The 225,754-nt window shown below is 60.4% G+C and carries 218 protein-coding genes, 2 tRNA genes, 11 pseudogenes and 1 riboswitch (2 of these 232 running past the window's edge); of the genes and pseudogenes, 75 read left to right on the top strand and 156 right to left on the bottom strand.

What is annotated here, in order from left to right:
- Together GQ39_RS01880 and GQ39_RS01875 are read left to right on the top strand one after the other, a co-directional pair.
- Positions 1-148 carry the 3' end of a DMT family transporter gene (locus tag GQ39_RS01880; protein ID WP_047526809.1) on the top strand. Its footprint begins 770 nt before the window's first position, so only the last 148 of its 918 coding nucleotides appear in the window; its start codon lies beyond the left edge, outside the window; its stop codon occupies positions 146-148.
- A 97-nt stretch (positions 149-245) separates the two neighbouring features.
- Complete coding sequence (locus GQ39_RS01875; RefSeq protein ID WP_047526807.1) at positions 246-1,181, top strand: LysR family transcriptional regulator; 936 nt, start codon at positions 246-248, stop codon at positions 1,179-1,181.
- A 3-nt stretch (positions 1,182-1,184) separates the two neighbouring features.
- Here GQ39_RS01875 and GQ39_RS01870 read toward each other — a convergent pair whose 3' ends face one another.
- The 17 genes and pseudogenes from GQ39_RS01870 to dapA all read right to left on the bottom strand — a co-directional run bounded on the left by GQ39_RS01870 (position 1,185) and on the right by dapA (position 19,384).
- Positions 1,185-1,550 carry a 5-carboxymethyl-2-hydroxymuconate Delta-isomerase gene (locus GQ39_RS01870; RefSeq protein ID WP_047526804.1) on the bottom strand — a complete coding sequence of 122 codons (366 nt, stop codon included), beginning with the start codon at positions 1,548-1,550 and terminating at the stop codon, positions 1,185-1,187.
- 57 nt (positions 1,551-1,607) lie between these two features.
- Positions 1,608-2,534: a LysR substrate-binding domain-containing protein gene (locus GQ39_RS01865; RefSeq protein ID WP_047526803.1), complete on the bottom strand. Its 927-nt coding sequence runs from the start codon at positions 2,532-2,534 to the stop codon at positions 1,608-1,610.
- Positions 2,535-2,723: 189 nt separating this feature from the next.
- Positions 2,724-2,915 (bottom strand): YegP family protein, encoded by a 192-nt coding sequence (locus tag GQ39_RS01860; RefSeq protein WP_047526802.1) that lies wholly within the window; start codon positions 2,913-2,915, stop codon positions 2,724-2,726.
- A gap of 244 nt (positions 2,916-3,159) precedes the next feature.
- Positions 3,160-4,884 carry a diguanylate cyclase domain-containing protein gene (locus GQ39_RS01855; RefSeq protein WP_047526800.1) on the bottom strand — a complete coding sequence of 575 codons (1,725 nt, stop codon included), beginning with the start codon at positions 4,882-4,884 and terminating at the stop codon, positions 3,160-3,162.
- Positions 4,881-5,918: an extracellular solute-binding protein gene (locus GQ39_RS01850; RefSeq protein WP_047526799.1), complete on the bottom strand. Its 1,038-nt coding sequence runs from the start codon at positions 5,916-5,918 to the stop codon at positions 4,881-4,883. The genes GQ39_RS01855 and GQ39_RS01850 overlap by 4 nt, the downstream gene beginning before the upstream one ends.
- A gap of 337 nt (positions 5,919-6,255) precedes the next feature.
- Entirely contained in the window at positions 6,256-9,435 is a 3,180-nt protein-coding gene (locus GQ39_RS01845; protein WP_236693073.1) for a beta strand repeat-containing protein, read from the bottom strand.
- Positions 9,436-10,104: 669 nt separating this feature from the next.
- Positions 10,105-10,410: pseudogene (locus tag GQ39_RS33660) on the bottom strand (DUF4214 domain-containing protein); the annotation flags it as partial.
- A gap of 346 nt (positions 10,411-10,756) precedes the next feature.
- Positions 10,757-11,026 carry a hypothetical protein gene (locus tag GQ39_RS01840; RefSeq protein ID WP_047526797.1) on the bottom strand — a complete coding sequence of 90 codons (270 nt, stop codon included), beginning with the start codon at positions 11,024-11,026 and terminating at the stop codon, positions 10,757-10,759.
- A 4-nt stretch (positions 11,027-11,030) separates the two neighbouring features.
- Entirely contained in the window at positions 11,031-12,158 is a 1,128-nt protein-coding gene (locus GQ39_RS01835) for a methyl-accepting chemotaxis protein (RefSeq protein WP_425272126.1), read from the bottom strand.
- A gap of 120 nt (positions 12,159-12,278) precedes the next feature.
- Positions 12,279-12,608: pseudogene (locus tag GQ39_RS33655) on the bottom strand (PAS domain-containing protein); the annotation flags it as partial.
- 45 nt (positions 12,609-12,653) lie between these two features.
- A complete protein-coding gene (locus tag GQ39_RS01830; RefSeq protein ID WP_047526794.1) occupies positions 12,654-14,873 on the bottom strand; it encodes an EAL domain-containing protein in 2,220 nt (739 codons plus the stop codon).
- A 169-nt stretch (positions 14,874-15,042) separates the two neighbouring features.
- Positions 15,043-15,354 carry a hypothetical protein gene (locus GQ39_RS01825; RefSeq protein ID WP_047538372.1) on the bottom strand — a complete coding sequence of 104 codons (312 nt, stop codon included), beginning with the start codon at positions 15,352-15,354 and terminating at the stop codon, positions 15,043-15,045.
- Between the two features lie 340 nt (positions 15,355-15,694).
- Positions 15,695-15,784 (bottom strand) — tRNA-Ser (locus GQ39_RS01820).
- Between the two features lie 83 nt (positions 15,785-15,867).
- The gene (gene purC / locus GQ39_RS01815; protein ID WP_047526793.1) at positions 15,868-16,581 is read right to left on the bottom strand and encodes a phosphoribosylaminoimidazolesuccinocarboxamide synthase; all 714 of its coding nucleotides are present in this window, start codon (positions 16,579-16,581) and stop codon (positions 15,868-15,870) included.
- 28 nt (positions 16,582-16,609) lie between these two features.
- Complete coding sequence (locus GQ39_RS01810; RefSeq protein WP_047526792.1) at positions 16,610-17,368, bottom strand: MBL fold metallo-hydrolase; 759 nt, start codon at positions 17,366-17,368, stop codon at positions 16,610-16,612.
- 4 nt (positions 17,369-17,372) lie between these two features.
- Positions 17,373-18,488 carry an outer membrane protein assembly factor BamC gene (gene bamC / locus GQ39_RS01805; RefSeq protein WP_047526791.1) on the bottom strand — a complete coding sequence of 372 codons (1,116 nt, stop codon included), beginning with the start codon at positions 18,486-18,488 and terminating at the stop codon, positions 17,373-17,375.
- A 17-nt stretch (positions 18,489-18,505) separates the two neighbouring features.
- Entirely contained in the window at positions 18,506-19,384 is an 879-nt protein-coding gene (gene dapA / locus GQ39_RS01800; RefSeq protein ID WP_047526790.1) for a 4-hydroxy-tetrahydrodipicolinate synthase, read from the bottom strand.
- 327 nt (positions 19,385-19,711) lie between these two features.
- Between dapA and GQ39_RS01795 the strand changes: the two genes are divergently transcribed.
- Complete coding sequence (locus tag GQ39_RS01795) at positions 19,712-20,272, top strand: glycine cleavage system protein R (RefSeq protein ID WP_047526789.1); 561 nt, start codon at positions 19,712-19,714, stop codon at positions 20,270-20,272.
- Positions 20,273-20,282: 10 nt separating this feature from the next.
- A complete protein-coding gene (locus tag GQ39_RS01790; RefSeq protein ID WP_047526788.1) occupies positions 20,283-20,756 on the top strand; it encodes a peroxiredoxin in 474 nt (157 codons plus the stop codon).
- A gap of 75 nt (positions 20,757-20,831) precedes the next feature.
- On the opposite strand, the gene GQ39_RS01785 is transcribed toward GQ39_RS01790, so the two are convergent.
- Together GQ39_RS01785 and GQ39_RS01780 are read right to left on the bottom strand one after the other, a co-directional pair.
- Positions 20,832-21,902: an AI-2E family transporter gene (locus tag GQ39_RS01785; protein WP_047526786.1), complete on the bottom strand. Its 1,071-nt coding sequence runs from the start codon at positions 21,900-21,902 to the stop codon at positions 20,832-20,834.
- A gap of 31 nt (positions 21,903-21,933) precedes the next feature.
- Positions 21,934-22,173 (bottom strand): sulfurtransferase TusA family protein, encoded by a 240-nt coding sequence (locus GQ39_RS01780; RefSeq protein ID WP_047526784.1) that lies wholly within the window; start codon positions 22,171-22,173, stop codon positions 21,934-21,936.
- A 98-nt stretch (positions 22,174-22,271) separates the two neighbouring features.
- On the opposite strand from GQ39_RS01780, the gene GQ39_RS01775 reads away from it, so the two are divergent.
- Complete coding sequence (locus tag GQ39_RS01775) at positions 22,272-23,705, top strand: M48 family metalloprotease (RefSeq protein WP_047526783.1); 1,434 nt, start codon at positions 22,272-22,274, stop codon at positions 23,703-23,705.
- A 71-nt stretch (positions 23,706-23,776) separates the two neighbouring features.
- On the opposite strand, the gene GQ39_RS01770 is transcribed toward GQ39_RS01775, so the two are convergent.
- The 4 genes from GQ39_RS01770 to rpoE all read right to left on the bottom strand — a co-directional run bounded on the left by GQ39_RS01770 (position 23,777) and on the right by rpoE (position 27,553).
- Entirely contained in the window at positions 23,777-25,207 is a 1,431-nt protein-coding gene (locus tag GQ39_RS01770; RefSeq protein WP_047526781.1) for a DegQ family serine endoprotease, read from the bottom strand.
- Positions 25,208-25,384: 177 nt separating this feature from the next.
- Positions 25,385-26,344 (bottom strand): MucB/RseB C-terminal domain-containing protein, encoded by a 960-nt coding sequence (locus GQ39_RS01765; protein ID WP_047526780.1) that lies wholly within the window; start codon positions 26,342-26,344, stop codon positions 25,385-25,387.
- 8 nt (positions 26,345-26,352) lie between these two features.
- Positions 26,353-26,940 (bottom strand): sigma-E factor negative regulatory protein, encoded by a 588-nt coding sequence (locus tag GQ39_RS01760; protein WP_047526779.1) that lies wholly within the window; start codon positions 26,938-26,940, stop codon positions 26,353-26,355.
- Between the two features lie 31 nt (positions 26,941-26,971).
- Positions 26,972-27,553 (bottom strand): RNA polymerase sigma factor RpoE, encoded by a 582-nt coding sequence (rpoE, locus tag GQ39_RS01755; RefSeq protein WP_003172477.1) that lies wholly within the window; start codon positions 27,551-27,553, stop codon positions 26,972-26,974.
- 558 nt (positions 27,554-28,111) lie between these two features.
- On the opposite strand from rpoE, the gene nadB reads away from it, so the two are divergent.
- A complete protein-coding gene (gene nadB / locus GQ39_RS01750; RefSeq protein WP_047526765.1) occupies positions 28,112-29,728 on the top strand; it encodes an L-aspartate oxidase in 1,617 nt (538 codons plus the stop codon).
- On the opposite strand, the gene GQ39_RS01745 is transcribed toward nadB, so the two are convergent.
- Both GQ39_RS01745 and GQ39_RS01740 read right to left on the bottom strand, forming a co-directional pair.
- Positions 29,697-30,149 (bottom strand): protein YgfX, encoded by a 453-nt coding sequence (locus tag GQ39_RS01745; protein ID WP_047526762.1) that lies wholly within the window; start codon positions 30,147-30,149, stop codon positions 29,697-29,699. The two genes, nadB and GQ39_RS01745, sit on opposite strands and share 32 nt — an antisense overlap.
- Positions 30,133-30,387: an FAD assembly factor SdhE gene (locus tag GQ39_RS01740; protein ID WP_047526760.1), complete on the bottom strand. Its 255-nt coding sequence runs from the start codon at positions 30,385-30,387 to the stop codon at positions 30,133-30,135. Before GQ39_RS01740 ends, GQ39_RS01745 begins: the two co-directional genes overlap by 17 nt.
- Before the next feature lie 149 nt (positions 30,388-30,536).
- On the opposite strand from GQ39_RS01740, the gene ygfZ reads away from it, so the two are divergent.
- Both ygfZ and GQ39_RS01730 read left to right on the top strand, forming a co-directional pair.
- Positions 30,537-31,478, top strand: coding sequence for a CAF17-like 4Fe-4S cluster assembly/insertion protein YgfZ (gene ygfZ / locus GQ39_RS01735; RefSeq protein WP_047526758.1), 942 nt, complete (start codon positions 30,537-30,539; stop codon positions 31,476-31,478).
- A 35-nt stretch (positions 31,479-31,513) separates the two neighbouring features.
- Positions 31,514-32,335 carry an HDOD domain-containing protein gene (locus GQ39_RS01730; RefSeq protein WP_047526756.1) on the top strand — a complete coding sequence of 274 codons (822 nt, stop codon included), beginning with the start codon at positions 31,514-31,516 and terminating at the stop codon, positions 32,333-32,335.
- Between the two features lie 56 nt (positions 32,336-32,391).
- On the opposite strand, the gene GQ39_RS01725 is transcribed toward GQ39_RS01730, so the two are convergent.
- Both GQ39_RS01725 and GQ39_RS01720 read right to left on the bottom strand, forming a co-directional pair.
- Positions 32,392-33,780: a sensor histidine kinase gene (locus GQ39_RS01725; RefSeq protein WP_047526754.1), complete on the bottom strand. Its 1,389-nt coding sequence runs from the start codon at positions 33,778-33,780 to the stop codon at positions 32,392-32,394.
- Positions 33,773-34,444: a response regulator gene (locus GQ39_RS01720; RefSeq protein ID WP_047526753.1), complete on the bottom strand. Its 672-nt coding sequence runs from the start codon at positions 34,442-34,444 to the stop codon at positions 33,773-33,775. Before GQ39_RS01720 ends, GQ39_RS01725 begins: the two co-directional genes overlap by 8 nt.
- A gap of 238 nt (positions 34,445-34,682) precedes the next feature.
- Between GQ39_RS01720 and GQ39_RS01715 the strand changes: the two genes are divergently transcribed.
- From GQ39_RS01715 to GQ39_RS01695, 5 genes are all read left to right on the top strand, one after another.
- Positions 34,683-35,972 (top strand): OprD family porin, encoded by a 1,290-nt coding sequence (locus tag GQ39_RS01715; protein WP_047526752.1) that lies wholly within the window; start codon positions 34,683-34,685, stop codon positions 35,970-35,972.
- A 39-nt stretch (positions 35,973-36,011) separates the two neighbouring features.
- Positions 36,012-36,989, top strand: a complete 978-nt coding sequence (locus tag GQ39_RS01710) for a Bug family tripartite tricarboxylate transporter substrate binding protein (protein ID WP_047526751.1) — start codon at positions 36,012-36,014, stop codon at positions 36,987-36,989.
- Positions 36,990-37,051: 62 nt separating this feature from the next.
- Positions 37,052-37,510: a tripartite tricarboxylate transporter TctB family protein gene (locus GQ39_RS01705; protein ID WP_047526749.1), complete on the top strand. Its 459-nt coding sequence runs from the start codon at positions 37,052-37,054 to the stop codon at positions 37,508-37,510.
- Between the two features lies 1 nt (position 37,511).
- Positions 37,512-39,026, top strand: a complete 1,515-nt coding sequence (locus tag GQ39_RS01700; RefSeq protein WP_047526747.1) for a tripartite tricarboxylate transporter permease — start codon at positions 37,512-37,514, stop codon at positions 39,024-39,026.
- Entirely contained in the window at positions 39,019-40,053 is a 1,035-nt protein-coding gene (locus tag GQ39_RS01695) for an AbrB family transcriptional regulator (protein ID WP_047526746.1), read from the top strand. The genes GQ39_RS01700 and GQ39_RS01695 overlap by 8 nt, the downstream gene beginning before the upstream one ends.
- A 48-nt stretch (positions 40,054-40,101) precedes the next feature.
- On the opposite strand, the gene ung is transcribed toward GQ39_RS01695, so the two are convergent.
- Positions 40,102-40,803 carry a uracil-DNA glycosylase gene (gene ung, locus GQ39_RS01690; RefSeq protein WP_047526744.1) on the bottom strand — a complete coding sequence of 234 codons (702 nt, stop codon included), beginning with the start codon at positions 40,801-40,803 and terminating at the stop codon, positions 40,102-40,104.
- Positions 40,804-40,935: 132 nt separating this feature from the next.
- Between ung and GQ39_RS01685 the strand changes: the two genes are divergently transcribed.
- The gene (locus GQ39_RS01685; protein ID WP_047526743.1) at positions 40,936-42,048 is read left to right on the top strand and encodes an enoyl-CoA hydratase/isomerase family protein; all 1,113 of its coding nucleotides are present in this window, start codon (positions 40,936-40,938) and stop codon (positions 42,046-42,048) included.
- A 115-nt stretch (positions 42,049-42,163) separates the two neighbouring features.
- Here GQ39_RS01685 and GQ39_RS01680 read toward each other — a convergent pair whose 3' ends face one another.
- A complete protein-coding gene (locus GQ39_RS01680) occupies positions 42,164-42,616 on the bottom strand; it encodes a hypothetical protein (protein ID WP_047526742.1) in 453 nt (150 codons plus the stop codon).
- A 167-nt stretch (positions 42,617-42,783) separates the two neighbouring features.
- Complete coding sequence (locus GQ39_RS01675) at positions 42,784-43,029, bottom strand: hypothetical protein (RefSeq protein WP_047526741.1); 246 nt, start codon at positions 43,027-43,029, stop codon at positions 42,784-42,786.
- 277 nt (positions 43,030-43,306) lie between these two features.
- Positions 43,307-43,407: riboswitch (guanidine-I (ykkC/yxkD leader) on the top strand.
- 60 nt (positions 43,408-43,467) lie between these two features.
- Here GQ39_RS01675 and GQ39_RS01670 point away from each other — a divergent pair.
- The 7 genes and pseudogenes from GQ39_RS01670 (at position 43,468) to atzF (ending at position 53,285) form a co-directional block, all read left to right on the top strand.
- A complete protein-coding gene (locus GQ39_RS01670) occupies positions 43,468-44,535 on the top strand; it encodes a putative urea ABC transporter substrate-binding protein (RefSeq protein WP_047526740.1) in 1,068 nt (355 codons plus the stop codon).
- A gap of 15 nt (positions 44,536-44,550) precedes the next feature.
- Positions 44,551-45,366, top strand: a pseudogene (locus GQ39_RS01665) (ABC transporter permease).
- Positions 45,363-46,151 carry an ABC transporter ATP-binding protein gene (locus tag GQ39_RS01660; protein ID WP_047526739.1) on the top strand — a complete coding sequence of 263 codons (789 nt, stop codon included), beginning with the start codon at positions 45,363-45,365 and terminating at the stop codon, positions 46,149-46,151. Before GQ39_RS01665 ends, GQ39_RS01660 begins: the two are co-directional and overlap by 4 nt.
- A 13-nt stretch (positions 46,152-46,164) precedes the next feature.
- Positions 46,165-46,890, top strand: a complete 726-nt coding sequence (locus GQ39_RS01655) for an urea amidolyase associated protein UAAP1 (RefSeq protein WP_047526737.1) — start codon at positions 46,165-46,167, stop codon at positions 46,888-46,890.
- Positions 46,891-46,901: 11 nt separating this feature from the next.
- Complete coding sequence (locus GQ39_RS01650) at positions 46,902-47,552, top strand: urea amidolyase associated protein UAAP2 (RefSeq protein ID WP_047526735.1); 651 nt, start codon at positions 46,902-46,904, stop codon at positions 47,550-47,552.
- Positions 47,553-47,837: 285 nt separating this feature from the next.
- Positions 47,838-51,482, top strand: a complete 3,645-nt coding sequence (gene uca / locus GQ39_RS01645; RefSeq protein WP_047526733.1) for an urea carboxylase — start codon at positions 47,838-47,840, stop codon at positions 51,480-51,482.
- Between the two features lie 24 nt (positions 51,483-51,506).
- Positions 51,507-53,285 carry an allophanate hydrolase gene (gene atzF, locus GQ39_RS01640; protein WP_047526732.1) on the top strand — a complete coding sequence of 593 codons (1,779 nt, stop codon included), beginning with the start codon at positions 51,507-51,509 and terminating at the stop codon, positions 53,283-53,285.
- Positions 53,286-53,305: 20 nt separating this feature from the next.
- Here atzF and GQ39_RS01635 read toward each other — a convergent pair whose 3' ends face one another.
- On the bottom strand, positions 53,306-54,268 hold the full coding sequence (locus GQ39_RS01635; protein WP_047526731.1) for an IS110 family transposase: 963 nt from the start codon (positions 54,266-54,268) through the stop codon (positions 53,306-53,308).
- Between the two features lie 388 nt (positions 54,269-54,656).
- On the opposite strand from GQ39_RS01635, the gene GQ39_RS01630 reads away from it, so the two are divergent.
- The 6 genes from GQ39_RS01630 (at position 54,657) to GQ39_RS01605 (ending at position 60,720) form a co-directional block, all read left to right on the top strand.
- Positions 54,657-56,144 (top strand): sensor domain-containing diguanylate cyclase, encoded by a 1,488-nt coding sequence (locus GQ39_RS01630; protein WP_047526729.1) that lies wholly within the window; start codon positions 54,657-54,659, stop codon positions 56,142-56,144.
- Between the two features lie 6 nt (positions 56,145-56,150).
- Positions 56,151-56,369, top strand: coding sequence for a cysteine-rich CWC family protein (locus tag GQ39_RS01625; protein ID WP_047526728.1), 219 nt, complete (start codon positions 56,151-56,153; stop codon positions 56,367-56,369).
- Positions 56,370-56,402: 33 nt separating this feature from the next.
- Positions 56,403-57,095 carry a pseudouridine synthase gene (locus tag GQ39_RS01620; RefSeq protein ID WP_047526726.1) on the top strand — a complete coding sequence of 231 codons (693 nt, stop codon included), beginning with the start codon at positions 56,403-56,405 and terminating at the stop codon, positions 57,093-57,095.
- 311 nt (positions 57,096-57,406) lie between these two features.
- Entirely contained in the window at positions 57,407-58,291 is an 885-nt protein-coding gene (locus tag GQ39_RS01615) for an alpha/beta fold hydrolase (RefSeq protein WP_047526724.1), read from the top strand.
- Between the two features lie 264 nt (positions 58,292-58,555).
- A tRNA-Gly gene (locus tag GQ39_RS01610) sits at positions 58,556-58,629 on the top strand.
- A gap of 222 nt (positions 58,630-58,851) precedes the next feature.
- Positions 58,852-60,720: a tyrosine-type recombinase/integrase gene (locus tag GQ39_RS01605; protein ID WP_047526722.1), complete on the top strand. Its 1,869-nt coding sequence runs from the start codon at positions 58,852-58,854 to the stop codon at positions 60,718-60,720.
- Here the strand turns inward: GQ39_RS01605 and GQ39_RS33560 are convergent.
- Positions 60,695-61,327, bottom strand: a pseudogene (locus GQ39_RS33560) (LysR family transcriptional regulator substrate-binding protein). The gene GQ39_RS01605 and the pseudogene GQ39_RS33560 sit on opposite strands and share 26 nt — an antisense overlap.
- A 102-nt stretch (positions 61,328-61,429) precedes the next feature.
- On the opposite strand from GQ39_RS33560, the gene GQ39_RS31150 reads away from it, so the two are divergent.
- Positions 61,430-61,723, top strand: coding sequence for a helix-turn-helix domain-containing protein (locus GQ39_RS31150; RefSeq protein WP_047526720.1), 294 nt, complete (start codon positions 61,430-61,432; stop codon positions 61,721-61,723).
- A 26-nt stretch (positions 61,724-61,749) separates the two neighbouring features.
- Here GQ39_RS31150 and GQ39_RS01590 read toward each other — a convergent pair whose 3' ends face one another.
- The 16 genes and pseudogenes from GQ39_RS01590 to GQ39_RS01525 form a co-directional block, all read right to left on the bottom strand.
- Positions 61,750-62,649 carry a LysR family transcriptional regulator gene (locus GQ39_RS01590; protein ID WP_047526719.1) on the bottom strand — a complete coding sequence of 300 codons (900 nt, stop codon included), beginning with the start codon at positions 62,647-62,649 and terminating at the stop codon, positions 61,750-61,752.
- Positions 62,650-62,773: 124 nt separating this feature from the next.
- Complete coding sequence (locus tag GQ39_RS33145) at positions 62,774-63,226, bottom strand: transposase (protein WP_081997829.1); 453 nt, start codon at positions 63,224-63,226, stop codon at positions 62,774-62,776.
- A 425-nt stretch (positions 63,227-63,651) separates the two neighbouring features.
- A complete protein-coding gene (locus tag GQ39_RS01575; protein ID WP_047526717.1) occupies positions 63,652-64,074 on the bottom strand; it encodes a hypothetical protein in 423 nt (140 codons plus the stop codon).
- 536 nt (positions 64,075-64,610) lie between these two features.
- Positions 64,611-64,794 (bottom strand): annotated as a pseudogene (locus tag GQ39_RS01570) (2-hydroxymuconate tautomerase family protein).
- Between the two features lie 50 nt (positions 64,795-64,844).
- Positions 64,845-65,637 (bottom strand): annotated as a pseudogene (gene dmpH, locus GQ39_RS01565) (2-oxo-3-hexenedioate decarboxylase).
- Complete coding sequence (gene dmpG, locus GQ39_RS01560) at positions 65,634-66,671, bottom strand: 4-hydroxy-2-oxovalerate aldolase (RefSeq protein WP_047526715.1); 1,038 nt, start codon at positions 66,669-66,671, stop codon at positions 65,634-65,636. The pseudogene dmpH and the gene dmpG overlap by 4 nt, the downstream one beginning before the upstream one ends.
- An 11-nt stretch (positions 66,672-66,682) precedes the next feature.
- Positions 66,683-67,621, bottom strand: a complete 939-nt coding sequence (locus tag GQ39_RS01555; RefSeq protein WP_047526714.1) for an acetaldehyde dehydrogenase (acetylating) — start codon at positions 67,619-67,621, stop codon at positions 66,683-66,685.
- 10 nt (positions 67,622-67,631) lie between these two features.
- Positions 67,632-68,414 carry a 2-oxopent-4-enoate hydratase gene (gene dmpE, locus GQ39_RS01550; RefSeq protein WP_047526713.1) on the bottom strand — a complete coding sequence of 261 codons (783 nt, stop codon included), beginning with the start codon at positions 68,412-68,414 and terminating at the stop codon, positions 67,632-67,634.
- 78 nt (positions 68,415-68,492) lie between these two features.
- Positions 68,493-68,847: pseudogene (locus tag GQ39_RS31140) on the bottom strand (aldehyde dehydrogenase family protein); the annotation flags it as partial.
- 397 nt (positions 68,848-69,244) lie between these two features.
- Positions 69,245-69,580, bottom strand: coding sequence for a hypothetical protein (locus tag GQ39_RS31135; RefSeq protein ID WP_161793918.1), 336 nt, complete (start codon positions 69,578-69,580; stop codon positions 69,245-69,247).
- Between the two features lie 194 nt (positions 69,581-69,774).
- Entirely contained in the window at positions 69,775-71,058 is a 1,284-nt protein-coding gene (locus GQ39_RS01545) for a DUF1302 family protein (RefSeq protein ID WP_081997827.1), read from the bottom strand.
- A 95-nt stretch (positions 71,059-71,153) separates the two neighbouring features.
- Positions 71,154-72,011: a 2-hydroxy-6-oxo-6-phenylhexa-2,4-dienoate hydrolase gene (gene bphD / locus GQ39_RS01540; protein ID WP_047526712.1), complete on the bottom strand. Its 858-nt coding sequence runs from the start codon at positions 72,009-72,011 to the stop codon at positions 71,154-71,156.
- Positions 72,012-72,612: 601 nt separating this feature from the next.
- Positions 72,613-73,065, bottom strand: a complete 453-nt coding sequence (locus GQ39_RS01535) for a hypothetical protein (protein WP_152613954.1) — start codon at positions 73,063-73,065, stop codon at positions 72,613-72,615.
- A 21-nt stretch (positions 73,066-73,086) separates the two neighbouring features.
- On the bottom strand, positions 73,087-73,212 hold the full coding sequence (gene tnpB / locus GQ39_RS31130; protein WP_236693072.1) for an IS66 family insertion sequence element accessory protein TnpB: 126 nt from the start codon (positions 73,210-73,212) through the stop codon (positions 73,087-73,089).
- A gap of 256 nt (positions 73,213-73,468) precedes the next feature.
- The gene (locus tag GQ39_RS01530) at positions 73,469-75,229 is read right to left on the bottom strand and encodes an FAD-dependent oxidoreductase (RefSeq protein ID WP_047526709.1); all 1,761 of its coding nucleotides are present in this window, start codon (positions 75,227-75,229) and stop codon (positions 73,469-73,471) included.
- Between the two features lie 314 nt (positions 75,230-75,543).
- Positions 75,544-76,437, bottom strand: a complete 894-nt coding sequence (locus GQ39_RS01525; protein ID WP_201774169.1) for a VOC family protein — start codon at positions 76,435-76,437, stop codon at positions 75,544-75,546.
- Positions 76,438-77,086: 649 nt separating this feature from the next.
- On the opposite strand from GQ39_RS01525, the gene GQ39_RS01520 reads away from it, so the two are divergent.
- Complete coding sequence (locus GQ39_RS01520) at positions 77,087-78,802, top strand: sigma-54-dependent Fis family transcriptional regulator (protein WP_052193459.1); 1,716 nt, start codon at positions 77,087-77,089, stop codon at positions 78,800-78,802.
- Between the two features lie 144 nt (positions 78,803-78,946).
- On the opposite strand, the gene GQ39_RS32920 is transcribed toward GQ39_RS01520, so the two are convergent.
- The 6 genes and pseudogenes from GQ39_RS32920 to GQ39_RS01490 form a co-directional block, all read right to left on the bottom strand.
- On the bottom strand, positions 78,947-79,168 hold the full coding sequence (locus GQ39_RS32920) for a methyl-accepting chemotaxis protein (protein WP_047526707.1): 222 nt from the start codon (positions 79,166-79,168) through the stop codon (positions 78,947-78,949).
- A 29-nt stretch (positions 79,169-79,197) separates the two neighbouring features.
- A pseudogene (locus GQ39_RS01510) lies at positions 79,198-79,762 on the bottom strand (IS66 family transposase); the annotation flags it as partial.
- A gap of 298 nt (positions 79,763-80,060) precedes the next feature.
- The gene (locus tag GQ39_RS30910; protein ID WP_052193457.1) at positions 80,061-80,681 is read right to left on the bottom strand and encodes a TetR family transcriptional regulator; all 621 of its coding nucleotides are present in this window, start codon (positions 80,679-80,681) and stop codon (positions 80,061-80,063) included.
- 22 nt (positions 80,682-80,703) lie between these two features.
- Positions 80,704-82,092: an efflux transporter outer membrane subunit gene (locus tag GQ39_RS01500; protein ID WP_047526705.1), complete on the bottom strand. Its 1,389-nt coding sequence runs from the start codon at positions 82,090-82,092 to the stop codon at positions 80,704-80,706.
- On the bottom strand, positions 82,089-85,229 hold the full coding sequence (locus GQ39_RS01495; RefSeq protein WP_047526703.1) for an efflux RND transporter permease subunit: 3,141 nt from the start codon (positions 85,227-85,229) through the stop codon (positions 82,089-82,091). Before GQ39_RS01495 ends, GQ39_RS01500 begins: the two co-directional genes overlap by 4 nt.
- Positions 85,230-85,271: 42 nt before the next feature.
- The gene (locus GQ39_RS01490) at positions 85,272-86,396 is read right to left on the bottom strand and encodes an efflux RND transporter periplasmic adaptor subunit (RefSeq protein WP_047526701.1); all 1,125 of its coding nucleotides are present in this window, start codon (positions 86,394-86,396) and stop codon (positions 85,272-85,274) included.
- Between the two features lie 225 nt (positions 86,397-86,621).
- On the opposite strand from GQ39_RS01490, the gene GQ39_RS01485 reads away from it, so the two are divergent.
- Positions 86,622-87,386, top strand: a complete 765-nt coding sequence (locus tag GQ39_RS01485; RefSeq protein ID WP_047526699.1) for an IclR family transcriptional regulator — start codon at positions 86,622-86,624, stop codon at positions 87,384-87,386.
- A gap of 145 nt (positions 87,387-87,531) precedes the next feature.
- On the opposite strand, the gene mobH is transcribed toward GQ39_RS01485, so the two are convergent.
- The 3 genes from mobH to GQ39_RS01470 form a co-directional block, all read right to left on the bottom strand.
- Positions 87,532-89,340 carry a MobH family relaxase gene (gene mobH, locus GQ39_RS01480; RefSeq protein WP_047526698.1) on the bottom strand — a complete coding sequence of 603 codons (1,809 nt, stop codon included), beginning with the start codon at positions 89,338-89,340 and terminating at the stop codon, positions 87,532-87,534.
- Between the two features lie 202 nt (positions 89,341-89,542).
- Positions 89,543-90,463, bottom strand: coding sequence for a nucleotidyl transferase AbiEii/AbiGii toxin family protein (locus tag GQ39_RS01475; protein WP_047526697.1), 921 nt, complete (start codon positions 90,461-90,463; stop codon positions 89,543-89,545).
- The gene (locus GQ39_RS01470; protein ID WP_047526696.1) at positions 90,456-91,214 is read right to left on the bottom strand and encodes a type IV toxin-antitoxin system AbiEi family antitoxin domain-containing protein; all 759 of its coding nucleotides are present in this window, start codon (positions 91,212-91,214) and stop codon (positions 90,456-90,458) included. Before GQ39_RS01470 ends, GQ39_RS01475 begins: the two co-directional genes overlap by 8 nt.
- A 223-nt stretch (positions 91,215-91,437) precedes the next feature.
- Between GQ39_RS01470 and GQ39_RS01465 the strand changes: the two genes are divergently transcribed.
- Positions 91,438-91,809 (top strand): DUF3742 family protein, encoded by a 372-nt coding sequence (locus GQ39_RS01465; RefSeq protein WP_047526695.1) that lies wholly within the window; start codon positions 91,438-91,440, stop codon positions 91,807-91,809.
- Positions 91,810-91,816: 7 nt separating this feature from the next.
- On the opposite strand, the gene GQ39_RS01460 is transcribed toward GQ39_RS01465, so the two are convergent.
- From GQ39_RS01460 to GQ39_RS01385, 16 genes are all read right to left on the bottom strand, one after another.
- On the bottom strand, positions 91,817-93,340 hold the full coding sequence (locus GQ39_RS01460) for a conjugal transfer protein TraG N-terminal domain-containing protein (protein ID WP_047526693.1): 1,524 nt from the start codon (positions 93,338-93,340) through the stop codon (positions 91,817-91,819).
- Positions 93,341-93,355: 15 nt separating this feature from the next.
- Positions 93,356-93,694, bottom strand: coding sequence for a hypothetical protein (locus GQ39_RS01455; protein WP_047526692.1), 339 nt, complete (start codon positions 93,692-93,694; stop codon positions 93,356-93,358).
- Entirely contained in the window at positions 93,691-95,097 is a 1,407-nt protein-coding gene (locus GQ39_RS01450) for an integrating conjugative element protein (protein ID WP_047526690.1), read from the bottom strand. Before GQ39_RS01450 ends, GQ39_RS01455 begins: the two co-directional genes overlap by 4 nt.
- 10 nt (positions 95,098-95,107) lie before the next feature.
- Positions 95,108-96,052 (bottom strand): TIGR03756 family integrating conjugative element protein, encoded by a 945-nt coding sequence (locus GQ39_RS01445; protein WP_047526688.1) that lies wholly within the window; start codon positions 96,050-96,052, stop codon positions 95,108-95,110.
- Positions 96,049-96,498: a TIGR03757 family integrating conjugative element protein gene (locus tag GQ39_RS01440; RefSeq protein ID WP_047526686.1), complete on the bottom strand. Its 450-nt coding sequence runs from the start codon at positions 96,496-96,498 to the stop codon at positions 96,049-96,051. The genes GQ39_RS01445 and GQ39_RS01440 overlap by 4 nt, the downstream gene beginning before the upstream one ends.
- A gap of 164 nt (positions 96,499-96,662) precedes the next feature.
- Positions 96,663-97,157 (bottom strand): RadC family protein, encoded by a 495-nt coding sequence (gene radC, locus GQ39_RS01435; RefSeq protein ID WP_011829985.1) that lies wholly within the window; start codon positions 97,155-97,157, stop codon positions 96,663-96,665.
- A gap of 195 nt (positions 97,158-97,352) precedes the next feature.
- Positions 97,353-98,096 (bottom strand): DsbA family protein, encoded by a 744-nt coding sequence (locus GQ39_RS01430; protein WP_047526685.1) that lies wholly within the window; start codon positions 98,094-98,096, stop codon positions 97,353-97,355.
- Positions 98,097-98,109: 13 nt separating this feature from the next.
- Positions 98,110-100,998, bottom strand: coding sequence for a conjugative transfer ATPase (locus GQ39_RS01425; protein ID WP_047526684.1), 2,889 nt, complete (start codon positions 100,996-100,998; stop codon positions 98,110-98,112).
- Positions 100,998-101,432 carry a TIGR03751 family conjugal transfer lipoprotein gene (locus GQ39_RS01420; RefSeq protein ID WP_047526682.1) on the bottom strand — a complete coding sequence of 145 codons (435 nt, stop codon included), beginning with the start codon at positions 101,430-101,432 and terminating at the stop codon, positions 100,998-101,000. The genes GQ39_RS01425 and GQ39_RS01420 overlap by 1 nt, the downstream gene beginning before the upstream one ends.
- Positions 101,413-102,846, bottom strand: a complete 1,434-nt coding sequence (locus GQ39_RS01415) for a TIGR03752 family integrating conjugative element protein (protein ID WP_047526680.1) — start codon at positions 102,844-102,846, stop codon at positions 101,413-101,415. Before GQ39_RS01415 ends, GQ39_RS01420 begins: the two co-directional genes overlap by 20 nt.
- On the bottom strand, positions 102,836-103,750 hold the full coding sequence (locus GQ39_RS01410; RefSeq protein WP_047526678.1) for a TIGR03749 family integrating conjugative element protein: 915 nt from the start codon (positions 103,748-103,750) through the stop codon (positions 102,836-102,838). Before GQ39_RS01410 ends, GQ39_RS01415 begins: the two co-directional genes overlap by 11 nt.
- Positions 103,747-104,445 carry a PFL_4703 family integrating conjugative element protein gene (locus tag GQ39_RS01405; RefSeq protein ID WP_047526676.1) on the bottom strand — a complete coding sequence of 233 codons (699 nt, stop codon included), beginning with the start codon at positions 104,443-104,445 and terminating at the stop codon, positions 103,747-103,749. Before GQ39_RS01405 ends, GQ39_RS01410 begins: the two co-directional genes overlap by 4 nt.
- Complete coding sequence (locus tag GQ39_RS01400) at positions 104,442-104,852, bottom strand: TIGR03750 family conjugal transfer protein (protein WP_047526675.1); 411 nt, start codon at positions 104,850-104,852, stop codon at positions 104,442-104,444. Before GQ39_RS01400 ends, GQ39_RS01405 begins: the two co-directional genes overlap by 4 nt.
- A 12-nt stretch (positions 104,853-104,864) precedes the next feature.
- Positions 104,865-105,233, bottom strand: coding sequence for a TIGR03745 family integrating conjugative element membrane protein (locus GQ39_RS01395; protein ID WP_047526673.1), 369 nt, complete (start codon positions 105,231-105,233; stop codon positions 104,865-104,867).
- 22 nt (positions 105,234-105,255) lie between these two features.
- Positions 105,256-105,495, bottom strand: coding sequence for a TIGR03758 family integrating conjugative element protein (locus GQ39_RS01390; RefSeq protein ID WP_031754987.1), 240 nt, complete (start codon positions 105,493-105,495; stop codon positions 105,256-105,258).
- Positions 105,492-105,857: an integrative conjugative element protein, RAQPRD family gene (locus GQ39_RS01385; protein WP_047526671.1), complete on the bottom strand. Its 366-nt coding sequence runs from the start codon at positions 105,855-105,857 to the stop codon at positions 105,492-105,494. The genes GQ39_RS01390 and GQ39_RS01385 overlap by 4 nt, the downstream gene beginning before the upstream one ends.
- A gap of 31 nt (positions 105,858-105,888) precedes the next feature.
- Here GQ39_RS01385 and GQ39_RS33650 point away from each other — a divergent pair, with 31 nt between their 5' ends.
- The 3 genes from GQ39_RS33650 (at position 105,889) to GQ39_RS01370 (ending at position 109,972) form a co-directional block, all read left to right on the top strand.
- Complete coding sequence (locus tag GQ39_RS33650) at positions 105,889-106,281, top strand: helix-turn-helix domain-containing protein (protein ID WP_442961623.1); 393 nt, start codon at positions 105,889-105,891, stop codon at positions 106,279-106,281.
- A 139-nt stretch (positions 106,282-106,420) separates the two neighbouring features.
- Entirely contained in the window at positions 106,421-107,230 is an 810-nt protein-coding gene (locus GQ39_RS01375; RefSeq protein WP_047526669.1) for a DEAD/DEAH box helicase, read from the top strand.
- 114 nt (positions 107,231-107,344) lie between these two features.
- Entirely contained in the window at positions 107,345-109,972 is a 2,628-nt protein-coding gene (locus tag GQ39_RS01370; RefSeq protein ID WP_047526668.1) for an AAA family ATPase, read from the top strand.
- Between the two features lie 91 nt (positions 109,973-110,063).
- On the opposite strand, the gene GQ39_RS01365 is transcribed toward GQ39_RS01370, so the two are convergent.
- The 33 genes from GQ39_RS01365 to GQ39_RS30905 all read right to left on the bottom strand — a co-directional run bounded on the left by GQ39_RS01365 (position 110,064) and on the right by GQ39_RS30905 (position 140,283).
- Positions 110,064-110,813: a TIGR03747 family integrating conjugative element membrane protein gene (locus tag GQ39_RS01365; protein ID WP_047526667.1), complete on the bottom strand. Its 750-nt coding sequence runs from the start codon at positions 110,811-110,813 to the stop codon at positions 110,064-110,066.
- Positions 110,810-112,966: a type IV conjugative transfer system coupling protein TraD gene (traD, locus tag GQ39_RS01360; protein WP_047526665.1), complete on the bottom strand. Its 2,157-nt coding sequence runs from the start codon at positions 112,964-112,966 to the stop codon at positions 110,810-110,812. The genes GQ39_RS01365 and traD overlap by 4 nt, the downstream gene beginning before the upstream one ends.
- Before the next feature lie 8 nt (positions 112,967-112,974).
- Complete coding sequence (locus tag GQ39_RS01355; protein ID WP_047526664.1) at positions 112,975-113,508, bottom strand: integrating conjugative element protein; 534 nt, start codon at positions 113,506-113,508, stop codon at positions 112,975-112,977.
- On the bottom strand, positions 113,505-114,125 hold the full coding sequence (locus tag GQ39_RS01350; protein ID WP_047526662.1) for a lytic transglycosylase: 621 nt from the start codon (positions 114,123-114,125) through the stop codon (positions 113,505-113,507). Before GQ39_RS01350 ends, GQ39_RS01355 begins: the two co-directional genes overlap by 4 nt.
- Positions 114,110-114,829, bottom strand: coding sequence for a TIGR03759 family integrating conjugative element protein (locus GQ39_RS01345; RefSeq protein ID WP_047526661.1), 720 nt, complete (start codon positions 114,827-114,829; stop codon positions 114,110-114,112). The genes GQ39_RS01350 and GQ39_RS01345 overlap by 16 nt, the downstream gene beginning before the upstream one ends.
- Before the next feature lie 9 nt (positions 114,830-114,838).
- Complete coding sequence (locus GQ39_RS01340; RefSeq protein WP_047526658.1) at positions 114,839-115,486, bottom strand: hypothetical protein; 648 nt, start codon at positions 115,484-115,486, stop codon at positions 114,839-114,841.
- Positions 115,483-116,052 (bottom strand): PFGI-1 class ICE element type IV pilus protein PilL2, encoded by a 570-nt coding sequence (pilL2, locus tag GQ39_RS01335; protein WP_047526657.1) that lies wholly within the window; start codon positions 116,050-116,052, stop codon positions 115,483-115,485. The genes GQ39_RS01340 and pilL2 overlap by 4 nt, the downstream gene beginning before the upstream one ends.
- A 197-nt stretch (positions 116,053-116,249) precedes the next feature.
- Complete coding sequence (locus tag GQ39_RS01330; protein WP_047526656.1) at positions 116,250-118,523, bottom strand: helicase-related protein; 2,274 nt, start codon at positions 118,521-118,523, stop codon at positions 116,250-116,252.
- 100 nt (positions 118,524-118,623) lie between these two features.
- Positions 118,624-118,929 carry a hypothetical protein gene (locus GQ39_RS01325; RefSeq protein WP_024537150.1) on the bottom strand — a complete coding sequence of 102 codons (306 nt, stop codon included), beginning with the start codon at positions 118,927-118,929 and terminating at the stop codon, positions 118,624-118,626.
- Positions 118,930-119,030: 101 nt separating this feature from the next.
- Entirely contained in the window at positions 119,031-120,140 is a 1,110-nt protein-coding gene (locus GQ39_RS01320) for a DUF6094 domain-containing protein (RefSeq protein WP_047526653.1), read from the bottom strand.
- 64 nt (positions 120,141-120,204) lie between these two features.
- A complete protein-coding gene (locus GQ39_RS01315; protein WP_047526651.1) occupies positions 120,205-120,855 on the bottom strand; it encodes a hypothetical protein in 651 nt (216 codons plus the stop codon).
- Between the two features lie 84 nt (positions 120,856-120,939).
- On the bottom strand, positions 120,940-121,305 hold the full coding sequence (locus GQ39_RS01310; RefSeq protein ID WP_023093149.1) for a hypothetical protein: 366 nt from the start codon (positions 121,303-121,305) through the stop codon (positions 120,940-120,942).
- An 89-nt stretch (positions 121,306-121,394) separates the two neighbouring features.
- Positions 121,395-122,006, bottom strand: coding sequence for a DUF3275 family protein (locus GQ39_RS01305; RefSeq protein ID WP_047526645.1), 612 nt, complete (start codon positions 122,004-122,006; stop codon positions 121,395-121,397).
- A gap of 56 nt (positions 122,007-122,062) precedes the next feature.
- On the bottom strand, positions 122,063-122,614 hold the full coding sequence (locus tag GQ39_RS01300; RefSeq protein ID WP_047526643.1) for an STY4534 family ICE replication protein: 552 nt from the start codon (positions 122,612-122,614) through the stop codon (positions 122,063-122,065).
- Between the two features lie 346 nt (positions 122,615-122,960).
- Positions 122,961-123,326 carry a DUF3085 domain-containing protein gene (locus tag GQ39_RS01295; protein WP_047526641.1) on the bottom strand — a complete coding sequence of 122 codons (366 nt, stop codon included), beginning with the start codon at positions 123,324-123,326 and terminating at the stop codon, positions 122,961-122,963.
- Between the two features lie 64 nt (positions 123,327-123,390).
- A complete protein-coding gene (locus GQ39_RS01290; protein ID WP_047526640.1) occupies positions 123,391-124,188 on the bottom strand; it encodes a hypothetical protein in 798 nt (265 codons plus the stop codon).
- Positions 124,189-124,479: 291 nt separating this feature from the next.
- Positions 124,480-125,196 carry a DUF5983 family protein gene (locus GQ39_RS01285; RefSeq protein WP_047526638.1) on the bottom strand — a complete coding sequence of 239 codons (717 nt, stop codon included), beginning with the start codon at positions 125,194-125,196 and terminating at the stop codon, positions 124,480-124,482.
- Positions 125,197-125,446: 250 nt separating this feature from the next.
- Positions 125,447-125,839 (bottom strand): hypothetical protein, encoded by a 393-nt coding sequence (locus GQ39_RS01280; RefSeq protein ID WP_047526637.1) that lies wholly within the window; start codon positions 125,837-125,839, stop codon positions 125,447-125,449.
- Positions 125,840-125,864: 25 nt separating this feature from the next.
- Positions 125,865-126,101, bottom strand: coding sequence for a hypothetical protein (locus GQ39_RS01275; protein WP_047526636.1), 237 nt, complete (start codon positions 126,099-126,101; stop codon positions 125,865-125,867).
- Between the two features lie 778 nt (positions 126,102-126,879).
- Positions 126,880-128,895: a DNA topoisomerase III gene (locus GQ39_RS01270; protein ID WP_047526635.1), complete on the bottom strand. Its 2,016-nt coding sequence runs from the start codon at positions 128,893-128,895 to the stop codon at positions 126,880-126,882.
- A gap of 292 nt (positions 128,896-129,187) precedes the next feature.
- Complete coding sequence (locus tag GQ39_RS01265) at positions 129,188-129,571, bottom strand: single-stranded DNA-binding protein (protein WP_047526634.1); 384 nt, start codon at positions 129,569-129,571, stop codon at positions 129,188-129,190.
- Positions 129,568-130,116: a DUF3158 family protein gene (locus GQ39_RS01260; RefSeq protein ID WP_047526632.1), complete on the bottom strand. Its 549-nt coding sequence runs from the start codon at positions 130,114-130,116 to the stop codon at positions 129,568-129,570. Before GQ39_RS01260 ends, GQ39_RS01265 begins: the two co-directional genes overlap by 4 nt.
- The gene (locus tag GQ39_RS01255; protein WP_047526630.1) at positions 130,113-130,901 is read right to left on the bottom strand and encodes a PFL_4669 family integrating conjugative element protein; all 789 of its coding nucleotides are present in this window, start codon (positions 130,899-130,901) and stop codon (positions 130,113-130,115) included. The genes GQ39_RS01260 and GQ39_RS01255 overlap by 4 nt, the downstream gene beginning before the upstream one ends.
- Before the next feature lie 188 nt (positions 130,902-131,089).
- Positions 131,090-131,554 carry an OST-HTH/LOTUS domain-containing protein gene (locus GQ39_RS33135; protein ID WP_236693071.1) on the bottom strand — a complete coding sequence of 155 codons (465 nt, stop codon included), beginning with the start codon at positions 131,552-131,554 and terminating at the stop codon, positions 131,090-131,092.
- The gene (locus GQ39_RS33130; protein ID WP_236693070.1) at positions 131,524-131,841 is read right to left on the bottom strand and encodes a hypothetical protein; all 318 of its coding nucleotides are present in this window, start codon (positions 131,839-131,841) and stop codon (positions 131,524-131,526) included. Before GQ39_RS33130 ends, GQ39_RS33135 begins: the two co-directional genes overlap by 31 nt.
- A gap of 237 nt (positions 131,842-132,078) precedes the next feature.
- Positions 132,079-133,263, bottom strand: a complete 1,185-nt coding sequence (locus GQ39_RS01245; protein ID WP_047526628.1) for an STY4528 family pathogenicity island replication protein — start codon at positions 133,261-133,263, stop codon at positions 132,079-132,081.
- Between the two features lie 3 nt (positions 133,264-133,266).
- Positions 133,267-133,827, bottom strand: a complete 561-nt coding sequence (locus tag GQ39_RS01240; protein ID WP_047526627.1) for a DUF2857 domain-containing protein — start codon at positions 133,825-133,827, stop codon at positions 133,267-133,269.
- Positions 133,828-133,844: 17 nt separating this feature from the next.
- Complete coding sequence (locus GQ39_RS01235; RefSeq protein WP_047526625.1) at positions 133,845-135,485, bottom strand: ParB family protein; 1,641 nt, start codon at positions 135,483-135,485, stop codon at positions 133,845-133,847.
- Positions 135,478-135,714 (bottom strand): hypothetical protein, encoded by a 237-nt coding sequence (locus tag GQ39_RS01230; RefSeq protein ID WP_047526623.1) that lies wholly within the window; start codon positions 135,712-135,714, stop codon positions 135,478-135,480. The genes GQ39_RS01235 and GQ39_RS01230 overlap by 8 nt, the downstream gene beginning before the upstream one ends.
- Entirely contained in the window at positions 135,698-136,564 is an 867-nt protein-coding gene (locus GQ39_RS01225) for a ParA family protein (protein WP_047538350.1), read from the bottom strand. Before GQ39_RS01225 ends, GQ39_RS01230 begins: the two co-directional genes overlap by 17 nt.
- Before the next feature lie 40 nt (positions 136,565-136,604).
- Positions 136,605-136,823 (bottom strand): AlpA family transcriptional regulator, encoded by a 219-nt coding sequence (locus tag GQ39_RS01220; protein ID WP_016446183.1) that lies wholly within the window; start codon positions 136,821-136,823, stop codon positions 136,605-136,607.
- 118 nt (positions 136,824-136,941) lie between these two features.
- On the bottom strand, positions 136,942-137,676 hold the full coding sequence (locus GQ39_RS01215) for a hypothetical protein (RefSeq protein WP_047526619.1): 735 nt from the start codon (positions 137,674-137,676) through the stop codon (positions 136,942-136,944).
- A gap of 990 nt (positions 137,677-138,666) precedes the next feature.
- Positions 138,667-140,283 (bottom strand): GGDEF domain-containing protein, encoded by a 1,617-nt coding sequence (locus tag GQ39_RS30905; protein WP_052193455.1) that lies wholly within the window; start codon positions 140,281-140,283, stop codon positions 138,667-138,669.
- A gap of 144 nt (positions 140,284-140,427) precedes the next feature.
- Between GQ39_RS30905 and tnpB (GQ39_RS31125) the strand changes: the two genes are divergently transcribed.
- A complete protein-coding gene (gene tnpB, locus GQ39_RS31125; protein ID WP_081997826.1) occupies positions 140,428-140,580 on the top strand; it encodes an IS66 family insertion sequence element accessory protein TnpB in 153 nt (50 codons plus the stop codon).
- 124 nt (positions 140,581-140,704) lie between these two features.
- On the opposite strand, the gene GQ39_RS01200 is transcribed toward tnpB (GQ39_RS31125), so the two are convergent.
- The gene (locus tag GQ39_RS01200; RefSeq protein WP_047538345.1) at positions 140,705-141,331 is read right to left on the bottom strand and encodes a LysE family translocator; all 627 of its coding nucleotides are present in this window, start codon (positions 141,329-141,331) and stop codon (positions 140,705-140,707) included.
- Positions 141,332-141,654: 323 nt separating this feature from the next.
- Here GQ39_RS01200 and GQ39_RS01195 point away from each other — a divergent pair, with 323 nt between their 5' ends.
- The 3 genes from GQ39_RS01195 to GQ39_RS01185 are packed head-to-tail and all read left to right on the top strand — an operon-like array spanning position 141,655 to position 144,055.
- Entirely contained in the window at positions 141,655-142,734 is a 1,080-nt protein-coding gene (locus tag GQ39_RS01195; RefSeq protein WP_047526617.1) for an ArsO family NAD(P)H-dependent flavin-containing monooxygenase, read from the top strand.
- Between the two features lie 27 nt (positions 142,735-142,761).
- Positions 142,762-143,799 (top strand): permease, encoded by a 1,038-nt coding sequence (locus GQ39_RS01190; protein ID WP_047526615.1) that lies wholly within the window; start codon positions 142,762-142,764, stop codon positions 143,797-143,799.
- 19 nt (positions 143,800-143,818) lie between these two features.
- Complete coding sequence (locus tag GQ39_RS01185; protein ID WP_047526614.1) at positions 143,819-144,055, top strand: thioredoxin family protein; 237 nt, start codon at positions 143,819-143,821, stop codon at positions 144,053-144,055.
- Positions 144,056-144,266: 211 nt separating this feature from the next.
- Here the strand turns inward: GQ39_RS01185 and GQ39_RS01180 are convergent, their stop codons facing one another.
- The 4 genes from GQ39_RS01180 to GQ39_RS01165 form a co-directional block, all read right to left on the bottom strand.
- Positions 144,267-145,046 carry an SDR family NAD(P)-dependent oxidoreductase gene (locus GQ39_RS01180; RefSeq protein WP_047526613.1) on the bottom strand — a complete coding sequence of 260 codons (780 nt, stop codon included), beginning with the start codon at positions 145,044-145,046 and terminating at the stop codon, positions 144,267-144,269.
- Positions 145,047-145,254: 208 nt separating this feature from the next.
- Entirely contained in the window at positions 145,255-146,637 is a 1,383-nt protein-coding gene (locus GQ39_RS01175) for an aspartate aminotransferase family protein (RefSeq protein ID WP_047526611.1), read from the bottom strand.
- Positions 146,638-146,850: 213 nt separating this feature from the next.
- Complete coding sequence (locus GQ39_RS01170; RefSeq protein ID WP_047526610.1) at positions 146,851-148,344, bottom strand: aldehyde dehydrogenase; 1,494 nt, start codon at positions 148,342-148,344, stop codon at positions 146,851-146,853.
- Positions 148,345-148,424: 80 nt separating this feature from the next.
- Positions 148,425-149,105 carry a type 1 glutamine amidotransferase gene (locus GQ39_RS01165; protein WP_047526609.1) on the bottom strand — a complete coding sequence of 227 codons (681 nt, stop codon included), beginning with the start codon at positions 149,103-149,105 and terminating at the stop codon, positions 148,425-148,427.
- 345 nt (positions 149,106-149,450) lie between these two features.
- Here GQ39_RS01165 and GQ39_RS01160 point away from each other — a divergent pair, with 345 nt between their 5' ends.
- From GQ39_RS01160 to GQ39_RS01125, 8 genes are all read left to right on the top strand, one after another.
- The gene (locus tag GQ39_RS01160) at positions 149,451-150,665 is read left to right on the top strand and encodes a cytochrome P450 (protein ID WP_047526607.1); all 1,215 of its coding nucleotides are present in this window, start codon (positions 149,451-149,453) and stop codon (positions 150,663-150,665) included.
- 2 nt (positions 150,666-150,667) lie between these two features.
- Positions 150,668-151,999 carry an FAD-dependent oxidoreductase gene (locus GQ39_RS01155; RefSeq protein WP_047526605.1) on the top strand — a complete coding sequence of 444 codons (1,332 nt, stop codon included), beginning with the start codon at positions 150,668-150,670 and terminating at the stop codon, positions 151,997-151,999.
- Positions 151,996-152,436 carry a flavodoxin domain-containing protein gene (locus tag GQ39_RS01150; protein WP_047526603.1) on the top strand — a complete coding sequence of 147 codons (441 nt, stop codon included), beginning with the start codon at positions 151,996-151,998 and terminating at the stop codon, positions 152,434-152,436. Before GQ39_RS01155 ends, GQ39_RS01150 begins: the two co-directional genes overlap by 4 nt.
- Before the next feature lie 101 nt (positions 152,437-152,537).
- Positions 152,538-153,257, top strand: a complete 720-nt coding sequence (locus tag GQ39_RS01145) for a type 1 glutamine amidotransferase (RefSeq protein WP_047526601.1) — start codon at positions 152,538-152,540, stop codon at positions 153,255-153,257.
- A gap of 309 nt (positions 153,258-153,566) precedes the next feature.
- The gene (locus GQ39_RS01140) at positions 153,567-154,940 is read left to right on the top strand and encodes a glutamine synthetase family protein (RefSeq protein WP_047526599.1); all 1,374 of its coding nucleotides are present in this window, start codon (positions 153,567-153,569) and stop codon (positions 154,938-154,940) included.
- Positions 154,937-155,656, top strand: coding sequence for a substrate-binding periplasmic protein (locus GQ39_RS01135; RefSeq protein WP_047526598.1), 720 nt, complete (start codon positions 154,937-154,939; stop codon positions 155,654-155,656). The genes GQ39_RS01140 and GQ39_RS01135 overlap by 4 nt, the downstream gene beginning before the upstream one ends.
- 224 nt (positions 155,657-155,880) lie before the next feature.
- Positions 155,881-156,627 carry a FadR/GntR family transcriptional regulator gene (locus GQ39_RS01130; RefSeq protein ID WP_047538342.1) on the top strand — a complete coding sequence of 249 codons (747 nt, stop codon included), beginning with the start codon at positions 155,881-155,883 and terminating at the stop codon, positions 156,625-156,627.
- Between the two features lie 119 nt (positions 156,628-156,746).
- Positions 156,747-157,505 (top strand): cache domain-containing protein, encoded by a 759-nt coding sequence (locus GQ39_RS01125; protein ID WP_047538339.1) that lies wholly within the window; start codon positions 156,747-156,749, stop codon positions 157,503-157,505.
- Between the two features lie 87 nt (positions 157,506-157,592).
- Here the strand turns inward: GQ39_RS01125 and GQ39_RS31120 are convergent, their stop codons facing one another.
- From GQ39_RS31120 to GQ39_RS01115, 3 genes are all read right to left on the bottom strand, one after another.
- Entirely contained in the window at positions 157,593-157,997 is a 405-nt protein-coding gene (locus GQ39_RS31120) for a GFA family protein (RefSeq protein WP_081997824.1), read from the bottom strand.
- 37 nt (positions 157,998-158,034) lie between these two features.
- Positions 158,035-159,033, bottom strand: coding sequence for a methyl-accepting chemotaxis protein (locus GQ39_RS01120; protein ID WP_047526596.1), 999 nt, complete (start codon positions 159,031-159,033; stop codon positions 158,035-158,037).
- A gap of 153 nt (positions 159,034-159,186) precedes the next feature.
- Positions 159,187-160,701 (bottom strand): APC family permease, encoded by a 1,515-nt coding sequence (locus tag GQ39_RS01115; RefSeq protein WP_047538336.1) that lies wholly within the window; start codon positions 160,699-160,701, stop codon positions 159,187-159,189.
- A gap of 343 nt (positions 160,702-161,044) precedes the next feature.
- Here GQ39_RS01115 and GQ39_RS32825 point away from each other — a divergent pair, with 343 nt between their 5' ends.
- Positions 161,045-161,200, top strand: coding sequence for a hypothetical protein (locus GQ39_RS32825; RefSeq protein WP_161793917.1), 156 nt, complete (start codon positions 161,045-161,047; stop codon positions 161,198-161,200).
- Between the two features lie 66 nt (positions 161,201-161,266).
- Here the strand turns inward: GQ39_RS32825 and lhgO are convergent, their stop codons facing one another.
- Complete coding sequence (gene lhgO, locus GQ39_RS01110) at positions 161,267-162,517, bottom strand: L-2-hydroxyglutarate oxidase (RefSeq protein WP_047526595.1); 1,251 nt, start codon at positions 162,515-162,517, stop codon at positions 161,267-161,269.
- 65 nt (positions 162,518-162,582) lie between these two features.
- A complete protein-coding gene (glaH, locus tag GQ39_RS01105) occupies positions 162,583-163,569 on the bottom strand; it encodes a glutarate dioxygenase GlaH (RefSeq protein WP_047526594.1) in 987 nt (328 codons plus the stop codon).
- A 190-nt stretch (positions 163,570-163,759) separates the two neighbouring features.
- On the opposite strand from glaH, the gene csiR reads away from it, so the two are divergent.
- Both csiR and GQ39_RS01095 read left to right on the top strand, forming a co-directional pair.
- The gene (csiR, locus tag GQ39_RS01100) at positions 163,760-164,458 is read left to right on the top strand and encodes a DNA-binding transcriptional regulator CsiR (RefSeq protein WP_047526592.1); all 699 of its coding nucleotides are present in this window, start codon (positions 163,760-163,762) and stop codon (positions 164,456-164,458) included.
- Between the two features lie 82 nt (positions 164,459-164,540).
- Positions 164,541-165,032: a GNAT family N-acetyltransferase gene (locus GQ39_RS01095; protein WP_047526591.1), complete on the top strand. Its 492-nt coding sequence runs from the start codon at positions 164,541-164,543 to the stop codon at positions 165,030-165,032.
- A 439-nt stretch (positions 165,033-165,471) separates the two neighbouring features.
- Here GQ39_RS01095 and tam read toward each other — a convergent pair whose 3' ends face one another.
- A complete protein-coding gene (gene tam / locus GQ39_RS01090) occupies positions 165,472-166,242 on the bottom strand; it encodes a trans-aconitate 2-methyltransferase (RefSeq protein WP_047526589.1) in 771 nt (256 codons plus the stop codon).
- 181 nt (positions 166,243-166,423) lie between these two features.
- Between tam and GQ39_RS33120 the strand changes: the two are divergent.
- Positions 166,424-166,510 (top strand): annotated as a pseudogene (locus tag GQ39_RS33120) (low affinity iron permease family protein); the annotation flags it as partial.
- A 31-nt stretch (positions 166,511-166,541) separates the two neighbouring features.
- On the opposite strand, the gene GQ39_RS01085 reads toward GQ39_RS33120, so the two are convergent.
- The 5 genes from GQ39_RS01085 to GQ39_RS01070 form a co-directional block, all read right to left on the bottom strand.
- Positions 166,542-167,045 (bottom strand): DUF4142 domain-containing protein, encoded by a 504-nt coding sequence (locus GQ39_RS01085; RefSeq protein WP_047526587.1) that lies wholly within the window; start codon positions 167,043-167,045, stop codon positions 166,542-166,544.
- A gap of 74 nt (positions 167,046-167,119) precedes the next feature.
- Positions 167,120-167,278: a KGG domain-containing protein gene (locus GQ39_RS31115; protein ID WP_081997823.1), complete on the bottom strand. Its 159-nt coding sequence runs from the start codon at positions 167,276-167,278 to the stop codon at positions 167,120-167,122.
- Positions 167,279-167,395: 117 nt separating this feature from the next.
- Positions 167,396-168,736: a sensor domain-containing protein gene (locus GQ39_RS01080; RefSeq protein WP_047526586.1), complete on the bottom strand. Its 1,341-nt coding sequence runs from the start codon at positions 168,734-168,736 to the stop codon at positions 167,396-167,398.
- A gap of 90 nt (positions 168,737-168,826) precedes the next feature.
- Positions 168,827-169,465, bottom strand: coding sequence for a LysE family translocator (locus GQ39_RS01075; protein WP_047526584.1), 639 nt, complete (start codon positions 169,463-169,465; stop codon positions 168,827-168,829).
- An 87-nt stretch (positions 169,466-169,552) separates the two neighbouring features.
- Positions 169,553-170,461 (bottom strand): LysR family transcriptional regulator, encoded by a 909-nt coding sequence (locus GQ39_RS01070; RefSeq protein ID WP_047526582.1) that lies wholly within the window; start codon positions 170,459-170,461, stop codon positions 169,553-169,555.
- A gap of 77 nt (positions 170,462-170,538) precedes the next feature.
- On the opposite strand from GQ39_RS01070, the gene GQ39_RS01065 reads away from it, so the two are divergent.
- The gene (locus GQ39_RS01065) at positions 170,539-171,027 is read left to right on the top strand and encodes a DMT family transporter (RefSeq protein ID WP_047526580.1); all 489 of its coding nucleotides are present in this window, start codon (positions 170,539-170,541) and stop codon (positions 171,025-171,027) included.
- A 174-nt stretch (positions 171,028-171,201) separates the two neighbouring features.
- Positions 171,202-172,368 carry a multidrug effflux MFS transporter gene (locus GQ39_RS01060; RefSeq protein ID WP_047526579.1) on the top strand — a complete coding sequence of 389 codons (1,167 nt, stop codon included), beginning with the start codon at positions 171,202-171,204 and terminating at the stop codon, positions 172,366-172,368.
- Here GQ39_RS01060 and yiaY read toward each other — a convergent pair.
- A complete protein-coding gene (gene yiaY / locus GQ39_RS01055) occupies positions 172,365-173,513 on the bottom strand; it encodes an L-threonine dehydrogenase (protein WP_047526577.1) in 1,149 nt (382 codons plus the stop codon). The genes GQ39_RS01060 and yiaY overlap by 4 nt on opposite strands.
- A 156-nt stretch (positions 173,514-173,669) precedes the next feature.
- On the opposite strand from yiaY, the gene GQ39_RS01050 reads away from it, so the two are divergent.
- Positions 173,670-174,689 carry a DUF4917 family protein gene (locus GQ39_RS01050; protein ID WP_047526575.1) on the top strand — a complete coding sequence of 340 codons (1,020 nt, stop codon included), beginning with the start codon at positions 173,670-173,672 and terminating at the stop codon, positions 174,687-174,689.
- Between the two features lie 61 nt (positions 174,690-174,750).
- Here GQ39_RS01050 and GQ39_RS01045 read toward each other — a convergent pair whose 3' ends face one another.
- Positions 174,751-175,293, bottom strand: a complete 543-nt coding sequence (locus tag GQ39_RS01045; RefSeq protein WP_047526573.1) for a helix-turn-helix domain-containing protein — start codon at positions 175,291-175,293, stop codon at positions 174,751-174,753.
- Between the two features lie 110 nt (positions 175,294-175,403).
- Here GQ39_RS01045 and GQ39_RS01040 point away from each other — a divergent pair, with 110 nt between their 5' ends.
- Both GQ39_RS01040 and GQ39_RS01035 read left to right on the top strand, forming a co-directional pair.
- Complete coding sequence (locus GQ39_RS01040; protein WP_047526572.1) at positions 175,404-176,186, top strand: aldolase; 783 nt, start codon at positions 175,404-175,406, stop codon at positions 176,184-176,186.
- A 29-nt stretch (positions 176,187-176,215) separates the two neighbouring features.
- Entirely contained in the window at positions 176,216-177,103 is an 888-nt protein-coding gene (locus tag GQ39_RS01035) for a dihydrodipicolinate synthase family protein (protein WP_047526571.1), read from the top strand.
- A gap of 55 nt (positions 177,104-177,158) precedes the next feature.
- On the opposite strand, the gene GQ39_RS01030 is transcribed toward GQ39_RS01035, so the two are convergent.
- The 3 genes from GQ39_RS01030 to GQ39_RS01020 form a co-directional block, all read right to left on the bottom strand.
- Entirely contained in the window at positions 177,159-177,503 is a 345-nt protein-coding gene (locus tag GQ39_RS01030; protein ID WP_047526570.1) for a YegP family protein, read from the bottom strand.
- A 160-nt stretch (positions 177,504-177,663) separates the two neighbouring features.
- On the bottom strand, positions 177,664-177,969 hold the full coding sequence (locus GQ39_RS01025; protein WP_047526568.1) for a ribbon-helix-helix domain-containing protein: 306 nt from the start codon (positions 177,967-177,969) through the stop codon (positions 177,664-177,666).
- A 14-nt stretch (positions 177,970-177,983) separates the two neighbouring features.
- Positions 177,984-178,565 (bottom strand): DJ-1/PfpI family protein, encoded by a 582-nt coding sequence (locus GQ39_RS01020; RefSeq protein ID WP_047526566.1) that lies wholly within the window; start codon positions 178,563-178,565, stop codon positions 177,984-177,986.
- A 237-nt stretch (positions 178,566-178,802) separates the two neighbouring features.
- On the opposite strand from GQ39_RS01020, the gene GQ39_RS01015 reads away from it, so the two are divergent.
- The gene (locus GQ39_RS01015; RefSeq protein ID WP_047538333.1) at positions 178,803-179,693 is read left to right on the top strand and encodes a DMT family transporter; all 891 of its coding nucleotides are present in this window, start codon (positions 178,803-178,805) and stop codon (positions 179,691-179,693) included.
- A 75-nt stretch (positions 179,694-179,768) separates the two neighbouring features.
- Here GQ39_RS01015 and GQ39_RS01010 read toward each other — a convergent pair whose 3' ends face one another.
- From GQ39_RS01010 to GQ39_RS31110, 3 genes are all read right to left on the bottom strand, one after another.
- Positions 179,769-180,983, bottom strand: a complete 1,215-nt coding sequence (locus tag GQ39_RS01010) for a class I SAM-dependent methyltransferase (protein ID WP_047526563.1) — start codon at positions 180,981-180,983, stop codon at positions 179,769-179,771.
- Between the two features lie 135 nt (positions 180,984-181,118).
- On the bottom strand, positions 181,119-181,481 hold the full coding sequence (locus tag GQ39_RS01005) for a hypothetical protein (RefSeq protein WP_047526560.1): 363 nt from the start codon (positions 181,479-181,481) through the stop codon (positions 181,119-181,121).
- 2 nt (positions 181,482-181,483) lie between these two features.
- A complete protein-coding gene (locus tag GQ39_RS31110; RefSeq protein WP_081997822.1) occupies positions 181,484-181,762 on the bottom strand; it encodes an ogr/Delta-like zinc finger family protein in 279 nt (92 codons plus the stop codon).
- Between the two features lie 300 nt (positions 181,763-182,062).
- On the opposite strand from GQ39_RS31110, the gene GQ39_RS31100 reads away from it, so the two are divergent.
- A complete protein-coding gene (locus tag GQ39_RS31100; protein WP_081997820.1) occupies positions 182,063-182,488 on the top strand; it encodes a helix-turn-helix domain-containing protein in 426 nt (141 codons plus the stop codon).
- A gap of 24 nt (positions 182,489-182,512) precedes the next feature.
- Here GQ39_RS31100 and GQ39_RS01000 read toward each other — a convergent pair whose 3' ends face one another.
- From GQ39_RS01000 to GQ39_RS00975, 6 genes are all read right to left on the bottom strand, one after another.
- Positions 182,513-182,791, bottom strand: a complete 279-nt coding sequence (locus tag GQ39_RS01000) for a phage holin family protein (RefSeq protein ID WP_047538330.1) — start codon at positions 182,789-182,791, stop codon at positions 182,513-182,515.
- Positions 182,791-183,147: a putative holin gene (locus tag GQ39_RS00995; protein WP_047526558.1), complete on the bottom strand. Its 357-nt coding sequence runs from the start codon at positions 183,145-183,147 to the stop codon at positions 182,791-182,793. The genes GQ39_RS01000 and GQ39_RS00995 overlap by 1 nt, the downstream gene beginning before the upstream one ends.
- A complete protein-coding gene (locus tag GQ39_RS00990; protein ID WP_047526556.1) occupies positions 183,134-183,430 on the bottom strand; it encodes a helix-turn-helix domain-containing protein in 297 nt (98 codons plus the stop codon). Before GQ39_RS00990 ends, GQ39_RS00995 begins: the two co-directional genes overlap by 14 nt.
- 132 nt (positions 183,431-183,562) lie before the next feature.
- Positions 183,563-184,180, bottom strand: a complete 618-nt coding sequence (locus tag GQ39_RS00985) for a TPM domain-containing protein (RefSeq protein ID WP_047526554.1) — start codon at positions 184,178-184,180, stop codon at positions 183,563-183,565.
- Positions 184,181-184,212: 32 nt separating this feature from the next.
- Positions 184,213-184,965 carry a TPM domain-containing protein gene (locus tag GQ39_RS00980; RefSeq protein WP_047526552.1) on the bottom strand — a complete coding sequence of 251 codons (753 nt, stop codon included), beginning with the start codon at positions 184,963-184,965 and terminating at the stop codon, positions 184,213-184,215.
- A 28-nt stretch (positions 184,966-184,993) separates the two neighbouring features.
- Complete coding sequence (locus GQ39_RS00975) at positions 184,994-185,599, bottom strand: LemA family protein (RefSeq protein ID WP_047526550.1); 606 nt, start codon at positions 185,597-185,599, stop codon at positions 184,994-184,996.
- Between the two features lie 262 nt (positions 185,600-185,861).
- Between GQ39_RS00975 and bglX the strand changes: the two genes are divergently transcribed.
- The gene (gene bglX / locus GQ39_RS00970) at positions 185,862-188,153 is read left to right on the top strand and encodes a beta-glucosidase BglX (RefSeq protein WP_047526548.1); all 2,292 of its coding nucleotides are present in this window, start codon (positions 185,862-185,864) and stop codon (positions 188,151-188,153) included.
- 66 nt (positions 188,154-188,219) lie between these two features.
- On the opposite strand, the gene GQ39_RS00965 is transcribed toward bglX, so the two are convergent.
- The 5 genes from GQ39_RS00965 to GQ39_RS00945 form a co-directional block, all read right to left on the bottom strand.
- The gene (locus GQ39_RS00965) at positions 188,220-189,377 is read right to left on the bottom strand and encodes a phospholipase D-like domain-containing protein (RefSeq protein ID WP_047526545.1); all 1,158 of its coding nucleotides are present in this window, start codon (positions 189,375-189,377) and stop codon (positions 188,220-188,222) included.
- A gap of 1 nt (position 189,378) precedes the next feature.
- Entirely contained in the window at positions 189,379-189,969 is a 591-nt protein-coding gene (locus tag GQ39_RS00960) for a YceI family protein (RefSeq protein WP_047526541.1), read from the bottom strand.
- A 133-nt stretch (positions 189,970-190,102) separates the two neighbouring features.
- Entirely contained in the window at positions 190,103-190,429 is a 327-nt protein-coding gene (locus tag GQ39_RS00955) for a hypothetical protein (RefSeq protein WP_047526539.1), read from the bottom strand.
- The gene (locus tag GQ39_RS00950; protein ID WP_047526537.1) at positions 190,426-191,520 is read right to left on the bottom strand and encodes a serine hydrolase domain-containing protein; all 1,095 of its coding nucleotides are present in this window, start codon (positions 191,518-191,520) and stop codon (positions 190,426-190,428) included. Before GQ39_RS00950 ends, GQ39_RS00955 begins: the two co-directional genes overlap by 4 nt.
- A gap of 180 nt (positions 191,521-191,700) precedes the next feature.
- A complete protein-coding gene (locus GQ39_RS00945) occupies positions 191,701-192,579 on the bottom strand; it encodes an acyl-CoA dehydrogenase (protein WP_047526535.1) in 879 nt (292 codons plus the stop codon).
- A gap of 154 nt (positions 192,580-192,733) precedes the next feature.
- On the opposite strand from GQ39_RS00945, the gene olsB reads away from it, so the two are divergent.
- Both olsB and GQ39_RS00935 read left to right on the top strand, forming a co-directional pair.
- A complete protein-coding gene (gene olsB / locus GQ39_RS00940; RefSeq protein WP_047526532.1) occupies positions 192,734-193,489 on the top strand; it encodes an L-ornithine N(alpha)-acyltransferase in 756 nt (251 codons plus the stop codon).
- A complete protein-coding gene (locus tag GQ39_RS00935) occupies positions 193,489-194,280 on the top strand; it encodes a lysophospholipid acyltransferase family protein (protein ID WP_047526530.1) in 792 nt (263 codons plus the stop codon). Before olsB ends, GQ39_RS00935 begins: the two co-directional genes overlap by 1 nt.
- A gap of 46 nt (positions 194,281-194,326) precedes the next feature.
- On the opposite strand, the gene GQ39_RS00930 is transcribed toward GQ39_RS00935, so the two are convergent.
- Positions 194,327-194,905: an acyl carrier protein phosphodiesterase gene (locus GQ39_RS00930; protein WP_047526529.1), complete on the bottom strand. Its 579-nt coding sequence runs from the start codon at positions 194,903-194,905 to the stop codon at positions 194,327-194,329.
- Between the two features lie 169 nt (positions 194,906-195,074).
- Between GQ39_RS00930 and GQ39_RS00925 the strand changes: the two genes are divergently transcribed.
- The 8 genes and pseudogenes from GQ39_RS00925 to GQ39_RS00890 all read left to right on the top strand — a co-directional run bounded on the left by GQ39_RS00925 (position 195,075) and on the right by GQ39_RS00890 (position 201,585).
- Positions 195,075-195,377 carry an ArsR/SmtB family transcription factor gene (locus tag GQ39_RS00925; RefSeq protein WP_047526527.1) on the top strand — a complete coding sequence of 101 codons (303 nt, stop codon included), beginning with the start codon at positions 195,075-195,077 and terminating at the stop codon, positions 195,375-195,377.
- Positions 195,378-195,408: 31 nt separating this feature from the next.
- On the top strand, positions 195,409-196,575 hold the full coding sequence (locus GQ39_RS00920; protein ID WP_047526525.1) for an MFS transporter: 1,167 nt from the start codon (positions 195,409-195,411) through the stop codon (positions 196,573-196,575).
- Between the two features lie 30 nt (positions 196,576-196,605).
- The gene (locus GQ39_RS00915; RefSeq protein WP_047526522.1) at positions 196,606-197,655 is read left to right on the top strand and encodes an alkene reductase; all 1,050 of its coding nucleotides are present in this window, start codon (positions 196,606-196,608) and stop codon (positions 197,653-197,655) included.
- Between the two features lie 492 nt (positions 197,656-198,147).
- On the top strand, positions 198,148-198,456 hold the full coding sequence (locus tag GQ39_RS00910) for a DUF3077 domain-containing protein (RefSeq protein ID WP_047526520.1): 309 nt from the start codon (positions 198,148-198,150) through the stop codon (positions 198,454-198,456).
- 504 nt (positions 198,457-198,960) lie between these two features.
- A pseudogene (locus tag GQ39_RS33115) lies at positions 198,961-199,186 on the top strand (TolC family protein); the annotation flags it as partial.
- A 106-nt stretch (positions 199,187-199,292) separates the two neighbouring features.
- A complete protein-coding gene (locus GQ39_RS00900) occupies positions 199,293-199,829 on the top strand; it encodes a redoxin domain-containing protein (RefSeq protein WP_052193451.1) in 537 nt (178 codons plus the stop codon).
- Positions 199,830-199,846: 17 nt separating this feature from the next.
- Entirely contained in the window at positions 199,847-200,377 is a 531-nt protein-coding gene (locus GQ39_RS00895; RefSeq protein WP_047526518.1) for a DsbA family protein, read from the top strand.
- A 158-nt stretch (positions 200,378-200,535) separates the two neighbouring features.
- Positions 200,536-201,585: a low temperature requirement protein A gene (locus GQ39_RS00890; protein WP_236693069.1), complete on the top strand. Its 1,050-nt coding sequence runs from the start codon at positions 200,536-200,538 to the stop codon at positions 201,583-201,585.
- A 490-nt stretch (positions 201,586-202,075) separates the two neighbouring features.
- Here the strand turns inward: GQ39_RS00890 and emhR are convergent, their stop codons facing one another.
- Positions 202,076-202,708, bottom strand: a complete 633-nt coding sequence (gene emhR, locus GQ39_RS00885) for an efflux system transcriptional repressor EmhR (protein ID WP_047526517.1) — start codon at positions 202,706-202,708, stop codon at positions 202,076-202,078.
- 266 nt (positions 202,709-202,974) lie between these two features.
- Between emhR and emhA the strand changes: the two genes are divergently transcribed.
- The 4 genes from emhA (at position 202,975) to GQ39_RS00865 (ending at position 210,471) form a co-directional block, all read left to right on the top strand.
- Entirely contained in the window at positions 202,975-204,132 is a 1,158-nt protein-coding gene (gene emhA / locus GQ39_RS00880; protein WP_047526515.1) for an efflux RND transporter periplasmic adaptor subunit EmhA, read from the top strand.
- A 3-nt stretch (positions 204,133-204,135) separates the two neighbouring features.
- Positions 204,136-207,297 (top strand): efflux RND transporter permease subunit EmhB, encoded by a 3,162-nt coding sequence (emhB, locus tag GQ39_RS00875; RefSeq protein ID WP_047526514.1) that lies wholly within the window; start codon positions 204,136-204,138, stop codon positions 207,295-207,297.
- Positions 207,297-208,757 carry an efflux RND transporter outer membrane subunit EmhC gene (emhC, locus tag GQ39_RS00870; RefSeq protein WP_047526512.1) on the top strand — a complete coding sequence of 487 codons (1,461 nt, stop codon included), beginning with the start codon at positions 207,297-207,299 and terminating at the stop codon, positions 208,755-208,757. Before emhB ends, emhC begins: the two co-directional genes overlap by 1 nt.
- Before the next feature lie 454 nt (positions 208,758-209,211).
- Positions 209,212-210,471, top strand: coding sequence for an OprD family porin (locus GQ39_RS00865; protein ID WP_047526510.1), 1,260 nt, complete (start codon positions 209,212-209,214; stop codon positions 210,469-210,471).
- A 161-nt stretch (positions 210,472-210,632) separates the two neighbouring features.
- On the opposite strand, the gene pcaC is transcribed toward GQ39_RS00865, so the two are convergent.
- The 10 genes and pseudogenes from pcaC to pcaR form a co-directional block, all read right to left on the bottom strand.
- A complete protein-coding gene (gene pcaC / locus GQ39_RS00860; RefSeq protein WP_047526509.1) occupies positions 210,633-211,025 on the bottom strand; it encodes a 4-carboxymuconolactone decarboxylase in 393 nt (130 codons plus the stop codon).
- A gap of 10 nt (positions 211,026-211,035) precedes the next feature.
- Positions 211,036-211,827, bottom strand: a complete 792-nt coding sequence (gene pcaD / locus GQ39_RS00855) for a 3-oxoadipate enol-lactonase (protein WP_047526507.1) — start codon at positions 211,825-211,827, stop codon at positions 211,036-211,038.
- 11 nt (positions 211,828-211,838) lie between these two features.
- Positions 211,839-213,203, bottom strand: a complete 1,365-nt coding sequence (locus GQ39_RS00850) for a 3-carboxy-cis,cis-muconate cycloisomerase (RefSeq protein ID WP_047526506.1) — start codon at positions 213,201-213,203, stop codon at positions 211,839-211,841.
- A gap of 45 nt (positions 213,204-213,248) precedes the next feature.
- Positions 213,249-214,553, bottom strand: coding sequence for an MFS family transporter (locus GQ39_RS00845; RefSeq protein ID WP_047526504.1), 1,305 nt, complete (start codon positions 214,551-214,553; stop codon positions 213,249-213,251).
- Positions 214,554-214,655: 102 nt separating this feature from the next.
- Positions 214,656-215,222: a protocatechuate 3,4-dioxygenase subunit alpha gene (pcaG, locus tag GQ39_RS00840; RefSeq protein ID WP_047526502.1), complete on the bottom strand. Its 567-nt coding sequence runs from the start codon at positions 215,220-215,222 to the stop codon at positions 214,656-214,658.
- A gap of 1 nt (position 215,223) precedes the next feature.
- The gene (gene pcaH, locus GQ39_RS00835; RefSeq protein ID WP_047526500.1) at positions 215,224-215,928 is read right to left on the bottom strand and encodes a protocatechuate 3,4-dioxygenase subunit beta; all 705 of its coding nucleotides are present in this window, start codon (positions 215,926-215,928) and stop codon (positions 215,224-215,226) included.
- 36 nt (positions 215,929-215,964) lie between these two features.
- Positions 215,965-217,170: a 3-oxoadipyl-CoA thiolase gene (pcaF, locus tag GQ39_RS00830; protein WP_177329345.1), complete on the bottom strand. Its 1,206-nt coding sequence runs from the start codon at positions 217,168-217,170 to the stop codon at positions 215,965-215,967.
- Positions 217,167-217,259: pseudogene (locus tag GQ39_RS32090) on the bottom strand (CoA-transferase subunit beta); the annotation flags it as partial. The gene pcaF and the pseudogene GQ39_RS32090, both read right to left, overlap by 4 nt.
- 189 nt (positions 217,260-217,448) lie before the next feature.
- The gene (locus tag GQ39_RS00825; protein ID WP_047526498.1) at positions 217,449-218,795 is read right to left on the bottom strand and encodes an MFS transporter; all 1,347 of its coding nucleotides are present in this window, start codon (positions 218,793-218,795) and stop codon (positions 217,449-217,451) included.
- 290 nt (positions 218,796-219,085) lie between these two features.
- On the bottom strand, positions 219,086-219,928 hold the full coding sequence (gene pcaR / locus GQ39_RS00820) for a pca regulon transcriptional regulator PcaR (protein ID WP_047526497.1): 843 nt from the start codon (positions 219,926-219,928) through the stop codon (positions 219,086-219,088).
- Positions 219,929-220,610: 682 nt separating this feature from the next.
- On the opposite strand from pcaR, the gene GQ39_RS00815 reads away from it, so the two are divergent.
- A complete protein-coding gene (locus tag GQ39_RS00815) occupies positions 220,611-220,811 on the top strand; it encodes a hypothetical protein (RefSeq protein ID WP_007935837.1) in 201 nt (66 codons plus the stop codon).
- Positions 220,812-221,188: 377 nt separating this feature from the next.
- Complete coding sequence (locus GQ39_RS00810; RefSeq protein ID WP_047526489.1) at positions 221,189-222,664, top strand: inorganic phosphate transporter; 1,476 nt, start codon at positions 221,189-221,191, stop codon at positions 222,662-222,664.
- Positions 222,665-222,851: 187 nt separating this feature from the next.
- Here the strand turns inward: GQ39_RS00810 and ccoM are convergent, their stop codons facing one another.
- From ccoM to GQ39_RS00800, 3 genes are all read right to left on the bottom strand, one after another.
- Positions 222,852-222,968, bottom strand: a complete 117-nt coding sequence (ccoM, locus tag GQ39_RS33545; protein WP_008056860.1) for a cytochrome c oxidase subunit CcoM — start codon at positions 222,966-222,968, stop codon at positions 222,852-222,854.
- A gap of 153 nt (positions 222,969-223,121) precedes the next feature.
- Complete coding sequence (locus GQ39_RS32910) at positions 223,122-223,283, bottom strand: hypothetical protein (RefSeq protein WP_007998358.1); 162 nt, start codon at positions 223,281-223,283, stop codon at positions 223,122-223,124.
- A gap of 100 nt (positions 223,284-223,383) precedes the next feature.
- Positions 223,384-223,725 carry a hypothetical protein gene (locus GQ39_RS00800; protein ID WP_047526487.1) on the bottom strand — a complete coding sequence of 114 codons (342 nt, stop codon included), beginning with the start codon at positions 223,723-223,725 and terminating at the stop codon, positions 223,384-223,386.
- A gap of 230 nt (positions 223,726-223,955) precedes the next feature.
- On the opposite strand from GQ39_RS00800, the gene rapA reads away from it, so the two are divergent.
- On the top strand, positions 223,956-225,754 hold the 5' portion of the coding sequence (rapA, locus tag GQ39_RS00795) for an RNA polymerase-associated protein RapA (protein ID WP_047526485.1). It continues 1,048 nt past the right edge of the window; 1,799 of the gene's 2,847 nt are visible here — the first part of the coding sequence; it begins with the start codon at positions 223,956-223,958; the stop codon falls past the right edge of the window.

Genomic DNA, 225,754 nt, shown 5'->3' with positions numbered 1-225,754 from the left:
CACACTGTTCATTACCCTGTTTCACTGGCTCTGGGGGCGTCAGTCACCGTTGCCCCTGGAAACACTGGGCGCAGTGATGGTCGGGGCAGGCATGCTTGCCTTATTAAGGTCCAGCCGACGCACGACACCTGTAAGCGCTGGCCGTTGAATACTTGCCGGACGTTCTCCTTGCTCTTTCGTTGCGCTAGGATCGCTCGCACAGGTTTGCGCACCCGCAGCGCCCGACGAGCCGCGAGAGACAAGGAATGCTCAACAGTAACGTGCTAAGAAAGCTCGACATGCAGGACCTCATGGTGTTCGTCGCCGTATACGAGCAAAACAGCGTCACCGGGGTTTCCGAGGCCTTGTGTGTCAGCCAGTCCACTGTCAGCTATTGCCTGAAAAAACTGCGCGCCGGGTTCGCCGACGAGCTGTTCATCAATACCCGTAGCGGCATGCGCCCCACATTCAAGGCCAGCCACATGTACCCTCATGTGCTGAAGATCCTCGAAAGCATCAATCTGTGTCACGCCGGGGCACCCGCGTTCAATCCAGCCTTGCAACCGGCGACCTTCAACATTTGCGCACCGGAGTATTTCGAGCAGTTGATCCTGCCGCGCCTGTTGAAGAACTTCGCTTTCGCCGACCTTCCGGTGATGATCAACATGCACAAGTTCGAAACCGATATCCCGGCCGAGGCACTGCGCGATGGCAGCCTTGATCTGGTGATTGGTTTCGGCCCGAACTTTCATCGCAGCCACGGCGACTTGAATGCGCGCACGCTGCTGAAAGATGATCTGGTCTGCGTCTTCGACGCCTGCGCCACACCAGTGGAACCGCGCTTGAGCCTGCAAGCGTTCGTCCAGCGTCGCCATGTGTTCCCGACACCATGGACGTCCACCACCAATATGGTCGATGGCTGGCTGGCACAGCAGGCGCGGAAACGACACATTGTGGCGCGGGCCAATAGCTACAGCGCGGCACTGAAAATGATCACAGGCACTGACCTCATCCTGACTTTGCCCCGGCGCATCCAGCGACTGCTGGCCGATGAAGCAGCCTTCAATCACCGTGAAGCGCCGGAGGGTCTACCGGGCTTCACGCTCGACATGCAGTGGAGTCAAAGGGTCGATCAGGACAGAGCCAACGCCTGGTTGCGCGAACAAGTGATCAGGGCCTGCACCGATCCGCAAGGGGCCTGAAACTCAGACGCCAATGGCGGTCTTCGCGTAGGACTCGCGGTCGATGTCGAGGATTTCCACACATAACTGGACTTCAACGCCCGCCGGCCATTCGCACAGATCTTTCACGACGGTGAGCAGGCTTTCGGACAGTTGCTGCTTGATCTGCGGCGAGCGCCCGCTCAGCAGTGCCAGCTTCACATGCACGAACGCCCGCTCGGCCATGGCAGTACCGACCTTGAATGTCTCGACCTTCACCGCGCGACTCTTGATGTCGAACTCGGCCCCGAACTGACCGGACGCCACCAGCGCATTGTTAAGCCGAATCAATGCCACATCGGCGTTCAGCTCGGGCAGGTTGGCGGTGTATTCCAGGTGCAGATGAGGCATGACGTTACTCCTGTAGGTCGGCGCAAAGGACTTAGATATAACACAGAGCTGCCTTGCTCACTGCGGTAGCGACAACAAATTGCGTTCGCCCATGAACGACTCCAGGCGCGAGCGCAACCAGCGTTCGGCGGGGTCGGTGTCGGCATGACTGAGCCAAACCATGGACAGCTCCAGGGTCGGCGTGTTGAACGGAAAGGGTTCCTTGAACAACTGCCCGGTCGCTGCCATGGCCTGCGCTGCGTAATCGGGCAGGCTGGTAATCAGATCGGTCCCGGCGAGCAATGCAGGCAAGGAGCTGTACTGCGGCACCGAAAGCACCACTTGGCGCGTGCGACCGATTTGCGCCAGCCACTCATCGGCGAAGCCACTGACGTTGGCGACGGGGGACACCAGCACATGGGGACGCGAGCAGTATTCATCGAGGGTCAGAGGCGTATCGGAGGCATCGGCACGCAACACGCAGGGTTGAATGTGCCGCAGCAACTTGCGTTTGGCATTGGCCGGCAGGCCACGCGTCTGAGTGATACCGACCGTGACATCGCCGGACGCCAGCAAATCGGGAATTCGCCAGGAATCGACATTCTGCACCACGAACACCACTTTCGGCGCTTCCTGGCGCAAGGCGCGCAGAAGCGACGGCAGCAGACCGAACTCGACATCGTCCGACATGCCGATCCGAAAGGTCATGGTGCTGCTACCGGGGTCAAAATCGTGGGTCAGACTCAACGCCACCGACAACGAATCCAGCGCTGGCGACAGGTATCGAAAGATCTCTTCAGCCCGCGCGGTCGGTTCCATGCGATGACCGACACGGATGAACAACGGATCGTTGAACATCGCACGCAAGCGGTTGAGCGCCGAACTGATGGTTGGCTGGCCGAGAAACAGCTTCTTCGCCACCTTGGTGACGTTGCGTTCGATCATCAGCGTTTCAAACACCACCATCAGATTGATGTCGGCCTTGCGTAGTTCGTTGCGATTCATCCATTGCCCCTGCGCCCATACACTGTCGACAGTTTAGGGAGATGTCACAATCGGCGTCTATGCGACTAGAGAGAATCACCTGACTACTTGCGTTAAATGTAAAGGCCTTCACGGTTTTGTCTTACAGTCCGGGTTAAATCGCCCGGCTGAAACGAAGCTGCCCTGCATGGGCAGCTTCATATTTGACGCCTAGATCTCCTTGACCGGCGTCTGTTCGCATGTGCCTTTGATCAAACCGATGGCATGCAGACAATCCGACTTGTTGATGTAAGCCTCCCCGCTGGCAATCGTTTCATGATTACCCGCCTTCAAACGCCAGCGCCATTGGCCTTTGCCAGTCAGAACGGTGCCACGGGTTTGCCTGTAAATCTCAAAATACATACTCGCTCCTTGCGGTTATTAATGACGACAGGAAACTGACCTGCGCCGACAGAGTAGAGGAGCGATCCGGGATATAAAGGCAAACAAAAGCCAGTAAATATTGCGAAGAAACGTGTGACCTTCTATCGGTAAAAATCACACGGATACGGGGAATAACAACGACCAGGCTCGGTAAACTTTCAGACGTCTAAATGGCTTATTCATACAGAAAAACAGCGACCCTGCCCAGGCACCCACTTCTCTGTCAGTTTTCAACCATCACTTCGAAGGAGTACCTGTTTTTGCCCGCACTCTTTGCTTTATACATTGCATGATCGGCATGCTGGATCAGAGTCCCAATGTCGTTGCCGTCGCGTGGAAACATGCTCACGCCCATGCTGGCATGGACGTTCACCCCTTTTCCATCGATCAAAAGCGGCAGCTGAAAGCAGACATGCAGCTTTTCCAGTAACGCGACTATTTTCCGAGGATCCTGGACATCCTCAAAGAACATCACGAATTCGTCCCCTCCCAAGCGTGCGACGTTGTCGCGGGCCTCACTGACTGAACCGAGCAGCTTGGCCACCGCCTGCAGGACCTGATCGCCAAAGCGGTGACCCCACTGATCATTCACCTCCTTGAAATGATCCAGATCGACAAACAGCAAAGCCATTTTCTGACCGCTCTGTCGCGCACTGATCAAGGCCTGTTCCAGACGTTCGAAGCACATCCGCCGATTGGGCAGCCCCGTCAGCGAATCATGGCGGGCCAGGTGTTCGAACGCGGCGCGGCTGTGGGTGAGGTCTTCGAGCTGGGTGAGAATTTCCTGTTTCATCGCACGGAAACTGCGCGCCAATACACCCAACTCGTCTTGGCGAGGCGGCAGCTCACTGATCTTCCGTTCCCGGGAAAACAACTCGACCGCTTCGGTCATGTTGCGCAGCGGACGAATCAGCGCCCGGGACACAATGAACGCTACCAGCAGTGCCAGCAGACTGAAAAACACGGCAATTTGAGCGATATAGCCACCGGCACGCGAGGCTTGCGCCAGCACATGACTCTGCAGTTGCCCCAGGCCTAGAATAATAAAAGGCTCAGATGTTTTGCTGTTGTTGGCAAGCCGCACAAAAGCCGCAACCAAACCATCTTGTTGATTTTGTTCGACGCTACGACTGATCAAGCTATTGGGGCCGCTCGTATCGAGAAGCCGGGACACTTCAGAAAACTCATCTTGCAGAAACAGCCGGCGGCCCTGGTCGAAACCGAACGTCCGCCGATGATCGGGATGAATCAATAAATCGCCCCAACGATTACTGAGATAGACCTGATATTCATCCGGCAAATCGCTTTGCAGTTGGCTGAACAACTGGTCGAGATCGACATTGATGACCAGCAGGGCGAACACTTTCCCGTCGGCGTCCGCCACAGGCGTCGAAACGTGCAACGTCGGTTTGCCCAACCCGGAATGCGCGCCTTGCTCGCGATTGATGACAATAGGCGAAATGCGTACATCGCCCGGAGCCAACTTCAACGCCTCGAACACATAGGCAAAATGCCCCTTCTCTTGCAGATCGGCACCGCTGACCCTGACGATATGATTGCCGTCCCGATCCTGGCGAACCCATTCCAGTCCATGGTCGGAGGCGCTGATCAAACGAATCTGCATGTAGTCAGGATGCGCCAGCAACATCGCGCGGAACAAGGCGGCCAGATCATCCTGCACGTGACTACGTTGCGCGGGGTCGTTGATACTCGCCAACTGGCGAACCTGCGGACCATGAGTCAACACAGCGGCATCCAGAGAGATATTGTGCAAACTGCTCTGAAGATTACGCCCGAGCACTTGAACCGCGGTTTGCAAATCGCGCTCGGCTGCCTGAAGCAGTAACTCGCGACTGCTGTTATAGATGTAGTACCCCGCGAGAGCCGTGGGCAACATGCCAAAAACAGCCATCAAGCAGCCAAGTTTAAAGGCGATGCCGAACCTCATCGCAGCTCCAACGGCGGACGTTCGCCCGACACGATACGTTGCCAAAGCTCGGCGCGGCGTTTGTCGTCCTCAACGGGACGCAGCCAGATCAAGGTGTGTGTGGAACCGCCCTCGTTCGGCTCCTGCAGTGTATTTGGGAGCCCCTGACGTTCAGTGAGGAGGATGCTGACCTCAGGTTCGAGCATGTAATTGATCCAGACGCTGGCCAGTACCGGATCGCGCGCACCACGACTGATTGCCCAGCAGTCGAGCCAGGCCAGCGCACCTTCACGCGGGATCGCATAACCCACATCGATCCCCGCGTCTCGTAGCTGCTTGAGTTGCTGACGCCCGTAGTTGGCAAACAAAAGTGCCACGTTATGCGAACGAAAAAGCTCGGCAGCCTCCTCCGGTAGCGAATAGAACGTCAGGACATTGCGGCGCAGAGCAACCAACTGCTCGGACACACGGGCAAAATCGGCAACCTTTATCCGAAACGGATCGCCGCCCAAAGACAGGCTGGCCAGGGAAAAATTATGGTTGCTTGTATTGAATGCCAGCACACTGCCCTGAAACTTCGGGTCCCACATGCTGGTGATCGAGTCGGGTGGCTGACTGAACTGCTTTCGATCATAGATCAGTCCCATGTCTGACCAGACATAGGGAATGGCGTAGATGCGACCGTCGACCACTACATCGGGGATTCTTGAATAATCGCGAAACCGCGGGAGCTGACGAGAAGTATTGGCAATCCGCTCCGGGCGAAGCGGTTGAAGTAAGCCTTGGTCGGCGTAGTAGTGGACCTCCGCCGTATTGGCAGCAATCACATCGAAATCACCGCCCCGGTTTTCCATCATCTTGCTTCGAAGCACTTCATCGCTACCCACCATGGTGACTTCGACTTTAACGCCATGGCGTTTTTCGAAGGCAGCAACGATGTCACCGTCGGCATACCCAGGCCAGGCAAGCACACGCAATGTTGGCGTATCAGCCTTGACCTGCAGTGATAGCAAAAAGATGAAAGGTATTACCCACAATGGGCACCGGTAACTCATGAAGACTGCCCAGAAGATGCAATATGGCCACTATACATAGGGCAATGTGCCGATGCTTGGCAACCTATTCGAACAGGCCGCGCCTTCGGTCGGAAACGCCGGGCTGATCACGACTGCCTATTGAGCTTGAAACCGGATCGCAACCTGTAAGCGCCCCTCAGGAACGCTCCTGCCCAGTTGCGCCTCAGATGCTGAACAATGACCCGCTTACGGCGGATTCACCCACACATTGCGCTCATGCCGGGCACACAGCAAAAAAAAACCGCCTCCTTGTGAGAGGCGGGATTTCTTGGCTTTCACCTACATCCCTCACCGAGTCGTGATGGAGTTGGAATGGTTAAGCCAAACCGGTGATACCCAGACTATGGATATCGGTGACTCCTGCGACACCTACCAGACCGGTGAGTTTAATCACTGTGTCGTTAGGGTCATACATGCCGGCATATTCGTGTGCATTGACGTAGATGTAGGTATTGCCGTCGTACTGAAACACGTACGTGGCGTTGTGGTTTCCGCCAAAACTAGCAATGAGATCAAGAGCCATATTAACCCCGTTTAAGCCCTGGCCAGTCGGAACACCAAGGGTATCCGCATCCATAACGTCAGATGATCCAAATGTACCGGCAAATGTTGTATCACCCGCGAAAATAGGAACGCCGGTCCAACTGATCGTGTCACTGCCTGATGCACGGTAGTCGGTGATGGTGTCCATTGAATACAGGGTTGAGTCACTGGGAGCGAATACAAACGTATCATTACCACCACCGCCAGTCAGAGTGTCGGCACCAGCACCACCAGCGATGGTGTCGGCGTAAGCCGAACCGGTCACCGTCTGGTTACCATTACTCCCTGTCAGTGTCACACCGGTGTTGCCGGTGAAGCCCGTTGTGAAGTTCTGGCCATTTGCAGCCAGAATGGTGTCGCTGATGCTGTAAGTGTGCCCATTGGGATTAAAGCCATTCAATGCAATCAAGCCCTGCGCATCGCCGACGCCAAGACCAATTGCATCCGCAGACAGCTTGTTGGCCACCTCGCCGCTGAAGGTGCTGTTCAGCAGGTTGGTCGCAGTGTCGACCAGGGTGACGCTTTTACCGTTGAGGTTAAAACCGGTCAACGCCGCCAAGTGGCTCGCGGTAAGGGCGTCGACTTCAGCATCGGCCGACAACTTATTGGCCACTTCACCGCTGAAGGTGCTGTTCAGCAGGTTGGTCGCGGTGTCGGCCAGGGTGATGGTCTTGCCATTGGCGTTGTAACCGGTCAGGCCGACCAAGGCCATGGCGTTCAGATTGGACAGTTCGGCATTGGCCGACAGCTTGTTGGCCACTTCGCCGCTGAAGGTGCTGTTCAACAGGTTGGTCGCGGTGTCGACCAGGGTGATGCTCTTGCCATTGGCGTTGTAACCGGTCAGGCCGACCAAGGCCATGGCATTCAGATTGGACAGCTCGGCATCGGCCGACAACTTGTTGGCCACTTCGCCGCTGAAGGTGCTGTTCAACAGGTTGGTCGCGGTGTCGACCAGGGTGATGCTCTTGCCATTGGCGTTGTAACCGGTCAGGCCGACCAAGGCCATGGCATTCAGATCGGACAGCTCGGCATCGGCCGACAGCTTGTTGGCCACTTCGCCGCTGAAGGTGCTGTTCAGCAGGTTGGTCGCGGTGTCGACCAGGGTGATGCTTTTACCGTTCAGGTCAAAACCGGTCAACGCCGCCAATTGGCTCGCGGTAACGGTGTCGACTTCAGCATCGGCCGACAACTTATTGGCCGCTTCACCGCTAAAGGTACTGTTCAGCAGGTTGGTCGCGGTGTCGACCAGGGTGATGCTCTTGCCATTGGCGTTGTAACCGGTCAGGCCGGCCAATGCCATGGCATTCAGATTGGACAGCTCGGCATCGGCCGACAGCTTGTTGGCCACTTCGCCGCTGAAGGTGCTGCTCAACAGGTTGGTCGCGGTGTCGACCAGGGTGATGCTCTTGCCATTGGCGTTGTAACCGGTCAGGCCGACCAAGGCCATGGCATTCAGATTGGACAGCTCGGCATCGGCCGACAGCTTGTTGGCCACTTCGCCGCTGAAGGTGCTGTTCAACAGGTTGGTCGCGGTGTCGACCAGGGTGATGCTCTTGCCATTGGCGTTGTAACCGGTCAGGCCGACCAAGGCCATGGCATTCAGATTGGACAGCTCGGCATCGGCCGACAGTTTGTTGGCCACTTCGCCGCTGAAGGTGCTGTTCAGCAGGTTGGTCGCGGTGTCGACCAAGGTGATGCTTTTACCGTTGAGGTCAAAACCGGTCAACGCCGCCAATTGGCTCGCGGTAACGGTGTCGACTTCAGCATCGGCCGACAACTTATTGGCCACTTCGCCGCTGAAGGTGCTGTTCAACAGGTTGGTCGCGGTGTCGACCAGGGTGATGCTCTTGCCATTGGCGTTGTAACCGGTCAGGCCGATCAATGCCATGGCATTCAGATTGGACAGTTCGGCATCGGCCGACAGCTTGTTGGCCACTTCGCCGCTGAAGGTGCTGTTCAACAGGTTGGTCGCGGTGTCGACCAGGGTGATGCTCTTGCCATTGGCGTTGTAACCGGTCAGGCCGACCAAGGCCATGGCATTCAGATTGGACAGCTCGGCATCGGCCGACAGTTTATTGGCCACTTCGCCGCTGAAGGTGCTGTTCAACAGGTTGGTCGCGGTGTCGACCAGGGTGACGCTTTTGCCGTTGAGGCCAAACCCGGTCAACGCTGCCAATTGGCTCGCGGTAACGGCGTCGACTTCAGCATCGGCCGACAACTTATTGGCCACCTCACCGCTAAAGGTACTGTTCAGCAGGTTGGTCGCGGTGTCGACCAGGGTGATGCTTTTACCGTTCTGGTCAAAACCGGTCAACGCCGCCAATTGGCTCGCGGTAAGGGCGTCGACTTCAGCATCGGCCGACAACTTATTGGCCACTTCACCGCTGAAGGTGCTGTTCAGCAGGTTGGTCGAGGTGTCGACCAGGGTGATGCTCTTGCCATTGGCGTTGTAACCGGTCAGGCCGACCAAGGCCATGGCATTCAGATTGGACAGCTCGGCATCGGCCGACAGCTTGTTGGCCACTTCGCCGCTGAAGGTGCTGTTCAACAGGTTGGTCGCGGTGTCGACCAGGGTGATGCTCTTGCCATTGGCGTTGTAACCGGTCAGGCCGACCAAGGCCATGGCATTCAGATTGGACAGCTCGGCATCGGCGGACAGTTTATTGGCCACTTCGCCGCTGAAGGTGCTGTTCAACAGGTTGGTCGCGGTGTCGACCAGGGTGACGCTTTTACCGTTGAGGCCAAACCCGGTCAACGCCGCCAATTGGCTCGCGGTAACGGCGTCGATTTCGGCATCGGCCGACAACTTATTGGCCACTTCACCGCTAAAGGTACTGTTCAGCAGGTTGGTCGCGGTGTCGACCAGGGTGATGCTCTTGCCATTGGCGCTGTAACCCGCCAGGGCCGTCAGCTTCATGGCATTGGCATTGCTCAGTTCGGCATTAGCGGACAACTTGATAGTTGCCGCTCCCGCGATGCTATCGATTGTTGCAATTGAGACTTTTGTCGCTGCTGTAACACCACCACGAACGAATGTTGCTTCACCATTCGCCGAGACTGAAAAAGTGATATCGCCAGTTGCCGTACCTGCAAATGTAACAACCCCGTCAACGTCACTAACAGTAAAGGTCGCACCACCCGTACTGCCACCTGGAGTGGCAGTCGTCACATCATCAATTGCCTGGGTAACCGGGTTGTCCAATGCGGTCGGGTTAGTCTGGGCCGCCATAACCTTGGTATTGATGCTAGTGAACAATGTTGTCAGGTTAGTTGCAGCGCTGACTTTGCCAGCAACGGCGGTCAGGTAGGTCGCCAGGTCACCCATTTCGCCCGGAGCATTTGCACTCAGATTGATAATGCTATCGAAAGCCTTCGACAGCAGATTAATCAAAGCAGGGGACAAGTCAGCAGCGGTGGCCGGGACCAATTGGATGACAGCTTTAGCAGCCGTCAGGGAGTCAGGAGTGTTATTGACAGAGGCGACGACTTGGCCAGCCAATGTGAGATCATTAAGACCTTTGTCCGCAAACGCTAAGCCTGCTGTAGCCTTATTGCTCAAAGTAGCTGCGTCGAGCACGCCTTGGGTCGAAGAGTTCTCCTTGGCGCCATTGATCACGGCGGCCAGGAACACATCGCGACCTACGCTGTTGTTGGTTAATTGACTCTGCCAATAAGCAAGACCTTCGGCATCAGGTGCTCGACCCAACGTCGCTTGATAAATTTTGCTGATGAAATCGGCATTAGTCAGTGTCGACGGGTATTTGGCGAGACCTTCAGGCTGCTCCGACATCCAGTTTCTGGAGATATCTTCCAGGCTCAGGCTGCCCTTATCAAGTTGATCAACCCAATAAGCCAAGCCAGCGGAATCAGGCGCACGATTGAAGAAAGAAACGTACAACTCTGCCAATTTAGTCTGAGTAATGGTCATGCTTATCCCTATGATGTTCGCCATCGAACGATGGAACTCCGTAATCCATTGACCAGCCCGAAAGGTTCGCGCGGCCGCTCAACACCCTGGTCAAAAAAAGCCACAAACTCCAAACATTTCATGGCCTTATCTACACAAATAACGACAGCTACTCGAAGAGAGTCTCTTCTTAACTTCGATTATTTGACCTATTCAAAATGAAAAACAATCGATAACACGGGTTTACGTCGCTAACTGCGTACTTTTTTATAATGAACAATAGCAAAAAGCCACTGATTTTTTTAAACACGAAAAACTCCCAATCTCGTGTAAGAAAACACCACGGTGACGCCTCTCAGGGTCAGCCTTAGATATAAACGACATCTTCGCTCGGTATCCACTGGAGGATGCAGGCAAGATCACGCCACGGGAAGTGCTGGGGATCGGCACGAAGACAGCTGTCCTTATGGAGGAACGGCAAGTTGGCATCACTGGCTTTTTGTCCGTTGCCACAAGTCGTACAGCACAGATAGACACCACTTAGATGCCATTGACGGAAAAACTCCAACACCTGGTTATCCAGCCCTAGCTGTCGTTGCGGTGGCTGCTTATCAGCCAACTCGAAACCGTCATTCATTACGTTAACGCCCCCAGAATTGCGCCGCCAGCAGTTGAAGGCGCTCGGCCAGTTGGGCGACATGGGCAGCAGTCGTGCGACTCTGGTTACCGGCAAGCACATTGCTCTGAGTGGCTTGACTGATACCTGTCAGGTTGCACTGGATACTGTCACCCACCGAGCTCTGCTCTTCCACGGCGGCGGCTATTTGCACACTCATGTCGCTGATTTCACCGACTCGCTGGGTGATTCCATCCAGCGCCCGGGCGGCAAACTGTGCCTGTTCAACACTGGTTTCGGCCTTGCTGTGGCTACGTTGCATCGCGACCACGGCGTCACCCGTGGAGCGCCGCAAGGTATCAATGGTTCCCTGGATTTCCGCGGTGGATTGCTGGGTGCGCGAAGCCAGCCCGCGCACTTCGTCGGCGACCACGGCGAAACCGCGCCCGGCCTCGCCGGCGCGAGCGGCCTCGATAGCGGCGTTGAGGGCGAGCAGGTTTGTTTGTTCGGCGATGCTTTGGATGACCTCGAGGACGCGGTTGATTTCCTGGCTATGTTGTTCCAATTGGTAAACCACCGCGCTGGTCTGCTGCACCTCGCTGGCGAGGCTATCGATGTGTTGGCAGGTTTGCTCGACCAGTTCTCGACCTCGGTCGGTTTCTTGATTGGCCAGGCTCGCTGCGTTGGCGGTGAGCTGAGCGTTGCGCGCCACTTCCTGCACACTGCTAGCCATCTGGGTTATGGCGCTGGCCACCTGGGCAGTTTCCCCTTGCTGCAGTAAGGTCACGCTGTTGTTATTGTCCACTGCGGCGACGAGTTCTTCGGCTTCTTTGTTCAACTGATGGGCCGAATCGGCAATGCGCCCAACGACTGCCCGCGTCTCGGCTTCGAGCATTTGCAAGGTGAAATCGATCTGTCCAAATTGGTCGCGACGGCCGGTGTACAGCATCTGGCTTAGTGGATTATTGGCGATATTTGTGGCTTTTCGGGCAAGGACGTCGAGGGGACGCAGGCTATAGCGCAGCATGCCGCCGATCAGCAAGCTCAATAGCGGCGCTGCGATAGCTGCATGGTTCCAGGATAGGGCGCCCACCCAGCCTAAAACGATAAAACCGAGCAGATTCAGCGCAGTGCCAGCAAGTGCCAAGCGCATGCCAACGGACAGTCGCGACGGAGACAGGCAGTGTGTTTTTTTACCGCTGCGCAACTGCGCATAGAGATGTTCGGCGGCGTCTACCAGTGCTTTCGGTGGGCACGTACGAACCGATTGGTATTCCACTGTTTCACCATTGCGCTGCATCGGCGTGGCGTAGGCGCTGACCCAGTAGTGATCACCATTCTTACAGCGATTTTTTACAAGGCCCATCCACGAGCGTCCGGCCTTGAGGGTTTGCCAAAGATGTTCAAAAGCTTCTGGCGGCATATCCGGGTGACGCACGATGTTGTGATTGACGCCGAGCAACTCGGCCTCACTGAAACCGCTGATATTGATGAAATCCGGATTGACGTATGTGATGGCGCCCTTCGGGTTGGTTGTTGAAAGAATGTTCGCATTGACGCTGAACTCGACAGCACGACCACTGACCGGAAGATTGATTTTCATTATTTGCCTCCTTAGCTGATGGATAACGCTGGGTGCCTGCCGTGCTTACAGCAATGGACATCCGAGCCCCTCGAAACAGTCTTCTCCGCTGAACAACCGTTGCATCTGCGCAGCAGGTCGTGGTCGGCTAAACCAGTAGCCTTGGGCGTAGTGGCAGCCTTCACCGACCACAAAGTCGAGTTGTGCCGGGCTCTCGATGCCCTCGGCCACGACTTCCAGGCCAAGACTACGGCCGAGGCCGATGATCGCCTGGCTGATCGAGCTCTGTTTGTTGTCGTACGGGATGCCGCCGATGAAACTTTTATCCAGCTTGAGGATGTGCAGTGGAAAGCGTGTGAGATAACCGAGCGAGGAGTAACCGGTGCCAAAATCGTCCAGCGCCAACAAGACGCCCAGGCTGGCCAATTCGTTCAGACAGGCCAATGTGTCCAGATCGTCATGCATCAGTTGGCTTTCAGTAATCTCCAGGATCAGGCTGGCAGGTGGCAGGCCGCTTTCACGCAGGATGTCGATCACTCGGAGGATGAAGTCGGCCTGTTGCAACTGGAGGCTGGAAATGTTCACCGAACAGCGCAGATGGCCATGTCCGGCCAGTTGCCACAGGCGGGTCTGTTGGCAGGCCTGGCGCAATACCCATTCGCCGACGCGGATGATTTCCCCCGACTCTTCCAGCGCCGGGATGAACTCCAGTGGCGAGATCAAGCGTTCGCCATGGCGCCACCGTACCAGCGCTTCGACCCCGGACATGAGGGGCGTCCCCTGCTCAAGACGATAGATCGGTTGGTAATGCAGTTCGAATTCATTGTGTTGCAGCGCCTGGCCCAGAGCGGACTCCAGTTCCAGATGGTGCTGTGCGGTGTCTTGCAACGCTTCGCTGTAATGGGCGAACCGTGCCTTGCCGGCAGACTTGGCTCTGTAGAGGGCAAGGTCGGCGGCCTGCAAGACATCCAGCGCTTTGCCGTGATCGTGCAATGGGGCGATGCCAATACTGGCGCTGACCACCAGGACACGACCGTCCAGGTGCAGGGGTTGATGCAGGTTGTCGAGAATGCGTTGGGATATTTGCTCGGCGTCGCGTTCGCAGGAGAGTTCATGAAGCAATACGATGAACTCATCTCCGCCGAAGCGGAACAGCTGATCGCTGGGGCGCAGAGCGTCTCTCAAGCGCTGTGCCACTTCTACCAGCACGCGATCACCGACGTTGTGACCGAGGCTATCGTTGATCAACTTGAAGCGGTCGAGGTCGATGAACAGCAGCGCCTCGTGAGCCCCTCCCTTGCGCCGCTTCATGAAGGTTTTCTGCATTTGCTCGTCAAGGCGCATACGGTTGGCAAGGCCGGTCAGCGGATCATGGTGGGCGGCGTGATTGAGCCGCTGCTCAGCGTCCTTGCGTGCACTGATATCCGACTGTGAGCCAGCCATGCGTAGCTGGCCTGTTGTCGTGACTTCGGCGACCCCTCGAACCAGTACCCAAATATAGCCACCGTTTTTTTGACGGATGCGGTACTCGTGATGGACAGAAGATGTCTGCCCTTTTATATGGGCATCGATGGCTTGGCGAAAATCCGGCAGGTCGTCCGGATGCACGCGACCGAACCAACTGGCACTGCTCTCGCCGATGCTATCGCGGTTGAGGTCGAGCATGCTGGCCCAGCGCTCTGAAACGTACAGGCGATCCTGATCGACATGCCAATCCCAGATTCCATCGTTGGCACCGCGTAGCGCACGTGCAAAGCGAGCCTCACTATCCTCCAGAGCCTTGTGCTGAGCCGCGCTGTAGGTGTCGATGGCCAAGGTCATGTCGAAGAACACCGCCTTCAACAGACTCGAATAGAGCGTGGCGTTTTGGCTGTCGCCGAATACGCTTTTAAGCATGTCATCCAAGTAAAGACGGTAGCTACCGAGGTACCACTTCAACTCCAGGCCGACTTGTTGGTGAATCACTCCGATGCGCAGACGACCGTTGACGTAGGTGTCATCGAAGGGCCCGCCCCACAAACACTGGTAATACTCGACCTGGCTGTGCTTCAAACGTGCGGTGACCTCCGGCGCACGAAGTAACGCGGACGGCGTGGAGAAGTTCGTCAGGTGACGGTACAAATGATCGACGAAAGCCTGTTGAGCCGGGGCCATGTGCTGAGCTGCTGCACCGAGTCGCTCGGCATCTTCGGCACTCCAGTCGAGAAAGCGAAAGCGTTCGACAATTTCCTCGTGATCGAGACGAATACGCCTGAGCAACTCCTCCAGATCTTTTGTCACCTTCATTCGCAGACCCCTGTGTTGTAGAGATTCCTTTCTGTTAACAAAAAAAAACGCCGCGACAACGAGTTCTGGTCAAGAACTGGTGTCACGGCGCTTCGTCTTTCAGGCCCATTGTCCTGCTCGGCAAAGCCGGTTCCCGCATTGGGCGGAACCTACTAATGGCATATTTACATCATTCTGGATTGTCTGACAGTTTATCCAGCAATGCAACCAAGCGCCGCCGTAGCAGCCCCAGCTCGCGAGATTTGAAGGCGTGTCGAGTCTGCTCCAAAACCTCGGTAGCATCCAACAAAGCAGCCTGCACCAGGCCAGCCGAGGTCAATTGCGCCTCACCGAGCCAGCGGCAAAACGGCACGGCACTGCAATCACCCGGAGCGCTCAGCACCTCGCAATCTGGTGCTATATGAACCAGCAATTGGCGCAATTGATCGGCTAGTTCAAGGTCGTTGCAGATAATTCGGTTTGTCTGGCTGGAATCGTTCATCAACTGCATCCCCAAAAGGTTGATGCGCTGTTTACAACACAGTCCTTGGCGTTTTATTGATTCAAATCAATGGCGAAACCGATCCCATGGATTTTCCACCTGCCATGAAACTCATCGCTATTACTTCCGGTCTCGGATGCCTGGAGGGAAGCCCGCAGAATTCGTAAAAATAGGATAGGGTCAGTGGCATCTCGGTGACTGGATCAACTCGGCGTAGGCGGCAACAAGACATCAGCCTTTGATCGAAAAACACTGGGCCATCCAGGGTAATGGGCCGAGTTTTTTTCAGAACCACAGAAACGAAAAAGCCCTGAATAATCAGGGCTTTTTCGTAAAGGTATGGCGGAGAGATAGGGATTCGAACCCTAGGTACCGGTGAAGGTACAACGGATTTCGAATCCGTCCCATTCGGCCACTCTGGCATCTCTCCAACGGCGCGCATCATAACAACACTTTCGCCGGAAGCGAACCCCCTAAGCGAAATTTTTCCGTGCTATCAGATGCTTGCGTCGATTAAAGCGGTACACCCAGACGATTGGCGACTTCTTCGTAGGCTTCGATGACGTCACCGAGGCCCTGACGGAAGCGGTCCTTGTCCATTTTCTTGCCGGTCGCCTTGTCCCACAGACGGCAGCCGTCCGGGCTGAATTCGTCGCCCAGGACGATGGTGCCGTCGTGGAACACGCCGAATTCGAGTTTGAAGTCGACCAGCAGCAGGCCTGCGTCGTCGAACAACTTGCTCAGCACTTCGTTGACCTTGAGCGACAGTTCTTTCATCCGAACCAGTTGCTCAGCCGTCCCCCAACCGAACGCCACGACGTGGGATTCGTTGATGAACGGGTCGCCCTTGGCGTCGTCCTTCAGGAACAGTTCGAAGGTGTAAGGGTTGAGCTTCATGCCCTCTTCCACGCCCAGACGCTTGACCAGGCTGCCAGCGGCGTAGTTACGCACGACGCACTCGACCGGGATCATGTCCAGCTTCTTGACCAGGCACTCGTTGTCGCCCAGCAGTTTGTCGAACTGGGTCGGCACGCCGGCTGCTTCGAGTTTCTGCATGATGAAGGCGTTGAACTTGTTGTTCACCATGCCTTTGCGATCGAGCTGTTCGATGCGCTTGCCGTCGAACGCCGAAGTGTCGTTGCGAAACAGCAGGATCAAACGGTTAGCGTCGTCGGTCTTGTAAACCGACTTGGCTTTGCCGCGGTAGAGTTCTTCACGTTTTTCCATGATGGGCTCCGCTTGGTAAGTAGATGGGCTAGGCGATGTGTCGCCAGTCGAGCCCTGAATCTTGATCGGCCAGTTGCAGCCAGTCCGGGTCGCACCCAAGGGTGTCGACAAAACATTGCCGGGCCAGCTGCGGCAAGTTGTTCTTGCTGCTCAGGTGGGCCAGGACCAGGTGTTGCAGGTCTTTCCAGCCCAACTCGGCCACCAGAAATGCCGCCTGATGGTTGTTCAAATGTCCCAGTTCGCCGCCAACCCGCTGCTTAAGAAAGTACGGATAGTGACCGCGAGCCAGCATGTCACGGCAGTGGTTGGCCTCGATCATCAATGCATCGAGATCCCGATAGCCATCCAGCACCTTGTTGCAGTACGAGCCCAGGTCGGTCAACAGGCCAAAGCGTCGCTGACCGTCGCTGAACACGTATTGCGTCGGTTCCTGCGCATCATGGGCCACGGCAATGACACCGATGCTCAAGTCGCCGACTTGCAGTTGTTCTCCATCCGCCAGGAAACCCGCGGGTTCAATCGGCTTGCGCATCCCGCGCAAGGTCCCGCGACTGAGGTAGACAGGCAGATTGTAGCGCCGAGACAGCAAACCCACGCCATGCACGTGGTCGGCATGTTCGTGGGTCACGAGTATCGCGCTCAGTTGCGCAGGGTTCACACCCAGGCGCAGCAGGCGTTTTTCGGTTTCCCGCAGGGAGAAACCACAATCCACCAGCACGTACGTGTCAGCACTGGCTATCAGCGTGCCGTTCCCCTGGCTACCGCTGCCGAGAACGGCAAAACGCATGTGATCAGCCCAGGTTGTCCTGAATCACGCTCAACACTTTGCGCGCTACATCAGCAGGCGCCACAGTATTGATGTTTTTCTCGACGGTGACCTGAACACTGTCGCCCACCTTGCTCAGGCGAACCTGATAACGCTCGGCACGGGCTTCAAGCTGTTCCTTGTCTGGCTTGCTGCCGAACAGACCACTGAAGAAACCTGGCTTGTCATCCTTCTTCTCGGCTTTTTCCGCCAGGTTGATGTAGTACAGGCCCAGGCTGCGGTTAATGTCTTCAACGCGCCATTCGCCCTGTTCCAATGCACGACCGACACTCGCCCAGGCACGATCCAGGTCCGAACCGACGTTCAGGACAGGGTTGCCGCTGCCATCAACGCTCAGGCTGACACGGCTTGGCGTTTCGAAGTCACGGGAGGCCAGCATGGAGACCGAACCGCCCTTCTCCGAGATGCGGCTCATGCTCGCGAGCATGTCGTCGACCAGTGCCGCGTCCAGGCCAGTATTGACCGAACGGTTGGTGAAGGCGACATCGGCGGTGCTGCCGGCAGGACGCTCGGCAGTGACCACGTAGACTTCACTGGTGTTACGTTGCACGCCCGGTTCGATACGCACACGGGCACGGATTTCGCTGTCAGTGCCGACACCGGCTGCGCTCAGGCGCTTGGCCATGGCGGCGGACAGTTCGTCAGCGTGTTGCCAGGTCGTGGTGAACTCGCCGGTCTGCGGGCGCTGCTCGTCCAGACGGAAACCGTTGTCCTGGAAGAACTGTACGGCCACTGGCCAGGCTTCGGCCGGCGGATTTTGTGCCAGGATCCAGTGCGAGTCACCGCTCTTCTGCAGGGAGTAGGCGCTGGCATCGGCAATGGCCGACAACGGTTGCGGCCGAGGCACGATGTATTCGCCCTTGACGGTGTCGTCCGCTACGTTACGCGGGATCGGCAACAGCGGATCCAGACGCTTGGCGGTGCTGACATCCGGCGGCAGTTGCATCGGTGCAGTCTGTTGCGCTTGCAGGTAATCGCTACCACGGTCACGGAAATAACCTTCCGGGCCCCAGACCCATCCACAGCCACTGGTGCTGGAGATGATCAAGGCAAGTGCGGAAAGTCCGGCCAATCGCTTCATGCGTAATGCTTCCTCAATTAAACCAGAACGCCGGACTGGCGCATGGCCTGCCGCAGCGGTTCGTGACATTCGGCGCTGAGCCAGGTGAGCGGCAGACGGATGCCTTCCGGCATCAGGCCCATCTCATGCAGCGCCCATTTCACAGGGATAGGGTTGGATTCGATAAACAGGGTTTTATTGAGCGGCATCAGCTTTTCATGGATGGCGCGCGCCTTGTCGGCCTCGCCATTCAGCGCGGCGATGCACAGGTCGGCCATTTCGCGCGGTGCAACGTTGGCAGTGACCGAAATATTGCCCTTGCCGCCCAGCAGGATCAGCTCGACTGCGGTGGCATCGTCACCGGAGAGCACCAGGAAATCGCTGCTGACACCGTCGATGATGGCTTTGGCACGCTTGAGGTCGCCGGTGGCTTCCTTGATACCGATGATGTTCTTGACGGTCGACAGACGGATCACGGTTTCAGCCTGCATGTCGCAAGCGGTACGTCCGGGCACGTTATAGAGGATCTGCGGGATATCGACGGCTTCGGCGATCGCCTTGAAGTGCTGGTACAAGCCTTCCTGGGTCGGCTTGTTGTAGTAGGGAGTGACCAGCAGGCAGGCATCGGCGCCGGCGGTCTTCGCGTTGGTGGTCAGCTCGATGGCTTCACGGGTCGAGTTGGCGCCGGTACCGGCGATCACCGGAATGCGGCCATTGACCTGCTTCACTACGCGACTGATGACTTCGATGTGTTCGCTCACATCAAGAGTGGCCGACTCACCTGTCGTGCCGACCGCCACGATGGCGTGGGTGCCGTTTTGCAGGTGAAAGTCCACCAGTTTGCTCAGACTGTCCCAGTCGAGACGACCCTGTGCATCCATGGGTGTGACCAGTGCCACCATACTGCCCGCAATCATGCAACCGCTCCTGCCGGAAAAAGAGAGCGGTAATGGTACTGGCGCCAAGATGCTTGTACAAGCGAAGTACTGCGCTGCCGCCATTCCCCTGAGCGTCGCTTTTCGCTACCCTTCAGACTTTGATCGATACTGACAAGCTCATACGTCGGGTTTAAGCCTCCATTTTCGGCATCACAAGCCCCCATCCAGCGTTGCGGCCCCTCGCTCTTGCCATTGTGGAGCACGTTGCAACCTGTGCCTCGGGCTTTCTGAATTCGCATCCGCTGGCTCGCCCTGCTAAAACAAGCCGACAGAAGTATTGACCGCTCATCGCTTTAGGAATGCTGCATGTCCACCCCCACAGTTCGCGAACAATTCCTTGTCATCAGTGCCCTTGGCGCCAACCCCATGGAGCTGACTAACGTCCTGTGCCGCGCCAGCCATGAAAATCGCTGCGCCGTGGTTACCTCACGCCTGACACGCCACGGCGAGTGCAGTGCGCTTATCCTCGAAGTCTCCGGCAGCTGGGACGCCCTGGCACGCCTGGAAGGCAGCCTGCCCGTGCTGGCGAAACGGCACGCGTTCACCGTCAATGTAGTGCGCAGCGCAGCCCTGGAGAATCGTCCACAGGCTCTGCCTTACGTTGCATACGTCAGCTCGGCCTACCGATCGGACATCGTCAACGAGTTGTGCCAGTTCTTCATGGACCACAACGTCGAGCTGGAAAACCTGACTTGCGACACCTATCAGGCTCCGCAGACCGGCGGCACCATGCTCAACGCCACGTTTACCGTGACCTTGCCGGCCGGTGTGCAGATCAGTTGGTTGCGCGATCAATTCCTCGACTTCGCCGACGCGCTGAACCTGGATGCCCTGATTGAACCGTGGCGCCCACAAAACCCAATGTAAGGAAGCTTTCATGGCCGTTGCTATCGACCAACCGGTTGCCGATTTCGAAGCACCCGCCACCAGCGGGCAGACCGTCAGCCTCGCGGCCCTCAAAGGCAAGCAGGTGGTGATCTACTTCTATCCGAAGGACAGCACACCAGGCTGCACCACTCAGGGCCAGGGCTTTCGCGATCAGCTCGAAGCCTTCAAAGCCGCCAACACCGAGGTGTTCGGCGTGTCGCGCGACAGCCTGAAATCCCACGAAAACTTCAAGGCCAAGCAAGCATTCACCTTCGAGCTGATCAGCGACAAGGAAGAAGCGCTTTGCCAGCAGTTCGACGTGATCAAGCTGAAAAAGCTCTACGGCAAGGAATACATGGGCGTGGATCGCAGCACGTTCCTGATCGACAAGGCCGGCGTGCTGCGTCAGGAATGGCGTGGCGTGAAGGTGCCGGGGCATGTTGATGCGGTTTTAGCCGCTGCCCAGGCGCTGAACAAGGCTTGATTGTTTGACGCCTGCGCCGGCGCTCTCACTGGTCAGCCAGCGAAAGCGCCTTGGCGCCAACAGACAATTCGGTCATTAAAGCAGAGGCGCCACCACAGGCTCCTTGCGCGGCCAGGCATCCAGCACAGCCTTGAACAGGGTCGCCAGGGGAATCGCAAAGAACACCCCCCAGAAGCCCCACAGGCCACCAAACAACAGCACCGCGCAAATAATCGCCACCGGGTGCAGGTTGACCGCCTCCGAAAACAACAAAGGCACCAGCACGTTTCCGTCCAGGACCTGGATGATGCCGTAGACCGCCATCAAATAGATGAACTGATCGCTCCAGCCCCACTGGAACAGCGCAATCAGCAGCACCGGCACAGTGACCACCACGGCCCCGACATAGGGCACCACCACCGAGATGCCCACCAGCAGCGCCAGCAACGCCGCGTAGTTGAGCCCCAGCACGACGAAACCGATGTAGGTCGCGCCACCGCAGATGAAGATTTCGATGACCTTGCCGCGAATGTAGTTGGCGATTTGCCGGTTCATCTCATGGGCGACACGGGTGATCAACGCGCGCTCACGAGGCAAGTAACCGCGCACCCACAAACCAATCATCTCCCGGTCCTTGAGAAAGAAAAACACCAGAATCGGCACCAACACCAGATAGATCATGATATTGACCAGCAGCGGCAGGCTCGACAGCGAGAACGTCAGCGCCCACTGGCCGAACTTGCCGATCTCGCCCCGCGCCACTTCAATCGCCTGCAGCACCTGTTCGTCAGATACCAGATGCGGATAGCGTTCCGGTAGCAGCAACAACAGTGACTGCCACTTGGCGAGCATTCCCGGCAACTCGTTGAACAGCGTGATCAACTGATGCCAGAGCAACGGCACCACGACCACGATGAACACCAGCAGCACTCCCATGAACAACGCAAAGACCAACCCCACCGCAACCCCACCAGGTATACGAAGGCGTTCGAGGGTCACCACCAGGCCCTGCATCAAGTAGGCCAGCACCATCCCGGCCAGCACTGGCGCAAGCATGCCGCCCAGCGTGAGCACGGCGGTGAACGCCAGGAACAACAGGACGGCCAGAACCACGGCTTCTTCGTCGGAGAAGTAGCGCTGAATCCAGTCGCGTAACACCTTGAACATTAGAAATCCTTAAGAACAAACACAGCAGGTTTCAGGCTTTTTTCAACCAGTATCGGTAAACGCCCGCTTCATCCTCTTCGCGAAGCAACGTATGACCGGCCAATCGGACAAAGGTGCGGAAGTCGCGCTGTGAACCCGCATCAGTGGCAATCACCTTGAGCACTGCGCCACTGGCCATCCGGTTGAGTTCCATCTTGGCTTTGAGCAACGGCAATGGGCAATTCAAGCCACTGGCGTCCAGTTCAACGTCATGGGCTACAGCGTCGGTCATTGCATCACTCCTGGTCAGGTGGTTGAGCTGCCTAGAATATCTGGTCGCGGCGCTGGTGTCCGGCTACAGTAAGGTCTTTGTCGACTAAGGCTTTGTGCATGACTTTTTTGCGCCCTACCCTGCTGACGCTTGCTTGCCTGCTTGCCTCGCCAGGCTTCGCCGACGACCTGCCGTCACTCGGCGACGCCAGCTCTGCCATTGTCTCGCCGCAGCAGGAATACCAGTTGGGCCGTGCATGGCTGGCACTGTTGCGCAGCCAGGTGTCGCAGCTCAACGACCCGCAGCTCAAGGACTATGTGGAATCCAGCGTTTACCGACTGGTCGAGACCAGCCAGGTCAATGACCGGCGCCTGGAGTTCATCCTGATCAACAGTCCCCAGCTCAACGCCTTCGCCGCCCCGGGCGGGATTGTCGGGGTGAACGGCGGCCTGTTCCTCAACGCCCAGACCGAAGGTGAATACGCCTCGGTACTGGCTCACGAATTGGCTCACTTGTCACAACGTCACTTTGCCCGTGGCGTCGAAGCCCAGCAGCGCATGCAAGTCCCCATGATGGCCGCCCTGCTGGCGGGTATCGTGATTGCTGCGGCCGGTGCCGGCGACGCCGGTATCGCGGCCATTGCGGGTACGCAGGCGGCAGCGATTCAGGAACAGCGCCGGTTTTCGCGCCAGAACGAGCAGGAAGCCGACCGTATCGGCATCCTCAATCTGGAAAAAGCCGGCTACGACCCGCGCTCGATGCCGACCATGTTCGAGCGTTTGGGGCGTCAGTACCGTTATGACGCCAAGCCACCGGAATTCCTGCTGACTCACCCGGTCACCGAATCACGGATCGCCGACACCCGCAACCGCGCCGAACAAGCGCCAAAGGGTGGTATCGAAGACAGCCTTCGCTATCAACTGATTCGCGCACGGGTCCAGTTGTTCTATGAAGAAACCCCGGGCTTGGGTGCCAAGCGTTTCCGCGCCGAGCTGGATGAAAATCCAAAAAGCGATGTCGCTCGCTACGGCTTGGCCATCGCCCAGATCAAGGGCGGCCAATTGAACGAAGCACGGGAAAATCTCAAGCCACTGCTGGCCAAGTCGCCGAACGAGCTCATCTATAACCTCGCTCAGGTCGATCTGGACATCACCAACAACCGCCTGCCGGACGCTCAATCCCGAGTTGACCGCATGCTGACGCAGTACCCAGGCAATTACCCGCTGAATCAGGTGCGCGTCGACCTGTTGCTGAAACAGAACCGTGCCGCCGATGCCGAAAAGGCACTCGAAGGCCTGCTCAAGTCGCGGCCGGATGATCCGGACGTGTGGTATCAGGTTGCCGAGACGCGCGGTCTGTCAGGCAACATCATCGGTCTGCATCAGGCACGTGCCGAGTATTTCGCGCTTGTAGGCGACTATAAACAGGCCATCCAGCAACTGGATTTTGCCAAGCGCAAGGCTGGCAGCAACTTCCCGCTGTCGTCACGCATCGATGCGCGCCAGCGTGAGCTGATGGAGCAAGAACGCATGATCAAGGACATGATGGGCTGAGTGCCCGAAAAATTTCAGGCACAAAAAAACCGCCTCTTTCGAGGCGGTTTTTCATTCAGCTTACAACCGGATTATTCAGCCAGTTTGAAGGTGATGAAGCTGGCGCGACCTTGACGCAGAACCCGCATCGACACCGAACGGTTCTTCGGCAACGACTTGGCGATCTCCGTGAATTGCTTGGTCGATTCGATGGCCTGATTGTTCAGGTGAGTAATGACGTCTCCTGGCTGCAAGCCAATCATCGAAGCAGGACCATCCTGGACTTCCTTGATCACCACGCCGCCTTTGAGGTCGAAGGTTTTTTTCTGCTCATCCGTCAGCTCAACCACGGAAACACCCAGGCGATTACTGCTGCGCTCGATGCTGGATTTAGGCAGGCTGTCCAGCTCTTTGCCTTCCTCAGGAATGGCACCGACAGTCAGCTCGACGTTCTGGCGCTTACCGTCGCGAATCACCTCCAGCTTAGCCTTGGAGCCAGCTTTCAATGCGCCCACAAGGTGCGGCAGATCGGCAGACATGACGATCGGTTGACCGTTCATGCTCAGGATAACGTCACCGACTTGCAGACCACCCTTGGCAGCGGGGCCGTCGTCCTGGATCTGAGCAACCAGCGCACCGGCCGGTTTTTCCAGACCGAACGACTCGGCCAGATCCTTGTTCACTTCCTGAATCACGACACCCAACCAGCCGCGGCTCACTTTGCCGCCGCTTTTCAGCTGATTGGAAACGTCCATGGCCACATCGATAGGGATTGCGAACGAAACGCCCATGAAGCCGCCGGAACGGGTATAGATCTGCGAGTTGATCCCGACCACTTCACCGTTGAGGTTGAACAGCGGACCACCGGAGTTGCCCGGATTGATCGGCACGTCGGTCTGGATGAACGGCACGTAGTTTTCGTTTGGCAGGCTACGACCGACGGCGCTGACGATACCTTGGGTCACGGTATGGTCAAAGCCGAATGGCGAACCGATTGCCACGACCCACTGGCCAGCCTTCAAATCCTGGGATTTGCCCAGTTTCAAGACCGGCAGATCCTTGCCTTCGATTTTCAGCAGCGCCACGTCGGAACGCGGGTCGGTGCCGACCAGTTTGGCTTTCATTTCGCTGCGGTCGGACAGACGCACGAGAATTTCGTCGGCATCGGCGATCACATGATTGTTGGTGAGGATGTAGCCATCAGGTGAAATGATGAAACCCGAACCCAGGGATTGGGCTTCACGCTGACGATCGCCACGCGGTGAACGAGGCTGCTGCGGCATGCCCCGCTCGAAGAACTCGCGTAGCGCCGGCGGCAAGCCTTCCAGGTCAGGCATATCCTGGATCGACACTTTGCGGTCCGGCAGTTTTTGCGTGGTACTGATGTTGACCACCGCAGGCGATGCCTGTTCGACCAGCTGCGTGAAATCAGGCAATTCGACCGCTTGAGCAGCGACCGCCTGACCGAGCACCAGCACGGTGGCAAAAATGGAGAGGTAAGACTTCAAGCGTGGTATCGACATACGGCTCCCGTTACGACGAGCATGGTTAAGCGATATGGATCAAGGAACACCGAGAAAGATACGCCGGTATTTTTGTTCCGGGAACAACAAACAAGGCCAGAGCCGAGGGGTTCTGACTTAAAAAAAATTCACTGGATTTTGCAAATTGAAATGTTCACGAAACATTTCGATCTCGGCTCACTGCTTGGTTGCGGCGGCGTCACTGCGCATGGAAAGCGCAATCCGCTCAGCAGTGCCGACCGGAATTTCGCCGACTACCGTGACCATCATTCCGCCTTGCGGGGTGGTCAGGCTTCGGGAAACGGCAACGGTGGGTCCCAACTGCGTGCGGGTGTCAGTCACTGTCGCGCCGTTCAACGGCTCCAGGAACACCGAAAAACGCGCCAGACCATCGTCATACATCAAGCTGTTGACCTGGGTTTTGGTTTCCTGATCCTTGCGGGCCGAGCTGCTGACCAACTCGAAACCGGGAGGCAACCAGTCCGAATGCCAAGTTTGCGCCGCCTTCACAGAGGAAGCCTTGTCACTCTCGAGATTGACCGCCTTGCAATCTGCGCCTGGCTGCAACTCGGCGTCAGAAGGGACATCGACGGTATCCAGTTGCGTAAACTGGAATCGCTCAAGCAAGTGTCCTTTGTCATTCAGTAGCAATGACTTGAGAGGAAGGCCGGTTTCTTTATCCAGATGCAGTTCAAAACCATAGCGGTGTTGATCGCGTGGCGTCAGTGAAACGATCACCGCCGGTCGACCGGCCACGCGCGACTTGCCGATGACAGCAAGGTCATACCAATTCTTGAGCTTTTGAGGATCGAGGGCTCGAGCGGGAGAATTCGGGGAATCCCCAAGCCCGGCTATCAGGATGCCGCTGACGCATTGAGTATGCCCGTCAATGCGGACAACTTCCTGCGCGGAGCCATCCTGCTGGAGCAGGCGTTCATGGACCTTGCCCTCCTGGACGCGGTGCCAGATCTTATGGGTAGAAAAACTACCGTTACGCTCGTAGACAAAAGTACCCTGAAAGCTGTGCTGCTGCTCGGCCTGACCAAGACGGGTCAACCAGTCCTGAGCTTCATCGGCATGGGCTGGAACAATGAACCAGCCACTAAGCAGAAGCGTAAGTAGAGGTATGGCGCGCATGATCCTCCTTAACGGTTTTCCAGGCTTGCTGCACGAGCGTAAGGCAGAGCGCTCTCGGTACCTTTCATTGCAGCCTGTTGAGCATGTTGGCGCAAGTAGCCCGGCAGACGCTGATCGTGCCAGCCTGGTTGACCTTGCAATACGCCATTGGCCATGGGACCAGTAGCTTCCGAACTCTCATTGTAGCCTGCCAAAACGGCTGGGCCTTTAACTTGAGGAGCAATCAGGTTCTGTTGACTGGATTGCTGAGCCAGTTCGACGCCAGCGATCTCGTCCTGGTTGTACAGACGAACACCGGCCAGTACGGCAAGGGTTACCGAAGCCGCTACAGCCAGACGACCCAGGCTGCGCCATGGTCCGCGGGAGGCTTTAGCCGGCACGGCTTCATCAGCCAGAGCAGCAGATACGGCCGCAGCAATATCCAGGCGTGGAAGCAGCAGATCCTTGTGCATCACTGCCCGAGCGATTTGATAACGAGCCCAAGTATCACGGGTTTCAACATCGTCAAAGGCATTCAGTACCCGACGCAATTCCAACTCGTCCGCTTCGTTATCCATCACTGCGGACAGCGATTCCTGCAGGGCTTCACGACTCATGGCGTTCCTCTCTTGGCTGTCGCCGCTGTCTTCAGTTTTCCTGCAACAACGGCTGCAGGGCTTTATCGATGGCCTCCCGAGCGCGGAAAATCCGGGAGCGCACGGTACCGACCGGGCATTGCATGACGCTAGCAATGTCCTCGTAACTCAGACCATCGAATTCACGTAAAGTTAAAGCCGTACGCAAATCTTCTGGCAGTTGCTGAATGGTTCGATGGACGGTGCCTTCGATCTCATCCCGCAGCAAAGCTCGTTCTGGCGACTCGAGATCCTTGAGGCCATGATCGCCATCGTAGAACTCTGCGTCCTCGGAACTGACATCGCTATCCGGCGGCCGACGGCCGCGTGAAACCAGATAGTTTTTCGCCGTGTTAATGGCGATGCGGTAAAGCCACGTGTAAAACGCGCTGTCCCCGCGAAAATTTCCAAGTGCACGGTACGCCTTGATAAAGGCTTCCTGTGCCACATCCTGGGCTTCATGGGTGTCGTGCACAAAACGCACGATCAACCCGAGAATTTTGTGCTGGTATTTCAGCACTAGCAGATCGAAAGCACGCTTGTCGCCACGCTGAACGCGCTCGACCAGTTGCTGATCCTCTTCCTGGGTTAGCATGAACACTCCTCGATAAGCTCGAAGGAGGCTTGCATAACTAAACGACCGGACTTGCAAACATAGACTCGGGCTTTTCGCAAAAGTTCTCCCCCTCCAGGCAAGTTTCCTGCGGGCTCTCATTCGGCACGCACGAAAAGCGCAGCGCGAGATGGCCCGGCTGCGCAAATAATCTTGTCATCGGATTCGCTGGCAAGGACCCAACCGCGGTTCCTGCGCTGAAGCCGACACTGTCCCTTGAATCGGGCAACCGTCTATTGATCTTGGGCCTTTGGCAAAAGTTCCAAATATTTATAGCCGTGCCGAACCGACATTGTGCGACTGTGAATAGAAAAAGACTGTTAAATCCGCGATACAGTTCACTTGTCGCCGAATCGACGAAAAAAACATCCGACGAAGCGTCAGGTCTTTTCTGTCACGGTAGTTTCACAATGCCATATAGGCTCGGGTATTGTGCCGCTCCCCCTCTCTATATACTAGTGGGCTGCGCGGCTGCCTGACTCGCCTGTCCAGATGTCTGGCGCCTACCCCGACCCGGGTCGCTTTGAGCGGAATCCTGAAATGAGCCAACAGTTTCAACACGATGTTCTGGTAATTGGCAGCGGCGCTGCCGGCTTGAGCCTTGCGCTGACCTTGCCCGGTCATTTGCGCATCGCCGTACTGAGCAAAGGCGACCTCGCCAATGGTTCGACCTTCTGGGCGCAAGGCGGTGTTGCCGCGGTCCTCGACGACACCGACACCGTCGAGTCCCACGTCGATGACACCCTTAATGCTGGCGGTGGCCTGTGCCATGAGGACGCCGTGCGCTTTACCGTCGAACACAGTAAAGAAGCGATTCAATGGCTGATCGATCAGGGCGTGCCATTTACCCGCGATGAACAGTCAGGCACTGAAGATGGCGGATTCGAGTTTCACCTGACTCGCGAAGGCGGTCACAGCCACCGGCGCATCATCCATGCGGCCGATGCCACGGGCGCTGCGATTTTCAGGACGCTGCTCGCCCAGGCCAAGCAACGGCCGAACATCGAGTTGCTCGAGCAACGGGTAGCCGTCGATCTGATCACCGAAAAACGCCTGGGCCTCGAAGGCGATCGCTGCCTGGGTGCCTACGTGCTCAATCGCGGTACCGGCGAAGTCGACACCTACGGCGCACGCTTCGTGATTCTTGCCTCCGGCGGCGCGGCCAAAGTCTACCTCTATACCAGCAACCCTGACGGCGCCTGCGGTGACGGCATCGCCATGGCCTGGCGTTCCGGCTGCCGGGTGGCGAACCTGGAGTTCAACCAGTTCCACCCCACGTGCCTATATCACCCGCAAGCCAAGAGTTTCCTGATCACCGAAGCCCTGCGCGGCGAAGGTGCACACCTGAAACTGCCCAATGGCGAGCGTTTCATGCAGCGCTTCGATCCACGGGCCGAACTGGCACCACGGGACATCGTCGCCCGGGCCATCGACCATGAAATGAAAAGGCTTGGTATCGATTGTGTCTATCTGGACATCAGCCACAAGTCCGAAGATTTCATCAAGACGCACTTCCCCACCGTGTACGAGCGCTGCCTCGAGTTTTCCATCGATATCACCAAACAGCCCATTCCGGTAGTTCCCGCGGCGCACTACACCTGTGGCGGCGTGATGGTCGACCAGCAAGGTCGCACCGACGTGCCAGGGCTGTATGCGATTGGCGAAACCAGCTTTACCGGCCTGCATGGCGCCAACCGCATGGCCAGTAACTCGCTGCTGGAGTGCTTTGTGTATGCGCGCTCAGCGGCGGCGGACATCCTGGAACAATTGCCGAACGTTTCGGCCCCCGCCGCCCTGCCGGTCTGGGACGCGAGCCAGGTGACCGACTCCGATGAGGACGTGATCATTGCGCACAACTGGGATGAACTGCGGCGATTCATGTGGGATTACGTGGGTATCGTGCGCACCAACAAGCGCCTGCAACGGGCCCAGCACCGGGTGCGTCTGCTGCTGGATGAAATCGACGAGTTCTACAGCAACTACAAGGTCAGCCGGGACTTGATCGAGTTGCGCAACCTGGCCCAGGTGGCCGAGTTGATGATTCGCTCAGCCATGGAACGCAAGGAAAGTCGTGGCCTGCACTACACGCTGGACTATCCGAAGATGCTGCCGGTCGCGCTGGACACTATTCTGGTGCCGTCCACCTACGCCGGCTGAACTTGAGTCGAACCCGCAGGCGTCGGTGCAGATCCGCCGCCTGCGAATCCCGGGGCACGCAAACAGACCGGATGCGCCGCTCGCCCCGCAGACGAACCCGCAGCAGCACCACTAATGGCAGCGCGATACTGTCCGGACGAAGCTGCACCGCTTGCCATCCCGCCGCCCGGCTCCACAACTGCCAGCCATCGGCATCGCGACGCAAGCCGCGAAAGGCCTGCGCGTGGGTCAGCAGAATCTGGCGTGGCAATGCCCAAAAGGCGTGCAGCAGGCAGCAAAAGGCGCCGAGCAGACTGGCCCAAAGCGGAATAGCGAGAAAATAAAGCGAACCCAGCGCGAACAGCTGGGCCAACAGATACGCCGCCAGCAACTGCCGTGAGGCATGCCAGCGGCATTCGAAACCGTTACTTGGGCTGAACACGGTCCAGAATCATGCGGACCATGCGTTGAAGCTCCGGGTCTTCCGATTCGGCGCGCTCCATGAACCAGCCGAACATGTCCTGATCTTCGCATTCGAGCAACCTGACGTAGCAGTCGCGATCAACCTCGTTGAGGTGCGGATAAACCTCTCTTACAAACGGCACCAGCAACACGTCAAGCTCAAGCATGCCGCGGCGGCTGTGCCAGTAGAGGCGATTCAGTTCAACATCTTCGACCATGGAGCGCTCCTCAAATAGGCCGCAAGTATACAGCCCAACGCCCCGTAGAACAGTCGGCTTTGGTCGGGCACCGACGAACCTTTGTGAACTACCCATTTCAACAGCGCCCCCTTATCATGTCCGCCAGATTCTTTACCCTGCGATGACCCATGGCCGATTCTGCTTTTTTCTGCACGCTGTCTCATGAAGGTGTTCTGGCGGTCCGCGGCGCGGATGCCGGCAAGTTCCTGCAAGGTCAATTGACCTGCAACCTCAATTACCTGAGCGATACCCAGGCCAGCCTCGGCGCGCGTTGCACGCAGAAGGGCCGGATGCAGTCGAGTTTCCGCATTCTGCTCGAAGGTGACGGCGTGCTCATGGCCATGGCCAGCGAATTGCTGGAACCGCAACTGGCCGACCTGAAAAAGTACGCCGTGTTTTCCAAGTCCAAACTGACCGACGAAAGCGCTGCCTGGGTCCGCTTCGGCATCGATCATGGCGATGCCGCGCTCGGCAGCCTCGGCCTTGAACTGCCAGCGGAAACCGACCGGGTGGTGCGCAGTGACGGGCTGATCGCCATTCGTGTTTCACCCGATCGCGCCGAACTCTGGGTCAGCGCCGATCAAGCCGAGGCCATCAAGGGCAAGCTGTCCGCCCTGCTTGCCGAAGGCGACCTGAATCAATGGCTGCTGGGCCAGATCCGCGCAGGGATCGGCCAGGTGATGCCGGGCACCCGCGAGCTGTTCATCCCGCAGATGCTCAACCTGCAGGCTGTCGGAGGCGTGAGCTTCAAGAAAGGTTGCTACACCGGCCAGGAAATCGTCGCGCGGATGCAGTACCTGGGCAAACTCAAGCGCCGCCTGTATCGCCTGCAACTGGACGCCAGCGAACGGCCTGAACCTGGCACCCAGCTGTTTTCTCCGAGCCATGGCAGTTCAATCGGCGAAGTGGTACTGGCCGCCCATGGCGAACAACAGATCGAACTGCTGGCGGTGCTGCAAGCCGAAGCAGCGGAGGCCGGCGACCTTCACGTCGGCGCGGTCGACGGCCCTGCCTTGCACTTGCTCGATCTGCCTTATCAACTGGACCGCGACCGCGAAATCCAGCGTTAACCGCAGTACTTTTTTGCAACACCAAGAGAACAGAAATGAGTGAGTTGGCGGAAAAGGTCCAAAGGGATTTGGTTGAGGCCATCGATAACGATGACCTGGTTCTGCCAACACTTCCGGAAGTGGCACTGCAGATTCGCAAGGCGGCAGAGGACCCTGAAGTCAGTATCAGCGCCCTGAGCAAAGTCATTGGCCGCGATACGGCGCTGTCGGCGCGCCTGATCAAAGTGGTCAATAGCCCGCTGCTGCGCGCGACCCAGGAAGTTACCGAGTTGCACACGGCCGTCACTCGCCTGGGGATCAACTACAGCAGTAACCTGGCCATCGGCCTGGTCATGGAGCAGATCTTCCATGCCCGCTCCGAGGTGGTGGAACAGAAAATGCGCGAAGTCTGGCGCAAGAGCCTAGAAATCGCCGGTGTCAGCTATGCGTTGTGTCGCCACTGCACCCAGCTCAAGCCCGATCAGGCAGCCCTTGGCGGGCTGGTGCATCAAATCGGCGTCCTGCCAATCCTGACTTACGCCGAAGATCACTATGATCTGTTGTCCGACCCGATCAGCCTCAACCATGTGATCGACCATATCCATCCGCTGCTCGGCGACAAATTGCTCAGGGTCTGGGAGTTTCCGGACATGTTGGTGCAGGTGCCGAGGCTCTACCTGAACTTCAAGCGACGGTCTGATCAGATCGATTATGTTGATCTGGTGCAGGTGGCCAGCCTGTACTGCTGCAAAGACACCGACCACCCGTTTGCCTGCATCGACCCCTTCAGCGTGCCAGCCTTCAACAAGCTTGGGATCGATTACGACAACAAGACCCTGTGCGCCGATCTGGAAGAATCACGCTCGATGTTTTATTAAGCATCAATGCAATTCCTGTGGCGAGGGAGCTAGCTTCCTCGCCACACATGCTTGACTCACTCCCCGGCAATAAAACTCACCCGCACTTTCAACCCCGCGTGCTCACCATCATGCAGGCTGATCTGCGCCAGGTGCGCGCGGCAGATCTCGCCGACAATCGCCAGGCCCAACCCGGACCCGGCCACTTGCTGGTTACGTCGGTAAAAACGTTCGAACACGCGATCACGCTCATCGAGCGGAATGCCCGGCCCATCGTCCTCAACCTCCAGCACCGCCGGGGCCGAGACTCGCAAAATCACGTTGCCGCCCGGTGGCGTATGGGCCAGCGCGTTATCCACCAGGTTGCTCAACAGTTCGTTGAGCAAGGTCGGCTCACCCCGCATCCACACCGGTTCGTCCGCTTCCAGCGCCAGCGCCACGCCGCGCTTGTGGGCCAGTGGCGCCATGGCCATACCCAGGTCACGCGCCAGTTGACTGAGATCGAGCAGCTGCGCGCCGCCCTCGGCAATCGCCCGGGCGCCATTTTCGACCCTCGCCAGGGAGAGCAATTGATTGGCCAGATGGGTCAAGCGATCGGTGCCCTGGGCGGCGGTTTCCAGCGTACTGCGCCAGGTTTGCGGTTCGCTTGAACGCAGGCCCAGTTCGAGCCGCGCCTTGAGCGCCGCCAAGGGGGTACGCAGTTCGTGGGCGGCATCGGCGATGAATTGCGCCTGACGCTCGAACTGCCCGCGCAGGCGTTCGGTAAAGTGATTGAGCGCACGCACCAGCGGCCACAACTCATGCTGCACTTCCACCAATGGCAATGGCCGCAAGTCATCCGGCTGGCGTTCTTCCACCGCCGAGCGCAAGCGCTCCAGCGGGCGTAGCGCGGCACTGACCGCAAACCACACCACCATCAGCGCACCAATGGCCAGCATGCCAAGACGCAGCAACGTGTCGGTCGCCAGGCTGCGGGCCATGCTGACGCGCGCCTCGTCGGTTTCCGCCACGCGAATTTCCGCCATGCCATTCATGTTCGGTTCGCTGACCGGTTTGAGCAGACTCACCACGCGTACGTTCTGCCCTCGATAAGTCGCATTGTAGAAACGCGCCAACGCCGGATAGTCATCGGTGCGCGGTGTCCCCGGTGGAGGTGGCGGAAGGTTTTCGTAACCGGAAATCAGCTTCTGATTGATATCGTTGACCAGGTAAAAAATCCGCCCGGCACTGTCGTAAGCGAACGTGTCGAGCGCCACGTAAGGCACATCGGCGCTCAGCGTGCCGTCGCGCTGGGTCACGCCCGCCGCGATGGTCCGGGCCGAAGCGAGCAATGTCCGGTCATAAGCGGTGTCGGCCGCTTCGCGACCATTCCAGTAGGCACTCAAACCACTGGCCAGCATCAACACCACCAACAACAGCGCCAGGTTCCACAGCAACCGCCAGCGCAGGCTGCTGGGCTTATGCATCGCGACTTTCCAGCAAATAACCGAGGCCACGGAAGGTCACGATGGCAACCGGCTGACCGTCGAGCTTCTTGCGCAAGCGATGTACGTAGATTTCGATGGCGTCGGGGCTGGCTTCCTCGTCGAGGCCAAATACCTGGGAGGCCAATTGCTCCTTGCTCATCACCCGGCCGGGACGGGCGATCAAGGCTTCGAGCACCGCTTGTTCACGGGAGGTCAGGGTCAGCAGATCTTCGCCAAGGGTGAAACGGCGCGTGTCCAGGTCATAGGCCAGCACGCCGCAACGTTGCAGGCGCTCGCCACCGAGCACGCTACGCCGCAGCAGTGCCTTGACCCGGGCTTCGAGCTCGGTGAGTTCGAAAGGTTTGGCCAGGTAGTCGTCGGCCCCCAGATTCAGCCCATGGACCCGATCCTTGACGTCGCTGCGCGCGGTCAACATCAACACCGGCAGGTTCTTGCCCCGCCCGCGCAAACGCGCCAACACCTCGAAACCATCCATGCGCGGCAAGCCGACATCGAGGATCGCCATGGCGTATTCCTCGCTGCCCAGCGCCAGGTCGGCGGCCACGCCGTCGTGCAGCACATCCACGGTCAACCCGGTGCTCTTGAGCGCCTGGGCGACACTTTCGGCGAGCTGCAGATGGTCTTCGACGAGCAGGACACGCATGGATCTTTACCTCATTCAGGGATGGTCGACGCCATTCTTTGGCGCGGAGTTTACAGCGGCGTCCGCCACTGTGAAGCCTGAAAAACCGTGAAAGTCAGCTGAAAGGTTAACGAAAGGTTAGCCCGTTACAGTCCAGCCACGGACAGTTTCGACTGCCGTCGCTGCTGCCACACAGCGATACGAAAAACGCCTCGAAGCGTTTTCGACAAATAAAAACAATAAACGGAGTCATTCATCCATGCAGTCCTTGCAGACCCAGGCTATCGCGCCTGCCCGCCTCTCCCGTTTCAGCCACACTGCGCTTGCCAGCGCTGCCGCCCTGGCCGGTTTTTCACCGTTGAGCCAGGCCGCCTTCATCGAAGACAGCTCGGCCACTTTCGAAACCCGCAACATGTACTTCAACCGCGACTTTCGCGACGGTACCAGCGCCCAACAATCCAAGCGTGACGAGTGGGCCCAGGGTTTCATGCTCAATCTGAAATCCGGTTACACCGACGGCACCGTGGGGTTCGGTGTCGACGCACTGGGCATGATGGGGGTCAAGCTCGACTCAAGCCCGGACCGTACGGGGACCGGCCTGTTGCCGACCGACGATGGGCGCGCCGTCAACGAATACTCCAAGCTCGGCCTGACCGGAAAAATGAAGATCTCCGCCAGCGAGCTGAAAGTCGGCACCTTGATTCCGGAACTGCCCATCCTCAAGCCCAACGACGGGCGCATCCTGCCGCAGACCTTCGAGGGCGGCATGCTGACCTCCAGGGAAATCAAGAACCTGACCTTCACCGGCGGGCGCCTGGACAAGGCCAAGGATCGCGACAGCACCGACTTCGAGGACATTGCCCTCAACAACAAGAACAGCCGCTTCGCCGGCACGGTGGCCGGCAAACACTTCGATTTTGGCGGCGTGGACTACAAGTTCACCGACAAGATCACCGGCAGCTACCACTTCGCCCAACTCGATGACGTCTACAACCAGCACTTTCTCGGGCTGGTCGCTTCCAAGCCGTTCGGCCCCGGCACCTTTGCCAGCGACCTGCGGTTTGCCATCAGTGGCGACCAGGGCCAGGCCCGTGGCGGCAAGATCGACAACAAGTCCCTCAACGGACTGGTGAGTTACGCCTTGAGCGGGCACAAGTTCAGCGCCGGCTACCAGCACATGTCCGGCGACAGCGCGTTCCCCTATGTGGATGGCAGCGACCCGTACCTGGTCAACTTCGTGCAGATCAACGACTTTGCCGGCGCCGAAGAACGCTCCTGGCAGGCGCGTTATGACTTTGACTTTGTCACCCTCGGCATCCCTGGCCTCAGCTTCATGAGCCGTTACGTGAGCGGTGACAACATCAAGCTCAAGAACGGTGACGAAGGCAAGGAATGGGAACGCAACAGCGAGATTAAATATGTTGTACAAAGCGGCGCACTCAAGGATGTCGCCGTCCGCCTGCGCAATGCCACCTACCGTTCCAACTACTCCGCTCGCGATGCCGATGAAGTGCGTCTGCTGGTGAGCTATAGCGTTGCCCTTTGGTAATTCAGTAAGTCCATAACAACAACTCCCAAGGAGACTTGAATGAACCTGTCAATGCGTAAAATCGCCCTCGCCGCCAGCGTCCTGCTGTTCACCGGCCAGGCGCTCGCCGAGCCCAAACGCCCCGAATGCATCGCCCCGGCCTCGCCAGGGGGTGGTTTCGACCTGACCTGCAAACTGGCGCAAAGCGCGCTGGTCAACGAAAAATTGCTGACCAAACCGATGCGCGTGACCTACATGCCCGGCGGCGTCGGCGCGGTGGCGTACAACGCGGTCGTCGCCCAGCGTCCGGCCGATGCCGGCACCCTGGTGGCCTGGTCCAGCGGTTCGCTGTTGAACCTGGCGCAAGGCAAGTTCGGGCGTTTCGATGAAACCAACGTGCGCTGGCTCGCCGCCGTGGGTACCAGCTATGGCGCCATCGCGGTGAAAAGCGATTCGCCCTACAAGACCCTGGACGATCTGGTGCAGGCGTTGAAGAAAGATCCGAGCAAAGTCGTGATCGGTTCCGGCGGCACCGTTGGCAGCCAGGACTGGATGCAGACCGCACTGATCGCAAAGGCCGCCGGCATCAATCCGCGTGACCTGCGTTACGTCGCCCTCGAAGGAGGCGGTGAAATCGCGACCGCCCTGCTCGGCGGCCACATCCAGGTCGGCAGCACCGACATTTCCGACTCCATGCCGCACATCCAGAGCGGCGATATGCGCTTGCTGGCGGTGTTCGCCGACAAGCGTCTCGACGAGCCGGAAATGAAAGACATCCCGACCGCCAGGGAACAAGGCTACGACATCGTCTGGCCGGTGGTTCGCGGTTTCTACCTCGGGCCGAAAGTCAGCGATGAAGATTACGCCTGGTGGAAAGCGGCCTTTGACAAGCTGCTGGCGTCCGAAGAGTTCGCCAAGTTGCGCGATCAACGTGAACTGTTCCCGTTCGCCATGACCGGCCCCGAGCTCGACACCTACGTGAAGAAACAGGTGGCGGACTACAAGGTGCTGGCCAAAGAGTTCGGCCTGATTCAGTGATCGTCTCTGTCTAGCTAGCGGCTGCGGCTCCGGTTTGCGGGGCCGCGGCACAGGAGTTCCCCATGCTCTTACAACGCATTTTTGCATCGGTGCTGTTGCTGGCCTGTGTTGGCTTGGCGCTGATGGCCTGGCCGTATCAAGCGGCTTTTTCCTACGAACCGGTGGGTCCTCGGGCCTTTCCACTGCTGATGCTTGGCCTGATGAGTGCGGCGCTGCTGTACATGGTTTTTCGCCCGGCACCGATCAAGCACAGCGCTGACGAGCCGCCACTGGACCGCGCGACCCTGAACAAAATCGGCCTCTGCGTGGTGCTGTTACTGGTCTTCGCCGGCACCTTCGAACCCCTCGGTTTCATCGTCGCCAGCATCCTCACCGGCGTGCCGATGGCGCGCCTGTATGGCGGCCGCTGGCTGCCCAGTGTCGTGATCATCAGCCTGATGGCCGTCGGCCTCTACCTGCTGTTCGACAAGTTGATGGACGTGCCGCTGCCCCTTGGCGTGCTCGACGTTCTGGAGAACTGATATGGATACTCTTGGCTATTTGGGTCAGGGTTTCGGCGTGGCGCTGAGCCCGTACAACCTGGTGACCGCCCTCTGCGGCACCCTGATCGGCACGGTCGTGGGCCTGTTGCCGGGTCTGGGGCCGATCAACGGCGTGGCGCTGCTGATCCCGATCGCATTCGCCCTCGGCCTGCCACCGGAGTCGGCACTGATCTTGTTGGCGGCGGTGTACCTGGGCTGCGAATACGGCGGCCGGATCAGCTCGATCCTGCTGAACATCCCTGGCGAAGCCTCCACCGTGATGACCACCCTCGACGGCTATCCGATGGCCCGCAAAGGCCTGGCCGGTGTGGCCTTGTCGCTCTCGGCGTGGAGCTCGTTCATCGGTGCCTTCATCGCCACCTGCGGCATGGTGCTGTTCGCCCCGCTGCTGGCGAAATGGGCGATTGCCTTCGGACCGGCGGAATATTTCGTACTGATGGTGTTCGCGATTGTCTGTCTCGGCGGCATGGCCGGTGATCGTCCGCTCAAGACCTTCATCGCGGCGCTGATCGGCCTGTTCCTGTCGACCGTCGGCATCGACGCCAATAGCGGCGTGTACCGTTTCACCGGCGATAACATCCACCTGACCGACGGCATTCAATTCGTGGTGCTGGTGCTGGGCCTGTTCTCCATCAGCGAAATCCTCCTGCTGCTGGAAAAGACCCATCACGGTCAGGAAGCGGTGAAAGCCACCGGACGGATGATGTTCAACTTCAAGGAAGCGGCATCGGTGTTCGTGGTGAACATTCGTTGCGGCGTACTCGGCTTCATCATGGGCGTGTTGCCAGGTGCCGGTGCGACCCTGGCCAGTGCCGTGGCCTACATGACCGAGAAACGCATCGCGGGCGCCAAGGGTACGTTCGGCCAAGGCGATATGCGCGGCCTGGCCGCACCGGAAACCGCCATTGGCGGCGCAGCCTGTGGCGCACTGGTGCCGATGTTGACCCTCGGTGTGCCCGGCTCGGGCACCACGGCGGTGATGATCGGCGCACTCTCGCTGTACAACATCACGCCGGGGCCGCTGTTGTTCCAACAGCAACCCGACATCGTCTGGGGCCTGATTGCCTCGTTGTTCATCGCCAACGTCATGCTGGTCATCCTCAACATCCCGATGATCCGCATTTTCACGCGCATCCTCGCCGTGCCGAACTGGGCACTGGTACCGGTGATCGCCATCATTACCGGGATCGGCGTCTACGCGGTGCACGCGACCACGTTCGACCTGTTCCTGATGATCGGCATCGGCATCTTCGGCTACATCCTGCGCAAACTGGATTTCCCGTTGTCGCCCCTGCTCCTGGGCTTCATCCTCGGCGGCTTGATGGAGCAGAACCTGCGTCGTGCCCTGTCGATTTCCAACGGAGCGCTGGAAATCCTCTGGTCGAGCCCAATCACTTTCGGTTGCTGGGTCCTGACGGCGATCATGCTGTTGATGCCGATCATCCGTATCTGGCGTAAACGTTCGGCCGCGCAACGCGCCATCGCCGATGTCTGATCGGTTGCCCCTCAAAAACGGGTGGGGTACACCGCTGGTCGGCCTGCTGGGCGGTTACCTCGCCAGCCAGGTCGGCTGGCCGCTGCCATGGATGGTCGGCTCGTTGCTGGCGATCATCCTGGTGCGCTGCCTGACCTCCTGGCAATTGGCGGAAATCCCTGGCGGCCGCAAGTGCGGCCAGTGGATCGTCGGTATCGGCATCGGCCTGCACTTCACCCCGGTGGTGATGGAGCAGGTGCTCAGTCATTTCGGGCTGATCTTCTTTGGCGCATTGGTCACCAGCCTGTCCGCGGTGGTCGGGGTCTGGTTGATGCGGCGCACCGGTGAAGATCGAGCCACCGCATTCTTCTCCAGCATGCCCGGTGGCTCCGGGGAGATGGTCAACCTCGGCGCACGCAATGGCGCGGTACTCAGCCGCGTTGCCGCCGGACAAAGCCTGCGGGTACTGGTCGTCGTGCTTTGTGTACCGGCGGCGTTCAAGTATTTGTTGGGCGACGGCGCACCGGTCTCCCAAGCCACCGCCGTGGACTGGCGCTGGCTGGCCTTGCTGTTCCCGGCAGGCGCGTTGGCGGCGTGGCTCTGGGAACGCCTGCGTCAACCCAACCCTTGGCTGTTCGGCCCGTTATTGGTGAGCGCGGCAGTGAGCATTGGTTGGGATTTGCACATCGGCCTGCCCCAGGGTGGCAGTCAGATCGGTCAGTGGCTGATCGGCAGCGGCCTGGGTTGTCACTTCAATCGGGAGTTTTTCCGACGCGCGCCATCGTTCATGGGCCGCACCCTGATCGGCACGGTGCTGACCATGCTGATCGCCACGGCGGCGGCATTGGGCTTGAGTGCGCTGACCCGTCTGGATCTGCGTTCACTGACCCTGGGCATGATGCCTGGCGGAATTGCCGAGATGAGCCTGACGGCGGAAACCCTGCAACTGTCGGTGCCACTGGTGACGGCGATGCAGGTGATGCGGCTGTTGTTTGTGCTGTTTCTGGCGGAGCCGTTGTTCCAGTATTGGAACCGCAAGCCCGAGTGATACCGAGTCACTGTGGCGAGGAAGCTTGCTCCCTCGCCCAAAATGCCCTCAGCCTTCCTGAACCGGCGGCAGACGCCACTCGATCGGCGTCTCGCCGTTCTGTTCCAGGAACTTGTTGGTCCGACTGAAGTGCCCGCACCCGAGGAAGCCACGATAAGCCGACAACGGTGACGGGTGTACCGACGTCAGGACCAAATGCTTGGTCGCATCGATCAGCTTCTGCTTGCTCTGGGCATGGGCGCCCCACAGCATGAACACCAGATGCGGCTGCTGCTGGCTGACGACTTCAATGATCCGGTCGGTAAAAAACTGCCAGCCCTTGTCCTTGTGCGCATTGGCATTGGCGCGCTCGACCGTCATGGTGGTGTTGAGCATCAACACGCCCTGATCGGCCCAGCTCTGCAGATAGCCGTGGTTGGGGATGTCGATGTTCAGGTCACGCTTCAACTCTTTATAGATGTTCACCAGCGATGGCGGCGCCGGGACACCCGGTTGCACCGAAAAGCACAAACCGTGCGCCTGGCCCGGACCGTGGTAGGGGTCCTGGCCGAGGATGACGACCTTGACCTTGTCCAACGGCGTCGAGTTGAGCGCGTTGAAAATCATCGGGCCCGGTGGATAGATTTCCTTGCCGGCCGCCCGCTCCTCTTGCAGGAATTTTCGCAACTCCGCCATGTAGGGCTGGTCGAACTCAGCACGCAGCGCCTCCTTCCAGCTCGGTTCGAGTTTGATACGGTCGTCAGCAGTCATGGTCATATCCGGTAAAAACAATGGGGCGAACCCTAAGAAGGCCCACCACGCTTGTCAATTGATCTGACGCAGATCCGGCACTTTCCCACACAACGATCATACTTAACCCTCAAATTCCCGATCGAGGTCACGATGAATCTGCACTTCGAAGAACTCACCGGCACCGACGGCGCGCGCATCGGTATCGCCAGCCTGGATGCCGAAAAGTCGCTGAACGCCCTGTCCTTGCCGATGATCAAGGCCTTGCGCGTTCAACTGGACGCCTGGGCCAACGAGCCGCAAATCGTCTGCGTATTGTTGCGCGGTAACGGCGCCAAGGCTTTTTGCGCCGGCGGCGAAGTGCGCAGCCTGGTCGAAGCCTGTCGCGCCCATCCCGGCGAAGTGCCACCCCTGGCCGCGCAGTTCTTTGCCGCGGAGTATCGCCTGGACTTCAGCCTGCACACCTACCCCAAACCCTTGATCTGCTGGGGCCATGGCTATGTGCTTGGCGGCGGCATGGGCCTGCTGCAAGGGGCGAGCATTCGCATTGTCACGCCAAGCAGTCGCCTGGCGATGCCGGAGATCAGTATTGGCCTGTACCCGGATGTCGGAGCCAGTTGGTTCCTGTCACGCCTGCCCGGCAAGCTCGGCTTGTTCCTTGGCCTGACCGGCGCCCACATGAACGCGCGTGATGCGATCGATCTGGACCTGGCCGACCGTTTCCTGCTCGATGAACAGCAAGAGGCACTGATCGAAGGCTTGTTGCAATTGAACTGGCAGGAACAGACGCCGAGGCAGCTCAACAGCCTGCTCAAGGCCTTGCAGCAGCAAGCCGTTGCGAAGATGCCCGAAGCCCAATGGTTGCCGCGGCGCCAGCGTATCGATGAGCTGTTGGATGTTAGTGATGTGGGGTGCGCCTGGAAGGCCATCAGCACGCTGCGCGATCACTCGGATCTGCTGCTCAGCCGCGCGGCGCGGACCCTGAGCGAAGGTTCGCCGCTGACTGCGCACCTGGTATGGGAACAAATCATCCGTGCGCGGCATATGTCACTGGCTCAAGTCTTCCAGATGGAATACACCCTGAGCCTCAATTGCTGTCGGCATCCGGAATTCAGCGAAGGCGTGCGTGCACGGTTGATCGACAAGGATCAAAAGCCTCACTGGCACTGGCCCGATATCAACAACGTACCGAAGGCCGTGGTGGAGGCGCATTTCCACAAGGTTTGGGAGGGTCGCCATCCGTTGGCGGATTTGTCGGAGTATTAAACAAAACTGTGGGGGGCGAGCTTGCTCGCGATGGTGGGTCTGTCACCGCGGTGGCGACTGATCCTCCATCGCGAGCAGGCTCGCTCCTACAGGGAATTTCGTTTAAGCCGCCGGATTAACGGTGGTCACCCCGGCCGTCGTGATTGCCCCGACCGTTATGGTCGCCTCGGTCGTCGTGATTGTGGTTGCGGCCGCCACCACGGTGATCATTGTCCCAATTGCCGCGGTTACGGCCGTCCCAGCCGCGATTCTGATACGCCCGGTAGTCGGCCCGCGACGGCTGGTAGTACCGCGGAGCCGGTTGATAGATCCGCGGTTGCGAGTAATAGCGCGGGGTTGGCTGGTAGTACCGCGCAGGCGGGGCGTAATACCGTGCCGGTGGCGAATAGTAACCACCGCCATTGGAATAATAGGAACTGCCGCCGGCGTAATAGGTCGGTGCTGGCGAGCTATAGACCTCGGAACTGTAGTAACCGGCTCCTCCATCGGGATAAGCCACGCATCCACCCACGGACAATCCCAACACTGCAATCAGTAGAATTCGGCGCAGCTTTTTTTGATAGAGCATGGCGGCCTCCTGGACCGCGGGTGAGCCACACCAGCGACGCTGGCAGGCGACAGTCGATGATTCGGTGACTGTCGAAACATCTGACATCAAATTCCGGATCTGGTGCGATCTAGTAACAACTTGAAACATCTCGCCGGTGAAAGGTTTTTCATCTATTCAGCCGCTGATTAATGGTGACCTGCGTGGTATCCGCCGCGGTAATAACGCGCCCCATGCCCGCCCCAATAGTAATAGCGATAGCCACCATAGAAACGTGGGCCTGCGTAGTAGTAACCGGGGCCGTAATAGTAGGAATAAGGCGCGTAGCCAGGATAGTAATAAGGCGCGGGATACACCTCGTAGGGGCCGGCGTAGTAATAACAGCCGCAAAGCCCCAGACCGAGCACAACGACCAGCAACACACGACGAAACATGGCGGCCTCCTGAAAGACCCGCCGTCGGGACAAACCGACTGACACCTGTTTTGACTCGCAATCCGCGTCCGAGTGCAGTGCCCTGCCGGCCTTCGGATCAGTGGCCGGCACGTCCCATTGCGGTGCGCGCACGCACCATCACAAGGCAGCCCTTCCCACTGCCGGCCCACGCACCTCACGCCTGAGCCCCATTCCAGAGCGCTTCAAGCGACTTGGCACGGCTCTCGCTTTAACAACAGCGTGCAGGAGTCACTACAGGTTCGCGGCACCACAATTTGCAATGGCTGACTAGGGTTCCGGCTCGCAATCGCGAGTGACTGGTCCGAGAGTTGGCGACCTCCAGTTGAGGTTACACGGCGGGACAAAAGCCCGGGAGACAAGCCACCGTTCGCGGTGCCGCTGCCTTCCTGTCCGTCCTTGACCAACTGGAGAACCACCATGTCCCAGCTTCGTTTACCCGCCTTGCTCGCCGCCGCCTTCGCCGCCCTCGTGAGCCTCTCTTCCCAAGCTGCGCAGAAAGACCACTTCAGCGTCTGCTGGACCATCTATGCCGGCTGGATGCCCTGGGAATACGCCGGCAGCCAAGGCATCGTCGACAAATGGGCGAAGAAGTACGGCATCAAGATCGATGTGGTGCAGCTCAATGACTATGTCGAATCGATCAACCAATACACCGCCGGCCAGTTCGACGGTTGCACCATGACCAACATGGATGCGCTGACCATTCCCGCCGCCGGTGGCGTCGACAGCACCGCGCTGATCGTCAGCGACTTCTCCAACGGCAATGACGGCATCGTGCTCAAGGGCGAAGGCAAGAAAGTCGCCGACCTCAAGGGCATGGACGTCAACCTCGTCGAACTGTCGGTGTCCCATTACCTGCTGGCCCGTGCCCTGGATTCGGTGGACCTCACCGAGAAAGATCTGAAAGTGGTCAACACCTCTGACGCCGATATCTCGGCGGCCTTCAACACCGATCAGGTCAATGCCGTGACCACCTGGAACCCGATGCTCTCGGACATCAAGGCCAAGCCTGCGGTGACCGAAGTGTTCAACTCCAGCCAGATCCCCGGCGAAATCATGGACATGATGGTGGTCAACTCCCAGACCCTCAAAGACAACCCGGCCCTGGGCAAAGCCCTGACCGGCGCCTGGTTCGAAGTCGTCGAACTGATGAACGCGAAAAACGCCGCGAGCAAAAGCGCGCTGGAACACATGGCCAAAGCCTCGGGCACTGACCTGGCCGGTTTCCAGGCTCAGCTGGACACCACCAAGTTGTTCGCCACGCCTCAAGAAGCCCTGGCGTTCAGCACCAGCAAGCAATTGCCGGAAACCATGCGCAGGGTCGCCGAGTTCTCCTTCCAGCACGGCTTGCTGGGTGAAGGCGCCAAGGACACCAGCGCGGTCGGCATGGCCTTCGCCAACGGCGTGACCAGCGGCGACAAGGGCAACCTCAAGCTGCGCTTCGATCCGAGCTACGTGCAGATGGCCGCCGACGCCAAGCTGTAAGAAGAGGACTTGGCCATGCGCCTGATCAATCGCCACCCGGATCGCCCGAGTCGCCTGTTGTTGGTGATCCTGCCGTTCGCCCTGGTGCTGTTCGCCTATTTCATGGGCTCGGCCGAGCGGCTGACGGACAACCCCAACGACAAGTAGCTGCCCAGCGCCGTGCAGATGACCGATGCGGTCAAACGCCTGGCCTTCGTCGCCGACAGCCGCACCGGTGAATACGTACTGTGGCAGGACACCGCCTCCAGCCTGCGCCGCCTGGCCATCGGCCTGGGCATCAGCGCGCTGGCCGGGCTGTGCCTGGGCATGGCCGCTGGCACCCTGCCGTTGTTCGGCGCGCCGCTGTCGCCATTGCTGACGGTGCTGTCGATGGTGCCGCCGCTGGCGATCCTGCCGATCCTGTTCATCGTCTTCGGCCTGGGGGAATTGTCGAAGGTGATGCTGATCGTGATCGGCATCACCCCTGCCCTGGCCCGAGACCTGGAGCAGCGCGCCCGGGACATTCCCGTGGAGTTGCTGATCAAGGCCCAGACCCTCGGCGCCTCGACCTGGACCCTGATGCTGCGAGTGGTGCTACCGCAGTTGCTGCCGCGCCTGTTGATCTCGCTGCGGCTGATGCTCGGTTCGGCGTGGCTGTTCCTGATTGCCGCCGAAGCCATCGCCTCCACCGACGGCCTCGGTTACCGGATCTTCCTGGTGCGCCGCTACCTGGCCATGGATGTGATTCTGCCCTACGTGGTGTGGATCACCCTGCTCGCCTGGCTGATGGATTGGGCGCTCAAATACCTGACCCGTCGCGCGTTTCCCTGGTACGAGGGGGCTGCCAAATGAGCTTCATCACAGTGAAAAACGTCTGGCAGCAATACGCCGACCAGGTGGTGCTCGAAGGCCTGAACCTGAACATCAATGAGGGTGAGTTCTGCACCCTGGTCGGCGCGTCCGGTTGCGGCAAGTCGACCTTCCTGCGCCTGTTGCTGGGTCAGGAACGCGCCAGTCGCGGCGAGATCCTGCTCGACGGCCAGCCCCTGGCCGGTGAACCGGACGCCAGCCGTGGCGTGGTGTTTCAGCGCTATTCGGTGTTCCCGCACCTGAGCGTACTGGACAACGTCGCCCTCGGCCTCGAACTGCCGCGCTCGCCGCTGTTTGGGCGTTTGTTCGGCAGCGCCAAAAAAGAGGCCCGTGAACAGGCTTCGGTGCTGCTGCACAAAGTCGGCCTCGGGCACTCGCTGGACAAGTACCCGGCGCAGCTTTCCGGTGGCATGCAGCAACGCTTGGCCATCGCTCAGGCGTTGGTCATGAAGCCGCGTGTGTTGCTGCTCGATGAGCCCTTCGGCGCCCTCGATCCGGGCATCCGCAAAGACATGCACGCCTTGTTGCTGGAGCTGTGGCGCGAGACCCGACTGACGGTGTTCATGGTCACCCATGACCTGTCCGAAGGCTTCAGCCTCGGCACGCGCCTGCTGGTGTTCGACAAGGTCCGCGTCGACCCGCACGCCCCCGGCGCCTATGGCGCGCGCATCACCTACGACATCCCTTTGAACAGCGACCGCCGCGCCCAACGTGCCGCCGTCGACGCCCTGCCGATGCCACTGGCAGGCACGCTTCGTATCGCTTAGAGGAAATCTGAAAATGACTGATTCGACTCAACTGTTCCCGCCCTTCGCCGAAGAAATGCTCCCCGGCGGCGGCCATCGTTCCTTCGTCTTGAAGCGCGGCCAACTGCTGCGCCTGACCGACCTGCGCGGCGGCGCCAACGTCAGCCTGACACTGCTCAACGCCAATGAAAAAACCGAACGCCTGAACTTGCCCGACAGCCTCAAATGCCAGCACACCGCCAAGCTCACCACCGGCCATTGCCTGTACTCGGACATGGGCCGCGTATTGGCCGCCATCACCGCCGACACCTGCGGCTGGAGCGACAGCCTCGGCGGCGTACTGTGCGCTGAAGAAGTCGCGCAAAAATATGGCGCCGGCCGCTATCAGGAACTGCGCAACGGCTTCTTCCGCAACGGCACCGACAACCTGCTGGTGGAACTGGGCAAGTGGGGGCTGGGCCTGTCGGACTTGCTGATGACCCTCAATCTGTTCAGCCGGGTGAACGTCGACGATGCCGGGCGTTTCCACTTCGTCGAAGGCCATTCGAAGGCCGGCGATTACATCGAGCTGTACGCGCCGATGGACACCCTGGTGGTGCTCACCGCCCTGCAACACCCGATGGACCCGTCGCCGGACTATGCACCCAAACCGCTGAAACTCAGCTGGATGAACGCCGACGCCAGCGTCGCCGAACACTGCCGCACCTCGCGCCCGGAAAACGAGCGCGGCTTCATCAACACTGACCGTCTGTTCGCCTGAGGATCGCTGCCATGTCACTCGCTATCGCCACCGCCGCTACCACCAACCGGCAGCCAGAAACTGCGATCTACCGCGCCACCATCCCCGCCGGCGAACCCTGGCTGATGGAGGTCAAGGCTGGACAGACCCTGCGCATCCTTGACCTGGAAGGCAACCAGGCCGTCGACACCCTGTTCTACAGCGTCGCCAACCCGAAAGAACGCTACGACGTGCAACGCACCTTGCGTCGGCAGAACAGCGTCTACCTGAGCACCGGCAGCGTGCTGTATTCCAACCTCGGCAAGCCGATGCTGACCCTCGTCGCCGACACCTGCGGCCGTCACGACACCCTCGGCGGCGCCTGCGCCCAAGAGAGCAACACCGTGCGTTACGCCCTGGAAAAGCGCTACATGCACAGCTGCCGCGACAACTACCTGCGCGCCTGCGTGCACGACGGGCGCCTGGGCAAGGGCGACATCGGGCCGAACATCAACTTCTTCATGAACGTGCCGGTCACCGCTGACGGCGGCCTGACCTTCGAGGACGGGATTTCCGCGCCCGGCAAATACGTCGACCTGCGCGCCGAGATGGACGTGATCGTGCTGATCTCCAACTGCCCGCAACTGAACAACCCGTGCAACGCCTACAACCCGACGCCTGCGGAGCTACTGGTATGGAACTGAAACTCAACCGTTTGCGCCGCTGGTTGTTTGCCCTGTCCCAGGCCCGTTCGGGGCAGTGCACCAAACCTAAAGAACACCACCAGCCACTGTAGGAGCGAGCCTGCTCGCGAAAAACCAGAGGCCACCGCTGGGCATCTGGTGCTACGCGTCATCGTTCACGTCCATCGCGAGCAGGCTCGCTCCTACAGGGGTCAGCGTTGAAGAAAAAAGATTTTTCCGTCGGGGACGACCCCGGCGCTTATCGAAAACTGCGGGACGGCCCGCATCCCCTTCAGGGGTTATGCCATGTTCGAAAAAGTCCTGATTGCCAACCGTGGCGCCATTGCCTGCCGCATCCTGCGTACCTTGCGCGACCTGCAAGTCCAGGGCGTTGCCGTTTACTCCGAAGCCGATGCCGCCAGCCTGCACATCCTGCACGCCGATGAAGCCCACAGCCTCGGTGAAGGCGCGGCCTCCGGCACTTATCTGGCGGTCGACAAAATCCTCGCCATCGCCAAGGTCACTGGCGCCACGGCGATTCATCCCGGCTACGGATTTCTGTCGGAAAACGCCGCGTTCGCCGAAGCCTGCGAAAGCGCCGGCATTGCGTTTATCGGCCCGACGCCAGAGCAGCTGCGCGTGTTTGGCCTCAAACACACCGCCCGCGCCCTGGCCAAACAACACGGTGTGCCGATGCTCGAAGGCACCGAGTTGCTAGACAGCCTCGACGCGGCCCTGATCGCTGGCGAGCAGGTCGGCTACCCGGTCATGCTCAAAAGCACCGCCGGCGGTGGCGGCATCGGCATGCGCGTGTGCCGCAGCGCGGCCGAGTTGAGCGAATCCTTCGAGGCCGTGAAGCGCCTTGGCCAAAACAACTTCAGCGATGCTGGCGTGTTCATCGAGAAGTACATTCAGCGCGCCCGGCACCTGGAAGTGCAGGTGTTCGGCGATGGCCGTGGCGAGGTGATTGCCCTCGGTGTGCGCGATTGCTCGGTGCAACGGCGCAACCAGAAAGTCCTCGAAGAAACCCCGGCGCCGAACCTGCCCGAAGGCATGGCCGATGAGCTCTGCGCAGCGGCGATCAAACTGGCCAAAGCGGTGAATTACCGCAGTGCCGGCACCGTCGAGTTTGTGTTCGACAGCGATGCCCAGCGCTTCTATTTCCTGGAAGTGAACACCCGCCTGCAGGTGGAGCACGGTGTTACCGAACAGGTGTGGGGTGTGGATCTGGTGCGCTGGATGGTGCAACTGGCGGCCGGTGATTTGCCGCCACTGCACGCCTTGCGTCAGGGATTAAGGCCGGTAGGTCATGCGATTCAGGCGCGCTTGTATGCGGAAGATCCGGGCCGGGATTTTCAACCCAGTCCTGGCTTGCTGACGGCTGTGAATTTTCCCGCCGCCAACGGCATCCAACTGCGCATCGACACCTGGGTCGAGGCCGGTTGCGAGATCCCGCCGTACTTCGACCCGATGATCGCCAAGGTCATCAGCTGGGCACCGACACGCGAACAGGCCCGCGCCGATCTGCATCAGGCCTTGGGCGACAGCCTGCTCTACGGCGTGGAGACCAACCGCGATTACCTGCGGCAGATTCTGCTCGATGCGCCCTTCGCCAGCGGCCAGCCATGGACCCGCTGCCTGGAAGGCCTGGTGTATCAGGCCAACACCTTCGAAGTGCTGAGCGCCGGTACCCAGACCAGCGTTCAGGACTATCCGGGGCGCCTCGGCTATTGGGCAGTCGGCGTACCGCCGTCGGGGCCGATGGACAGTCGCGCGCTGCGCCTGGGCAACCGTCTGCTCGGTAACGATGAGGGTGCGGCAGCCCTGGAAATCACCATGAGCGGGCCATTGTTGCGCTTCAATTGCGACGCGGTGGTGGCAGTGACCGGGGCAGTGATTCCCCTGACGCTGAACGGTGAATCGGTGCCAATGAATACGGCGCTCCTGGTTCCGGCCGGCGCGGCCTTGAGTCTCGGCACCATGGCCGGGGCCGGCGCGCGCAGCTACCTGTGCCTGCGTGGTGGCCTGCAAGTACCGGATTATCTGGGCAGCAAAAGCACCTTCACCCTCGGCCAGTTCGGCGGCCATGGCGGTCGCGCCTTGCGGGCGGGTGATGTGTTGCATGTACCGGCGTTGAATGACCGCCGCGTCGGTGCGCAACTGCCTGAAACTCAAATCAGCGAGCTGCCTGCCGTGCGGCAGATCCGGGTGATCTACGGTCCCCATGGTGCCCCGGAATACTTCACCGAAAACTACATCGGCACCTTCTTCGCGACGCAGTGGGAAGTGCATTTCAACTCAAGCCGAACCGGCGTGCGACTGATCGGGCCGAAGCCCGAATGGGTGCGTGCCGACGGCGGTGAAGCCGGCCTGCATCCCTCCAACATCCATGACAATCCGTATGCCATCGGCGCCGTGGATTTCACCGGCGACATGCCGGTGATCCTCGGTCCGGACGGCCCGAGCCTGGGCGGGTTTGTCTGCCCGGTGACGGTGATCGAGGCGGATCTGTGGCAGTTGGGGCAGCTCAAGGCCGGGGACAAGGTGCAGTTTGTGCCGGTCGATATCAAAACTGCCCGCCACCTCGTGTTGAAATGGGATCAATGTGGGAGCGAGCTTGCCAGCGAAAGCGGTGTATCAGATACATCAATGTTGCCTGACAGGGCCCCATCGCTGGCAAGCCAGCTCCCACAGGGGGTTGTGTCGCCTGTGGTTTTGGACATTGGGCAGGACGATACGCAGTTGGTGGCGCGCCTGTCCGGTGATACTCACCTGCTGCTGGAAATCGGTGCGCCGGAACTGGACCTGGTCCTGCGTTTCCGCGCCCACGCCCTGATGCAGGCACTGGAAAGCAAACGCCTGCACGGCGTGATCGACCTGACACCGGGCATCCGCTCGCTGCAAGTGCACTACCAGCCCGAACAACTGCCGCTGGCCGATCTGCTCGGTATCGTCGCCGGCGAATGGGACGCCGTGTGCGCGGCCAAAGACTTGCAAGTGCCGTCGCGCATCGTCCATCTGCCACTGTCCTGGGACGACCCGGCGTGCCAGTTGGCGATCGAGAAATACATGACCACCGTGCGCAAGGACGCGCCCTGGTGCCCGAGCAATCTGGAGTTCATCCGGCGCATCAACGACCTGCCGAACCTCGATGAAGTGCAGCGCACGGTGTTCGATGCCAGCTATCTGGTGATGGGCCTGGGCGATGTGTACCTCGGTGCACCGGTCGCCACCCCGCTCGATCCGCGCCATCGCCTGGTGACCACCAAGTACAACCCGGCCCGTACCTGGACCGCCGAGAACTCGGTGGGCATCGGTGGCGCCTACATGTGCGTGTACGGCATGGAAGGCCCCGGCGGATATCAGTTCGTCGGGCGCACGCTGCAGATGTGGAATCGCTACCGCGAAGTCGCCGCGTTCGACGGCAAACCGTGGCTGCTGCGGTTCTTCGACCAGATCCGTTTCTACCCGGTGAGTGCCGATGAACTGCTGCGCATCCGTCGGGATTTTCCCCTCGGGCGTTTCGACCTGAACATCGAACACAGTCAGTTGAACCTTGCCGACTACCAGGCGTTTCTGGCCCGGGAAGCCGAAACCATCGCGGCGTTTCGCAGCCAACAACAGGGCGCTTTCAATGCCGAGCGCGAACGCTGGATCGCCAGCGGCCAGGCGCATTTCGACAGCGAAGAGCTGGTCGCGCAAACCACCGAAGACGCACCGCTGGCCAGCGGTCAGCAGAGCGTCGACAGCCACATCGCCGGCAACCTCTGGCAGGTCCAGGTGGACACCGGCACGCGGGTCGAGGCCGGTGATGTGCTGGTGATTCTGGAGTCGATGAAGATGGAAATCCCGCTGCTCGCGCCGATGGCCGGCGTGGTGCGGGAGATTCGCGTGCAGCCGGGTTCGGCGGTGCGTGCCGGACAACGCGTCGTGGTGCTGGAACTCGACTGAACCCATTTGAAAAGGACCAACGTCATGAACATCGATCTGCAACTCGACGCCCTGCGCAACGCTTACCGCGACGGCAGCACCACGCCCCGGCAACTGCTGCTGAGCCTGCGAGACAAAGCCGCAGCGCTGAACCCGGACTATCACCTGTTCATCCACTTGCTAAGTGTGGAAGAACTGGAACCCTACCTCGCCGCCCTCGACGGTCGCGACATCGACAGCCTGCCGCTGTACGGCGTGCCGTTCGCGATCAAGGACAACATCGATCTGGCGGGCATTGCGACCACGGCGGCCTGCCCGGCTTTCGCTTATGTGCCGCAGCGCTCGGCGACCATCGTCGAGCAACTGCTGGCGCTGGGCGCGGTGCCACTGGGCAAGACCAACCTTGACCAGTTCGCCACCGGCCTCAATGGCAGTCGTTCGCCTTACGGCGCATGCCCGAACAGCGTGTTGCCGGAGTATCCGGCGGGTGGCTCCAGTGCCGGATCGTCGCTGGCCGTGGCGCTCGGTGTGGCGAGCTTTGCCTTGGGCACCGACACGGCGGGATCGGGGCGCGTGCCGGCGGCACTGAACAATCTGGTGGGGCTCAAAGCGACCAAGGGGCTGATCTCTACCGCTGGCGTGGTGCCCGCCTGCCGCACCCTCGATTGCGTGACCACTTTTACCGCCACCGCACGGGAAGCCAGCCAACTGCTGGCGCTCACTGCGCATCTCGACCCACGGGACGAGTACAGCCGCAGTAACCCGTTGTGGAATGATGGCTCGGCCTTCGGGACGCTGCGTCCATTGCGTTTCGGTGTGCCACGATCCCAGGACCTGGAGTTTTTCGGCTGTACGCAAGGGCCGCAGTTGTTCGCCGAGGCCATCGAGCAACTCGAGGCCCTGGGCGGTGAAGCCGTGGAGCTCGATCTGTCGCCCTTTCTCGAAGCCGCGCGTCTGCTTTACGAAGGCCCGTGGGTGGCCGAGCGCTACAGCGTGGCCGGCGAACTGATGGAGCAGAATCCCGAGGCCGTGCTGCCGGTGATCCGCGCCGTTCTGGCCAAGGCTCCAGCGGTCAGCGGGGTGCAAACCTTCCGCGCCCAGTATCGGCTGCAAGCGTTGAAGGCCCTGTGCGACAAGGCATTGGAAGGTCTTGATTGCGTGCTCACACCGACCATCGGCCGCCCCGTCACGCGGGCGGAGCTTGAAGCCGAACCGGTGCTGCGCAACTCGGAACTCGGTTACTACACCAACTTCATGAACCTGCTCGATTACGCCGCCGTCGCCGTGCCCAGCGGTTTCATGAGCAATGGCCTGCCGTGGGGCGTGACGCTGTTCGGGCGGGCGTTCACCGACCAGTACCTGTTGAGCGTGGCGGCTGGCCTGCAGCGCCAGCAAGGTTCAACCGACCCGGCACCGACGACAGCGGCCCGGAACGACCGCGCGCGGCTGGTGGTCTGCGGGGCGCACCTTGATGGCCTGGCACTGAACTGGCAATTGAAGCGTCGTGGGGCCCGGCGGGTCGAAACCACCCAGAGTTCGCCTGATTATCAACTGTATGCATTGGCCGGCGGCCCGCCGTTTCGTCCAGGCATGGTTCGGGTGAACGAGGGCGGCGTGGCGATTGCCGTAGAAGTGTGGGAATTGCCGAGCAGTGAATTGGGCTCGTTCCTGACCGCCATTCCGGCGCCGCTGGGCCTGGGCAAAGTACAACTGGCGGATGGTCGCTGGGAGAGCGGATTTATCTGCGAGGCCTATGGGTTGGAGGGTGCGGTGGACATCAGCCATTTCGGCGGGTGGCGGGCCTATCTGAAAAGCCTCTTCTGACAGTGATCCTGTGGGAGATTCTATGTTTGGGGGGAACCCCCAAACATAGAGTTTGGTTGGTACTCACTTTGGTTTTTCATCAAGGCAAACACCACTCTGGCCAGTTTGCGAGCCAGAATCACCAAGGCCTGGGTACCTTTGAGGCCTCGGTCCAGGTAACGCTGATAGAACGGTCTCCAGGTTGGCGAGCGGCTGGCTGCCATTGCGCTGTTGTGAAATAAGCGCCGGAACTCCGAATCGCCCCGTTTGGACAAGTAGCGTTTCTGATCTTTCTTGCCTGATTGTCTCACTCGCGGATCCATTCCCAGGAAGGCGATGAAGCCATCGCTGTCGGAAAACTCTCCGCGCATGAAAGCTGTTACCGCCGCTGTGGCCGTCAGGACGCCTATGCCTTCAACGGCTTGGCAGCGTTTTACCTGAGCGTCCATACCCGCTTCGCTAACGATGTTCTTCAGCGCCTTCTGAATGCCTTTTTCAATCTGCTCTACACAGCGCAGGTATTCACCCAGCGCCTCTTCGAGCAAGGGTTCGTCCCTCCAGCTTTGCTTGATTGCCACCCGATGTCGAACAAGCTCAGCCCGGCGTCGCAGCAAGCTTTTGAGCTGCGTGTAAGCCTTGGGAGGCGGACTCCAGACCCTGAGCTTGTCGGACTCCTTGCCCAAATAACGCGCCAGCAAGACCGCGTCCAGAGCATCTGTTTTTGCCCGGACACCTATCCCATCGCGGTATTTATTAAGGCGGCTGCCATCAATGACGTAAACGTCATGACCCAGTTCATGAGCGATTTCCGCCGTGTCGAGGTGGTAGGTGTTGGTCGCTTCAAGCGCCAGTGCACAGTTGTCTGGCAATAACTTAAGCCACTTTTTCAGTGCTGATCGTTCATTGGCGACGATCAAAGTGCTCTCTTCGTCGCACCGATAGACAACGATCTCATCCTTCGCCACATCCACACCAACGACCACCTGCGAATCAAGGATTGTCATGGCCCACCCTCCGAGCTAGGGTTTAGAAACTTGTCGGGGTTCACCGTTGCGCTGGCTTGTCGCTATCGTCGGTCCGAGCCGATGCATTCCTTATCGGCGCATTAGGTGAAGGGGTGGGACGATGTCTCCCACGGTCTGTACTGGCTAGAGTCAGATGACGAGCTTTAGTCCCACCCACCCCTTCAAGTCTAAACATACAAGCGAGCTTGCTCGCGATGGCGTCAGCACACCCTTCACCGGTGTCGACTGATACGGCGCTATCGCGAGCAAGCTCGCTCCCACGAGGTTCGGGCAAGATTTACGACCATTCGTGGCACACATGGAGCAGTTATTTCCCGGCAGTGCCATTAGAATGCCTGCCATCGGATTACCGCCAACGGAATGTGTCATGCCGCTTCGCTCGCCGCTGTATTCTCAACGCTCGTTGATTCTCACGCTGATTGCGTTGCTGGGCGCCGGCTTCCTGGCCACTTCGTTTCTCAGTTACCACGCTTCGCGAACGTCAATCCGCGACAGCATCGTCAACACTGAATTGCCACTGACTTCGGACACGGTCTACTCGGAAATCCAGAAAGACCTGGTCCGACCGATCCTGATTTCCTCGATGATGTCCCGCGACACCTTCATGCGCGACTGGGTGGTCAACGGCGAACGCGACCCCACGCCGATGACCCGCTACCTCAACGAGGTCATGACCCATTACGGCGCCTACACGGCGTTTTTCATCTCCGACGCCAGCCTGACCTACTACCACGCCAAGGGCGTACTGAAACAGGTCAAGGTGACCGAGCCCCGCGATGCCTGGTACTTTCGTGTGCGCGACATGAAGGATCCCTACGAGATCAACGTCGATCCCGACCTGGCCAACAAAGACAACCTGACCGTCTTCATCAACTACAAGGTCTACGACTACAACAACCGGTTCATCGGCGCGGCCGGTGTCGGCCTGACCGTCGATGCGGTGATCAAGCTGATCGACAAGTACCAGCAGCACTACCAGCGCAGCGTGTATTTCGTCGACACCTTCGGACGCGTGGTGCTGACCGGTGCAGAGGGTGGCCCACAAGGCGCCCGGGTCGGACAATCGCTGAGTGAAATAGACAGCATGAAGAACCTGGTCAGCCAGTTGCCCAAGCCCCACAGCGGCAGCTACGAGTACTCCGGCGCGGGCCAGGGGCATTTTCTCAATGTGCGGTTCATCCCGGAGCTGAACTGGTATTTGTTCGTCGACAAACTCGAAGACGGCGACCTCGGTGACATCCGTCGCTCGCTCTACCTCAACCTGCTGATCTGCCTGATCGTCACGCTGATCGTGCTCGCACTGCTCAACCGGGCACTCAAACGCTATCAGGACAAGATCCAGGCCCAGGCCACCCTCGACAGCCTGACCGAATTGCCCAACCGTCGCGGCTTCGACCTGCTGGCCGCACAAGCGATGCAGGAAGCCCAGCGCGAACCCAAACCGCTGACCGCGTTGCTGCTGGACCTGGACCACTTCAAGGTGTTGAACGACACCTACGGCCACCTGGCCGGTGACCAGGTGCTGATCGGCTTCGCACGGGACCTGGAGAGCTGCCTGCGCCAATCCGACATCGTCTGCCGCTGGGGCGGCGAAGAGTTTATCGTGCTGCTCAAGGACACCGACGGTGAGTCCGGTCTGATGATCGCCGAGAAAATCCGCCAGCATGTGGCACACCAGCGCTACGCCTACAACGGCAGTAGCCTGCATGTGACGGTCAGCATCGGCCTGACCACCCTGCGGGTCGACGACACCTTGCACACCCTGCTGTCGCGGGCCGATCATGCGATGTATCGGGCCAAACAATCCGGCCGCAACCGTACGTGCGTGGAAATGCCTCAATCCGTCTATGCCTAACGACTCATGAATCAACCAGACCTCTGCCCGGCCTGTGGTGCGCCCAATGACTGCACCCTGGCCGATCCGCGAACCGCTGACCGGGCGTGCTGGTGCTATGGCGTCAGCATCGACCCGGCGATACTCCAGGCATTGCCGCTCGAGCTGCGCAACGCGTCCTGCCTGTGCCCGCGCTGCGCCGCAGTCGAGGCGCAGTTGCAAGCGGCGCCCCGGCCAATCGAGTAAGATGCGCGGCCCCTTTTTCGCCGATCCTTAGCCATGCGCGTCGACCGCTTCCTCAGCAATCTGCCTTGCTTCAACCGTCAGCAGGTGCGCCTGTTACTGGTGGAAAAACGCGTGAGGATTGACGGAAAAATCACCCGCGACCCCCACGCCGAAGTCCGTGAATTCAGCCGCGTCGAGGTCGACGACCAAGTGCTGCAGGCCGGTAAACCGGTCCGCCACTTCATGCTGCACAAGCCCGCCGGTTGCGTCAGCGCCACCCGTGACCCGCAGCACCCGACCGTGCTCGACCTGATCCATGAGCCGGACAAGGATGACCTGCACATCGCCGGTCGACTGGATTTCAACACCACCGGCCTGATGCTGATCACCAACGACGGCAGTTGGTCGCGGCGCCTGACCCAACCGCAGACCAAACTGCCAAAGGTCTATTACGTCGAAACCGAACAGACCATCGGCCCCGAATACGCGCTCAAATTCAGCGAAGGCCTGTACTTCGCCTTCGAAGACCTCACCACCCAACCGGCCGGGCTGGAGCTGCTGGGGCCGAAGTCCGCGCGCCTGAGCATCGTCGAGGGACGCTATCACCAGGTGAAGCGTATGTTCGGACACTTCGACAACAAAGTGCTGCGCCTGCATCGCGAACGCATGGGGCCTCTGGTGCTCGATGAGGCGCTGAAACCGGGTGAATACCGCCCGCTGAGCGTTGATGAGATCGAAATGATCTAAGCCGCCTACCGCTGAGCAGAAGTTGTCGAACAATTTGCCAAAGGCACTTGCGCGATCGCTTCTCCCCTGCTTGAATCAGGTCGTCAGCCGAAATGTGACTGACGAGTCACAACGTACTTCTAAGAAACTTTTTGCCGGTAGAGAACCTTCAGGTTCCGCTTCCCCCGGCAAACTGCCCGCCAATAATAATACCCGTCGACCTGCCGTACCGGATCGACATGGGCCTCTCAAATTCCAGGCGTATGCCTACCTGTCACAAAGCTCGTGCAATCTCTTTTGCGCGCATACCCGCTTGCCAGGAGTCTTATGACATGAGGCCAGAAATCGCTGTGCTGGATATACAGGGTCAGTATCGGGTTTACACGGAGTTCTATCGCGCAGACGCCGCAGAGAAGACCATTATTCTGGTCAACGGCTCGATGGCCACGACTGCGTCGTTTGCACAAACCGTGAAAAACCTCCACCCGCAGTTCAATGTGGTCTGCTACGACCAGCCCTACGCGGGCAAGTCAAAAGCCCACAACCTGCATGAGAAATTGCTGACCAAGGAAGTCGAAGGGCAGATCCTCCTGGAGCTGATCGACCACTTCGCCGCCGAGCACGTGCTGTCGTTTTCCTGGGGTGGCGCCGCGACACTGGTCGCACTCGCCCACCAGCCACGACGCATCGAAAAAGCCGTGATCAGCTCGTTCTCGCCGGAGATCAACGCGCACATGCTCGACTACCTCGAGCGCGGTGTGGACTATCTCGGCAGCCGCGATGGCGACCGGGTCGGCAACCTGGTGAACAGCACCATCGGCAAACATTTGCCGACGCTGTTCAAGCGCTTCAACTACCGGCACGTCAGCAGCCTGGCCGATCATGAATACGGGCAGATGCATTTCCACATCAGCGACCTGCTGCACAGCGATCGCCAGTGCTTCTTCAAGGCCGCGCAGCAAATCAACGTGCCGGTGCTGTTCATGAACGGCGAATGGGACGAATACACCGCCGCCGAAGGCGCCCGGTTGTTCGCCGACCATGTGCAGCAGGCCACCTTCACGACGCTTGAAGCCACCGGCCACTTTCTCGACATGGAACACAAAGCCGCCTGCCGGGACAGCCGCAACGCACTGCTTGGGTTCCTGAAACCGGCACAGCACGAAAGCCGACCGCGTTACCACTACGTCCAGGACCACCATGCATTGGCAATCTGAAACAGAGTCATCGCGAGCAAGTTTCGCCCCGCAGCGTTAAACGCATTCCTGCACGTGCGAGGCTTGCCCGCGATAGACCGCCATGCGCTTCAACTGCGTTAAACCCGCCCCACGTAAAGAAAAACTTCAAATCCCCAGCTGTATCTGGTACAAAGTCACCGCTCTGAGCGGGTGTCGCATAATGGCATTACTCCAGCTTAACAAGCTGATAACGAGGGTTCTTATTGGACACCCCCGCTTTGGTGCACCGAGTAAGCGCGTAATGCGGGTATAGTTTAGTGGCAAAACGAAAGCTTCCCAAGCTTTAGTTGAGGGTTCGATTCCCTCTACCCGCTCCACTTTAGCTTCCATGGAAATCCACCGAGTTCCATAAGCTGCTGTCAGCAAAGGATTTTTTGCCCGACAGCGATCCAATGAGATCCACCCAAATCCACCCGCTGCTGGACCGAATTAGTCCATCCAGTAGTCCATCAAAGCGGTCGGGTTCGAGTCCGGATTGTTGCTGGGGCCGAGCGGGCCATGGAATGAGCATCTGACTCCTGACGTGTTCAGGAGCAGACATGGCACTCACTGACATGGTCGTCCGGCAGGCCAAGGCCACCGGCAAGGACTACACCCTCCCTGACTTCGACGGTCTGTCGTTGGCCGTCTCAGAATGCGGCACCAAGACCTGGCACTTCCGCTACACCTGGCTGGGCAAGCAGAAGCGGATGTCGCTCGGGATCTATCCGGAGATCAGCCTGCGCGAGGCCCGCGAGCTTCGCGACCAGGCTCGCTCGCTGGTGGCCAAGGGCGTCAATCCGCAACGGCAGCGTGCGAAGGACCGGCGACTGGCCGTTCAAGCAGAGCAGAACACCTTCGAGGCGGTGTACGAGAAGTGGCTCGCATTCCGTGCGCAGGGTCGTCTCAAGAAGGGACGCCAGACCACGCTCTCGATGATTCCGCGCATCTTCGAGAAGGACATCCTGCCGAGCCTGCGCAAGCGGTCGATCTACGACGTCACCCGCACCGATCTGCTTGAGGTCGTCGGTCGCATCGAGAAGCGCGGAGCGCCGTCCGTCGCCGAGAAGGTGCGTACCTGGTTCAACCAGCTCTTCCGGTACGCCCTGGTGATCGTTCCGGGGTTGGAACAGAACCCGGCTTCCGACCTGGATGTGGTCGCCATGCCGCAGCCTCCTGTGCGCCACAACCCCTTCCTGCGTATGCCCGAGTTGCCCGAGCTCCTTCGGGTTCTGCGCAAGTACCCCGGGCGGTTGCAGACACAACTCGGCCTGCGGATGTTGCTGCTGACAGGCGTGCGTACCGGAGAGCTGCGTCTGGCGACGCCGGACCAATTTCGCCTCGATGAGGGTCTCTGGGTCATCCCGCCGGACGTGGTGAAGCAGTTGGAACTGAAGATGCAGAAGGATAACATCCGGTCGGAGGACATCCCGCCGTACATCGTGCCGCTGTCCGTACAGGCGGTCGAGATCGTCCGACACATGCTCGATCGGTTCAAGCCGGCGCAGAAGTACTTGTTCCCAGGAGCCAAGAGTCTGAAGCAGCGCATCAGCGAGAACACGCTCAATGCGGCGTTGAAGCGTCTGGGGTACGAAGGACGGCTGACCGGGCACGGCATCCGAGCCACCCTTTCGACGGCTCTCCACGAACTGGGCTATCCCGAGAAGTGGGTCGATGCGCAGCTCTCCCACGTCGACCCGAACCAGGTCCGGGCGACCTACAACCACGCCAAGTACGTGGAGCAGCGTCGGCGCATGATGCAGGACTGGGCCGATCGGCTGGATCTGTTCGAGCTTGGGCAGGTCGAAGCGGCCAGCACCCTCCTGACCATCCAACTGGAAGGCTTTCCCGTGGTCGCCGGTGAGCAGGATGGACAGCCCTCGCCGACGGTGAAGGCGGCGCCCACACTCGTGGTGTCCCAGCCCCAGGGCGCGATGACGCTGACGACGGTGCCGACGCAGCGCCTGTCCGCGGTACGAGCGCCCAGGCCTCAGGAGCCGGCCATCTCGAACGTCCAGCGCGAGCGCATGATCCTGCTGGACATCCTGGAGGCTCCGCACAATCTGTCCGTCGCCGATTATGCCAAGCTGGCCGGCAAGTCGCGTCGCTGGATCACCTACGAGATCACGGCCGGCAACCTGCTGTCGATCAGCCTGGGCAACCGAGGGCAACGGGTGCCGGACTGGCAACTCGACCCTCTCAAGCGCCGGCTGGTCCGGGCCATCCTCAAGCAGACGCCCCGCGGCGTGGATTCGTGGCGCATCTATCACGCCTTGACGCGACCGCATGACGTGTTTGGAGGGTTGTCTTCGATCGAGGCCTTGACGCCGGATAACCTCGACGTTGCTGTGCTCGCGGTACACGACGCGATGAACGAGGCGGAGGACCTTTACGGCGTGGCGACTACACGACTGCCCGAGCTCGTCTAGCGAAACGCGAGATGGCAGGGGCTGCGCGGCTGGCGGAGGTAGGCCTGAGCAAACTCGTCCCGATCCAGTACGCCCCCTCCGCCAGGGGGCGCATCACGATGCCCCAGTCACGAGCCTGAAGGATGCGAGTGCGGGAGGCAATCCCTACGCCGTAGCCGGCCGCCACCAGCAAGGCCATCAGCTCGAAGGAACCCGACGTGCACGACACGCGGGTCTGGTCCCCTGCGAGCAGCGCCTCGATCTGTTGGCTGAGTGCCTCACAGACACGCGGATACGACTAGATCATGGGATAGCGCAACAGTTCCGTCAAAGAGACCGCGGCATGCGCCAGCAAAGGCGACCGTCGAGGTACGGCCGCGGCCAGTTCATCCCGCCAAAGCAGCTGGCTGTCCAGGGTAAGCGAAGTCGGGCCGGATATTGCGATACCAAGATCGTAATGGCCGTCCTCCAATCCCTGGATGAGGTCTTCCTGCCGGACCTCCGTCGCCAGGATGGGGGGCTCAGGCTCTTCCGCACGCTGTAACGCGAGCAGAGTCGCCAGTTGTGGCGACAGTACTCCCTCCGAGACCGCGAGCCTGAGTGTCGAAGGTTGGCTGGAGACGCCCATGAATGCCCTCTCAAGAGTTCGGGGCTAAAAAACGAACTTCCATCATACCAAGGGTTAAATTTAACGTGGTTTAAATCACGGTGACACTCGACGCTTCTGCCGATGCAGAAGCGTACAGTTCAACGAGGCCGTCCCGCCGGCTCGACCACCTACGAAGCCGCGCCCCCGTTAGCTTTTGGCCTGGGGATCCGCGCTGCGCGGACAGAACTCGGAATAGCTCAAGAAGAGCTGGCGTCCTTGGCAGGAATTGAACGATCGCACATGGGCAAGATCGAGCGTGGGGAGCATATGCCCACGTTGGCGCTAATCCTCAGAATTGCTGCTGCTCTGAACAGTAGTGCCGCTGATCTAATGGCAGCGACAGAGAAGAACCTACGATCGAGACCAAATACGTAGCAGGTGTAGGCGTCGGGCTTCGCCCGTCATTCGTCCATCTGGGCATGTAGACGCGCAATGAAACGGTCCAGGGGCGGGGTTGGAGAGGTATCAGTACAGCCACTTGGTCGTAGAAGGTACGTGGTGTGAATGACGTTCGGAGCCTTGAGGGGACGAGTCACGATGTCAGATCGATTGCAAACTCCGATTCGCGCCGCGTTCGCGAACCCAACTCCATAACCTGCTGCGACCAGCGTCAGCATCATGTCCATCGAAGCAACATACTCGACGATGCCCGGTTTGCTTGTCGCAGTGTGCAGCAATCGGTTCAACTCGCCATTGCACTGTCCGAAAAGACGCGGATCCGCCATTACCAATGGATAGCGTAGCAGAGCCTCCAGAGGGATCTGCGGGTGAACGAGCAACGGATGTCGTGTCGATACGGCCACAACCAGTGAGTCGATCCAGATCGGTTCCGCTTCAACGCCATCCCCTACATCGGCGGTGCATGCAAACCCCACATTGAACGCGCCCGAGCGCAGCCCGTGCAACTGCTCGACCAGCGGAGCCTCGGTCAAACGTATCTCTATTTTCGGATCTTCTTCGCGACAGCGTGCGAGAAAGGTGGTCAAGCGCGGATCAATGCAGCCGCACGGGACAGCTATACGAAAAACGCCCAGATAGCCAGAAGAAACCGCCCTCGCGTTTTCACGGGCCACGTCCAGGCTCGAGAACAGTCGAGTCACATCCTGGAGAAACACTGTCCCTGCCTGGGTCAGGCGTGTCCCGCGTCGGTCGCGATCGAACAACAGAACACCCATTTCGTTTTCGAGTTCCTTGATGATGCGCGACAGTGGGGATTGCTCGATATGCAGCCTTTCAGCGGCCCGCGTAAAGTGCAACTCCTCTGCCAGGACCACGAAGCAGCGAAGGTGACGCAATTCCATGGCTTGTCCTCCCTCAGAACTGAGGCGGAGCCGCTTCGCCTCACGTGGACTGGTTCAAGCAGGTACGGCTAAAGGCTCCCTTGTAGGGGGTTGGGAGCAATGGAACAGAAAGTGCACTTAAGCCCTACCATCGCCGCTCCGTACCTTCTTCCCGGGCATCCGCCTCGATAAAACAGTTGCGCATGTCGGCTTCCTGGCTGATTTCGGTCAGCAGGTCATGTCCGGTCTCGTCCAGCTCGTCGTCGCTCCGATACGGGATGGTCAGCTCGTAGTGGCCAGCCTCCAGCCGCTTCACGCAGTAGGGCTCCAGGCAATAGCGCTCGATGTTCTCCGTTGCCCACTTTCGGCCGCGCACGAACTTGCTGTTATTCACCACTGCCAGGCGCAGCGTGACGGTGGTCACCCGCTCGACGGCGGACAGCTCTGCCGGCGATGACGACAAGGCGGTGAGCTGCTGATCGCGTGACCGGGCGCACTTCTGATATGCGCCGATCTTGACGCCCCGGTGCCGTAGGTAGCTGTACAGCGTGCTCTTGGAGATATGCAGCTCGAGCCGCTCAAACGCAGGCTGGTTCAATCAGTGTTGAAGCAGCTACCTCAGGGCATCGACGCCTGGGACATCTACCATGCCCTCTTGCGCTCCTACGACGCCCTGGGAGCACACACAGTCATTGAGGCAGTGTCCCCGACGCACCTGCACCTGGCTGCACGGCTGGTTGCCGCGCAGTGCATGGAGACAAGCGATCCTATAGTGCCTTTCGAATTTCCGGGGCGATTCAACCATCGCTGAGCCGCTTAGTGTTGGCTGATTACTACCGTCCTCGTAAGTTCGTCAAGATCGATAATCGCCCGACTCACATAGAACTCAGCACCACTTTTGGCGTGTAACTTTCCGAGTTGCAACTGGCTGCGTACGAAATTGAAGTTTCCGCGGATCTTGTCAAGAGTAGCGCGGTGCTCAGCCAGCATGTACAGCAGTTGGTCGAAGCGCGCCTCAATGTTCTAATCAAGCATATGCATCTGTTCGGGCGACATCAGAAACTGTTCCTTGTCCACCATCGGATAATGGCGTAACTGATAGTCGAACAGGAGTCTGGCCAAAGCACGGCTCTGACCAGTGAGCAACGCAACAAATGAATCGGGCTGCAAACCTTGCTGCTCGCGGAGGTAGGCTAAATCAGCAGCCTGCTGCAGGTCTCGGACGTGAACCAGGAGTTGCCGCACCAGGTCTGGGTAGTTCTTTTTCTGCTCAGGCGGCATGCCATTGAGCTGATTGAACACTTGCTGCACGCCCTGGAAGGGTTTCGCCAATTCGGCGGGTTCACCAAGCAGTGAGATACCAGTCTGCATCGTCCACAGGTAGTTGGATAACGAGTTAAGCAGACGCGGGTCCGGTGCTCGATCCTGCGGGTTGAAATAGAGCATGACGCTTGCCAAGAAAAGCTGTCCATTGCTATTAAGCCCGCTCAACTACAAGGCAGCGTGCTCATCAGCCCGCACCGGTGAGATCAACAGAAACAGCTCGCAGAGCAGTAATCTTGCTCGCATAGCCTCTTACCTTTTTACTTTATTGTTATTTCCGGGCACTTCCGATTGCTGATTGAAAGATCTTACACAATTTCAGATCAGCCATGCCCCATTCACTTTACGATACTGGCCATGGCTGCTACATCGAACAGCTTCAGTTTCGCAGAGCAGGGGGGGGGGAAGCATATGGACATGTAAACCTCTTCCTAAACGCTATTAACACTTGCCAGCACGCTCATAATGATCTTGCAGCGGCGCTAACAACTCTTCACTTAACTTGCGGCTAGCCTCAGTCGCCCTGTCAGGAAAATCCGGAACAGTGGGGGAGGAGGCGAATAGTGGAAACCCGCTATGCGACTCATCCTTTGTCAATCTCCTAGTTTCAGGCATTAACCTCGTCGGTGGCCCTCCCACTATGAGTGGCATCGCTACGTCTAGCGTCGCACCTTGCTCGCCGGTTCACCACCAATGCCGAAGCGGTTCTTTGGCATTTCGGTGATGATCACCCGCACCCGCTCGATGGGTGTGTCCAGCGAGCGTGACATTGCCTCGCTGACTTCGCGGATCCCTTCTGCTCGCGCGGAGACCTGCGAGGTTATACAACTGGGCAATGGGCATGGCCTCATTCCTTACAGTCAGCGGCCGACCATAGGCCGGCCGCACAGGTTTTAGATGAAGCGCGCGGTAACCGAGCCAAGCCCCTGATAACGCACGCTGATATTGTCTCCCGGTGCCACTGCCACTGCCGCAGTGATGCCGCCGGTCATGATGAACGTACCCGCCGGTATGTACTCACCACGCTCGGCCAGCAGGTTGGCCAGTATCGCCACGCTGGACAACGGATGGCCGAGCACAGCGGCACCGGCACCGACTTCCACCACCTCGCCGTTCTTCTCCATCACCACACCAAGGGTGCGCAGATCGACCTCTTCAAGACAGGCCATCCGGCCTCCGGCAATAAAGCGGGTCGACGAAGCGTTATCGGCCACCACGCTGGTCAGGTCGAACTTGAAGTTCTCGTAGCGCGAGTCGAGCACTTCCACCGTTGGGATCACGTAGTCGATCGCCGCAATCACGTCATTGATATGGCAACCAGGGCTGCTACGGTGCTTTGGTGACCACGGATATCTCCGCCTCAATCTTCGGGTGGATCAGCTTCGAGCAGTCCACCACGCCACCGTCCGGCATGCTGAAGTAATCGGCAAGAAAACCGTATATCGGCGTTTCCACACCCATCTGCGCCATCTTCGCCCAGGAGGTCAGGTCCATCATCAGGCCGACGATCTTGTTGCCGCGGGCCTCCTTACGCCGGCGGATATCCCACTGCACGTCGTAGGCGTCGGCGAAGGTCAGCTCCGGATAGTCGTTGGTCACCTTGGGAATGTCGTGGACCTCAAGCTCGGCCTTCTCGATGTGCTCGACCAGGGCCAGTACCTCTTGGCGGCTCAGGGTACGGTTCATGCCCGTGTCCCCTTTCCGGCGGCCAGCAGGTCCAGGGCGACATCGACGATCATGTCCTCCTGGCCACCAACCATACGGCGCTTGCCCAGTTCGACCAGGATGTCTACAGCCTTCAGGCCGTACTTAGCCGCCGCTACTTCCGAGTGGAGCAGGAAGCTGGAGTAGACCCCGGCATACCCAAGGGCTAGGGTTTCGCGATCCACACGCACCGGGCGATCCTGCAATGGCCGGACGATGTCGTCGGCGGCGTCCATCAGGGTATACAGATCGGTGCCGTGCTCCCAACCCAGGCGCTCGGCAGCGGCGATAAAGACTTCGAGAGGGGCATTACCGGCACCGGCACCCATTCCGGCCAGGCTGGCGTCGATGCGATCACAGCCCTCCTCCACCGCGACGATGGAGTTGGCTACGCCGAGAGACAGATTATGGTGGGCGTGCATGCCGGTCTGGGTTTCCGGCTGGAGTACGTCCTTGAGTGCACGGAAGCGATCACGAATATCCTGCATGCTCATGGCACCGCCGGAGTCGACCACGTACAGGCAGATGGCACCGTAGCTTTCCATCAGCTTGGCTTGCTCGGCCAGGCCTTTGGGCGTTTGCATGTGGCTCATCATCAGGAAGCCGACGGTATCCATGCCAAGCTTGCGGGCGTGCTCGATATGCTGGCGAGACACGTCCGCCTCGGTGCAGTGAGTCGCCACCCGCACGATACGCGCGCCCGCCTGGTAGGCGTTGTCCAGGTCATGGGTGCTGCCAATACCGGGCAGCAGCAGGGTGGCGATTTGGGCATGGCTGATCACTTCGGCTACCGCCTCGATCCACTCCAGGTCGGTGTGGGCACCAAAGCCGTAGTTGAAGCTGGAGCCCTGCAGGCCGTCGCCGTGAGCCACTTCGATGGAGTCCACCTTGGCCGCGTCGAGTGCGCGGGCTATGTCCTGCACGTTCTTAATCGAGTACTGGTGGCGGATGGCGTGGCTACCGTCGCGCAGGGTCACGTCGGAGATGTAGAGTTTCTTGCCGGGATTGAAGGCCATGGCGGTGCTCCTTAGGCACTGAGCAGCGACTGGGCCATACGCTCGGCGGTGGCCAGCGCAGCGGAAGTCATGATGTCGAGGTTACCGGCGTAGGCCGGCAGGTAGTGGCCGGCACCTTCAATTTCGAGGAACACCGTGGTCTTCAGCCCGGAGAGGTTGCCCAGGCCGGGAATGTTCAGCGGTGCCGATTCGGGGATCACATCGAACTGCACCTGCTGCTTGAGACGGTAGCCCGGTACATAGGCCTGCACCGCATGCACCATCTCCTCCACCGAGGCGGCCACCTTATCCTGGTCGGCGAGGTCGGACAGCACGTAGACGGTGTCGCGCATGATCAGCGGCGGCTCGGCCGGGTTCATAATGATGATCGCCTTGCCCTTGCGCGCACCGCCGATCACTTCGATGGCCTTGGAAGTGGTCTCGGTGAACTCGTCGATGTTGGCGCGGGTGCCGGGACCGGCGGACTTGCTGCTGATCGAGGCGACGATCTCGGCGTAATGCACCTTGGCTACGCGGGAGACGGCGGCGACCATGGGAATGGTCGCCTGGCCGCCGCAGGTAACCATGTTGACGTTGGTCTCGTGCAGATTGGCTTCGAGGTTGACCACCGGCACACAGTAGGGGCCAATGGCCGCCGGGGTCAGGTCGATGATGCGCAGGTCAGGCTCGAGGCCACGCAGGAACACGTCGTTCTTGATGTGAGCCGAGGCGCTGGTGGCATCGAAGACGAAGTCGATATCCTGGAACACCGGCAAACGGGTCAGACCCTCAACGCCTTCATGGGTGGTGGCCACGCCCATGCGCGCTGCGCGGGCCAGGCCGTCCGAGTTGGGGTCGATACCGACCATGGCACCCATTTCCAGATGATTGCCATTGCGCAGGATCTTGATCATCAGGTCGGTGCCGATGTTGCCGGAACCGATGATGGCGACTTTGAGTTTCTTGCTCATGGAAAAATCCTCAGACAAAGCGCACGGAAGCGCTGCCGATGCCGCCGATATCGACGCGCATCACATCGCCGGACTTGACCGGCTCCAATGGCACCAGAGATCCGGAGAGGATCACTTCACCGGCTTTCAGGGGAATACCGAAACGGCCCAGGGTGTTGGCCAGCCAGGCCACGCAATTGACCGGCGAGCCCAGCGCCGCCGCACCGGCACCGGTGCTGATGACATGGCCGTTCTTCTCCACCACCATGCCGCAGGTGACCAGATCGACCTGGCGTGGCGAGACCGCCCGGTCGCCAAGAACGAACAGACCGCAGGAAGCGTTATCCGCCACGGTGTCCTCGATCTTAATTTTCCAGTCGCGGATGCGCGAATCGACGATCTCGAAACAGGGCATCACACACTCGGTGGCGGCCAGCACGTCGGCGTTGGTCACCCCAGGGCCCATCAGGTCTTTCTTGAGGATAAAGGCGATCTCGCCCTCGGCCTTGGGCTGCATCAGCAGCTTGCTGATTGGCATGGCTTCGCCGCTGTAGAACACCATGGCATCGGTCAGGTAACCGAAGTCCGGCTGGTGTACGTTAAGCATGTTCTGCACCGCCTTGCTGGTCACACCAATCTTCTTGCCGATGATCTTCTCGCCAGCGGCCAGGCGGTGTTCGAGCATGCGCAGGGAAATCTGGTAGGCATCCTCGATAGACAAATCATGGCGGCTGGTCAGCGGTGCCACGGCCTCGCGGTTGAGCATGGCCTGGTACAGTTCGTCGCCGAGCTGCTGAATCAATTCTTGGTTCATGTGTGCTGTTCCTGTTGGGTGGACGCGATGATTTCGCGACCGATTTCCGGGCTGTTCCGGGGGGTGTTCATGAGCACCTCACAACTTCACGCAGATGTTTTTCACTTCGGTGTAGAACTCCAGCGAATCCACCCCGCCTTCACGGTCGATGCCCGACTGCTTGCTACCGCCAAAAGCGGTACGCAGGTCGCGCAGGAACCAGCTGTTGACCCAGACGACACCAGCCTCGACCTGCCCGGCGACGCAGCGCGCGCGAGCTGTTGTCGGTTCAGATAGCAGACGCCAGACCGTAGGGCAGGCTGTTGGCCAACTCGATCGTTTCTTCCTCGGTATCGAACGGGCGGATGTGGCAACACGGACCGAAAATCTCCTCGGTGACCAACGCCGAATCGTCCGCCAAGTCAGTCCAGATGGTCGGTTGCACCCACGCCCCACAACCGCTGCTATCGAACCGTCGTTCTCCGTTTCAGATTTGGCGGTGGCTACACATTCAAAAAGCCTTACATATACGCTACGCAAAAAGCCAATATCGTGCCAAGTGGCTAGCCCCTCCCGCAGGGAAACATAAGCCAATGTTCTATAAGACCTTTTACTCAGAATTACACGCAAATGAATAAAGGAGCGCTCTTCAGTGCTCGCTATAAGGCGTTAAAGCAGGTGAGAAATGGGGGGTGAAATTCATAATTTTATGAAACCCAGATCAGTGGCTCTACTCCAGCCTCATCAAATTCTGAAGCTGATATATGCTGCTATCGACCGAAGTCTTGTAAGGGCAAGTGTCCTCCGGCAAAACTAGGGAGCCTCCCAGGCTTGTCTGGCAAGGAGGATATTCAGTTGTTCGAGCAGATTGTCGGCAGCTCGCACTGGATTGCGATGACGTTGCGCAGCCATTGAGTAGCTGGATCACGATGAAGTCGAGCGTGCCAAAACAGATCGATAGAAAGTCTTGGTAGCGGCACCGGGTGTTCCGAGTAACCTAAAGCAAGAGGAAAGAGATTAGGCTGGATCAGGACCTCGGGTACCGTGGCGATCAGATCGGAGCTTTTCAATAGGTATTCCAAGCTAGCGTACTGTGGAATACGCAGCTTAGCTTTTCTTTTTATCCCCTGCTTCTCAATGATTTCATCGACCTTGGAGTACTCCGCTCCGGCAGTCGTGACACTCAAAAAACGAAGACAGCCAAAACGATGAATACTAGAGCATTACACGCCGAGTTGACGCGACTGATACGGAATAAACTCTAAGGAGACACGTCCAAGATGGTCTTCCAATTACTATGATGGCCGATGCTGCCAAGAGGAACTCGCAGCATCGGCCATGCCTCAATCAGACAAGTGATTGTTTGGAACCTACTTTTACCTTAACTAGCCGGACTCAATTTAGAGCTCTTCTTTACCAACGCAGTTGCCGGCAACAGAAACCTCGCAAGAGCGGGCAAGAGAATCAACGCGCCAACCATATTCACCACGAACATGAATGCGAGCAGTATTCCCATATCGGCCTGGAACTTGATCGGCGAAAAGCCCCAAGTAGCGACTGCCAAGCCCAGAGTAACACCAGTGAGCACAACCACTTTTCCGGTGAATAGCAGTGCATGATAGTAAGCCTCCGACAGGCTCATGCCCTGCCTCAGACGAGCCATCGTCACTGTTAGCACGTACAGGGCATAGTCGATGCCAATGCCAACTCCAAGCGCAATTACTGGCAGCGTGGCGACCTTGACACCAATACCGAGCGCCACCATCAGTGCTTCACAAAGCATCGAAGTCAACAGTAGGGGCAAGATCGCACAGACGACGGCACGCCAAGATCCAAAGGTCACAAAAGCGAGCCCTACAACGGCAGCATAAACGAGCAACAACATTCGCCCATTGGCTTGTCGGACCACAATATTAGTGGCTGCCTCGATGCCCGAGTTTCCTGCCGCCTGGATGAACTTAACTGTTTCCGTATCGTTACGGAGCGCAAAATCCTCTATTTTTGCGACTACCCGTTGCAAGGTCTCGGCTTTGTGATCCTCGAGATAGATATAGACCGAAAGCATATCGCACGCTTGACTATACAGTTCACGCGGCGTACGCATTAAAACGGCGTTGATCATCCCTTGGGAACGCGGAACATCAAACCAGGCGAAACTTCCCTCGTTCATCCCGACAGTTGCACGGCGCGAAAATGCAGCAAGTGAGTTGGTGGCGGACACACCCTGCAACTGCTGCAATTCCCACTCCAGCACATCCACCTTCTGCAAAGTGGAGTATGCCGAATACCAGCCAGCACCCGATACACGAAAACCGACATCCTCATAGGCAACGTCCAACTCGGAAAGAATATCAAATCGATTATTGATCAGTCCTTTCTTGATCCCAAGATCACCGAAGTCCGTTCCAGGCTGAGCGCCACGCTGATTAGCGATTTTTGGATCTGCATCCCTTATCCGCCAGGCCGCCGTATATTTAATGGTGTTGTCCCAGCGAATCCTAAAGTCGCCATCGTTTTCCACTTCAAATGCGTGGGCGGTGCCAAATGGAATGGCAGCGCCAATTATAAGAGTGGCGATTGCGGCGGAGAGCCCCTCGATTTTTAGCGATGCTGCGCAAGGCCACTGACGGCATGCGTGACTGGCCTGATAATTGCCATTAGACATATATATCTCTTTTATTCTATTTATGAGATGTGGAGCGTGAAGCACAAGAAAATCCCCGACCCACAGCCGGGGCTTTCATCCTCTATGTGACAGATTCAGTTACGAAAGAAATCAATCACCAGCCGATTAAAGGCATCGGCATGTTCCCATTGAGCCCAATGACCACAACGTGAAAACACATGCAACTGTGCATCAGGCATGAAGTTGATAAGTTTCAGACCATTGTCCAGTGGTACAAAACGATCGTCCCGCCCCCATGTGACCAAAGTTTTATTGGGGATCTTGTGCACCTGATCGACTACATCCCATGCAGTTACCGGAGTCATCTTAGAACTCGCAACAAAATTCTTAAGATGTTCAGGACGAGAACGTATGTTATTCCAGCGATCTTGCCGCAACTCCTCCGTAATAGCAGAGGGGTCGAATACGAATACATTCAACATCTCAGCAAAGTTGGCCGGCGTTGGATCACTGTATAGTCGAAACATATGCCTGAGGCCTTCCTGAGGATTCGGCTGAAGCAGGCTCTTACCCATCCCGGCAGGCCCCATCAGAACCAACCGATCAAGTCGGTCCGGGAATTCGAGCGCAAAATTCAGTGCCGTAGCTCCACCCATGGAATTACCCACTAAGTGAGCTTTCTCGATGGACAAGCCATCCATGAGCCCCTTGACCGCACGAGCATTCAACAAGCCCCGCTGAGTATCGGTAACGACTTCGTCCGTTTTATTGAAGCCGGGACAATCAAGCAAGATCACTCGAAAACCAGCATCAGCCAGAGGCTCGATATTCTTGTAGTAATTGCTCCATCCGCTCGCACCAGGGCCACCACCATGCAGCATGATCACGGCTTCGCCTTGCCCGGCCTCGTTGTAATGAAGACGAAAATTACTCAGCCCTGGTTCGTCAATGACTAGGTAGTTGCTAGTTCCAGCTTCAGTGTATTTTGGCATAGGTCCATCCATTCAATGAGCCTGCCGGCCCTAAATTTAACTGCCCCTCATATATCGAGGGTATTTAGTTTCCGCTCCTACGTGGGGAGCGGTAATTAGCATCCGTTGCAGCACCATGCACACAGGCCAATAAAGATAAGCGAGCAAATATTTTCACCTACTGAGGAGCCAAACCTTTAGAACTATGCGGCCTAAAGGTCAGAGATCCGTTTCACTCAGAGCAGCAACCCGCTATCGAAAAACCTTACAGATGCGCGACGTACAAGCATCAATGCCAATATCGCGCCAAGTAATCAGGATCACGCCCAAGCATAAACATAAGCTATTGTTTTATATTGCTTTTTTAAAAAAAAAGAGAAAAGAGGTAAGAGCGAGCGCTCCCAGGAGCTTGAGATCAGGTGCTAACGTAGACAAGGAATGCAGCAATATTCATAATTTTATGAAACCAAGATCAGTGCCATTGATTCCATATCATCTAATTCTGAAGCCAGGCCTACATGTCATCCACTGCAGCGCCTCAAGAGCGACCAACTGAGGTACCACCTTCAGAGCACTCACCCCGGCTGTGCTGATGCGGCCAAAGGCCTCACGGCACAAGCGCCTAGACAAACTGTCTGGAGGCGCGACTGACAATGCATAGACCACCTATCCGGCATACCAAGAAGCCATCGAAGGCTTTGAGCAACACACCATCAAGACGGTACGACGGGTTTATGGAGCGCTTTCGGATCAACAGCGCATTTTGTTCGCGCAGGTGCTCGATCTGCCCGTCCTTGGCGGTTATTTCCTTGTCCTTCGAAGACATCTGCTCATGCAGCGACAGCAGAAGCTGCTTCAGCAAAATAGGGTTGTCTGGAAAGGTTTCGGGCACGGAAATCATGCCGTGGATTATTCCGGCCCAGGTCACGAAACGCGGCGTCAAAACCTGGTGGGCGGTTGCGCCAGAGGTCATCCATCCAGCAGCTAGTTCAGTTTCTGAACCGTTAGTACGATGGACTTCCTCTTGATCGTCTGGTGATGTTTTGAACCGCTCATCAAGGCGCTTGAGCCACAAACAGAAGCCGTCGCGCTCCCACTACAAAAGTTTCACCCGGTTACGTGACTTGTTGAGACAGACGAACAGTACCGGGTCGAACACAGCTACTTTGATGTCCAGCTCGACCAGGGCGACCAGGCCGTCGATGGATTTCCGAAAATCCACCGGCTTTTGGGGTAGAGGTAGACTTTTTCGACTTTTGCGTCGGGGCGCATCATAACGGCTGGCTCCAGAAAGAAATTGGTGCACAGCATTGGCTGGCCTGGGGATTATTTGTAGATGAGGTTTAGGAGCGCTTACGTACGGCGGATGTCCCCCTGCCTCCAGATTTTTCAGTATCCAAATGACAAACGCCCCAAACTAAGTCGGGGCGTTTGTTGTTTGCTTTACCGGGATTCAATAGAGGGGTTCACACAACCGATTATGCCCGCCCAAGGATGTTCCTCATCGCCACGATCAGCTGCTCAAGACTTTTCTGAGATGCGTCTTTCGCTCGAAACGCGATAAACATGTCCGGCCGTACGAGCAATGCGCCACTTTCGTCTATCTCGGATATATTGGCGTACTCACCATAGGTATCCACGAACGCCTGGCCCGGGCCGATTACGCATACCTTTAGATCAATCCCAAGAGACTGCGAAACCCGTTCGGCCTCGTGCTTCCAGGCAATTCCGGAAAGCCCTGTCAACAGGGTGAAGCGGCCTTTCCCACACAAGTCCAGGGTAGAGATCCGCCGCTGATTCTCGGTAAGCCAAACATGCGGTAAATGCGCACCAGGGCGTGTACTCGACTGATAGAAAAACTCTTTATCACGAACAAACCCCGGATCAGGCGTGCCGTCGGGGAACACCGCGCGGGAAACATAGCGTTGATTCAGCTCGACACCGTGCCCGCCGCCAAGCCCGATGATGGTCGCATCCATGGCCTTACGAAGTGCAGCGCGCCGCTTCGCCCCCTCCTCACTTGCATCCTTGAGACGCACCAGAGCTTCCGCCATTTCCGCCTCTGTCGGAACCGGTGGAAGACAGAGCGCCTCGAAAACAGGAGGAAATTTGGAAAGACTCTTATAGGCTCGCTCGACGATCTGTTTCGCCACGGGCGACCGTTCCGCGTCGTAAGAGTCCAACAATGTCGGCGCAGCCTTGCCTTTGAGCACCAGAGCAATCTTCCAGGATAGATTGTAAGCATCCTGGACGGACGTATTGAGCCCAAGCCCCCCCATCGGCGTATGACGATGAACGGCATCGCCCATGCAGAAGACTCGCCCGGCGGTGTTGCGCACGGCATATTGCTGATTGATCGTCCAGGTTGAAATAGGGCCAACCTCAACCGGAATTTCATCCGTACCGATTATCTCATGGATAATTTTTTTGGCTTCTTCCTTGGTGATCTCGGGCGTGCCTTTTGACTTTTCATACCCCCAAACACACATCCACTTATTCCAGGGCCGAATCATTCGCAGTGCTGCGACGCCGACACCATTGATCCCGCTGCCAGCGCGGAACATCCAGTACATGTCGCCTTTACGATGTTCACACAGCGATGATAAATCAGCGCTGAACTCAATGTTTATCGACCCGGAATCACCGATGCCCATCTGCCCTTCAAACGGCAAACCGGCGTTTTGCGCAACTAACGAGCGAGCCCCATCCGCACCAATGATATATTTCGCACGCACCTCATACTCGACGCCACTTACGTGATCAAACAGTCGCGCGGTTACACCGTCTTGGTCTTCAAAATGACCCAGGTATTCCGTCAGGAAGCGGACGTCCGCACCGCGCAGAGCAGCCTCACTTACCAACAGCGGCTCAAAATACAACTGCGGCAAATCACAGTATCTTGTTGGGCTGGCCAGTTCGTGCTCTGCGTGCGCCTGAGGATGAGATGCCCACGCTGGAATTCGTCCAAACTCCTCGCCTGCTAAACTGGCGGCATAAACATGCTCACCCATATATTCCTTTGGCACCGAAAGCGACTTCGCCGACTCTTCCAAGCCAAGATCACGCAGAATTTCCATCGTGCGCTGGTTAGTAATGTGCGACCTAGGACCTGGTGAAGTGGAGCGCCGTCTATTAATCATCAGACTGCGGACACCCAGACCCGCCAACAGAGCAGCCGACATAGCACCGGCCGGACCAGCACCCACGATAAGAACATCAGTTTCCGCAGAATTCGACATAACGATTTTCCTGTTGTTTTTATTTAATTTTGACAATCACAAGTTGCAAAAATAATTAAAGCACCGACGTTAACCCGCTTAAGGAGATTGGGCCGACATGCAAATAATCAACTTTTACTTATGACCACGAATCAATATTCAGACCGAACCAGACTCAAGCCTGCGAGTTATCCACAAACAACTCATACCTTTCGCAGAAAACCTAGATCAGCCAACAAACTGCAGTTAAGCGATTTCTAGACTGAATGAAAGAACATACGTGTCAGAATGAGGCCCGTTGGCAGCACGCGCTGTTCGTCCAGTTGGATTTCTCACTAGCCCCGGGGGGGATGCCTATGTCCCCAATCGCTTAACTGGCTATAACGCCTGACCTCCCAGGTGGCATCATCAATAACCAACCCGCCGAAGCCAAACTCCAGGAGGAAGCCAGAAGGTGTTTTTGCGTAAAACGAGAACATTCCATCATTGGGATGATGGCCAAACTCCATTTCAATTGGAACTCCCGCTGCGACACAACGATCATAGGCAAGCCCGACATCATTCATGTTGGCAAACTCAACCATGATGTGATGGATGATCTTGGAAACAGGGAACGGAACTTCTGCCGTTGCAACCGAATGATGGCGTCCCGTGGCAGAATGGAAGAACTTCACCTCCATTTCTTTGCCAAGCACCACTTCACCACTGATGTAGTCACTGAGTTTTACCCCAAGGATGCACTCGTAAAAATCAGTGGTGGCCCCACCGGACTTATCCACCGCGACAAAGTGACCAACGCCCAGCCGTCCCGTCACAAAAGGCCCGCACAAGACCTTCGAGCGAAATACATCCGACAGCGCTGCGCGCCGGGCACCAAAATAAAACTCATGGAACATGCCATTATCATCACTGCACGAGAATACGCATTCGACCCTGCGCACACTTGCCAACTCGGCCGAGGCGTCACGCACTTCTACACCGTGCTCTCGTAAACCTGCAACATAACCCAACAGGGCCTCTTCCGTGTCGAACTCCCAGCCAGCGGCGATCATGTCATCGGCATTATTCGACTGCAGCAGAATACGCTGTTCAAAGCTATCCATTCGCAGGCCAAGACTGACACCCGCTTCACGAGCGCCAACCTGCAGACCAACAACATCTACAGCGAACCGCTCCCACGCATCGAGATCACTCACCCCTAAAACGATATATCCGAGATTTGAAATCATTGTTATCACATCTCCGCTCTCATATAGCTTTAATAGGCAGCAATGTCGAAGAAACCTCACACCTGCCTTGCAGGGCTCTTAGCCAATACCGTGCCAAGTTGACTAAGCGGCCTCTCACAGGGAAAGACAACATACTGTTTTATAAGGATTTTCATTCTAAAAAGCGCCCGAAAGCCTAGTTCCGGACGGCAGTACCCTCCCTCGGAGGCCGCCAGGAGGTGCCGAAATGCACTTGCCAGGGAGGGCAAGCTTCACCATATTATGAAGCCCCATCGCAACTATTTAATAAATTTATTAAATATACGAGAGCCCTATCTATTCCTACCTAACCTGAGCTATCACCATGAAATCTAAAATAAAATTCGTGAAGACCGCACCATCATTACCGACTGTCGCTCCCTGAAATCCATCTTTTGGGTCCAGCTTCACCCCTTCCCCCTGCGAAGGAGGCATCTGGCTAGGCGACAGCCGATCCATGCACCCAGCAAGCAGTGAGACTGAAGGGCATATGGGCTCGTCAGCAGATGCCAGAATGCACCTACTCAGGCGGGCAGGATTCACCATATTCTGAACCCCATCAGCACAAATTAATAAAATTATTAAAACCTACGAGAACCTTATCCATTCCTACCTGACCTGAGCCATCACCATGAAATCTAATAAAAATAGTAACAGTGAAGACCGCTCCATCGTTGCCGACCTTGCACTTCCCGAAGTACATGCTTTAGTTTCCAAACTGCACTTTTCTCCCAACGAAGGGCGTATCTGGCTGGACGAAAGCCGATGCGTGCTCCTACAAATGGAAACACTGAAAGACATATACAAGGACTTACAGGCCTATTCTGGCCCAGACTACACGCGGGAATTTCTGACTCGTATCGGATTCACCACCGGTCAACGCGATGCAGAAATGATTGTAAAAAAGGAAGGTTTATCCTCTATTGAAAAGCAGATTTACGCAGGTGGTGTCTTGCACGCTTTGCAAGGATTTGTAACATCGATGCAAATTGGATCGTCGGCACTAAATGCGTTCGATATGAAGAACACGGACTATCGTGCAGAAGCCTACTGGCAGAACTCCATCGAAGCTGAAATTCATTTAGCTATGAACGGTGTCAGCTCAAATGCGGTGTGTTGGTTTTCCGTTGCGTATTGTTCAGGGTATCTAAGCACATGCGCTGGAAAACCTATCGTCGTGGAAGAGCTCGAATGCCAAGCGATGGGACACCCTCATTGCCGCATCCAAGCGAAGCCCGCCGAAATTTGGGCACCCAATCAGTCGGAGCAATCTCAGATCGCCACGCACCCTATTCCCGATGATGATCAGGGAGGCGAGCTCGTCATTGGTTCATCGGCAGTGTTCAAGGTGCTCCGTCATAAAACAGCTTGTGTGGCGGAGACCGATGCGACAGTTCTTTTACTTGGAGAAAGCGGGAGCGGCAAGAGTCTTATTGCCCGTGAGATCCACCGTTTGAGCAGCCGCGCTGGCCAGGCCTTCGTTGAAGTGAACTGTGCCGCTATACCAGATCAATTAATCGAGTCGGAGCTGTTTGGCGTCGAGCGCGGAGCCTTTACAGGTGCTACCACTACGCGAGAGGGACGTTTCGAGGCAGCTCATCAAGGGACTCTCTTCCTTGACGAAATTGCCACTCTAAGCATGACCGCTCAAAGTAAACTTCTCCGTGTACTTCAGAATGGTGAACTAGAACGTCTCGGCAGCAATCGGACAATCCACACCAGTGTCCGACTGATTGCCGCAACGAATGTTGATCTGAGAGAAGCCGTCCAAGATGGCCACTTTCGACAGGATCTTTACTATCGACTGAACGTCTTTCCCATCCAAATTCCCCCTCTGCGGGAACGCCGCGATGACATTCAACTCATTACCAGAGCACTCATTTCCCGATTTTCTAAGCGCCACGCACGTAAGTTAAAAGGCATATCATATGCCGCCATGCAGGTACTTATTCACCATGACTGGCCGGGCAACATTCGAGAGCTGGAGAATGTGATCGAGAGAGCCATAATCATGGCTCAAGACGTCGACTTTTTGGACACTCACCATTTAACGACGATTGAAGGCACCCTCACCACACAAGACTTCCTAAGCCTCAACCAGAAAGGTGATCTAACCTTGAGTAGTGAGCTGATGCGGAACGCGGCTGAGAATGCTAACCCTAAAGCTCTCTCATTAGATGAAATTGCCGAGCAGATGGTACATCAAGGGCCTGTTAACTTGGACCAAGTGCAAGACGCCATCACCCGAGCAGCCGTCAAGCATAGCGGTGGCAATATTTCCCGGGCGGCTGCCCTTCTTGGGATAACTCGAGCTCGACTTGATTACCGCGTCAAAAAGGTCACATAGCTATTCATACGAGTCAGAGTTGAGGACGGTACGAAACAAATCAAGCATTCGTAACCGTCCTGCTCAATGCCTTACTTGGCACCCATTTGTTCGACCGCAAAAAACGTTTACTGCGCCAAGTGACGCTTTACGTCCCTGCCCCTCTCACGTGCGAAAGTGCCCTACCGCGTCGTTGAGATGCTCGCCGACCTCCTGTAGCTCTTGACTGGCGTGCTGCAGCTCAGCAAGGGCGCGTGCGCCATCCTCAACTACGTCGCGCACCCGCTCCATACTCCGACCAACTTGCTCGGCCACGGCGCTCTGCTGTTCGGCGGCAGTGGCGATCTGCTGGTTCATCGCCTCAATGCTGGAAACTAAGCTCTCCATCAACCCTCCCTCTGGAGGGGTTTTGCGTTTTACAGTGGCGTCGTTGGCTGGCAGTTCCACGGCAGCAGCGCCTCGTAGTCCTCAACGCTGTTGGCCAGCTGCAGGCGCTCGACGACATAGCGCAGCCAGGCGTAGGGCAACTGGCCATTGGTCTTGGGGGGGGGCGACCAGGCTGTAGAGCTGGGCGCTAGCAGTCGCTCCTTTCGGCGTGTCGCTGAACAGCCAGTTCTTACGACCGGTAACAAAGGGCCCGGATGGGCCGCTCGGCTGCATTGTTATCGATCGGCAGATGGCCGGCCTCGATGTAGCGTTCAAGTCCGCTCCAGTTGCTCGCAAGGTAGTTCACTGCTTTGCCCAGGGCTTTCTGCGCCGTAACCTGCGGCTGGGTTTTCTTCAGCTAGGTCTTGAGCTGATCGAGGAGCGGTGGGCTGTGCTGCTGGCGGCCCCGGTAGCGCTGTTCATCGCTGACATCCTTGAGTTCGCGCTCGACGCCGTAGAGCTTGTTGATCATCATCCCCAACGCGATATCAGCACGCCCGGTTTGCCCTTGAGTTGCACCTTTTGCGTTTCGACGAACTTGCGCCGCGCATGCGCCTTATGCGGAGTACTGGATAAGTCTCATTATTCAGAGAGTGGTTTTGGCCGGTTCTGAAGGGCCACCGTACCTGTCTGCGGCTTATCCGCCTCGTTCTCGACCCGGTGGTCGAGTGGGCGAACTCCACATAATCTCGATTGACGGCTCAGGAGTGGCCGGCTTGTCGGAGAGCGGCAGTGCAACTGCCATTGCGAACCCAGGAGCGGGCTTGTCGGAACGCCTCACCGCCCGAATGACGAACGAAGCCCGTGCCAGGCAGCACGCAGGCAGCATCACCGGCAAGCGCGCTACCGCGGATCATCGATCCGAGTGTCGTTCCGCGACGGCCGGCATGAGCAACCTCAGGACGAACCGCTCCACCTCCTGCCCGACCAGCCCATGCTCCCCAGGCCGCCCCAGCATAAGGGCCTCGCTGAGGGCGCCGAAGATGAACGTGCCCACCGCCCTGCCCTGCACGCCGCTGTCACCGCGGCCTGCGGACTGCTCGACGACCATGGATACATGCCGACCGATACGCTGCTGCATGCCTTGCAGGCGCAGCAGCACCCGCTCGCTCACGCCGCGCAGCTCGCGCGCCTGCAGCAGGATTAACGCGCTCCTGCGCAGGCGCGGCTCGAACAGGGTGCGCTGGACGCCCTGCCCGAGCGCGCCGGCCATCTCCGCGATGCTCGGCAGGCGCTCCACCTCGGTCTTGTCGACCGGGAGCACGTCCCAGGGAAACCAGGCGCGGTCGACGACGGCCTCCAGCAGTTCGGACTTGCCCTTGAAGTGCCAGTAGATCGAGCCCCGGCTGAGGCCGGCGGCGTCGGCGATCGCCTCTAATTTCGCGGCGGCGAAGCCCTGATCGCTGAACACGCACTCGGCGGCATCCAGCAGGCGTTGCCGTGTCCGCTCCATCTGGATCTTGGTCCGTCTCATCGCAAGGCACTCCGTGGCGGCATCATTCGCTTCCCCCCCCAAGGGCCTTGTACAGCGCGATCAGGTTTTGGCTGCGCGCCAGGCGCGTGTCGACCAGTTCCTGCTGCGAGGCGTACAGGTTGCGCTGGGCGTCCAGGCTGTTCAGGTAGGTGTCCACGCCGGTCTCGTAGCGTAGCCGGGCCAGGTCGTGGCTACGGGCATTGGCCTTGACCAGCAGTTCCTGGGCGGTGACCTGGCTGTCCAGCTTGCCGCGCGCGACCAGGCCGTCAGCCACTTCGCGGAATGCCTGCTGGATGGCCTTCTGGTAATTGGCCACCTCGATCAAGGTCTGCACCTTGGCCACGTCGAGGTTGGCCTGGTTGCGCCCCCAGTTGAAGATCGGCACGTTGATCGAGGGCACGAAGCTCCAGGCGCCCTGCCCACCGGCGAACAGGTCGCCCAGCTGTCCGCTGGCCGAACCGGCCGAGGCGGTCATGCTGATGTTCGGGAAGAACGCCGCCCGGGCGGCGCCGACGTTGGCGTTGGCGGCCTTGAGCGCATGCTCGGCGGCGAGGATGTCCGGACGCCGGGTCAGCACCTGAGACGGCAGGCCGGCCGGCAGCGCGGTGTCGAGCTCCGGCGTGTCCGAAGCTGCCAGGGCCAGCTGCACGGGCGCCAGCGGCTTGCCCACCAGCAACACCAGTGCGTTGCGGTCCTGCTCCACCAGGCGGTGGTAGCGGGCTTGGCTGGCCTGGGCCGAACGTACGGTGCTCTCCGCCTGGCTCAGGTCCAGTTCGGTCGCCACGTCCTCCTGGTAGCTGCTGCGGATGGTCAGGTAGCTCTGGTGTTGGCTTTCAAGGGTCTGGTCGCTCAATGCCAGCGACTGCAGGTCCGCCTGCAACTGGTAGTAGGCGTTGGCGACTTCGGCTACCAGGGCGATCTGCGCACTGCGCTGCGCCTCGACGGTCTGCAGGTAGGCCTCTAGCGCCTGCTCGTTCAGGCTGCGCACGCGACCGAAGAAATCCACCTCGTACGAGGCGAAACCGACACCGGCATCATACCGGTGACTGGTCTGCGTGCGACCGTCAAGGGACAGGTCCGCCGGCGTGCGCTGGTGGGTGCCGGACAAATTGGCGTCGATCGACGGCAGCAGGTCGGCACGCCGAATGCGGTACTGCGCCTGCGCCTTCTCGATGTTGAGCAGCGACACCCGTAGGTCGCGGTTATTGGCCAGCGCCTCGCCGATCAGCCCCTTGAGCTGGTCGTCCTTGAAGAAGCTCATCCAGGGCAGCACCGCCTGCGCGTCGGCGGGAGCGCCGCTCCAGCTGTCGGCCACCGGCGCCGGCGGGCGCTGGTAGTCCGGAATCAACGAGCAGCCACCCAGCAGCCCGACGGCCAGGGCCAGGGCGGTTTTCAGTTTGCCGTGGTTCATGCTTGCTCTCCTTGGGCCTGACCATCGGCTTGGCGCGCTTTGCGGATGAACAGGTTGGTGATCACCACGAAGAACAACGGCACGAAGAACACCGCCAGGAAGGTCGCGGTCAGCATGCCGCCCACCACGCCGGTGCCGATGGAATGCTGGCTACCCGAGCCCGGGCCAGTGGAGATCGCCAGGGGCAGTACACCAAGCACGAAGGCCAGGGAGGTCATGATGATCGGGCGCAGACGCTGACGCGCCGCTTCCGCCGCTGCCTGCAGCAGGGGCATGCCTTGCTCGTGCAACGCCTTGGCGAACTCGACGATCAGGATGGCGTTCTTCGCCGACAAGCCAACGGTGGTCAAAAGGCCAACCTGGAAGAACACGTCGTTGGCCAGGCCCCGGCCCAAGGTCGCCAGCACCGCGCCGATAACGCCCAGCGGCACGACCATGATCACCGCCAACGGTACCGACCAGCTCTCATAGAGGGCTGCCAGGCACAGGAACACAATCAGTACCGACACCGCGTACAGGGCCGGCGCCTGGGAGCCGGACAGGCGTTCCTCGTAAGACATGCCGGTGTACTGCAGGCCAATTCCCTCGGGCAGTTTGGCGACGATTCGCGCCACTGCCTGCATGGCGTCACCTGAGCTGTAGCCTGGCGCGGGCTCGCCCTGGATCTGCACTGCGGAGACGCCGTTGAAACGCTCGAGCTTCGGCGAGCCGTAGGTCCAGTAGCCGTTGGCGAAGGATGAGAACTTGACCATCTCCCCCTCGGCGTTGCGCACATACCACTTATCGAAATCTTCCGGCGCGATGCGCGAGCTGATTTCACCCTGCACGTAGACCTTCTTCACCCTGCCCCGATCGACGAAGTCGTTGACGTAGGCCGAGCCCCAGGCCGTGCTCATGGTGTTGTTGATATCGGCGATGCTCACCTGCAGTGCGCGGGCTTTTTCCTTGTCGATAACGATTTGATACTGCGGCTCGTCGCTCAAGCCGTTAGGACGCACATTGGTCAGCACAGGATCTGCGGCTGCCATCTGCAGGAACTGGTTGCGTGCCTCGATCAGCTTCTCGTGCCCCAGGCCCGCTCGGTCTTGCAGGTAGAAGTCGAAGCCCATTGCATTCCCCATTTCCAAGATCGCCGGCGGCACGATGGCGATGACGGTACCATCCTTGATCTGTGCGCCACGTGCTTGCAGGCGCTGGGCCAAAGCGAATATCTCGGTGCCGCGCGGGTCGCTACGCTCTTCCCAGCGCTTGAGATTGACGAACAGCATCCCCGAGCTCTGGCCACGGCCGGCGAAGTTAAAGCCATTCACGGTGTAGGCGCTGTCGACCACCCCATGCTCGTCCTCGAGCAGGTAGTCGCGGATCTCATTGAGTACCACCTGAGTGCGCTCGGCACTGGTGTTGGTGGGCATCTGGACCTGGACGAACAGGGTGCCCTGGTCCTCCGGTGGCAGGAACGAGGTCGGGATCTTCGGGAACAGCCAGCACAGGGCGACCACAATCAACCCGTAGATGGCCAAGAACAGCGCCTTGCGCTTGGCAATGCCGAGCACCCCGACCTTGTAGCGGTCCGCGTTGCGGTCGAAGGTACGGTTGAACCAGCCAAAGAAGCCTTTCTTCTTGTGGTGGTCGTGCCCGATCGGCTTGAGCAGGGTCGCGCACAGCGCCGGGGTGAAGATCATTGCGACCAGCACCGACAGCGCCATCGCCGAGACGATGGTGATGGAGAACTGTCGGTATATGATGCCGGTCGCGCCGCCGAAGAAGGCCATCGGCACGAACACCGCCGAGAGCACCATGGCGATGCCCACCAGCGCACCTTGGATCTGGCCCATGGACTTGCGCGTGGCTTCGCGGGGGGACAGTTTGTCCTCGACCATCACCCGCTCGACGTTTTCCACCACGACGATGGCATCGTCCACCAGCAGGCCGATCGCCAGGACCATGCCGAACATGGTCAGGATGTTGATGGTGAAGCCGAACGCCGCCAGTACACCGAAGGTGCCCAGAAGTACCACCGGCACAGCCAGGGTCGGGATCAGGGTGGCGCGCAGGTTCTGCATGAACAGGTACATCACCAGGAACACCAGGACGATGCCTTCGAACAGCGTCTTGACCACTTCGTGGATCGAGGCGCCCACCGCCGGCGAGGTGTCGTACGGGTAGGCGACCTTGACCCCCGGTGGCAGGAACGGCTTGAGCTCGTCCACGGTGTCGCGCACCCGCTGCACGGTGTCGAGCAGGTTGGCGCCGGTGGCCAGGCGCAGGGCGATGGCCGCGGCGGGCTTGCCGTTGTGGGTGCCGCTGATGGAGAAGTCCTCGGCGCCCAGGCCGACGGTGGCGACATCCTTAAGGCGAACCTGGGAACCGTCCGGGTTGACTTTGAGCAGGATCTCGAGGAATTCGTCGGCTGTCTTCATCCGCGACATGCCCAGCACGGTGGCGTTGAGCTGCACGTCCTGGTGCGTCGGCAGGCCGCCTAGCGAGCCGGACGAAACCTGGACGTTCTCCGACCTGACCGCGTCGATCACGTCCTGGGGTGTCAGCTGGTAGCCGAGCAGTTTCTGCGGATCGGTCCAGATGCGCATGGCGTATTGCGCCCCCAGCATCTGGTAGTCGCCCACGCCCTTGACCCGGGTGATCGGATCCTTGAGGTTGGAGACGATGTAGTTGCCGAGATCGAAGTTGTCCATCTTGCCGTCTTCGGAGTACAGGCCGACCACCAGCATGAAGTTAATCTGGTACTTGGCCACGCGCAGGCCCTGACGCTGCACCTCCTCGGGCAGCAGCGGGGTCGCCAGCTGCAGCTTGTTCTGCACTTGCACCTGGGCGATGTCCGGGTCGGTGCCCTGGTCGAAGGTGACGATGATGCTCATGCTGCCATCGCTGTTGCTTTCAGCGGAGATGTAGCGCAGCCCGTCGAGGTTGTTCAGTTGCTGCTCGATCACCTGCACCACGGTGTCCTGGACGGTCTGCGCCGAGGCACCGGGGTAGACCACGGTGATGCTCACTGCGGGGGCGGCAATGTTGGGGTACTGGTTGACCGGGAGCTTCAGGATGCTGAAGACGCCGGCCAGCATGATCACGATGGCGATCACCCAGGCAAAGATGGGCCTGTTAATGAAAAACGATGACATGGGGATTTACCGAGTAGTGGGGGCGATGCCGGGGCTGCGCTATTACTGGGAACTGACGATGGACTGCACGGGGGCGACGTTGCCGGCGGCCACGGGCTTGACGACGATCCCGGGGCGCACGCTCTGCACGCCTTCGGTGACGACCCGCTCGCCGGCCCTCAGGCCCGACTCGACCAGCCATTGGTTGCCCACGGTGCGGGTGGCCTTGATATGGCGCAGCTCGATCTTGTCGCCCTCGCCCACCACCCAGCTGGTCGCCTCGCCCTTGGGGTCGCGGGTCACGCCCTGCTGCGGCACCAGGACCGCCTGCTGGCGCACGCCTTCGGCCAGCGTGCCGTGGACGAACATACCCGGCATCAGCAGGCCGTCGGGGTTGGGGAACTGTGCCCGCAGGGTCACCGCGCCGGTACCCGGGTCGACGGTCACCTCGGAGAATTTCAGGGTGCCCGGCTGTGCATAGGGCGTGCCGTCTTCCAGGGTCAGGTCGACCTTGACCTGGTCGGGGCCGACCGTGGCCAGGTGCCCGGCATTCAGCTCGCGGCGCAACCGCAGCACCTCGGTGGAGGCCTGGGTGACATCCACGTAGATCGGGTCGAGCTGGTTGATCGAGGCCAGTTCCAGGCTCTGCTGGGCGCTGACCAGGGCGCCCTCGGTGACATTCGAACGGCTGATGCGCCCGTCGATCGGTGCCAGCACGCGGGTGTACTCCAGATTGATGCGCGCCGTCTTCAGTTCGGCCTCGGCCTGCTTCCAGCTGGCCTGGGCATCGTCGAACTGCTGGCGGCTGATGGCCTTGGTGTCCAGCAGGCGCTGGTAGCGCTGGGCCAGGTTGCGCGCGGTGTCGCGGCCGGCCTCGGCCTTGTCGACCGCCGCCTGGTAGAGCGCCGGCTCGATCTGGTAGAGCTGCTGCCCCTTGCGCACCACGGTGCCTTCGGTGAACAGGCGCTTCTGGATGATCCCGCTGACCTGAGGACGCACCTCGGCCACGCGGTAGGCCGTGGTACGGCCCGGCAGGTCGCTGGTCAGCAGTACGTCCCGGGCCTTGAGCTCGACCACGCCCACTTCAGGTGGCGCGGCCGCCACGGTCTGTTCAGTCTTTTCGCACGCCGACAGCAGAAGCATTGCCGACAACAAGGCGCCGAAGCTCTGCATGGTTATGATTTTCATCTTCTCTCCCCCTGGACACGGCGCCAGACAACTGCTTGCGGCGGTGTGTGACTACCCCTGACAGCCCTCTGGCGAATCGACATGTACCGCAATGCGGTTAATAGAACCACAATATGATACATTTGTGATTACAAAAAATAAACAGCCTCTGCCCAGCCAGCGACGAACCTGTACACTCCGCTGTCAGCCCAAAGGCCCGCGGCACGGCCGTTTCCGAGGAATGTGATGAGTGTTGATAAAGACAACCTGATGGAAGAGCCACGCAGTGGCGGGATCCAGGTCATTGCGCGGGCCAGCGCGGTCATGCGCAGCCTGGCGGTGCAGCCCCAGGGCCTGAGCCTGGCCGCCATCGCCCAGGCCGTGGGGCTGCCGCGCTCGACCGTGCAGCGCATCATCGGCGCGCTGGAAACAGAGGACCTGGTCGAGGCCCTGCCGGGCAGCGGCTATCGCCTGGGGCCGGGCCTGCACCAGCTGATCCACCAGGCCCACGGCGACATCATCTCCTTCGTACGCGACTCGCTGGAGCAGCTAGGCGAATCGTTGGGCGAAACCGTGGCGCTGTCGTGCATCCGCGGGCAGCAGAGCAACGTCATCATTCGTGCGATCAGCGAGCATGAACTGCGGGTGGTGATTCCCCTGGGCCGCTCACTGCCCATGCACGCCACTTCGGACGGCAAGGTGCTGCTGTCCACCCTCAGTGACGAGGAAATCGGCCGCTGGATCGCCGCGGACCCTGAGAAACTCACCGGCAGGACCCTGGACCTGCCGGGGTTGCTCGCGCAGATGCCAGGCATCCGCCGCGACGGCATCGCGGTGGATGTCGAGGAGCACGCCCCGGGAGTGAGCGCGATCAGCGCTCTGCTGCCGACCTTCATGGGGCCCCATGCGGTGACGGTAGTGGCGCCGACGGCGCGGTTCGAGGCCCGGCAGGCGGAGTTTCGCCAGGCGCTGGAGACATTCAGGGAAGACTTCAAGCGGGCTCGGGGATGAGCTAACCCGCTCTACATGGAACAAGACATGACTTGACCTCGTTTGCGGGCACTAGAGTGTCCTCCTGCTTAGAGGAGTAGTGCCCAGGAAATCTGAGCCGATCAGATGCTCGGTCCTCGCTGTTTCATGACGTCCCACGAAGAGGTCATTGCGTCGAACCGGATGATGACAGCGACAGGTAAGGGTTGTTCGGCGGCGTGTCGTTGAACAGGGTCCGCGGGTCTTGAAGCAGGTAGCCGTGAAGTCTCCGCGACTTCCTTGGCCCGGTCACTTCGCACGTCCAGATGTTCAGACCACTGACCTGCTTGCGATGCAGTTGCAGCTTCTCGAACCGTTTCTGCACCCACTGCCAATCGGCCAACTGGTCTTGCCTGGCCAGGGAAGCAGTCTTGGGATGTTCCTGGGCGTAGCGCTGGAACACACCGGGACTGACCAGGTAGGCCGTATCGGCGACCGTATGCACCAGTGCCTTGGCGTCATTGATGATGAGCTTGCGCGCCTCGATGCGCCGGCGCAGCCAGACGATGAAGTGCTCGCCTGATGGGGGTTCCTCCGGGCCTGGAGTAGTAAGTCCCGGCACCATCGAGCCGGATAGCGCAACCGGCTCGGAGGGGCCTTCCGGAGCCGGAGGGGGCGATTCGGTGGCAGATGAGGGGATGGCCGGTGTCCTGTCGGACGTGCCGAGCAGATCCAGGAGTGCGTCGATGCCATCGTCGGCTGGTGACGCCATTTGGGGCGGAGACTCCGGTGAAGAGGGTTCGGCCGGCGGCAGGGACACAGGCGCGGCGGAAGCATCTCCCTCTTCCTGGATGACCGTTACCGTGCCGGCGAACGGTGCGGGCCGCTCGCCTCCCTCCCAGATCAATGCAGGCGCAAGGCGCAACAGGGTGAAGCCGTGCGACCAGCCGGTCTCGCTGGCGATGGTCGCGCGCCAGATCGCTTTGCCGTCGGGCGTGGGTTGCAACATGCAGTGGTCCTGCAGCACGTTGAAGACGGCGGTGTTGTTGGCGGGGACGCCGTCGATACCCTGGGACAGCAGGTGCGCACGCAACTTGTCCGAAACGGTCTTGCTCACCAGCCACAACGCGTCCTGGGTGAGCCAGCCGTCCGAGGCCTGGGGCTGATTGAGCTTCAGCTCTTCCTTCAGCAGGTAGCGCAAGCCTTCGAGCAGCTTGCGTTGTAGCGCATGCTTCGGCGCGACCATCGCCTTGACCGGGTCGCCGCCCAGGGCCTGGGCGACCGAGGCACGGTCGGCCTGGATGACCAGTTCGCCGAGCACGCCGGCATGCTCGTACTGCCCGGCCAGCACGAAAAGCAACGCCGACCACAGCAGCGGGTAGCCGCTGAGCCAGTCGAGAATCTCACGGTCGAGCAGGCGGGCGTAGAGCAGTCCGGCGGCGGCGCTGTGCAGGCGGTACTCGCGGTCCGGGCGATAGCGGAAGCGGTAGCGCTGCTGCAAAGGACCGTGCCAAGGGTGCCAGATGCTGCCATCCGCCAGTTCGACGTGCAGGTCGACCGTGATCTTGCCGATGTCGTGCAGGAGCGCGGCGTAGGCCGTGGCGGCGGTCCAGGCTTCGGATTGCGCGGCCTGGTCTTCAGGCGTGGTGCCGCTGGGGAGCAGGTAGGACTGCCTCAGCTTGAGCGCGTAGGCGACGATCTCCAGGCCGTGGTCCAGCATGCCGCCCGGATAAGCGTGGTGGTGGTTCTCGGAGGCCGGGAACTGCTGGGCCAGCTCGGCGTAGCGCTCCAGTGGGGCGAGGTAGAGCGTGGCGAACTGCCGGCGCGAGAGCGATGTGCGCTGCCAGATGTGTTCCAGCAGTTTCTGCCGGCGCGGCGTGGCCAGCAGCGATGCGGCCGACTCCGGCCGCATCGACCCTTTCGGAGTTTCGATGGCGGAGGTGGGCGGTGTGCCGGCGATGGGTAGTACCCGTTTGCGCTGGAACAGCGAGAGCATGGTGAACCCCGGATGACGGGCTGCTCGGGGCGCCTTTTGGCCTTTTCAGGATAGGGCCTTTCCCCTTGGCGCCCTTCCTTTGCCCCTTCCCAGCCCTTTGGCCTTTGTCGGAAGCCTTTGGGTATAGGGCCGCTGCTTCGCGGGTGCCACGATGAATGCGGCATGGGGCAATCCCGGCAAGTGGGTCGCTGCGGGACGTTCGTCAGCTCTGACCCAAGCCGGTGTCGAGGGCGGCGGATTGCGCGGCGAAGTCGTCGGGACGGCGCTTGCGGAAGGTTTCGAGATTGGCGAGCTTCCAGCGCAGGGCCGGCAGTTGAGCGGCGTGTGGGCATTGCACCAGCGACCAGTCCGGCTCTGCGCGCGCCAGCCCGCTCAGAAACTGCTTGTGCGCCGCGCTCAGTCGCTGTGGCAGCTCGCGCCGTAGCCTGGCGCGAGCGTCGAGCAGTGTCTCCAGGGAGCAGTCCACTTCGGTCATGCCGACAAAGGCCCGCTCGTACTCACCGGCGATGTCCTTGTCGTTGCCGAACAGCACTTCGTGGGGCGGCCGGTTGTGGCCCGCCAGATAGATCACGAAGCACTCGACCATGCCGTCGCTGATGTCCCCCGATTCGTAGAGCTGCCACACGTCGAACAGGTCGCGGGGGTGCTGCCGATCCAGCGCGGCCACCAGCTTGCTGGCGTACAGCTCGTCCGGTGCCAGAACCGGCAGCTCGAACTCGACGCCGAACAGATCGCTGGTCTTGGCGCTCAGCGGCCGCCGCTCGACGGGCAGCACGCTGCCGCGGAACACGACGTTGACCTCAATCTTCACCTGGCTGGCGTCGTTCTCGACGATCAGCTTGGTGTCTCCCAGGTCCTTGGCGCGAACCAGGCGTGTCTGCACGCCCAGTGGTGCAACGCGCGCGGCGATGGCGGCCAGCTCCTGGTTGATGGCTTGCAGCGCTTTGTCGCGCGGCGTCTGCCACGGGAGGTACACCACGTCGATGTCCACCGACAGGCGCGGCATGTCCCGCACGAAGAGGTTGATGGCCGTGCCGCCCTTCATGGCGAAGATGTCGTTGGCGAACACGTCGGGCGCGACGGCCAGCAGCAGGCGAACGGTGTCCGCGTAGGTCTTATCCATGAGGTCTCAGGCTCAGCAAAGTGCCGTCATCGAGCCGGCTCATCCAGCGCGTGTTGCTGCCGGTGCGAACCGGGTACTGCTCCAGCAGGGCATCGACATCCACGATGCTGGTCTCGCGCGCCCAGGTGAGGAACAGGCGCACGGCCTTCACGCTGGCGCAGCAGGACAGCAGTTGCCCGAGCACGTCCTTGCGGGGGGAACGCAGTCCATCGAAGAGGTTGCGGGCCTCTTCGAGGCTCTGCTTGACGCCGGCTTCGTACAGCAGCTCCAGAACGGCACGCTCGGGGGCTGCCACCCGCAGATCCTCGGGCAGGCCAGGCGGCGTGGCCAGGGTCTTGCTGGCCAGCGCCGTGTCCGGCCAGTCGAACAGGCGGGCGTGGACATAGCGAGCCGGAAAGCGCGAAGTGAACCAGGCCGGCAACGCGAAGCGACCGTCGCCCCACAGCACCAGCGCCTCCCGGCTGCCCAGGTTGTGCCGCACACCCTGCAGGGCCAGGGCGCTCTTGCCGCCGACGTGCAGGCCGGGCACGCGCTGTTGCAGGAACTTCAGCGCACCGTAGACCCCGAACTCATCTTTCGGGAAGGCATAGACGCCATGGGCCAGGCGCACGAGCCACCCACCGTCGGCATAGTGAGCGGCGAGCTGGGGCGACACCCCGAACTGGCTCAGGGTGGCAAGGTCGAACGGCGCCCCACGGGGGAGTCCCGCCTGCAGTCGCTTGATTACCTGGTGCCGAGAATTTCCATCCATATTATAAAAATAACACAGAATCCAATCAACGCCTAGAGTCATTGCAAGAACGCGCATGGAAAGTAGCATAAGGCTTGATTTATCGTGCAGAATCTAATCGACCTACGACCCGAGCCAACCCGGCTCTGCCGGCCGCAACCCGCCCTCCTGATCGCGGTCTATGCTGGAGGGCAGGTCACGACCGGCCGCTCCGCGAGGTGAGGCACCACTGAAGCCGAGGCATATGAGCATGACCACCAACACGCACAACGGGCGCTGGAGCCACCGGCTGGGCCGGGGGGCTGGCCGTGCCTGGCGTGGATACCTGCGCCGCGAGCAGCGTGTCGCCGGCTGGCTGGTGACGCGCGGGGTGACCGCGGGCGCGGCGACGGCGGTGCTCTGGATCGTCAAGCTCGCCGTGCTCGGTGCGCTGCTCTACTCCGCGCTCTGGCTGGCCCTGCTGCTTGCCTTTGCGGTGACTGCTGCATGGCTCGTGCAGCACGACGACCCTGATCAAGAGGAACCGCAACCCGAGTGGAGGGAAGGCCCCAACGGCTTCGGGCTTTATGACAAGAGCGACTGGCGCATCGACCCGCATGTGACCGACGACGACTGAACGGCGGTCACTTCTTCGATACGGCGCTCATTGCCATACCAGCGCCACGCCCCCCAGCGCCCTTGGCGTCCGAGGTGGCGGTGGACAACCCCTGCACGATATTTCCCGTGCGAACGCCTGCCCAAGCCAATGCCATGACCCAAAACGTCGGCAGCACGATGAACATCATCGCCATGACGAAGTTAAGGAGCATGTCGCCAAAGGCGTTGTTCAAACCGATCAACGGATCGAAGTTCGTGTGCGGCCTGTCCGCGCCAAACCCCCAGCCGTAGAGCGCGTCCAGAATCGTGCTGTCGATCCAGCGCGCGAGCTGGAACCAGAAGTCCACGAAGAACAGCGCGAACTGGACGCAGCTCACCGTCATCACCGTCTTCAGGTCGTAGGTTCCGATCAGCAGCACTAGCGGGATGCAGATGACGAGCGCCATCTTGAGCATCGTCAGCACCATCGGCAGCGCCTGGCGCACCACGTCCATCGCCGGAAAGAAGCCCAGCGAGCCGACGGTCAGCCCCAGGTCGCTCGCGCCGCGCGTGACGATGTTCGGTAGCGTCTTGTCGATCTGGCCGCCGTAGTCGGTGTAGACGGCGCCCTGGTTCATCTTCTGCTGCCGCGGTGAGACGACGGCGCGGATCACCGAGTCATTGGCCTCGCTCTGCGACAGGAAGCCCACCCAGCGCCCGATGCGGGTCAGCAGGTCCGGGTCGACCTGTGCCAGCAGCCGGCTGCGCAGTCCCTGGCCGCCATCGGCCCACCACTGTCGGCAGGACGGATAGCCGCCGCCGCTGTCCACCTGTGCCAGCCCTGCATCGCGGGTCGCGTCGTAGGGCCAGGCCGTGCGTGGGGTCTTGGAGCGATAGGTGTCATAGAAGCCGGGCGTGTCGAGGAAGTAACTCGACCCGATCCAGGTCACGTCGTTCATCTGCTCGTCGGAGAGCGTCGGTCGGTTCATGAACAGCTTGGCGCGCGATGGCCCGTAGCAGTCGTGCGTGAAATCGGCGACCTCCTGTGCCAGCACCGAATCGTCGATGCGCGTGGCATCCACATCCATGCGAATCTGACGCAGGTCCGTGCCGCAGGGAATCGCCGCCACCGCGGCGCCGGTGACCGCCTTCGAGATGGCGTGCATGAAGAACCACCACACCGGCACCAGCGCGCTCTGGTTGTCGAGCGTGGTGTAGACGTTGGCCCAGCCCGTGTCGTTGGGCAGCGGGACGCTGACCTGACATTGCGCGGAGTGCGTGGTGTCGAACTTGATCGTGGCGAGATCCACCGGGATGAACGGGATGCCGGCGAACATGATGACCACGATCGCTACCCACACCCGGTTCTCGATGCGCATCGACGACAGCACGCCCTTGTTGCCCTCGTCCGCACCTTCGCTGCGGGCCTTGAGCCATTCCTGGATCACGATGGCCACGAACGGCAGCGCGAACACGCCGCTGGCCACGAGGATGCTCCAGATGCCGTTGTTGACCACCCAAGCCACCAGGGTCAGGTAATACTCCAGGTAGTCCGTCGTGTAGAGCGTCATGCCTGCCTCCCGGTCTCAGCCGTCCCGCAACAGTTGGCTGGCTTCCAGCGCGACCACGGCGATCACGGCCGCGGTCTCCGTGCGCAGCAAGCGCTGATGCGTCTCGCGGGACGGCTCCCGCCGCAGCAGGCGCCGGCGCATCCACCACCAGCCATAGGCCGTCGCTCCGTAGAGGCACAGCCGCCACACGAAGAAGTGGCCGGCGTGCGCTTGCAGCCAGTGCTGCCAGCCGTCGACGTCGCCGACCACGTGGATGCCGGCGATGTTCACCGCCACCGCGGCGGCCACCACCAGCAAGGTCCACAGCAGTGCCACGCCGACGCGGCGGTTGAACAGCCAGGTCAGCCGGCTCATGGCGTACCGCTCCGCGGCTTCTGGACTTCCCGCAGCCGGTCGCGCGTGGTGTCGCCCTCGAAGATGCCGCGCGAGCCAGCGGCGCGGGTGCTGTGGCGCTGGACGATCGCCATCGCCGAGTTGCCGGCCAGCGTGCGCCGCAGCTCAAGCTCAGTCTTGAGGTTGTTGATCTCCTGCTCCAGCGCGCTGTTCTCCTGGTCGACCGCCTGCACGGCCAGTTCGTTGGCGGCGACGTTCGGCTCCTTCTTGCCGGTCAGCAACGTGCGTTGCAGCAGCAAGGCCTTCTCCAGCACGCTGGACAGCGCCGCCTCCGACGCCAGGCGCTTGCCCATTACGTCCTGGTCGGGTTCATCACGCAGGGCCTCGATCACGCCGCGGGTGATCGGCAGCGAGCTGCTGCCGGCCGCGTCGAGATTGGCCGGCGTCGTCGGCCGGGCGCCCGTCACCAGCTCCTGCAGCACCTGCAGCTTGGTCTCGTACTCTTCCTGGATCACTGGCGTGAGCCCGACGCCAGGCGTGGTCTGGGTCTTCGTGCAGTTTTCGCAGGTGCGTTGCTCGCGTTCGCCCAGCACGCGGTTCGCAAAGACCGCGGCCGCGCCAGGCGACGACCAGGTCTGGCAGGTCAGGCGGTTGCCGCAGGCGCTGCGCGCGATCGACGAGGTATCGGTGGCGCTGCGCCCGTTGAGCAGGTTGTAGCCCGCGCGCGTCACATCGCCGACCACCTTGATCGAACTCTGACCGGAGCCGCCCGCGTTGCCGCCGCCGACCCATGGCACGCCGTTGTTCCCTTTGTTGGACTCGGCCTGCTCGATGGCGGAGACGGCATCGGTGCTGCTGACCGCATCCCGCAGCGCCATCCCTTCGGCAAGCTGGTCCCAGCCGGCTTGGCCGCCGGCCATGTCCGCCATCCGATTGGCGATGGCCCGGCAGGTCATCTTCGAGCGGTCGAAGTCCAGGCGCGCCTGGAGGATGCCGTTGGTCAGCAGGTTGTAGAGCCCGGGGTCGGCGCGCTGGATGATCAGCGCCGGCAGCGAGGCCACGGCGCTGGTGGCGTTCTGGATCACATTGCTCATGATCGTCTGGAAGCCGTTGGTGATGCCGTTGAGCTGGTTCTGCAGTGTCGTGGTGATGCTCATGTCGCCGCAGATCAGGTTGCTGTTCCAGCCGATCCCCACGCCGATGCTCTGCATGTTGCCGGCACCACCCATCGACACGGCCCGGCCGCCGCCGATGCTGTAGAGCACGTCGTCGCCGATCACGCTGCCGCTGACGTTCACGCCATTGGGATCGATGCGGGTCTGCGCCCAGGCGACGCCGACGACCAGCGTGATGGCGGCCACGAGCAGCGTGGCCCGCAGGTGCGACTTCGAGCGGCGCAGGAAGTCAGGGAGGGATGCGTTCATCGTGGGTTCCTCACATGAAATCGACGCTGCCGAGGAAGACCTGGCCACGGCGCCGGCAGCAGGAGTAAGGCCGCCACAAGGCCCAGGCGTAGTCGCCCTGCTGGGCCTGCACGCGGGTGCGGCTGTGCGGGAAGACCACGCAAGTGTTCGAGAGCGTGGGCGTCAGCTCCTGCCACTTGCCCGTCGATGCGTCGGTCTCCATCAACGCGCCGGCCGGCCAATACCCGTCGCGGGCGTTGGCCAGCAGGGGCTGGTACACGTGAATCTGGTTGCGGCGCGTCACGATGTCGCCCGCGCGCTGCGCGACCACGGCGCCGCTCTGGTGGTCGTCGGTCTGGTGCAGGAAGCCACCGCGGGGATATACGTTGCCCCAGAGGTTCAGGCCGGTGCGCGTACCGATTTCGCGCCGACCGGGGATGAGCGCTTCGGGGTAGAGCGCTTCCGGGATGTTGTAGCGCCAGGCCAGCGTGTCGAGCGTGCTCAGCAGATACGGCATGAAGGCCGTGCCCGCGCCTTCGCAGGTGTAGCCGGAGGCGCTGGCGAACTGGCTGAACACCATCCCGGCCGGATGGCCGATGACATCGGCGTTCTTGAACTTGGCGAGGTTGTTCTCGTTGTCATGGTTGGTCGTGCCGTCACCGCCAGCCTTGGCAGTCGGGTTGGGCATGCTCATCGCCCTGACTTCCAGCCACGGGTTTTCGCCGGTGTTCGAGTAGCTCGACACCACCGCATCGGGGACGTAGTGGCGCACCTTGACGGAGGTGCGAACCGAGCAGCCGAATGGCGTGCAGTACAGCCAGTAGCAGATTCCGACTACGCGGTATTCGAGGCAGTCGGGGGACAGCGCCGACGAGACGATGGTGGCGGTGTCCAGGGCGAACGTCGACGTGGCCGCGCTCAGCAGCAGCGAGGCGACGGCGGCGCGCAGGCGCCGGGAAGCCAGCAGGAGGCTCATGGCTGCGTGCTCCGGTAGGCGTTGATGCGCGCGACGGCGCGGGGCACGTCGGGCTCGCCGTAGACCACGTAGCGTCGATCGACCACCACGGCGGGAATCTTGGCGATGCCCAGCCCCCAGGCATCCGCGACACCTTGGTAGGCATGGCCGATGCGGCGTTGCAGGGCCTCGTCGCGGTCATGAAGCCGTTGCCGCACCAGGGTCGCGGCCTGTTGGGGGGCGGCCGGCAGGTGCGCCGCGAGTTCGCCCTCGATGCGCGTGGCTTGGTCCAGCTCGATGACCCGCACGCCGGCCGGGGCCTGCACCGGATGACGGCTGTCGGTGACGACGAGCACATCGGCGGCCGCCACGATGGGACCGAGCAGCGCGGCGCACAGTCCAGCGGCCAGCCGGGCGGCCAGGGGGCGCCGCGAGGCGGCAGGAAGGTTGAGGGAATGAGCCGGCATGTCGCGCCTCCGCGGAGTCGATGCAGACTCGTAGTCGAGCGCAACGCAGATCAGAGAACGACAAAGAAACCGAAACCGGTCAGTCCCGATTTCCTGTGCACCGGCGAAAGGAAACGGGAGCCAAGGGCTCCCGTGGTGATGAAATGAATGTGCGTGGGGTTCTGCTACAACAAGCCGGCTTCGGCGAACGAGTACGGGCTGCCCTTGCCGACGATGAAGTGATCCAGCACCCGGACATCGACGGTGGCCAGCGCGCTCTTCAGCCGCTCGGTGATCGCACGATCAGCGGCCGAGGGCTCGGTGTTCCCCGAGGGGTGCTGATGCGCCAGGATCAGCGCCGAAGCGTTGAGCGCCAGCGCACGCTGGACCACCACCCTCGGATACACCGAAGTCTGGTCGACCGTGCCCTTGAACAGCGGCTCAAAGGCGAGCACCTGGTGCTGGTTGTCGAGAAACACGACGGCGAAGATTTCGTTCGGCTCCGCGACCAGTTTCAGGCGCAGGTAGTCGCGCACGGCGGCGGGACTGCCCAGCGCCGGACCGGCCTTGAACACGCGGTTCTCCAGCAGGGTGATGGCCTGCTGGATGATCCAGTCTTCGTGCTGGGCGGCGATCAGGGTGAGCGACTCCGGGCGGGAGTCGGCGATGACAAGAGACATGGCGAACCTCCAATGGATGAGATCGGAGGGCGCCTGCCCCTGGAGGGCAAACCCTCCTGGGGACGATGGGGATGGAACAGGTGACGAGCGGGCATCCACCACCGCGGATGCGGTAGCTGTTCGCGTCTAGGGATGCGATGCGAACGGGTTTCGATCAACGCGGACAAGCCGCGCCGCAGCCTTGAAGATCGATGGCTACCTGGGCATGTCACCGGCAACGCCGGCGGGCATGTCTGGGGAATGGGCGGGTTCCGCTACGGTCGTGCTGCCGGCGGTGAGCAGGTCGATGGCCGACAGCAAGGCATCGCCTTCGACGGGGCCGTGCAGCAGGAGGGTCTTGCCGGACTCGCGGTCGCGCAGTTGCAGGGCCGGCGTGGCCGCGATGCCCTGCTGTGCGGCTTCCACCGCCTGGGCATGGATGACGGCATCCGGACGCTCGCTGTCGAGACAACCCTGCATGGCTGCCGTGAGGTCGGGATAGCGCAGGCCCTCCGGCAGGCCCTGGCCGTCGCCACGGGTGTTCGAGTAGAGCCACGCCACGGCCTGCCAAAACGTGGCATGTCCACCAGTCTCGCCCGCGCACTCGACCAGGCGTGCCCCGGCAGTCGCGGCCGGCTCGTGCATGGACAGCGGCAGGTGGTGCCACTGCCAGTTCACCTCGGGATGGGCGTCGATCCAGCGCTTGAGCGCGGGGAAGTAGGCCCGGCAGTACGGACACTCCAGGTCGGCGTACCCGACCACCGTGAAGCGCGCATCGGCACGGCCATACAGCCAGGGCGGGCCAGCCGGTTTCGACGCTTCGGACCGGGCGGCGGCCGAAGACATGGGCTCGGTTGCCGGATGCGGCGCGCGCGGCAGCATCCACGAGGCAACCGCAATCGTCACTACGATCAGCAAACCGATCCAGGGATGACGGCGGGCGAATGAAGGCATGCGCATCGTGTTGCTCCCGTCAGGCCAACGTGTCCAGCGCCAGAGGTTCGATGCCCCGCGCACGGTCGATCTTCTCGGCCACGCGGAAGGCGGCATCCAGTTCGCTGATGCCGTGCTGCTGCATCAACTGGAAGCGTTCGGCCTTCTCCTCGGGCTCGGTCATCGCCATCGCCAGGTAGAGGCTGGGTGGCACGGCGCGGAACAGCACCTCCATCGACTTGGACAGGATGACGCCCTCGCTGAACTTGCCGGCCTCCTTGCGGGCCGAGAGCATCAGCGCCTTCTGCGAAGCGTTGAGTTCGCGGAAGCGCGCGATCTTCTCGACTTCATCGGGCGGCATCGACAGGCAGATCCACCACTCGATCATGTTGAGCATGGGCTCGGCCGCTTTCGGCAAGTCGTCCAGGTTCTGCGTGGCGAGCCAGAACCAGGCGCCGAGCTTGCGCCACATCTTGGTGATCTTGACCACGTAGGGCGCGAGCAGCGGGTTCTTCGTGATGATGTGGCCTTCGTCCGTCACGTTGATGATCGGGCGGCCCAGGAACTGGTCGCGTTCAGCGATGTTGTTGACGGTGTTGATGAGTGAGATGTAGGCAATCGAGAGTTGGGCGTTGTAGCCCTCGCGCGCGAAGGTGGCCAGGTCCACGATGGTGATGTCCGCCTCGGGCCACGGCGTGCCGGACCGGTCGAACATCTCGCCGTCCACGCCCTGGCAGAACATATCCATGGCGTCGGCCATCTCCAGCAGTCGTGCGCGGCGCATCTCCGGCAGCGTGGCGTCGCGGGCGCGCTCGCGCAGCGCGTCGCGCACATCGCGCGTGAGCACCGTGCATCTGTCCGCCACGCAATGCTGGGCCGCGTCGAGAATGCACTGGCGGATCAGGCTGCGGTCGGCGCGCGTCATGCGCGCTTCTTCCTTGTCCTCGCCGCCGGTGATCATCAGTCGTGCAGTGATCTCCAGCTCGCCCAGCACGTCGCGCTGCTCATCGCCTTCCACGGCCATGCCGGCATCGGGCTGGCCTTCGTCGAGCGCATCGGCGTCCAGCGTCTGTACCTGGCTCGGCGTATCGACCAGGCGCCAGGCGTCGGCGAACGGAGCCAGACTGACGCCCGCGCCCGGCGCGAGCTTCACGCGATGCACGGTGAGGCCCAGCCGTGCCGCGAAGTCGCCGAACAGGCCGAAGCTGTTGCCCGCCTCGACGATGAACAGGCGCGGCCGATAGATCGCCGTCACCTGGTTCAGGATGTTGTTGAGCGTCGCGCTCTTGCCCGAACCCGTGGGGCCGAACAGGAACAGATGCGCGTTCATCTGCCGGTCGAGGCGGTTCAACGGATCGAAGGTGATCGGACCGCCGCCGCGGTTGAAGAACGTGATGCCCGGATGCCCCGTGCCCTGGCTGCGGCCCCAGACAGGCGCCAGGTTCGCCGCATGTTGCGCGAACATGAGCTGGGTGTACCACTGGCGCTTGTCGGCAGCCGGATCGAACACGCATGGCAGCCAGCGCAGATAGCTGTTCAGCGGCGCCACCTCGTCCTCTTCGCGTACCGGTTGCAGGCCGGCGTTGAGCATCACGTTGACGAGCTGCAGGCCGCGCGCATCGAGCTGGGCCAGGTCGCGGCCGCGAAGGTAGAACGCCAGCGCGCCACGGTAGAGCTTGTGCGCGCTGCCGATCAGGCCGCGCGCCTGCTGCACGTCCTGCCGGGTCTGCTCCGAGGCCAGGGTCTCGCCGACGGCCTTCCTGGCGAGGTGGTTGAGGTGCGCCTCCAGCACGTCCTGGGGTGTGGCGACGAGCGTCAGGCACATCACCGTGTCCTCGGGCATCTGGTCGAACAGCGCGTTCATGGCGTCGCCGCCTTTGCGCGTCTCGCCCGTCAGATGGCCCGTCCCGGGTGGCGTGCGCAGGCGATCCATCACGATCACCCGATGCGGCATGCCGTCGAAGAACCACAGGCCGTTGGGCACGTCCGAACGGGGCTGGCCGAAGAACAGGCGCTGCGCGAAGTCGGTACCGCTGGCGAGTTCGATCTCGCCCTCCTCCCGCTCTTCCGGGTAGCGGGTCAGCGCGTAGAAGCGTTCGCGGTCTTCGGCAGCGGCGCCGAGCATGATCGGATTCGGGTTGAACCAGCGCAGCAGCCAGGCGTGGATGTCCGCCGCGCCGAGCCGTCGGGCCTTCACGCCGGCATTCGCCAGCCCGCCGACGAGGCGGTCGCAGATCGTGGTTAGCGCCTGCTCGGGCGACTGGCCGCGCCGCGGGGCCGGGGCCGCGGACGTGCGGCGGTAGACCACCATGCGCACGCGCCGCACCTGGCCGCGCCACGGCAGGCGCGTCACCGTGGTGTCCTCGAACAGGCCACCCGGCTTGGCGATGGCCCGCAGGTGATGGGCGAAGAAGCGCAGGTAGAAGTCGCTGAACGCGCTGCCCTGCGCACGTGGCTGCAGATAGTTCGCCAGGGAGCGCAGATAGTTGTCCCAGTCGGCCTCGTCCTGGGCGTAGAGCTGCACCACCCAGGGGTTGTCGTCCAACTCGTCGAAGGAGTCCTGCAGGGCGTTCTCCAGCGCATCGCGCGCCTGCCATAGCCAGGCCATCTCGCGGCCCTCGGTGCCGACCGGCGCCAGCTCGAAGAAGGCCGCCACCGACTGGCCATCTTCCAGCAACATGCACTTGCTGCCGGGCAGGTACTCGACCCAGGGCAGCAAGTCCGCGAACGACGGCGCGACTCCATAGAGCGCATCGTGGTCGGCCTGGGTGGCCGGCCTGCGCCGGCCCCGGTCGAGCGCGCTGCCCGGCTCGGCGATACCCTGTGCTGCCAGCGCCGTTACGTGCCGTGCCCAGGCATCATCGGTCGCATCTACGGCGTCAGCAGGCGATGCGTCGCCCTTGCGTGACCACGGCAGCGACCAGGCCATCAGTAGTCCTCCACGCGCTCGCCCGGCATCGCGTACTGCACGCGCTGGTAGAGCGGGAACACCGTGCTGTAGCCGGGCACCGGCACCAGGTCGGTGCCCGCCAGGTGCGGGAACACGTACATCACCAGGTCGGGGTTCGGCAGGCGGTGGAACTGGCGGTGAATCTCGTTCTGCGCGGTACGGGTGTAGCGCGCCTGCATGTCCGGCGCTGCCTGCACATCCGCCTCGGTCAGTGGCCGGCGCAGGCCCTGGCGCGCATCGAGCAGTTGCCGGGCGGCTTGGCCGCCGCCCGCGCTGCCGCCGGTCTCCTGATGCCAGATGTCGAGCATGGTGCTGTCGCCGTGCGGCAGCAGCTTCTCCTTGCTGGTGGCGCAGCCGCCGAGCAGGGTGGCCGCCAGCAGCACGGCGGCCGCGTCAATCCAGATCCGAGGCATGGGCTTCTCCGGTGCGGTGGTGGACCCGACGCCCCTTGGCGTCGTAGTCGATGTCGAGCGGTTGCTCCAGATGCACGGCCACCCTGGCGCCGGGCTGCACGTAGACCGCCGCGAAGGCCTGGCCGTAGAGCTTGTTGACCCAATCGGCCATGTCGCGCACACCGCCCGCGAGGATGCGGCCCATCACTTCATTGCCGCTGATGCCGACGGTGCCCAGCGAGCCGTTGCTATTGGCGACCACGGCCACGCTGCCGTTGTCGGAGTTGATGAGCGAGGCCGCGCCGGCGCCGGCCGCGGTGATGAGCGCCTGGCTGCCCAGGTACTGCTGGGCGTTGCTGCGCCGCTCGCCGCTGACGCAGGGAATGCCGTAGGGGTCGCTGATCCAGCCCAGGCCGCCTTGGATGCTTGCGCCGTTGTGACCCGAGTTGCCGCCGCTGTTACCGCCCTTGCTGCTGTCCTCCGGCACCGTGTGGATGGTGCCGTCCTGGAACACGAACGTGACCGAGCGGATTTGCCCGCGCACGCACGAGAGCGTCCAGTCGCCCGAGGCCGTGCCGCTGACCACGGCGCCGGCCACGTCGGGGATGTCGATGCCGTTGGCCGTGAGGTTGTCCGGGCCGATCAGCACCTTGAACGGGTACGGGTCGTTGACGGTTCCATCGATCGGCACGCGCCCGATCAGCGCCGTCATGGCAATCGACCCCATGAGCGTCGAGTTCGACGGCACCGAGTAGACAGCCTTCGTGGATGCGCCCACGGCGCGGCTGCCGACGTCGGCGACGGATTCCACTGCGGCCGACAGGCTTTTCTGGGCCGGCCCGAAGCTCAGGGGAAAGCTCGGCTCCTTGCTGCCGTTCTTGGCGTCGACCTTGGCATCGTCGGGCTCGACCCACTGCGTGCCACCGACGCCGCGGTTCAAGCGCTTGCCGTCACCCTCTTCCAGCCCCAGTCCGACGGGCAGGTCGGAAGGGCCACCCTTGCTGGCAAGGCCGTCCAGTTGCCGCTGCAGATCCTGCAGCAGCCCCTGGGTCTGCTGCCTGTCGCTGGCCACCTGGTTGCGCTCCTGCTCCAGGCGGTTGCGTTCGCCTTCCAGCGCGCTCTGGATGCGTTGGTCGATCGCGCTTTCCCTTGCACGCAGGCGCTCGTTCTCGGCCTTGTGCTGCTTGTTGTCGCCGAGCGCGCTCTGCAGCTCGGTGCGCAACTGCTTCACCTGGGCCACCAGCGTGGCGACGGTATCGCGTGGCGTGTCGCCTGCGATCCCCAGGGCTTTCATCTCCTCGGGTGTGAGCGTACTGGCCGCGCCCTTGGGGGCGGGTTGGCCGCCGGGGGCGCCGGAGAACAGTTTGATGCCGACGAACACCAGCAGCAGCGCCATCGGGATCAGCAGCCACTTGAGCAGCGGATTACTCTTCATCGCGCGCTCCTCCGGTCGAGCCGGCCGCGGCGGCCGGCGGCAGGTTCACGGTGGCGTCGATCTGGCTCAGCGCCGGCAGCAGTGACTCGGCCAGGCCGTGGCCGCGCGTGACCAGGTAGAGCACCGTGGTGTCGGACGGGTTGCCGGCCGGGCCCAGGTTCGGATGCTGGAAGGTCGCCGCCACGAAGTTCCCCTGCAGGGCGCGCGGGTCGAGGTCGAGCCAGCGCGCGGCGGTGTTGGTGAGTCGCACGGCCGTCACCCACAGGTCTTCCAGGCGCCACGCGGCCAGTGCCCGCGCGTGCACCGGCAGCGTCGGCAGCAAGGTGTCCAGCGCGAGGTCGCGGCGCAGGTTTACGCGCCCGATGCCGGCGACCGGCTCGACGGTGCGCAGCGGTGCGTACAGGTTCTGCGCGGCATGGCGCGTCAGCACGACCGGTACCGACGTTTCGCGCCGGGGAGCAGGCTTGTCTACGGGCGCGTCGGCCTGCTCGTCCGCGCCGCTTGCTGCACCGCCGCCGTAGCGCTTCGCCGGGGCTTCCGCTTCCACGATGTGCACCGGCTCCAGCGGCGCCTGGCCGTCCTTCGCCGGCTCGGCGGCGATGTCGAGCAGGATCAGCGCGCCGGATTCCATGTCCTGCAGTTGCAGCCGCGTGGGCGGAATCGGCTCGCTCGCCCGCAGGTAGATCGCGCCGCCCGCACTCTGCACACGCAGGTGGTCGCCGACGCTGGCCGGCACGCCGACGCGCACATTGCGGTCGATGAAGACCACGCGCTCCTGGCCGACCACCAGCGGCACCGGCAGGGGCAGGCGCTCCCAGCGCAGGATTTCCACGGCCTGGCTGGCCGGCACGAAACCGAGGATCAGCAGGACGCCGGCCAGGGCCGACAAGGCAACGGGCTTCATGGGGAGTCTCCCTGCAGGTGGCCGGAGGCGTTGGCGGGCGCGCCGGCCTGGGTCGGCGTCGGCGTCGGCGGCGGTTCGATGCGCTGGGGTGCGCTGGCGTAGCAGTCCAGCGCCAGGCCGAAGGGGTTGCGCTCGGGGTCGATGTCCAGCCGGACGACCTTGATGGGGTAGCGCACCAGAGCGCGCTTGACCTGCTCGGAGCCGTAGTATTCGTCCGCGCTCACGTCGAGCGTGACGATCCAATCGCGGTCGGAAACCACCTTGACGCGCGTGGCCGGATCATCGCCGTAGCCGCGGCCGGGAATCTCATAGATGCCGCGCACGCGCTGACGCAGCTCGCCACTGGCGCGCCGGTACTCGTAGTCCTGTTGCAGAAAGGCCCGGCAGCTCGGCGTCAGGTAGGCCGACAGCGCGCGCAGGTTGCGCGGGTAGTCTTCTTCGCCGTTCGTGGGCCAGCGCTGTACCTGCTGCCAGATGTAGAACGAGAAGGCATACACGCTCTCGGGCGGCACGTCCCACCACTTGCGCGTGCTGCCCGAGCGCAGGTCCGGCGGCACATGGATGGTCAGACTCTTCGGCGCACTCCACCAACCGAAGCCGAGCAGCAGCGCCACCACGAACAACGCGCCGGCCCCCAGACGCAGCATCTTCACGTGCGCCTGCAGGTGCGCAACCTCGTTCTTGAAACGGCTCATGGCGCACCTCGATCGGTGTTGCGCCGGGTAGTCCAGTAGCCCGAGCGGGTGATGAGGCGCTGCCCGCTCAGGTACGCCGCCAGCGCCGGGTGCCGCAGGGCCAACCGCCACTGGAGCTGCCGGTACAGCCAGGTGTCGGGCCGGCCGCGCTTCTGCGCGCGCAGGAAGCCGCCGCCGACAAAGACGCCCAACGCGATGCCGGCGACGATCAGCGTGGGCACCATGGCGATGCTGTGCGTGAGCCAGGCCAGCGGCAGGCCGAGCACGAACCCGGCTGCGGCCGACAGGCCGGCGCAGATCCACAACTCATCGGCGGTCAGCCCGCGCACGACCACCGGCTGGCGGTTCAGCCGGTGCGGCAGGAAGGTCACCAGTGTGTCGCGCGGGGTCTCCGAAGGGACGTCCATCGCTTGCCGCCCTCACAGCACGCCGGTTGCCTTGGTGAGCAGCCAGATGCCGACCACCAGCAGGATCGCGCCCACGGCGACCGTCAGGCCGAACTGGCCCCAGGTGGCGCGGCCGGTGTGGATCTCCGAGTAGCGCGTGTAGGCGTGATAGCAGACACCGACGAACATCGAGGCGACCACGAGCAGCGCGATCAGCAGCACGATGTCGTAGCCGTAGTTCTGCAAGGTCTGCAGGATGCCGCTGCCCTGGCCGCGCGATGGGTCTTCCATGGTCGGCAGGCCCTGCGCGAAGGCCGACAGCGGCAGGCCCGCGAGCGCCAGCGGCAGCAGCGGTGCGGCGATGCGGGACGGAATGCGATGGGGTGTCGATGGCGTGTTCATGGCGTATGGCCTTTCGTGACGGTCAGGAGAGGAGGAAGAAGGTCAGCACCAGGTACATCGCCACGAAGCGCACGACGACAGCGAGGAACTGACGTTCACTGATGCGGTGCTCGGCCCAGCCGACGTAGGCAGTGCGCATGGCCCACACGCCCCACAGCAGCAACACGGCGAACACGAAAGCCAGCACCACGGCAGAGACGGCCGAAGGCGCAAAGCCGCCGTTGGCCTGGAAGGCGGCGACCTGATCGGCAGAGGGCGTCATGGCGATGGCTCCTCGTCGTCGGCGCGGTCGCGGCGGACGTAATCGCCGGCCAGCGGGACCGGATCGCGCGGCTGGGCGCGCTGGGGCACGAGGTAGTCCTGCAGGCCGGCGCGAACGCGCTTCAGGTCGGCACGCAGCCGGGCGTAGTCGAAGTGGTAGCGGGCACGTTCCTGCGGAGCGGTACTGGCGGCGTGCTCGGCGAGGCGGTCGATCAGGTCGAGTTGGCGGGTGAGCGCCGCGAGCTGCTCACGCTCCGAGGCGAGGCTGTCGGCAGCGACGGCAGGCTGCAGCGCCAAGAACGACACAGCCAACACCACGGCAAGCGCAGGCCATGCGGATGTGCGGCGGTTGGTCTGTCCCATCGTGCCATTCCCCGTTGAAGCGGATGGCCAGATGCTGTGGCGCGCTCTCGCTTTGCGCCGCAGGGAATGGGAACTACGGCACGACCGGATTTGTTGGTCGCGCTGGCCGGCATTCGCGCAATGCCTGGTGGATTTCTTGTTGGCTAGCGCCTACCACCTTTTGGTAGAATTAAGCAAACTTGGCAATCCAAAGTCACGAAAGACCAAACCAGATGGTTTTCAGATGAGTGAAGTCGAGAGCGAGATCCTCACGCTTGAGGAGGTCGCGGCCTACCTCAAAGCCGGAAAACGGACGGTCTATCGCCTTGCCCAGAAAGGTGAGATCCCGGCGTTCAAGCTTGGAGGTACTTGGCGCTTTCGCCGCTCAGAGCTGGATCGCTGGATCGCCGACAGCATCAGCAAGAAGCCGGCGGGGGCGGAATGAGCCAGGGCCTGGCGAGCCCCCGTAACGCGCTCGGGGAGAAACAAGGGGAGGATTGCCGTTGACAACACCGCAGCTTCTGACGCCGCACCAGAGCCAGTACTTTGCTTGGCTGCTGACCAGGCGTGCAGCAGGCGACTCCGTGGAGTCGCTGGCTTCGACCTTGGTCGATTCGCAAGTCGATCTGAATCCCCATCAAGTCGAGGCCGCGCTCTTCGCTTGCCGCAACCCCCTTTCACGCGGCGTGATCCTCGCCGACGAGGTCGGTCTGGGCAAGACCATCGAAGCCGGCTTGGTCCTTTTCCAACGCTGGGCCGAACGGCGGCGGAAGGTCCTCATCATCGTTCCGGCGAACCTGCGCAAGCAGTGGCACCAGGAGCTGCAGGACAAGTTCGGCCTACAAGGGCTGATCCTCGAAGCCCAAAGCTACAACGCAATCCGAAAACAGGAGCGGCAGAACCCGTTCCTGTTCGCGTCCGGTCCGATCATCTGTTCCTATCAGTTCGCGAAGGCTAAGGCTGACGATGTCAAGGGCATCGACTGGGACTTGGTCGTCCTCGACGAAGCCCATCGCCTCCGTAACGTCTACAAGACCAGCAACGTCATCGCCAAGACCCTCAAGGAGGCGCTGTCGCGCGTTCACTCCAAGGTGCTCCTGACCGCGACGCCGTTGCAGAACTCATTGCTCGAACTCTATGGGCTGGTCAGCTTCATCGATGACCGCGTGTTCGGAGAAGCGACCATCTTCATGGTGGAGACCAAGGCACGCGCCGACATCAACACCCAGGAAGTTCAGGCCAAGGCCGCTGCCGCCATGCGCTGGTGCAAGCACGCTTCCGATCATGCGGCGAACGTAGGCACCAAGCTCTGGAAGTACCTGCTGGTGCCCCATGACGAAGTCAGCGAGTCGAAACGGATCACGGATTACCTGCGCTTTGAGGTCAAGGCGTAATTGAGTTGCCCTCGATCGACTTCGGTGAGCAAGAGCGATACCGGCAAGGCACCCAGGCGGCGCGAAATCGCCGCTTCACGGGCATGATGAACCGGCAGGGAAGAGGAACAAGAAATGCAGAAGCCCGCCGCACAGCAGAAGACCGTCTTAGAGACGATTCTGGACTGGTCAAAGGATCGTCCTCTCTGGCAGCGTGACGCCCTGCGCCGCATCATCGCAAACGGCCGTCTGACGGAGGCCGATATCGGCGAACTCATGGACCTTTGCAAACAGGGCAAAGGTGCCCCCGCAGGCGCGCTGAAAGCGGTACCGCTGGAGAAGGCCCACCTTCCGGCCAACCCCGGTCAGACCGCCGCGGTATCGCTTCTGTCGATCGCCGACGTGACCGGCGTGAACAACCTTGCCGCCGGCCAGACCCTCGGCTTCGAGCCGAATGGAATCACGATCATCTACGGCGACAACGGTGCGGGCAAGTCCGGCTACGCACGAATCCTGAAGCGCGCATGTCGTGCAAGGCATGCCGGAAAGATCGAACCCAATGTGTATGCCGATCAGCCCCCGAAGCGCGTCGGCGCGAGCATCGCGTACGGGGTCGGCGGTGTGCCGCAGCCGGTCGAACAGTGGCAGAACGGCGCAAATCCGCATGCAACGCTGTCAGCGGTGAGCGTGTTCGATAGCGACTGCGCCTCCGTGCATATCCGCGAGAAGAACGAAGTTGCATTCCGCCCCTTTGGCCTGGACGTACCGGATGAGCTTGCTGCAGCCTGCCAGGCGGTGAAGGATGCCCTCGCAGCTGAGCAGAAGCAGCTTGAGAAGGCCCGCAATCCGATCTTTGCGGCACCGAACTGGAAGGCCACCACGGCCGTGGGGAAGGCGCTTGCCGCGCTGAACGCCAACACAGACGCAAAGAAGATCGAAGCCCTGGCGGCGCTCTCGGCAGACGAAAGCGCCCGTCTCGAGCGCCTGCGGGAAGACCTGTCGAAGAATCCGACCAAGGCAGCGGCGGAACAGACCGTCAAAGCAGACAACGTCATGCGGCTGATTGCCGCAGTGAACAGCTTTGCAGCCAAAACCACCGATGAGGAGCTGCTGGCAGCCGCTGCCCTCGCGAGGGACGCACGGTCGAAACGGGACGCTGCACGTCTTGCCGCGGAGAAGGCCTTCACGGGCGAACCCCTTGCCGGCGTCGGCGGCGAGACGTGGCGGGCGCTTTGGGATTCCGCCCGACGCTACTCGACGGAGATCGCCTACCCCGGACAGCCGTTCCCGCCGTCGGCCGAAGACGCGCATTGCATGCTTTGCCAGCAGCCATTGGAAGCTGAGGCACGTGCACGGATGGCACGCTTCGAGGATTTCATCCAGAAGGACACAGAACAGCTGGCACGCGAGGCAGAGAAGGCAGCTCAGACCGCACGGCAGACCATAGCTGCCGGGGCAATCGGCACACGGGCGGTGAAGGCTAGTCTTGACGAGCTGGGCCTCCAGAATGAGGTGCCGCAGCAGCAGACGCGCCGCTTCATCGCCGCAGCCCGGCTGCGGCGCCACGTTCTGCTCAAAGCCCTGGGCGGAAACGGCGAGGTACAGCTTCCGCCCGTTCCACTGTCGCCGCTGCCTGATCTCGGCCAGCTTCAGACCACGATCCGCAACTACGCCGCCGAGCTGCGCAAGTCCGCTGACGCGGATGAACGCAAGAAGCTCGAAGCCGATTTCGCCGAGCTGAGCGACCGGGCGCTGCTCGCCGGCATGCTGCCGGTCGTCACTGACGAAATACAGCGGCTGAAGACAATCCAGTTTCTGACCGAGTGTGCGGGCGACACGGCGACGAACACCATCACCAAGATGGGCAACGACATTGCCGACACCGTGATTACGCCTCGGCTGCGCGACAGATTTCAGGAAGAGATTGTCAGGCTTGCGGCCTCGAAGGTTCGCGTCGAAATCGTGCGCTCCGGCGGCAAGTACGGCTCACCGCAGTATCAGGTGCGCCTCTTCGCCAAGCCGGATGCCAAGGTCCACGAAATCCTGAGCGAAGGGGAAAAGACCTGCGTGGCGCTGGCCGCCTTCATGACCGAGCTTGCCACCGCAATGCACCGCTCTGCTCTGGTCTTCGATGACCCGGTGTCCTCGTTGGACCATCGCTGGCGAGGGCAGGTGGCCAAGCGTCTAGTGGAAGAAGCGGAGAACCGCCAGGTCATCGTCTTCACGCATGATCTGGTGTTCGTGAACGATCTGAACGACCACGCGACGAAGACCGGGCGGGCAGTGCGGCTCACGACGCTCAGTCGTGGCGCCGCGGGAGCCGGTATGGTGGCCGACGGCCTGCCCTGGAAGGCCCAGAGCGTCGAAGATCGCATCGACAAGCTGGAGAAGGCGGCACGTGCGGCAAAGCTGCTGCATGACAACAACCAGGAAGACGAGTACGCGGTCGAGGTGGCAAAGCTCTACAACTCGCTGCGCGCCACATGGGAGCGCGGCCTGGAGGACATCGCTTTCGTCCGCGTTATTCAACGCCACAGGGACTACATCAACGCCAAGGACCTGAAGAAGGTCAGTGCGCTCACCGAGGCTGACTGCGATGCTTTCGCCGCCGGATTCAAGAAGTGCTGCGACGTTGTTGACGCACACGATCCATCCAGCGGTAGGAATGCTGCGCCGCCACCACCCACTGATCTCTTTCAGGACATCCAGGCTTTGAAGGACTGGACCGCGTCTCTGCGAGACAGGCAGAAGAGGATTGCTTGAAACGTATTCGTTCTCGCCAATGCTGGCGTACTTGACGAAGCAGAGAACCGAAACTATGGCATCGTTCATCTGACCTGGCGCAGGGCTGCAGCTACAGATACTTCTTGAACGTCGCCGCCGCAATGCACACCGCCACGCCGAGCAATGCGGCGCTGGGCAGCAGGATCAGCAGCGGGTTCACGCTGACCGGCAGTGCCAGGTAAGTCACCCACGGCAGTACGGCCAGCGGGATCAGGCTGGCCCTGGCTCGGTGATAGATGAACCCCGACTCGCGTCCCGCGCCGAAGCGGCGGATGTCCCGGCGCACCAGGCCGTCCACCAGCCCGACGAAGGCGGCCATCAGGAACAGCGGCAGGGTCAGGCACAGCACCAGCAGCCGCACGAGGAAGACCAGCGTCGTGTAGGCCGCCGCGATCAGGTAGCTCTCCACGTTCACGTAGACCAAGCCGATGTAGTAGCGGAAATCCTTGGTCGGGCGATGGCTGCCGGCGCTGGCCTGCGCCGAGGCGTCGCGTATCCAATCCAGCAGACCGCTTTTCACGAACAGCCAGTCGTAGCCCTGCTCGACCAGCCGGTGCGCGGTGCGCCCCGGCTCCTGCACCAGCGCGCTGCGCGTGAAATGCGTGGAGAGCTGATCCAGCTCGTAGTGCAGCATGCCCTGCGCGTGGCGCCAGCCCTGCTCGGGCCAGCAGAAGTGCATGCCGACGCATTCGATCAGGATGCACAGCAGCAGCGCGCCGCACAGCGCGCCGAAGAAGCGGAACGGCAGCGTGACCAGGCCGGCGATCAGGCCTTGCTGTCGTTGCTGCTGGCGCTGGGCCGCGACGGCCGGATCGCTCATGCTTCGGCCTCTTCGGCCGCGGCCATCTGCTTGAAGTCGTCCAGCAGGTCGTCGGGCAGCGCCTTGTCCTGCAGGCCGGGGATGCCTTGGTTCTCCCACCAGTCTCCTGCCTCGACGTAGTGCTGCCGCATGTAGCCGGCCAGCTCCTGCAGATCCTTCGGCATGGCTTCGTCGGGGTCCGGTGCCGGTAGCGGCATGCGGACCTTCCAGAGGTTGCCGCCCTCGATCAGCGCGAAGCACTGCCCCTTGGGCAGCGCCACCACATGCGCCGGCTCGATCAGCGGCACGCTGTTGCTGCTGATGCGGTCCTGGGTGTTGGACGTGAACGCGGTATTGCCGTGCGGGTCGGAGCTGTCGGTGGCGCCGCTCATCAGTGCCGTGGCGTACACCTCGACCTTGGGCAGTTGTCGCGTCAACAGTTCGGCGGTGGCGGTCTCGCGCACGCGCAGCATGAACAGGTTGTTGAAGTTGCCGACCACCTGGCCGGCCTTGGCACGATTGCCGATGCGCGCCTCGATGTCGCTCAAGGTCTGCGTGTAGGCCGTCACCTGCACGCCGGCACCGCCGCCCTTGTTGACCATCGGAATGAACTCGTCGCCCATGAGTTCATTGAATTCGTCGGCGTGGACGTTGATCGGAATCTTGGCGCCCACCGCGGCGCCGGGCAGCCCGTCGTCGATGCCAAACTTGTAGATGTGGCCGGCAACCGAGACCAGGTCGCTGAACATCGAGTTGCCCACCGCCGCCGCGACTTCGGCGTCGGACAGTGCATCCAGCCCCACATAGACCACCGCGCGTTTGCGGATGACCTGCATCCAGTCGAAGATCGGCCGCGGGTCGGACAGGTCGGAATAGTTCGGTGCGAGCAGTTGCGCGATCTTGCCGGTGGTGAGCTTCTCCAAGAGCGGCAGCAGCGAAGCGACGATCTTGTCGAAGTACGTCCGGTCGTAGCGCACGGCGCTGCGCAGGCCGTCGAGCACCGGGTCATAGACGCGCACCTGGGACAGGTACTGTTCGAGCGCCACCACGCGCTTCTCGCGCCCGATCATGTTGCGCGGGATGTTCTTGTCGTTCAGCTTCGCTTCGAGCTGGACGATGACCTCCCAGGCCTTCGGCTCGTTCTTGGCGAAGTAGTGCTGGGCGTACTCGATGAACAGCGCGTCGATGTTGATGACGTGGCGCTGGATCAGCAGGTAGTCGGGGCGCTGCCCCAGCTCCACCAAGGCACGCGCGATGATGTTGACGAAGCGCCAGGCGAACTCGCGGAACGCGGCGCTGTTGCCTTCGCCCGAGAGCTGTCCGGCGATGCGCGTGGCCACCTCGGAGATCCGCCCGAACCGGCCCACGGCGTTGTAGCGCGCCGAGATGTCCGGCCAGCCCAGATGGAACACGTAGAACTCGCCTTCGCGCCCGGCGCGCTTGGCCTCGACGTACATGCGCTTCAACAGGTCCGCATCGCCCTTGGGGTCGAAGACGATCACCACCTCGTGCTCGCCGCGGACCTTGCGGCGGATGTCCTGGGTGATGAACAGCTCGGCCAGCCGCGTCTTGCCCACGCGCGTGGTGCCCAGCACCAGGGTGTGGCCGACGCGCTCGCCCAGCGGCAGGGTGACGTCGACCTCGTGCGGCTCGATGCCGTGCAGGCGCGGCATTCCGCCGACCGGCGGCAGCGGCCGCGCCGGGTTGAGCGGGCTGTCCCAGGCCAGCACGCGCGCCAGCTTCGAGACGGGAAACGGCGCGAACTCAAGCCGCTCCTCCAGCCGCCGGGCGGCCCGGTAGATCGCCGTCGGCTCGACGTAGCGGCGGAACTCCGGCCGGTAGGTCTGCATCAGCCGGTGCGTGTGTCGCTGCTCCCAGCGAAAGCCACGGCCGACGAACAGCCGTTGCTGGCTCACCGGCACGTCGCGGCTGGTCATCACGTAGCGCGGCAGGCGGCGGATGTTGCGGCGATAGCGCAGGATCGCCCAGGCATCGTGCAGACGAATCGCGCCGAAGGTCAGGAAGGCCAGCGCCGAGCCCAGGCCGAGCAGCGGGTTCAGCGCGAGCGACCACGGTGCCACCAGGCACAGAATCGCGGCGCTGGTGCAGACCGCCACGGTATGAAGCTCCACCGCTGGCCGCAGCAGAACCTCGACCGCATGCGGTTGGGCCATCTGCGCACCTACTGCTCGACGCCGGTGGACGTGACGAGCACCGGGTAGTGGCGCAGGCCCAGGCGCTGGGCCAGGTCGTCGCCGGAGGCCGGCGAGAGGGTCAGGCCGGGAGCCAGCCTACGCAGCGCCGTCAGCGCGGCCATCGACTCCACGTTGACCACCAGGCCCACGGCCTGCAGCTCGCGCAGCACCGCCTGCCGCTGCCGCAGCCAGGCGCGCGAACGCTCGTCGTCGCCGATCAGGAACAGCGCCGTCAGGCCCGGCGCCCGGATGACGCGGCGCTGCACCTCGCCCGGCGACAGTTGCGTCGAGCGCACCGGCAGCATGGCGGCTTCGGCGTCGGCCGCGTTGCCCACGCGAGGGGCCGGCATCGGGGCCGGCGGCGCGGCCTGATCCGGCTGGGGATTCAGCGACTGGTAGTACGGCAGCGCGGAGTCACCGCCGCGGTCTTCGACGACGATCAGCGGCGCGGAGGCGGTCTGGTCGAAGACGGTGGTCGTGGACAGCAGCCCGATGGCGGCGATGAGGACGATGTGGTTCATGGCGTGGTGGCCTGGAGGGTTGGAACGGGAACGCCGGAGTCGAGCACGCGGGTCAGGTGCCGATGCACACTGCGCCGGTAGCGCGCCGCGGGTGCCCCGCCGGCGGGCCGGTGGTAGCGGCCGATGGCAAGCAGCCAGTCCTCGCCCGGCGTGTGCTGTTCGCGCAGGATTTCCGCAGCGATGGCGAGGTTGCGGTACGGGTCCAGCAGCTCGCAGGGCTGCGTGTAGCGATGCGTGTGGTAGCCGAGATTGACCTGGCCGAGGCCGGCGTCGATGCGATTGGCCTGCGTGTGGGCGAGCGCACGGTGCAGCCCCGCGCAGGCCTCGGCGCGGGTGGCATAGCGCTGTGGCGAGCCGGCGACGTTGAGCGTCCACGGCCACGGGATCAGGCGCCCGCGCAGCATGGCGCCGCTCTCCTGCAAGGCCACCGCGTACAGCACCGCCGCCGGCACGTCTGCACGATGCGCCGCCATTTGATAGGCCGGCGGCGGCACTTCCCGCGCCAGGGCGGCCAACGCCCAGCCGCCGGTGGCGAGCAGCAGCGCGGCGCTGGTGCAGCGGATAGCGACGCGGGATGGCCGACGCTTCCGGCCCGGAGTACCTATTGCCGCTGCCATTGGCCGTTCACCTCGCGCACCACGGCCGGCAGATCGCCGGGCAGGCCCAGCGACAGCCAGCGCCCCGCATCGTGGTTGAGCGTGATGGTGCGGGCGCGCACCCTGGCCGGGTCGATGCCCGCCTGGGTGGCCCACTGCCGGATGCGCGCGTCGTCCTGACGGCTGCCGACCATGTAGAGATCGAAGGCTGTGCCGGCCGCTTGCAACTGCTGCACGCGCTGCGCGCACGGTGCGCAGTCGGCCTTGACGAAGATCGCCAGGCGCCCGGAGCCGGTGTTGCCGGCACCCTGCGCCTTGGCGCCGGGCAGGCTCACGCGCGGCTGGCCAGGAAACAGGCGCTGCCAGGCCGCGTCGTAGGCCCGCTGGTAGGCCAGCGTCTTGCCGACGCGCCGGGCCTCGGCCTGCACCTGCAACTCCGCGTAGCGCCTGCGCTCCTCCTCGCTGCGGGCCTCGATGCCCAGCGCGGTGAGCGGATCGAGCTGGGGCGAATAGACTCCGAGCGGCCCCTGCATCAGTTGCCGGTAACGCGCCCACTCCTCGGGGTGAAGCCCCCACTCCCGCGCCTGCCTCTCGTCGAGCGCGGCATCCGCGCCCGGCTGCACCTGGGTGGGCACCATGCGGGAGTTCGTCACCGGGGCCGGCTGGGCGGATGCGCCGAAAGCGGCGAACAGGACGACGGCAGCGAGCAACGAACGCAGGATCATGGCGACCTCCTACGGCACCGCGATGCGCTGCGTCTGGCCGTTCACCTGAAACACGCCCGCCTGCGCCTCGATGGACTGCAATTGCCAGTCGCCCTCGGCATCGCCCTCGCGCAGCAGCCGGGCGCCCGCGAGCGAGGCCGCGGCGGTGGAGGTGATCGACAGAAAGCGCTCGCCTCCCCGCAGCTCCACGCCGAGCACCCGGAACGGCGGCTCCGGCACCTTGGGTTTCGTCGCAACCGGAGCGCGCGGACGAGCGGCGGAGGCCACCTGCCGGGCCTTCTCCAGGCGGGTTTCGATTGCGTTCACGCGCGCCTGCAGCGTCTGCAGGTCGATGGCCAAGGCCCTCGCCTCCTCGGCCTCTTCGAGGCGCGTCATCCGTTCGTCCAGCGCCTGCCGCGCGGTGGCGAATTCGGCCTGGCCGATCGGCGCCGGCCGGCGCTTGTCCGCATCGGCCTGTTGTTCGAGATCGGCCACGCGCAGGCCCAGCGCCTTGACCTGCGCATCCTGTGCGCTGCCCTGGGTCTGTTCGGCGAGCCGCGACAGGCCGACGTTGTTGATGACTGCCACGGCACTGATGAGCAGCAGCCAGAAGGCCGCCGCGATCTTGAGCCAGCGCGTGCGGGAATGGCGCTCGGATGGCGCTTGGGGAAAGGTCATGGCTGCATCTCCTCGGGCCGGTCGGCGTCCGGCACGGGCGTGGCGGTGCCGGGCGGGTCAGCGGAAAGGAAGGTAGGAGCACCGTGCCGGCTGAAGCAGACCTGGCGGGTCAAGTCATCGACCGACAGCTCCCAGGCGGGGCCGGCAAGGGTCAGCAAGGCATCGCGCAGCATCAGCGGGCCCAGGCGCAGATGTGCGGCAGGCAGCGGCAGCGCGTAGAGCGTAGCGGCCTCGGCCGCATTGCAGAGCCGATAGCCGGAACGCAGCAACACGTGGCGCATGGCATCGCCCACGCTGGCATCGAGCATGGGCGGAATCGAGACCTCCACCGCCTGCTGCAAGAGATCACGCTGCGCGGGCTCCGGCACCAGCTCGACCAGGGTGTAGCGGCCGTAGCGGGCCACCGGAACGAAACCCGGCTCCGGCGCGACGGCGGTCGGCGATGCGGACGGCACCGCTGGCGCAGACGGCGCGGCGGTCGTGGCGCAGCCGGCGGCCAACAGGCTGCCGGCCAGCAAGCCAGCGGCGAGGGCCAGGCGGTGAACAGCGCGGATGGATGGTTGCATGGAGGGCGCTTCCCTGGAACACGGAGCGCTCACCATCGCCGCCGCTTGGCCTGCGGGCAGCAAACAAAACGCACTGACGCCCGCCCGAATACATGGCGGGCGGCGCCATGGACTGTCATACGCCCAAGAAAAACGGCCCCGAAGGGCCGTGGAAAGAAGCCGGCGACCCCGAGGGGCCGCCGGCATGAGCACATGGATCAGACCGTGACAAGCTGCCGTGCCAGTGCCACCTCCACCGAGTCGCCGTCCTGGTTCAGGACATCGAGTCCGGACTCGGGCACGTCGCCCGACGTGCTCTGCGACACCATGATCTTCCGGGCCATCAACCCCAGGCAGGTCATCTGCGAGGAGTTGGCGTAGCCGAGGTAGATCACGCGCACCGGCTGCTTCTGGCCGATGCGCCATGAGCGCCGGGCGGCCTGCTGCAACGAATACACGTTGTAGCCGGACTGGAGGAACACGATGGTCGGGAACTCCAGCAAGTCCAGGCCGGTTTTCACCAGCTCGGGATTGGTGATGAGCACGTCGATGCCGCGGTCCAACTGCTCGGCGATCCAGTCTTCGCGGCGGGAGGCATCCACGCTCGCGCGCAGTACCGCCACCTTGAAGCCTTCCTGCTCCAGCAGCACCTTCAAACGCGACGTGGTGTCGCGCGTGCCGGTGTAGACCGAATAGACCAGGGTCTTGCGCCCTTCTGCCTTCTCCTGCTTGCAGATCTCGATCAGCTCGCGTTCCTTGGGCATCACCTCCAGCTCGTTGAACTGAGCCGGAACGAACGCCAAGGTGTTGCGCGTGCGCGGATGCACCACGGTTTCCGACCGGAAGCAGCAGTCCGGCCAGGCCAGCAGCACGTTGAGGACTACACCGAGCAGCGTCGTGTCGCGCTTCGCCAGGGCCTGCTTCAGCTCCTGGGTCAGCCGACCCGCCAGATCGCGGTAGGCCGCGGCCTGCGCCGTGTCCATCGCGACTTCGCGGAACTCCTCGTCATAGGGCGGCAGCACGTTGCCACCGATGTCCTTCAACTTGAGGAAGACCGTGAACGGCAGGACGCAACGCAGCACGCCCTTCGGACCGAAACCCGGCGCCTTGACCGTGCGCACCGATACCTTGGTGCCCTTGGCCGTCTTGTGCGCCGTGCCAGTGCTCTCGGAATAGATGTCCTTCAAGACACCGTGATCGCGCATGAACGCCATCGCGGCCGACGTCATGTTGCCGCTCTTCGTCGGCCGGTAGCCGTCTTCGATCATCCGCCCCGGCAGGGCTCGGAACAGCAGGTGGAACAGGTCGTCGCCGTAGCCGCCCATCAGTGTGCCGGTGAGCAGCAGCGTCTTGCGCGCCTTGGCCGCCAACACCCCCATGGCCTGGCCCTGTGCGGAGCCGCCGTTCTTGTACTCGTGTGCCTCGTCGGCGATGAGCAGGTCGAACGTGCCTTGGGGAAGCTGCCTCTTGATGAACTCGGACGGCTGGTAGCCGCCCTCGCCGAAGCCGAACTCCATGTTGGCCATCGCACGTTCCATCCGATGGGCTTGCCGGTCCGAGAAGACCAGCTCGCCGTTGCCATCCATCAGGTTGATGAACTCGTGGATGTTGTCCCCGAGCATCGACGCGAGGAAGGCGTCACCGAACTTTTGCATCAGCTTCTGCGCGGTGACTTCCCCGATGGTTGGAATACGCTTCAGTGCCTTGAGCACGGTCGAGGACTGGTCGCTGGCGGACAGGCCTCTCGGACGGATCAACGACCACAGCGGTGCACGGCAGTGGCTGCACTTGCGTCGGGACTCCTCGGCTTCCAGCTCGACCGGGTTGATCGGCTCGCCGTCGAGGTCGGTGATGACATGCCCGCAATCCGGGCAGGCCCCCACGTCGCCGTGAGGCATGCGCCGCCGAACGAAGACAGGCTTCCAGTGGAACCCCATCCGCATCCGCACGCGGCCCAGGACGAAGAACTCCTGGCCCTGGGCCGGCACGCCCAACTGCTCGCGCAGTTTCAGCAGCTTGACCAGCGTGTCCGGGCCATTGAGCACCCAGACCTTGGCGCCGGCCACCGTCTCCTGGATTTCGCGCCGCCACTTGTAGACCAGGTGGGGTGGCGAGAGCACCAGGGTGCGGCGGTAGCCTTCGGCGTTGAGCACGGCGGCGGTGGCAATACCCACCGTCGTCTTGCCGCAGCCCATCTCGCCATTGACGATCGCGGCGCGTTCGCCGCGATCGACCAACAGCTCGGTGACGGCATGGACCACATCGGCTTGCGCCGGGAACAGCTTGCGCTTGAGCGCGGCGAGGATCAGTTGCCGATGCACCCGCACCTGGCCGGTGTAGACCGGAGGATTGGCGCGGTTGAGCGAATCGAGCAACTCGTCGCCGAACTCCGATAAGAAGTCCTGCAGGCTGAGCGTGAGGGGTGAAGCGGCCGCTTCGAGCAGGTCGCCCTGCACAGCGGTTTCGGGAATGGTTTCGAGATCGAGGGACATGGTGATGCTCCAAAGCAAATGGGGCATGCACCTCCCTCACGGGGCGGCGACATGCCCCTGGGGGGAAAGAAAGAAGCGGCGCGAGACCGCTGGATGGGGATCAGTATTCGCTGGGCAGCAGCAGCGTGGTGACGCTGCGATCCCATTCGGTGATGATCCAGAGCTTCAGGTTGGGCGTGACCTGGTAGGACGAGAACAGACGATCCTCGCCGGACTTCAGCGCGGCGTCGTTCTGCCGCCGATCGCTGTCGCTCAGGTCGCCCCATTCGCCATGAAGATGGCGGCGCAGGTACGGCGTGGGGTTGAGCCGGCCCTGTCGGACCAGCTCGTCGACGCCGGCGGTCATGACCACCTGCCCGGGCGAAAAGCGTGCTTGTGACGCGAGGTTGAGGACTGCGAGTGCCATGGTGGCTTCTCCTTCTGGAAGAAGGGGCCACGGCACCCCATCGGGGCGACGTGACCCCGGTGGGTGGATGAAAGCGACGGCGAACCGTCAGGGAACAGCGATCAGCGGATGGTCAGCACTTCGCCCCACGTGGGCGAGCCCAGCGTCAAGTCCCATGCACGAATGACCGGCACGAACTTGTCGGTGAGGATGCGCGTCTCGGCCACGGAGCCGTCGTCGCGTTCGGTGTATTCCGTCTGGAGGGTCTTCTCCTTGTGGGTATCACCTTTGACGACGAGCACGCGCCCGCTCTTGGACTTCACTACGCCGGAGATCGCGCCTGCGGCCAGAGCCAGGGCGAGATGCCAGTGCGACAAGGCCCGCGCGGGCGGACGCAGCGATTGCTGCGCGGCGCCCAGGTGGGTATCGAGCGCCGGCCAGAGTCCTTGCAGCCGGCCGACTTCATCGGCGAACTGCTCGGGCTCCATCGTCACGCGATAGAAGTGCTCCGGCTCGGCCGGGCTGGCAGGGACGGTGTACGGCAGGAACGGCCATTCGAGCGGCAGTTCCTCGGCTTCGGCGTCACCCTGTCCGATCTGCAGCAGCAGACCGCGCACGGCTTTGACCGACTCCGACGCCTGGTCGCGTTGACGAATCCTGCGACCGAAGATCACTACCTGCTTGAACTGCGTTTCCACCGCACGGTAGATGCGCAGGTCGGCGAAGTGGCGCGTCAGCCATCCGACCAGCTCGGCGTCGAGCACGTAGTGCGGCACGATGAAGACCAGCACGCCACCGTACTGCAGCAGCGGCAGCGCGCGCTGATAGAACAACTTTTCCAGCCGCGCACGGCCCTGGCCCTGATAGCCGATGTTGCCGTTCACGTCCTTGCTCAGGTCGCCATACGGCGGGTTCAGCCACAGCAGCCCGAAGGACTGGCGCGAGATCAGCGTGTCCATCAGGTCACCGTGGATGCAGCGATCGACCAGTTGCCGTGCGTGGCGGGCACGCTCGGCGTCGTACTCGACGGCGAAGGCCTGGACCTGCTCGCGCCCGAGGGCGTGGGCGGCTTCGGCGATCGCCACGCCTTCGCCGGCGCAGGGATCGAGGAGGGACATGGCGCCGGGACACGGCGCCAGTGCGGACAAGGCCCGCTCCAGCGTCGGCTCGTCGGTGGGGAAGTAGCCGTTACGAATGAAATTGCGCGCCAGGCGCGGAAACATGAGTGCCATGGATTTCTCCTGATGATGGATGAGGGAAGGCGGGCACGCGCGGCGCGCATGCCCGTGGGATGGCTCACGCCACACGCCGAAGCGGTGCGTTCGCGGCCAGTTCGTACTGCGCGGCGCCAAGGGTGCCGTTGCGGATCAGCTCGCCCAGCGCCTTCGTCAGCGCCGGGACATCGAGGGCCAGCCGATGGCCTTCCAGCGGCCCGAGGGCCAAGGGAAGACCGGTCAGCATCCGTCGTGTCTGCAACAGCTCCAGCACGGTGTCGCGCCAGTGGTCGAGCAGTGGCAGCGGGCAGGTGTCCTGCACCAGCGTCCACAGCCGGTCGAGCCGGTGAGCGGAATCCCTGGGCAGAAGCGCCAGCGCGCTGGCGTTGGCCTTGTCTGGCTTCACGCAGCGACGATCGAACAGCCACACATTCGTCAGCGAACCGAACAGCGTTCGCCGATAGGCGCGGGTGATGCGCTTTTCCAGGTTCTCGACGTTGCCGACGAAGACCGGGATGGATGCGCCCCGCTCGGTGATGACGTGGAATTGGTCCAGCCCCTGTTCATCCCGGCTGAGGGTCAGGCGGGCGAGGAACTCCTGAACGGCGGTGTCGCGCGCCCAGATCGAGAGAAAGACGAGATTGCCCTGCTCGTCACCGACGCAACCGTCGGCCATGAGGTCGGGGCATTCGTCGATGCGGTACAGCGGTTTCGCGGAAGAAGGTGCAGGCATGGTGATGTCCTCTTGGAAAAGAAGGAGCAACCACAGCCCGCGGGGCCGTGCTCGCCCCGGTTGGGTGAAGGAAGATGCGTGCCGCTAGACGGTGCGTCCTGCGTGGAAGCGGTGAACCCGCTCGCGCCACTCGGAGCTTTGCACCGGCGCCATGTCGAGATAGCGCAGCGGGCACGAGTAGTAGTACGGATGCGCGGACTCATCGAGGGACTTGTAGCCCCAATCGCCGCCCGAGCTTTCCAGCAGGTGGCAGCCGATGTAGCAGACGGACTCACCGGCCGCGAGGCCCATGACGCCCGCCTGCCTGGCGGTGACGCGAACCACGGTCCACAGAACGTCGCCGTCCAGCGTGTGGTCGATGACTTCGCAGCAAGCGCGTTCGGACGCCTGCGGAGCGATCAGCTCGCGGATCAACTGATCGCGCGTCTGACGCACGAAGGTCCAGCCCATGAAGGTCTCCTTGAAGAAATGGCCGGAGCCCTCCCCATCGGGCGAGAACCCCGGCGGGTGGCGGAATGCCGCGCAAGGCGGCGGATGGATCAGGCAGCTTTGAGGTGCCAGTCCTGGGACAACGGAGCGAACTCGTAGCCAAGCTTGTCGAGACGGTCGCGCTGCTGACGCAGCACACGACGATCCACGGTCGCATCGAGCTTCACGGTCTCGCCCAGGGGCCACAAGGCGCCGAACAGCGCCGCGTCGTCTGCCTCGGCCGAGGCCGCAGCGGACACGGGAGCCGGTTCGCTGCCGAACGGCGTGGTATCGACCAGGGAATCGCGCGGACTGCGCGGCTTCGCCTTCGGCTTGGCCGGGGGCGTTGCCGGCACGGGCGCCTGCTCTTCCTCGTCGATCGGATCGACTTCCTGCGGACTCAGCCGGCGGGCTTCGTCGCGGCTCAGGGCGTCGATGTTGGACAGCGTCATCCCGCCCAGATGGGCGCGGATCTCGATGACCATGCGGCCGTTGGCGTTGTACGTGGAGGGGCGAATCTCGACGATGACGAAATCACCGTCGTACTTGCCCTCGTGGTACTGATCGAGTTCGGCGTTCTTCACGACGAACTCGCCGATCGAGGTCGCCAGTCGGCCGACGTTGAAGTCACCGTTGCGGCCGTGGATGGTCTTGATGGCCAGTTGGCCGGGGATGGTGATCATGAAGGTCTCCCTGCGGACGAAGAGAAGACAAGGCCCCGGGGATGGGGCCTTGCGGATCAGAACGACTCTGCAACGGCCAATGCGGGGGCATCGGCAGCGTCGTCGGCAGCATCGGCGACGGGCTTGGAAGGCTCCGGTGCCGGGGCTTGCTGCGCGGCGGGCGCGTCGGACGTCACAGGGACTTCCGGGGCGCGCTCGTCGGTCTCGGTCGGCTTGGGTTCGGCCTTGTAGACGAGCTTGCCGTCGACCTTGATCCAACTGACGAACAGCAGGCGGGCCTTGAGGCTCACACCCTGCTCGCCGGCACGCTCCCCCTTGGAGTAGGTGAAGGTGTCGGTCCACAGGTCGCTCAGGCGGAAGCCGATCATCACCTTCTTCTCGGCGTCGACCGCCTGAATGCAGCGGCGTACCAGGTGCTGCGCTTCCGATCCCGATACGCGCGTGTCGAAACGCACATACGAGACGTCATCGCTGGGACCGTTCAAGGCCGCGATGTCGCAGGCCAGGAACGCATCGCCTTTCTTGGGCTTCACTTCGCGGATGCGATTGAGATACCCGAGGCCGGTGATGTGCAGATCGAAGTAGGACTTTTCGTTGGAAGTGGTCATGGTGAATCTCCCGGGAACAATGAGGCGGAGACACACCCGACCCAAGGCGGGGAAGGTGTGGAACCCCCGCGTGGGTTGATGGAACAGCTTGGTGGCATCGCCATCGAGAACCGATGGCCGTTCGCGCATGGATGCCGGTGCGAACTGGAGGGTGATCAACGCGGTCGGAACCGCGTCGCAGCCTTGAAGATCGTGGCTGCCTGGGCATGTCGCTGACGGACGTCAGCGGAACATGGCCGGAAGCGTCGCGGCGAGACGGCGCGCAGGCGAGCGGCAATCGGCACTCGCGGCTGTCCGCATTGCCGGGAAGAAAGAGGCCCCCGGAGCGGGGACCAGGGATGGGCGGTCAGTTGCCGCTGGGCGTGGGAGGAACCGCCTGCATCGACAGGTGTGTCGCGGTGGCGGACACGTCGAGGTCGTCATCGCTGTGCAGGATGCGCGCAAACACGCCCTCCTGCGGATCGAAGAACTCGCCGAAGTCGTCGCCACCGAACTCGGCGCGCGCCAGCTCCCACCAGTCATCGAACGCATCGACATCCGGGTTGCAGCCGGCGGCATAGGCGATGGTCTTCTGGCGACCATCGGGTCGGCGCTCGCCGCGCTCGGCCAGGAAGTACACGCCGTGATCCTTGACCAGGATGACGCGGCATTGATTCGCCACCGCTTCGGCGAGCACGGGCCGCAGCTCCGTGCCTTTGAATCGAACAGTCATGGGTGTGGTCTCCAGGGAGGCAGGAAGAGGCTTCCCGCCGCAAGGGCGGGAAGCTGCTGGGAGGTCAGTGCCGGACAGCCTTGCGACTCGACAGGCACTGCACGCGGATGCGTCTCCAGCTTCCGTCGTCGATCAGCCGTTCCAGCGTCTCGCCGAGGGTGTCGAAGAACACCTCATCGACCCGTTCAATCAGCTCGCCGTCGCGGCGCAGCTCCACCGCGTAGAGGTCGAGGCCACGCTCATACAGCACGGTGACGCAACCCTGGAACTTCATCGTGGCGACGGTGAAGCCGATGGCCGGTGGCGAGCGGATGATGTCGGTGGGCAGCGGATCGACCCAGGTGATGTCCCGCGCACCGGCATCCACCAGCATGTGGGTGATGCTCCGGAAGCCGTCGGGAGCGGGCAACTGCTCCAGTTGGTCGACCAGTTCCTGCAGCTCGGGGCAGCGCGGCTCGGGGATCGGCAGCTTCGCCGGTGCGGACCCGAGCACGAACCGCTTCACCGTGTAGGGCTGGCCGTCGGCGGTGAACTCGGTTTGCTCCTCGGGCGTGTCCGCCCGCTGACCGTCGAAGCGGCGTCTGACATAGGGTTCGATCTGCACCTTGGCGCCCTCGTGGGGCACTTCGGTCACGAGGGTGCGATCGAGCACCGCGAACTCGGCCCGTCCCGTCTTGACGACGATGGCCTCGTCGGTGGTGGCGATGACCTTGCCCTCGAAAGGCTTCGGGTCGATGTGAAAGCCCAGCGTCGAAACCTTGGGCTGGCCGTCGAAGATGTTGAACTTGAACGAACGGACGTTGGAAGGCACATGACCGACGACGAGTGTCGGCATCTGTGCGCGGATGGCTTGGGTATCCATGGGGAGACTCCTTGTGGCAACCAAGGGACTCCCGCCCGCAAAGGAGGTCTGTCCCTTGAGGGTGAGGTGGATGGACGCGGGTGCGCCCGGAGAACGAAGCAACCAGCACGGCGAACCGCGCCGCAGTCTTGAAAGTCTCGACTGCCTGGGCATGCTGCCGGCAACGCCAGCGAACATGCTGGCCAGCGTGCAGCACATGGCGGCGGCCGTCCGTTGGGAATCGGCAATGCGCCGGCACCGCGTTCCGCGAAAAAGAAGAGCCCCGACGTGGGGGCTCGAATGGGTTGCGGGTTACTCGTCGTCGTAGAGCGTCAGCCCGTCCAGCACGGGCGCGTCGGCATCGAACACCAACATGCGAACGTCAGCGAGCGCAGCCAGGTGCAACACTTCCACGAGGGACTCCGGCACGCCCTTGGCCCGGTGCTCCTGCCGCAGCTCTTCGGCGGTGATGCCCTCGACATGCTGCAGGTTCGCATCCGTCCAGGGCGTGGCGATCAGCTTCACGCCGACCGCCGGGCTGTAGGGAATGCGGAAGGCCACGAACAAAAAACCGCTCGGCGTGGCGATGTCCGCCAGTTCGGCGAGGAAGCGGCCGGCCTCCTCGGTGATGTGCGCCGAACTGATTTCCCAAGCACGGCTGTAGAAGCCGGTCTCGAAGCGCAGGCGGCGTACCACCTCGCGCGCGGCTTCCTCGGAGTAGGTATCGCCGACGTGCAGCGGCTGGCCGGCTTCTTCGGCCATGACGGCGTAGACGAGGTTTCGGGCGATACCGTGGCTGGGGCACTGCGCGTCCAGCTCGGGCGGCACGTTCTGGCCCTCGGTGATCAGCGCGAAGTCGTCGCAGAAGACGCAAGCATGGCGCTCGACCTGGCTGTCCGGCAGGTGCGACTGCGAGACGTGCAGCGGCAGATAGCTCAGCGGGCAGTCGTCGTCGTAGGAAATCGCCAGCAGCCGCTGCACGGACAGGCCATCGTAGCCGCGGACGAAGGTTTTTTTGGAGTGAGACATGGGATTCCTCCAGCAGAGGATGGCCGAGGCAATCCCCTGCCGGGGATTGAACCCCAGCGAGTGGATGAAGTGGCAACCGGTCAGCCGGCCGCGGCGTCGGGCCGCCCTGGTGGCGGGCGGTGCAGGTCAGTGGAAAATGGTGATTCGGGACATGGCCGCTCCTGCGAAAGGAAGGAGGGAAATGGCCCCGAACGGGGACGCATGTCCCTCGTGGGGTGGGATGACAGGACGGTGGGTTGCGAGGCGCGGCTCACCAGCCGTTGTAGTGCAGCGTGAGGTCAGCGATGACCTGACGCCGTTCCAGATCGAGGCCGCCGAAGTCGGACAGCCCCTCGAAGCCGCAACGCTTGAGCATCGCGCCGCCCTCGCGGGAGTTGTAGAAGCTCACCATCGCGGACACGAACATGCGTTGACCGTTGCTCAGCACACCCAGGGCGTCGTTGAGCATCAGCATGTTGGGCCGCAGGTCCCACTTGGTGGTGGCACGCTGCAGACCTTCGCGTGTGCCGTCGCCGAACCACTCGTGGCCGGCGATCTGCGCGCCGCGCTTCCAGGCCTCGAAGAAGGCTTGCGGTGCAGTGTCGAAGTGCGCCTGTTCCAGCGCCATCTGATCGAGCACGTCTTCGGGTAAAGACAGATTCATGAGAGAACTCCTTGAAGGGTGGGAATCAGGGGTGAGCGCGCTGTGTCCAGGCATGGGTATCCAGGGCGCGCTGTGCTGCGAGGTGGTTCGGGAAATACTCGACGGACTCCCGCGATACCGGGCCTTCGTCGTCTTGTGTGCCGATGTAGTGGCCGGCCGCACTGCGCAGCACCTGTAGCGGCAAACGCTTGCCGGTCCAGGTCAGCGCCAGCGCACCACTGCGCGCTGCGGTTGCAGAGGAAGATGCGGAAGGTTCAGACATGCCGTGCTCCTTGCTGGGTCGGGGAGCACGCATCCCGCAGGGGATGGGGTTCCCCTCGGGTGGTTGAGAAAAGTGCATCGTCGCCAGGCCGGCGAGCGTCCGCGGTGGGCGATGCGAAGCGGACTGGATCGGTCAACGCGGCGAACCGCGTTGCAGTCTTGAAGACCGAGACTGCCAGGGCATGCCGCTGACGACTGTCAGCAACGCATGGCGTGAGGATGGGCGCGAAGCATGGCTGCCGTCGCAGGGAAAACCGAATCGCGGACGGCCCGCTTTAGGGCAGGCCCACGTCACGGGACAAGGCAAGGACCAGGGCGCCGAAGACCACGCGGGCCTTCGGCTGGAGAGGAAGGAGAACCACCTGTGGGCTGCGTCAGCGCGGGCCGTCGTCAAAGCCGTTCGCTGCGTCAGCAAGCGCACCCGGCCCGTTTCGTGGCTGGGGCCGGAAACCTCTGGCGTGCATCCACACACAAAGGGAGCCCGTTGTTCCGCCGGCGGGCACCGGCCAGGAATACCCTCGGCCCAAGGGGCCTCCTCACGGCTCGCGCGGCGGCAAGGCGTCAGGAAGCCCCTCGTGGCCGAGGCAAGGCACACCGATCAAGGGAATGGCGGCAGGCGCGATTCGTGGAGCAATGACCTTCTCGCCCCGTCGCCCGATGGCGGGCAGACGGGGCGCGCACACCGTTGCAGAAGGAGACGCGCGCTTTGGAGTCCCGCGCGGTGCGGGACGTTTGCCTCGCCGCCAGTGAAGTGGCCGACGCGGCAGGGGAAGCGAGGATCAGGACGCCTTGGAGGCAGCGCGCCGCTTGCGCGGTGCGCTGCGCCGGCCCGTCGGGGACTCGATCGGCAACGTGCCCTTGCAGTCCGGGTAGCGCGAACAGGACCAGAACGCGCCGCTCTTGCCCGTGCGCTGCTGCATCGGTGCGGCGCACTGCGGGCAGGCCGGCGCCGGCAGCAGCTTGAGCGAGAGCGTCGCGCCGCGGTACTGCTGCACGAGCTGACCGACCCACACGGACTGCTTCTCGATGAAGGTGTCCAACGCCATCTGGCCGGCCTCGATCATGTCCAGCGCCTGCTCCCACACCGCCGTGGTGCCGGGGTCGGCGATAGCCGAGGGCACCGCGTCGATGAGCGTGAATGCTGCGTCGGAAGCGCGGACGGCACGGCCTTTCTTGACCAGGTAGCCGCGACCGATCAGACCGTTGATGATGTTGGCGCGTGTCGCCTCGGTGCCGATGCCGGTGGTATCTCGCAGCTTCTGTTTCAGCCGGGGGTCAGTCACGAACTTGGCGACGGTCTTCATGGCCTTGATCAGCTCGCCCTGCGTGTAGGGTTTGGGCGGCAGGGTCTTCAGTGCCTTGAGATCCACCTTTCCGACCGGGCAGGACAGGCCCGCATGCAGGGCGGGCAGCACCTGGCTGCGCTGCGCATCCTCGCCATCGGCATCGTCCGGCCCCGGCGTCGCCAGCACCTCGCGCCAGCCGGTGACGGCGATCTGGTTGCCCACGGCCGCCAGCGACTGACTGCCGCACGAGAACTGCGCCACCGTGCGGTCGAACTCATGGTGCGGGAGGAACTGCGCGAGGTAGTGGGCGCGGATCAGCCGGTAGACGGCCAGTTCCTTCTCGTTCATGGCCGACAGGTTGGCGGGCTCCAGCGTCGGGATGATGCCGTGGTGAGCCGACACCTTGCCGTCGTTCCACGCACGCGAGCGCTGGTTGCGGTCGAGGCGGTCGATCAGAGGGCGCAGGCCGGGATCGGTCTTGACCAAACTGTCCAGCACCGTCGGCACTTCGACCAGCATGTTCTCGGGCAAGTAGCCCGAGTCCGAGCGCGGATACGTTGTCGCCTTGTGCGTCTCGTACAGCGACTGGGCAATGTCCAGCGTCTCCTGCACGTCGAGGCCCAACTGCTTGGAGCACACCTCCTGCAGCGTGCCCAGGTCGAACGGCAGCGGCGGCCCTTCGCGCACGCGCTCGGTTTCTACCGACAGCACCTGGGCGCTGCCGGCGGCGCGCATGCGGTCGGCGGCCTGCTGGGCGACCGGCTGTTGCAAGCAACGGCCAGCATCGTCGATACAACCCTGCGGCGGCGTCCAGCTTGCGATGAAGGATTGGCCGGCATGGGACAGCGTGACCTCGATCGCCCAGAACGGCACCGAGACGAAACGTGCGATCTCGCGATCAAGATCCACCACCAGCTTCAGCGTCGGCGTCTGCACCCGGCCCACCGACAGCACGCCGGTGTAGCCGGCCTGGCGACCTAGAAGCGTAAACAACCGGCTTAGGTTCATGCCGATCAACCAGTCGGCACGCGAACGGGCCAGGGCCGAGTAGTACAGCGGCAGCGTCTCCGCCGAGGGCTTGAGCGCACCCAGTGCCTTGCGGATCGACGCATCGTTAAGCGCCGACAGCCACAGGCGCTGAATCGGCCCGCGGTAGCCGCATAGGTCGATGATCTCGCGGGCGATCATCTCGCCCTCGCGGTCGGCGTCGGTCGCAATCACCAGCTCGCCCGCCTTGGCGACGAGCTGCTGCACGACCTTGAATTGCGCTGCGGTCGCCGCCTTAGGCTCGACACGCCAACGCTCAGGAAGAATGGGCAGTTGCTCGATGGCCCAGCGCTTGTATTGATCGCCGTAGCCTTCGGGCGGAACCGCCTCCACCAGATGACCGATGCACCAGGTCACGACGACACCGGCGCCGCTGTAGCAGCCGTTGCCGCGTTGACCGGCACCCAGCACACGGGCGATGTCCTTGCCTTGGGACGGCTTCTCGCACAGGAACACGCGCATGAAGCCTCCTTGGAAATGTGCGGTTCATCGGATGGGCGTCAGCTTGGCGGGGCCAGGAGATGCCGGCAGCAAGGAAGGCGATTGATGCAGACACCGCTTTGTGATCGGCCGGCGGTCCGTTGCCGCAGCGGTGCGCATAGACCGCAGGAGCTGGCACAGCAAGAGCGTCGTTTCGGTAGGGCGGCTGGAACTCCGTGTACGACCTTGGAGCTATCCCCTGGGATAGCTCGCTGGTGCACGCGGGCGTATGACGGTTGCTACAGCCGCCCTCGGGGGAACGGCGATGGGCGAATTACTGTCCGCCGGCGGGCTTGGCGCTGAGCGCCACCGACTCGATGCGGTACGGCAGGATGCCCACGCGCCGGGCCTCGACCTTGAACGTCACGCGCTCGTTCTCGTCGGCGTCCTCCCATTCGTCGCGCACGGTGCGGCCCTCGACCAGCACCCGCATGCCTTTCTGGTACAGCGTCTTCCAGTGCTCGGCGTCTCTGTGCCACAGCTCCACCGGCGCCCAGAAGCCGCCGCGATCTTCGTACTCGCCGTCCTTCTTCGGGATCGGGTTGTCGAAGTAGACGTTCAGGCGAAGCAGCCGGCGCGGCTCGTCGTTGCCGTTCGGAAATTCGCGGTAGTCCGGCGCAGAACCGATGTTGCCCTCGCCGAGGAAGTGCGTGCTCATGGTGACTCCTTGGTGGTGGGTGGAACGGATGCGGTATGCCCGTGGACGCGCCGCAGGTAAGCCGCTTCGGCCTGCGCGGCCTTGTTGGCGCATTCCAGGGCTTGGCGAGCGATGCTGTGGGTCAGGCTGATCTGCATGTTCAGCACGATGCGCTGCAGTTCCATCGCGTACAGCTCGTCGATCAGCGAGGCCGGCGTCGCGGGGTTGGCCAGCAGGGCCTCCCACAACGCCACGCCCATGGAGGAACGGTCGAGGTTGCGCCAGCGCAGGAAGGTCGTCCCTGCGCCAGTGGCCTGCTGGGCCAGTTGCACGTGGAGCAGGCTGAAGGGGTAGGCGCGCGCCTGGGGCAGCACGCGCCGCTGCGCCAGGCCAATCACGTCGTCGCGCAGCGCTGCGCACTGGCTGGCCCAGGTCTCCAGACTCCCCTTACCCTTAAAAGGCTGTAAAAGGCCTTTTAGGTAGCCTGCGTGTTCCAGCCGCTGGAAGTCCGCCTGTTCCAGCGCCACGAAGCGCGTGGAGTGGCTGATGGGGATCGATGCTGTCATGCGCCAGCACCCTCATCGCCCGCCGCACCATCGGCTGCGCCACCCGTGGGAGCCGGCGCATCGGGCTCGATGGCGGGCGCTGCAGGCGGCGTTCCGGGCTTGGTCGTCCGCCGCGCGATCGGTGGCGCGAAGCGCGAGCGGCGCGTTCCTTCCAGCACGTCCTGCGGCAGCTCGCTGAACTTCTCCAGCGCCGCTCGCGCCGCGGCGTTCTTCGCCACGAAGTCGTCGCGCGTCGTACCCGAGTAGCGGTACTGCTGGGCCAGCGCGAACAGGCTGCGCAGCGCGTGCGCGCCATCATCGAGCCATCGCTCCAAGGTGCTGCGGTCGATCAGCGCCGTGTGGTGCGCCAGGATGAGCTTGCGTGCCAGGTCGTCGTAGTCGGCCAGCAGGTACACCGCCATGAAGCCGAGCTGGGCGTTCACGAACAGCGGCAGCTTCACCGGCTGTACGTTCATGTTCTCGCCCAGCGACAGCGCCGCTGGCACGTCGGCCAAGGCCTGATCCACCTGTTCGCGCAGGGTCTGCAGACGGGTCTTGGTGGCGGCGAGCTTGTCCTCGATCCGCAACATCCACCAGTCCGAGTACGGGTCGTCCTGCTCGGCGCCGCGCTTCATCTTGTTCATGGCGCCGATGAAGCCGTTGAGACCGATGATGCCGGGGCGCCCCTCGGTCGGCGCGCGGCCGTGCCAGATGCGCGAAGCGTGGTGCGTGTGCAGCGTCAGCGACATCGCGCTGCGCAGCGATCCGAGATTCAGTTGCAGGGGTTCTGTGCGTTCGTTGGCCATGGGAGCGACTCGCGGTGAAGGGGCGAGTCGCCAGCATCGGCATCGGCCGGAAGGCTGTCAGTCAACAAACCGCAGCCCATGCGCGCCCGGTTTGTTCCGCACGGAAGGCTGTGTGTGCCGGCTATCCCCTGGGGATAGCTCGGCGGAGTCGTTCGCGGCTCGCGCGGAGGTGAGACCGCGTCGCGGGGCTATGCCTCGCGAGGTCGGTACCAGGCGGCCCGTTGCCCCTCCACCTCACGGTAGCGAAGCTCGAACAGGCGGCACTCGTGCACCACCTGCCGCCAACTGCGGCAGCCGTACTTGGCTGGAAGCTGCTCGGGATGCCGGTCCGCGATCCAGCGGCCAGCGGCGGCGATGGGTGTCCAGCCCTCGACGGCCAACTGCGCGGCGGCTTCGCGCAGCGCGCGAACGATGCCGGCGGCCGACCAGTCCACTTTGCCGTCCAGCGCGATGCCATTGACCACCAGGTCGTGGAACACGTCCGACTGGACGAATTCCGCTGCCAGGCGCCGCGTCTGATCCATGTGCTCGGCCCAGCCGCGCAGCTGCTCGAAGTGCTGATCGATGCGCGTGTAAGCGGAACCGAGTTCGTCCTGTGCAGCGCGACACCCGTCCACGGTCCTTAGATCGTGCTGGTCGATGAAGTGGTGCACCAATGTGTTGCGCAGCGATACCTGGTCTTTGAGGTCGGCCTGGGTTTGGCGTAGTCCTGCGCAGACAGGCTCAGTTGCACGCGCGTGCGAAAGGAGATCACGTCGCCGGGAAGATCGTCTTCGCGTTTCTCGCCGCCATTTCCATCGGTGACGACGTACGAACCAAACAGTTGTCCGATCAACGTGCCCAGGGTCTTGGTCGCGGCATCTTCAATCCGCGCTGCGCGAATGGCCTCCAGCGAATGCGCCGGGCCTGAAATCTCGTGGTGGGCCACGATGGCTTTCATGAGGCGCTCGTATTATTGAAGGCGCAACAGGCATCTGCCCAGCAAGAGCTGAACGTCTCGCTGTAGTGGTTGCAGTGCGTTTGTGAAGGGCAAAGTCGTCAAGTCCATCGTTGGCCGGGCTCGTGCGTGGCTGTCCTCGTTTGATTCACAGGCGACAGTTTCGCCTGTCGTTCGGCGGGCAGCAATCGAGCACGACGGAAGGGTGTCTGTTCCAGCTATCCCTGGGGATAGTCAACATCAGCGATCACGCAAGGCTTCTCGGAGCTGTGCTAGATAGGCGCGTGCCACCTCGGGGTCAGCCGCACGGGATGCTGGCGGTGACGATGACGCAGGTGGCGGGGGCGCTGGCGGCGTCGATGCACTTTCTCCGGCCCAGGCCTTGAACTCTCCGCGGATCGCCTTCTGGATGATGCCAAACAGGTAGCCGGCCGGGTTGCGTACCGCGCTGTTGTGGCAGCGTGCCGCCCACTCGTCGAGAACGGCCTGCCTCTGCGCCTCGTCCACCTGCTGCAGTGCCACCAGCGCGCCGGCCTGCTGCTCGTCCTTCAAGCGCAGGAAACGCTCGGGCAGCCGCAGGTTCTGCAAGGCCCTCGCGCGCGGTACTGTACGTACTTCATTTATACGATCATTACGTACTGTACGGTCCTCCTTCGGAATCCGAAGAGAGCCGTCCGGTGCGGGTTTCGGCCCTGCTTCGGATTCCGAAGACGGGCGCGCAGCATTCCGAAGAAGGGCTTCCTGACCTTCTTCGGATTCGTGGTCCGCACCCTCCTGTGGATAACCTGGCGTCGCCCAGCTATGCCGCGCCATGCGCTGCGCCAGCACTTGCAAGCGGGTCGGCAGCGTGCGGCCGCTGAGCAGCGGGTCTTCGGCAATCTCCTTGAGCGTGTTCATGCCCACGATTTGTACCGCCTTGGCGGCATGGGTCAGCGCCTGGCTGACCAGGCCAAGGTAGTCGGCATCGAGCTGCATCGCCTCGAAGGGCGACAGCGGCTCGTCGTGCAGCACGTAGAGGTTGCCCTGGATGCGGCCGGTCTGCGGGTCGCGCCGTCGTCGCACCAGGCTCAGCCAGCGCGTCAGCCGCAACAGCGTCAGGGCGCGCGCCACGGTCTCGTGCGAGGCCTGCGCCGCGCAGGGCATCGAGGCCAGGTAGGGGCGCAATTGGTCGTAGGTGGGAAAGGCGGTCACGCCGTCGTCGTTGAGCTGCAGGCGGAACACCTGCCAGGCGTTTCGCTCCAGTGGCGTCAGGCGCCGGTCGAGGAACAGCCTGCGCGGGACGCTCTCATGGCGGTTGCCGCTGTAGAGGAAACCGTCGGCGGCCGGCGCCGTCCCCTGCGCCGACTGCAGGTGCTGCAGGGCCTCGTCGAAAAGCGCGGACAGCGCAACGGGGCCTTCGCGCCGTGGTGCGCCACCCGTGGTCATGGCCTACACCAGCCCCTGGTCGATCCAGTTGCGTATCGCCGCCCACACCACCGACATCGGCAGGCTCAGCGCCTCGGCCAGGTCCATGGTCACCGCCAGCATCGCCATGTCGTCGGTCAGGGCGATATGGCGCTCGACGACGCCGGCCTTCCAGCGCTCCCACAAGGCCACGTCTTGCGCCTCGTCGAGCACCGGATGCCGGCCCTTGCGCTTGGGCAGCCCGAGGATGTCGCGGCGCAGCGCCACTTCCTGATGCGTGAGGCCGTAGAACTTGCTGACCATCTCCGTGCTCGCCCCCAGGCGCAGCATGCGGTCCACCGTGGCGATCTCCCGCTCCACGTCGTGCACCTGGCTCAGCAGCCGCTTCAACACTTCACGGTTCACCGACACCGAACACCACGACACCGTGGCGTTCACCAGCATGCTCACGAGTTCGGGGTGCTTCAGCGCATCCAGCTCCTCCTCGCCGAAGCCCATGGCCTTGCAGCGGCGCAACTGGCCGTTGCGTAGGTCATGCAGGGCCTGGGCGATCACGGCCTGGTTGAGCGGGTGCGGTGCTGACATGCGGGAGCCTCCTGCGCTCAGGATTCCTGGCCCGCTTCGCCGGCTTGCAGGTCCAGCAGCCGGCGCGCCAGGCGCAGCAGACGGAACAGCTTCACCAGCGCAGCATCGCTCAGGCGTGTGGCCGAGCCGCCATGGCCATGCAGCAGCGCCGCCAGCTCGTCGGCCAGCCGCGCGCGGTCCAATCCGTTCGCGGAGGGCGGAGCCGCACTCAGCGCATGCAGCAGGGTCAACACCGCCCGCGCGAACGCCGGCAGCGCCTTCGCTTGGCCCACGGCCGGCGCCATGCAGACGAAGCCGATGCCGCCGTCGCTGGCCTCGATGTGCTCGGCTACCGCGGCTTCCCCGGCGATCTCGCGCGCGAACTGCGCGATGTGCACGCGCAGGCGATCCGGCACGTCCAGCCCCGGCTCGATGTACCAGACGTCCGAGATGGGATAGAGCCCGCCGGCCTGCACGGGGATCGCACGCAGCGCATTGGCCTCGAAGTCGGGCAGCTTGTCGCTGAGCTGGTCCGCGACCATCCGCTGGATGGACTGCAGGCGCTCGGTGGTCGGTGCCGGCGTCACGATGTGCCCTTGCAGGCGCTCGTCGCGTTGCCCGTGCTGTTCCTCCGGAGCTTCGAGCGGTGCAGGCGGTGTTGCTGCTGGCGCCGGAGGCGCGACCGGAGTGGTGTCGCGCGGCACAGACGAGGCGGGTGGCTGCCGAGGCGCGGAGACCGGCAAGGGCGGTGTAGCAGGCACGACAGGCGCCGCCGGTTCGCTGATCAGCGCACACTGGCGGCGTTCGCTGTCGTTGATCTCCAGCGCCAGCGTGTCGTAGTCCGCCTCCAGCAGCTCGGCCATCTGGCCCACGAGCTCGTCCTGCACCCGCTGCGGCGAGAAGTCGTCCGGCTGAGTGTCGAACTGCGTCAGCACGTCCTGAAACAAGGTGGCGAAGTCCACGGCCACGGTGCGGCCCAGCGCACGCCGCTCCCAGGTGCGCTCGCACGCCTTGCGCAGCACCGCGAGCCGGTCCACCTGATGCCGGCCCAATCCGCCGTACAACAGCGCCGGGATCGCCGGAAGCAGATAGCGTACCGCATCGTTCATGCGGCTGATGTGTGACTGCTGCACCGGGTAGCCGTCGGCAGTCAGCCGCCGCGCGAGTTCGCTCTGCGACAGTGCCTGGCCGCTTTCCTGCTCGTAGAACTCGCGCGCCTTCTCGATGCCCAATGCCCGCTCAATGAAGGTCAGCCCGCCGCGCAGCTCGTTCTCGGCCAGATGCCCGGTCAGCGCCACGATTTCGCCGCGCGCCGGCCACGGGCGGAACAGGCACGCAATGCGGAAGAAGCGTTCCTCCTTGGTCTCGCTCCACAACTCGCGCAGGATCGCGAGCCGCGTGTTGCCGCCGTTGCGAATGATGTAGTGCGCCTCGCCCGGTCTGCGCGTGATCGCGGGGGGCGCGTCCAGCCCGCGTTCGCGGATGGACGCCTTGATCTCCGCATAGGCCGGGTTGCGCGTCACGCGCGGGTCGTGGTCGTAGGGCCGCAACTGGTCCAGCGTCACCACCATCGGCGTGTCGGCGATGGGGTCGCTCAAGGTCGCGGCCGAAGGGCTGCTGTGCTCGAAGCCGGTGGCCAGCAGCTTGGCAGCCATGTCCTGCGGCGTCAGCTCAGCCACGACCGTTCTCCTGCGCCTGCCGGTCGGCGCGGCGAAGCTGCGCGCGGGCATGGCGGTCGGCACGGTGGTCGCTCGCAGTCGAGCTGGTGTAGATCGACGCGCAGCCTGGTTTCGTGAATTTCAGGTGCCCACCGGACGTGCGCACCACGCGCCAGCCTTCGCCCAGCGCGAACTCGATCAGTGCGCGCAGCCGTTCACGGCCGCGCGCCAGTTCATGCGCGCTCGCCATGACCGGCCCCTCCCGCATCGGCCCGGCCGGTGACCAGCGCGAAGCGCTCCCGCCACGCGGGGAACAGCTCGCCGGCCAGCGTGCGCATGGTGTCCAGCGCCGCGGGCGCCGTGCGCCCCGCCAGCTGCCGGTACTCCACCCGGTGCACCGGCAATCCTCGTGTCGCAGCGCGCGGATAGGCTTCGATGGCCGGCACGTCGGTGCCCAGCACCTGCACGCCGGCCTGTTCCTGGAACACCTGTCGCAGCGCCTGCTGGACCAACCGGGCGTTCGACGACACCGGATGCACACGGTTGATGAGCAGGCGCAGCGGCGGCGGCTCGATGCCCAGGTGCCGATACGGCGCGATGTCCTCGATCAGTTGCAGCGTGCCGCGCCGCAGTTCGTGCGCCGCGAGGATCTCCGGCGTCACCGGCGACAGCGCCAGGTCGGACGCCAGCACCGCCATCTCCAGCAGCACGCTGCGCGCGCCCTGGGTGTCGATCAGAAGCAAGTCATAGTGCGTGCGGAAGACGGGAAGCAAATGACGCAGTCGCAGGCGCCCATCCGGTGCGTGCAGCAGCAGCGTGTTCAGTTCGCCGCGGTCGTCGTTGGAGAGCACCAGGTCCAGGCCCGCGATCGCAGTGCGCGACACCAGTTGCTCGATGCGCCGCTCGTTGAAGGCCAGCATCTCGTAGATGCCGCCGGGCGCGCACACGTCCAGTGTGAAGTAGCTCGACAGCGTGGGCTGCACGTCCAGGTCCAGCAGCAGCACACGCAGCCCGGCATCGGCGATGAAGCCGCCCAGGTTGGCCGCCGTCGTGGTCTTGCCCACGCCGCCCTTGGTCGAAATGATGGACACCACCTGCATGAGCTTCTCCCCGTCGAATGGCATGAACCGAGAAGAAGCGTCAGGCGCGTTCTTTGAGGCGATCAGCGATCCACTGTTCGATCTCCACCGAGTCCCAGCCCACCGCGCGCACGCCCAGGCGCAGCGCCTTGGGGAACTTGCCTTCCTTCATCAGACTGTAGATGTGCGCGCGCTTGAAGCCGGTCTTGGCTTCGACCTCGGCGCGGCGCAGGATGCGGTGTTCAGTCGGTGCCGCCGTGGCTGTGGTCTGCGAAGACATGAGGGTCACTCCTTAACGCTCAATCGCGCTGAATGGCGTGACTCGAATTAAGAACGCCGCGTTGAGGAAAGACACCGCAAATGCGGTATCCGCGACCGCAGATACGGTCTTGAAAATTTCAGGAAACCGCAGATTGAAGCTTGCGGCGAGCTTGGGCGAACTTGGCCTGCAGCGTTCGCTCGGTGATGCCCATGAGGTGTCCATGATGGGCGATCAACGCACTGGCAATGGCTTCCTGGCTGTTGAAGCTGGAGTACGGGGTGCCGGATGGTGAGCGTCCGAGCATCAACGTCAGCATGGCGCCGATGATGTGCAGGTAGGTGGCCTCGGCCCTGTCACTCAGCGGGCAGAGCGTGCATGCGGGTGGCGCCTGATCGTGCTTCTTCCGCTGCTCTTGCAGAGCACGCAGTTGGCTGCGGCATTGTTCCAGCTGCGACTTGAGCGCCTCGCGCTCCACCAGCAGCGCATTCCCTGCCTCCAACGTAATCACGGGATGGGCGATCCGTTCGCCGCGGGAGAATAAAAAGGCCGGTCGTTGGCCCGAATAATGGTTGAGCATCCATCGTTTGAGATCGACATGCCGGATCGTCAAGTCCGGAGAGTCCCAGAGGGACTTGTCGTCGATCGTGATGCCGTTCTGTCCATAGGGTAGTTCACCATGGTAGATCGCATCGTAGATTCGGTCGATGTAGAGCCGAAGTTCGTCGCAACGAGGGCAGTTCAACGTCACCGCCAAGTGTCGGGAGTCAATGATGGCTGCCACGATTTCGTGTTGGAACCTCAGCAATCCTGCCCATCGGATGGCCGCTTCAATGGGGCGGTAATACACTTGGGACAACGAGTTCCCTTTCATGCATCGTCCTCCTTGCTTGAGCTATTGCGCCAAGGGCTCCCCCCAGAACCGGTCAGTCGAAAGGATGGCTGGCGTACCTCCAAACGGGGGCGCCCAGCCCCACTCAAGACGTACCATGCGCACTGCTCACGAGCTGAGTTCAACCCGCCCGCCACGCAGGCTGATGAGCTGCCACCTGGTACTGGCACCAACAGAGCCGCGGTCGGCCATGTCATGCCGGTGTCACGCCCCCAAGATCTCCGCGTGGCTTCGACCTTTGCAAGACCTGCTCGGTATCTGGTGTTCGCACTGCGGTCTATGCGGACGAAATGTTTCGCGAGGCGGACTCTGGAAGAGTCAGAACCCTGGCGATGGCGCTTCCAGCAGACCGTGTCGGTCTGTTGATAGACGAAAATGGAATGGCGCTGCGCCTACGGCGAGGGCGGCTGCCGTGCCCGCTTCCGCTCCTCCACAGTCCTGGGTCGAAGGCGCAGGACAGAGCGCGGACTCCACCCGAACGGGTGGCCCTGAGATGAGGCATTGCTGGATGTGGATGGCCTGTAGCAGTCGTCAATGGAGCAGCGTCTGGCCTTCTTCTGGACGATGGGGGCGAAGTAGTCCATCATGTCGTCCAGCCGCTTGCGGCAAACGGGAAGAACTCTCTCTAACTCAACCAGTTAGGCGTCAGGTTCGATTCCCTTCGCCCGCTCCACCTCCCTCCAGTATTTCCGGGCCTTCAAGCCGACTTTCTCTCCGCGTTCGAACCTTCAAGCCCACCTCGATCCACCCCTCCATCACTCCCCGCTTTCCCCCTACCAACTCAACCGAAGCCGAACCATAGCCCCAGCTCATTCTGGCGCTGGATTGTGTCCTCAGCATCCTGCTTGCGGGATATGCCGGAACCAAGCCTCGGACCGCCACGTTCTCCCGGAACGGAGTGCAGATCAAAACCACTGAACGCTGAAAGCGACTCGGGCTATCTGAAGACCCAAATTGAGTACGCGAAAGCTTCTACGAGACCGAGGGCGATTCAAGTGGGTGACCTACGGGCCTGGGCGGTACATATATCGCGCACCCAACACAATGCAGGGCTTGCTGACGACGACGCTGCTTATTGGCGTACATCGCGGCATCTGCAGACGCAAGCAACTCCCCCAGAGGCTTCAGCTCATTTGGCGAACAACGAACAGCACCGATACTTAAGCCGATAGGATAACGACAGCGTTCACTACCATTGAATTCGTCGACCAGTGCTTGCACACGAGCAGAGAGCGCATCCGGGGAATCCCCCGCCTCGACAGCCAGGACTACAAACTCATCACCGCCGATCCTGGCGACAATGTCACTCACTCTAAATGCAGATTTGAGCACCTGCGCAGCAGCCATGATCGCCAGGTCGCCCGCCTCATGGCCGTGGATATCATTAAGTTTTTTCAGACCGTCGAGATCAACAAAAAACAGCAAGCAGGATTGATCATTACGGCGAGCAGAGCGCATTAGCTGGTCAGCCAAAAGAAAAAAGCTGCGGCGATTGTGCAAACCGGTCAGTTCATCCGTCAGCGACAGTCGGCGCACATCATCTTCGACTTTTTGTCGCTGCGATATTTCGTCCGTGAGTTTGCTGTTCACCGCTTCGAGGGCACGAGTTCGTTCGAACACCCGCAACTCAAGGGATGCATTCAGCGCAGCCAGTTCCGCCTGAGCATTCCCTCTCGACTTATCGAGCTGACAAAGATGCCTCGCCGTTCGCAGGATTACCGCAACGAGCATGGCTATGCTCAGCGTCGCCATCAAGGCCAGGCTGAACCGCTTGTCGTAGTAGCCCAACCTTTCTCCGACCAGCAGAGCACCTCCGATGCCGAGAATGACCACCGGGATACTGGCGAGCAAACTTCTGGCAACCTCGCCACCCGCTGTGTCGCTTATCAGTAACTCGACAAATTCGGAACGCTCCTGGATAACCAGCAGTCCGGTATTGAACAGGATCAGCGCAATAGCCGTATGGATGGCCATGGAGCTATAGAGGCCCACCGAGTAAAGCGCGCTGACATCGAACAAATAGCCCACAAACGCCATCAGGCTAATAAATAGCGCTGATGAAGCGAATATTTGCGGCAGTAATGGTCTGCCCTCAAGCAGCAGGCCAAAGCCGGAAAGCAGAAAACACAGCGCTGTCGCCGGCGCCATTCGCCCCGGAAAAAGAACAGGTTGAGTGCGCTGAAGCTCGAAAGGAAGGAGCAAATCAATAGCGAGATCAACCGACATGACATATTCAACGAGGGTCAGTCCTCCAACCAGTATCGTCAAGACAGCGCCAAGCCGTCTGATCCAGTTTCCGGCCAGGGACACTCTAAACGTAGCGCACCACAGTCCCACACCGAGGACAGTGAAGGTGAAGGCGGTATTGACCACCATTGCAGTCCAGCCAGGAAGCACGGCCTTTAGCGAAGGCACATCAAGCAGCCAGCCAACCAGCACAACCAAGCCGATTATCATCACAGTGACGGCGGCCAGCCGAGCATAGGTTATGAACTGACGCAGCCTTTTTACTTGGCTGAGTTCCGGCTCCGCCGTCATCGTCATCCCCATTAGTGTGTAGTTGAATGCGGCCATTATGCTGGTATGCATTCAGCCCCGCCAATGTGTTGAGGCTGTTGATGTCGACGCCGAATTGACCGAGTGCTGACGCAAGACTGGCCCACCTCCAGATCGGAACAAATTCAGCCAAGTCAGTTGTTAGAAAGGAACAGACCGGGTCAGTGACATCCCGGCATGCGTGTCGGCACTGAAACTGCGCTGGCCAGGGTGATTGCGGTGTTCGGCGTGGCGAAGCCGCACTGCGTTTATCTGTTCGCGAACCGCCGCGCCACTCGTATGAACGTGCTGGTGCATGACGGGATTGGCGTCTGGCTGCTCGCAGGTTGAATCAAGGCAAGTTTCACTGGCCAGGCATTCGACAAGGCTGCGAGATGGAGCTGGATACTGAGCAACATAATCACCGAGGCTCAGCGAGGCTGAAATTTCAGCCTCGCACGCCAATACATTGATCCTATTTTTGGCTGAGCGCCGCTATCGATACTCCCGAAGCGACGAAGGTGAGTCCTGCCCCGACGTTCAAGCCATTCACCAATCGTGGCCTCTGACGCAAAAACCGGGAGAGTGCAGTAGCAAATACGCCCATGAGTGCGAATCCCACTGCCGTAAGTACGGCGAACCATATGCCATACACCAGCATCTGCACGCTCACTGAGCCGCGTTGTGGATCGACGAACTGCGGGATGAATGCAAGTACGAAAAAACCAGGCTTTGGATTGAGTGCTGCCGAGAGTAATCCTGTGAGAAAAATGCTCGGCAGAGATTGTCGAGTCGCTGGCCGGAAGCTAATCAGGCTGCGAGAGCGTAGTACTTTGATGCCTAGCCAAAGCAAATAGCCGGCGCCGATAAGCTTGACGACCCAGAAGGCTACTGCGGAGGTTTGCATAAGCAAAGTCAGTCCTAGCGAAGCAGTTGCCACATGAAAGAGAATTCCCGCCCCAGATGCCATGCCCGATACGATAGCGGCCATCCTGCCCTGGCTGAGTCCTCGGCCTACGGCCAGCAGATTGTCCGGGCCTGGTGCGAGCACCAATAGCAAGCAGGCGGCAGTATAGGCAAGCCAGATATTGATCGGAAACACGGCATTCTCCTTGGGCCTCAACGAGGCATCCATCCTCATGTGGCGAAAGAATGTGCCCACACCGGGCTGCAAAGTCAAAGCCGCCGGATTTGAGAAGATGTTACTGGCAGCAAGCGCCGGCGCTCCATGAGAGGCGGATAACCGCCGCACCGGCGAACAGACATTCAAACGGCTACGAGGTCGAGAATCCGAAACGGATAAGCAGTCATTCAAAGCAATGAATCAATGTCGACCAGCCTCCTCAACCCATGAGCTGGATCAGTTGAGTTCAAACCTGGGTCGCTATACTGGCTACCGCCCGACATCGACTCAAGGTTTTCCCCATGACTCCTTCGCCCAGCGACCAACGAGATGTAGTGATTATCGGTGGGGGTCAGTCAGCCTTGGCGGTAGCGTATTTCCTGCGCCGAACTCAACTTTCGTTCGTTATCCTCGACGCAGAGGAAGAGCCCGGTGGTGCCTGGCGGCATGGCTGGAATTCGCTGCGTTTATTCTCTCCGTCCACCTGGAGTTCGATCCCAGGCTGGATGATGCCTCCTGTGCAGGAGGGGTATCCAACGCGAAATCATGTAATCGACTACCTCAACCAATATGAGCAGCGCTACCAGTTTCCTGTTAAGCGTCCGGTTCGGGTCACCGCTGTGGAGCGTACTGAAATTGGCTTACGAGTACGTTCCGACGACCGGTATTGGGATGCCAGGGTTGTCATCAGCGCCACCGGCACCTGGAGCAGTCCGTATATCCCTCACTACCCTGATGCCGAGTTATTCGCCGGTCGGCAATTGCACTCCGCGAACTATGTTGATGCACAAGCCTTTGCTGGCAAGAAGGTTTTGGTGGTGGGTGGTGGCAATTCAGGAGCGCAGATTTTGGCAGAAGTATCCAAGGTCGCCGAGACCACTTGGGTAACCCCTGCCGAGCCGGTGTTTTTGCCTGACGACGTGGATGGACGGGTACTGTTCGAGCGCGCCACCCAGCGCTTGAAGGCCCAACAGGAGGGGCGTGTGATTGACCAGCCCGTCGGCGGGTTGGGGGACATTGTCATGGTGCCGCCGGTGCTGGAAGCCCGTGAGCGTGATGCTCTCAAGTCTGTACGCCCCTTTGAACGCTTCACTCGCGACGGTGTGATGTGGGCCGATGGATCTGAATCCGCAGTGGATGTGGTGATCTGGTGTACCGGGTTCAGGCCCGCACTTCAGCATCTTGATTCGTTGGGGGTGATCGACACTGAAGGTCGCGTTGAGGTCGACGGCACTCGCTCGATCCAGGAACCAAGACTATGGCTGGTGGGCTATGGCGAGTGGACAGGTTCGGCTTCCGCCACACTGATTGGTGTAACACGCACAGCACGCAGCACAGTCAATGAGATCGCGACCTATCTTGGCGATCCGTCCGTGGCCTAGTGCGCCTACCCCCCAGGAGTAGAGGACATGAATGAAATGATCGCGCGCTGGCCGGAGCGCAATCCCCGCCTGTTTTTAGCGGTAGCAGCGCTTGTCTGGTTCGGATTGTATGAAGCCCTGATACCTGTTTCAGAGGCTTTGGTCGCAGCGCTTCCGGTTGATCGCAACAGCCACTTGGGAGGTGCCTTGCAGTTTTTTTTCTACGACACGCCCAAGGTGCTGATGCTGTTGACCGGCATCGTGTTCCTGATGGGCATGATCAATTCCCACTTCACGCCTGAACGCACCCGCGCAATCTTGGCGGGTCGAAGCGAGGGCACGGCCAATGTCATGGCGGCCACTCTCGGTGTGTTTACCCCGTTTTGCTCGTGCTCGGCCGTTCCTCTGTTTATAGGTTTTGTTCAAGCCGGAGTGCCCCTGGGGGTGACGTTCTCTTTCCTCATCTCTGCGCCCATGGTGAATGAGGTAGCGCTGACACTGCTGCTTGGCCTGTTCGGCTGGAAAGTTGCATTGCTGTACCTCAGCCTGGGGTTGTTTATTGCGATTGTTGCCGGCTGGGTCATTGGGCGCCTGAAAATGGAGGCCTATCTGGAAGACTGGGTCCGTGATATGCCCAAGATCCAGGCAACCGCCGGGGACACGAGTATGCCGCTGTATGAGCGGATAAATGCCGGGTTCAGCAGCGTGCGTGAAATCGTCGGAAAAGTGTGGCCTTACATCCTTGCCGGTATTGCCATTGGCGCAGGCATTCACGGGTATGTGCCTGAGGATTTCATGGCCAGTTTCATGGGCAAGGAAGCCTGGTGGTCAGTGCCACTCGCGGTTCTTATCGGCATCCCCATGTATACCAATGCCGCAGGCATCATCCCCATTGTTCAGGCACTGCTCGCAAAGGGCGCAGCGCTGGGCACGGTGCTGGCCTTTATGATGAGTGTCATCGCTCTATCCCTCCCGGAGATGGTGATCTTGCGCAAGGTGCTGAAAGTTCGCCTGATAGCCACCTTCATTGGCGTTGTCGCCGTCGGCATTCTCATCGTTGGTTACGTCTTCAACTCCGCGTTGTAATCCACCTACCGAGGTTTTTATGAAAGACATCAAGGTTCTGGGCACCGGTTGTGCAAAATGTAAATCGACAGTAGCCATCATCGAACAGGTGGCGAGTGCGAAAGGCGTCCCCGTAAAACTGGAAAAAATCGAAGACATGCAACAGATCGTCAGCTACGGGGTCATGTCCACCCCGAGTGTCGTGATTGATGGAAAGGTTGTTCACTCGGGGGGCATCCCGAGCCGTGACAAGGTTGAAGAGTGGCTCAGCGCGTAGATGGGTAGCCTCTGGACGTCCAGACACGCTCGGTGATGAGAGGCCTGAGCAGTACCCAATGCTGAATATCGTGGTGCAGAGCAAAGCCTGAAAATCAACTACGCAATGGCTGCGTCGCGCACCCCATCGCTATAAACGCTGCGCGCAACACAACAGTGGCTCAACGACATTGATAGCAGGCCCACTACACGACAGCAGTTCGAGGCTAGCGTCAGGGCGCCTTGTTTTCGATCAGACAATTACCGCCATCCACCACCAGCACTTCACCGGTGATATAGCTGGCTTCCGGAGACGCCAGAAACGCCACAGCAGCGGCAACCTCTTCTGGACGACCGGCGCGGCCGATCGGAGTGTAGGTACCGGCGCGGCTTTCTTCCTCGGTCAATGCCCCCGTATCAATCCAGCCTGGGGCAACGCTGTTGACGGTGATGCCCTGTTTACCGACTTCCAGCGCCAGGCCCATATTCATCCCCAGCATCGCTGCCTTGGCCGCACTGTAAGCCGACTCACCTGGATTGCTGCCGCGTGTACCGGTCGTCGAGCTGATGTGGACGATGCGTCCGTAACCGCGTGTCTTCATCCCAGGCAAAACCGCACGAGTCAGCAGAAAAGCGCTGGTCAGGTTGCGCGCCAGAGACAGATTCCAGGTCGCCAAATCCATGTCCGCCACTTCGACGAAGGGTTCCGGGCTGCCAACCATAGCCATACCGGCGTTATTGACCAAAATGTCGATATGGCCGAACTGCTCATGAGCCCAATCGGCAAGCTCCTTGACCTGCAATTCGTCAGTCAGGTCGGCTGTCATCGCCCGAGCGTCTATACCCTCAGCCTGCAACTCGGCGACACGTTGCTGGATCCGCGCACTGCTGGCAGTGATCAATACACGCACGCCTTCGCGGCCCAAACGTCTGGCGATCGCCAGACCAATACCACTTTCACTGCCCGCACCGCTGACCAGCGCGACTTGACCTTGCCACATGGGAATCGTCATCTCTCATCTCTTTTTGATCACACAATTTAAAGCACCATAGCAAAAGGGCCGATGAACGCCGGTTGTTCGAGTACTTGTGATGACAACAATGAAGGCGGTGATGGCGTTCGAACAAGGCTTGCAACAGGACTGCGAATCAGCGCCGCATCCTGTCGGCCGATCACCCCCTTTTGTGAGCAGCTACAGCCGGTGTTGTGAGCCGCGTTATTTATTGGCCTCGACTGCGCTCAAACCACTGCCAGGTATCTTCGAGAGATTGTTCAAAGCAATCCAGAATGGCCTGGATGTCCTTCTCGGTTGAAATGAGCGGGGGGCAAAAAGCAATCGAGTCGCCCATGCTGCGAACGATCATCCCGAGATCCTGCGCACGTGACGCCAAGTAGCGACCCAGCCGACCCACAGTCTCAAACGGCGCTTTGGTATCCCTGTCGGCGACCAGCTCAACTGCCGCTATAAGCCCCACACCACGGACCTCCCCTACCAGCGGATGTCCGATAAAGCGCCGAAGCCCATGGCGAAGCACCTCTCCCATATTGGCTGCATGCTCAACCAGATTGTCTTCCTGAATGATCTTCAGGTTTTCAAGCGCGACCGCCGTTGCGACGGGGTGTCCGCCTCCGGTGAACCCATGACCCAATGTGCCCAGTGCGTGGCTCTGATCAGCGATGCCTTGATACACCAGGTCGTTGATCAAAATGGCTGCAATCGGCTGGTAGGACGAAGACAGTTGCTTGGACATCACCATAACGTCTGGTTTGATCCCGAACGTCTCGCTCCCGAACAGGTTGCCGGTACGACCAAAACCGCAGATCACCTCATCAGCCACAATGAGGATGTCGTGCTTGCGGCACACTTTCTGGATTTTTTCCCAATAGGTTTCAGGCGGCACAATCACACCACCCGCGCCCATCAACGGTTCCCCGTAGAAGGCCGCGATGGTTTCGGGGCCCTCTTTTTGAATCAGATCATCCAGCTCCTGAGCGAGACGATCCGCAAATTGCTCCTCGGTTTCACCCGGCTTTGCGAACCGGTAGAAGTGAGGACAACTGACGTGGAGAAAACCAGGAAGAGGCACGTCAAAACCTCGCTGGTTCGCAGGTATCCCGGTAAGGCTTGCGCTGACGGCGGTGATGCCATGGTATGCATTCATCCGACTGATGAATTTCTTTTTGGCCGGTTTGCCTAAAGCGTTGTTGCGGTACCACAGAAGCTTCACAACCGTGTCATTGGCTTCAGAGCCGGAGTTGGTGAAAAACACCTTACTCATTGGCACTGGCGATAGTTCAACCAGCTTTTCTGCCAGCTCGATGCTCGGCGCATGCGCCTTGCTGGTGAACAAGTGATAGAACGGCAGTGTTCGCAGCTGCTTTTCTGCAGCCTCTATCAAACGCTGATTGCTGAAGCCCAGCGCGACACTCCACAACCCCGACATGGCCTCGATGTACTGCTTGCCCTGGTTATCGAAAACGTGAACACCTTCGCCACGCTCGATGATCAATGGGCCAGCCGACTCATGAAGGCGGGCATCCGTGTAAGGATGCATGTGGTATTTAACGTCTTTCTGTTCAAGCGTGAGGTTTGTCTTGTTCATGGTATGAGCCCACAGTCTGGAAGAGAGCGTTATGCCAACTCGTCGAAGCATTCGCTGATGATGTTCAGGCCTTGCTGCGACTGAGCATCGGCCCAGGGGGCCGTGCATCGATAAATGTGCGGGGCGGCTCTCTGCCGCAGAGCCGCCGCTTCAATCCCAATCAGGCTTGCTGACGGAAAAGAACCGCGTTTTGAACGGACATCTCGCTCCCCATTACAGCTTGATCCAGGTGGCTTTCAGCTCGGTGTACTTGTCAAACGCGTGGAGCGATTTGTCGCGACCGTTCCCCGACTGCTTGAATCCACCAAAGGGGGCGGTCATGTCGCCGCCATCGTATTGATTGATCCATACACTGCCCGCCCGCAAGGCTTTGGCCGTGAGGTGTGCCTTGGAAATATCCGCGGTCCAGATCGCAGCGGCCAAACCGTATGGGGAGTCGTTGGCGATCGAGATCGCTTCCTCGACCGAATCGAACGTGATGACCGACAGAACCGGCCCAAAGATTTCTTCCCGAGCGATTCTCATCGCGTTGCTGACACCATCGAAAATGGTGGGCTGTACGTAAGTCCCACCCGTTTCCTGAAGCACGCGCTCGCCACCGATGACCAATTTGGCACCGTCCTTGTGACCGGCCTCGATGTAGGCCAACACGTTGTTCATCTGCTGCGTGTCGACCAGGGCTCCCACGTTTGTTTCAGGATCAAGCGGATTGCCGGGCGTCCAACCTTTCAGTGCTTCGATGACCATCGGAAGGAATGTGTCTTTTATCGAACGCTCGACGAGAAGACGGGAACCGGCGGTACAAACCTCTCCCTGATTGAAGGCGATCGCACCTGCTGCGGATTCCGCCGCGGTTTGAAGATCGGCAGCGTCGGCGAAAACGATGTTGGGACTCTTGCCGCCGGCCTCCAGCCATACGCGCTTCATGTTGGATTCGCCGGAGTAGATCAAGAGTTGCTTGGCCACTCTGGTCGAGCCCGTGAAGACGATGGTATCGACGTCCATATGCAGGGCGAGCGCCTTGCCTACCGTGTGGCCATAGCCCGGCAGTACGTTCAGGACGCCCGCAGGAATGCCGGCATCGATTGCCAGTTGGGCAATACGAATGGCGCTGAGAGGCGACTTCTCCGATGGTTTGAGAATCACCGAGTTGCCCGCTGCAAGTGCAGGGCCCAACTTCCAGCACGCCATCATCAACGGGAAGTTCCACGGCACGATCGCGGCGACAACGCCGATCGGCTCGCGAGTGACCAGGCCTAACTGGTCGTGGGGTGTCGCGGCGACTTCGTCGTAAATCTTGTCAATCGCCTCACCACTCCAACGGATGGCATCAGCTGAGCAAGGAAGATCGACATTCAGTGCATCCGAAATGGGCTTGCCCATGTCGAGTGTTTCCAGGAGCGCCAGCTCCTCGGCGTTCTGATCCAGCAGATCAGCAAAACGGAGCATCGCCTGCTTCCTGGAAACGGGCGACAAACGAGACCAGACACCGGCGTCAAATGTGGCGCGGGCGACTTTTACTGCGTGATCCGCATCGGCGGCATCGCAGCTGGCAACGTTGGCGAGAAAGCGCCCGTCGACCGGACTGACGCACTCAAAAACAGCTTCTGCCGCAGCGCTCACATACGCGCCATTCACGAACGCGCGCCCTTCAATCTTCAGCTGTGCAGATTTGGTTTCCCAATCGCTCAAAGTTAACGGTTGCATGGTTGTCCTCAGGTTTCACGATTGATGGCCCAGGTCGAGCTCGCTGAATTCGTAGGCTGGGTCAGGGTTGAATGGGTGTTTCAGATAGCGGTTAAAAAATCCTGAAGCAGCAGGCGACAGTTGGCTCGATTACCGGCCTCCTTCTCCTGAATCTCCGCGCGCATGCGCTCTGGCAGATCTCCGGCGGAGGCTAGAAACCGCTTCCCCTCCTCGGTATTGCGCCAGTAGTGCGTCCATGTATCGAACATCTGTGCGTCAATTTCCGGATGGAACTGCACCCCCATGGACTTGCCTTTGCGGTAGGCCTGGGGAGCCAGATCGGTTTTCGCCAACAAGGTTGAGCCGGGGGGCGGCGTGAAGGCGTCAAAGTGGAAATTGAGCCAGGGGCCCTTGTGCGCCCACTGCGCCTGAAGCGTTTGAACTTCAGTCCAACCGATCTCTGCGGTGGAGTTTCGATAGACCTGACCGCCCAGCGCGCGGGCGAGCAACTGGCTGCCAAAGCAGATTCCAAGCGTCGGCACGCCTCGCGCCTGAACAGACTTCAGCCATTTGAGCTCGGCGTCCAACCAGGGCAATCGATGGTCATAGGCCGATTCAGGGCTGCCCATCACAACAACGATGTCGAGCGCTTCAGGCGCTGGCAGGGCCTGGCTGATGGATACAATTTCCAGATCCATACCCTGCTCGCTAAAGAGCTCGGGCAGGCTGCCAGGGACATCAGTATCGGAATGAACAATTGCAATGGCGCGCGGCGACTTCATAAGCAAATCCTGATCGAATCTTAATACTTATGAAACCATATCTTAAAGTAAATTAGATGCCAAGCAGCTTTTTTACGCCCTCTCCAGGTGGTTTTCCACTCTAAACAGCCAAATTCTTATGCGATTCGTGCCATGCAATGGCAAAAACGAGCCCAATAGCACCCCGAAAAACGAAAATTCCTCTTGAAAGATATGAAACCATATTTTAAATTGAATTCGTAATGCGACTCCGGCGAGATACCAGACCCACGCAGGTAACGGCCCGCACCGCCCGTCAACCGTCGTAGTTGACCCGTGCGAATCGCGAGCAGCTCGCCTCTTCTAATAACGATCGAAGGTGTCCAAATGTCTTCCAGTCTCCCTACTACGCTCGAAGCTGCGCCCTACCTGGATGTGGCCAACCCTTCCTTTTCAATGCGCTCGAAGGAAGTGATTGATGCGCGAGAAAAAAGCTGGTTTGCACGGACGCCTTATGGCATCGCAGTGCTTCGCTACGACGAAGTCAACGCGCTGATTCGAGACCAGCGTCTTCGCCAGGGGAGCTACGCATGGCCTGCGCACAATAAGGCAACAGGAAGTTTTGCCGACTGGTGGATTCGGATGCTGCTGAGTCGCGAAGGCGCCGATCACTCCCGCCTTCGCCGCCTTGCGAACCCTGCTTTTGCACCGAAGCTCGTACGCAAGCTCACGCCTGTATTTCAGGACATGGCCAACGAAATCATTGATGGATTCTCGAAGAAAGGCACCTGCGAATTCGTCGCCGACTTTTCTGAGCCATACGCCACTCAAGTCATCTGCGCCCTCCTCGGCTTACCGCGCAGTGAGTGGCGAGGCCTGGCTCAGTTGGCGGTGGACATGGGCCTGGCGCTGGGCGTGACGTTCAAGCAGGACGAAGCAAAGATCAACGCCGCAACCGACAAACTGTTCGGTTATGCCGCCATGGCGGTTGAAGCCCTGAAGAAGAACGGCCTGGGCGATGACTTTCTCAGCATGCTGGTCAAAGCCAACGAAGAAGACAAAACCGCGCTGAGCGATCAAGAACTGTACGACATGATCGTTCTCGCCATTTTCGGCGGTATCGACACCACACGTAACCAGATCGCTTTGGCCATGGACATGTTCGTCCAGCACCCGGACCAGTGGAAACTGCTGGGTGAAGATCCTGAGCTGGCAAGGGCTGCTGTCGAAGAAGTCATGCGCGTGCGCCCGACCGTGACATGGGTGACCCGCGAAGCGCTGGAGGATTTCAACTTTCAAGGACTGGATATCAAAAAGGGCACGACGGTTCACCTGTTCAGCCAGGCGGCCGGTACCGATCCGACCGTCTTCGAAAATCCCGGGTTCGATATCACGGCCAAACGCCAGGCGCACTTCGGTTTTGGCGCAGGCGCTCACCACTGCATCGGTCACTTCATTGCTCGCGGCGACATGACAGAAGCCTTGGCGCTGCTTGCACAACGCATCAAAAACCCTCGCTTCAATGGCGAAGTGCAATGGCTGCCGGATAGCGGAAACACGGGTCCTATTGCGATGCCTATGGCGTTCGATCCAGAGGTCTGATCATGAGCACTCCAACCATTGCGATCATCGGGTCGGGCCCCTCGGGCTGCTTCATGGCTCAAGCACTTCGACGTGAATGGCCGGACGCAGAGATCACGCTGATTGAACGACTGCCGGTTCCATACGGTTTGGTCCGCTACGGTGTTGCGCCCGACCACCCCGGCACGAAGGCAGTGACCCGGCAATTCGAAAGAATGTTTGAACGCGAGAAAATCCGGTTTCTGGGTAACGTTCATGTTGGCACCGAACTACCGCTGGCAGATCTGCGCGCCGCTTACGACATCGTGGTGGTTGCGACGGGCCTGTATGGCGATCGGAAACTGGGCGTACCGGGGGATGCGTTGAATCACATCTACGGCGCCGGACAGGTCACTCGATTCCTGAACGACCACCCGGACGAAGAAGCGTTTTTGCCACGCTTTGGCGCCCGCCCAATCATCGTGGGCAACGGCAACGTTGCCATCGACGTGCTACGACTGCTGGTCAAAAAGGGCGAAGAGTTTCATGGCTCCGACTTGTCCCACGAAGCACTGACACACCTGGCGAGCAGCCCGATAGAACACATCGATGTCGTAGGTCGATCTCCAGCTGCATTGGCAAAATTCGACACAGTGATGATCAAAGAGCTCGCCAAACTTGCCAATGTGCAATTCGAGTTTAACGACGAGCTCGATCTCGAATCGATTGATGACCCGCTTGCCAAGGCCAAAATTGAGGCACTGCTCGGGCTTGCCAAGGCCAAGATAGAAACACTGCTCGCGCTGGCCAGATCAGAAGCCGAACCGGACACCAGCAAAAAATCGGTGACATTCCATTTTGGCTGGGCGCCCGTTCGCGTGGCCGGTGTCGACCATGTTGCAGGCCTGGTGCTTAAAGGCACGCAAAACCCTGACCACCAGCAAAGCATTCCCGCGACAAGCATCATCACTGCGATTGGATTTGAAGAACGTCCGGAACTCGACCTCTGCCGCACGGATTTATCACGCCCGGGCTCCGATTTGTCTAACGGCTTTCTGGATGACGGCCTGTATTGCACCGGCTGGTTCCGCCGAGGCCCCACGGGCACGATCCCGGACAATCGAGCGGATGCCAAACACGTGGCCGACAACATCGTACAGGCCGTGAAGTCGGGCGCCCTGGGCCTTGGAAAACCAGGTTACTCGGCGATAGCAGAGGCGATCAAAAGCACGACTGTTTGCTACGAAGACTGGAAGCGCATCGATACGGCCGAACTCAAAAATGCCCCTTATGGCCGCGCGCGCCGAAAATTCCGCAACAAGGTTGCCATGTTGGCCGCAGCCCAGTCCCATCAAGCAGGAGAAAACAATAAATGAACATTCAAGTCCTCTACGGCACAGAAACCGGTAACGCTGAAATGGTCGCCGACGATATCGTCGATGCACTCAGCGCAGACGTGAGCATCGAAAGCACCGACATGTCTAAATTCTCAGTCACCGATCTGTCGCCAGACGTGTTCTATTTCATCGTGTGCTCGACCTATGGCGACGGCGAACTTCCGCATTCTGCTCAGCCTTTCTTCGAAGCGCTCAACAGTGAACAACCCAACCTCTGCGGTCTCAAGTTCGCGCTATTTGGCCTGGGTGACAGCTTCTACGAAACCTTCAACCGCGGCAGCGAGATCGTTGCACAGACGCTGACTCGGCTGGGAGCCAAACAGGTGGGGGAACGAGGGGTGCATGACGCCAGCGCAGGACAACTTCCCGGTGACATTGCAATGCCTTGGGCTAAAGCGGTTCTATCAGGACTGTGAACGCTACGACCGGCACAATGGCGACTTCGTGAACCAGCGCCTTCACGGCGCTGCCTGAATCACCTTCGTCATGTGCAGCCCTACGATTCATGAGGTGAAATATGTCTCAGCAGCCATTGCGGATTTGTATTCTGGAAAACGGACGAACACCCGACGACTTGATCGATGAGTTTGGGTCGTACCCGAAAATGATCGACAAGTGGCTATCCCCTTATCTTCCGCAAGCCACGTTCACCTACCTGTCGCCAGTGCGTGGAGAAAAGCTTCCGGCCCCGGGTGACTTCGATGGTTTTATCCTCACCGGGTCGAAACACAGCACCTACGAGCGAAGTCCCTGGATGGTTGGCCTGATCGCACTCCTTCAGCAGTTGAGACAGAAACGAATTCCGGTTTTCGGGATTTGCTTTGGCCACCAAATCATGGCGGATGCGTACGGCGGCCTGAACGCAAAATCAAGCAAGGGATGGGGCGTCGGCGCTCATCAATACAACTATGAGACGCCCGACCTTCCAGGAAGCACTGCCTCATTTGTCTTCCATCAAGATCAGGTTCAGAAGGTTCCGCCAGAAGCCACTCGTATAGGTGGATCAGCTCACTGTGAAAATGGTGTCTTCGCCTATTCCTTTCCGGCGATCTCCGTTCAGTACCATCCTGAGTTTTCAGCGGAATACATTCAGGCGCTGGCAAAAAAATTTCACGGCGACCTTCTAAGCGACTCTGTGTCGGCCAACGCCCTGGACTCCATTGCCCATTTACCCGTCGATGCGTCTCCTGTAGCGAAATGGGTCGCTGACTTCTTTCGCACCCATCGTACGCCGTAAGCATCACCCAACCGATTAACCTCTGGGCCTGTATGTATAGGCCCTTTTTTTTGCCATCCCCCTTCATAAGCGCCTGATCTCACGCCGTAATGGTCGCTATTTATGCGTTTTACCTTATAAGAAACCAAAAAAACCGCACAAAACAGCCTTACAAATCGGCGATTTCAAAATTTAACGCTTGAAAGATATAAAACCATATTTTAAATTAAATGCGTCCCTGCCAGGTGCCATGTGCCAGCCGTCAGAGCAGGAATACAAAAAGAATGTGCTGCTGCCATGCCTTGCCCATGCAGCGCCAGGAGAACTCGAATGACTGCGTTAGACCTGCACAGAGAATTCAACACCAGCTCCCAAGCGTCCCAGGAACTGGCTAAACGCATCAAAGATGCCGGCGTCGAATACCTCTACTACCAAGTTGTCACCCTCTCTGGTCGCGTCATTGCCAAGGTCGTGCCGGCGAAACATCTGCTGCGCAACCTTGAGAAAGGCGTGCAATTCCATCGCACTGCCGTCTCGGATCTTCAAACGACCCGTACTGGCGAACTGCTCGGCGGGGGCGCACAAGCGGCTGAGTTCACCGCCATCCCGGACATTGATAGCTTCAACATTCTTCCTTGGGACAAATCCATTGGTTCGTTCTTCTGCCGTATGTACGAGCCGGATCACCGCCTCGAAAACGGCGGCGCCCCACTGGGTACCGATGCTCGTGGACACTTGATCCGTTCGCATGAAGCGTTCATCAAGGAAACCGGTTTCCGTATGAAATCGGGCTGCGAGCCAGAAATGACCTGGTTCGGTGACAAGCTGGAAGTTCAAGTGCGCCCAGGTGCAAGCCCGGCCTACCACATGGGCAACCTCGAGCTGATGCGCCCTATCTACAAACGCGTCATGGAATATGCGATCTCCATGGGCCTGGACATGATCGAAGGCGATTACGAGGACCCAGGTCAGCTCGAACTCAACTGGATGTTTGACTCCTGTGAACTGACTGCAGACCGACTGATGACCTATCGCTTGATCTGTCGCCAGGTCGCGAGCGAGTTCGGTGTGAAGGCGAGTTTCATGCCGAAGCCGAGCACCGGCAGCATGGGTAACGGCTGCCACCATAACGTCAGCTTGTGGAAAGGCGACCGTAACGTTCTGGCTGAACCCGGTCGACGTGAACTGCACCTGACTGAAACAGGCATGCATGCCTTGGGTGGCATGCTCGCTCACGCTCCTGGCTCCATGATGATCATGGCGTCGACCGTGAACTCCTATAAACGCTTCTGGGATATCGGCCAATTCGCTCCAACTCGAATCAACTGGGGCATGGACAACAAAACCTGCACCGTGCGCCTGTCCGCAAACGGTCGTCTGGAGTACAAGCTTCCCGATGCCAGCGTGAACCCCTACCTCTCGCACACCGTGCTTCTGGCCGGCATGCTGGACGGTCTTCGTAACAAGACAAGCCCAGGCCCGTCCGAGTCCAAGGACAGCTATGTCGACGGCGGCGAGTCGGTGGGGATTCCTCTCACCTTGGGTGACGCCGTTGCAGCATTTGATCGCGATGAAGTCGTACGCAACGCATTCCCTGCAGAATTATCCAGTCTCTATCGCGAACTGAAGGCCGATGAATGGGCTCGCTCTTGCGGCGTAGTGACCGACTGGGAACGCAAAATGTACCTGGACTACCTGCCATGATCGACAAAGCCCACCAAGCACCAGAATTGCGAATGATTTGTGCAGACCTCCCTGCTCCACCGCTTTTCTGGAGAGACGACAAAGGATTCCGACACGGCTACGAATCCGATCTGGGCAGGCTGCTGGCCCAAACATTGGGCCTGCCTTTTCAGTTCGCCTATCAGAACTGGGCCGATTTTTATCCCGCGTTACAGGCTGGGGAAGGCGACGTCATTTTGTGCGGTCAGGGCATTTCCGCTCATCGCAAAACATTGGCCGACTTCACTGAGCCGTACGCGGTATTCGATGAAGCCGTGATGATTCGACGTGGCTCAAATCTGCGATCCCCGTCCGATCTGAAAGGCAAGAAAGTCGGTGCGATTGCCCAAAGCTTGAACATGGCACTGGCCGAAACGTTCACCGGCTGCATCTGCGTGCCTTTCGGCGGGGATAGCGACGATGTTTTGGGTGACATGGTCAGCGCGCTACGCGACGGAATTATCGATGCATTCGTAGATGACGACGTCGCGCTGGTTCCGCTTGCCGAGGAAGCGGATCTGGAAATCGGGTTCAGTGTTCCCACTCAAAACAAATGGGGCATTGCGGTCAAAAAGGGAAATGAGGCTTGGCTCGCGCACGTCAATGAGGCCCTTGCGACGATCAAATCGAACGGCCAACTGGAACAGCTTTGGCGCAAATGGATGCCTTCGCTGAGCTACCCCTTCGGGACCCGTTGAGAAACAGCACTCACCCTGTATCTCAGCTTGTCTACTCGGCGTTACCACCCGAGTTTTTTGGCCGCACCTGTCGAGGGGGCGGCCTTTTTTTTAAAATTTAATTTGAGAGGTTTTAGCGCGAAGTGCCGGCTGAGTCTGGTAAATTGAGGCCATGAGACACAACCATTTGGGAGGATTGGCAAGTCAATTGAGCTCGCTTGAGCAACATTCACTGCCGATGGATGATGAACAACAACTCCAGCGCAAGAACAGCCTCGTTCATGAGGTTGCGACAAGAAGGCCGGACAGAAGAAGTCGTTCGCAGATTAATTGAAGTGATCGACCTGGGCCTTTTCGCCGAAGGCGAGCAATTGCCGAGCGAAAACGAGCTGGCCATGCAGTTCGGGGTAGCGACCGTCACACTGCGTGAAGCCTTGGCCTATCTTCGCGAACGCCGTGTCATCGAGACAAGGAGAGGTCGTAACGGCGGAAGTTTCGTATGCCCCGCCGTTGAACTCCCGGAAGTTCATTTGCGTACCCGCCTTGCTGATATGAGCGCGCTGGAACTACGCGATCTCTGCGACGAACATGTTGCCATCTCGGGGGCCGCGGCTCGACTCGCCGCCAAGCGCTCCTCATCGGAGCATCATGCCAAGTTACAGCACTACATTGATGCGCTAGGCGATGCGACAACCCGAACAGAACGGCGTCGTGCCGATGCGCGATTCCATATAGAGATTGCCGTTGCCGCGCAGTCAGTCAGACTGACCCACGCAGAAATGAGCCTTCAGGCAGAAATCGGCGAGCTGATGTGGATCCCCGGAGAAGGCTCCATAACCCCCGAAGCGGCCCAATCAGAACACCGAGCGATTACCGATGCGATCATGGCAAATGATCCCAATCTTGCAGGCGCATTGGCAGAAGCGCATGTCACGCGCGGCATCAAAAGGCTCATAGATCTGAGATTAGATCTTTTATCCGAAATAGCCTAGAAAATGGCATGCGCCTTGCTCCTTCTCCCGTAAGCGGCTTTTTGATGCGAAGTGGGTGGAAGCTACTCACGGCATCAAGCTGAAACTGCGTTACGAGAATGCAACAGGGGCCCAACATCATGCCAGTACCACTTTTTCGCACCGACGCAGACGACTGCGCCGCTAGCATCAATGCTTCGATCGGTAACGTTTTCGACCAGTTGACGATCCTGGCAAACGAAGTCGTGGAGATTTGGCGACGTGAGGCTGCGCTGGGCAAGAAGCCCTCATCCAAAGACCTGGCCGTGCTCAAACCAAAAATTGATGCACAGCTCCAAGGCTCCAAATCATGCATTCACGGCACTGGCGTTGTGCTTGAGCCGGGAGAGCTGGAAGACTGCGAGATGTACCTTGAGTGGTGGAGAATGGGGACCGCGGGCAAGGTCGTACCCATGACCCTCAACTTCAATCGACGCAGCGAAAGCTTCTACAACTATCAGAGCATGCAGTGGTTTGCCCGCCCGAAAAATACAGGAAGCAATGTTGTCATAGGCCCTTACGTCGATCTTTACGGGGCCGATACGTACATATTGACCTTCTCCCTGCCTATCCACGTTGATGGTCGTTTCGTGGGTATCGCCGGTGCGGACATCGCCTTGCACAAGTTCGAACGAATTCTGCTTTCCAGCCTGATCAAAATGGAAAACGAAGCCCTGATCGTATCCGAGGAAGGTCGTGTCATCGCCGCCAACACTGCCAATTGGACGGTTGGCGATATGGCTCATCACGCAATGAATCGCCAGGAAACAGGTTGTCGGGTTATTGAACTCGGCGAAGCCGCTGCGCACTGGTCGCTGGTGCAGCGCCCCTGCAAGCGCAAACACCGAGGCGCGGCATAAGCCCGACGCATTTCGTCGTAGAGAGGCTTATGCCTCTCTACGCAGCCCGAAACCCTTTTCGCCCGCTCACACCCCACCTCTTCCAAATCATTCAACGCCTCGATCAAGCGCATGGTTGGCCCCATCGCTCATCGAGACATGCTCCAGCGCCGCCGGATCCACGCCATCCAGACAACCGATGTTGTAGCCACATTGGGTCGGGTCGGAGCGCCTCACGTTATGCGTGTAAATACCGCATCGAGAACAGAAGTAATGGCACGAGACGCCCGTATGGAAACGATAGGCCGTCAGAAAATCCGCACCCTGGGTGATGCGTATACCGGATAGCGCTACAGTCCCCATCACTGCGCCTTTGCGCCTGCAGAGCGAACAGTTGCATCGTTTGGGGTCGACCACCCCATCAGGAAGATCCAGCTCAAACACCACCGCACCGCAATGGCAGGATGCAGTATGGGTCGGCTGGATTATGGTTTTACCAATGCGTTTTATCATCGCGAAACACCGGCGCAAGCGACCTGCTCATTCAGGCTCACTCACCACTCACTGAGACATTCGACAGCATTGACTGGATCTGCTGAGTGGCCTCCTGCGTTCTTGAAGCGAGCTTTTTTACTTCATCAGCCACAACAGAAAATCCACGCCCCGAATCCCCTGCCCTCGCCGCTTCAATGGCGGCATTAAGCGCAAGCATGGTTGTTTGATCTGCAATGGCCTTTATCACTCCAAGAGCAGTGGAAATCTGAGCATAGGTTGCCTGCATGGCCGCCTGCTCCCGCTGACGTGACTCGATGGCATGCCGCTCGGAAGAAATGTCTCGAACGGCGCCTATCAGCCTGCAGACCTTGCCGTCCGCCCCCGTCATGGCCCGCCCCCGCTCTCGATACCAAACCATACCCCGCTGCTTATGCCTCATTTGATACTCAACGACGTAATGGTCGGCGCTTTGCGGAGCCCGTACGTATTCTTCGATAATCTTCAGCATCCTGGGGAGATCGTCGGGATCAACGATCTGGTTATACGTTTCCCAGCCATCGAGAAACTCCGAATCTGAATAGCCAACCAGCTCCTTGAACTGACGAGACCAACGAAGCTCATTGGAGGGATGTTCCAGGTCTCCGTCAACGATCTTGAGATCCCAACAGCCTTCCGTGAGCGTCTGTTTGACAAGCTCCCACACTTGCGCCTCGCCACTCAGTGCAGTCAATTCTCTATTGATCGACTCGAAGGCCAGGTTTTTCTCAGCTGAATATTGATTCAGGCAAGCGACCTCACTTGTCAGGGCGCTGATTTTATCCGCGCTGGCGGTTGCGTTCCGCGCCCCGATCTCCTGCACCTGCTTCAGGCTCTCAACCTGGTCCTCCAGCGCTTTTATCCGCTCGGCCAGAGCGAACACATTTGAATGCGTCGTAGCATGACCATTTTTCAACAACTGCAAACTGTCCGGGGTCAGAGGCTCTTGCCCCAGCAGTGCATGCAGGGCGCGATCCACCTCATTAAATTCTGCACTCAATGAACCTTTGAACCACATCACGTTGCTCCTTTGCTGCGCAACTCAGCCATAGTTTTCGGGTGCCTCCGACCTTCAAGCTGACCTCGGCACGCTAGAGACAGCCAACAATTGGAATGACCTCAGAAACAAAAAAAACGCCCTTCTTAAAGAGCGTTTTGATTACGTCGGAAACTATGCGGTGGTTCTTCGAACCGCGCCGGTTACAACAGCCCCCCTCGATGGAATTGCGTCTCCGTAAATGGCCGCGCTGCGTAAATGAGGGCGGGCAATCCACATGTAGAGGAAGCCGACCGCGATGACAGCGAAGGAAGACAACACAACAATCCAGTTGTCATACCAAAGTGCATTGGGAGTGCGTGGCCAGCCGATGTTCACCATAGCCGCAACCCCATAGACGAGCGCGCCAACGTTGGTGATCAAACCAAGCGATCCAAGCTGGTACTCGCCGCTTGGTTTCCAGCCTTTCAAGCGAGCTCGCAGAGCAGCAAGAACGACCATCTGGAACGCGATATAGATGCCAACCGCCGAGAAGGAAATAATCTTCAACAGCGCATCAGCGGAAATCATCGAGCCGACGACAATCACACCAGGCAAAAGCGCCGACAACAACAAGGCATAAGGCGGGACATGACGCTCATGAGAAAACCTGGAAAGCAGGCCGCTGGCAAAAATCATCTTGTCGCGAGCGTACGCATAGATCAGTCGACTGGCCGCAGCTTGCAAGCTCATCACGCAAGAGAGGAAGGAGATCAGCACGACGCACAGCACTGCAGAGGATCCCACTGGACCAAACGCATTGGCCAGAATGGCGGACACCGGATCAGCAAGAGTGCCATTGATAACCGCGCCAATATCGACCACGGACATAATCAGGGCAAAGCAGACGAAGGTTGCTGCAACACCGCCAATGTAAATCGTGCGACGCATCGATTTAGGGATACGCAGACCGGGCTCCGGGACTTCCTCGGCGACATCGCCACAGGCCTCGAATCCGTAGTATTGGAACACACCGATAAGGCTAGCGGCCAGGAATGCCGCGGTGTATGAGCCCGTACTCTCCGAACCGAACGTATTGAAGAAAATGCTCATATCGTGGTGACGCTCAAACACCAACAGGTACACGCCTACTACCAACGCCCCCATTATTTCGGCGAAGAACCCGATCAGCGCTGCCTGCGCCAAGACCTTGGTGCCCATCATGTTGATGGCTGTCGCAATAGCCAGGATCACCAATGCACAGATTACGTTTGCACCCACCGTAGGCTCGAACCCGACAACTGAAGCGGTGTATGGCGCTGCGCCATAAGCCACCCCTGCAATGGTCGAGAACATCGCCATCACGTAAACCCACCCTGTCATCCATGCCCACTTGCGACCCCAAAGGCGACGCGCCCAGGGGTATACACCTCCTGCGAGCGGGAATTGGGAGACGATCTCACCAAACACGAGCGCCACCAGAAGCTGGCCAACACCGGCGATGAGCAACGCCCAAATCATCGGAGGGCCGCCCAGCATCAGAGATGAGGCGAACAGGGTGTAAATGCCGACGACCGGCGAGAGATAAGTGAAGCCCAACGCAAAGTTCGCCCAAAGGCTCATATCGCGTTTGAATTCTGACTGGTATCCCAGGGATGCAAGACGCTCGGCGTCTGCGTCAACCGGGGAATTCACGGGATGATTCGTCATGGTGCAACCTCGTATTTTTGTGTTCTCGGCAGCGACGTAGAAGGGGGGGCCATCTAGCATTTTTTTGCTCTTGTAAACGCGAACGCTCATCGCAGGACTAGAAATACCTCCAAATACATTTGAAGTCAAAGGAAAATGTTTTATCCATGGCCGGCCGGCAAAAATCCCTGTAAACGCTGGCCACAAACCCGATATACCTAACAATCAATCAACCAACACACGAAAAAATCGGCCAGATATGATCAAAAAAACGGCAGATATCGTTGACAATACATATGGATTAGAATTTTATAGGATGCAGCGCCAGGCATGCAGCCGGCCTTGACCCATCAGGAGGCTTCTCATGCGTGAAATAATCGGTGCATTCGAGATCGGAGTGATGCCGGCCCCAGAGATGGAGGAGCCGATCAGTGAATCCAAAACAGATCAACGAAACGTTTGGCCACTGCTCGCCGCATTGTTCGTTCAGGTTTTTGCCTGTCTGAGTCTGGCTCGTTAAGGATCCGGGCACGCCCAAGCGCTTTCCTGGCTCAAAAAAAGCCGCTATCACTAGCGGCTTTATTATTTATACGAACGCCCTGGCCTCCGCTGGATCGACCTTCGGCGCGGCGAAGAACGCCCGCTCACCGATTTGCTCTTTTACCTTGCTTACGATGTAGGCGCCGATAGGAATGGCCGAAGTGGCGGCTGGTGAAGGTGCGTTACACACATTCACGCTCCTCTTCGTATTGACGAACAAGAAGTCATCAATCAGCTTACCGCTGTTCGAAACAGCCTGGGCACGAACCCCAGCGGGGTACGGTGTCAGATCCTCTTTATTGATCGACGGGCAGTATTTCTGCACTTGCTTGAGATAGCCGCTCTTGAACAGAGAATTCCTCATCTCTATCAGGCCAGGTTTGAAGTTTGCCTTCAAAACCTTCAAGACCCCGAGCGAAGTGAAGATTTCAAACATGTCCCCCAGGGAGAAATCAGTTTTCTTGTACCCCTCGCGCTTGAGCGCCAATACAGCGTTCGGCCCGACGGTGACAGTGCCGTCAATCATACGAGTCAGGTGCACACCCAAAAATGGCATGGACGGATCAGGGATGGGGTAGATCAAGTGATTGACGATCTGATTGTGCTGCTTGGGCAACAGGTAGTATTCGCCCCTGAAAGGACAAATCTGGAACTCGGGTTCGAGCCCCAGCATCCTGACGACCCGATCAGCCATCAGGCCTGAGCATGAAATCAGAAAACGGGCCTGGTAAATGCCGGTCGACGTCGTGACCACGACCTCGTCCGCTCGCTCATCGAGGGCCGTCACTTCAGAGTTGTAGCGAATGACGCCACCCGCTTTCGTAAACTCTGCAGCCATCTGTCGAGTGACTTCGGCGTAATTCACGATGCCACTGGAAGGGACGAAGATTCCCGCCAACCCGACAATATTCGGTTCTCTTTCCCGAAGCTCGGCAGCTGAAAGCCATTCACGCTCAAGGCCATTGGCCTCAGTGCGCTCCCAAAGGGCTTTCATTCGTTCCTTCTCAATTTCATTCGTCGCCACAAGCATTTTGCCGCAGGCGTCATAACGAATTCCGTGCTGATCACAGAAGGCTTTCGTTGCCCGGTTTCCTTCCAGGCAAAACTTGGCTTTCAGACTGCCAGGCGTGTAGTAAACACCCGCATGGATCACCCCACTGTTATGACCGGTCTGATGCTGGGCAGGACCCGATTCTTTTTCCAGCAACAGAATTTTTGCATCCGGGTATTCAGATGCCATTTGCATGGCTGTAGACATTCCCACGATGCCGCCACCAATGATTACAAAGTCGTACACAGCTATCACCTCACAAGGATGGCGGACAGGGAACGGGCCGCAGTCGCCTGCGGCCCCTCCGTCAATTAGTTGGATGTCTGGCCGTGGTGGTGACCCACCTTCGGATAGCTGAAGTAGCCGCGTTGACGCATCAGTTCGCGACGAAGGCCTGGATGCGCTGCGAAGCGGTCGCGTCCGTGAAGCCAGAACAAGTTGTTGATCAACACGAACGAACCCACCGCAACGGGAATGGACAACTTCGCCTGACTGGTTTCCAGCGACTCACCGAGTTCGAAAAGCCAGGTACCCTCTTCGAAGTTTTCAGGCTGAACAAATTGATCGATGTAGCGCATGGTCGGACGCCCCTCACCATCCGTATCAAAGATGGAATGGAACACGTCCTCTTTGACGTTCTTGCTAGGTGGAGCTGTCCAGCGCAGGGAGCGGCGAGCCAATGGATGCTTGTAGAACTTATTCAAATCAGCCCAATCGTCGAGGTGCAACAGCAAGGAGTTGCCACCTTCCATATTTTGCTCGTCGATCTTCATCATCAGGACGTAGTCAGTGATCTGATTCACGAACGTTCCGTCGTTGTGCAGCTCCATCACACGATGTGGCGCACGCAGGTAGCTGTCCGAGTTATCAACGTTCTCTACGACGAAGCGCGCATAAAACTGCCCGCTCATCGCATCGAAATTAGAACGCCCAAGCAGGTGCGCCACGGCGGTTGAAAACTTAACCATGTCTTCTGCCTGGGAGACATCGTTCAGCCCTTCCGGCTTTACCAACAGACCACCCGTTTCCCGATCCATCAGCGTGTTGACCAAAACCGGACGCAGCGTCTCGCCACAAATTCCGTCCAGGATTTTGCCAATCTGAAAGCGCAAAAACGACTTGTACTCAAGTGCCTGAACTGGCCATTGGGACACGGCAGAGAGAAACGCGTCGACGGTGACCTTGGGGAATGTGAGCTCCAGGAAACGCTTGGACTGAGCAGAAGGCTTGAGAGAGAAACCCACGCACTCAGCGGGCTGTTGCATTACCGGAGCGTTGATCTGAGAGAAGGCGTTCATTGCTATGTCCTGGCGTAGTGAGTGTGGGCGCTTTCCAGGGCGTCTGGTGAAGCGACGGTCAAAAAATATCGCCACTAAATAAAAATGTCTACATTTTTAAAATACGTAGATATAAAATGATTTAGTAGCCATTCGGCGGGCCTTTTGAAAAGTGGGTATCATTAGGAAAATTTGACGATGAGTGGTCGCTATGGAAGAGCTTGAGCCAAAGCAGAAATCTACTTTCGATGGTTACGAAAGGCTCAAGAAGGACATTATTCGTGGCGTATTTCCGGCTGGACAGAAGCTGCTGATGAGCGCCCTGAAAGATCGATATGGTCTTGGGGTTGGCCCACTCAGAGAGGCTTTGTCTCAGCTCGTCGCGGAACACCTGGTCATTGCGATTAACCAGAAAGGCTATCGGGTAGCCCCCATGTCGTTGGAGGAAATGCGCGACATCTACGACGCGCGCGCCAACCTGGAGGCCATGATCCTCACGCTCGCGATCGAACGAGGCGATGACTCGTGGGAAGCCTCGATCCTGGCGCGAACTCACACGCTATCGAAAGTCATGGAGCTCAGAACGCAGGAGCAAATGCTCGAGATATGGGACTCTCGACATAAGGCGTTTCATAGTGCGATAGCCTCCGGGTGCGGATCCAAGCACCTGCTGCAACTAAGATCGCAACTGCTGGACCAGGCTGAGAGGTACAGGCACCTGTGGCTCAAAAGCACTGTCTTTTCCGAAGAGGCACTTCGTCAAAAAAGGGTCGAGCATGCAACCCTCGTTGACGCAATCCTTGCTCGCGATGCGGTAAAGGCGAGCGCCCTGATGAGGGAACATCTGATGACACCTGTTCCTATCATTTCTGAAATAATTAAAAACTCGATGCCGGCGTTACACGCGTAATCCACAAATGAAAGGGGCCTTTGAACAAGCCCTTTTGCATTCAAACTACCTTGGCCGAATGCATAGACCTCAAGGACGCGCGATGATATTTCAACACAGGCCAGTGACGGCGGCTGACATCAAAACCATCTGCAGCTTTCCCCTTAACGCTCAGGAACTGTTTTATATGTTCCCGAAAGCTCAATACCCTCTGACGGAAGCCCAGCTGTCTAACGCGATTACTCAACGATTCGACTCGACGATTGTCGAGGCCGGGAACAGCGTCGTTGGCTTTGCTAACTTTTATCGGGCTGAGACGGGTGGGGTTTGCTGTATCGGCAATGTCATTGTTGCCCAGCAGGCACGAGGTCAAGGTGTGGCGACCTTCATCGTGGAGACGATGACGGCTCTGGCGTTCGAGCGCTATGACGCCACAGAGGTGCAGATCTCGTGTTTCAATGAAAACACCGCTGGCTTGTTGCTTTATCCAAAACTCGGCTTTTTGCCCTTTGCTGTCGAAGAGAGAACCTCTCTGGATGGTCGCAGATTAGCGCTCATCCATATGACCCGCAGCCGAGCGGGCCGACCAGAATAGTCACCTTGAAAGCCCGCTCATGATCGGGTTCAGGTGCTTCAGCACTGAATGGCAGGCGAACGCGTGACCCACTGACTGGCCGAAGAACGCGAATGGCCGATGATGTTGCTGGTTGGTGTTTAGCGTTGAACTGACCTTGCCGGCCCCGGCACTCGTATTGTTTGCGTATAGATCCGCGCACGCCCGTAAAGAAGCCATCGTGCTGCGTTGAGCCCGCTGGCAGATACCTTATGCTCCGGGCTCACCTTCCGCCCCCCGAGATCAACATGCAAAATTCAGAGTTGGGAATCATGATCATTTCATTGATCGGGTTGTTCGGCTTTGCTTCGTTTGTTTTTGAATACTTGAGCGCCCGTCGCTCGAAGAGAAGTAAACCGCAGTGATGTTTCCAGACGATCAAAAAAAGGGGGCAGATGCATCATCTACCCCCTTTCTTTCATCAGCGCGTCGCCACCAGAAACAACCGCGGAAACGGCAGCAGCACCCAACCATCGGCCTGCGCCGGATAAGCCTGCTCGACGGCGGCAAGATACAGCGCCAGATATTCAGCCCGTTCCGCCTCATCCAGTGGATCGAGAAACGGTCGCAAACCACTGCCCTTGAACCACTCGACCACGCCCGAGGCACCGCCTGCGAGTGGATGATGATAAGTGGTGCGCCACACATCGACCCGAGCGCAGTGAGGTTTGAGCATTGAGTAGTAGCCGCTGGCATCGGCCATCTGCGTGCGTTGCCCGGCCGCGCCGGTCAGTTTGGTAGCCCAAGGGCCACTCGCCGCCACCTCGCGCATCAAGCGATGCGAGGGTTCATTGAGATTGTCCGGCATCTGGATCGCCAGGCTGCCACCCGGTGCAAGTTTGCTCACCAATGAAGGCAGCAACGTGGCGTGATCAGGCAGCCACTGCAACACCGCATTGGCGAAAATAACATCGAATGGGCCAGTTTCGTTCCAGCGATCAATGTCCGCGATATCGAATCGCACCTGCGGTAAACGCTTGCGGGCGGCCTCGATCATGTCGGTTGAACTGTCCAGACCGCGCACCGTAGCGTTGGCAAAGCGCTCCACCAGCAACTCGGTCGAGTTACCGGGACCACATCCGATATCGATCGCCGAGCGCACATCACCGGCGGGAATGGCCGCCAGCAGGTCACGGGCGGGACGGGTGCGTTCATCTTCAAAAGCGACGTACTGTTTGGCGGACCAACTCATTGCGTTCTCCTGTCGGTGCGTTGTCCTTGGACCGCTACGATACCGCGACAGGCGAGACCAAAGGTTTCAGAACACAGCCTTTTGCGCCGCACCGTCACTCCCGCCGCATTTTCTTCCCGCCCCCACTGCCTGAAATTCACGCGCCCTCAGATAAAGAACACGGCCATGAAATTCGCAAAAAATCGCCCAGAAACTTGCCCTGTGGACCAGCAGTCCCAAGACGTTCATCGGGGCGATCATTCTGATTTTCCTGTGGGCGCTGAGCGGGCGGCACTGGGTCACCCGCGTGATCGAACGATCTAACGACTGGCTTGCAATGCCCTGGCCATCTGCAGGTGATGTTGCAACTTGGGCAATGTCTCTTCAGCGAACGCCTTGATCTCAGGCACATCCGTGGTTTGCGCTTCCTGCTGAAGCTGTGCGATGGCTTCTTCGGTGGACTTCACCTGACTGGCCGCATAGGCCTCATCGAAGTTCGCGCCGTCCATGACTTGCGGCATCAAGGCCTTGGCCTTATCGGCCACCTGCTCACGCGGGGCCACCGGCAAATCCAGCTGTTTGGCGATTTTCGCCAGGTGTTGGTTGGCGGTGGTGCGGTCGTTGATCACGACGATGGTGTAGTCCTTGACCTCTTTGGATTCCGACTTCTGATGCGCCAGACGACTGGTTTCGATATCGGCGATACCCTGGGCCGACGCATCGTTGATGAACTCGGCGGGGGACTGGGCGAAGGCACTGCTGGCACACAGGCCCAGTAACGTGGCGAAACCGGTGTTGCGTATTTGGGTGGCCATCCGCTTCATGGTCGCGCCCTCCTCAGTAAACATTCAAACGGGAGCTTTCGCCCCCGCTTCTCAATCAAAACCACCTTCATCCACTACTTGGATTTTTGTCCGGGCTTGCGGCCCATGTCGGGTTTCGCTGGCTCTTTATCGACAGTCGTGGTGGTGGTTTTCCCACCCTTGCGACCGGCTTCAGACGCCTTGGTTCGATCGTTGGCGAAATTTCCCGAGTTCGAGTTTTTTGAGTTAGGCATGATTCTCTACCTCTTGGTGATGATCGCGGCGAGCTGACGCCCGCATAAAATCTGAATGGGCGCGATGCAAAAGGTTTAGAAAAAAACGTCGACGCCACGACGAACGGTGAGCGCGATTCAGACGAGCCGCAGGTGATGCTCGCGCTTGGCGGTGTACATCGCCTCATCGGCGTGCCTGAACAACTGCTTCTCTTCCGTGCCGTGCTCGGGGTATTGGGCAACGCCGATGCTTGGTTGAATGTTGAAGCTATGGCCGTCCAGGCGCAGGGGTTGAGCCAGGACCTGACGGATTTTCACGGCCACGCCGTCGGCATCTCCCGAAGCGTGAATGCTGTGTAACAACACCACAAACTCATCGCCGCCAATACGCGCCACCGTGTCGGTTTCACGCACACAGCCCTTGAGCCGATTGGCCACGGTTTGCAGCAACATGTCGCCAACCGCATGCCCGTGGGTGTCGTTGACCTCCTTGAAACGGTCAAGATCGACATACAGCAAAGCCAAGCGTCCGCAGTCCTCACGCGCCGCTTCCAATGCAGCCTTGAGCCGGTCGCGCAGCAATTCGCGGTTAGGCAGTTGCGTCAGTTGGTCGTACTGGGCCATGCGCTGCAGGCGCGCGTGCAATTGCTTGCGCTCGATCGCAGTCGCGACCTGCGCGCAGACGTACTGCAACAACTCTTTGTCCTGCTCGGTGTAGTGCTCACTGCCCGGCATGCTTTTGACGATCAGTGCGCCAATGGTGCCGTTTTGCGAGTTCAGCGGCACGCCGAGCCAGCACGGCGTGTTCTGTGCGCTCTCTTGCCTCTCGAACCCCGCAGGTCGATCGTCCTGATCCGGAGTCAGCAGGATCGGCTGGCCGCTGCGGACCACCTCGGCACACAGGCGCCCGGTCATCGTGCAGGGCTGCTCGGGTTCGTGGGCATCAACGTGATAGGGGAAACTCAGCTCGGCACCGTGATCGTCATACAACGCCACGGAAAAATTCAGCGCTGGCAACCATTCGCCAATGATCAGATGAATACGCTTGAACAGCGCCAATAGATCTTCCGCTGCATGCGCCGCCTCGGAAATCGCATACAGCGCTGCTTGCCGGGACTCGGCTTGCTTGCGCTCGGTGATGTCACGCGCCACGGCAATACGCAATTGATCGACCTCCGACCAGCGTGCCGACCAGAGGATGTGCACCACCCGGCCATCCTTGCGCATATAGCGGTTTTCGAAATTGAGCTTGGACTCACCACCCATGATCTCCCGCGCGGCATCGAGGGTGCGCTGACGATCGGCCGGGTGAACCAGGTCGATCATCGGCCGGCCAATCAATTCTTCAGGGCTGTAGCCGAAAATGTGCTCGCAGGCCGCACTGACAAAAACGAAGCGACCTTGTTTGTCGACCGCGCAAACGGCGTCCAGCAAGAGGTCGATGTAGCTCGCCAGCGGCGCGGAATTTCTGGTGGTCATGGCGCTTAATGCATGTCCGGACAATGCGGCAAAAAAAGAACATCCCTGACTATTAGAACCTGTGTCACCGAGGCCTCCCTGTACGCGGCTTCAAGCCTTGTTCGTCACCAGGCCCGGCACGGCATGCACCAGGGCGTTGATGGCGAAACCGATGAACATTAACCCGCAAAGCCGGGTGATGGCCAGTTCATGGCGCTGATACAAGGTGCGCACCCGCCGCGCACCGACGACGCCAATGAGAATAGCGTAGGCGATAAGCCCCCCCACGAAACTCAGCAGGATCAGCCACGGCAACATCGACCAGGTCAGCAACTCGGCTCGGCTCGACAACAAGGCGGTAAACGTGGCCACGGCCACCGGGTAAGCCTTCGGATTGGTCAGGCCAAACAGGATGCCATGCCAGAACGGCTGCCGCGCCGGCCCTTGCGGCGCCTGGGCACTGCTGCGACGCGCCCGCACCGCACGCCAGCCGAGCCAGAACAGATAGAGACCGCTGAGCACGCCCAGCACATCGAACGCCGTGCTGCCGATTTCCCGCGCCCCGACAATCGCCACCAGCGCAGTGCCACACCAGACCACGTCCCCCAGCAAATGCCCGCAGAGGAACCCCGCCCCGGCCCTTCGCCCATGGGCCGCGCCAATGCCGAATACGGCCAGCACGCCGGGGCCTGGCGTAATCCCGTAAATAAAACCCGAGGCAAGAACAGCCATTAACAGCGACGGGGTCATGGGAAGTCCTTTTGAACTGTTTGGTGAATGGGCGCCAGTCTATATCAGCTCATTGGGCATTAATTGACTGATCGTCGAAGAACTTCATCAGCGTTTTATCCCCTCTGCGATTCGTTGATTCAACCAGTTCAACGCCTGATCCCCGCCGCGCCGCTGGTGCCACGCCAACACAAAGGTAAACGACGGAATATGAAACGGTGGAGGCACGACGATCAGCGACGCCTCGTCGAGGTCGCGCAAGCCACGGGAGGCAACGGTCAAAATCAAATCCGTGCCACTGATCAACTGCGGGGCGACATTCCAGTGCGGCAGGCTGACCGCCACGCGCCGCCGTTCATGCAGAGCGGTCAGGGCACGCTCGATCTCCGGCGTGCCACTGCCGCGCATTTCCAGCAAAACGTGGGGGCGCGCCAGATAGGTTGGCAGGTCGAGCGTTGCGTCGGCCGACAAACTGTCACGATCCACCAGGCAGGCGTAGTGCTCTTCGAACAGCGCAGTGCTGCGTAGCTCGTTGGGCATCTCCGGAAACACACCAATGGCGATATCGATATCACCGTTGAGTATCCCGTCGAGCATGCCTTCGCGGCTGGCGTGACTGATTTGCAGATCGATGCCCGGAGCTTCACTTCGCAACGTGCGGATCAAGCCAGGCAGGACGATGGCGGCACCGTAATCGGACATGGCCAGGCGAAAGGTGCGCCGGGTGGTCGCCGGATCAAAGGCATTGGGCGCCAGCAGCGATTGCACCTGGGCCAGGGCTTCGGTCAACGGCGCCATCAGCTCCAGCGCGCGCGAGGTCGGCACCAGGCCGGCGCCTGCCCGCACCAGCAGCGGATCGCCCAGCAGATCGCGCAAACGCGCCAGGGCATGGCTGACGGCCGGCTGACTCAGGTGCAGACGTTCAGCCGCCCGGGTGACGTGTTGCTCGCTGAGCAAGGCGTCGAGAATCACCAGTAAATTGAGATCGATGCGGCGCAGATCATTCATTTGATGCATGTTCTGGATAGCAAAACGGAATTTAAATCTGCGCGACGAATACCCTAGAGTCCAGCAAAACCTGCTGGAGAATGATCATGAGTACGTTGCATGGGATCGGCCTGTTATTGCTGGCCGTGATTGCCGGGGCGGTGGTGCCTTTTCAGAGTGCGGTCAACGCGAACCTTGGACGGGGCCTGGGACACCCGTTATGGGCCACCTTGGCCTCGTTGCTGGTGAGTATCCTGGTGTTGCTGCCGATCATGCTGGCGATGCGCGTGCCGTTGCCATCAGTGGCGTTCATCAGCAAGGCGCCCCTTTGGATGTGGGCTGGCGGTGCGTTCGGGGTGTGTTTCATTTCCCTGGCCCTGGTGCTGCTGCCCAAACTCGGCGCCTCGGGGTTCATGGCGTTGGCGCTGGCCGGGCAAGTGGTCGCGTCATTGGTGCTGGATCACTTCGGGTGGTTTGGGTTGGTGCAGCGGCAGGCGAGCTTGCCAAGGGTATTGGGCGTCGTGATGCTGATTGGCGGTGTGGTGTTGATTCAATTAAGCGCAGCGCCGAGCAAAGCTTTAGCCGCCGCGAGTTGAGGGGGCAATCCCCAAGCGCTTGATGCTCAGCCGCACGGCCCGGGGCTCCCTATACATGAATGGCAACAAACTATTGCAGGGTGATCAGTCGCGCTCCATTCGTCCTGGACCTGTTGCCTCAGTATATTCATGCCGCAATTTCCCCGGCCAACAAAAAAATACTACGAGCCCTCCATGAAGAGCAGCACCACCCTCCTCGTCACCTGCAGCACGGTTTTTCTCGCGCAATTGGGCATGAGCATTTATCTACCGGCTCTTCCGGAAATTGCCCGGGGTCTGTCCGCTGAAGCTTCGCAGGTGTCGTGGGGATTGGCCGCGTATCTGATCGGCATGGCATTGCCCATGTTGTTCTGGGGCAGTATGGCCCAGCGTGTCGGGCGCAAACCGGTATTGCTCGCTGCACTGGGCATTTATGGCGCTGGGAATCTCGCCTTGCCTGTTAGCTCGACGCTGGAGTCGTTTCTGATCCTGCGCATGCTCCAAGGCGTTGGCGCCAGCGGGATTTCGGTGATGGCCAGGGTATTGATTCGCGACAGTTTCCGGGGTGACCTGTTGGCCAAAGCGCTGTCCTGGCTCTCGATTTCCTTTGTGGTGGCGCTGGGAATCGGCCAGTACCTGGGGTCGATTATCCAGATCGTACTAGGCTGGCCGGCGATCTTTTACCTGTTGGGTGGCGTGAGCCTGGCGATGGCGCTGATTGTGTCGCGTATTACATTCCCGACGCTGTCTGAGGAAAGCGTTCAGCGATCCGCCTGGCCCAGTTATTGGCGAATTCTGCGCCATCGATCTTTTCTGCTTCCGGCACTGACCGGCGGATTGGGGTACGGGGTGATTATCGCCTTTAACACCGCTGCGCCACTGATTCTACAAGGCCCTTTCAACTGGTCTGCCGTGGAATATGGATTGCTGGGTTGGGCTATCAGCGCGGCCTATTTTCTGGGGGCGGTGGCAGTCAACCGTTTGGTGCTGCGCATCGGTCAGCGGCGTTTGATGACGGCGGGTGTAGGGCTGGTGTTGGCCGGTAGCACGCTGATGTTGCTGGGCAGCATCGCAGGCACTCCAATTGCGTTGCTATTTTGGTTGCCGTATTGCATTGCAGTGTTCGGACAGTCGTTGAATTACCCGATCAGTCTGTCGCTGGCCAACGACGGTTCACCCATTGGTGGTGCCTATGCAATGGCGCTGAGCGGTTTCATTCATCAACTGATGGCCGCCATCATCGGCGGGATTGTCAGCCTGACCGCCAGCCCGCAGCCCTGGCCGCTGTCATTGTCATGCACATTGCTGGCCTTGGGCGCGATGCTTTGCGTGGTGCTCGCGCCCGGCCGCCAAAACGTCTAGAACGCGCTGCGGAAAATCTCTTCGATCTGCCGCTGATCCGCCGCTCGGGGGTTGGTCACGCCGCATGCATCTTTCAGGGCGTTGCTGGCCAGGGTCGGGATGTCGTTGAGCCGGACGCCGAGCTCACGCAAACCGGCGGGGATGTCCACATCAAGTGCAAGGCGGCGGATGGCCTCGATAGCCGCCTGGGCGCCCTCTTCCGGGCTGAATCCGCGAATGTCGGCGCCCATGGCGTGGGCCACGTCGGTCAGGCGAACGGCGCAGACCTGGGCATTGAAGCTTTGCACGTGGGGTAACAGCACTGCGTTGCACACGCCATGGGGCAAGTCGTAGAAGCCACCCAACTGGTGAGCCATGGCATGCACGAAGCCCAGGGACGCATTGTTGAACGCCATGCCGGCCAAAAACTGCGCGTACGCCATGCCTTCCCGCGCCCCCAGGTTTTCACCGTCCTCCACCACCAGGCGCAGGTTATGGCTGATCAGGGTGATGGCCTTCAGAGCGCAGGCATCGGTGATCGGAGTGGCAGCGGTGGACACGTAGGCTTCGATGGCGTGGGTCAGGGCATCCATGCCGGTGGCGGCCGTCAGGCCCTTGGGCATGGCGATCATCAGGTCCGGATCGTTGACCGACAGCAGCGGCGTGACGTTGCGATCGACAATGGCCATTTTCACGTGCCGCGATTCGTCGGTGATGATGCAGAACCGGGTCATTTCGCTGGCCGTGCCGGCCGTGGTGTTGATGGCAATCAACGGCAGTTGCGGTTTAGTGGACCGATCGACGCCCTCGTAGTCGCGAATCTGCCCGCCGTTGGTCGCGCACAGGGCGATCCCCTTGGCACAGTCGTGGGGCGAGCCCCCGCCCAGGGACACCACGAAGTCACACCGGGTCTCCTTGAGCAGACCCAGGCCGTGCTCGACGTTGGCGATGCTGGGGTTGGGTTTGGCCCCGTCGAAGATCACCGAATCGATGTCCTGCAGCGCCAGTTTCCCGGCAATCATGCTCGCCACGCCGGCCTTGGCCAGCCCGGCGTCGGTAACGATGAACGCTTTGCGAAAACCGTATTGGCGGATGGCGTCCATGGCTTCGTCCAGGCAACCGATGCCCATGATGTTCACGGCGGGGATAAAAAACGTACTAATCATGTGCGAGTCTCCTGACGAGGGGCAGACCGGCAGCACCGATCCTCTGAATGCGCCAAGAATCGACCCGTCGCCACGACGGCATGTTGATCTGGCTCAACGTCCGGTCGTGATAAAGTCGCCGCCCATCAGACCTTTTGCTTCGAGACGACAAACGCAATGACCGATTTACAGGATGTCGACGCCCAACTTGAAGACTGTAACGCCTTGCGCTCAAGCGCTGCGTTCGCCGGCTTGCTGGTGGGCAACGGCGCCAGCCGCGCCGTGTGGGACGATTTCGGCTACGACTCGCTGTTCGAGAACGCCCGCACCGTCGAAGAAAAGCCCCTGAGCCAATCGGAATTGAGTGTGTTCGATGCGCTGCAAACCCGCAGTTTCGAACAAGTGCTCAGCGCGCTGAAAACCACCAGCCGGGTCAACAAGGCCCTGGCCGTCAGCTCCGCCGCCCCGCGCAATCGTTACTATGCGATCAAGGAAGCCTTGATCAACACCGTGCACGCGGTGCATATCCCGTGGCGGTTGGTCCAGGCGTCGACCCTGGGCTCGATCAATCAGGAACTGGCCCGCTACCGCACGGTATTCACCACCAACTACGATCTGCTCAATTACTGGGCGATCCAGCACTCGCCGCAGGCGATCACCGATCTGTTCCAGGGTGACGAGCCCGGCTTCGACCTCAGCGCCACCGCCACCGACAAAACCCGCTTGCTGTACCTGCACGGTGGCCTGCACCTGGTGCGCAATCAGGACGGCACGGCGCGCAAGCTGATGTCGACCGAGGGCACATTGCTGGGTAATTTCGCGATCAACAATACGATCAAGACCCTCGACGACGTGCCGCTGTTCATCAACGAAGGGCCGAGCACGGACAAGCTCAAGACCATTCGCAGCTCGGATTATCTGTCGTTCTGCTACGACCAGTTACTGAGTCATGGCGAGGGCTTGTGCATTTTCGGCCATGCCTTGGGTGAGCAGGACAGCCACATTGTGCACGCCTTGCGTCAGGCGAAACCGCAGCGGGTGGCGATCTCGATCTATCCGCGCAGCAAGGCGTTTATCCAGCATCAGAAGCGCTATTACGCGAAGGTGTTTGAGGGGACGGGTATTGAGTTGCGCTTTTTTGACTCGAAGACCCATGCACTGGGTAGCCCGAAGCTGACCGTTCCGGTCGAAGTCTGAGGCCGGCACTTGATCGGTGGCGAGGGAGCAAGCGCCCTCGCCACCGATCAAGTGCCAGGGCTCATTCCTCGTTGCTGTGCACCACCACCAGCAACTGCGCCTGAACCTCTCCCACTGACCGTATCCGGTGCGGTTTTTGCGCGTTGAAGTGCAGCGCGTCACCGCGATCGAGCAGCACTCGCTCGTTCATGAAGTCCACTTCCACCTGTCCCTCGTGGACGAACAGAAACTCCTCCCCGGTGTGTTCCTTGAAGGCTTTGTCGGTGAATTCGGCGGGCGGATAAATGATGAATGGCAGCAGGCTGCGTTCACTGACCTGATGGGCCAGCACCGCGTAGCCGGGACTTTGATCGTTGGCCGCCAGGGACTGGCGCTCATGGCTGCGCACCAGGCTGTAGCTGTCGAGGCTGACCTTGTCCTCGGAAAACAACTCCTCGACCTTCACGTTCAACGCCTTGGCCAGTTTCAGGGCAGCCGCGATCGACGGCGTGTTCAGCCCGCGCTCGACTTTCGACAGATAGCTCTTGGTCATACCGGATTTTTCGGCCAAGGCTTCAAGTGTCACGCCAAGTTTTTTTCTGAGTAATTTCAAACGGATAGACATGTGGAGCGATTAATCCATCAAGGAGCCGACGATTTGTCCTTGCCAATGACACAATGTGTCATATAGCCTCTTTAGTGTCATCTGCATGAATCACCCCAAAGGACACCGATATGGCCAAGACCTTAGCACTGCCCAAAGAGCAACTGGTCAAGCAAGCGCTGATCCAGATGCAAAACACCCTCGCGGATAATACGTGGACCGACCGGCAAAAGCTGGCCCTGACGTGCCGCATTCTGTTCGAGAGCGGCCATGATTCCGGACTGGCCGGGCAAATCACCGCCCGCGGCCCGCAGCCAGGCACCTATTACACTCAACAACTGGGCCTGGGTTTTGACGAAATCACCGCGAGCAACCTGTTGCTGGTCAATGAAGACCTGGACGTGCTTGCCGGCCATGGCATGCCCAATCCGGCCAACCGTTTCCACAGTTGGGTGTACCGCGCCCGGCCGGATGTGAACTGCATCATTCACACCCACCCGACCCACGTTGCGGCCTTGTCGATGCTGGAAGTGCCGCTGCAGATTTCACACATGGACCTCTGCCCGCTCTACGACGACTGCGCGTTTCTCGAAGGCTGGCCTGGTGTGCCGGTCGGTAATGAAGAGGGCGAGTTGATTGCCGGGGCCCTGGGCGACAAAAGGGCGATCCTGCTTTCCCATCACGGCCAGTTGTCCACCGGCGGCACCATCGAGGAAGCCTGTGTGATTGCCCAACTGATCGAACGCGCCGCCAGGCTGCAACTGCTGGCGATGAGCGCCGGGACCATCAAGCCGATCATCCCCGAGCTGGGCCGTGAAGCCCATGACTGGATCGCCCGGCCCAAACGACACGCCGCCGCTTTCAACTACTACGCCCGGCAGAACCTGCGTCAACACGCCGATTGCCTGAACTGAACCCCGACCTTTTATCACGGAGAGACACCATGTCGAGCACAACCATTCACGGCATCATCGGCTACACCATCACGCCTTTCACCGCCCAGGGTGAAAGTGTCGACCTCGACGCGCTCGGGCGCTCCATCGACCGTTTGATCGACAGCGGCGTGCATGCCATCGCACCACTGGGCAGCACCGGGGAAGGCGCCTACCTGAGCGACGCAGAGTGGGATCAAGTCGCCGAATTCAGTATCAGACACGTGGCCAAACGCGTGCCGACCATTGTCAGCGTGTCCGATCTGACCACTGCCAAAGCAGTACGCCGCGCACGTTTCGCCGAAGCCCAGGGTGCCGATGCGGTGATGGTGTTGCCAACCGCCTACTGGAAACTCAGCGAAGCGGAAATCCTCGCCCACTACCGCGCCATCGGCGACAGCATCGGTGTGCCGATCATGCTCTACAACAACCCGGCCACCAGCGGCACCGACATGTCGGTGGACCTGATTTTGCGCATCGTCAAAGGCGTGGAAAACGTGACCATGGTCAAGGAGAGCACCGGCGACATCCAGCGCATGCATCAACTGCAACGCCTGGGCGAAGGTCAGGTGCCGTTTTACAACGGTTGCAACCCGTTGGCGCTGGAAGCGTTTGCCGCCGGGGCCAAGGGCTGGTGCACGGCGGCAACAAACCTGATCCCGCAGCTCAACCTCGACTTGTATCAGGCGGTGCTGGAAAACGACTTGAGCAAGGCGCGCGAGCTGTTCTATCGCCAGTTGCCCTTGCTGGACTTCATTCTCAAGGGTGGCCTGCCGGCGACCATCAAGGCTGGGTTGCGTGCCACCGGGCTGGAATCGGGCGATCCGCGGTTACCGGTTTTTCCGTTGAGTGAGGCTGGACGCGATCAGCTCCAGGGGCTGTTGAACACTCTGCGCTGACTTCCAACCTCATAAAACCACTGTGGGAGCGAGCTTGCCCGCTCCGACAAGTGCCTCAAAGCACCGGCAATGTCTTGTCCTTGATCACCTTGGTTGGCCCGTTGGCCTTCACACTGGCGATGCCTTTTTCCAGAGCGGTCGCAGAAGAAAAGGCCTCGCTGGTGCCGATGATCTCGTGGTTAGCGGCCTTGAGGTTGAAATAAGGGTGGCCATCCCTGGTGGTTTTTTTCTCGTAACGCTCATCCATCGGGCTGTTGGCCTGCACCGCCGCGATGCCTTTATCGGCTGCGGCGCGCGTGCTGTAGTGCTCGCTGGTCAGAATGGTCTCGGCATTGGCCGCCTTCAGTACAAACCTGAATTGACCGCTGATGCTTTTGCTCACTTCGTACCATCCGGACATGCTCTTTCTCCTTTGGCGATTGAGAGGTTGCGCGCTTCAGAGTAAAGACCAGCCCGGCAAATCTGTCGCCTGAGCCGGCCCCATCGTCGGAACGCCGCCCGGGAGCGAACCTGCTCCGGGCGGCGTTCCGACGATGGGGCCGGCAAGTACGCCGAAAAACCTATATCACTGAGCGTTTCACCACCGACAATTCAGGCGTCGCCACCCGCCGCTGACTCAGATACCGCGTACAACTCACGCGCAAGAACGAGGCGAAATTCACCACCTCGCCGCGGTAGTCCATCACCTCTTCATACAGCTTGGCGATCAACTGATTGGTGGTCATGCCGTCGACCTCGGCAATTTCGCTGAGGATGTCCCAGAACTGATTCTCCAGCCGCAGGGTGGTGACCACTCCGCAGATGCGCAGCGAGCGGGAGCGCGATTCGTAGAGAATCGGGTCAGCTTTGACGTAGAGCTCGCACATGGAAAGGTCCCTCGTTACAGCGTGATTTTGGTGCCCAGCAACCCAAGGAAACCCGCCAGCCAGTTCGGGTGGGCAGGCCAGGCCGGCGCGGTGGCCAGATTGCCTTGAACGTGGCCGTCCGTCACCGGAATATCGATATACGTACCGCCGGCCAGGCGCACTTCCGGCGCGCAGGCCGGGTAAGCGCTGCACTCACGGCCTTCGAGAATCCCTGCCGCCGCCAGCAACTGCGCGCCGTGGCACACGGCGGCAATCGGTTTGCCGGCCTTGTCGAAATCCCGTACCAGCTCCAGGACTTTTTCGTTCAGCCGCAGGTACTCCGGCGCACGACCACCGGGCACCAGCAGCGCGTCGTAGTCCGCTGCCGCGACCTTGGCGAAGTCGAAGTTCAGGGCAAACAGGTGACCGGGCTTTTCGCTGTAGGTCTGGTCGCCTTCGAAGTCATGGATCGCAGTGCGCACGGTCTGGCCGGCGGTTTTGTCCGGGCACACCGCGTGTACCGTATGACCCACCATCAACAACGCCTGGAAAGGCACCATCACTTCGTAGTCTTCGACGTAATCGCCAACCAGCATCAGAATTTTTTTAGCCGCCATGGGGAGGACTCCTCTGGAAAACGTGGGCTTGCAGGAGTATTCAAGGTAGTCCTTATCCGGCGGGTCGGGTAATAACCTGCTACTACCTGATGGACCGCGTTACCGTTCTTCGCGGGCTTGCCCGCGAAGGCGTCCTCAAACTGTACGGATAACTCTGCACCTAGCTGTAACAGCGCGCTCCCCGCCAATTATGGCTAGATGAAGGCACCCCCACCCACCTCGATTCTGGTTGCCATCATGTCCTCCCGCGAAAACACCGGCATGGCCCTTGGCCTGCTCGGCGTTGTGATCTTCAGCCTCACCCTGCCCTTCACGCGAATCGTCGTGCAAGAGCTCCACCCACTGCTCAACGGCTTGGGCCGGGCCCTGTTCGCGGCGATTCCCGCGGCACTGCTGTTGCTCTGGCGTCGTGAGAAATGGCCGACCTGGAAGCAGGTCAAAGGCCTGACCCTGGTGATTGCCGGGGTGATCCTGGGCTTCCCGGTGTTGTCGGCCTGGGCCATGCAAACCTTGCCGGCGTCCCATGGCGCCCTGGTCAATGGCCTGCAGCCCCTGTGCGTGGCGTTGTACGCGGCATGGCTGTCCCATGAACGACCGTCGAAGGCGTTCTGGGCCTGCGCCGCACTGGGCAGTGCGTTGGTGTTGGGGTATGCGCTGATCAGCGGTGCCGGGAGCATTCAGGCCGGCGATTTGCTGATGCTCGGAGCGATTGCCGTGGGCGGCCTGGGGTATGCCGAAGGGGGACGCCTGGCCAAGGAAATGGGCGGCTGGCAGGTGATCTGCTGGGCGCTGGTGCTGTCGACGCCCGTGTTGATCGGGCCGGTGGTGTACCTGGCGCTGCAACATCAAGGCGATATCTCGGCGAAAACCTGGTGGGCTTTCGGCTATGTCTCGCTGTTTTCGCAGTTCATCGGGTTCTTTGCCTGGTACGCCGGGCTGGCCATGGGCGGAATTGCGCGGGTCAGTCAGATCCAGTTGCTGCAGATCTTCTTCACCATCGCCTTCTCGGCGCTGTTCTTCGGCGAACACGTCGAGCCGATCACCTGGCTGTTTGCCGCCGGAGTGATCGTGACGGTGATGTTGGGACGCAAGACCGCCATCAAACCCGCGCGAATTGCCGCCGCATAAACCCTGTGGGAGCCAGCTTGCTGGCGATGGCGTCCTCAGGATCGCCATCGCCAGCAAGCCGGCTCCTGCATGGGATCAGAGGTAGCCGTCCGCCCGCAGCAGGGTTTCCAGGCAATGCTCGCTGATGTGGTAGAAATCCTTCAGCTCCTGGATCTTCACCAACAGCTGGGCCGGGTCCACCGGCTCGGCGCGTTTGACCGCCAGGATCATCTTGTTCTTGTTGGTATGGTCCAGTGAGATGAACTCGAACACCTTGGTCTCATAACCGCAGGCTTCGAGGAACAGCGCACGCAGACTGTCGGTCACCATCTCAGCCTGCTGGCCCAGGTGCAAACCGTACTGCAGCATCGGTTTGAGCAATGCCGGGCTCTGGATTTGCAGGCGAATCTGTTTATGGCAGCACGGCGAGCACATGATGATCGACGCGCCGGAACGGATACCGGTGTGAATCGCGTAGTCGGTTGCGATGTCACAGGCGTGCAGCGCGATCATGACGTCCAGCTCGCTCGGCGCCACGCTGCGCACGTCACCACACTTGAAGACCAGCCCCGGATGCTCAAGCTTGGCCGCGGCGGCATTGCAGAGGGTGACCATGTCCTCACGCAACTCGACACCGGTCACTTCGCCCTCGGCGTTCAAGGTATTGCGCAGGTAATCGTGAATGGCAAAGGTCAGGTAACCCTTGCCCGAACCGAAGTCCGCCACGCGCACGGGCTTGTCCAGCGCCAAGGGTGACGAGGTCAGGGCGTGGCTGAACACTTCGATGAATTTGTTGATCTGCTTCCACTTGCGCGACATCGCCGGGATCAGCTCATGCTGCTTGTTGGTCACGCCAAGGTCGGCGAGAAACGGTCGGCTCAGGTCGAGGAAGCGGTTTTTCTCGCGGTTGTGCTCGGCGGACGGCACTTCACGCAATTGGTGGGGTTTGCTCTTAAACAGTGAAGGCTTGCCCTTTTTGCTGTATTCGAGCTGGGCTTCATCGGTCAACGACAGTAAATGCGCATTCTTGAACGACGCGGGAAGCAGTTCGGCAATGCTTGCCACCCCTTCGGCCAGCGGCAGGTTCTTGGTGATGTCGCGGGTTTTGTAGCGATAGACGAAGGACAGGCAAGGCTGCGACTTGACGGTGACCGGCTTGATGATGATCCGCTGCAGCTCCGCCTCTTCGCCGACGTATTTGGCCAGCACCAGTTTGATGAAGGCATTCTGATCGAGGCTCGATTGCAGCAAATCGATGAATTGAGCGTGATGATCCGGCACGAGGCTGGCGGGAGTGGCGGTGACAGACATGAAAAACGGCCTCGGGCGATACGAATCGGGGGGAATGCCGGGTATTTTAGGGGGGCCGGGGGTTTTGGGCACGGGGTTATTTTGTGGCAGGTCTTGGTCACGCCACCCAAGACCTGAATAAATGCCTTTAAAGCGTCACGGCTCAACCAGGCGAAGCTTACGGTTACTCGGCGAATTGATCACGTATTTGACGATCAGCCCGACCGGTACCGCCCAGGTAAGACCGTTGAGCGGGTCAGTCACCACCGCGACGGTTTCAGAACTCGCGGCGATGTCCAGGCGCCGACGATCATGGCTCGATTTGAGCTCCCCATAAGCATGACTGACCAGTCTTTCCGCCACATGCATGGGCACATCGACACTTTGCAAATGCTTGACGGCACGACAGAACAACACCTGGTCATCGAGCAATCCGTCGCTTTCATGTCGAATCAGAAAGGCCTGGGCCATGGCCAGCAGATCCTCATTCAATTCCGGGTTTTCATCGACTTCGTTCATGCTCACGGCTCCTGTTGCGTGTCCGTCGATGTTTCACTGACTGCAACAGGCCGGGCGGCACGGCGCAAGTCCGGCCCGGCGCAAGGTAAACGAACCGCCGGGTTGGGCATTCCACTGGGGGAAAGTTCATGGGTCATTTCGAACTCGGCGCGAACCGACCAGCCGCACGCTTCGGACGTACATTGCAAATAGGCGACCCGCAGAAAAATATGACGGCCCTCGCTGGTTCGAATACGCATCCGGCTCAAGCAGTGCGGACACACCATCTTGTAAGTACTCATGCCTGCATCCCGGTGGTCATCTGGTGGTAATCGAGATTGTCAAACGCAATACTGCTGGAAGCGTTGCTCGCCAGGATCCGCCCTTGCGAATGGCGCCTGCCGGACAAAGGGAAGTGCAATGGGCAGAAGCGTATTGGGTAAGAACTAAACCCGTAGGAAATCACCTTGCTACCATTAGGAAGTTTCGACATCGTATTCTTCTGATTCATAGTTGACGATTGATTACTCACAAGAAAAAAAGTACTCATTACGCATAAGTTAGGCACTCAAAAAGCATATGTCAAAAGGAAGAGGCTCAAATTGCGTAGCAAAAAATCACAGGCTGTTCTGACGCGCCTGAAGCAAATTACCGGTACTAAAAGCGATGCATCATTATCCTCCGCCCTAAAGATCAGTCCGCAAACCCTCAGTAGCTGGAAAGGTCGCGATAGCACACCATACTCATTATGCGTAGATATCGCACAAACCCGTGGCATCTCTCTTGATTGGCTACTGCTCGGTGAAGGGCCGGTATTACGGCCTGTTCCCGGGCAGTCATCCGAGGAAAATCAAGACAATTCGAACCGGGAAAATACAATTCTCGCGTTATGGCGATTGCTCAATGAAGAGGATCGCCACGCCATTCAACATGCACTGGAGGAAAAGCGACGCCTGCGTGATATGGAACTTCAACTAGCGGAAATGGCCGCCATCCTTAAGACACTTCAACCATCGAAAGAAACATAAAGTCATATCTAAACAGAAGTGCGGTTACTTCAAGGCGCGCCATAGCACAATGATATTTCCTTCATTTCGTATGATCAGTACGCATAACAACACGCTCACCACTGAATGCCATGGACTCACAGGTACAGAGGTTATAAGTACATCCATCCCGGCCACGCAAAACAGCCCGCCACACAGGCTGGTCAACAGTCCGTCGCGCCAACGGTGTCGCATTTCATCACGCTGATAACAGGCCAGCCTGAATGCACTCAACAAATGAGCAATGCCGGTTATGAGGGCAAGTGCAACGGCGTCATCCCCCATCATCCTCGCCCTCTCAAATGCCGAACGATTTCCCCCAGGGCGGCACCGTCAATCCACAGCATGAGCTTGATGCTGATGGGAATGACGACCAGCGCACAAAGAAACGCCGTCACACCCGCTGTCAGGAATGGGGTCAACGGCAGTGCCACCGGCGTGAAGAGATAACCGACGCCCGCCGACAGCAACCAGGAGCCGATACGCTGCCACGCCTTGAAATTGGTGCGCGTCGTGGTCACCAGCCACGCCCCGAGCGATGCGCCGAACAGCACCTCGCCATCAATCGCGGGCAGAGTCGCGATACCCAAGCCCAACAGCAGTCCACCGACACTGTTGTAGGTCGAGTCAGTCAGGCTCATGGGGGCCTCGCCATTCAACCTCGCCCACGCGGATGGCGCCCGCCTCAATGGCTTTGAGCAAGGCAGCGCTACGAGACCTGACCGCAAACTTGCGGCGAATATTGGAGAAGTGGAAGTTGACCGTGGATTCCGAACAATTCTGAATCCTGGCGATTTCCCACGAGGTTTTACCTTTGAAGCACCACATCAGGGTTTGTGTTTCTTTGGCCGTCAGTTGCACCGGCAGAGCCTGCGCGCCGCCGCGGGCGCCAGCCAAAGAGTCGAGCATTTGATGCATTGACATAGGAACTCTCTCTTATCAGAACGCCCGTCGTGCGGCGTTCACTGTTAGGAGAGATGTTGAAGACTGGCCTGAACCCGGACAACCGACGGTCATTGTCCCTGGAAGCGCTACAAAAGATCGTGATCAAAATGCCTAGCCAAGCACTACCAGGCGATTGGGCAACTCATTGCGCACATGGGTCACCGGCACATGAACCTTGAGTAACTCGCCGCACGCCTCGACGCAGTTGACGAACCCCTGCAACGTCTGTCCTTGCCGCACTTGTTGGGTGAACGTCGCGACAATCGCGTCCCAGTTCTTGTCGTCCAGGCGACTGGAGATCCCTTCATCTACCAGGATTTCTACATAGCGCTCGGCCTCACAGACGAATATCAACATACCAGTGCGGCCTACCGTGTGGTGCAGGTTTTGCTCCAGGAACTGTCGCCGCGCCAGGTTGGAAGCACGCCAGTGCCGCACCGTGCGCGGGATGAGGTGGGTGGTGATTTTCGGCAGGCGGAACACCAGGCACAGGACGATGAAACTGATCCATTGCACCAGCAGCAGGCTGTGCAGGGTCAACCACCCCGTCAGGTAATGCACGATACCCGGCACCACCAGCGCCAGCAGACTGGCCCAGAGCAGCGGGATGTACGCATAGTCGTCGGCGCGGGCCGCGAGCACGGTCACCAGCTCCGCGTCGGTGTCGCGCTCGACCCGGGCAATGGCCTCGGCCACTTTGCGTTGTTCATGTTCAGTGAGTAATGCCATGTCTTGAAGATGCCTGTTCGCTATTGTTTTTATCACCAGCCGCCCGACGAACCACCGCCCCCGAAACTGCCCCCGCCGCCGCTGAAGCCACCGCCGCCACCGCCGCCGAAACCTCCACCGCCGAAACCGCCTCCGGAGCCGCCCGAACCCCCACGGCCGGCGGGAAGGATACCGAGCATCTGGCAGACAAACACAGTCAGGATGAACAGCAGCACCAAAAACACGAAGATACCCGGATGCCGCGAGACGAAATCGCCCTCCGGATCGCCTCTGGATTCATAGGCGGTCGATGGCTCGTCCAGGGCGTTGCCACCCAGCACCACCAACATCGCCGCCACCCCGTCGCTGATACCTTTGCTGAAGTGACCGGCCTTGAAGGACGGGGTGATGACCTGATGGATGATCACCGAGCTCTGCGCATCGGTCAGGCGATCTTCCAGGCCATAACCGACTTCGATGCGCAGTTTGCGCTCATCACGGGCCACGATCAGCAAGGCTCCGTTGTTCTTGTCCTTCTGCCCGATCCCCCAGTAGCGCCCCAGTTGATAGCCGAAATCGGCGATGTCGGTGCCCTGCAAGTCCGGCACCGTGACCACGACCACCTGCTCGCCGGTGGCTTTTTCATGAGCCTGAAGCTGCTGCGTCAGTTGCTCGCGCACCGCTGGCTCAATCATCTGGGCGTTATCCACCACCCGGCCGGTCAGCTGCGGAAACTTCAATTCGGCCTGGGCCGCCAGGGCAACCAACCAGACCAACAGCATCAGGCCTATCTTCAACGCTCGCATTGGCAACCTCGACAGCACCGACGGCAATTCAGAATTTGACCTCGGGCGCCTTCTCCGAACCCGGCGTGGCTTCGAAGGTCTCGCGAATCGGCAGATTGCTGTACATCACGCTGTGCCACAGGCGTCCGGGGAACGTGCGGATTTCGGTGTTGTACTTCTGCACCGCGAGAATGAAATCGCGGCGGGCGACGGCGATGCGGTTCTCGGTACCTTCAAGTTGCGATTGCAGGGCCAGGAAGTTCTGGTTGGCCTTGAGGTCCGGGTAGCGCTCGGAGACCACCATCAACCGGCTCAACGCACCACTGAGCTGATCCTGGGCCTGTTGGTATTGCTTGAGTTTTGCCGGGTCGTCCAGGGTCGAAGCATCGACCTGGATCGACGTGGCCTTGGCCCGGGCTTCGATCACGGCGGTCAGGGTTGCCTCTTCGTGCTTGGCGTAGCCCTTGACGGTCTCCACCAGATTGGGAATCAGGTCGGCACGGCGCTGATACTGGTTTTGCACCTGGCCCCAGGCAGCCTTGGCCTGTTCATCGAGGGTCGGAATATTGTCGATGCCGCAGGCAGTCAGCAATGTGGCCAGCACCAGCAGCGTGGCGACCTGCAAGCGAGAACGGTAGGTTGGACTGACATTCATCAGGATGATGCTCCGTTGTACATTTAGTGAAAAAACCGACCGTGAAACCTTCTGAGTCGGCTCTTGGGGCATAATCGCCCGCGCCTCTGGATTGCAACGGGCCGATGGGCTAAAAAGAGCCCCTGCGCAAAGACACATCCGATTCGGCTGCCGTATTTTGGCTGTCGTTTATCGAGTCTGCACCCGAACAACAATAGTCGCTCCCTAAATTTTGGCTGGCCGGCGTGTGTATTCGCCGTTTGGGCCCTTGAGAAAACTATTCATGAAGAAGCTGTGTTTGCTGGGCCTGCTCGTCAGCCTGGCCAGTCATAACGTATTGGCCGCCACGACACCCGCACCCCTGGAGAACAAGGACGCCTTCATCAGCAAACTGATGAAGCAAATGACCCTCGATGAAAAAATCGGCCAGTTACGCCTGATCAGCATCGGCCCGGAAATGCCCCGGGAGCTGATCCGCAAGGAAATCGCGGCCGGCAAGATCGGTGGTACGTTCAACTCGATCACCCGCCCGGAAAACCGCCCGATGCAGGACGCGGCGATGCGCAGCCGGCTGAAGATCCCGATGTTCTTCGCCTATGACGTGATCCACGGCCACCGCACCATTTTCCCGATCCCGCTGGCCCTGGCCTCGAGCTGGGACATGGATGCCATCGGCCTGTCCGGGCGCATCGCCGCCAAGGAAGCCGCGGCTGACAGCCTCGACATCACCTTCGCGCCGATGGTCGACATCTCCCGCGACCCGCGCTGGGGTCGCACGTCCGAAGGCTTCGGCGAAGACACTTATCTCGTCTCGCGGATTGCCGGCGTGATGGTCAAGGCGTTCCAGGGCGCCGGCGCGAATGCCGCCGACAGCATCATGGCCAGCGTCAAGCACTTCGCCTTGTACGGCGCGGTCGAGGGCGGTCGCGACTACAACGTGGTCGACATGAGCCCGGTCAAGATGTACCAGGATTACCTGCCGCCCTACCGCGCCGCCATTGACGCCGGCGCTGGCGGGGTGATGGTCGCGCTGAACTCGATCAACGGCGTGCCGGCCACCGCCAACACCTGGCTGATGAATGACCTGCTGCGCAAGGAGTGGGGCTTCAAGGGGCTGGCGGTCAGTGACCACGGCGCGATTTTCGAACTGATCAAGCACGGCGTGGCCGCTGACGGTCGCGAAGCGGCGAAGCTGGCGATCAAGGCCGGCATCCACATGAGCATGAACGACACGCTCTATGGCAAAGAGCTGCCGGGGCTGTTGAAGTCTGGCGAGATCAAGCAAAGCGATATCGACAACGCCGTACGTGCCGTACTGGGCGCCAAGTACGACATGGGCCTGTTCAAGGACCCGTACCTGCGCATCGGCAAGGCCGAGGATGACCCGGCCGACACCTACGCCGACAGTCGCCTGCACCGCGCCGAAGCCCGCGATGTGGCGCGTCGCAGCCTGGTGCTGCTGAAGAACCGGAACGAGACCCTGCCGCTGAAGAAAACCGCGAAAATCGCGCTGGTCGGTCCGCTGGCCAAGGCGCCGATCGACATGATGGGCAGTTGGGCCGCCGCCGGGAAACCCGCGCAATCGGTGACCCTGTTCGACGGCATGAACGCCGCCGTCGCCGACAAGGCAACGCTGATCTACGCCCGTGGCGCCAACATCACCAACGACAAGAAAGTCCTCGATTACCTGAACTTCCTCAACTTCGATGCACCGGAAGTGGTGGATGACCCGCGCCCGGCCCATGAGCTGATCGACGAAGCGGTCAAGGCCGCCAAGGATGCCGATGTCGTGGTGGCCGCCGTGGGTGAATCCCGGGGCATGTCCCACGAATCCTCGAGCCGCACCGACATCAATATCCCGGAAAACCAGCGTGAGCTGATCCGTGCCTTGAAAGCCACCGGCAAACCGCTGGTGCTGGTGTTGATGAACGGCCGTCCGCTGTCGATTCTCGAAGAGAAGGAACAGGCTGACGCGATCCTGGAAACCTGGTTCAGCGGCACCGAAGGCGGCAACGCCATCGCCGACGTGCTGTTCGGCGACTACAACCCGTCCGGCAAACTGCCGATCACCTTCCCGCGTTCGGTGGGGCAGATTCCGACCTACTACAACCACCTGACCATTGGCCGGCCGTTCACGCCGGGCAAACCGGGCAACTACACCTCGCAGTATTTCGATGACACCACCGGCCCCCTGTACCCGTTCGGCTATGGCCTGAGCTACACCGACTTCAGCCTGAGCGAGATGGCCCTGTCATCGACCACGCTGAACAAGACCGGCAAGCTCGACGCCAGCGTCACGGTGAAAAACACTGGCCAGCGTGATGGCGAAACCGTGGTGCAGCTGTACATCCAGGACGTGACCGGCTCAATGATCCGGCCGATCAAGGAACTGAAGAACTTCCAGAAAGTGATGCTCAAGGCCGGCGAACAGAAGGTCGTGCACTTCACCATCACCGAGGACGACCTGAAGTTCTTCAACGCCCAGCTCAAGTACGCGGCGGAACCGGGCAAGTTCAACGTGCAGATCGGCCTGGATTCCGAGGACGTGACGCAGCAGAGCTTTGAACTGCTGTAATCCTTAGAGCTGCATGAAGTACCTGTGGGAGCGAGTTCGCTCCCACAGTGGTTTTGGGTGTAGCACCTATCCCCGCCGATCCAGCAGATTCACCACCAGCCGATCCACCCATCCCCATACCCTCTGCTTCACCCGCCGCCACAGCGGTCGGCGCTTCCACGACTCCAGGCTCACTTCCTGGCTCAAGGCGAAGTCGTTTTCGAAACTCGCCTTCACCGCCCGGGTCAGTCCGGCGTCCAGTGATTCAAGGTTGGCTTCGAGGTTGAAACGCAAATTCCAGTGATCGAAATTGCACGAGCCGATGCTTACCCAGTCATCGATCAGAACCATTTTCAAATGCAGGAAGCAGGGCTGGTACTCAAAAATCCTCACCCCGGACTTGAGCAGTCGCGGGTAGTAGCGATGCCCGGCATAGCGCACGGAAGGGTGATCGGTGCGCGGCCCGGTCAGCAGCAGCCGCACATCGACACCGCGGCTGGCCGCGCGACGCAATGAACGCCGGACTCTCCAGGTCGGCAGAAAATAAGGGGTGGCGAGCCAGACTCGCTTGTGCCCGCTGTTCAAGGCACGAACTAGCGAATGCAGGATGTCCCGATGCTGACGGGCGTCGGCATAGGCGACCCGGCCCATGCCCTCACCCGTGGAGGGCACCCGCGGCAAGCGCGGCAGGCCGAAGTGCGAGGCGGGTTTCCAGGCGCGGCGATGGCGGTTGGCGATCCATTGCCGATCGAACAGCAACTGCCAGTCAAGGACCAGCGGCCCCGTGATTTCCACCATCACCTCGTGCCACTCACTGACATCCTCGCCCGGCGTCCAGAATTCATCGGTGACACCGGTGCCGCCGACCACCGCCAGGCTCTGGTCCACCAGCAACAGCTTGCGGTGATCGCGGTAGAAATTACCGACCCAACGCCGCCAGCTCAGGCGATTGTAGAAACGCAGCTCGACCCCGGCGGCCATCAGGCGCTGACGCAGGTTCAACGTGAAGGCCAGGCTGCCGTAATCATCGAACAGGCAACGCACCCGCACACCGCGCCCGGCGGCCTGGACCAACGCCTGAACCATCGCCTCGGCGCAGGCACCCGCCTCCACCAGGTACAACTCCAGTTCGACTTGCTCTTCGGCACGGGCAATCGCCACCAGCATGCGCGGAAAAAACTGCGGGCCGTCGATCAGCAGTTCGAAGTGGTTGCCTTCACGCCAGGGAAAGACGGGGCCGGCCATGTCAGCGCGCCGTGAAGATCAGGACGGCACCCACCGGCACCGACAGGCTGATCGCCGACAGCCCGGCGAGCTTGCGCAACGCTTCCAGGCCGGGGGCCAGGTCGAAGTCTTCGGCATTGATCACCACCGGCTCCAGCGTCACCACCTGAAAGCGCCGGTCATCGAGACGGGTCGCCAGCAACTCGGTGTTGTAGGTGTGTTGCTGGCCATGCAGGTTGACGGTGAGCGGCAAGCGCAGTTCCAGCTGCGCACCGGGGGCAAGATCGTTGATCGGGCGCAGATCGATCTGCGTGGTGATCAGCGCTTCGGGAAACTTGTCGATCTCGAACAGCTCTTTGCGCATGCGCTCGTCGCGCAACGGAATGCCGCTGTTGATCGATTCAAGCTCGACCTCCACCTCAGCCACCCCTTTGGGATCGACCTTGCCGTGCAACACCAGAAAGCGCTGCACTTCGGAAACATTGGCGTTTTTGGTGCTGACGAACGACAGCCGCGAAGACTCGCCGTCCAGGTACCAGTTGGCCTGGGCCGACAACGAAGCGCCGGCCAACAGCAGGATGGAGAAGCTTTTGATGATGGAACGCTTGAACATAGTGACTCGTGGGGCAGATAAACCTGTGCTGAACCTTAACTGCCCTGACACAGGTTGCAAACATTAATGCCAAAGAGCCTGAATTAAAGGCACGCGTCTGTGGCAAGCCCCCTCGCCCAAAAAAAGCGTCGATTCAGTCAAGGCGACAGCCCTGACGCTCACCGATCCACACGGAACTGTTGCTGCGTCCCAAACCGCTGACGGTAACGCGCTTGCTGGCGGCGTCATCGGTAAAGCCGCTGATGGGCAGCCACTGTTTCACGTAGCCACGGCAGTACTCGGCGCCGTTGTTCATCACGTAGCGGCACGAGCAATATTCCTTGGCGGTGTAGGCGCTGATGATGTCCGGGAACGCCGACAGCGCCACCCGCTCCCGCCAGATCCAGCCGGACAAGACGATCAGCACAATCAACAGCAAGGTGCTGAACGGCCGGCGACGAACGAAGCTGCGTCGGTTCATGGCTGCACCTTGCCGCCAAAGGCCTTGAGCGCGAGTTTGAGTAATTGGTTGTGTTGGTAACTGTCGTCGCGGTCATCGCCGTAGCGCACGATCACCAGGTTTTCGCTGGGGATCACGTACATCGCCTGCCCCCAGTGTCCTAGCGCGGCGAAGGTGTCCGCGGGTGCGTCGGGCCAGGGCCGGGGCGCGCCCTCCACGTCGCGGTTGAGCCACCAGTGGCCGCCGGGCACGGCGTCGTCCTGCCTGGCGTGATAGCGGGCGAAGGGTTCGCGGTTGAAGGCCACCCAATCCTTGGGCAGCAACTGGCGCTCGCCCCAGCGCCCGTCGCGGGCCATCAACAGACCGACCCGCGCCAGATCCCGCGCGGTGAGGTAGGCGTAAGACGAGGCGACGAAGACACCCGTGGCGTCGGTTTCCCAGATGGCATGGCGAATGCCCAGGGGATCAAACAGCGCGGTCCACGGATAGTCTGCATAGCGGGCCGGACCGACGATGCCCTTCAGCGCAGCGGACAACAGACCGCTGTCACCGCTGGAGTAACGAAACACCTGACCCGGCGCGGCGTACGCGTCCTGATCGACGGTAAACGCCGCCATGTCGCGGTGCCCACGGGTGTAGAGCATCGCTACCACCGAGGATTTCAATGGCGCGTATTCGTAGTCTTCCTGCCAGTCCAGGCCCGAGGCCCAGTGCAGCAGGTCGGCCATGGTCATGTCAGGGTGTTTTTTCAGTGGCGGGTAGAACTTCGCCACCGGGTCCTGCAGATTGAACCGGCCTTCGCCGTAGGCCACGCCCAGCACCGTGGCCATCAGGCTCTTGCTGATGGACCAGGTCAGGTGTGGCGTTGCGGCGGTGGTCGGGCCAGCGTAACGCTCGAAGATCAACTGGCCATCGCGAATCACCAGCAAGGCATCGGTGCGGACACCCTGGCGAGTGGTGTCGTTGCGCGGTGGGAAGGCGTAATTCTCAAACGTCCGAAGCGCCGGCCCGGTGACGCTCGGGCCGGGTGACCACTGTTCGCCAGGCCAGTTTTCCGCGTGGACCGCGAGACTGAACAGCAGCACTACAAACAACGACAGGCCTTTGGGCATGGCGGGTGCTCGTGGGGATTAACCTTCTGAGCCTAGTCGAGGTTGATGACAGTTTTGAAAATTGCATTGCCGGAACGATGGCTATCGCGAGCGAGCTCGCTCCCACACGTTTTTTGGGTGAATGAAATATTGTTCATGGCACAAAACCTGTGGGAGCGAGCTTGCTCGCGATGGGGCCAGTCAGATCGCCGCCAATGCTTTGGCAAGACGCTTGCCACGTGCCCCCGCCGCCAGATCCATCACCGCCTGATCGCGCTGCCACATCGCCGCCCACTGTGGCGGGCCTTCGGCCAGCGCTTGATTGATTTCAGCCTTGAGCCCCTCGAACTGCGCAAACAAGCCGCCGAGCAACACATGCCCGCACGGATTGTTCGGTGCCTGGCGGCTGACTTCCGCGCACCCGGCCTGCAGCGCCAGCAAGCGCAGTTGCAAGGCTTGCGGCCAATCACTGTCCTGGCCGACGCCGTACAGCCACGCCGTCATGGCGCTCAACACATAGATGTCTTCCAGGGTTCGGAACGGTTTGACGTAGGCGCCCCAACCGTCCCCGGCCAGCAACTCGCACAAAGCGTTGTCCAGAAACACCCGGCCATGGCTGACGTCCGGCATCAACGGGATCGCCGCCAGTTTTTCCACTCGCACGCCCGGTTCACCGGGATACACCACCGCCAGGCTCAGACACGGATCGTCGCCGGGGGCCTCACTGCGCGCAGCGATCAACAGCCAGTCGGCGGCATCGCCAGCGGTGACAAAGTCCTTGCGCCCGCTCAAGCGCAAATCGTGCAGACGGGTTTGCATGTCCGCCACTCGCAGGCTGCGCTGCTCAGTGGCGCATAACGCGCCGAGGCTCGACGGCGCGCTCGGCCACAACATGCGCAAGGCGGCTTGATACCCCACCAGAAATGCCAGCCCCGGGGTCGCCATCATCCGCCCCCCCGCCACCGCCAAATCAAAGGGTGTGACCGTGCCCAAGAGGTGCAACAAGGTCGCGAAGCCCTCACCCAGGTCCGGGTTGGCGGGCAAGCGATCGCGGCGAATCAACAGGGTTTGCCAGGGCATAAGAGGCTCCTTGTGGGCTGTCATATAAGCATCACCAAAGCTTAACGGCGATGACACCGGCGCTACATAGCCTGACTTTGCACAACACGGCTGCATAAAGAAAGTCGACCGGCTGCACCCAAAGACGAGTGAACAGCCCGCACGGAGATTCGCCATGACTCAGATCGCCCGCATCAGCGACACCGGCAACGAACGCCGCCTGCAAGCCGAACGCCTGGTCGGCATCGAGGCTCTGCAGGAAGCCCAGGCCCTGCGCTTCAACGTGTTCAGCGGCGAATTCAACGCCACACTCAAGGGCGCGGAACTGGGTCTGGACATGGATGACTACGATGTTCACTGCGCCCACATCGGCGTACGTGACCTCAACACCGGGCGCCTGGTGGCCACCACTCGTTTGCTCGATCACACCGCCGCCAGCAGCCTGGGCAGGTTTTACAGCGAAGAAGAATTCAGCCTGCACGGCCTGATCCATCTGCAAGGCCCAATCCTGGAAATCGGCCGCACCTGCGTCGATCCGGCCTACCGCAACGGCGGCACCATCGCCGTGCTCTGGAGCGAACTGGCCGAAGTGCTGAACCAGGGTGGCTACAGCTACTTGATGGGGTGCGCGAGCATTCCGATGCAGGACGGCGGGATTCAGGCCCACGCGATCATGCAGCGCCTGCGCGAACGCTACCTGTGCACCGAGCACCTGCGGGCCGAACCGAAGAAGCCACTGCCGACCCTCGATATTCCATCGAACGTGATCGCCGAAATGCCGCCGCTGCTCAAGGCCTACATGCGCCTGGGCGCAAAAATCTGCGGCGAGCCATGCTGGGACGAAGACTTCCAGGTTGCCGATGTGTTCATCCTGCTCAAGCGCGATGAGCTCTGCCCGCGTTACGCCAAACACTTCAAGGCGGCTGTGTGATGCGTCGGTTGCGCGTGTACGCGCGAATCGCGCGGGTGCTGCTGGTGGTCGGGCTCGGCCTGAGCATGGCCACCGTGTTCGGGGTGTTCGAGCGCCTGGGCATGGCGCACTCGATGGAGCGCCGTCAGCGCTGGTCGCGTTTTTTCATGGCGCGCCTGAGCAACGCCCTGCCCTTCGACGTGACGGTGCAAGGGGAACTGCCGAAGACGTCGATGCTCTGGGTCAGCAACCATGTGTCCTGGACCGACATCCCGTTGCTGGGGATGCTCACGCCGTTGTCGTTCCTGTCCAAGGCCGAAGTGCGGACCTGGCCGGTGGCGGGTTGGCTGGCGGCCAAGGCCGGCAGTCTGTTCATCCGTCGCGGTTCGGGCGACAGCCAGTTGATCCGCAAACAGATGACTCGCCACCTGGAGCAGGCACACCCGCTGCTGATGTTCCCGGAAGGCACCACCACCGATGGCCGTTCGCTGCGCACCTTTCACGGTCGCTTGTTGTCGGCGGCGATTGATTCCGAAGTGAAGCTGCAACCGGTGGCGATTCGTTATGTGCGTGACGGTGAGCCTTGCATGCTGGCGCCGTTCATTGGCGAAGATGATTTGCTGTCGCACCTGATGCGTTTGTTTGCCAACGACCGGGGGCAAGTGGAAATCCATCTGCTCAAGCCGATCGCTTGCGAAGGTCGCGAACGCGCGGCGCTGGCGTTCGAGGCACAGCAGGCGGTGCAGAAGGCATTGTTCGGGGCGATTCCGGAAACACAACCGGTCCCGATGCGCCCCGCCATCGCGGCCTGAACACATCCCCCCCTGTGGGAGCTGGCTTGCCAGCTCCCACAGTGATCTATGTTGTCGGATGGTTCTGCGCAAACGCCTGAAGCTGCGGATAGAACAACCGGAAGTCCTCGCTCAACGGCTCGTACAACATCCGCAACTCCTGCATCGCGGCGGCCAGTTCCTCAGGCCGGGTCAACCGCCGGGAAATCCCCCTCAGCACCTGCTCCAGCACCTCAAACTCCCGGTAAGACCCCAACCAGTCATTGGCCACCATGTGCGGTGCGATTTTCGCCAGCCGTTCGGGCAACTGCCGTTCACTGGACAACACCCGGTATACGTCCGAGGTGAAATGCTCCAGCGGCCGATCTGCGTACAGCACCCAGTCTCGCGCCAGGCAGTGGTCAAAAAACACGTCGAGGACGATCCCGGCATAGCGCCTGCGCGTCAGGGAAAACCGCGACAACGAAGCATCCACCAACGGGTGGCGATCGGTGAACACGTCGATGCTGCGATGCAGTTGGATGGCCGTTTCGATCTCCGGATCGAACTGCCCTTGCAGCCGTCCCTTGACGAAATCGCCATACAGACTGCCGAGCAGTTGACCGGGACGCTGGCCACCGAGGTGAAGATGTGCGAGATAGTTCATGGTCGCAGCTTAGCACTGCCCCTTGTATCGACACACCAACGTATCGTTATAACTCGATATGCCGAAATGTGAGCGGGTCAGACCCAAATCATATTTGTATATCGCGAAATACCGATTTAAAGTTCGCCCCATCGCGATATAGCGTTTTAATCATCACGAGCCCACACCCATGACCCTCAATCTCGACGAAATAATAAAAGCCCTGGCGCACCCGGTACGGCGAGAAATCCTGCACTGGCTCAAAGACCCGGACGTCGAATTTCCAGACCAGACCCACAGCAACGAGCACGGCGTTTGCGCCGGGCAGATCGATCAACGTTGCGGCTTGTCGCAGTCCACGGTGTCCGCGCACCTGGCGACCCTGCAACGCGCCGGCCTGATCAGCAGCCGCAAAGTCGGCCAGTGGCATTTCTTCAAACGCAACGAGGAAACCATCCAGGAGTTCCTCAAGACCTTCAGCAAAGAGCTCTGACCCTTAAAGTCAGCCAAAAGGGAATTCACCAATGCCTCTCTCGCTACTCATCCTGGCCTTGAGCGCCTTCGCCATCGGCACCACGGAGTTCGTCATCATGGGCTTGCTGCCCAACGTGGCGGCCGACCTCGGTGTGTCGATCCCCGGTGCCGGCTGGCTGGTGACCGGGTACGCCCTGGGCGTGGCCATCGGCGCGCCGTTCATGGCGCTGGCCACCGCCAAACTGCCGCGCAAGGCTGCGCTGGTGGCGTTGATGGGCATATTCATTATCGGCAACCTGCTGTGCGCGGTGGCCAGTGACTACAACGTGCTGATGCTCGCCCGTGTGGTGACAGCGCTGTGCCACGGTGCCTTCTTCGGCATTGGCTCGGTGGTGGCGGCGGGCCTGGTGCCGGCGAACAAACGTGCATCGGCCGTGGCTTTGATGTTCACCGGCCTGACCCTGGCCAACGTCCTCGGCGTGCCGCTGGGCACCGCGCTCGGTCAGGAAGCCGGCTGGCGCTCGACCTTCTGGGCGGTGACGGTCATCGGTGTGATCGCGCTGATCGGCCTGATTCGTTTTCTGCCGGCCAAGCGCGATGAAGAAACACTCGACATGCGCGCCGAACTGCGTGCCCTCAAAGGCGCCGGCATCTGGTTGTCCCTGAGCATGACCGTGCTGTTCGCCGCCTCGGTGTTCACCCTCTTTACCTACGTCGCGCCGCTGCTGGGCGAAGTCACCGGCGTCTCGCCCCGTGGCGTGACCTGGAGCCTGATGCTGATCGGCCTGGGCCTGACCGTCGGCAACATCATCGGCGGCAAACTGGCGGACAAAGGCCTGGCCGCGACGCTGATCGGCGTCTTCATCGCCATGGCCGTGGTCTCCACCGTACTGACCTGGACCAGCGTCGCGCTGATCCCCACCGAAATCACCCTGTTCCTCTGGGCCACCGCGTGTTTCGCCGCCGTGCCGGCCCTGCAAGTCAACGTGGTGACCTACGGCAAGGCCGCGCCGAACCTGGTGTCGACCCTGAACATCGGCGCATTCAACGTCGGCAACGCACTCGGCGCCTGGATCGGCGGCAGCGTGATTGCCCACGGCTTCGGCCTGACCAGCGTGCCACTCGCCGCAGCGGCACTGGCGGTGCTCGCCCTGCTGGCCACCCTGATCACTTTCCGCCAGAGCGGCAATCCCGAACTGGCTCCTGCGACTAACTGATTAACCATTACCTCACGAGGGTTTTAACGAATGACGACTATTTTCGATCCGATCAAACTGGGCGACCTGGAACTGTCCAACCGCATCATCATGGCCCCGTTGACCCGCTGCCGCGCCGACGAAGGCCGAGTGCCGAACGCGCTGATGGCCGAGTACTACGTACAACGCGCCTCTGCCGGCCTGATCCTCAGCGAGGCCACTTCGGTCACGCCGATGGGCGTCGGCTACCCGGACACCCCGGGCATCTGGTCCAACGATCAGGTACGCGGCTGGACCAACGTCACCAAAGCGATCCATGGCGCCGGCGGCAAGATCTTCCTGCAACTGTGGCACGTTGGCCGGATCTCCCATGAGTCGTACCTGAACGGCGAAAAACCGGTCGCGCCAAGCGCCATCCAGCCAAAGGGTCACGTCAGCCTGGTTCGCCCATTGTCCGACTACCCGACCCCGCGCGCCCTGGAAACCGCTGAAATCGCCGACATCGTCGACGCCTACCGCGTCGGTGCCGAGAACGCCAAGGCCGCCGGTTTCGACGGCGTGGAAATCCACGGCGCCAACGGCTACCTGCTCGACCAGTTCCTGCAAAGCAGCACCAACCAGCGCACCGACCACTACGGCGGCTCCCTGGAAAACCGTGCACGCCTGTTGCTGGAAGTGACCGACGCCGCGATCGAAGTCTGGGGTCCTGGCCGCGTCGGTGTACACCTGTCGCCACGTGCCGACTCCCATGACATGGGCGACGACAACCTGGCCGAGACCTTCACCTACGTGGCCCGTGAACTGGGCAAGCGCGGCATCGCCTTTATCTGCTCGCGCGAGAAAGAAGGCGCCGACAGCCTCGGCCCACAAATCAAGGAAGCCTTCGGCGGCCCATACATCATCAACGAACGCTTCACCAAGGACAGCGCCAACGCCTGGCTGGCCGCCGGCAAGGCTGACGCCGTCGCTTTCGGCGTACCGTTCATTGCCAACCCGGACCTGCCGGCACGCCTGAAGGCCGACGCGCCGCTCAACGAAGCGCGTCCGGAACTGTTCTACGCCAAGGGCCCGGTCGGCTACATCGACTACCCGACGCTGTAATCGTCACCCGCTGAAATGCCAAAGCCCCGACTTGAGAGAGTTGGGGCTTTTTGTTGCCCTTGACAGCAACCCGACCCGGATGCTCAAGGTGTCCTCAGTCCCAGGACAGCGGACACCTTGCCGTCTGCACCCTCTTGTGCCAGTGCGCCTTTTGTTTGGTTTCGTTTAATTACGAAACCGCAATATCGGATGACGCCGTAGGACCTTGTAGGCAAACTCCGAATCTTGCGTTTGGGCACTTTGATGCCTTGTTGCGCTTTTCTTTGACGGGATAGGCTCCGGACGTCGCTGACCCATTCAGCGATCGGGCTTGGAAACCCGTCGAAATTGAACGCAACAGTTTGCCCGTCACGATATTGAGTCATGGCGGCTGTGCGCGGGACGTCTTCGGGCGTGCCGGTTTCCTAATTTCCCGGTTTTCCAACCTGCGCACAGCTGCCACCCATTCGCTTGGAAACGAATGCGACAGCCCTTCAAATTAGGAACTTCACCATGGCTAAAACAAATCCAATCGATCCCTCAGAACTCAAAACCATCGGCTTAACCCCTTTCATTTACTGCTCGAACCAGGCGCTGTTTCATGTCAGCCGTGGCGTGCCCCTCGCCGACGCGTTAGCCCAGGCCTCCAATCTGCTCTTCCTGGTCAAGGAGCTCGCCGTCGACGCCGCCTACGCCAAAGACACCGACCGCCACGCCTGGGCCGCCCATTACCTGACAGCGATGAGCAAAGCGGTGATCGATGATGTGGCGAAGGTGCTGGATCGAGAGGCTGATCGTGAGCGCACGGGCGTAACGCCATAAGGACGGCTCATGGGCGTAAAAAAGCCGCGTACGAACGCGGCTTTTTCAGCTGCGAAATTGCGCTCCACTTGATTGCCCGCTTGCATTCGAACTGACCCTTCACTTGCATTGGTTCTGACCAGCGATTGCATCGGATTTGACCAGCACGCGTTGTAACCATGATCGGCAGAGAACGGCCGATTCTGTTGAAAAAGTCGGCCATGGTTTCCACGGCGGAAAAGTACGCGCTTGAGATTGAAATCTTTACTTTGAACAGAGGATTCCGGGCTCAGATTTCGCGTAGCTGCGCGCAAAAAAGGCATTTTCAGCAGCCAGTACGAGGGCAGTCTGGAAGGACCGACTTTTTCAACAGAATCGGCCAAAAGCGGTCAGTGACAATATTTGTAAAGGCTACCGTGACAACCGTTCAGCTTAGAAAGCAGAAGTACATCTGTCTGAAGTGGCGAAACAGCTGCCAAAACCATCGGGTAAAAAAAGCCGCCAAAAATGGCAGCAAGATAAGCGCGCGAGGTGTTGCTGGCACTGGAGGAAACCCAAAATGCGTTCAGCGACTACGGCAAGCGCCACCAACGACTATAGTCATTGGTGGGCCAGAGCAAATCCTGCCGTTCTGCTGCAGACCTGGTCCTCAATCCAATACCGCGAAGACACGGCGAACTTCCTCGTGCTTCGTGATGCGGAACGTGAACGTCTCGCTGCCGAAAACACTCAGGCTCAGGCTGCGATCGAGGCATCGTCGCCATTTATAATCCCTTGACGGAGGATGGAGTCATCCCACCGGGCAAGTCGTATCCCCCTGAGTAGACCCCAACCACCCATCTATCAGGGCTCAGGCTATGAACACTTCAGCATTGGATCACGCAAAAGAAACGAATGACGACCTGGTTCAGGGGCCGCTGCCGGCCGGCACTGTCGCGCCCGACTTCACTCTGTACGCAACCCCTGATCAGCCGTTGTCGCTACGCGAGTTAAAGGGAAATCCGGTGATACTGTCGTTTTATCCTGCTGACTGGAGTGCGGTTTGTGGCGACCAACTGACCTTGTACAACCAGTTGCTACCTACATTCAGAGAATACGGTGCGACGCTTCTGGGTATCTCGGTTGATAGCGCCTGGTGTCATCAGGCCTTTGCCAAAGATCGGAGTTTCCACTTCAGCCTGCTGGCCGATTTCGAGCCCAAAGGGGCTGTGGCGCGACAGTATGGAGCGTACGACTCCCACCTGGGGGTTTGTAAGCGAGCGCTGTTCGTGATTGACAAGGAGGGGGTGGTCGCCTGGAGCTACGTCTCCCCGATGGCAATCAATCCCGGGGCGGACGGCATTCTGGATGCGCTGGATGCTCTGGCGAATTCATCACAAAGCACGCCAACCTAAAATTAACAGGTGATCCCATGGCCACTCTCAAAGTCCCGGTAAGTGCCAGCGACCATCGCCAGGGAAGTGCGCATGCCAAGGTCACACTGGTGGAATTTGGCGACTATCAATGTCCCTATTGCGGTGAAGCGTATTGGATGGTCAAGAATCTGCAACAGCATTTTCGCGATGATTTGCTGTTCGTATTCCGAAATTTTCCACTGACCACTGCTCACCCGCATGCGATGGCTGCAGCTGTCACCGCTGAGTTTGCCGGGAGTCGAGGATTCTTCTGGGAGGCTCACGACGAATTGTATGAAAACCAGGATCGATTGGGCCTGCCACTGTTTCGGGCCATCGCTCTAAAACACGGCCTCTCCGACGAAGAACTCTATCTTGCCATGCAAGACGGTACCTACGAATCCAAAATAAAATCCGATTTTAATGGCGGCGTACGCAGCGGCGTGAATGGCACCCCAGCGTTTTACATTGACGGGCTTCGCTATGACGGGGTTCCAGAGTTCACCGAGATGAGTCAGATGATTGAGCTTTCGTTAATGCGTGGGTGAAATCACTAGGCAGCGACATCGGTCTGGCATCACCCACACCGGAGCCGAGGACGAACCAGCGTTAGTTTCCTTCTACATAAAGGAGGTGCACACGGAGCCAGCAGCGAATGAAGTCTTTGAAGTATTATGAAAAAAATCGACACGCCACATAGTTAGAGTTGTTTTTTGATCTGATTTTTGTTGTTGCAATTGGCAAGGTTACGCATACGCTCGGACATGTTCATCAAGGCCACTTTGAACATGGGCAATTATGGACATTTTTACTGCTTTTTGTTCCATTATGGTGGGTCTGGTCTAGTCATACGATTTACTCCAACAGGTTTGATACAGACAGTAATCTTCACCGTTTGGCAACATTATTTATAATGTTGCTGCTCATTGTGCTGTCCGCACGGATTGGGGAAGAACTGGAAGTAAACTATCCGCTTGTTATTGCCTGCTATTTTGGCATACGTGCCATCATCAGTATTATGTACATTACGTCCATAAGCAATCTCGATCACCGTAGCGAATTCTCCTCCAGGCTTGGCTTCGCCCTGTTAGTTAGCGCAGTTGTTAGTCTTTCATCCATTCTTTTTGACCCACCCATGCGTTATCTTGTAGCTTACATTGGGATATTTCTTGATATTCTGCTTCCTGTGTTTTCTTGGAGTAAACTAAAGCCATTGCCAGCCCATACAGAACACTTGGTTGAACGACTAGGCTTGCTCACCCTCATCTTATTGGGCGAGTCAGTGATTAGCCTTTCTGGAGGGTTATCTGACATTCAATGGGATCGTTACAATGTAACGGCGGCAATCACCGGATTTATCATGATTTGCAGTATCTGGTGGATCTATTTTGATAGCTTTTACCTGCTGAGCAAAAATGAAAGCAGTATGAGTGGGCACTCCTTAATTTACTCGCACCTTTTTCTATTTCTGGGGCTAGCACTCCTCGCAAACTTGATCAAACATGCGATCCTGAATGACATTGCGATACGCGATTTCCAGATTGTGTCAATTATCGGCATGGCCTTATTTTTCCTAGGCAAGCAATATGGCTACTTCATAGCCGTACCTAAAATAAGAAAATACATACTACAAAACACCTTGATCGTGTTTTCTTTAGGTGGGCTGGTTATATTCCTACCCCGCGTCGAGTACATATTGGTCGGCCTGACAGCAACCATGATCTGTTATGTTTTCCTGAATTTCAGATATCGTTGAATCTTTATTGTTAGGCCATAGGTTGGGGGGGAGCGCCCTCGAAACCCCGCAGACAAGGTCGAGCAACCCGCTGAACGATTTGGCTAATCTGTTGCATCGACCGGATGAATCCACAGTCGATCTCTGCCGCTCATATCCACGCATCGTGCTGGTCAAATCCGATGCAAATGGGTGGGCAAGTCCGTGCTATTAGCCATTAGCCGAACGAAAGTCTGAGGTCGGCGATGACATTCAATTTTCGGTCGATTAACCCACCACCATCGCGAGCAAGCTCGCTCCTGCAGAGTGCGGTGTTTTGCTGCGGTTTTATGCCAAGTGCACCCACTGCCCACAGAATCGACACAAAATTCCTACAAATTACGTAGCTGACCACCTGTCATCCGGGTGAACGTACGTATATAAAAGCACCCCATTAGCGCAAAGCGGGTGAAGAACTGTTCATCTGAAGCTTCAATGGTTGACACACGCGGAACCGATTAAGCATTTTGTTTCAATTACGCAGGCTGGGGCTCAGGCGCAGCATGTCCAACCCTGTATCGACCCAGCGTTCGGCTTCGGTGTGCAGTTCGAAGCTGTCGGGGGCCAATAGCCACTGGTACAGGATGCCATCGATATAGGCGTGCAAACTGATGGCCGCCCGGGCGGTGTCGAGGTTTTCCGGCAACTGCCCACGATTCACCGCATTTCTCAGCGCCACGCCGATCCGCACATTGCAGTCGAGGCTGGCGGACACGCGTTGCTGACGCAGGTCGCACATTTCATCGGTGAATTCGCACTTATGAAAAAGAATCTCATTGATGCGTCGGGTTTTCGGGTCCAGGGCAATCTGATGAAACAAATGAATCAACAAATTGCGCATGCAGCCCAGTGGATCAGGTTCGGCCTCGTTCTCGCTGGCCTTGGCCATTTCATCCAGTGGCTCATGCAAGGTATCCAGCATGGCCTGAACCAGGTCCGCCTTGTTGCTGAAATGCCAATAGATGGCGCCGCGAGTGACGCCGGCCAGGGCCGCGATGTCGGCCAGCGTCGTGCGCGCCACGCCCCTTTCATAGAAGGCTTTCTCGGCCGCCTCGAGTATCTGGCTGCGCGTTTCTTGAGCTTCCTCTTTGGTACGACGGACCATGGCAGTACAACCTCAATCAGGATGCTTCAGCGATGTTTGACGATCAGCTGAATAAAAGTAGGGCGAGCGCTCTTGGGTATCGTCCCCGGGCCAACAATTCGAACCTTTAAACGGCGTCTGTAACGGTGCGGGTACAGTGCCAAGGTGTTTACAAACAACCATGAACGTAAGTATATTCCTTAGCAAGCTACTTACCCACCCGGTATCCATTTTTAACCTTCCATCTTTTCTTGTGCGTGTCTTGCGCGCCTGACCCGAGGATTTTCATGCAATTCAAGCCAGCTGTTACCGCTCTGGTCGCCGCCATCGCCCTGGCATCATTGCTCAGCGGATGTAAAAAGGAAGAGGCACCCCCGGCTGCACCACCGCCTCAGGTCGGCGTCGTTACCCTGCAAACGCAAACGTTTACGCTCACCTCGGAATTGCCAGGGCGCACCAGTGCGTTCCGCATCGCTGAAGTCCGTCCACAGGTCAACGGCATCATTCTCAAGCGTCTGTTCAAGGAAGGCAGCGATGTCAAAGCCGGCCAGCAGCTGTATCAGATCGATCCGTCGATCTATGAAGCGACGCTCAAAAGCGCAGAAGCCAACCTGCGTTCGACCAAATCGATCTCCGACCGCTACAGGCAACTGGTTGATGAGCAGGCCGTAAGCCGTCAGGAATACGACACCGCCGTGGCCAACCGCCTGCAATCGGAAGCCGCGCTGCAAAGCGCCCAGATCAATGTTCGCTACACCAAGGTTTACGCGCCGTTGACCGGCCGTATCGGTCGTTCGTCGGTGACCGAGGGCGCGCTGGTCAGCAACGGTCAACTCGAAGCCATGGCCGTGATTCAGCAACTGGACCCGATCTACGTCGACGTGACGCAATCCTCGGTCGAACTGCTTGAACTGCGCCGCGAACTGGAAAGCGGTCGCCTGCAAAAGGCTGGCGACAATGCCGCCAAGGTCAAGCTGACCCTTGAGGACGGCAGCCAGTACAAGCTGGACGGCAAGCTGGAATTCTCCGAAGTCTCGGTTGACCAGACCACCGGTTCCGTGACCCTTCGCGCCGTGTTCCCCAACCCTGAGCATACGCTGCTGCCGGGCATGTTCGTGCACGCCCAATTGCAGGCCGGCGTAAACAGTGCGGCAATTCTGGCGCCGCAACAGGGCGTGACTCGCGACCTCAAAGGCAGCCCGACCGCGCTGGTCGTCGGCCCCGACAACAAGGTCGAACTGCGCCAGCTCAAGGCCAGCCGCACCGTCGGCAATCAATGGCTGGTCGAAGACGGTCTGAAGGCCGGCGATCGGTTGATCACCGAAGGTCTGCAATACGTCAAACCTGGCGTGGTAGTCAAAGCCAGCGAAGCGACCAACGTTGCCGCAAAGAACCCGGCCCCCGCTCAGGCAGCTGACAAAGCCGCCGGCGGCAAAGGGGAGTAACTCATGTCAAAATTTTTCATCGACCGTCCGATTTTCGCCTGGGTGATTGCCCTGGTGATCATGCTGGTCGGGGCACTCTCAATCCTCAAATTGCCGATCAACCAGTACCCGAGCATCGCGCCTCCGGCGATCGCCATTTCCGTGACCTACCCGGGCGCTTCCGCGCAGACCGTGCAGGACACCGTGGTGCAAGTGATCGAGCAACAGCTCAACGGTATCGACAACCTGCGTTATGTGTCTTCGGAAAGTAACTCCGACGGCACCATGACCATCACCGCGACCTTCGAGCAAGGCACCAACTCCGATACCGCGCAGGTTCAGGTCCAGAACAAACTGAACCTGGCCACCCCGCTGCTGCCGCAAGAAGTGCAGCAGCAAGGTATCCGCGTGACCAAGGCGGTGAAAAACTTCCTGCTGGTGATTGGCGTGGTCTCGCGCGACGGCAGCATGACCAAGGACGACCTGTCGAACTACATCGTGTCGAACATGCAGGACCCGATCTCCCGGACCGCCGGTGTCGGTGACTTCCAGGTATTCGGTTCGCAATACGCCATGCGCATCTGGCTCGACCCGGCCAAGTTGAACAACTACAACCTGACCCCGATCGACGTCAAAACGGCGATTGCCGCGCAAAACGTGCAGATTTCGTCCGGCCAGCTCGGCGGCCTGCCTGCCCTGCCCGACACGCAGCTGAACGCCACGATCATCGGCAAGACCCGCCTGCAGACCGCCGAGCAGTTCAATAAAATCCTGCTCAAGGTCAACAAGGACGGTTCCCAGGTTCGCCTCAAGGATGTCGCCGAAGTCGGTCTGGGTGGCGAGAACTACAGCATCAACGCCCAGTTCAACGGCGCTCCGGCTTCCGGCCTGGCGGTGAAACTGGCCAACGGTGCCAACGCCCTCGATACAGCCAAAGCCCTGCGCAAGACCATCGACAACCTCAAGCCGTTCTTCCCGCAAGGGATGGAAGTGGTGTTCCCGTACGACACCACCCCGGTGGTGACCGAGTCGATCAAGGGTGTGGTTGAAACCCTGGTCGAAGCGATCGTGCTGGTGTTCCTGGTGATGTTCCTGTTCCTGCAAAACTTCCGCGCCACCGTCATCACCACGATGACCGTGCCGGTGGTGTTGCTCGGTACGTTCGGCATCCTCGCGGCGGCCGGTTTCAGCATCAACACCCTGACCATGTTCGGTATGGTCCTGGCCATTGGCTTGCTGGTGGACGATGCCATCGTCGTGGTGGAGAACGTCGAACGGGTCATGAGCGAGGAAGGCCTGTCACCCAAGGAAGCCACCAAGAAATCCATGGGGCAGATCCAGGGCGCCCTGGTCGGTATCGCCCTGGTGCTCTCGGCGGTACTGCTGCCGATGGCGTTCTTCAGCGGCTCCACCGGTGTGATCTACAAGCAGTTTTCGATCACCATCGTCTCGGCCATGGCCCTGTCGGTACTGGTTGCCCTGATCTTCACCCCGGCGCTCTGCGCCACCATGCTCAAGGCGATTCCCAAAGGCGAGCACGGCACGCCAAAACGCGGCTTCTTCGGCTGGTTCAACCGCAACTTCGACCGTGGCGTACGCCGTTACGAGCGTGGCGTGGGCAGCATGCTCGCGAACAAGGCCCCGTACCTGCTGGCTTACCTGCTGATCGTCGTCGGCATGATCTGGCTGTTCACCCGTATTCCAACGGCGTTCCTGCCGGAAGAAGACCAGGGCGTGTTGTTCGCCCAGGTGCAGACGCCTGCCGGCTCGACCGCCCAGCGCACCCAGGTGGTGGTGGACGAAATGCGTGAATTCCTGCTGCGTCCGGGCAAGGATGGCGGTGAAGGCGACGCGGTGAACTCGGTGTTTACCGTGACCGGTTTCAACTTCGCCGGTCGCGGCCAGAGTTCGGGCATGGCGTTCATCATGCTCAGACCCTGGCATGAACGTAACGCCGACAACAACGTGTTCAAGGTCGCGGCCCGCGCCCAGCAGCACTTCTTCACGTTCCGCGATGCCATGGTGTTCGCTTTCGCGCCCCCGGCCGTACTGGAACTGGGTAACGCCACCGGTTTCGACGTGTTCCTGCAAGATCGCGCCGGTATCGGTCACGAAAAGCTGATGCAAGCCCGCAACCAGTTCCTCGGCATGGCCGCGCAAAGCAAAGTGTTGTCGCAAGTGCGTCCGAACGGCCTGAACGACGAACCGCAATATCAATTGGAAATCGATGACGAGAAGGCCAGTGCCCTGGGCATCACCATCGCCGACATCAACAACACCCTGTCGATTGCCCTGGGCAGTAGCTACGTCAACGACTTCATCGACCGCGGTCGGGTGAAGAAGGTGTACGTGCAAGGCCAGCCGGGGTCACGCATGAGCCCGGAGGACCTGAAGAAGTGGTACGTGCGTAACAGCGCCGGCACCATGGTTCCGTTCTCGGCGTTCGCCAAGGGCGAGTGGATCTACGGCTCGCCGAAACTGGCCCGTTACAACGGCGTTGAAGCGATGGAGATCCTCGGTGCCCCGGCGCCGGGTTATTCCACCGGTGAAGCCATGGCCGAAGTCGAAGCCATAGCCCAGAAACTGCCGGCGGGTGTCGGTATCTCCTGGACCGGCCTGTCCTACGAGGAACGTTTGTCCGGTTCGCAAGCGCCAGCGCTGTACGCGTTGTCGCTGCTGATGGTGTTCCTGTGTCTGGCCGCGTTGTATGAAAGCTGGTCGATTCCGATCGCGGTGATGTTGGTGGTGCCGCTGGGGATCATCGGTGCGCTGATGGCCACCAGCCTGCGCGGTCTGTCCAACGACGTGTACTTCCAGGTGGGTCTGCTGACGACCATCGGTCTGGCGGCGAAAAACGCCATTCTGATCGTCGAATTCGCCAAGGAACTCCACGAACAGGGACGCAGCCTGCGTGATGCGGCGATCGAAGCCTGCCGCATGCGTCTGCGACCGATCATCATGACCTCGCTCGCCTTCGTTCTCGGTGTGGTACCACTGGCTATTTCCACGGGTGCGGGTTCCGGTAGCCAGCATGCAATCGGTACCGGGGTGATTGGCGGTATGATCACGGCCACTGTGCTGGCGATCTTCTGGGTCCCACTGTTCTTCGTCACCGTGTCGTCCATAGGCCAGCGTAAAAACGCCGACCAGGACGACGCCACTGAAACTCCTAAAGAGGCTGGCTAATGAGCAAGTCGCTACTCTCCCTGGCAGTCGCCGCCTTCGTACTGGGTGGCTGCTCGCTGATACCTGATTATCAGCAGCCGCAAGCGCCAGTGGCGGATCAATACCCGCAGGGGCCGGCGTATTCGCCAGCCCAGGCGCCTGCCCAGGCCGCCGCGGAACAAGGCTGGAAGCAGTTTTTCCACGATCCGGCACTGCAGCAGTTGATCCAGGTCGCCCTGGAAAACAACCGAGACCTGCGTGTCGCGGCCCTGAACATCGACGCCTTCGCGGCTCAATACCGCATCCAGCGCGCCGACCTGTTCCCGGCCGTTTCAGCCAATGGCAGCGGCAGCCGCCAACGCGTTCCGGCCGACTCCTCACAAACCGGTCAGGCGGGCATCAACAGCTCCTACTCGGCAACGGTCGGTATCAGCGCGTATGAGCTCGACCTGTTCGGTCGGGTGCGCAGCCTGAGCGAAGAAGCCTTGCAGAGATACTTCGCCACCGAAGAAGGCCGCCGCAGCACCCAGATCAGCCTGGTGGCCAGCGTGGCCAACGCCTACCTGACCTGGCAGGCCGACAAGGAACTGCTGAAGGTCACCCAGGACACCCTCGGCGCGTTCGAGGAGAGCTACAAGCTCACCGCCCGCAGCAACGAAGTGGGGGTCGCTTCGGCCCTGGACCTGGCGCAGTCACGCACCTCGGTGGAAAACGCCCGTGCGCAATTGGCCAAGTACACCCGCCAGGTCGCCCAGGATGAAAACAGCCTGGTGCTGCTGCTTGGCACCGGTATCCCGGCCAACCTGCCCGCCGCCAGACCGTTGTCTGAAAAGCTGCTGGCCGACGTACCGCCGGGCCTGCCGTCGGACTTGCTGCAACGTCGTCCGGACATCCTTCAGGCCGAATACAACCTCAAGGCCGCCAACGCCAACATCGGCGCCGCACGGGCCGCGTTCTTCCCGAGCATCAGCCTGACGGCCAACGCCGGGACCCTGAGCCCGGACCTGTCCGGTCTGTTCAAGGGCGGTTCGGGCACCTGGCTGTTCCAGCCGCAGATCAACCTGCCGATCTTCAACGCCGGCAGCCTGCGCGCCAGCCTGGATTATTCGAAGATCCAGAAAGACATCGGTGTGGCGAACTACGAGAAGTCCATTCAAACGGCCTTCCAGGAAGTCGCCGATGGCCTGGCCGCCCGCCAGACCTATGTTCAGCAGTTGCAGGCACAGCAAGACTTCGTCAGTGCCAACCAGGACTACTACCGCCTGGCCGAGCGCCGCTACCGCATCGGTGTCGACAGCAACCTGACCTTCCTCGATGCCCAGCGTCAGCTGTTCAGCGCCCAACAAGCGCTGGTCACCGATCGTCTGGCGCAACTGGTCAGCCAGGTCAATCTGTACAAGGCACTGGGTGGTGGCTGGAACGAACAGACGGCGAAGAACGAGCCGTTGAAGGAAGAAGCGCCGAAGATGAAGTATTTCTGATAGCGCCCCGAATGACAGGAAGCCCACCTTTTGGTGGGCTTTTTGTTGGCGGCGAGAAAAGTTTTGTCGTCAGGCAGTGCCCATCGTCGGAACGTCGCCCGGAGCAAGCTCACTGCCACAGTGTCTCTGTGGAGCTCGACTTTGTGAGCTCACGCTAAACCTGTGGGAGCGGGCTTGCCCGCGATGAGGCCAGCACACTCACCGCATATCCAGACTTAATCTTGCGTTCGATTATCGCCCAGAACCCGCTTTCACAGATTGAACCATCCAGTACATTCCAAGCACCATCCGAACCACAAAACCAATAACAACAGGTTCGACACCATGCCCCCGCGCCCTGCCCTGTCCGGCTGATACCCAGGTTCCACCCCGAATTGACCGAGTTTTTTTGTCTGCACCCAGCGGGTTGCGGCATGCCCCCATTCATCCACAAGAATTAGAGAGACCCGAGCCCATGACGCCTTCCAACGCGCCGTATTTCGTACCCAGCCTGATCGCCATCGCCCTGGCCAGCGCGACCCTGCCTGCCCAGGCCGAAGAGTCGGGCTTTGTCGAAGGCGCCAAGGTCAACCTGAACCTGCGCAACTTCTACATCAACCGCAACTTCACCAACCCGACCAAGGCTCAAGGCAAGGCTGAGGAGTGGACGCAGAGTTTCATCCTCGATGCCAAATCCGGGTTCACCCAGGGCACCGTCGGCTTCGGCATGGATGTGCTGGGGCTGTACTCGGTGAAACTCGACGGCGGCAAAGGCACCGGTGGCACGCAGTTGCTGCCGCTGGACCACGATGGTCGCCCGGCGGACAACTTCGGTCGCACCAACGTGGCGTTCAAGGCCAAGCTGTCGCAAACCGAGGCTAAGGTGGGCGACTGGATGCCCGTGCTGCCGATCCTGCGTTCGGATGACGGGCGCTCTCTGCCGCAAACCTTCCGCGGCGGCCAGATCACCTCGAAGGAAATCGACGGCCTGACGCTCTACGGCGGCCAGTTCCGGCAGAACAGCCCACGTGACGACAGCAGCATGAGCGACATGTCGATGACCGGCAAAGCGGCGTTCACCTCTGATCGATTCAACTTCCAGGGCGGCGAATACCAGTTCAACGAAAAACGCACCCAGATCGGTGTGTGGAACGCTGAACTCAAGGACATCTACAGCCAGCAATTCATCAACCTGGTGCACAGCCAGCCATTGGGTGACTGGACCCTGGGCGCCAACCTCGGTTTCTTCTACGGCAAGGATGACGGTAGCGCCCGCGCCGGCCAGCTGGATAACAAAACCCTGTTTGGCCTGTTCTCGGCCAAGTACGGCGGCAACACCTTTTACGTCGGCCTGCAGAAACTCACCGGCGACAGTCCGTGGATGCGGGTCAACGGCACCAGCGGTGGCACCCTGGCCAACGACAGTTACAACTCCAGCTATGACAACGCCCGGGAAAAATCCTGGCAAGTGCGTCACGACTACAACTTCGTCGCCCTCGGCGTGCCGGGCCTGACCCTGATGAACCGCTACATCAGCGGCGATAACGTGCATACCGGCAACATCACCGACGGCAAGGAATGGGGACGTGAAAGTGAACTGGGCTACACCGTGCAGAGCGGTGCGCTGAAGAACCTGAACCTGAAATGGCGTAACTCGACCATGCGCCGTGATTACAGCAACAACGAGTTCGATGAGAACCGCCTGATCATCAGCTATCCGATCAGCCTGTTGTAGGAGCATGGCTTGCCAGCGATGGCGATCTCATCGACGCCATCGCTGGCAGGCCAGCTCCCACAGGGATCTTCAGTGACCACAGAATTGGCGTTCACATCGGACCACTGTGGGAGCTGGCCTGCCAGCGATAGCATCAGCTCAGGCACCGAAAACCACCAGGATCACTCCCGCGATTCAATCCCCAATTCATCCCAGACCGACTCGGCCAGGTGGAACGTGGCATTGGCTGCCGGAATACCGCAGTAAATCGCGCTCTGCATGATCACTTCCTTGATCTCGCCACGGCTGACGCCATTGTTGGCGGCGGCGCGCAGGTGCAGCTTGAGCTCCCCCTCGCGGTTCATGCCAATCAGCATGGCGATGGTGATCAGGCTGCGGGTGTGGCGCGGCAGGCCCGGGCGGGTCCAGATGTCGCCCCAGGCGTGGCGGGTGATCATTTCCTGAAACTCCGAGTTGAACTCGGTCAACGCGGTCAGACTGCGGTCGACGTGGGCGTCGCCCAGTACCGCGCGACGGACTTTCATGCCCTCGTCGTAACGTTGTTTTTCGTCCACGACAGTCCCCTTAATGAGCCAACAAAAACGCCAGAACCCGCTCGCTGAACGCGGCGCCGGCCTGAACGTTGGACAAATGCGCGGCATAGAACTCGGCGTACTCGGCGCCGGCCACATGCTCCTGAATGAAGTGCCCACCGGACGGCGGCGTTACCGCGTCTTCGGTGCCGGCGATCACCAACAGTGGCACCTTGATCGAGCCCAATTGATCGCGGAAATCGGCATCGCGTACCGCCGCGCAGTTGGCTGCATAGCCTTCGGGTGAAGTGGCCGCCAGCATGTCGGTGATCTGCTTGGCCGCCGTCGGGTTGGCGGCGGAGAAGTCCGGAGTGAACCAGCGAGCAATCGACGCATCGCGCAGGGCAACCATGGCCGCAGGGCCGTCACGCAGCACGGTTTCGATGCGCGGATTCCACACCGACAGTTCGCCGATTTTCGCCGCGGTGTTGCACACCACTAGCGAATTCAAGCGTTCGCCGGCATTGATCCCCAGCCACTGGCCGATCAAGCCGCCCATGGACAAGCCACAGAAATGCGCACGCTCGATGTGCAAGGCATCAAGCAGCGCGAGCACGTCGTGGCCCAGTTGCTCGATGCTGTAGGGGCCCGGCGTCACCAGCGACTGGCCGTGGCCACGGGTATCGAAACGCAATACGCGGAAATGCTCGGTGAAGGCCGCCATTTGCGCGTCCCACATGTGCAGGTCGGTACCCAGGGAGTTGGACAGCACCAGCACCGGCGCATTGGCCGGGCCGTCGAGTTGGTAATGCAATTCGCCCTCGGCGAGTTGTACGAAAGCCACAGCAATCTCCTTCAGGCAGTCAATGCAGAATGTTCAGCCACCGCTCGCTCGACCCAGGTACGGGCCTGACCGAGGTAATGGGCGGGGTCCAACAGATGATCGAGTTCAGCCGCCGACAGCTCGGCGGTCACTTGCGGCTCGTCGCCGAGCACCGCGCGCAGGTGCCGGTGTTCGGCCACCGCGCGTTTGCAGCATTGCTCCAACAGATGATGCGCCGTATCGCGCCCCACCCGTTGTGCGAGGACGATGCTCACCGCTTCGGCAAGCACCAGGCCTTGGGTCAGGTCGAGGTTGCGGGCCATGCGCCCGGCGTCCACTTCCAGGCCCTGGGTCACCAACAGCGCTTGTTTCAGGCTGCCGGACACCAGGCAGCAAATCTCCGGCAGGGTTTCCCATTCGGCATGCCACAGCCCCAGGCTGCGCTCGTGTTCCTGCGGCATGGCGCTGAACAGCGTCGAGAGCAGGCCCGGCACGCGAGTCGCGGCGCCGATCAGCACCGCCGCGCCCACGGGGTTGCGCTTATGCGGCATGGTCGAGGAACCGCCCTTGCCGGGAGCCGAGGGCTCGAACACTTCGGCGGCTTCGGTCTGCATCAACAGGCTGATGTCACGCCCGAGCTTGCCGAGACTGCCAGCGATCAATCCCAGCACCGAACCGAACTCCACCAGACGATCACGCTGGGTGTGCCAGGGTTGATCGGGCAAGGTCAGGCGCAGTTCCTCGGCCAAGGCCTGGGCAATCGGCATCGCCTGCTCACCGAGTGCCGCGAGGGTTCCCGAAGCGCCACCGAATTGCAGCACCAGCAAACGCGGTTTGAGTTCGAGCAAACGCTGGCGACTACGGGTGACTGCACCCAGCCAGCCGGCGATCTTCATGCCCAGGGTGACCGGCGTTGCGTGTTGCAACCAGGTGCGCCCGGCCAGTGGCGTGGCCGCATATCGTTGGGCTTGGGTGGCGAGCGTCTGGCCCAGTTGCGCCAGATCGCTGTCGATCAGTTGCAGTGCGCGACGCAATTGCAGGACCAGACCGCTGTCCATCACGTCCTGACTGGTGGCGCCCAAGTGCACATAGCGCTCGGCCTGGGCATCGTTCGCCGCGATCTGTTTGCCCAAGGCCTTGACCAACGGAATCGCCGAATTACCCGCCGTGGCAATGGCTTCGCCGAGAGCCGCAAAATCGTAATGCCCGGCCTGGCAGGCTGCCTCGATCGGCGCCACCGCCGTGTGCGGAATCAGACCGACCCGAGCTTCGGCCCTGGCCAGCGCCGCTTCAAAATCGAGCATGGCCTGAACCCGGCCCTGATCGCAGAACACTTCACGCATCTCGCGGGCAGTGAAATAGGCATCGAACAATTGATTGCCCGGTCGCTCGTTCATAAACAGTCCTTGGAAGCGCGGGCCACTCGGGCCCGCGGGTATGGATCAAAGGTCATGATGCAGGTACTTCGCTTGCTTGGGCAGGCGCAGGCTGAACAGGAGCGCGATCGCCATCATCACGGTCACGTACCAGTAGAAGGAGTTTTCCATGCCCCCCGCTTTAAGGCTCAAGGCCACATATTCCGCCGAACCGCCGAAGATCGCATTCGCCACCGCATACGCCAGGCCGACGCCCAGTGCCCGGACTTCCGGCGGGAACATCTCGGCTTTCACCAGGCCGCTGATCGAGGTGTAGAAACTGACGATCGCCAGCGCCACGGTAATCAGCACAAAGGCCAGGAACGGACTGCTGATGCTTTTCAGGCTCAGCAGGATCGGCACGGTGAACAGCGTACCGAGGGCGCCGAACCAAAGCATCGAGTTACGACGGCCGATCTTGTCGGCGAGCATGCCGAACAGCGGCTGCATGCACATATAAAGGAACAGTGCGCCCGTCATGATGTAGCTGGCGGTCTTGGCCGGCATGCCGGCGGTGTTCACCAGGTACTTCTGCATGTAGGTGGTGAAGGTGTAGAAAATCAGCGAGCCACCGGCGGTGTAGCCGAGCACGGTGATGAACGCGGCTTTATGGTCGCGGAACAGCGCGCTGATGCTGCCGGCGTCCTTGTTTTCACGCATTTCCTTGCTGGTGGTTTCTTTCAGCGTACGACGCAGGAACAACGAAATCAGCGCGGCCACCGCACCGACCACGAACGGGATCCGCCAGCCATAGGCACGCAGGTCATCTTCGGTGAGGAACTGTTGCAGGACCACCACCAGCGACACCGCCAGCAATTGCCCGCCAATCAGCGTCACGTACTGGAATGAAGCGAAGAAACCACGCTGACCCTTGAGCGCGACTTCGCTCATGTAGGTGGCGGTGGTGCCGTATTCGCCGCCCACCGACAGGCCCTGGAGCAGACGGGCGAACAGCAGCATGATCGGCGCCCAGACGCCGATGCTGTTGTAGGTCGGCAGGCAAGCGATGAGCAATGAGCCGAAGCACATCATCAGAATCGAGATCAGCATCGAATTCTTGCGCCCGTGCTTGTCCGCAACCCGGCCAAAAATCCACCCACCTATCGGCCGCATCAGGAACCCGGCGGCAAACACACCGGCGGTGTTGACCAACTGCACCGTAGGGTTATCGGACGGAAAGAAGGCAGGCGCGAAATAGATCGCACAGAAGGCGTAGACGTAGAAGTCGAACCATTCAACCAGGTTGCCGGACGAGGCGCCGACAATGGCGAAGATCCGCTTGTTGCGCTCTTCGCCGGTGTATAGCGGTTCTGAAACAGTAGTCGTTGTCATTGTTTTTCACTCAATGGGGACAGTGTGAGTCTAGACACACTTTGCAACAGCCCCGTTCCGCAGAAGCATTAGCGACGTCGCTCCCTATAGGGTGCTGCGCTCTCAATAGTCGAAGAACACCGTCTCCGCCTCAGTGCCTTGCAAAATCACATTCCACTGATAGACACCGGTCGCATCCTGCTTCGCCAGCAAGGTGTCGCGGCGTTCGACCGGCACGCACTCGAGCAGCGGGTCCGACCCATTGGCCGGTTCGCCGTCGAAATAGATCCTCGTCAGCAAGTGCTTCACCAGTCCGCGTGCGAACACCAACACCACCAGGTGTGGCGCCTGGGTCGTGCCCTTGAGGCCTTCCACCGTACCCGGTTTGATGGTGGTGAAACGGAACCGACCTTCAGCATCCACCGGTATCCGGCCAAAACCTTCGAAGTTCGGGTCCAGGGGTTTGTCCTGGTCGTCTTCCGGGTGGTCGTATTTGCCGGCGGCGTTGGCCTGCCAGACTTCCAGCATCGCATCGTTGACAACGTCGCCGTTACCATCGAGCACCTGCCCGGTGATGGCCACGCGCTCACCCAGGGTCTGTTCGACGGTCAGGTTTTCACGGTTCAGCCAGGTCAAGCCGATGTGGTAGTAAGGTCCGACGGTATGGGATGTGGTCGCAGTCAGCGTCATCTTATTTCTCCATCGGCGTGGCATCGCGGCCGCGCAAAACGATGTCCCAGCGATAACCGAGGGCGTAGGAAGGGATGGTTTTTTCCAGGTCGAAGCTGGCGATCAAGCGTTCTTTGGCACTGGTGTCGGGCACGCAGTTGTAGATCGGGTCGTACGCCAGCAGCGGGTCGCCCGGGAAATACATTTGCGTGACCAGGCGCGTCAGAATGCTCGGCCCGAACAGCGAAAAATGGATGTGCGCCGGGCGCCAGGCATTGTGGTGGTTGCCCCACGGATAGGCACCAGGCTTGATGGTCTGGAACTGGTACCAGCCATCAGCGTCGGTGACGGTGCGGCCAGTACCGGTGAAATTCGGGTCCAGCGGCGCGTCGTGCAGATCGCGGGCATGGTTGTAGCGACCGGCAGCATTGGCCTGCCAGATTTCCACCAGAATCCCCGGCACCGGCAGACCATTCTCATCCAGCACGCGGCCGTGGATGATGATGCGCTCACCCAGCGGCTCGCCCTCATGCTGAGCCGTCAGGTCATTGTCCTGCTCGTGGATGCGCTCGGCGCCGATGGTCGGCCCGGTGATTTCCGACAGCGAATGAGGCAAGAACACCAGAGGCTTGGACGGCGAGCGCAGGTTGGTGGATTGGTAAGTCGGGTGCAGGTAAGGCGGCTGAGTGCCTTCCTGCGGGCGACGGTAACCAGGCTTGTCAGTCATGAAGCATTCCTCTGTTGTTCTTGTCTTCGAAGCGGGTCAGACGCGCTCGATTGCCAACGCCAGCCCTTGGCCAACGCCGACGCACATGGTCGCCAGGCCTTTCTTGCCACCGGTTTTTTCCAGTTGATGCAGAGCCGTCAAGACCAAGCGCGCTCCACTCATGCCCAACGGATGCCCCAAGGCAATGGCGCCACCGTTCGGGTTGACCTGAGGCGCGTCGTCCGCGATGCCCAGCTCGCGCAGCACCGCCAAACCCTGGCTGGCGAAGGCTTCGTTGAGTTCGATCACGTCGAAATCGCTGACAGCCACGCCCAGGCGTTCGGTCAGTTTGCGTACCGCCGGCACCGGGCCGATGCCCATCACCCGAGGCGCAACACCGGCACTGGCCATGCCCAGCACTTTGGCACGAGCGGTCAGGCCGTGTTTTTTCACGGCTTCGGCCGACGCCAGGATCAGCGCAGCTGCACCGTCGTTCACGCCCGAAGCGTTACCGGCGGTCACGGTTTTGTCGGGGCCGTTGACCGGTTTGAGTTTGGTCAGGGCTTCGAGGGTGGTATCGGCGCGAGGATGCTCATCCTGGCTGACCACGGTTTCACCCTTCTTGTGGGCAATGCGCACTTCGACGATTTCTTCGGCGAAAAAGCCTGCGGCCTGGGCCACGGCGGTGCGTTGCTGGCTGCGCAGGGCGAAAGCGTCCTGATCGGCGCGGGAGACCTTGTAGTCGTCAGCCACGTTGTCAGCGGTCTGCGGCATCGCATCCACACCGTACTGGGCTTTCATCAACGGGTTGATGAAACGCCAGCCAATGGTGGTGTCTTCGAGCTTCATGTTGCGCGAGAACGCGGCATCGGCCTTGCCCATCACGAACGGCGCGCGGGACATCGACTCGACACCACCAGCAATCGCCAACTCCATTTCACCGCTGGCAATGGCGCGGAATGCGGTGCCAATGGCGTCCATACCCGAAGCGCAAAGGCGATTGAGGGTCACGCCCGGAATGGTTTCCGGCAGCCCCGCCAGCAGCAGCGCCATGCGCGCCACGTTGCGGTTGTCTTCACCGGCCTGGTTGGCGCAGCCGAGGAACACCTCGTCCACCGCATTCCAGTCCACCGACGGATTACGCTCCATCAAAGCCTTGATTGGCACGGCGGCCAGGTCGTCGGCGCGAACCGCCGACAGACCACCGCCGAAACGGCCGATGGGGGTACGAATCGCGTCGCAGATATAAACGTCACGCATTATGCTTCTCCTGGGGCTTGGCCGTGGGCCGCTGCAGTAAGGGCTTCGAGGTCACGCAGTGCCGTCAGTTCGACTCCGGTCGGGTCGGCAGTGCTATCGATGTGATCGGCAAAACAGCCATTGGGGCGGGCTTCCGTTTGTTATCGACCGACAGTGAAAAAGGCGCCGATGCGCAGCGCCGGGATCACTGAAGATTAAGCCTCTGAAAAACGCCAAACAATCCGATAATCGAATGAGCGTTCGCCTATCGAACACATTGTTATCTCACTACCGATCATCGCTCAGGTCGCATCCGCATGACTGACCAGGCCCTTGATCACCACCGCCGTCGTGGCGAGCGCCGCCGGAATCACCAGCGCGGTCAGCACTTGCTCGAAGTTCCAGCCCAGGCCCAACAGCGTTGCCCCCATCCACGCCCCCAGGATGGCGCCGAAGCGGCCAATGCCGAGCATCCACGACACGCCGGTGGCACGTCCCTGAGTCGGATAGAACCGCGCCGCCAGCGAAGGCATTGCCGATTGCGCACCGTTGACGCACATCCCGGCGATCAGCACCAGGGTCGCCAATATCGTGATGTTGCCCAGGCTCTGCCCTACCGCGTAGGCAAACACCCCGGCCAACAGGTAGAAAGTGCCGATGACCTTGTGCGGATTGAACCGGTCCATCGCCCAACCCACGCCCACGGCACTCAATACGCCACCGAATTGGAACAGCGCACCGATGAACGCCGCTTGCTCCATGCTGGCGCCACTGTCACGCATCAGGGTCGGCAGCCAACTGGTCAGCAAGTACACGATCACCAGGCCCATGAAATAGGTCAGCCACAACAACAGCGTGCCGACGCTGTAGGTGCCGGAGAAGATCACCGCAAACACGTTGCGCGCCTTCACGGTTTTCTGTTCCGGCACACTGAAACTGGAAGCCTGGGCAACCACTGTCGGGTCAATCGGCGCCAGCGCCTTGCGCACTTTGTCGGTGCCACGGTTGCGCACGACGAGATAGCGCGCCGATTCCGGCAGCCACAGCAGCAACACGACGCCGAGGATCAACGGCAGGACCCCACCGATCAGCAACAAGCTGTGCCAGCCGAACGTCGGGATCAACTTGGCGGAAATAAATCCGCCCCCGGCCATGCCAAGGTTGAAACCGCAGAACATGCTGGTCACCAGCAAGGATTTCTTGCGTTCCGGGGTGTATTCCGACAGCAGTGTGGTGGCGTTGGGCATGCCCGCACCCAATCCCAGGCCAGTCAGGAAACGCAACACGAGCAACTGGTCGACATTGGTGCTGTAGGCCGAGGCCAGGCTGAACGCACCGAACAACAACACCGCCCCCACCAGTACGACTTTTCGCCCGAAGCGGTCAGCCAAAGGACCGGAGCCCAGCGCGCCGAACACCATGCCGATCAGTGCCGCACTCATCACCGGGCCGAGACTGGCGCGATCGATGCCCCAGTCCTGAGACAGGGCCGGCGCGATGAACCCCATGGCGGCCGTGTCGAGGCCATCGAGGAAGACAATCAGAAAACACAGGATCACCACTCGCCACTGATAGCGCGAAATGGGTTGAGCGTTGATGAAGGACTGCACGTCGAGGCAGTTACCTACAGCAGACTGAGGCTGGTTCATTATTTTTATTCCACGCAAAAAACGCAGTCGAACAGGGGCCAGCCGTGGCTGACGCTGTGACAGGGAAAAGGGGTGTCGGGATCAGGCAATTCGGGCCTGACAAGAAAAACAGTGGGAACGGCTGCAGGTCGGGAACATGCGCATGAGGGGTGCCTCTTCTCATTATTATGGGGTCGTCGTCCGGCGCCGAATCGGTACCGACAGCGCCGGATGACGCTGCCGCGACATTAATGAGCCAAGGGAAAGAGCGTCAATTCACCGAACGCGACTCTGTGCGTTTATCGAACAGCTTAGCTAAACAGCTGGGTACTGAGGTCGCGGCTGGCACTCAACAGGCCGGGCAGGAAGCGCTGTTCCAGTTCGTTGCGACTCACCCGTCCGGCGTGGGTGCTGACGTTCAGGGCCGCAACGACCTGACCGGACGCGTCGTACACCGGAACGGCAATCGAGCGCAGGCCCTGCTCCAGTTCCTGATCGACGATGCACCAACCCTGTTGCCGCACTTCCTGCAAGCACTCCAGCAGTGCTTCGGGGGTGTGGATGGTTCGACTGGTCTTGGCTTGCAGTTCCGCGTGGTCGAGGTACTCACCCAGCGACGTATCATCCAGGGCGGCCAGCAGGATCCTGCCCATCGACGTGCAATAGGCCGGCAAGCGCCCGCCCACCGAGAGGTCAACCGAAATCAGGCGCTGGGTGGTTGCCGAGCGGGCGATGTACAAGATGTCATCGCCTTCCAGGGTCGCCATGTTGCAGGCTTCGTGCAGTTGCTCGCTCATGCGGTCCAGATACGGCTGGGCAGAGACCGCCAGCGGCGTGGAGGAAACATAGGCATGCCCGAGGGTCAGCACTTTGGGTAGCAGGGAATAAGTCCGGCCATCGGTGGTGGCATAACCGAGCTTGATCAGCGTATGCAAGCAACGGCGCACGGCAGCACGGGGAATTTCCGTGCGATGACTGATCTGGGCGATGGTCAGGTGCCGCTTGCGTTCCTGGAACGCTTGCACGACGGCCAGTCCACGCGCCAGGGACGTCATGAAATCCGGGTCGCCGGTCAGGGCCTGGATCCGTTTGGCGGGTGAAGCGACAATCGGCGGAGCCACTGAAGCGAAAGAGTTGCGCAATTGATCGTTCATTTAAGGTCCTTATCCACACGGATCGGTGACTACTACAAGCGGCTACTGGCCTGCTGCACCAGCCCACCCCATCAACATTGGGCGATTATCGAACTATCGGCCGATAATCGCAATCGACGCTGTGCACAATCCCGCCGCTCACTGACCGGGCGGCACGGCTTTCCTGAGATGTTGTTACTCTGGAATCCGTGCGGACTTTACGATTCGATGTAGTTACCCAAGTTGCTCGACTTAATGGCGTCAGAAAGACATCGCAGCCAAGTGGCATCAGACACCTATCTAGTTAGCCGAAAGTTAGGGGTAACAAACCAATCACACATCAAGATCGACTTTTAACTCATTGGCGATAGTGTTCTGTGATTCGCTCGCTATAATGCAATTCAGTCGCCAAGCGGTTTTTTACTTGCCCAACCGACTACGCGGTGGCGCGATATTCCATCGCCGCCACCCACAGCAAGCGCCTGACGCTGCCTGCATTTGCATCGCCAACGCGCTCGCTGAACAGGAAACTGATGCTACGTCAGCCGTTCTTCTCTGGTGCCGTGGCCGCCTGCAACATGGAAGTATAGATCCCGCTGCCGTAAACGATGCCTTCAAGGGCGTCGTCATTTCGATGAGTGTGGTCAATACATTGAGCAGCGCGTTTTCACCAGAATTTATCTCAACTCAATCAGGTAGCACTGTGACGAAAGACGAACTGCGCGCGGAACTTGAGCGCCAGGAACAACGTTACAAGGAAGTTTACGGCGGGGAAGTCACCACCTACGCCGCCCAGCCCGAACCGGAACGCAAACCCTGGCGTAAACGCGCCACCGTTCAGGATCAGGCATTCACCCAGGAACTGCAGAAGATGGAAAAGGAACTCAAGGCCGAAGAGCCATGACTGCTTCGGCCTGAGTCCTTTCAAGGGTCTGCATTTACACCCGTTAAAAGCGGGATGTATTGATGTTGCCTTTTGCGCCTGCTACAAGCGGGCAGCGACCACCTTGACCATCGGACGAGGTAAAAGGCTCACATCTGACCCTCCTCTCAGAAATTTCATACAAGCATTCAGCACGCTCCTCTCAGGAACTGAAACCCTTGCAGCACAAGGCTTTTCAAATAAATTCAATGACTTGCAAGGCCTGAAAAATCACGGATTTTTCGGGTACTGATGCAAAATAAATCGTTGAAGAATGTTACCGATGAGCAGCTAGTGCATCGATTCACAGTCTTTTCTGGCATAATCGCGCCCCCTTATGACCGGGTCAGAAAACCTTCATGATCGATTTATTCAGCGGACTGGATGCTTGGGTGCTTGTGAGCCTCTTGCTCGCCCTGGCTTTTGTCCTCGCCTTCGAGTTCATCAATGGATTTCATGACACCGCTAACGCGGTCGCCACTGTTATCTACACCAAAGCGATGCCGCCGCACTTGGCAGTGTTCTTTTCCGGTGTGTTCAATTTCCTCGGCGTACTGCTGGGCGGCGTTGGCGTGGCGTATGCCATCGTTCACCTGCTTCCGGTGGAACTGCTGATCAATGTGAACACCGGCCACGGCCTGGCAATGGTGTTCTCGTTGCTCGCCGCCGCCATCACCTGGAACCTGGGCACCTGGTACTTCGGCATCCCCGCTTCCAGCTCTCACACATTGATCGGCTCGATCCTCGGCGTGGGCCTGGCCAACGCACTGATCAACGATATCCCCCTGGCTGACGGGGTGAATTGGCAGAAAGCGATCGATATCGCAGCATCGCTGGTGTTCTCGCCGATGGCGGGCTTCCTGATCGCCGCGCTGATACTGATCGGCCTCAAGTGGTGGCGCCCACTGTCGAAGATGCACAAGACACCGGAACAGCGCCGCAAGATCGACGACAAGAAACATCCGCCGTTCTGGAACCGCCTGGTACTGGTGATTTCGGCGATGGCCGTGAGCTTCGTGCACGGTTCCAACGATGGCCAGAAAGGTATTGGTCTGATCATGTTGGTATTGATCGGTATCGTACCGGCGCAGTTCGTACTCGACCTGACCAGCACCACATACCAGATCGAGCGGACCCGTGACGCGACCCTGCACTTGAGCCAGTTTTACCAGCGCAATAACGAAACCCTGGGTGAATTCCTGGCCCTGGGCAAAAGTGTGGAAGGTGATCTGCCGGAGAAATTCCGTTGCAACCCGCAACAGACCGAACCGACCATCGCCGCCCTGCTCGGCACCCTCAAGGGTGTAGCCGACTATCACTCGCTGACATCGGAACAGCGGATCGAAGTACGTCGCTACCTGCTCTGCCTGGACGACACGGCGAAGAAAGTCAGCAAGTTGCCAGGCCTGGCGGCACGTGAAAAAGCTGACCTGGACAAGCTGCGCAAAGACCTGACCACCACGACCGAATACGCCCCGTTCTGGGTGATTCTGGCGGTCGCACTGGCCCTCGGCATGGGTACCATGATCGGCTGGAAACGCGTGGTACTGACCATCGGCGAGAAGATCGGCAAGCAGGGCATGACCTACTCCCAGGGCATGTCGGCACAGATCACCACCGCGAGCCTGATCGGCCTGGCCAACATCTTCAGCCTGCCGGTGTCCACGACTCACGTCTTGTCTTCAGGTGTGGCCGGTACCATGGTCGCCAACAAAAGCGGCCTCCAGGGCGGCACCGTCAGAAACATCCTGCTGGCCTGGGTTCTGACCCTGCCAGCCACGGTGGGCCTGTCGGCCGGGCTGTTCTGGCTGGCCTCGAAGGCACTCGGCAGCTGATACGCAGCCGAACGAACAAGGCGCGCTCCGCAAGGACCGCGCCTTTTTTATTGACATGCAATTCTGCAGAAACAGCAATCCTCCTGTGGGAGCGAACCCTGCATTGTCGATCAGTTTTTCGCAGACAAAAAAAAGGGCAACCGAAGTTGCCCAAAATGCCTTGCGTGCTCATTACATCAAGAAAGACTTACGGTTTTTTCCGCTTGTGCGAGTCCTTCCAGATAAAAAATCCGAATCCTGCAAAGAACACCAACATGAGGCTGACGGTCAGCACTCCGGCGATCACCACGTTGTCGAAAAACATGACGCGTCTCCTGCAGTTGCCTTGTTGCGATGGGATTAAGTTATCCAAACAGGCAGGAGAGAATATTGATCGGGGTCAATGTCGCCCGATTACGGGCGCTGGACCGGGAGTAAAGGAGGGGGAAACTGACCTGCATCAATTAATGCAGCGGGTTTAGCGCTTTTTCGGTTTGTTTTTTGGCTTTTTCTTCGCTTTCCCCAAAGGCATGGCCTGCTCGAACGCCTGGCGCACTTCATTCAAGCGCTTGTCGTTGAGGTCATGGATGCGCTTGGCGCGTTCGGCGTTGAGGTCGATCAGCTTGTCGTCTTGGCTCATGGGGTTAAGTGCATCGCTTGAATTGAGATTGCGCTGCCGTATCGATTGGCAGGGTTTTGCCAATAATGCGGTCTGATGACCTCGCTGACCAGTCGCGAACTCAAATCTCGATATCGACCCACAAACCTTGACGTGGCTGATCCACCATCAGCGGCGCCACGGGCACGGTGTTATCGGCGTTCAATTCATCACCCGGGATCGCCAGGTGCGCCTCGGGGTCATCATCGGCTTCACGACGGCGTCGTTCGCGCTCCTGCCGCCGCCGCTGTTCCTCGCGCAACAGCAATGTGGCTTCGTCGGAGTCGCGATTTTTCAGGTCAATGGTGCTGTCGCTGGAGCTCTCCTGCGCAGGCACCACAGGTGCAATGTCAGGGCGCGGACGGACCGGGTCATGCTGTGAAGTGATCGGCACGGCACTCAAGGGGAGTATCGGTGGCAGCATATTTAGTGGTCTCCTGTCAGCAGGCTGTCGGCTGCGGGGGTGGCGACTTGAGCCATCGGTCGCAAACTGTGACTCAGTTGGCACTCGTGAATGCCGTACCACCCGCAAAAAATGCATCCGGTTCAACTGGCGGCCTGGAGCTTAAAGCTTGCCGCCGCTCCTATTCTTTTGGCCCTCAAGCCCTCATTCCGTTAAGATAGCCCGCTTTTTCAAGGTGGGAGTCAGGCAGCATGGCGCAGCAGTATCAACCGGGGCAACGCTGGATCAGTGACAGCGAAGCCGAGCTGGGTTTGGGCACCGTTCTGGCACAGGACGGCCGCTTGTTGACCGTGCTCTACCCGGCCACTGGCGACACCCGCCAGTACGCGCTACGGAATGCGCCCCTCACCCGCGTGCGGTTCTCGCCGGGTGACACCATCACTCACTTCGAAGGCTGGAAACTGACCGTTCGCGAAGTCGACGATGTCGATGGCCTGCTGGTTTACCACGGCCTCAACGCGCAGAACGAAGTGGTCACCCTGCCGGAAACCCAACTGTCGAACTTCATCCAGTTCCGTCTGGCCAGCGACCGACTGTTCGCCGGGCAGATCGACCCGCTGCCCTGGTTTTCCCTGCGTTACCACACCCTGGAACACACCAGCCGCCAGTTGCAGTCCGCGCTGTGGGGCCTGGGTGGCGTGCGTGCGCAACCGATCGCACACCAGTTGCACATCGCCCGCGAAGTCGCCGACCGTATCGCTCCACGGGTTCTGCTGGCCGACGAAGTGGGCCTGGGCAAGACCATCGAAGCCGGTCTGGTGATCCATCGCCAACTGCTGTCGGGTCGCGCCAATCGCGTGCTGATCCTGGTGCCGGAGAACCTTCAGCACCAGTGGCTGGTGGAAATGCGTCGTCGCTTCAACCTGCAGGTCGCGCTGTTCGACGAAGAACGCTTCATCGAAAGCGATGCCAGCAACCCGTTCGAAGACACTCAGCTCGCACTGGTGGCCCTCGAATGGCTGGTTGAGGATGAAAAAGCCCAGGACGCACTGTTCGCAGCGGGTTGGGATTTGTTAGTGGTCGACGAAGCGCACCACCTGGTGTGGCACGAAGATCAGGTCAGCCCTGAATATTCGCTGGTCGAGCAACTGGCCGAAACCATCCCTGGCGTACTGCTGCTGACCGCGACCCCGGAACAACTGGGCCAGGACAGCCACTTCGCCCGTCTGCGCCTGCTCGATCCGAACCGTTTCCATGACCTGCACGCCTTCCGCGCCGAGAGCGAAAACTATCGCCCGGTGGCCGAGGCCGTTCAGGAATTGCTGGACCAGGGGCGTCTGTCGCCTGAAGCGCACAAGACCATCCACGGTTTCCTCGGCAACGAAGGCGAAGCCCTGCTGACAGCCGTCAACGATGGCGATACCGAAGCCAGCGCCCGCCTCGTGCGCGAACTGCTCGACCGCCACGGCACTGGCCGCGTGCTGTTCCGCAACACCCGCGCCGCCGTACAGGGTTTCCCGGAACGCAAACTGCACCCGTACCCGCTGCCGTGCCCGGACGAGTACCTCGAGTTGCCATTGGGCGATCACGCCGAGCTCTACCCGGAAGTCAGCTTCCAGGCGCAGCCGGACGCCAACGAAGAAGATCGCTGGTGGAAATTCGATCCCCGCGTCGAATGGTTGATCGACACCCTCAAGATGCTCAAACGCACCAAGGTACTGGTGATCTGTGCTCACGCCGAAACCGCCATGGACCTGGAGGACGCGCTGCGCGTGCGCTCCGGCATCCCGGCCACGGTGTTCCATGAGGGCATGAACATCCTCGAGCGTGACCGCGCCGCCGCTTACTTCGCCGACGAAGAGTTTGGTGCGCAAGTGCTGATCTGCTCGGAAATCGGCAGTGAGGGTCGCAACTTCCAGTTCTCCCATCACCTGGTGCTGTTCGATCTGCCGTCCCACCCGGACCTGCTGGAACAACGTATCGGCCGACTGGACCGGATCGGTCAGAAACACGTCATTGAGCTGCACGTGCCGTACCTGGAAACCAGCCC

Origin of the sequence: Pseudomonas sp. 11/12A (assembly GCF_000800055.1) — a bacterium.
GTDB classification, from domain to species: domain Bacteria; phylum Pseudomonadota; class Gammaproteobacteria; order Pseudomonadales; family Pseudomonadaceae; genus Aquipseudomonas; species Aquipseudomonas mohnii.
The sequence above is the reverse complement of the archived record's forward strand: the minus strand, read 5'-3'. Positions and strand labels throughout refer to the sequence as shown.

What these genes read in the sequence shown, in the direction of transcription:
- GQ39_RS01875 (WP_047526807.1), top strand. Translation starts at nt 246, where the DNA reads ATGCTCAACAGTAACGTGCTAAGAAAGCTCGACATGCAGGACCTCATG.
- GQ39_RS01870 (WP_047526804.1), bottom strand. Translation starts at nt 1,550, where the DNA reads ATGCCTCATCTGCACCTGGAATACACCGCCAACCTGCCCGAGCTGAAC.
- GQ39_RS01865 (WP_047526803.1), bottom strand. Translation starts at nt 2,534, where the DNA reads ATGAATCGCAACGAACTACGCAAGGCCGACATCAATCTGATGGTGGTG.
- GQ39_RS01860 (WP_047526802.1), bottom strand. Translation starts at nt 2,915, where the DNA reads ATGTATTTTGAGATTTACAGGCAAACCCGTGGCACCGTTCTGACTGGC.
- GQ39_RS01855 (WP_047526800.1), bottom strand. Translation starts at nt 4,884, where the DNA reads ATGAGGTTCGGCATCGCCTTTAAACTTGGCTGCTTGATGGCTGTTTTT.
- GQ39_RS01850 (WP_047526799.1), bottom strand. Translation starts at nt 5,918, where the DNA reads ATGAGTTACCGGTGCCCATTGTGGGTAATACCTTTCATCTTTTTGCTA.
- GQ39_RS01840 (WP_047526797.1), bottom strand. Translation starts at nt 11,026, where the DNA reads ATGAATGACGGTTTCGAGTTGGCTGATAAGCAGCCACCGCAACGACAG.
- GQ39_RS01835 (WP_425272126.1), bottom strand. Translation starts at nt 12,158, where the DNA reads ATGCGCTTGGCACTTGCTGGCACTGCGCTGAATCTGCTCGGTTTTATC.
- GQ39_RS01830 (WP_047526794.1), bottom strand. Translation starts at nt 14,873, where the DNA reads ATGAAGGTGACAAAAGATCTGGAGGAGTTGCTCAGGCGTATTCGTCTC.
- GQ39_RS01825 (WP_047538372.1), bottom strand. Translation starts at nt 15,354, where the DNA reads ATGAACGATTCCAGCCAGACAAACCGAATTATCTGCAACGACCTTGAA.
- purC (WP_047526793.1), bottom strand. Translation starts at nt 16,581, where the DNA reads ATGGAAAAACGTGAAGAACTCTACCGCGGCAAAGCCAAGTCGGTTTAC.
- GQ39_RS01810 (WP_047526792.1), bottom strand. Translation starts at nt 17,368, where the DNA reads ATGCGTTTTGCCGTTCTCGGCAGCGGTAGCCAGGGGAACGGCACGCTG.
- bamC (WP_047526791.1), bottom strand. Translation starts at nt 18,488, where the DNA reads ATGAAGCGATTGGCCGGACTTTCCGCACTTGCCTTGATCATCTCCAGC.
- dapA (WP_047526790.1), bottom strand. Translation starts at nt 19,384, where the DNA reads ATGATTGCGGGCAGTATGGTGGCACTGGTCACACCCATGGATGCACAG.
- GQ39_RS01795 (WP_047526789.1), top strand. Translation starts at nt 19,712, where the DNA reads ATGTCCACCCCCACAGTTCGCGAACAATTCCTTGTCATCAGTGCCCTT.
- GQ39_RS01790 (WP_047526788.1), top strand. Translation starts at nt 20,283, where the DNA reads ATGGCCGTTGCTATCGACCAACCGGTTGCCGATTTCGAAGCACCCGCC.
- GQ39_RS01785 (WP_047526786.1), bottom strand. Translation starts at nt 21,902, where the DNA reads ATGTTCAAGGTGTTACGCGACTGGATTCAGCGCTACTTCTCCGACGAA.
- GQ39_RS01780 (WP_047526784.1), bottom strand. Translation starts at nt 22,173, where the DNA reads ATGACCGACGCTGTAGCCCATGACGTTGAACTGGACGCCAGTGGCTTG.
- GQ39_RS01775 (WP_047526783.1), top strand. Translation starts at nt 22,272, where the DNA reads ATGACTTTTTTGCGCCCTACCCTGCTGACGCTTGCTTGCCTGCTTGCC.
- GQ39_RS01770 (WP_047526781.1), bottom strand. Translation starts at nt 25,207, where the DNA reads ATGTCGATACCACGCTTGAAGTCTTACCTCTCCATTTTTGCCACCGTG.
- GQ39_RS01765 (WP_047526780.1), bottom strand. Translation starts at nt 26,344, where the DNA reads ATGCGCGCCATACCTCTACTTACGCTTCTGCTTAGTGGCTGGTTCATT.
- GQ39_RS01760 (WP_047526779.1), bottom strand. Translation starts at nt 26,940, where the DNA reads ATGAGTCGTGAAGCCCTGCAGGAATCGCTGTCCGCAGTGATGGATAAC.
- rpoE (WP_003172477.1), bottom strand. Translation starts at nt 27,553, where the DNA reads ATGCTAACCCAGGAAGAGGATCAGCAACTGGTCGAGCGCGTTCAGCGT.
- nadB (WP_047526765.1), top strand. Translation starts at nt 28,112, where the DNA reads ATGAGCCAACAGTTTCAACACGATGTTCTGGTAATTGGCAGCGGCGCT.
- GQ39_RS01740 (WP_047526760.1), bottom strand. Translation starts at nt 30,387, where the DNA reads ATGGTCGAAGATGTTGAACTGAATCGCCTCTACTGGCACAGCCGCCGC.
- ygfZ (WP_047526758.1), top strand. Translation starts at nt 30,537, where the DNA reads ATGGCCGATTCTGCTTTTTTCTGCACGCTGTCTCATGAAGGTGTTCTG.
- GQ39_RS01730 (WP_047526756.1), top strand. Translation starts at nt 31,514, where the DNA reads ATGAGTGAGTTGGCGGAAAAGGTCCAAAGGGATTTGGTTGAGGCCATC.
- GQ39_RS01725 (WP_047526754.1), bottom strand. Translation starts at nt 33,780, where the DNA reads ATGCATAAGCCCAGCAGCCTGCGCTGGCGGTTGCTGTGGAACCTGGCG.
- GQ39_RS01720 (WP_047526753.1), bottom strand. Translation starts at nt 34,444, where the DNA reads ATGCGTGTCCTGCTCGTCGAAGACCATCTGCAGCTCGCCGAAAGTGTC.
- GQ39_RS01715 (WP_047526752.1), top strand. Translation starts at nt 34,683, where the DNA reads ATGCAGTCCTTGCAGACCCAGGCTATCGCGCCTGCCCGCCTCTCCCGT.
- GQ39_RS01710 (WP_047526751.1), top strand. Translation starts at nt 36,012, where the DNA reads ATGAACCTGTCAATGCGTAAAATCGCCCTCGCCGCCAGCGTCCTGCTG.
- GQ39_RS01705 (WP_047526749.1), top strand. Translation starts at nt 37,052, where the DNA reads ATGCTCTTACAACGCATTTTTGCATCGGTGCTGTTGCTGGCCTGTGTT.
- GQ39_RS01700 (WP_047526747.1), top strand. Translation starts at nt 37,512, where the DNA reads ATGGATACTCTTGGCTATTTGGGTCAGGGTTTCGGCGTGGCGCTGAGC.
- GQ39_RS01695 (WP_047526746.1), top strand. Translation starts at nt 39,019, where the DNA reads ATGTCTGATCGGTTGCCCCTCAAAAACGGGTGGGGTACACCGCTGGTC.
- ung (WP_047526744.1), bottom strand. Translation starts at nt 40,803, where the DNA reads ATGACTGCTGACGACCGTATCAAACTCGAACCGAGCTGGAAGGAGGCG.
- GQ39_RS01685 (WP_047526743.1), top strand. Translation starts at nt 40,936, where the DNA reads ATGAATCTGCACTTCGAAGAACTCACCGGCACCGACGGCGCGCGCATC.
- GQ39_RS01680 (WP_047526742.1), bottom strand. Translation starts at nt 42,616, where the DNA reads ATGCTCTATCAAAAAAAGCTGCGCCGAATTCTACTGATTGCAGTGTTG.
- GQ39_RS01675 (WP_047526741.1), bottom strand. Translation starts at nt 43,029, where the DNA reads ATGTTTCGTCGTGTGTTGCTGGTCGTTGTGCTCGGTCTGGGGCTTTGC.
- GQ39_RS01670 (WP_047526740.1), top strand. Translation starts at nt 43,468, where the DNA reads ATGTCCCAGCTTCGTTTACCCGCCTTGCTCGCCGCCGCCTTCGCCGCC.
- GQ39_RS01660 (WP_047526739.1), top strand. Translation starts at nt 45,363, where the DNA reads ATGAGCTTCATCACAGTGAAAAACGTCTGGCAGCAATACGCCGACCAG.
- GQ39_RS01655 (WP_047526737.1), top strand. Translation starts at nt 46,165, where the DNA reads ATGACTGATTCGACTCAACTGTTCCCGCCCTTCGCCGAAGAAATGCTC.
- GQ39_RS01650 (WP_047526735.1), top strand. Translation starts at nt 46,902, where the DNA reads ATGTCACTCGCTATCGCCACCGCCGCTACCACCAACCGGCAGCCAGAA.
- uca (WP_047526733.1), top strand. Translation starts at nt 47,838, where the DNA reads ATGTTCGAAAAAGTCCTGATTGCCAACCGTGGCGCCATTGCCTGCCGC.
- atzF (WP_047526732.1), top strand. Translation starts at nt 51,507, where the DNA reads ATGAACATCGATCTGCAACTCGACGCCCTGCGCAACGCTTACCGCGAC.
- GQ39_RS01635 (WP_047526731.1), bottom strand. Translation starts at nt 54,268, where the DNA reads ATGACAATCCTTGATTCGCAGGTGGTCGTTGGTGTGGATGTGGCGAAG.
- GQ39_RS01630 (WP_047526729.1), top strand. Translation starts at nt 54,657, where the DNA reads ATGCCGCTTCGCTCGCCGCTGTATTCTCAACGCTCGTTGATTCTCACG.
- GQ39_RS01625 (WP_047526728.1), top strand. Translation starts at nt 56,151, where the DNA reads ATGAATCAACCAGACCTCTGCCCGGCCTGTGGTGCGCCCAATGACTGC.
- GQ39_RS01620 (WP_047526726.1), top strand. Translation starts at nt 56,403, where the DNA reads ATGCGCGTCGACCGCTTCCTCAGCAATCTGCCTTGCTTCAACCGTCAG.
- GQ39_RS01615 (WP_047526724.1), top strand. Translation starts at nt 57,407, where the DNA reads ATGAGGCCAGAAATCGCTGTGCTGGATATACAGGGTCAGTATCGGGTT.
- GQ39_RS01605 (WP_047526722.1), top strand. Translation starts at nt 58,852, where the DNA reads ATGGCACTCACTGACATGGTCGTCCGGCAGGCCAAGGCCACCGGCAAG.
- GQ39_RS31150 (WP_047526720.1), top strand. Translation starts at nt 61,430, where the DNA reads ATGCAGAAGCGTACAGTTCAACGAGGCCGTCCCGCCGGCTCGACCACC.
- GQ39_RS01590 (WP_047526719.1), bottom strand. Translation starts at nt 62,649, where the DNA reads ATGGAATTGCGTCACCTTCGCTGCTTCGTGGTCCTGGCAGAGGAGTTG.
- GQ39_RS01575 (WP_047526717.1), bottom strand. Translation starts at nt 64,074, where the DNA reads ATGCTCTATTTCAACCCGCAGGATCGAGCACCGGACCCGCGTCTGCTT.
- dmpG (WP_047526715.1), bottom strand. Translation starts at nt 66,671, where the DNA reads ATGGCCTTCAATCCCGGCAAGAAACTCTACATCTCCGACGTGACCCTG.
- GQ39_RS01555 (WP_047526714.1), bottom strand. Translation starts at nt 67,621, where the DNA reads ATGAGCAAGAAACTCAAAGTCGCCATCATCGGTTCCGGCAACATCGGC.
- dmpE (WP_047526713.1), bottom strand. Translation starts at nt 68,414, where the DNA reads ATGAACCAAGAATTGATTCAGCAGCTCGGCGACGAACTGTACCAGGCC.
- GQ39_RS01545 (WP_081997827.1), bottom strand. Translation starts at nt 71,058, where the DNA reads ATGTCTAATGGCAATTATCAGGCCAGTCACGCATGCCGTCAGTGGCCT.
- bphD (WP_047526712.1), bottom strand. Translation starts at nt 72,011, where the DNA reads ATGCCAAAATACACTGAAGCTGGAACTAGCAACTACCTAGTCATTGAC.
- GQ39_RS01530 (WP_047526709.1), bottom strand. Translation starts at nt 75,229, where the DNA reads ATGTCGAATTCTGCGGAAACTGATGTTCTTATCGTGGGTGCTGGTCCG.
- GQ39_RS01525 (WP_201774169.1), bottom strand. Translation starts at nt 76,437, where the DNA reads ATGATTTCAAATCTCGGATATATCGTTTTAGGGGTGAGTGATCTCGAT.
- GQ39_RS01520 (WP_052193459.1), top strand. Translation starts at nt 77,087, where the DNA reads ATGAAATCTAATAAAAATAGTAACAGTGAAGACCGCTCCATCGTTGCC.
- GQ39_RS32920 (WP_047526707.1), bottom strand. Translation starts at nt 79,168, where the DNA reads ATGGAGAGCTTAGTTTCCAGCATTGAGGCGATGAACCAGCAGATCGCC.
- GQ39_RS30910 (WP_052193457.1), bottom strand. Translation starts at nt 80,681, where the DNA reads ATGAGACGGACCAAGATCCAGATGGAGCGGACACGGCAACGCCTGCTG.
- GQ39_RS01500 (WP_047526705.1), bottom strand. Translation starts at nt 82,092, where the DNA reads ATGAACCACGGCAAACTGAAAACCGCCCTGGCCCTGGCCGTCGGGCTG.
- GQ39_RS01495 (WP_047526703.1), bottom strand. Translation starts at nt 85,229, where the DNA reads ATGTCATCGTTTTTCATTAACAGGCCCATCTTTGCCTGGGTGATCGCC.
- GQ39_RS01490 (WP_047526701.1), bottom strand. Translation starts at nt 86,396, where the DNA reads ATGAAAATCATAACCATGCAGAGCTTCGGCGCCTTGTTGTCGGCAATG.
- GQ39_RS01485 (WP_047526699.1), top strand. Translation starts at nt 86,622, where the DNA reads ATGAGTGTTGATAAAGACAACCTGATGGAAGAGCCACGCAGTGGCGGG.
- mobH (WP_047526698.1), bottom strand. Translation starts at nt 89,340, where the DNA reads ATGCTCTCGCTGTTCCAGCGCAAACGGGTACTACCCATCGCCGGCACA.
- GQ39_RS01475 (WP_047526697.1), bottom strand. Translation starts at nt 90,463, where the DNA reads ATGGATAAGACCTACGCGGACACCGTTCGCCTGCTGCTGGCCGTCGCG.
- GQ39_RS01470 (WP_047526696.1), bottom strand. Translation starts at nt 91,214, where the DNA reads ATGGATGGAAATTCTCGGCACCAGGTAATCAAGCGACTGCAGGCGGGA.
- GQ39_RS01465 (WP_047526695.1), top strand. Translation starts at nt 91,438, where the DNA reads ATGAGCATGACCACCAACACGCACAACGGGCGCTGGAGCCACCGGCTG.
- GQ39_RS01460 (WP_047526693.1), bottom strand. Translation starts at nt 93,340, where the DNA reads ATGACGCTCTACACGACGGACTACCTGGAGTATTACCTGACCCTGGTG.
- GQ39_RS01455 (WP_047526692.1), bottom strand. Translation starts at nt 93,694, where the DNA reads ATGAGCCGGCTGACCTGGCTGTTCAACCGCCGCGTCGGCGTGGCACTG.
- GQ39_RS01450 (WP_047526690.1), bottom strand. Translation starts at nt 95,097, where the DNA reads ATGAACGCATCCCTCCCTGACTTCCTGCGCCGCTCGAAGTCGCACCTG.
- GQ39_RS01445 (WP_047526688.1), bottom strand. Translation starts at nt 96,052, where the DNA reads ATGAGCCTCCTGCTGGCTTCCCGGCGCCTGCGCGCCGCCGTCGCCTCG.
- GQ39_RS01440 (WP_047526686.1), bottom strand. Translation starts at nt 96,498, where the DNA reads ATGCCGGCTCATTCCCTCAACCTTCCTGCCGCCTCGCGGCGCCCCCTG.
- radC (WP_011829985.1), bottom strand. Translation starts at nt 97,157, where the DNA reads ATGTCTCTTGTCATCGCCGACTCCCGCCCGGAGTCGCTCACCCTGATC.
- GQ39_RS01430 (WP_047526685.1), bottom strand. Translation starts at nt 98,096, where the DNA reads ATGCGCATGCCTTCATTCGCCCGCCGTCATCCCTGGATCGGTTTGCTG.
- GQ39_RS01425 (WP_047526684.1), bottom strand. Translation starts at nt 100,998, where the DNA reads ATGGCCTGGTCGCTGCCGTGGTCACGCAAGGGCGACGCATCGCCTGCT.
- GQ39_RS01420 (WP_047526682.1), bottom strand. Translation starts at nt 101,432, where the DNA reads ATGCCTCGGATCTGGATTGACGCGGCCGCCGTGCTGCTGGCGGCCACC.
- GQ39_RS01415 (WP_047526680.1), bottom strand. Translation starts at nt 102,846, where the DNA reads ATGAAGAGTAATCCGCTGCTCAAGTGGCTGCTGATCCCGATGGCGCTG.
- GQ39_RS01410 (WP_047526678.1), bottom strand. Translation starts at nt 103,750, where the DNA reads ATGAAGCCCGTTGCCTTGTCGGCCCTGGCCGGCGTCCTGCTGATCCTC.
- GQ39_RS01405 (WP_047526676.1), bottom strand. Translation starts at nt 104,445, where the DNA reads ATGAGCCGTTTCAAGAACGAGGTTGCGCACCTGCAGGCGCACGTGAAG.
- GQ39_RS01400 (WP_047526675.1), bottom strand. Translation starts at nt 104,852, where the DNA reads ATGGACGTCCCTTCGGAGACCCCGCGCGACACACTGGTGACCTTCCTG.
- GQ39_RS01395 (WP_047526673.1), bottom strand. Translation starts at nt 105,233, where the DNA reads ATGAACACGCCATCGACACCCCATCGCATTCCGTCCCGCATCGCCGCA.
- GQ39_RS01390 (WP_031754987.1), bottom strand. Translation starts at nt 105,495, where the DNA reads ATGACGCCCTCTGCCGATCAGGTCGCCGCCTTCCAGGCCAACGGCGGC.
- GQ39_RS01385 (WP_047526671.1), bottom strand. Translation starts at nt 105,857, where the DNA reads ATGGGACAGACCAACCGCCGCACATCCGCATGGCCTGCGCTTGCCGTG.
- GQ39_RS33650 (WP_442961623.1), top strand. Translation starts at nt 105,889, where the DNA reads ATGCTGTGGCGCGCTCTCGCTTTGCGCCGCAGGGAATGGGAACTACGG.
- GQ39_RS01370 (WP_047526668.1), top strand. Translation starts at nt 107,345, where the DNA reads ATGCAGAAGCCCGCCGCACAGCAGAAGACCGTCTTAGAGACGATTCTG.
- GQ39_RS01365 (WP_047526667.1), bottom strand. Translation starts at nt 110,813, where the DNA reads ATGAGCGATCCGGCCGTCGCGGCCCAGCGCCAGCAGCAACGACAGCAA.
- traD (WP_047526665.1), bottom strand. Translation starts at nt 112,966, where the DNA reads ATGGCCCAACCGCATGCGGTCGAGGTTCTGCTGCGGCCAGCGGTGGAG.
- GQ39_RS01355 (WP_047526664.1), bottom strand. Translation starts at nt 113,508, where the DNA reads ATGAACCACATCGTCCTCATCGCCGCCATCGGGCTGCTGTCCACGACC.
- GQ39_RS01350 (WP_047526662.1), bottom strand. Translation starts at nt 114,125, where the DNA reads ATGGCAGCGGCAATAGGTACTCCGGGCCGGAAGCGTCGGCCATCCCGC.
- GQ39_RS01345 (WP_047526661.1), bottom strand. Translation starts at nt 114,829, where the DNA reads ATGATCCTGCGTTCGTTGCTCGCTGCCGTCGTCCTGTTCGCCGCTTTC.
- GQ39_RS01340 (WP_047526658.1), bottom strand. Translation starts at nt 115,486, where the DNA reads ATGACCTTTCCCCAAGCGCCATCCGAGCGCCATTCCCGCACGCGCTGG.
- pilL2 (WP_047526657.1), bottom strand. Translation starts at nt 116,052, where the DNA reads ATGCAACCATCCATCCGCGCTGTTCACCGCCTGGCCCTCGCCGCTGGC.
- GQ39_RS01330 (WP_047526656.1), bottom strand. Translation starts at nt 118,523, where the DNA reads ATGTCCCTCGATCTCGAAACCATTCCCGAAACCGCTGTGCAGGGCGAC.
- GQ39_RS01325 (WP_024537150.1), bottom strand. Translation starts at nt 118,929, where the DNA reads ATGGCACTCGCAGTCCTCAACCTCGCGTCACAAGCACGCTTTTCGCCC.
- GQ39_RS01320 (WP_047526653.1), bottom strand. Translation starts at nt 120,140, where the DNA reads ATGGCACTCATGTTTCCGCGCCTGGCGCGCAATTTCATTCGTAACGGC.
- GQ39_RS01315 (WP_047526651.1), bottom strand. Translation starts at nt 120,855, where the DNA reads ATGCCTGCACCTTCTTCCGCGAAACCGCTGTACCGCATCGACGAATGC.
- GQ39_RS01310 (WP_023093149.1), bottom strand. Translation starts at nt 121,305, where the DNA reads ATGGGCTGGACCTTCGTGCGTCAGACGCGCGATCAGTTGATCCGCGAG.
- GQ39_RS01305 (WP_047526645.1), bottom strand. Translation starts at nt 122,006, where the DNA reads ATGATCACCATCCCCGGCCAACTGGCCATCAAGACCATCCACGGCCGC.
- GQ39_RS01300 (WP_047526643.1), bottom strand. Translation starts at nt 122,614, where the DNA reads ATGACCACTTCCAACGAAAAGTCCTACTTCGATCTGCACATCACCGGC.
- GQ39_RS01295 (WP_047526641.1), bottom strand. Translation starts at nt 123,326, where the DNA reads ATGACTGTTCGATTCAAAGGCACGGAGCTGCGGCCCGTGCTCGCCGAA.
- GQ39_RS01290 (WP_047526640.1), bottom strand. Translation starts at nt 124,188, where the DNA reads ATGGATACCCAAGCCATCCGCGCACAGATGCCGACACTCGTCGTCGGT.
- GQ39_RS01285 (WP_047526638.1), bottom strand. Translation starts at nt 125,196, where the DNA reads ATGTCTCACTCCAAAAAAACCTTCGTCCGCGGCTACGATGGCCTGTCC.
- GQ39_RS01280 (WP_047526637.1), bottom strand. Translation starts at nt 125,839, where the DNA reads ATGAATCTGTCTTTACCCGAAGACGTGCTCGATCAGATGGCGCTGGAA.
- GQ39_RS01275 (WP_047526636.1), bottom strand. Translation starts at nt 126,101, where the DNA reads ATGTCTGAACCTTCCGCATCTTCCTCTGCAACCGCAGCGCGCAGTGGT.
- GQ39_RS01270 (WP_047526635.1), bottom strand. Translation starts at nt 128,895, where the DNA reads ATGCGCGTGTTCCTGTGCGAGAAGCCGTCCCAAGGCAAGGACATCGCC.
- GQ39_RS01265 (WP_047526634.1), bottom strand. Translation starts at nt 129,571, where the DNA reads ATGAGCACGCACTTCCTCGGCGAGGGCAACATCGGTTCTGCGCCGGAC.
- GQ39_RS01260 (WP_047526632.1), bottom strand. Translation starts at nt 130,116, where the DNA reads ATGACAGCATCGATCCCCATCAGCCACTCCACGCGCTTCGTGGCGCTG.
- GQ39_RS01255 (WP_047526630.1), bottom strand. Translation starts at nt 130,901, where the DNA reads ATGGCCAACGAACGCACAGAACCCCTGCAACTGAATCTCGGATCGCTG.
- GQ39_RS33130 (WP_236693070.1), bottom strand. Translation starts at nt 131,841, where the DNA reads ATGAAAGCCATCGTGGCCCACCACGAGATTTCAGGCCCGGCGCATTCG.
- GQ39_RS01245 (WP_047526628.1), bottom strand. Translation starts at nt 133,263, where the DNA reads ATGACCACGGGTGGCGCACCACGGCGCGAAGGCCCCGTTGCGCTGTCC.
- GQ39_RS01240 (WP_047526627.1), bottom strand. Translation starts at nt 133,827, where the DNA reads ATGTCAGCACCGCACCCGCTCAACCAGGCCGTGATCGCCCAGGCCCTG.
- GQ39_RS01230 (WP_047526623.1), bottom strand. Translation starts at nt 135,714, where the DNA reads ATGGCGAGCGCGCATGAACTGGCGCGCGGCCGTGAACGGCTGCGCGCA.
- GQ39_RS01225 (WP_047538350.1), bottom strand. Translation starts at nt 136,564, where the DNA reads ATGCAGGTGGTGTCCATCATTTCGACCAAGGGCGGCGTGGGCAAGACC.
- GQ39_RS01220 (WP_016446183.1), bottom strand. Translation starts at nt 136,823, where the DNA reads ATGTCTTCGCAGACCACAGCCACGGCGGCACCGACTGAACACCGCATC.
- GQ39_RS01215 (WP_047526619.1), bottom strand. Translation starts at nt 137,676, where the DNA reads ATGAAAGGGAACTCGTTGTCCCAAGTGTATTACCGCCCCATTGAAGCG.
- GQ39_RS30905 (WP_052193455.1), bottom strand. Translation starts at nt 140,283, where the DNA reads ATGCATACCAGCATAATGGCCGCATTCAACTACACACTAATGGGGATG.
- tnpB (WP_081997826.1), top strand. Translation starts at nt 140,428, where the DNA reads ATGCGTGTCGGCACTGAAACTGCGCTGGCCAGGGTGATTGCGGTGTTC.
- GQ39_RS01195 (WP_047526617.1), top strand. Translation starts at nt 141,655, where the DNA reads ATGACTCCTTCGCCCAGCGACCAACGAGATGTAGTGATTATCGGTGGG.
- GQ39_RS01190 (WP_047526615.1), top strand. Translation starts at nt 142,762, where the DNA reads ATGAATGAAATGATCGCGCGCTGGCCGGAGCGCAATCCCCGCCTGTTT.
- GQ39_RS01185 (WP_047526614.1), top strand. Translation starts at nt 143,819, where the DNA reads ATGAAAGACATCAAGGTTCTGGGCACCGGTTGTGCAAAATGTAAATCG.
- GQ39_RS01180 (WP_047526613.1), bottom strand. Translation starts at nt 145,046, where the DNA reads ATGACGATTCCCATGTGGCAAGGTCAAGTCGCGCTGGTCAGCGGTGCG.
- GQ39_RS01175 (WP_047526611.1), bottom strand. Translation starts at nt 146,637, where the DNA reads ATGAACAAGACAAACCTCACGCTTGAACAGAAAGACGTTAAATACCAC.
- GQ39_RS01170 (WP_047526610.1), bottom strand. Translation starts at nt 148,344, where the DNA reads ATGCAACCGTTAACTTTGAGCGATTGGGAAACCAAATCTGCACAGCTG.
- GQ39_RS01165 (WP_047526609.1), bottom strand. Translation starts at nt 149,105, where the DNA reads ATGAAGTCGCCGCGCGCCATTGCAATTGTTCATTCCGATACTGATGTC.
- GQ39_RS01160 (WP_047526607.1), top strand. Translation starts at nt 149,451, where the DNA reads ATGTCTTCCAGTCTCCCTACTACGCTCGAAGCTGCGCCCTACCTGGAT.
- GQ39_RS01155 (WP_047526605.1), top strand. Translation starts at nt 150,668, where the DNA reads ATGAGCACTCCAACCATTGCGATCATCGGGTCGGGCCCCTCGGGCTGC.
- GQ39_RS01150 (WP_047526603.1), top strand. Translation starts at nt 151,996, where the DNA reads ATGAACATTCAAGTCCTCTACGGCACAGAAACCGGTAACGCTGAAATG.
- GQ39_RS01145 (WP_047526601.1), top strand. Translation starts at nt 152,538, where the DNA reads ATGTCTCAGCAGCCATTGCGGATTTGTATTCTGGAAAACGGACGAACA.
- GQ39_RS01140 (WP_047526599.1), top strand. Translation starts at nt 153,567, where the DNA reads ATGACTGCGTTAGACCTGCACAGAGAATTCAACACCAGCTCCCAAGCG.
- GQ39_RS01135 (WP_047526598.1), top strand. Translation starts at nt 154,937, where the DNA reads ATGATCGACAAAGCCCACCAAGCACCAGAATTGCGAATGATTTGTGCA.
- GQ39_RS01130 (WP_047538342.1), top strand. Translation starts at nt 155,881, where the DNA reads ATGAACAACAACTCCAGCGCAAGAACAGCCTCGTTCATGAGGTTGCGA.
- GQ39_RS01125 (WP_047538339.1), top strand. Translation starts at nt 156,747, where the DNA reads ATGCCAGTACCACTTTTTCGCACCGACGCAGACGACTGCGCCGCTAGC.
- GQ39_RS31120 (WP_081997824.1), bottom strand. Translation starts at nt 157,997, where the DNA reads ATGATAAAACGCATTGGTAAAACCATAATCCAGCCGACCCATACTGCA.
- GQ39_RS01120 (WP_047526596.1), bottom strand. Translation starts at nt 159,033, where the DNA reads ATGTGGTTCAAAGGTTCATTGAGTGCAGAATTTAATGAGGTGGATCGC.
- GQ39_RS01115 (WP_047538336.1), bottom strand. Translation starts at nt 160,701, where the DNA reads ATGACGAATCATCCCGTGAATTCCCCGGTTGACGCAGACGCCGAGCGT.
- GQ39_RS32825 (WP_161793917.1), top strand. Translation starts at nt 161,045, where the DNA reads ATGCGTGAAATAATCGGTGCATTCGAGATCGGAGTGATGCCGGCCCCA.
- glaH (WP_047526594.1), bottom strand. Translation starts at nt 163,569, where the DNA reads ATGAACGCCTTCTCTCAGATCAACGCTCCGGTAATGCAACAGCCCGCT.
- csiR (WP_047526592.1), top strand. Translation starts at nt 163,760, where the DNA reads ATGGAAGAGCTTGAGCCAAAGCAGAAATCTACTTTCGATGGTTACGAA.
- GQ39_RS01095 (WP_047526591.1), top strand. Translation starts at nt 164,541, where the DNA reads ATGATATTTCAACACAGGCCAGTGACGGCGGCTGACATCAAAACCATC.
- tam (WP_047526589.1), bottom strand. Translation starts at nt 166,242, where the DNA reads ATGAGTTGGTCCGCCAAACAGTACGTCGCTTTTGAAGATGAACGCACC.
- GQ39_RS01085 (WP_047526587.1), bottom strand. Translation starts at nt 167,045, where the DNA reads ATGAAGCGGATGGCCACCCAAATACGCAACACCGGTTTCGCCACGTTA.
- GQ39_RS31115 (WP_081997823.1), bottom strand. Translation starts at nt 167,278, where the DNA reads ATGCCTAACTCAAAAAACTCGAACTCGGGAAATTTCGCCAACGATCGA.
- GQ39_RS01080 (WP_047526586.1), bottom strand. Translation starts at nt 168,736, where the DNA reads ATGACCACCAGAAATTCCGCGCCGCTGGCGAGCTACATCGACCTCTTG.
- GQ39_RS01075 (WP_047526584.1), bottom strand. Translation starts at nt 169,465, where the DNA reads ATGACCCCGTCGCTGTTAATGGCTGTTCTTGCCTCGGGTTTTATTTAC.
- GQ39_RS01070 (WP_047526582.1), bottom strand. Translation starts at nt 170,461, where the DNA reads ATGCATCAAATGAATGATCTGCGCCGCATCGATCTCAATTTACTGGTG.
- GQ39_RS01065 (WP_047526580.1), top strand. Translation starts at nt 170,539, where the DNA reads ATGAGTACGTTGCATGGGATCGGCCTGTTATTGCTGGCCGTGATTGCC.
- GQ39_RS01060 (WP_047526579.1), top strand. Translation starts at nt 171,202, where the DNA reads ATGAAGAGCAGCACCACCCTCCTCGTCACCTGCAGCACGGTTTTTCTC.
- yiaY (WP_047526577.1), bottom strand. Translation starts at nt 173,513, where the DNA reads ATGATTAGTACGTTTTTTATCCCCGCCGTGAACATCATGGGCATCGGT.
- GQ39_RS01050 (WP_047526575.1), top strand. Translation starts at nt 173,670, where the DNA reads ATGACCGATTTACAGGATGTCGACGCCCAACTTGAAGACTGTAACGCC.
- GQ39_RS01045 (WP_047526573.1), bottom strand. Translation starts at nt 175,293, where the DNA reads ATGTCTATCCGTTTGAAATTACTCAGAAAAAAACTTGGCGTGACACTT.
- GQ39_RS01040 (WP_047526572.1), top strand. Translation starts at nt 175,404, where the DNA reads ATGGCCAAGACCTTAGCACTGCCCAAAGAGCAACTGGTCAAGCAAGCG.
- GQ39_RS01035 (WP_047526571.1), top strand. Translation starts at nt 176,216, where the DNA reads ATGTCGAGCACAACCATTCACGGCATCATCGGCTACACCATCACGCCT.
- GQ39_RS01030 (WP_047526570.1), bottom strand. Translation starts at nt 177,503, where the DNA reads ATGTCCGGATGGTACGAAGTGAGCAAAAGCATCAGCGGTCAATTCAGG.
- GQ39_RS01025 (WP_047526568.1), bottom strand. Translation starts at nt 177,969, where the DNA reads ATGTGCGAGCTCTACGTCAAAGCTGACCCGATTCTCTACGAATCGCGC.
- GQ39_RS01020 (WP_047526566.1), bottom strand. Translation starts at nt 178,565, where the DNA reads ATGGCGGCTAAAAAAATTCTGATGCTGGTTGGCGATTACGTCGAAGAC.
- GQ39_RS01015 (WP_047538333.1), top strand. Translation starts at nt 178,803, where the DNA reads ATGTCCTCCCGCGAAAACACCGGCATGGCCCTTGGCCTGCTCGGCGTT.
- GQ39_RS01010 (WP_047526563.1), bottom strand. Translation starts at nt 180,983, where the DNA reads ATGTCTGTCACCGCCACTCCCGCCAGCCTCGTGCCGGATCATCACGCT.
- GQ39_RS01005 (WP_047526560.1), bottom strand. Translation starts at nt 181,481, where the DNA reads ATGAACGAAGTCGATGAAAACCCGGAATTGAATGAGGATCTGCTGGCC.
- GQ39_RS31110 (WP_081997822.1), bottom strand. Translation starts at nt 181,762, where the DNA reads ATGAGTACTTACAAGATGGTGTGTCCGCACTGCTTGAGCCGGATGCGT.
- GQ39_RS01000 (WP_047538330.1), bottom strand. Translation starts at nt 182,791, where the DNA reads ATGGGGGATGACGCCGTTGCACTTGCCCTCATAACCGGCATTGCTCAT.
- GQ39_RS00995 (WP_047526558.1), bottom strand. Translation starts at nt 183,147, where the DNA reads ATGAGCCTGACTGACTCGACCTACAACAGTGTCGGTGGACTGCTGTTG.
- GQ39_RS00990 (WP_047526556.1), bottom strand. Translation starts at nt 183,430, where the DNA reads ATGTCAATGCATCAAATGCTCGACTCTTTGGCTGGCGCCCGCGGCGGC.
- GQ39_RS00985 (WP_047526554.1), bottom strand. Translation starts at nt 184,180, where the DNA reads ATGGCATTACTCACTGAACATGAACAACGCAAAGTGGCCGAGGCCATT.
- GQ39_RS00980 (WP_047526552.1), bottom strand. Translation starts at nt 184,965, where the DNA reads ATGCGAGCGTTGAAGATAGGCCTGATGCTGTTGGTCTGGTTGGTTGCC.
- GQ39_RS00975 (WP_047526550.1), bottom strand. Translation starts at nt 185,599, where the DNA reads ATGAATGTCAGTCCAACCTACCGTTCTCGCTTGCAGGTCGCCACGCTG.
- bglX (WP_047526548.1), top strand. Translation starts at nt 185,862, where the DNA reads ATGAAGAAGCTGTGTTTGCTGGGCCTGCTCGTCAGCCTGGCCAGTCAT.
- GQ39_RS00965 (WP_047526545.1), bottom strand. Translation starts at nt 189,377, where the DNA reads ATGGCCGGCCCCGTCTTTCCCTGGCGTGAAGGCAACCACTTCGAACTG.
- GQ39_RS00960 (WP_047526541.1), bottom strand. Translation starts at nt 189,969, where the DNA reads ATGTTCAAGCGTTCCATCATCAAAAGCTTCTCCATCCTGCTGTTGGCC.
- GQ39_RS00955 (WP_047526539.1), bottom strand. Translation starts at nt 190,429, where the DNA reads ATGAACCGACGCAGCTTCGTTCGTCGCCGGCCGTTCAGCACCTTGCTG.
- GQ39_RS00950 (WP_047526537.1), bottom strand. Translation starts at nt 191,520, where the DNA reads ATGCCCAAAGGCCTGTCGTTGTTTGTAGTGCTGCTGTTCAGTCTCGCG.
- GQ39_RS00945 (WP_047526535.1), bottom strand. Translation starts at nt 192,579, where the DNA reads ATGCCCTGGCAAACCCTGTTGATTCGCCGCGATCGCTTGCCCGCCAAC.
- olsB (WP_047526532.1), top strand. Translation starts at nt 192,734, where the DNA reads ATGACTCAGATCGCCCGCATCAGCGACACCGGCAACGAACGCCGCCTG.
- GQ39_RS00935 (WP_047526530.1), top strand. Translation starts at nt 193,489, where the DNA reads ATGCGTCGGTTGCGCGTGTACGCGCGAATCGCGCGGGTGCTGCTGGTG.
- GQ39_RS00930 (WP_047526529.1), bottom strand. Translation starts at nt 194,905, where the DNA reads ATGAACTATCTCGCACATCTTCACCTCGGTGGCCAGCGTCCCGGTCAA.
- GQ39_RS00925 (WP_047526527.1), top strand. Translation starts at nt 195,075, where the DNA reads ATGACCCTCAATCTCGACGAAATAATAAAAGCCCTGGCGCACCCGGTA.
- GQ39_RS00920 (WP_047526525.1), top strand. Translation starts at nt 195,409, where the DNA reads ATGCCTCTCTCGCTACTCATCCTGGCCTTGAGCGCCTTCGCCATCGGC.
- GQ39_RS00915 (WP_047526522.1), top strand. Translation starts at nt 196,606, where the DNA reads ATGACGACTATTTTCGATCCGATCAAACTGGGCGACCTGGAACTGTCC.
- GQ39_RS00910 (WP_047526520.1), top strand. Translation starts at nt 198,148, where the DNA reads ATGGCTAAAACAAATCCAATCGATCCCTCAGAACTCAAAACCATCGGC.
- GQ39_RS00900 (WP_052193451.1), top strand. Translation starts at nt 199,293, where the DNA reads ATGAACACTTCAGCATTGGATCACGCAAAAGAAACGAATGACGACCTG.
- GQ39_RS00895 (WP_047526518.1), top strand. Translation starts at nt 199,847, where the DNA reads ATGGCCACTCTCAAAGTCCCGGTAAGTGCCAGCGACCATCGCCAGGGA.
- emhR (WP_047526517.1), bottom strand. Translation starts at nt 202,708, where the DNA reads ATGGTCCGTCGTACCAAAGAGGAAGCTCAAGAAACGCGCAGCCAGATA.
- emhA (WP_047526515.1), top strand. Translation starts at nt 202,975, where the DNA reads ATGCAATTCAAGCCAGCTGTTACCGCTCTGGTCGCCGCCATCGCCCTG.
- emhB (WP_047526514.1), top strand. Translation starts at nt 204,136, where the DNA reads ATGTCAAAATTTTTCATCGACCGTCCGATTTTCGCCTGGGTGATTGCC.
- emhC (WP_047526512.1), top strand. Translation starts at nt 207,297, where the DNA reads ATGAGCAAGTCGCTACTCTCCCTGGCAGTCGCCGCCTTCGTACTGGGT.
- GQ39_RS00865 (WP_047526510.1), top strand. Translation starts at nt 209,212, where the DNA reads ATGACGCCTTCCAACGCGCCGTATTTCGTACCCAGCCTGATCGCCATC.
- GQ39_RS00850 (WP_047526506.1), bottom strand. Translation starts at nt 213,203, where the DNA reads ATGAACGAGCGACCGGGCAATCAATTGTTCGATGCCTATTTCACTGCC.
- GQ39_RS00845 (WP_047526504.1), bottom strand. Translation starts at nt 214,553, where the DNA reads ATGACAACGACTACTGTTTCAGAACCGCTATACACCGGCGAAGAGCGC.
- pcaG (WP_047526502.1), bottom strand. Translation starts at nt 215,222, where the DNA reads ATGACGCTGACTGCGACCACATCCCATACCGTCGGACCTTACTACCAC.
- pcaH (WP_047526500.1), bottom strand. Translation starts at nt 215,928, where the DNA reads ATGACTGACAAGCCTGGTTACCGTCGCCCGCAGGAAGGCACTCAGCCG.
- GQ39_RS00825 (WP_047526498.1), bottom strand. Translation starts at nt 218,795, where the DNA reads ATGAACCAGCCTCAGTCTGCTGTAGGTAACTGCCTCGACGTGCAGTCC.
- pcaR (WP_047526497.1), bottom strand. Translation starts at nt 219,928, where the DNA reads ATGAACGATCAATTGCGCAACTCTTTCGCTTCAGTGGCTCCGCCGATT.
- GQ39_RS00810 (WP_047526489.1), top strand. Translation starts at nt 221,189, where the DNA reads ATGATCGATTTATTCAGCGGACTGGATGCTTGGGTGCTTGTGAGCCTC.
- ccoM (WP_008056860.1), bottom strand. Translation starts at nt 222,968, where the DNA reads ATGTTTTTCGACAACGTGGTGATCGCCGGAGTGCTGACCGTCAGCCTC.
- GQ39_RS32910 (WP_007998358.1), bottom strand. Translation starts at nt 223,283, where the DNA reads ATGAGCCAAGACGACAAGCTGATCGACCTCAACGCCGAACGCGCCAAG.
- GQ39_RS00800 (WP_047526487.1), bottom strand. Translation starts at nt 223,725, where the DNA reads ATGCTGCCACCGATACTCCCCTTGAGTGCCGTGCCGATCACTTCACAG.